Raw genomic sequence first — 230686 nt, forward strand, 5'->3', positions numbered from 1 at the left:
CTCAGCGGGGTATACCGCTTGGTGAATCTAAAGATGAAGTCATGCGTCACTTGCACAGGCTATGGAAATTCGACGTACGTTTAGAGCAAGATAATGGGGATAGTGGCGTTGAAGTGATATCGGAGTGTAAACGCGCACCGCAGGGATAAGCCTGCGGTACGCCCTTAGAAAAAGATATTAAGCTGCTTGTGCGCTTTCCATTTCTTTTCGTGAACACATTAGTAATGACAGCGCGCCGACTGCGGCAAACACCGCTGCAGTGACGAAAGTCTCGTAAGCGTTAGTGCCCTGCTGCCATTGCTGCCCCGCCATGTAATTACCCAATGCGCCACCCAGTCCAAAAGCTACACTAATGTACACTGCTTGCCCTCGGCTGTGATATGCCTTAGGTAAAAACTGGTGAATAAAGTGTACCGATACCGCATGGGTTAACCCAAAGCTTAACGCATGAATAAGCTGGCTTAATACGATCACCATAAAGCTGTCAGCAAATGCCGCCATCACATACCAACGTAGCCCTGTGAGCGCGATACTTACAAACAATAAATTCCACACGCCAAATTGACTAATAAGCCTACGGGCAACAAGAAATACCCCCACTTCAGCAAGTACCCCCAGCGCGATAAATATGCCGGTTTGTTGTCCGCTGTAATCAAGGTCTCGCATATAGAGGGCAAAAAAGCCGTAATACGCGCCGAAGCTAATTTGCAAGCACGCTGAAGCGAAGATAAAGATGGCGAAAGGTTTTTGTTTGGCGTATTTCCAAATACTGCCCGCCGTAGACGATTCAGGCGCAGCTTCTTTCGGCGCGCGTATAAACAAGGTACTTATAAATAAAAGCGCTAGTACACCAACACTGGCATGCACAGGGGTATCAGTAGAAAAAATATCTAGGGCCTTACCCACTCCTACCGTCAAGCAAATAAATCCAACACTTCCCCATAGCCTTATTTGTCCATAGGTAGCCTTGGTTTTCGCCACTGTGTTCATAGTGATGACTTCAAGCTGAGGCAATACCGCTGTCCAAAACATCATCATTAGGCCGAACGCCAGCGTAAGCCCCCAAAAACTGGTGAAGTAAAAAACAGAACTAAAAGTCAGCACCGTAAGAAAACAACCTAAACGCATGACGCCTATAGCGTTTCCCGTTTTATCAGCAACGCCTGCCCACAAGCCAGGGCCTAAAATACGCGCTAGAGTAATGACGGCAAAAAGCTCACCAATTTCGGCAGAAGAAAAGCCCCGCCCATCGAGAAAGATCCCCAAGTATGGAACAAGTACGCCAAGTTGCCCGAAGTAAAGCCAATAGGTAATAGCGAGGACAAAGAGCGCAGCTTTGCTACTTTTTGCGCCTAGATCAGCGCTTTTGGCGTGGTTTAGACCATTAGATGACAATTCACATCTCCATATGCAAAAACGCCACTAGCGCAAAACGGGTAGTGGCGAATAATAAAATTTATTGGCGCAGCATGTTTTTAGTGCTGCGCGTATTTGTAAACCGCGTGAATGTGGTGATTTTAAGATTGCGGTGTTTCGATTTATACCCTATGCCTGACCTGCAATCGGCTTAGTCGTCGACAGCACGCCCGTATTTTGCGCACGGTGACGCAGCAAGTGGTCCATCAATACCAGTGCCAGCATGGCTTCAGCAATGGGTACAGCACGAATACCTACGCACGGGTCGTGACGTCCTTTGGTTACTATATCAATCTCTTCATTGTCTTTATTGATAGTTTTACCCGATACCGAAATGCTCGAGGTCGGCTTAAGTGCCATGTGCACTTCTATATCCTGACCAGTAGAAATGCCGCCTAATACTCCACCTGCATGGTTTGAAGAGAAACCATCGGGCGTTAGCGTATCGCGATGTTCACTACCTTTTTGGTTTATAACATCAAAACCGTCGCCAATTTCAACGCCTTTCACCGCGTTGATGCCCATCATAGCGTGAGCAATTTCAGCATCTAGCCTGTCAAAGACAGGCTCGCCAAGGCCAACAGGCACGTTCTTCGCTACAACCGACACTTTCGCGCCAATGCTGTCTCCAGATTTTTTAAGGTCACGCATGTATTCGTCCAGTGCATCTAACTTAGACTCATCTGGGCAGAAAAACGGGTTGGTATTGGTGACGCTGTGATCCACCTTATCAACGCTAACAGGGCCAAGCTGAGACAAATAACCCAACACCTCAATACCGTGCACTTCTTTCAGGTACTTCTTGGCAATACCGCCAGCGGCTACGCGAATAGCTGTTTCGCGGGCTGATGAACGTCCACCACCGCGATAGTCACGGCTACCGTATTTTTGGTCATAGGTATAGTCAGCATGACCTGGGCGGAAGCGGTCTTTAATATTGCCGTAATCTTGGCTTCGCTGATCTTTATTTTTAATCAACAAACCAATGCTAGTGCCGGTGGTCTTGCCTTCAAATACGCCAGATAGAATTTGTACTTCGTCATCTTCTCTTCGCGCTGTGGTATAGCGCGAAGTGCCTGGTTTGCGTCTGTCTAAATCAACCTGGAGATCTTCTTCTGTGATCTCAAGCCCTGGAGGACAACCGTCTACTACACCGCCAATCGCAATGCCGTGGCTTTCACCAAATGTGGTTACAGTGAAAAGTTTTCCGAAGCTGTTACCTGACATAATTAACTATTAATCCTTACTGCTAAAATACTGTACTAGTGTGTCTTTCTTAACGGCGAAAATACCTGAACCGCCATTTTCAAACTCTAACCAAATGACTTCTAAGCCAGGAAACCTTTCGTTCATGTGCACTTCACTGTTACCTACTTCTACGAACAGCCAGCCGCCATCATTAAGGTAATTTGGCGCATCTTTAAGCATAATATCCACGAGGTCTAAGCCGTCGTCGCCTGCGGCGAGCGCAAGTTCAGGCTCGTGATGATACTCTTCAGGTAAGTCAGCCATGTCTTCCGCGTCAACATACGGCGGATTAGAAACGATCAGGTCGTATTTCTGCCCTTCTAGGCTAGAAAATAAATCTGACTGAATGGGGTAAACACGATGACTAAGACCATGTTCCTGAATATTGATGTCGGCCACCTCTAGTGCATCCGTACTAATATCAACGGCATCCACCTGGGCTTCAGGGTATGCATGAGCCAAAGCGATAGCAATACAGGCGCCGCCTGTGCACATGTCGAGAATAGTATTTGGCGTTGACTCAACAAAAGGGGTGAATTCGTTTTGAATAAGCTCGGCAAATGGCGAACGTGGAATAAGCACACGTTCATCCACGTAAAATGGCATATCGCAAAACCAGGCCTCGTTTGTAATATAAGGCAACGGCATGCGAGTTTGTACGCGCTTTAAAACGAGCTCGGCAATTTTTTCACGTTCACTTTTGGTCAAGCGTGAGCTAAGAATGTTCTCGCCAGCCTGCTCTAAGATAGGATGAGGTAAATGCAGTGCCTGCATAACGAGGCTAGTCGCTTCGTCCCACGCATTATCAGTACCATGACCAAAGTACAAAGCCGCATCGTTAAAACGGCTGGTTGCCCATCGTGTCATATCTAACAGGGTATGCAGATCTTCAATGGCTTCTTCAAGGTAAAACTTATCGGTCATGGCGTTTGGGTACATCAAAAATTTCAAAGCTGGTATCATACCCAAACTTCATACCGATTCACATAATTAACTACGTACGGAATCTTTCTATTCGTTATAATTTAGGCGTTTTGAATTATTGAACTTGTGTTTATTTAACAAAGCTATATTTGATGAAAACCTTTAAAAAAGAACTCAAAGCATTAAAAAAGCAACTGGCTGAACCAAAGCGCCATACAAACAAGGCGATAAAGGACGGTGCGCGTAATGGAAACACGTCTACGAATGCTGAGGAAGAAACCTTTTCATTTGCAGATGCAATGCAGGGAGTGACACCTTTATCACAAGATAAGGTAGAGCCTGATAAACAGGTTGAGTTATTTAAGAAGTCGCAGCAGGTAAAAGGTAAGCACCTAAAACACAGCAAACAACTGGCAGCTAGTTTTAATTTTTCTGACATGTATCAAGCGGCACTACCTCAAGAAGGTCCTATGCGCTTTTGCCAAGAAGGTGAGTCTACGCATATTTTGAAACAGTTACGTCGCGGCGACTACTCGCCCGAAATGACACTGGATTTGCATGGGTTAACCCGAGAAATGGCAAAAGCAGAGCTTGCGGCGCTAATTCACACGGCGAGAAAAGAACTGATTGATTGTGTTTGCGTGATGCATGGTTTCGGGCAGGGCGTATTAAAAGCTGCCCTACCCCATTACTTAGTTCAGCACCCACACGTACGCGCTTTCCATCAAGCCCCTCTCGAATACGGCGGGCAAGCTGCGTTATTAGTGCTTATAGAGATACCGCTTCAAAACAACAAGCGCTAATTCGTACCACTACGACCACACTTTGCAACTTATTTATCTTCATCTGCACTGTTATGCATAAATAGATAAGTGTAATACATCATCATCGCTACAATAATGCCTATACCTAATAGTGAGCCCCACACCACTGGGTCTTTCATCATAGTCCACATCATAATAAGTCTCCTCTTTAACTAAGTTCATAATAGAAGAGACTGGTGTTAGCGATTGTGATCTAGATCAATAGTGAAAATTAGCCTTTCGGCAACTTTTAGTATGCTTGATCTAGGTCAAATTCACCTTACTATTAGAACCGTCACGAACGCTCGAGTTCATTTGGTGTTATCGTGACCCAAATCGGTTAAAGATATTGAGCTCGTTTTCATTCCCTAGCATCAACTCAGCGGACCTACAAAGTGTTTCCATCGACTCACTCACTTTCATGTCAAAGTTAGAAGGCGTAGATTTTAAACTGTGTTGAAAAATCTTTGCGTTAGTGTGTGTCGCTAAAAGCAAAAAGCCAAGGCAACCGTAAGATTTTAAATAGGGTAATCGACTACAGAGTTGTTTTGCTGCTGTATGGGTGACAGTTAGACTTTTATCTGGAATAGAGAATATTACCCAATGTTCTCTCTTTCTTCCTTCTTTAACAATCGCCGCAAACCAATCGTCTACCGTTCTGTCGTCGTATACGCTGCTTGGGATATCAAATAGCACGTTATTAACGTTAAAAAAACGATATTGATGCTGACTTCCTACCATGGCTACCTCCTGTTATGCCTTTATAGAATTGATAGGAAGTGTTGTGATGCTTAGATCATTTAATGCAAAGGAAGTGATTGTAAAGATAGAAACCGAGAAAACGAATGAGTTCGCACTGTTCGTACTCTTTACCCTTTACCTTATAATGTTGTTGTTTTGATAAACGCCCTTCGTGCGCATGCCAGAAGTAATTTTCTCGCTCAACCACTCTGAGGCTTTAGGTGTTTCACTAAAAAACTGGAAAGGTATTGTGGATGCATCGTAAATTCTAGACCAAAACTTTTGCTGCAGTGCGAGTCCCTCTGGTTCATGAAGTACTACAGCGGTGGCAACAAGCCCTGAGTCCACAGCTTCCTCTACTATCAGTTGCGCATCTGCTGTACCTTCTAGGGGCGCAAGCGCCAAGCCGTAAATATTAACTAGGCTTGCCCAACGAGGAACATTAATCTTTCTTCTTTCTGCGCCCACCACACGTTGATATTTGCGGATAAACTCTAAATTGAAAGGGCCGTTGAGATCGATGGTTAGTATCCGTCTGTCCTCTACGAAGTGAGCCTTAACATCGCCGTGTGCGCTAAACTTTTCGTTGTCCATACATTGCTGTCGCTACTTTTTACCTAATGCAGTATTGCTAGTTGTGAGTAAAGTATAAAGCAGGATCTAAGATTGCGCCTGCAAACTAACCAAGAAAACGGCGTAATTTAAAGAAAGTAAAAATAACACCACAAAGTAATTGCAAATCATTATCATTTGCACTATCTTATAAATGCCTGTTCGACGTTGGGTAAAAAACGGTCTTGGCTTAGCGTCGCTGAGGGATAGACGCCCGTCTATCCCTCATTTTTTCATCTGCCACAATGAGTATTGCCGTGTTGTTTTCATTCACTACTTCTCGATACTCAGTCTCTTACTGACATAAAAAACGCGACTTAAAAGTCGCGTCTTAAATACTAAATAAATATTCGCTTCTAAAAGCTAGCTAAACAGCTTCATAAACCAACCTTTTTGAAGATCCTCTTCGCAGGTTTTCAGTTGTGTCGCGTAACGCAAAGAACGGGCTTTTACTTTTGACGCCACCTTCTTAAGCCAAGGTTTTCTGTCATAGCTTCTGCGCTTATAGCCGCCCCACCCTTCGTGATAGTTTAGGTATTGCGCGTAAGCATCCCATTTAGAAATACCGTTCACTTTTTGCGATTTATAGATGAACCACCCCATAAAGTCGATGGCATCTTCAAAATCATCCCTATCCGCACCACTATTATCAGTCTCGCGCATGTAGTCTGCCCACGTAGGCGTTTTAGCCTGTGAGTAACCATACGCCGAACTGACACGCCCCCAAGGAATAAGCCCGAAGAACACATAATCGCGAGGTGGTAGCGCATCGTGACGGAAAGAGCTTTCCTGGTACATCATGGCCATAGGCACATGGATGGGCACGCCCCACTTATCTCTGGCGTCAGCAGCTGCATCATACCAATCGTCCTTTTCGTAGAATATTTCGCACAAATTACTGATGTCTTTAGGAGGCGTAGTTGCGCACCCAGCGATAAACAGCGGAAAAAGAACGATGAGAGTTGATAAAAAAACAACCAGTTTTTTGAACTTTTGGTTCATAGCTTGTCTTAACTAATGTTCTAGTAAAATGTGTGTTTCCCTGGAACCTTTTAATGCCTGACCTATGTCAGGCATTTTTTTTTGCTGGGGCTTCAGCGAAATAATCACGTATGAATGTATCGAAGTCTTTCACGTCAGCCGCTTCTATTTCTTTTTGAGCAGCGAATGACACGTCAGCTTGGGCAGCAAATCCAGCAGCATCCGTATCCGTGTATTCAAAAGACTTCATCTCAGATTGATAAGCTTGTGCAAGTTCTAACCCTAGCACCCCATTGTCTTTGTCGTCTTCTAAAAGCATAGAAAGCAGTTTGCCTGACGGCGTTAACTCAGGGTCTTGTACTTTGGCAAACTCAGTTTTTACTGCTTCACCGTAGCGAGAAGTATCGTTAGCCATATCAAGTAATTCAGCGGCCTGTTCGAAAGACTCAAACAGCGAAGTACACCATTGAGGTAACGTGATATCCACACCACCATTTTGTAGCACTAGGTCTGGGTTTCTCCCTTCTAGTACTACTCGATTCATGTTTTCTTTCGCTTCGTTAAGTTGAGTTTCGTCGAGCTCAGCACTTGGCATTAGTAAACACGCAACTAAAAATACATCTAAGAAATCAAACTGGGTCTGTGAAATACCCACTGCGGAAAACGGATTAACGTCTAGCGCACGCACTTCAATGTAATTGATACCGCGGCGAACCAAGGCGTCTGTTGGCTTTTCCATTGATTTGGTAGGCTGCTTTGGTCGTATAGGCGAGTAGAGTTCATTTTCAATCTGAATGATATTGCGGCTAAGTTGCTGATAATTGCCTTCGTCCCCAGCCGCAAATTGGCTGAAGCGCGTAGACGGCGTATTCATAGCATCACGCAGTAGCTTGACGTAGTTATCTAACTGGTTGTAACAGATTTTAAGCGAAGACTGCTCTGCACTGGTATAGCCCAAATCACTCATTCGAAGACATGTGGCATGGGGCATGTACACCGTACCTTTGCCCACTTTCTCAAACGGCAAAGCATGCTTTTTACCTTTTAGGAACGAACCACAAAGTGCTGGAGACGCGCCGTAGAGATAAGGAATGAGCCAGCATAGACGGCGATAGTTGCGAATTAACCCAAAATAATCTGCTGAAACCTGGTCTTGCGAATGCTCTTTACCGTTCAATTCAGCCCATAGTTTCCAAAAGCTATCTGGTAGAGAAAAGTTAAAATGAACGCCTGCGATAGCCTGCATCATACTGCCGTAACGATTTTTAAGGCCAATACGGTACACCCGTTTCATTTTTCCTACATTTGACTCACCAAAGTAAGCAATGGGAATATCGGCTTCATCTTCGATAAAACACGGCATGCTTAGCGGCCATATTTGCTCGTCGCCGATATTATCGATAACGAATTTATGAATATCTTTTAACTGAGTAATGGTTTTGGCAGCGCTATTCTCAGGCGGCGTAATAAACTCAAGCAGCGACTCAGAAAAGTCTGTAGTTATTGAATCGTGAGTCAGCGCTGAACCCAATGTTTTAGGATGAGGCGTTTGTGCCAACGTACCATTTGGGTTTATGCGAAGGGCTTCACGCTCTACTCCGCGCTTAATGTCTTTTAGCGCAGCTAAGAACTCGGGTGACTTAAGCGCAGCAATACGCGCTTCAAAACGGGATGAGTCTACAGTCAAAATGGTGGTCCGTTATGTCAATATTGCCCCCTGTTATGGGGGGCAATAGTGTAAATTCAACAAAAATCAATCTATCAGTTTAACGTTTCTCGGGTGTTACTCTCTACTGATAACTCGATAATTGGCATCGATAGCGCGTTTAACTGAGGCAAAATTTTAGCTTTATCACCTACTACAATAATTTGCATCTTATCGAGATTCAAATATTGCTTCGCTAACGCATCCATCGTTTCCTTATCAATATTGTTGATAATAGTAAGCTGCTCTTCACGATAGCCTTTCTCCAAATCGTAACTAAGCAGCTGTCTTAGAAAGCGTGCTTTGCTAGCAGGCGTTTCAAATTCTAACGCATCACTTAGCGTAAAGGCATTGCGCATAAAGGCTATTTCTTCTTCATTCACTCCCTTGGTGCGGTAGCGATTAATCTCTTTAAGAATTTCAGAAATGCCTTCACCTGTATTGGCCGCGGTTAAGTCGGTACTTGCTTCAAACCAACCAAGTGTTTTACCACCCACAAAGCCGCTGTTTGCTCCGTAGGTGAAACCTTTATCTTCTCGCAAGTTAAGATTTATACGGCTATTAAATGCCCCACCTAACGGAAAGTTCATAAGGCGGGACTTAAAGTGATCGCCTGTTGCATCAAAAGGTAGGCTTCGATCAACTAGATATACCACTGACTGTACCGCTTCTGGGCTGTCTACCAGGAATATCTGATTTTCTTCATATTTAGGGAAGTCACTGTAATCAGCGAACTCATAGGTTTTACCTTGCCACTTACCGATGAAATCTAAAGTATTTACCATAGCCTCTTTCGGTAAGTTACCGACAACAACAATACTCGCTTTATCAGGTGAGTAATAATTGGTATAAAACGCTTTAACGTCTTCTAACGTGATGTTTTGTACTGATTCTAATGTACCTTCGTCAGGCAGGCTTACGCGATTCTCTTCTCCAAACAAGATGAGATCTCGTGCACGACGCGCCAGGCTTGAAGGCGTTTTGGCTTGCTGCTGTAACCCCTGCACAACACGCTCTTTCATGCGGTTGAAGTCTTCTTGCGTAAACGCGGGGTTGAACAACTTTTCTTTTAACAGTGCTAAGGTTTCATCTAAATGCTTAGTTAATGTTGATACATAGACTTGCGAGTACCTACCAGCAGTGCTGAATCGGATAGCACTTCCCAGCTTTGCAAGCTCATTAGCCAATTCTTCGTTACTGTAATTTTTTGTAGTTTCGTTCATAAGTAAAGCCGTCAGGTAAGCCGTTCCCGCTTTACCTTCAGGGTCTAGCAACATGCCACCATCCATGCCTAGGGTTAACGTTACCGTTGGTGTTTCAGTACTGGTAACGCCAAGCATTTCTATACCGTTAGCTAGTTCAGCTTCCCAATAATCAGGGACTTCTACAACTGGTGCCTCGCCAGCCTTTGGCATTTCGCTTCTATCGAAACTTGATGCTGCGCTGGTAAAGGCTTCCTCATTTGTAACCTCTGCGGTTTCTATCTCAATATTTCTTACCGGGCGCTCAAAGTTCTGCTCGGCTGCAGCAAGTTGCACCTGCCCTTTTGGCACTACACTTAGCACTACGCTGTTGGCATCTTTAATATACTTGTTATAAACGCGCATGATGTCTTCAGCCGTTACCGCGTTATAGCGCTCAATATCTTCAGCTATTAAATCGGGCGTTTGATAAAAAGTTTCGTTAGCAGCAAAGGCTGACACTTTGCCAGACACACTTTGTAAGCCAAACACCGTACGCGCTTCAATTTTACCTTTTGTTCGCGCCAAATCATCGGTGGTGACACCTCTTGTTTCAAACTCTTTAAGTGTTTCATTCAGCACATTTTGAAGTGTTGAGAGTGAGGTGATTTTTGCAGGATTAGCCAAGGCAAGTAGCTGAAATTCACAGGCGAGTTCACGGCAAGGGTGAGACACCACGGCCTGCACTGCCATACCCTCTTTTACTAAGTTTTTATAAAACAATGACGTTTTACCACCACCTAAAATATCGGCTAAAACATCTAGCGGCGCTTCATCTTCATGACGACCGTATACCGTGGGGTAGGTTATTTGAAGAAGCGGAAGATGGACTTTATCTTCTAACGTTACATAACGGGTTTCGTTTAATGTCACCGGCTGCGGCTCAGGCTCTTCTACTGCGGGGCCCGCTGGTATTTCGCCGAAGTATTTCTTCACCCAAGCTTTAGTTTTAGCTACATCGATATCGCCCCCAATGGTTAGCACAGCATTGTTAGGGCCATACCAGCGCTTAAAGAAGGCTTTCAGGTCGTTTACGTCCACCCGATCTAAGTCTTCTACATAACCAATGGTCATCCACGAATACGGGTGGCCTTCAGGGTATAGCGCTTCGCCATTAAGCTCAAAACGCAACCCGTAAGGCTGATTGTCTACCCGTTGTGCGCGTTCATTTTTAACCGTTTCTCTTTGATTTTCAAACTTGGTTTGGTCTACGGCTTCTAGCAAGTAGCCCATTCTGTCAGACTCAAGCCATAACACTTTTTCTAACTGGTTTGCCGGCACAGTTTCGAAGTAGTTAGTGCGATCGGTATTTGTCGTGCCGTTTAAATTGCCACCAGATTCTGTAATAACTTTAAAATGCTGCTCATCAGCAACGTGTTTTGATCCTTGAAACATCATGTGTTCGAAAAAATGGGCAAAGCCGGATTTACCAATTTCTTCTCGTGCCGAACCGACGTGATAGGTAACATCGACGTGAACCAGCGGATCAGAATGGTCTTCGTGAAGGATGACGGTCAACCCGTTACTAAGCGTATATTTCTCATGAGGAATAGACACGCTATTTGATGTGATTACGGCGGTATCTGAATTACTATTCGCCTGTTCTTCCTGCACGTGCTGACACGCTGATACTGCAATGACGCCTATGGCCATAAAGAGGGTACGAAGGGTCAGTTTTCCTGACATGATGATTCCTTTTCAATTACTACATGTTTTCACTCGCCTTCACTCTAGCTACACTTTGACGTAACCACTTAACTTTACGGTCAAGAATGAAGTTGCGATTTCAAAAGTGCGAGCGAATTTTCGAAGACTACCAGACTTTTTAACGCTTTACTTGCTTCGACTTTGCTATGATTGTATTAATTTGTGTATTTCTGAAATACACTTACACTTCATAGTCTTTAGTAATAAAGGCTTTAGCCAGTTGAATTCGTTAAGTGGTACGAATGAACTGACAAATGGTTTGCGTTCGGACTAGAAATTGTCCGGAAAGAAGTTGCGAAATAAAAGGATAGATGTATGGATCAGTCAACAACAGTACTTGATATAGACTTCGGAATGTCACAGTTAAGTGGTAACAAAAAACTGTTGTTCACCCTACTAGGTAAGTTCACGGACGAATACCGTTCTCTTGATGCTGACTTACAAGCGCATATAGCAAAGGGTGACTTCACTGAGGCTTATTCACTTGTTCATACCCTTAAGGGAGTGACAGGAAATCTTGGTATGTTTGCGCTTCACAACGCAAGCAAGCCGGTTGAAGCCAGCTTTCGAAATGACAGACAAGTAGCTGATGAATACCCAGCGTTTGTCGCTGTGCTAAATGAGACTATTACCACGGTAGATGCGCTCATCAAAGAGCCAGAAGTTACCGCTTCTGCCCCTGCAAACGGCGCTGCCGCTGAGCAAGCTCGAAAGCAATTATTGGCCGCACTTAAAGCCAGTGAGTTTATTGCACAGGATAAACTAGACGAATGGCTAGACGCCCTTGCCTTACCGCAAGAAAAACGCACGGCTATTATCGATGCGGTTGACGAGCTAGATTATGAAGAAGCTATCGAAGAGTTAGAAAATAGCTAGTGCTGCACATCCCTATCCTCTTTGAAAACGCTGAGCTTATTGTCGTTAATAAGCCTGTTGACGTTGCCATGCATGACGCTGGCGTAGAACAAGAAACGACTGAAGGTATTAAAGCAGTAAAGGTAGACGGCATTGTTACTGTTTTAAAAAAGCAGCTCGCCGTTAAAGAATTGCACCTTTGCCATCGTCTAGATACAGGCACCTCAGGTTGTTTGTGTCTGGCCAAAAATGCCACAGTGGCGGCAGAAATCGGCGAACTTTTTTCATCAAGACGGGTGAGCAAATTCTACTTAGCCTTGAGCGATAACAAACCTAAAAAGAAACAGGGCACGATAATCGGCGATATGAAAAATCGTCGCGGCGGCCAGCGCATTTTACTTAAAACTCAGGAAAGCCCAGCGATAACTCAGTTTTTCAGTAGCGCTGCTAAACCCGGCATTCGTGGTTTCGTTGTTAAACCTCATTCAGGGAAAACCCATCAAATTCGAGTCGCGCTCAAAAGCGTTGGAGCCCCTATTTTAGGTGATGCACTTTACGGCGGCGCGGCATCAGATAGGCTCTACCTTCATGCTTGGCACTTGCGCCTTCCTTTATCCAAAGGTGAATTAGCGGTAAGCGCACCTTTTGATACAGGCGAAGTAATTAACCAAGAAGACGTGCAAGCTTGGATCAAGGAACTTAATGTGCCTGAGACTTATCCATGGCCTTCAATACCAGCGCGCTTTTTGTCTGCATCTGTAGAAGAGCGTCGTTGAGTTAAGCCAGTTCCGCATAAGTAAAACCGTAACCTAATACAACATTTGATAAATATTAATGGGAAAACTACATATAGTCGGTAGCGGTGCCATAGGAAGCCTAATTGCTGCGAGCGCCCAGAAAAATGGCGTGCCGTATGACTGCTACCCCAGAGACATGAAAACCATGCCCTCTTGCGTATACTGGCAAAACGGCCAAACCACTGCGCTAAAACCTGCGAAGCCTTCACCTATCGTGTTACCTAAAAGTGATGTGCTGATATTCCCCTTAAAAGTATATCAACTTAAAGCAGGCCTATTGCAATGGCTTCCCTATCTCACACAACAGCCTACCGTTGTGCTGCTTCACAACGGTATGGGCGGGCTTGAGGTCGCAGGAGATTTACTAGGCGGCGATTATCCGTTGCTTCTTGCTACAACCAGTCATGGCGCATTAAAAGTAAGCGCGTCGAGCGGCGATTTTCATGTTAAGTATACTGGCGTTGGCGCAACGCAAATTGGAGCGCCTAATGTAGATAAGCCATCACCTCAAACATTGGCCGCCCTCTCACAAATAGCGCCACAGCTAGCCAGCGCAATTGCGACGTTAGATAACATACTTCCGCCGGTGCAATACCAAAGTAATATTTTAAAAGCATTGTGGACGAAGCTTTCCGTTAATGCCGTGATTAACCCACTAACGGCGCTTCACAATATCCAAAATAAGCACATTGCTAAGCCTGAATTTGAACAAAGCCGTATTTCAATTTGCAATGAGTTTACTCAGGTAGCGGATGCTTACGGGCTAGATTTTGATGCACTGTCAGTTCATGAAAATGTGCTGTCTGTAGCCAAGGCGACCGGAGAAAACTACTCAAGCATGCATCAGGATGTGGCCCACGGTAGACAAACAGAAATAGACGCCATCAACGGTTACATTGTAGATATGGCAACAAAAAAGGGTATTCCCGTTCCCGAGAATACCCTTTTAGTAGAGCGTGTTAAGGCGCTGAAGCTTTAACAGCGCCGAGCACCTAAATCACGCAATTTAAGGATTAAGATTATTCTTGTTCACCCGCATCTTGCGCGTCTTTTGGCGCCTGAGGCTTCATGTGTGGGAACAAGATAACATCTTTAATTGTTGAGCTATCAGTAAATAGCATAGCTAGACGGTCAATCCCGATGCCTTCACCCGCCGTTGGCGGCAAACCATATTCAAGCGCACGAATGTAATCGTCGTCAAAGTGCATAGCTTCATCATCGCCAGCATCTTTTTCTTCAACTTGCTTCGCAAAGCGTTCTGCCTGATCTTCTGGGTCGTTCAACTCGCTGAAGCCGTTTGCCAACTCACGTCCACCTACGAAGAACTCGAAGCGGTCGGTAATGAATGGGTTATTGTCATTACGGCGCGCAAGCGGTGATACTTCCCACGGATATTCTGTAATAAACGTAGGCTGCTCAAGCTTTTCTTCAGCGGTTGCTTCGAAGATTTCACAAAGATACTTACCTGCACCCCAAATACCGTCAACTTCAGGCTCTTTGATGTGAAGCTGTTTCGCCATCGCTTTAAGCGCATCAAGGTTAGCTTCTGGGTCGCGGATAGCTTCCTCGTTAGCTTCTGGCCAATACTTAAGAATAGCCTCGCCCATACTTAAGCGGTCAAACGGCTTACCAAAATCGTATTCAACTTCAGACGTTACGTTACCTTCAGCGTCTTTGGTTGTGTTTTTGATAATGCTTGTTCCAAGAATATCTTCTGCCAATGTGCGCAGCATATCTTCTGTAAGGTTCATCAGGTCGTTATAGTCTGCATACGCTTGGTAGAACTCAAGCATAGTGAACTCTGGGTTGTGACGGGTTGATAAGCCTTCGTTACGGAAGTTACGGTTAATTTCGAACACACGCTCAAAACCACCAACCACCAGGCGCTTAAGGTAAAGCTCTGGTGCAATACGCAGGTACATATCGATATCTAACGCATTGTGGTGAGTTACAAACGGCTTCGCAGTCGCGCCACCAGGAATAACCTGAAGCATTGGCGTTTCTACTTCAAGGTAGTCACGTTCGGTAAGATAATTGCGAATACCGTTTACGATCTTGCTACGGATCATGAAGGTTTTGCGCGTTTGTTCACTTGTGATCAAATCAACGTAGCGCTGGCGATATTTCGTTTCTTGGTCGCTCAAACCGTGGAATTTTTCTGGCAATGGACGAAGTGCTTTGGTTAGCAACTCGTATTGCTCCATGTTCACGTAAAGGTCGCCTTTACCTGACTTGTGCAAGTCGCCCGCTACACCAATAATGTCACCAATATCCAGTGCACCGTATTTTGCTTTAAGGGCTTTTTGTGTGTCTTTATCAGCGTAAGCTTGAATACGGCCTGTCATATCTTGAAGCAGCATGAAAGGACCACGCTTTGCCATGATACGGCCAGCAATGCTCACTTTATTACCCTGCTCTTGTAGCGTTTCTTTGTCGAATTCACCGAACTTAGCTTGAAGCTCATCCGCATAGTTTTCGCGACGGAAGCTGTTTGGGAAACCGTTTGCACGGCACTGCTCGCGAATAGCGCTTAGCTTAGCACGGCGCTCTGCAATCAATTTGTTATCGTCTGTTTGTTGGTCAGTCATAACCTTTCACTTCGTTGTTCGGTTTACAGCCCAGATTTCAGGCTGGCTTCAATAAATTTGTCCAAGTCGCCATCTAGCACGGCTTGAGTGTTACGTGTTTCCACGCCAGTGCGCAAGTCTTTAATGCGAGAGTCGTCCAAAACGTAAGAGCGTATTTGACTACCCCAGCCGATATCAGACTTGCTGTCTTCCATCGCTTGTTTTTCAGCGTTTTGTTTTTGCAGTTCAAACTCGTAAAGTTTGGCTTTTAACTGCTTCATCGCCTGATCTTTGTTTTTGTGCTGCGAGCGGTCATTTTGACACTGCACCACAATACCCGTTGGTTCGTGAGTAATACGTACCGCAGAGTCCGTTCTGTTTACGTGCTGACCACCCGCGCCCGATGCGCGATAGGTGTCTACACGTAAATCAGACGGGTTAATTTCAATATCGATGTCGTCATCAATTTCAGGATATACAAACGCAGATGAAAACGACGTATGACGGCGGTTGCCCGAGTCAAACGGCGATTTACGTACTAAGCGGTGCACGCCTGTTTCTGTGCGCAGCCAGCCAAACGCATATTCGCCCTGAACGCGCAGCGTAGCGCTTTTAATGCCCGCGACTTCGCCTTCCGACACTTCAATAAGTTCAGTTTTAAAACCATGCGCTTCGCCCCAACGCAAATACATGCGCAGCAGCATGTTGGCCCAATCTTGCGCTTCTGTACCACCAGAGCCCGACTGAATATCAATATAGCAGTCGTTTTCATCATTAGGACCAGAAAACATGCGACGAAACTCAAGCACTTCTAGCTGCTCAATTAAGCCCTCAAGTTCACTTTGGGCCTCAACGAAGGTATCTTCATCTTCAGCTTCAACGGCCAATTCAACGAGACCTTCAACGTCTTCAGTTCCCTGATCGAGCTTGTGGATCGTCTCTACGATTTGCTCCAGGGCCACTTTTTCTTTGCCAAGGGCCTGCGCTCTGTCTGGCTCGTTCCAAACATCAGGACTTTCTAACTCTCGGCTAACTTCTTCTAAACGCTCTGACTTTGCATCAAAGTCAAAGATACCCCCTAAGCGCTTCAGTGCGCTCGCGGATATCTTTTATCGCATTCATAACGGGGTTTATTTCAAACATAGTCCGCTTATTTCGTTAAAAATTTAAGACCGCGGATAGTACCGAATTTGAAGGAATTTTGATAGGGGTTGGCGCAAATATTGCGAAGCTCAATTTGCTTGGCACAACGTGTGCTTTTCAACCATTAAAGACGAAATAAACATTTTTGCAGTTCAACTGCTTACCCCAAGCATTGGTTATGGTGTCAAAGGCCATAAGAATAAACTTATACAAGGTTGCATACGTGCGGTTTTAATAATCACTGCACTGTTCTAAAGCAATCACGCTTTCCATAAGTGTGCATTAGGGCACTGTAGAAGCCTTGTAAACGTCAAATGGAAAAACTAAAGGGAAAAGTATGTCATTTAATAATTTGTCTTATGCTGTTATCGGTGTATTGCTGGGCTTGCTAGTACTCGCATTGGGACAACTATTTGACTGTCAAAATCTAGCCGGCGCAACCATGGCCCTACAATGCCCCGACGGAGCCCCCATTTCAAAACTATGGCTTGCAACCTCAATGCTTATTGCGGGAAGTGGTATCGGTGCTTGGCTATATAGAAACCGTCACTTCTAAGCGCGCTTAGAAACGCCTTAAACATTTATATTTTACCGCAAATCATATCAGTAATAATCATAACGCAATAAAGAGGCCGTGCCCCTTTATTGCTCAACATGATTTCATCATATTAACTCAAATATAAATTTATTTGAGAAACGAATAATCGGTATAACCTTTTTCATCACCGCCAAATAAAGTATCCGGGTTATGTTCATTTAGGGGCAAACTATTCGCTAACCTGTACGGTAAATCTGGGTTTGCCACAAAAGGTCGACCAAAACCAATCATATCTGCCCATCCTTCAGTTAAAGCTTTTTCGGCACGCTCTGTGTCGTACTTTCCGGCATAAATAAGCAGACCGCTATAGGTTTCACGAATAGCCATCTTGAATGATATTGGCATTTGCGGCGCATCATCCCAGTCGGCTTCAGCAATATGCATATAGCCAATCTTGAAACTATTAAGCATGGAAGCAATCGCAAGATAGGTCTCTTCGGGATTGTCGTCGACCGTCCCGTTTAATGTTGTTAGGGGCGCCAAACGTACACCTACTTTATCAGCGCCAATTTCCTCAGACACAGCCTGCACCACTTCTTTCAAGAATCGAATACGGTTCTGTACACTTGTGCCGTATTCATCAGTTCTTGTATTACTTTGAGAATCAATAAACTGGTTAAGCAAGTAACCATTAGCCGAATGCAACTCAATGCCATCAAATCCGGCATCTACGGCATTGCGCGCCGCAACGCGATACTCTTCCACCACGGCTTTTATATCTTCAATGCTCATTTCTCGGGGCATGACCGACTCAACAAAGCCAGGGTTGCCGCCTTCATCAACAAATACTTTTACGCCTTTTGCTTGAATCGCCGATGCGCTAATTGGCTGCTGCCCCTCTGTATTTGAAGGATGGGATACGCGGCCCACGTGCCAAAGTTGCGCAAACATCACACCACCCGCTTCATGCACTTTATCTGTTACCAACTTCCAGCCTTCAATTTGCGCCTTGGTATAAATACCCGGCGTCCACGCATAACCCTTACCGAGTGCCGAAATTTGTGTGCCTTCACTCACAATAAGCCCTGCACTTGCGCGCTGAGCGTAATATTCAGCCATAAGGGTGTTGGGCACATCTCCCGGCTGTGTTGAGCGGGAGCGGGTCATTGGCGGCATAACAATTCGATTGTTCAGCGTTTTTCCAGCCAGCGATAGGGTTTCAAATAGTTTCATAATACGATCCTTTGAACTTTATTCTTGCAATTTACACGTTTAGATAATGGTAAATATAAGGCCCTAAAGCTGGGTTAGAACCCGTACTTTTAACAAAGCACTTTTGCATTTTTCACAAAAGTACCGGTACATTTCGACGACGTTATCCCAAACTTCATACATCTCCTCTTGACGCAGAAAAAATTAAGCTTACACTTGTTCGCTGATTTAGCGTACAAGTGTAAGCTAAAATATTTTTATCCTTTTTGTATTTAAGATAATTCGACGAAATACAGGTGTGATTTCTACATTGAAACTATTACTCGATAAATTCACTGATCGCATACTCCACCATGGCTCTTGGAAGGGCTACTGGGAGGTATTGATGCAGCAAATTAAACCCGCGTGGCGCGATGGGTATTTTAGAGCCAGAGTTGTAACAGTAAAAAACTTAAGCTCGGATATACTCGAGGTGCTACTTGAGCCGGATAGTTCGTGGCCAACGCATTCCGCAGGGCAGCATATCGCGTTGACTATAGAGCTTAATGGCAGGCTCACCACCCGCGTATTTACCATAGCAAGTGGTGCTAATACCCACCAAAGAGACAAGCAGATCCGCTTGCTGACTAAGGTAAAAGCCCAAGGCGCGCTAACACCTTACCTACATACCTGTGTGCCTAATCAATGGATAAATATTTCTGCCCCCATGGGAGAGTTTGTATGGCCTGAAACGCAAAAACCTCTTCTTATGATTGCGGGTGGCTCAGGCATTACCCCTTTCATTGCCATGCTTGACGATGCCGTCAACAACGCGCAGCTAAACCATACACCGGTACACTTACTTTATTTTGCTAAGCCAGGCGAGCATGTATTACTCAGTGAAATATCAGCGTTAAGTCAGCGCTGTGAGTACTTCACCTATGATATTTTGAGCAAGCAAAAAGACGGAGACGTAGAAGCGCATTTGTGTAACTTTGCCAATGCACACTGGTTAGTGTGTGGTCCACATGCCATGTTCGAGCAAGTTGAAAGTTATGCAAAAACGATCAACGTACCTGTTTCGAGCGAGCACTTCGCTGCGCTTCCTGTGGTGAGCAACACCAGCCTTACCGAAAACGAAACCTTCTCTTTGGTTCACAACGGCCAATCTTTAACTGTCGACAATCAGCAAACCCTACTTATACAACTTCAGCAAGCAGAACAACCTGTGACTTATGGCTGTGGCATGGGAATTTGTCATCAATGCCAATGTGTTAAGAAACGGGGCGTAGTGAGAGATACCCGCACGGGTGAGCTTTCAGATAGCGCAGAGCAACTTATTCAGCTGTGTGTATCACAAGCCGTAACTGATTTGGAGATTCAACTATGAACACCAGCGTTGCAATAGACAACCAACACCGTGAAGAAGCCATCGAACAAGCGCATTTTCCAATAAGTGAAACCAAAGCAATTCGGTCAACGAGCACTAAAGAGAAACCGAACTACGAGTTACTTGCCGCTCAGCTTGATGAAATTAAAGCTGACATTAAACGAAAAGTGGGTGCTGAAGATGCGGCGTATATCCGACGTATTATTCTTGTTCAGCGAATCTGCGAGTGGAGCGGACGGATACTTTTAATGTTGGGGTTCATTCAACCGCTGCTCTGGGTTGCCGGCGTATTGAGTTTAGCTACAGCAAAAATTCTCGATAATATGGAAATAGGCCACAACGTAATGCACGGCCAGTACGATTGGATGAACGACAAACACATTAATTCGAAAGGCTATGAGTGGGATATTGCCTGCGATGGTGCGAGCTGGAATCGCGTTCATAATTACGAGCATCACACGTATACCAATATTATTGGGAAAGACAGAGACTTTGGCTACGGCTTGCTTCGCCTGTCTAACGATTTTAAATGGCGTGTAAAAAACCTATGGCAGTTTGCGACTTACATCGTACTTAGTGTTTTATTTCAGTGGGGTGTGTCGTATCACGAAATGGCCGCTGAGCGGGTCTTTTTTGGAAAAAAGAAGGACAACCGTAAGAATCAGGTTACCCATAATGAACTTAAGAAACGCTTTTTTAGTAAAGGCGCACGTCAGTTAGTAAAAGATTATGTACTATTTCCTTTGTTAGCTGGGCCGTTATTTTTATGGGTATTTACCGGCAACCTTATCGCCAATTTACTACGCAATTTATGGACATCTACTATTATCTTTTGCGGCCATTTCACTGGCGACGTGGAAACGTTTAAACAAGAAGATTGTGTTAATGAAACCCGAGGGCAATGGTACTACCGACAAGCGCTGGGCTCGTCGAACATAAAAGGCGGAAACCTGTTTCACGTGCTTACTGGGCATTTAAGCTTTCAAATTGAGCACCACCTGTTTCCAGATATCCCAGCCAGACGCTACCGAGAGATGGCGTCCAAGGTAAAAGCCGTATTCGAAGAACACGGCATGCACTACAACACTGGCGGCTTTTTAAAACAATACACCAGCGTGTTAAAACGCATTATTCGCTACTCTTTCCCTTAACCAGTTGAAACCCTAACCAGCCGGCCATGGCGCTTGCGCTGGTTAGGCACGTGCCCCACGCCCAGTCAATCAACATGATAAACAAGGTAAAACCTTCAATAATGCTGTACGCCGTTAAATTGTATGCGCCATAACTGGCCAACCCTAGAAGCGCGCCATCGATCCCAGCATAAAGTAACGACTTATCTCTGTTCGCCACCACAGCAAGTACAAACACCACACATCCATACATAAGGTAAAAAACCACCCATGGCCACGTGATAAATTGATTTCTAAGCAAGGGCGCCATTTCACTTTGATACCAGCCATCCGCAATAACGCCAAGCCACAAGAAGTCGAGCACACCAAAACACACAAAGATTGCAATTAACGACACGACGATGTTTTTCGCAAAGCGAATGATGTTGGAAAGCATGGAACCTATCCCTGTAAATAAGCAAATTGTGGATGCAAGTGATTTAAAATATGAATACGCAAGTGTTGCACAATAAGCGCACCGCGAGAATGCTATACCTTAAAAAACAAATCCACACTTTACTTAAAACTTACACTGGGTGCTGCAACTAAAGAGGCGTTCGAATCTCAAAGTGACGTGGTTCAAATAAGCGTAAAATAAAATGAAAAAAACACTATTAGTCATAACGACTTCGTTAATTGTCAGTGCGTGTGCTCATAGGCCACCACCTTTAGACATGGATGAAATATTCTTTGAAACGAAAATCAAGCAGGACGGTACCAAACTCTTCGCTTTTAGCATTCCATTAATGAAACCGCGAGAAGGCGCTAAAGGTGGCGGCAGAGGCGGCCGTGGTCAAGGGGGTGAAGGCGGTGGTCGTGGCGGCCGTGGAGGACAGGAAAACCGAGGAGGCTCATCACAAAATTCGTCAGATAGCAGCGATAGAATGACTGAGCAACTCTATGCCTCTCTTGATGAGAAATTGGATGAAACAGGTTATTGCCAAACAGGCTATATAGAAATCGATACGCATCAAACTGAAGATAGGCTGCACTTATTAGGCGAATGTAATGAGACGGCAAGTGAACTGGACAGACTCGATTTCCCGAACGTTAATTAACGCATTTTTCATAAAGCGCATTGCCGGTGGCGTGCGCTTCATTTAACGCTCGTTTGCTCAACATTTGTTTGCACAATAACACCTTAGTCAACACACAAGGTATGCTCCACAACCCCGTTAGACACATAGGCTCTACAGCCGAATAAGTCCGTACTTTCTAAACACACGCCGCGAGCCTTTTCTCCCGCTTCTATATTATTGTTTTCCGTAACACAAGCCACTTCGCACTCGCTGCTGTCATTGCAGGCATTGCCAGCATCATTCGCCGGTAAAACACAAGTGTACGCCTGCTGTCGGCCTACTTTCTTCCAGTCACCACCTTGTTTATCACACACTTTTTCAGACTCAATAGAATAGGCCTGCTGTACCAGAGGCAATGAGGTATCAACAACATGCTCTAATTTTTCAACTTCTTCAACACTTGCTATCGGCTGTTCAATGACTTCTGGGGGCCGCGCACCACAAGCCGCTAAAGTTGCACCCAAGCCCACTGCCAACCAGGCCCCAAACCGATGCTGTATCTTAACGCTTGCCTGTTTCATTCTTTCCCTCTATTTGTTTTACTTTTTAAACAACCACTACTTAAAGGCCACGTTTTTTCAAACCTGCGATACCTATGACCACGGCTATTAGATAAGTTCTTATTTTTTCGATAAATCCTTATTCGTGCGCTGCGCTATGCCTAATAAATTATCGAGCCTATGAAATTTTAATGATACCTAGGCGGGTCTCTTCATACACTTCGCAAAACTTGCAGTATTTACGGATGCTTTATGACACTACACCAAACCGAAAACCTGGTAACCGCCTTAATAACTTTCAGCTTCGCTGTTCTTGGCCTAACATTTTTATTGGGTGCAAATCCCAATGCACTAATAACGACTTTTAACTTTTATTCGTTAGGCGCAATGGTTAGTGAAAGTGCACTTGGTGCTATCACTGGGATTACATTATTGCTGCTTGCCTTAATGACATTTGCAGCACGATTTAAGCTAGTGTCAGCAAAAGCGGTTACGCTATTCGCCGCATTGGTTACCGCAATCCCCCTACTCACGTTGTTATCTCCCGGACGATGGATGGCTGATTTAGGCGGCTTTCCGATTATTGGAAGTGGTCAAGGCATCATCAAGTACTTCGCAGTATTACCGCTTTTTCTGTTCTTGTTTTATCGCGACAAAATTTCGCATAAACAGCTGACTTACCTTAACTTTGCACCTGTAGCCATGGTTTTACTATGGATAGGAAGCATGAAGTTTTTCGAGTTTGAAGCCAATGCGATTGTGGGGTTAGTAGAAACCTCGCCGTTTATGTCGTGGCTTTATGATGTGTTCAGTGTACAGGGAGCATCAAATGTAATAGGAGGTTTTGACGTCTTCTTTGCGCTTGTTTTAGGCGTGGGTATTTACACTAAGAACAAACCAATGATTATTGCGAGTGGAATAGCTTGTTTATCCGTTTTTCTGATGACACAAACCTTTTTGTTTACTGTGCCGGATACCTTTAATAGTGCCACCATCGTTAACCGTTTAGGTCAGTTCGTTATTAAAGACCTTTGGTTTGTCGCTAATTTAGCGGTAGTTGCCTACTTCACAATATTTAACTCGGTGTCAGATCAAAACTGAAAAGCGCAGCTAGACTAAAATGGGCTAAATTAGGCTAAATTGGGCTACATAAGGCCGCTTGGCGCGGCCACTTCAAGTGATATAAAACAACAGGTAATTAATGGGCAATCGATTAATGGCCTTTATTTATCTTGTTCTACCGACAAGCTTACCCAGACTAATCTATGATCTGAACTGGCAGCACGGTCTTTAACTAATCGATACAGGTCACTTGTTTTAGCAGGCCAAAAAACGCCTGCATCATGTACATCAAATCCATACCGAGATGGTAGAACATAGTCGGCTCTGGCGCCCCAATAGGCGGTAAAACGCTTGCTAAACGCAGCGCCGGATGCGCCCGCACCACCTGCGCTTGTTGGAATTGTGTCGTTATTGACGAGCGGGTTCTCAGTTAGCTGTTCTATTACACCTTCTCTGTGTTTGTCCCCGATATCAGCAGCATTAAAATCGCCTACAAGCACAAATCGCGTACTGGTTGCTAGGCTAACCTTTTCGCCCGTGTCATCATAGATATATGCGCCTTTGTCGGGAGAAAGGTAATCTGCCATCAATCTTATTTCATCAAAGTTGCGCTTACCGTTTCTGTCCTCTTTCCCATCAAAATTAGGTGGCGTTGGGTGCATTGCTAACACATGTACGGTCTTATCACCCACTTTCACTGGCACGTCCCAGTGGGACTTTGAGCTTAACCTCAATGCTTCCCATTCGTTTACATCGTACCAAGGAGTGCCGTTGTCCACATTGCCATTTTCATCAGGAATAATAGGTACTTGGGGATGAGGCATATGGTGCCATTTGAATGTCTGAAAGGTACGGATACTATCCACATCAATAGGGTATTTTGACAGTAGCGCCATACCGTATTGACCTGGGTATAATCCGAACCCATAGGCATCACCGCCAATACCTTCTGCCTTACCATTATTGTCTAAGTCGAAGGTGGTGGGCTCGCCCGTGTTTACTGGCGCTACATAGGTGTAAGGGTAATCCACTGGCTCTAGGCCACGCTGCGAAACGTTCAGGTAGTTCTCTATAAAAGCCTCTACCCCTTTGCGTTTATCTGCAATGTAATCAAACTCGTTTAACATCAAAATATCAGGGTTCACTCGTTGAATGATCTCAGCAATATTTTTAACTTGAGGGTGATCACTTGTAGATAGAACGTGTTGAAGTACTTTGTCGCTCGGATTCATGCCTAAGGCTTTGTAGTTGGTGGCTTCCATACTTACGTTAAACGTAGCGACTTTTAGCATTTGCTGATCTTTTGAATAAGCCAAAGTGGATACGCACAATGCGGGTAAAAGAGCTGTTACAAAGAAAAGCGCCCTAATTTTCATGTTGTTACCTTTAAATAAAGTCGTTTGCTAACGATACCAATATAGATGAGGATTCTATACTATTTTGTACCGAAGAATAGCTAGGATCTGTTTAGCGTTAGGAGCAATGAACCTTACCTAAAGTTACCTCAATTGCGGCTATTTTTTTGCCATTGCCTTCACAGCCCTGGGTTAGTTAATCTCTCAAATTCTTTTCCCCACAATTAATTTAAAAAATAATTTCAACCTTAAGAAAATAATAAAAATTATATTGCACAAAAACATGCATAGAATGGAATAATAGAATCTATTACTCATAATGCACTGATATTCTTTTTCTGAAGTCTAGTGAGTAAAACTCTCCCTGACTTTAACTGCTGCACGCATTTGGAAGTAATGAACAAGAATTTAATAGGAAGAGAGAAGTGTTATGAAAAGCTGGGTTTCAAAAGCGATTAATACCATCAATGCAGATTATCAGCGCTCTGCAGACACCCATCTGATAAAGCTTGAGCAAATAGCATTTCAAGGTATCGACATCTATCTAAAAGATGAAAGCACTCACCCCACGGGCAGCTTGAAACACCGTTTGGCTCGCTCCCTTTTTCTGTATGCTTTGTGTAATGGAAAAATTGTAGAGGGAACCACTGTTGTTGAAGCCTCATCAGGCAGTACAGCGGTGTCTGAAGCTTATTTCGCTAAGATGATTGGCGTTCCGTTTGTTGCTGTCATGCCTAAATCAACTGCACAAAGTAAAATCGCGCTTATTGAGCGATATGGCGGACAGTGTCACTTTGTAGATTGCCCTACACAAATGCACAGCGAAGCCACTAAGGTAGCGAAAGAACTTAACGGCTACTTTATGGATCAGTTCCTTTACGCTGAGCGCGCTACGGACTGGCGCGGCAATAATAATATTGCTGAAAGTATTTTTGAGCAGATGAAAGCCGAACCCCACCCTGTACCACACACCGTGGTTATGAGTGCAGGTACAGGCGGAACATCAGCAACCATAGGCCGCTACATACGATACAAAGGCCTCGCTTCAAAACTCGTTGTAGTAGACCCAGAATTCAGTGTGTTTTTTGATAGCTTCAAGAGTAAGGATCATACACTTACTGCTAACCGAGGAAGCCGCATAGAAGGAATTGGACGCCCCAAAGTGGAAGCCTCTTTTCAGCATGACGTTATAGACGACATGATTGCAGTTCCCGACGCGGCCAGTATTGCTACGATGCATTGGTTAAACAATACCATGGGAATAAAAGCCGGCCCTTCTACTGGCACAAATCTATGGGGCGCATTAAGTATTGCTGGACAAATGAAGCAGCGGGGCGAAGCGGGCTCTATTGTAACGCTTATGTGCGATAGCGGGGAAAGGTATGGTGACACTTATTACAACGAACAGTGGGTACTAAACAATATTGGTTGTACAAGTGTGTTTACTGAAAAACTAGAAAGTATCGAAAGCTGAAATAAAAATAAGGCAGCTTGGTTTATATTTTAAGCTGCTACTTAAAGTGCTGGCACGCTATATGTCGCGCAGCACTTTATTCAAATCATGGTTCACTATACATTAGCGATAGATTTGTAATTGAAAAAGCTCACGAAGCCATGATGAAAATAAAGATGAAAATAAAGAACATTATTCGCAGCAGTGTTGCGTTAACTGCGATAGTCGCTACTCACAACGCTTTCGCTACTAGCATACCGACAGCTGAAGGCGTTAGCACCAGCAGTACTAAGACAGATGCAAGCTACTCCACAGGTACTTCTAACAACAACTACGAAAGCGTTTTTGCCAATCTTGCACTTCACTGTATTCATCAAGAGTTTCCCAATGTTGTAAAACACATGATGAATAGTGCCGACGACGTTAAAGCACCTAATAAACTCTACCCGGCATTTTATGGTTGTTTAGACTGGCATTCGTCAGTCCATGGCCATTGGCTTTTGGTAAGGATGTTAAATACGGCACAAGACGCGGTGGATAAAGACGAGATCATTGAAAAGCTAAATATCAGCTTTACGACAGAGAACATTCAAGGTGAACTGGCTAGCCTTAACCGCGAAAACAATGCGTCATTTGAGCGCCCCTATGGCCTTGCTTGGTTTCTACAATTAACCGCGGAATTGCGTCAATCATCAATTCCACAAGCAAGGGTATGGCTAAACACGCTACTGCCACTTGAGGAAGAAATTGTGGCAAGAGTAAGCGCATGGTTACCTAAATTGGCTTACCCTATTCGAACGGGTGAACACAGCCAAACCGCCTTTGCTTTTGGACTAATGTTAGACTGGGCGAAGGTAGCAGATAACGAGGACTTTGAAGCCCTGCTTACATCTAGAGTAAAAGAGTATTACCAGGCTGATAAGCAATGCCCCCTAGCCTACGAACCCTCAGGGCAGGATTTCCTATCACCGTGTTTGGCCGAAGCTGACCTAATGCGCCGAGTAATGGCTAAAGAAGACTACAGCCAATGGCTTTCAGCATTTTTTCCAGACCTAACCGCTAAAACATCAAGTTGGCTAGCGCCTGCGACCGTGACAGACAAAACAGACGGTAAGCTTGCCCACCTAGACGGACTGAATATCAGTCGTGCGTGGATGATTGAAGGCATCATGAGTGCTTTACCAGACGATGACGCACGCTTACCTGTATTGGAGAAAACGCTAAAAGCACATCGTGAAGCAGGATTAAACGCGGTGTTTGGTGATATGCACTACATGGGAAGCCATTGGCTTGGCAGCTTTGCCAGCTACTTGGAAACACAGCGCGGTTTGAATTAACTTATATCCTACTAAAGTGTGAGATGAATGGGCACTAAAGTGCTATTCGTCTCACACGCCTACCGTGGCATGCTCATTCTATGGTGATATGAATAAAGCGCAGCTATGGAAATTTTACTTGTTGATGATCACGCAATAGTGAGAGAAGGCTTTTCTACGCTGTTATCTTCGGTAATCGAAGGCGCTGTCGTCACCAATGCAAAAAATGCGCAGCAAGCCACAAATGCACTTCGTACCAACCACTTCGACCTCATTATTTTAGACATTAATTTAGGAGCCACCAGCGGACTTACGCTAGCGGAATACATTATTCAGCGCTGGAAGCACGCAAAAGTACTTATGTTCAGCATGTTCGATGATATTTCCATCATCGATAGAGCTATGAAGCTAGGGGCAATGGGCTATGTTAGCAAACAAAGTGAACCTGATGTGCTGATAAGCGCGGTGACATCTATCATTAAAGGCCGGCGTTATTTGGAACACAATACTGCAATTGAACTCGCCACATTCAACCTGTCACATTCCGGAAGCAACTTAACAGATCTGACACAAAGAGAGTTAGATATATTCCTTGGAATAGCGAACGGCCTCTGTCGAAAACAGGTTGCAGAAAGCCTCAATATTTCTGAAAAGACGGTCTCAAACGTTATCACCCAGCTCAAGCGAAAACTTGAGCTACAGACAAATGCCGAGTTTGTTCACCTTGCCATAAAGCAGGGTTATATCAAAATTGCCAGCTAAACAAGCGCCACTAAACAAGGTCGGGAAAACTTCCCTGTACTTTCGTATCTTTTTTATACCCCTTTGGTACTGACTTCGTCTCATGATAAAGATACCTCATGCAAATCAATATATTAGCGTTTTCATTGCACTTCAATCTAAGGGAATTTTTCCCGTGTTTTGAAGGACGGAATCCGTTTATAAGAGCCTCTACTTAGTTACATACTGTTAACACAACATCAAGGTAACAGTGGAAACAAAACTATGGCTAAGTTCTATTCAAAGGCTTCATTGGCCTTAAGCGTAATTATTGGTTTAGGTACGAGTTCACATTTATATGCGGACGATGGCGTGACATGGGCAGACATTGAAAATGATGCCAAGACGCCTGAGAACGTGCTGATGTATGGTATGGGTCCAGAAGCTCAGCGTTACAGCGGACTTGATCAAATCAACAAAGAAAATGTACACAGGCTATCTCCGGCTTGGGTGATGAGTTTTGGTGATGAAAAGCAACGGGGTCAAGAATCCCAGGCAATAGTGTACGACGGTATTGTCTATGTAACCGGTAGCTACTCCCGTATCTACGCCTATGAAGCAAAAACAGGTAAGAAGTTGTGGGACTACGCCCACCGCCTTCCAGAAGGTATTCGACCTTGTTGTGACGTGGTAAATCGCGGCGCAGCAATTTATGGTGACTTAGTCTTTTTCGGTACGCTGGATGCTGGCGTTGTTGCCCTTGACCGGCTAACGGGCAAAGTAAAATGGAAGAAGCGCTTTGAAGACTATCGTGCAGGCTACACCATGACGGGGGCACCTACAATTGTTAAAGACCAAAAGTCAGGAAAGGTCATGCTTATCCACGGTTCATCAGGTGATGAATTTGGCGTTGTAGGAAAACTATTTGCACGCGATCCTGAAACCGGTGAAGAGATTTGGATGCGTCCATTTGTTGAAGGGCACATGGGCAGATTAAATGGAAAAGACAGCACACCTACTGGCGGTTCATACGAAGTGACAACATGGCCGAAAGATGAAAATGGCGAAATGGTTGAGGCTTGGCACCACGGTGGTGGAGCACCATGGCAGAGTGCAAGTTTCGATGTTGAAACTAACACTATCATCATTGGTGCAGGTAACCCCGCTCCTTGGAATACATGGAAACGCACCGCCAAAGGCGGCGATCCGCGAGATTGGGATAACCTCTATACTTCCGGACAAGTAGGTGTAGATGCAACCACTGGTGAGGTTAAATGGTTCTATCAACATACACCTAACGACGCATGGGATTTCTCTGGCAACAATGAACTTGTTCTATTTGACTATTACGATAATGGAAAGCTCGTAAAAGCGACGGCTCATGCAGACAGAAATGGCTTTTTCTATGTAGTTAACAGACAAAACGGTGAATTCATCAGAGGCTTTCCCTTTGTAGATAACATTACGTGGGCCACACACATAGACCCTGACACGGGTCGCCCAGTTGAAGTAGACGGACAACGCCCACCACTGCCTGAGCCGGGTGAAAAACGAGGAAAGTCAATAGAGGTATCGCCTCCATTCTTGGGCGGGAAGAACTGGAACCCGATGGCCTACAGCCAGAATACCGGCTGGTTCTATATGGGCGCAAACCACTGGAAAGAAGACTACTGGACGGAAGAAGTGACCTATAAGAAAGGTGCAGCTTACCTAGGACAGGGTTTTAGAATTAAGCGCATGTATGACGACCACGTGGGCGTACTTCGTGCCGTAGACCCTATTTCAGGTGAAATTAAATGGACGCACAAAGAGAAACTTCCTATGTGGGCTGGGGTACTGGCGACGAAAGGCGGACTCATTATTACCGGAACGGGCGATGGCTACGTCAAAGCTTTCGATGAGGAAACCGGTGAAGAACTTTGGAAGTTCCAAACGGGCTCGGGCATCATTTCATGCCCTATAACCTGGGAAGAGGATGGTGAGCAATACATCGGCTTAGCGTCAGGGTATGGTGGTGCAGTACCTCTATGGGGAGGAGATATGGCTGAACTCACCAAACCTGTCGCGCAAGGTGGTTCGTTCTGGGTATTTAAACTTCCTAATCACAATAAAAAGCAAAACGTAGCTAAACAATAGCTTTATATTTGCAAACCAAGCCGAGAGGCAGTGAAAACGCCTCTCGGCATTAAGGAGCTCTCATGCGCTTACGTTTTCAAACAACCAAACAAGTCCTAGTATTATTTTTTGTCGCCCTATATTCAGCAACTGCCAGTGCCATTCCCGATTTCGAAGATGACGTGAAAATTATCAACGGATGCGAAATAAAACCAAAGACAGTATGCAGCAATACTGACTTAAGCGGTGCTGATTTGAGCCATGCAAATTTGCACGGGGCAGTATTCACCAACGTTAAGTTCCACAAAACCAATTTAAGGCACGCCAACTTAAGCTACGCGACGTTTAAGAAAAGTAACCTAGACCACGCTGATTTAGCTACCGCCAACTTAAAACATGCAGATTTACGCAGTTCAAAAGTTCGCAACGCTAACTTAGAAGGTGTAGATGGCTGGGCGCTTTTCGGTCAAGGGGTTGATTTCACCAACTCCAACTTTTCAGGTGCCAACCTAGACCAAGGGCGTTTATCAGGTGCGACAATGGTAAACACCAACTTACGTGCCGCGCGCCTAGAGCAAGTTTGGATGAACAAAGCAAACTTTGAAGGTGCTTCACTCATTAACGCCAATATTCAGGAAGCAAAACTGAACGATGCAAGTTTGTATCGAGCGAACCTAACAGGCACGCGCATCCACTACGCAACATTTCAGGGCACTTTCATGGACGAATGTATAAATTGTCCGATTGACTGGTAAGCTAGAGCCCCCTTGGGGTTGCTCTAGCAAGGTCGCTCACGTCTAAGACAGTTTACCAGCCAACTCAGCTGTTTCTTTACCCAAATTCTTGAGCTGCTTAATCGTTTTTTCATCGGTAATTACGCCATCTTCCATAAGCGTACTGACCTTCGCGATAGCTTTTTGGTTTGGCAGGACCATAGTACCTAAGTTTTCGAGCAGCATTCTCAGTACCACCAGCACACGCATACCGCCCAGCCCGCCGGCCGACGCGGCCATAATGCCGGCCACTTTACCGCGATACGCTTGCAGTGGCTTTTCGCCTTCTCCCATGCGCGATGCCCAATCGATAGCGTTTTTCAGCAGTGCTGGGTAGCTAGAATTGTATTCTGGTGATGCTATAAGAAAACCATCATGACTCATTAGCAATTCTTTGAACGCCTGCGCTTTTTCAGGCATGCCAAATTCAGCCTCTTCGTCTTCATTAAATATTGGCATTTGATAGTCGGCTAGGTCAATAACGGTAACCTCTGCGCCAGCTTCACGGGAGCCTTCAGCAGCGACGTTAACAATAGCCTGGTTAAACGAACCTTTACGGGTACTGCCTGCAAATGCAAGGATCTTAGTCATTTGGGTTTCCTGTCCTTAATTTGAATAGATAATTTAGTCTTCTTATTTATAAAGATGTGTTGGCCTATCGGTTTTATTTGAAATACCAAATTAATTAGTGAGACCGACAAGCTAGCTCTCTTGGTAGTTAGCGTTAAGCATAAAAAAAGGCTGACAATCAATGTCAGCCTTTTCAATATCACTACCTATGTTGTACCGCGAACACTACATTTTTTCTAGTGTTTCGATGCCAAGTAGAGTTAATCCTTTCTCTAGCGTATTGGCAACCAAAGCTGACAACGCTAAGCGGCTATCACGTACAGTTGGCTCAATGCCGTCTTTTAACATTGGGCAAGCTTCGTAGAATGTCATGAATGCTGAAGCCACATCGTACAGGTACGTACACAATACGTGAGGTGTCGCTTCACGAGATACCATGCCAATCACTTCTTCAAACTGCATCAATAACACTGCTAGCGCATGCTCTTGTTTCTCAACTATATTGATATCTACCGGCATAGTTGCCATATCAACACCCGCTTTTCTGAACAAGCTTTTCACACGGGTATACGCATATTGAAGGTAAGGTGCCGTGTTACCCTCGAAGCTTAACATTGAGTCCCAGTTGAACATGTAATCAGTTGTACGGTTTTTAGATAGGTCAGCGTATTTTACTGCGCCAATACCTACCTTGCGAGCAACTTCTCTAAGTTCGTCTTCGCTTAAATCGTTGTCGCGCTCTGCGATAAGTTTACCCGCACGCTCAACGGCTTCATCAAGCAATTCGACCAGTTTAACCGTGCCGCCAGTACGGGTTTTAAATGGCTTACCGTCACTGCCTAGCATCATACCAAACGGGCAATGCTCGTAAGTTTGCTCTTCTTTCATGAAGCCTGCTTTGCGGCCTACAATTTCAGTTTGCTTGAAGTGCAGGGCTTGGCGAGCATCTGTAAGAATAAGCGTACGGTCGGCATTTAGCTTGCCACTGCGATAGCGCATTGCTGCGAGGTCAGTAGTTGCGTAAAGATAGCCACCACCCGACTTCTGAACGATATAAACAGCCGGGTTACCTTCTTTATCGGCAAGCTCAGGAATAAACACCACCTGTGCGCCTTGGTCTTCAACCGCAATACCTTTTGCTTTAAGGTCGCTGATTACATTAGCTAAGTCGTGGTTGTACGCAGACTCCCCCATAATATCTTTACGGGTAAGGCTTACGTTTAGCTTGTCATAAACTTCTTCTGAGTGAGCGATAGACACATCAATGAACTTTTCCCACAGCGCTAGACACTGTGCATCACCGCCCTGCAGCTTAACTACGTATTCACGGGCACGGTCAGCAAAGCCTTCTTCTTCATCGAAACGTACTTTGGCTTCGCGATAAAAGTCTTCAAGGTCAGACAGCGCAGTTTCCGCCACTTCCTCTTGAAGCTTGTCTGACAGGTGCGCAAGCAACATGCCGAACTGGGTACCCCAATCGCCCATGTGATTTTGACGAATTACGTTGTGACCCAAGAACTCGAGTACTTTAACTACTGCATCGCCGATAATGGTGGTACGCAGGTGACCTACGTGCATCTCTTTGGCTAAGTTCGGCGATGAATAATCTACTACAATGTTTTGCTCTTTTGACTTTGCAATACCCAAACGCGGATCGGTTAACGATAGCTCACACTGATTAGACAGCCAATCGTCGTTTAAATGTACGTTAATAAAGCCAGGTCCAGCCATTTCTAATTTACTGGCAATATCGTCAAGCTTAACGGTCTCAACAATCTTCTCTGCAATATCTCGAGGCTTTTGCTTAAGCTGCTTGGCCAATGCCATAGCGCCGTTAAACTGATACTCACCAAACTCAGGTCGAGCACTGCGCGAAACTGGCACTGGCGCATTATCTACGCCCATTTCTTGTAAAGCTTCAGTGAAACGGTTAACTAATAGTGCATGTATGTTCATAATGTATATTGTCTTTAATTAATTCTTTCTAGCTTAATTTTCGCGCGTATTCGTAAACTGAATATCTGGGTAACGCTCTTGCGATAGCTGCAGGTTCACCATTGTTGGCGCGATGTACGTCAGGTTGTCGCCTCCATCAAGGGCAAGGTTCTGCTCACCTTTACGGCGGAACTCGTCTAGTTTCTTCTCATCATCCGCGTAAACCCAACGGGCTGTTGCAACGTTCACGTGCTCGTAAAGTGCATCTACATTGTATTCGGCTTTTAGTCGTGCCACTACCACATCAAACTGAAGCACACCAACCGCGCCTACGATCAAATCGTTGTTTGCAAGGGGTCGAAACACCTGAACTGCGCCTTCTTCAGAAAGCTGAATAAGGCCTTTCAGCAGCTGTTTTTGCTTAAGTGGATCTTTCAAACGAATACGTTTAAATAGCTCTGGCGCAAAGTTTGGAATGCCTGTAAAGCGGTAGTTATCGCCCGAAGTAAAAGTGTCACCAATTCGGATAGTACCGTGGTTGTGCAAGCCGATGATATCCCCAGCATAAGCTTCTTCTAGTAAAGCACGATCGCCTGCTAAGAAAGTCAGTGCATCAGAAATACGCACATCTTTGCCTAGACGGCTGTTGCGCATTTTCATGCCTTTCTCGTACTTACCCGACACTATGCGACAAAACGCGATACGGTCACGGTGTTTCGGATCCATATTGGCTTGAATCTTAAAGACGAAACCGCTGAACTTGCCGTCAGTGCTTTCAATAGTCCCTTCTTCGGTCTCACGACCAAGTGGCGCAGGCGCCCACTCAACCAATCCGTCAAGCATGTGGTCAACACCAAAGTTACCCAATGCTGTACCGAAAAATACTGGCGTTAACTGGCCTTCCAAGAAAAGCTCTTGCTCGAATTCGTTTGATGCACCTCGTACAAGCTCAAGCTCGTCACGCAAGGTTTCAGCTAGGTCACTTCCTACTGCGGTATCAAGCTCTGGGTTATCCAACCCTTTAATGATACGCACATCTTGAATAGTGTGACCCTGACCGCTTTGATACAAAATAGTCTCATCGCGGTGAAGGTGATATACACCTTTAAAGCTTTTTCCACAGCCAATTGGCCACGTGATTGGCGCGCACAGTATATCAAGCTCAGTTTCTACTTCATCAAGCAGTTCCATAGGATCGCGAATATCCCGGTCTAGCTTGTTCATAAAAGTCACAATTGGCGTATCGCGCAAACGGGTAACTTCCATTAGCTTACGGGTTCTGTCTTCTACACCTTTAGCCGCGTCGATTACCATAAGGCACGAATCAACCGCCGTTAGTGTGCGATAGGTATCTTCAGAGAAATCTTCGTGCCCCGGGGTATCTAACAGGTTTACCAGGTGGTCGCTGTAAGGAAACTGCATGACTGAGGTCGTTACCGAGATGCCACGTTCTTTTTCCATTTCCATCCAGTCAGACTTAGCGTGCTGACCCGACTTTTTCCCCTTTACAGTACCCGCCGTTTGCAGGGCGCGCCCGAACAACAGTACTTTTTCAGTAATAGTGGTTTTACCCGCATCCGGGTGCGATATGATTGCGAACGTACGTCGCTTTTTAATCTCTTCAAGAAGCTTTTTATCTGACATCAATACTTATCTTCGTTATCTATTATCCCTGTAAAACAATTATTTACAGGCGCGTTTTATAACGGATAAGCAATGCTTTTCCGCGCAAATTTAGTATTGCGGCAAAACGCTTGATACGGCTTGGTAGTTAATTGCGCGGATTTTAGCATTTTACTGCTCGTAACAGTAGAGCGAAATTACATACTCCCTACCGCTTAATTTGCTATGCGACCGCTCACTGCTTTTTTCCATGCATACACACTTTCATATCGTTAACCTATTTCAAACATTGTTGTACACAGCGTTTACAACATAAGAAAGAGACCCTTTTTATAAACCCTATTTATAAAAATAAGGACAATGCCCTGTGATATTGTTTTTGATTTGTGTAGCCGCGCTTATTGCAGGCTACTTTATATATGGCGCCTTTGTCGAAAAGGTATTTGGCGTCACACCTGCACGCCCTACTCCTGCACATAGCCAAAAAGACGGTGTAGATTTTGTTCCTATGTCTACACCAAAGGTATATCTCGTACAGCTACTCAACATTGCTGGTGTAGGCCCTATTTTTGGTCCTATCATGGGGGCGCTATATGGCCCAGCAGCAATGCTTTGGATTGTATTAGGCTGCATTTTTGCCGGTGCTGTTCACGACTACTTCTCTGGCATGCTGTCAGTTCGCAACAATGGTGAGTCAGTGCCTAGCTTATCTGGCCGTTATTTGGGCCGAGGCGCTAAACACTTTATGAACTTGTTCGCTATTGTGCTGCTTCTGCTGGTAGGTGTGGTTTTTGTCTCAGCGCCCGCAGGTATGATCACAAATTTAGTCAACGACCAGACATCATGGCAGGTTGAAGTTGGCACCATGGTAGCTATTATTTTCGCCTATTACATACTGGCAACCATAGTTCCTGTAGATAAAATTATTGGTCGCTTTTATCCGTTTTTCGGTGCACTTCTAATCTTCATGTCAGTAGGTTTATTAGCCGCAGCCAGCTATTCTGACCAGCACTCAATTTTAAGTCAGTTTTCAGCAAGCGATATGCTAACTAACCTAAACCCTAACGATATGCCGCTGTGGCCAGCGCTTTTCATTACTATTGCTTGTGGCGCTATTTCCGGGTTTCACGCTACCCAATCTCCACTAATGGCCCGCTGCATGGAAAACGAGAAAAATGGACGTTTCGTGTTTTTTGGTGCAATGATAGGTGAAGGCGTGATTGCCCTTATCTGGTGTGCGATTGCCCTTTCTTATTTCGATAATCTAGAAGGACTATCGGCAGCCATTACAGACGGTGGCCCTGGAAACGTTGTTTACGCTTCTTCATTCGGACTGTTGGGCGTTGTGGGTGGCATACTTGCCTTTCTTGGTGTGGTGATTTTGCCTATCACGTCAGGCGACACCGCCTTTCGTTCAAGCCGTCTCATTATGGCTGAGTACTTTAACGTTGAACAAAAAGGTATACGTAACCGACTATTTATGGCTGCCCCTTTATTTGTTCTGGGCGGTATCCTCACCCAAGTCGATTTCGGTGTTATCTGGCGCTACTTCGGGTTTGCCAACCAAGCAACAGCCGTCATGATGTTGTGGACTGCCTCTGCGTACTTACTTAGACACAATAAGCTGCATTGGATCACCACGGTGCCGGCTATCTTTATGACTGCCGTTTGTGTAACTTTTATTTTAAATAACGATACCTTGGGTTTCGGTATGGCGATGAATGTATCGACAATCATCGGGCTCGTTGCATCATTGATTACCACAGTGTATGTCATTCGAATTTCTAAAGGGAAAGGCGAAGCCCCACTTGAACCTATGTCTGTAAGTGCTGAAAAGTCCACCCAACCAGCGGACGCGTAACTTAATAATCGAAATACAGACATTATGATGAGCCGCCCTTCAGATGGGGCGGCTATTTATTTTGTACGTTTTAAATGGGTTATAATGAGGCTCACCTTTAACTGGCGGTAATATTGGCAAGCATGGAACTCATACTCTCACTACTTCAACAAATGTGTGTGTATCTTGTACTGGCGTACATGCTCAGTAAAACACCGCTTTTCCTTCCTATTCTCAGTATTTCCTCCCACCGCAAGCACCGCTACTTGGTGTACTTAGTTTTTTCTTCATTTTGTGTGTTGGGTACCTATTTTGGTCTGCAAATAGACGATGCTATAGCGAACACTAGGGCCATTGGCGCTGTCATAGGTGGGTTGCTAGGCGGGCCAATAGTTGGCTTTGCCGTAGGGTTAACCGGCGGCCTACATCGTTATTCATTGGGAGGTTTTACGGATCTGGCCTGCGCTATCTCCACTACACTAGAAGGCTTGATTGGTGGCCTAGTGCACATTTACTACGTCAAAAAGAATAAGAGCTTGGATCTGTTTAATCCATGGAAAGTGGGCGTGGTTACCTTTGTCGCAGAGCTATTTCAGATGGCTATTCTACTTACCGTTGCACAACCTTTTGAAAAGTCTTACGCCCTGGTCAGTGCTATTGCCGCACCTATGATAATTGCAAATACTGTGGGGGCCGCACTTTTTATCAGTATCTTATCTGACAAGAAAACGATATTTGAAAAGTACTCTGCTACTTTTTCACGTAGGGCACTGTCCATCGCAGACCGCTCAGTGGGTATACTTACGTCTGGATTTACTCCGGTAAACGCAGAAAAAATTGCGCGCATTGTTTATGAAGAAACCAATGTAGGCGCAGTGGCAATTACCGATAAAGAAAAAATTTTAGCATTTATCGGAACGGGAGCAGATCATCACCTGCCAAATACGCCCATCTCATCATCAAGTACCATGGAGTCTCTAAACAATAACAAGATAGTACATTTAGACGGCGCTGAGCTTCCTTATCAATGCACCCTAGACAAAAACTGTCCGCTCGGTTCCGTGTTAATTATACCACTCCACTCTGGTTCTGAAGTTGTGGGTACCATCAAGCTTTATGAACCCAAACGGAAGTTTATGTCGACGGTTACGCTATCTATGGCAGAAGGCATCGCTCAATTACTGTCTAGTCAGATAGTTTACGGCCAATATCAACAACAAAAAGATCTACTCTCTCAATCAGAGATAAAGCTGTTACATGCACAGGTAAACCCGCATTTTCTTTTTAACGCGCTCAATACCATTAGCGCTATTATCCGCCGCGACCCCAAAAAGGCCAGAGAGCTCGTGCTAAGCTTATCGCGCTTTTTTAGAATAAACCTAAAGCAAAATACAGCAATTGTTACCCTGAAAGAAGAGATTGACCACGTTAATGCTTATCTGGCGATTGAGAAAGCGCGTTTTGCGGAGCGCCTGCAAGTCACTGTAAAATACGACGAAGCAGCAATGTCAGCACTTTTACCTAGTTTTACGCTACAGCCATTAGTTGAAAATGCGGTCAAGCACGGCATCGCTCAGTGCATAGAGGGGGGGCACCTATCTTTAAATATACGATGTACAGCAGATGACCATATTCACATTCTTGTCGAAGATAATGCTGGCTTATATAAACCCAAGAAAGAGCAAAACGCGGGTTTAGGAATAGATATTGTAGATAAACGGCTTATTCATCAGTTTGGCCAACAAGCAGGCCTGGTAATCGAGTGTCGGACTAACCACTTCACCCGTATGTCTTTCTCTATCCCACATACCCTTCATTCTTATCAGAGCTAACCATGACCAAGAATTCAGTATTTCGGGCAATTGTTATTGATGACGAACCTCTCGCCAGAGATGAGCTTTGCCAGTTGCTAAACGAAACCAATGAGGTACAAGTCTTAGCCGAGGCAGCAAACGCAATAGAAGGGTTAGCTTTAATAAAACAATACAATCCAGACGTTATTTTTCTAGATATAGAAATGCCTCAGCTCTCGGGGCTAGATATGTTAGCTATGCTTGACATAGACACCATGCCTTATGTTGTATTGGTTACCGCGTTTGAGCAGTATGCTCTTCAGGCATTTGAGGATAATGCGTTTGATTACTTACTAAAACCAGTAGAACCAGAGCGGCTCAATAAAACACTTACAAGGCTGAAAAAGAGAAGTTTTCCCCAGACTGGTATCGACACAATCGCCTCACCTACGTTGATACATATTCCCTGCGTGGGCCATCAGCGCATTTTGCTATTACCTGAATCAGATATTCATTTTGCATATAGTGATGTGGCGGGCGTACATGTTAAAACTTTAGAGCAACTAGCAGACACGCAACTCACATTAAAGACCTTAGAAGAGAGAACCGCGCTTGTAAGATGTCACCGGCAATACTTAGTGAGGTTATCCTGTGTGGCGGAAATTAAACTCTTGGATAATGGCCTTGCTACGCTTCTAATGGCGACGGGAGATTCGATACCCGTTAGCCGTCGATACCTCAAAAAGCTGAAATCGTTGTTGGAACTATAATCTCTGCAAACAGAGCTTCCAAAAGTCAGTTAAGCTATTACCTGATGCTTTAAAACCATGAAACTATAAAAGTCGGTCCGATGGGGCTGACCTTTCCCCCAAAAGCAACCCCAAAACGAATTTTTGAACATTCCGATTTTTGACGCCATTTGTCTTAATTTATTCGTCATTTTCTCTAAATTTGCGCATATTTTATTTTTGAAGCTGCTACGCAAAACAGAGAAAAAATTAAACTAAAGTATAAAAAAATAGAGTTCTACTGCTGATTTCTAACCGCCAAATCCGATTATTTGTTTAGATATCCTCGACTTATCCTGATCATATTGCTGTATAAAAAAGCGCAAAATATTACTGAAAGTTAAACTTTTTATAAAATAACAATAAATATTCATTAAAAAGAGCCGCTTCTTAGATTTTACGCATATATGCTATTGATAATATTCAAAAGTTGTGCAATACATAATAAGTGTCTAAAAAACACACTAAAAATAATTAAAGCAATAAAATTAAAGTCTAGGGAGACTACAATGTTTAAAAACCACAAACTGGCAAAGTCGGTGAGACTTGCCTGCGCCTTTGGCGCTGCCGCATCGTTGGCATTTTCTGGTAGTGTCTACGCCCAAGAAGAAGTTGAGTCAGAGGAAGAACCGGTCGAGAAAATCGAAGTCACTGGTTCACGTTTACTTTCAAACCCCAATGTTGCAGCAGCAACACCTGTACTGAGTGTATCAGGCGCTGAAGCAGCCGCTCGCGGTAACTTACGTGTAGAAGACTTCGTTAACGTGCTTCCACAAGTATTCGCGGGACAAGCATCAGAAGTTTCCAACGGTTCAACGGGTACTGCAACACTAAACCTCCGTGGTTTAGGTGCGAACAGAACGTTGGTATTGATTGACGGCAAACGTCTCCCATATGGTTCTTCGGGAACCAGCGCAGCTAACGTCGACCTAGTTCCAACGCAAATGTTGGAACGTGTAGACATCCTAACGGGTGGTGCATCAGCGGTATACGGCTCTGATGCTGTTGGTGGTGTTGCAAACTTCATTCTTCGCGATGATTTCGAAGGCGTAGAGTTTGGCGGTCAGTTCAGCACAAACTACGCTGACAACGACAATGGCTTGTATGAAGGCGTGCTTAACGCAGCCCAGCAGCCTATCCCTGGTTCAACCATGGACGGCGACGAAACACTTATCTACACAATGTTTGGCGCATCTTCCGCCGACGGTAAAGGCAACGTAACCATTTATGCGTCATATGAAGACCGCGAAGAGATCGTCCAAGCTGATAGAATTTTTTCAGCGTGTACACTGGGCCAAAGCAGCGGCTCAGCAAGTTTCGAAGGGTTTGGTTGTGTAGGTTCAGCTAACTTCCGCTTGTTTGGTGGCCCTGGTGGCTTTGCGTTCCAGGAAGAAGATGGAAATATTATTCCTTACGCGGGCGGCCCGACTCAAACCTATAACTTTGGTGCAACCAACTTTTTCCAACGCCCTTCTGAGCGTTATCATTTCTATGCGAAAGGTAACTACGAGCTTGCAGACGATTTAGAAGCCTACGCTGACTTTTCCTACATCAACAACACCAGTGATGCTCAGATTGCTCCAAGTGCCTCGTTTGGTATCGGCGCATACGACATCAACTGCGGAAACCCATTCATCCAAGGTAACAGCGGTTTAGCGTTCACTGATATTTTTGGTTGTTCGGCTGACGATATTGCAAACGATGTAATCGTAAGCGGAATCACAGCATCTCACCGTAACGTTGAAGGTGGCTCGCGTAACTCTCGTCTTGAGAACAGCGCATGGCGCTTCGTTGGTGGTCTAAATGGTTTCATCGATGATATCTGGGCGTGGAACGTATTTGGTCAAATCTCAGAAACTCGTGACCAAAGCTCAGCTACGAACGATTTCGTCGTCGCTAACCTACAGCAAGCGCTGTTAGCAACCACTGACGAAGATGGTAACGTAGTCTGTCTTGACCAGTCTGGCGGCTGTGTACCTTACAACATCTTCCAACGCCCTGGCGGTGAAAGCTCTGTAACGCAAGATCAATTAGACTTCATCCAAGGTATTGGTATTGTAAACGGTGAAACGTCACAAAAAGTATTTGGTGCCGATATCCAAGCTAACTTAGGCGATTACGGCATTAAGATCCCTACTGCTGATGATGGTATTGGCGTGTTATTTGGTATTGAATACCGTAAAGACGAACTTGCTTCGTCACCAGATGAAATTAGCCAAGTTCAAGGTGGTGGTTTCACCGGTGTAGGCGGTGCAACGCTAGCAGTAGCTGGTAAAATTGAAGTTCGTGAATTCTTCACCGAGGTTCAAATACCTCTTATTTCTGGTGCAGAGTTAGCTGAAGAGTTAGTGTTAAGTGCACAATATCGTTTCTCCGACTATGACGCAGACGGTAACGGCACGACAAACAGCTTTGACACGAATGCTTACGGGTACCAGTTAGCGTGGACACCAGTAGATGACGTTAAACTACGTGCGCAATACCAGCGCGCTGTTCGAGCGCCAAACGTAATTGACTTATTTACAGGTCAAAACACAGGTCTACCTAACCTAAGCCCAGCGGGTACCGATGCTAGCGGCGAACAGCTATACGATCCATGTGCCGGCGCCAACCCAATCGCGTCACTTGAAACTTGTGCGCGTACCGGCGTTACAGCTGCGCAATACGGCAATATTCTTGACGTTATCTCGGGTCAAACACAATCTTTAACAGGTGGTAACCCACAACTATCTCCTGAGACTGCAGATACTGTAACCTTTGGTGTTGTAATTACGCCAGCAAGTATTGAAGGTCTTTCGATTACTGTGGATTATTTCGACATCGAAGTAGAGGATGCGATTTCTGCTGGTATTCCAGCTCAAACTATCTTCGACAACTGTCTTGATTCAGGTGACCCAACCTTCTGTAACCTAATTACCCGTTCTTCTGCGGGTTCACTTGCAGCAGGCACATTTGGTGTTGGTTTCCAACAAACAAACCTAAACATTGCTACGCTTAAAACTTCGGGTGTGGATGTTCAGGTAGGCTATAACTTCGACACAGAGCTTGGTGATGTAAGATTCGACTACGCAGCTACGCTACTAGATGAACTAAGCACAGTACCATTCCCTGGTGGTGACACTGTTGAGTGTGCTGGCTTCTTCGGAAACGCGTGTGGCGCACCTAACCCTGAGTATCGTCATAGATTTATGGCAACATGGAATACCAACCTAGACGTTGATATTACTGCGACTTGGAGACACTTTGGTACAACTGATAACGATGATGACGGTGATACACTTGAGACTGGATTCAAAGCTATCAACTATCTTGATATCTCTGCCACTTATTTCATGAACGACAATTTAGAGTTCACGCTAGGTGTTCTAAACCTTCTTGGCGAGCAACCTCCAGTTTACTCTGGCGCAGGTCCAGCTCTTGGTAACGGTAATACGTATCCAACAGTTTACGACACTAGCACAAACTGGTTTGCTTCGTTTAGAGGTAAATTCTAAATCCAAATCTCCCTTTGGACCTAAGCCAAAAGCCGTTTATTCTTAATAAACGGCTTTTTTATTTTTTATGCATATTCCACTTCACCCTGTACTTGCTCAGTGCTCAACAGCACTTAGTTAAAGCCTATACATCTGTTACAAACACAGCTCTATATAATTATCCATTTACGCTTTTCCTAATAAGCGCTCAGCTTACAAAATATCATCCTCATCTCAATATTATTTACTTAGCATGCTAAATAATTAAACTAGTTAGCATGCTAAGTAAAATCAAGGATGCCGATATGTCATTTTCAGAACCCATGCCACTTCATCTTATTGCGCTTTTTGCCCGTACAGCGCAAAAGTGCAGAAGAGCTGTCACTGAATCTGTCGCACACCTCGACCTTACAGAGACTAGATGGCGCGTAATGATTCATATGTCGTTACTTGGTGAAGGCTGTACACAGCAGATGGTGGCAGAAAGCTTGGAAATAGAAATGCCTAGTTTAACGCGCACTATCAAGCAGCTCGAAACTACGGGTTTAATCAAACGCGTTACAGGTGATAACGACAAACGAAGTCGCTTGCTTTATTTCACAGATATGGGCAAAGGCCGAATGAATGATATCGAAAGTACGTTAATGGCACTTCGAGATGAAGTGTACGCAGGAGTATCGGACGAGGAATTACGCACTATGGCTAGATGTGTTCAGAAAATTGAAGCCAATGCAGCAAAATTGTTGGAGTCATTTAAGTGAGTCAACGAACACCAGATCAGGAATTTGCTAGGTATATAAAACTGTCTTTGGTCGGTTTCGCCATCTGTTTTGTCTACTTCATTATTGCAGATATACGCATGCCTATGACGCCACAGGCGAGGGTTTATCATCAGGTCACACAAATCTCACCCCAGATAAATGGGCCGATTAATGAGGTGCTTGTCAAAAATAATCAAACCGTAAAAGAAGGACAGGTTTTGTTCACTATTGACGAAACACCTTACCTAATTGCGCTTGAGAAGGCGCAGATTGCTTTGGCAAATGTGGAACTAGAAAATGCTCAAATTGATGCCAAAGCAGAAGCGATAAGAGCCAAATTAGAGGCAGCATCCGCAATTTACGACGAGCGTAACAATGAATTTCAACGGCTGCGTTCCCTAAAGCAGACCAAAGTGGTATCTCAACAAAACGTAGATAAAGCCTACGCTCAGCTTAAAAGCGCCGAAGCTGAAATTAGTACGCTTGAAGCCGAACTAAACCAGCAAGTTGTTGCTAGAGGTAAGCAAGGCGACAAAAACCTGAAATATTTAGACGCGGTAAATGCGGTCAAACGGGCAGAATTAAACTTAGCCTATACAAAAATTAAAGCACCGCATAACGGCGTCATGGCAAACATGCAGGTAACTCAGGGTACTTATGCTAAGCAAAGTACGCCGCTTGCCTCGGTAGTTGATAATACGTTAGATGTGGTTGCAGACTTTCGAGAGAAATCGCTAACCAATGTAAAGGAAGGGATTCAAGCTAATGTGGTTTTTGATGCGCTACCTGGCAAAGTGTTTAAAGCGAAAGTGGCTGAGTTTGAAGCTGGTGTAAGTGACGGTCAACTCGCTGCCAACGGCACCCTTGCAAGCGTTGAGAAATCGAACCGATGGGTACGCGATGCGCAGCGCCAAAGAGTCCATATTAAGCTTGATGAACAAAAAATATCGTTAAAACATCTCACCAGTGGTGCTCGCGCTACCGTACAAATTGTGCCAGACAATCCTGTTGAAAGGGCGGCAGCAAATATTCAAATTCACTTTATAAGCTTACTGCACTTTATTTATTAAACTTAAATTATGGTTTACTAGACATAAAATATGGAATCACAGCTAAGTAAAAATGATGTTCAGCAGATGCTTCGGATCGCGTCAGGTGCCACGTTAGGGTTTGCTATATCGAAAGCGTTGGATTGGCCTAATCCGATATTTTTCACTTTGTATCCAATTCTATTGCTTGGACTGGTGGCCGTTATAAACGGTCACATTGTTCGACAATTTCTTGCCGCAACCACCTTTCCTGCGGCTACTGTTTTAGTGATCTACGGCTTGTTCGGCAGCCACCCATTGCTGATCACACCGCTAATTGCCGCCACTTTTGCTTTTTTGTTTTGGCAGATGAGTAAAGGTACACTGTATTTATTCGGGGCCTTTTCTCTTGTAGGACTATCGCTGCAACTTCATTTTGCCAGCTACAGTAGTGATGGAATAGATATTTATGCATTGGTCATATCAAACATAGGTGCAACTCTGTTGGCACTGATAATTGCATTCGCCTTGCATATTGTTTTTCCCGATGAAGCGCCGCGCACGCCTTTGCCCAAAGCGACAAAAGATAAAGCGAGTATTCGTCACGAAGTTATCTTATGTACGACAGTCGCTACATTATCCTTTGCTGTGTTTCAAACCTTTGACTTAGTAGATTCGATATCAGCACAAGCTGCAAGCGTCTTGATACTATTTCCACTTTGTTGGAAAGGCGCAACGATGAGTGGATGGCAACGGGCACTGGGTACACTCATTGGCTGTAATCTTGCCCTGCTCGCCCAGCTCATTTTACTCAATTATAGTGATACGTTATTTTTTGCTAGCTTTAGCTTGTGGATATTGGTGTTTTTCATTAGCCGCCAACATGTCTTAGGCGGAGGTGGTGCTGGTACTGGCTTCGGTGTGCTAACGACCTTTGGCATTTTGTACGGCCAGTCACTCTCACCTGAGCAGGATATTATTTATAGTGCGCTGTATCGCTTTTCATCGGTAGTGGTTGCCATTGCACTTAGCCTGTGTGTTATTTACGTTGTACATCGCGCTCTCAACGCCTATCAAGTGACACGACATCACACATTTTATTAGCTTCGAGTTCTCTAACGACTTTAATTAGTTATCCACGCTAAAAACGCAACAAGAAATAGGCGATTTACCTATACTTATGTTTTATTTGATGCGTACTAAATTTTTGAAACTATGTGCTATATTGAGTTGTAGATAAAAAAACCAATAAAACAAGGACGATGAATGCTGCGAATATTGCTCGCATGGCTTGTAATAGCATGCTGTTGCCAGACGGCCAACGCAGCTAATTTCAATAACTCACAAACTATGTTGTCTTTAGATAACGATGTAGTTTTTGCGGTAAGTGACTCAGCAATTATAACCGGCGAAGAAGAGTGGTTGTATAGCGCTGATGTTATTGATAGGTCGCCGTCACAGTATTTGCATTTCAAAGTTCGTATTTACAATCAGTTAGATACACAAGTTCCCGTTTGGTTTTCAATAAGTTTCCCTGCAATGAAAACGTTAGTTGTCACCGATGGCAATTATCAATGGGAAACCGGCGACAGTAAACCTTACAGTACTCGAGCGGTGAATACGCCCAACTATCATTTCCCCTCTGTATTGCAGCCGTCTTCTTATACTGAGTTTACCGGCACTATGTCTGGTGAGATTTTAAGATACAGTTTCTCGGTCGCCACACCTGAGTATTACAGTAACTTGTATATGAAAACCTTGCAGCGGGATATGGCATTTTTCGGCGCAATGGGGCTGCTTACCCTACTTTGTGCATTAGGCTATATTGCTAGCCGTAACTTAGTTTTTTTGAGCTTTGCATCATTTATTTTTGCGACAACATTTTGGTTTTTCCGCGTGTTCGGTTACGCATTTGAACTACTGTGGCCAAATACACCAAGCTTGAATGACATTAGCTATGCCATCAGTATTTATTCGGTATTGATTACTGCCTTTTGGGTATTGTTTCAAACTCTTGCCAGAGACAACCACGAAGTGTACGGGGCAAAGACGGTGAAACGATTCTGCATAGTGTTGCCCTTTATGGGTATTTTACTTTGGCAAACGGTGGGATTAGATATTGCCTTAAAGCTTCCTGTTGTCCTCTTTTTCCCTTATATACTGATAGCGGGTATTGTTATCGTCGTAGAGCACAAGCGGGGCTCTGATAGAGCCAAGTGGCTAGCTGCCGCTATGCTTCCAGTAACATTTAGTACCCTAGTCCTTACTATTATTGCACTTTTTGAGGTCGAGCTTTATTTAGAGCCCATCGCCACTTTTATGTCTGGGCTAGTTATGACATGCCTATTTATGGTTGCACTTACCGCCAGCTATATGGTGAAAGTTGTTCAAAGGGAAAGAGACGCCCAGAAAGAAACTGCACAATTAAAAAGTGAACAGGCATCTAAATTAGAAGCGCTGGTAAAAGAGCGTACCCTTGCGCTCGAACAAACGAATAGCACTCTAGCAGAACTGGCTTCCAAAGATAGTTTAACGGAGTTGCCCAATCGTCGTACGCTGGATATGTTCGTGGACAATACGTTTGATAAAAGCTTACACGATCATGATGCGTTAGCCATTGCGCTAATCGACTTAGATCACTTCAAAAGTATCAACGATACATTTGGGCACAATGTAGGTGACGAAGTACTAAAGGGCATTGCTAATATTCTTGCGCCGCTTAATGATGAGGGACAAGTAGCAGCGCGCTATGGTGGTGAAGAGTTTGCCATTGCAAAGCGCATTACAAAGCCTAATGATAGTCAGTTTAGCGAAGCCGAGGAATTTGCAAAACAATTGGAAATCGTCCACCGTGCCATAAATCAGTTAGCGATTGCATCTATAGATGACAGGAAACTGGGAGCATGTATAGGTTGGACATTATGTAAAGGCTCCGACGATATTGTCGAAGCCTTTAGGCGAGCTGATAAAGCCCTTTATGTAGCCAAAGATAAAGGAAGAAACCTAATCGTTCCGGCTTTATGACACCGTAACCACCGCCTTTCGCTTACCTTCTTTTGAAAATTGCAGCGCCTTGTTCAAATTATCAAATTCGAAAAGATTGGGGATCTCAACCACTAAAGATTGCTCAGCGACTTGCTCAAGTAGCGCCTCTCCGTTTTTCACCAAGCGCTGCCACTGTGATAAATCGCCATAATCATGCAGCGCGCCTAGGGCTATCTCATGATAAGAAATAGTGCGCGTAAAAGGCGCATCAATAGGCTCTTCAATACGACCTAAAATACTTACCACGTGCCCATTAGCTTCGAGAAGCGGCACGAATGACGCCGCATAGTCTGGACCATTTGCATCGAAAAGCGCGTAAAAGGTTTGCCCTTCAGGCTTATTGCGATGAATGGCTGTTACCTCCATCTCATCGGCTTGCTCTTGCGTAAAGCTACCTGAGATAACATGCACACTAAAACCTGCTTGTGAAAGCATTTGCGCCAGCAATTTGTTAACTGCGCCCATACCGCTGACTAACACGTCAGCCCCCTTCCTGACCGGCACTTTACTGAACGCTTGCCAGGCAGTAAGCATAGGACATGGCAACGCAGCAGCTAGCGCAAAATCAACACTTTCTGGCACCACCATTACGCGACTAGCGTACACCTCACTGTGATCGGCAAAGCTTCCGTTTTCACCTAGGCTATGATGGTAAGCCACCCGCTTACCCAGAATGCTGTTATCAACGCCCTCACCTACAGCTACAACAACTCCCGCACCGTCCACACCGGGAATATGCCCTTTTTCCCAGTCGCGCGGGTTATCATCGATAAATTTCCAGTCAACTGGGTTAATGCCAATAGCATAGTTGCGCACAACAATACGCCCTGCTTCTGGCTCAGAAAATTCCCGTACATCTTGTACCAGTGCAGCGCCGGCCTGTTCAAATTGCCAAACGTTAGCTTGCATAAAAGCTCCTTAACACGGTGATTTTTCCAATTAGTCCCACGCAGGTGAGAAATCTGGGTTGGCTTGACGGTCGCCACAATCTAGCGCATCAATTTTTGCTATATCCTCTGCATCTAAGGTAAGTTCAAGCGCTTTGAAATTGGTTTCCAGGTTTTTACGCTTAGTCGACGATGGAATAGTGACTAAACCATGGGCCAGCTCCCAGGCTACGACTACCTCAGCAGTACTTACACCATATTTATCTGCAATCGCAGTGATAGTCTCGTCTTTTAGCACTTTGCCAACAGCAAACGGCATATACCCTGTAACTGTGATGCCATGCTTCTCGCACGCTGCACGCACTTTTCCATTAGTAAGATAAGGGTGCACCTCTACCTGATTCGTTGCGATAACGCCGTCGCCTAAGATACTCACCGCTTCTTCAATTTGTGCCACGGTAAAGTTAGAAATACCAATTTCTTTTGTCAGGCCTAGCTCCTTAACGCGCAGCAATTCACCTAGGTACTCTTCCATGCTTTCGCCATTTTCCGGTGACGGCCAATGAATGAGTAGCAGGTCAACGTATGACAGTTGAAGCTTTTCCAAACTTTCTTTTACGCTATCCACAAAGCTTGCTTTATTCAGCTTGTCGTTCCACACCTTGGTGGTGACAAAAAGGTCTTCACGTGCAACAAGATTGTTTGCAATAGCGTCTTTAATAGCGCGACCTACCGCTTCTTCATTGCCGTAAATTTGCGCCGTATCAATGTGACGGAAACCCACTTCAAGTGCCATTGTCACGCTGTTATAGGCTTCATCGTCTTTTAAGCGAAACGTGCCTACACCTAGCGAAGGAATTTTAGATTGTGACTGATTTACATTCGGCATGATGCCTCCTTGTTGGTTCCGTTATTTATGAAAGTGAGGTAATACCTTGTCAGCAATGCGCTGCATCGCGTCTTCTACAGGTTGCGTATTACGTCTGAAGTGCAGGCCAATATGATCAACCCCCGCTTCTTTCATTGCATTGAGTTCTTTGATAAGCCCCTTTACACCAGTTTCAACCCCGAATCGGTGGCGTTTTATGGGCGCTTCATCGTCTTCAACCAAATTAAGATGAATAAAGCTAACGTACGGCTTGTTGCCAGCGACATTTCGCCATAGTTCTACGCGCTTTGCATGGTCGTTCGGTGTACCTGGATACGCTAGCCAACCGTCCATATTTTCGCCAACCCACTGAGGGTTTTGCTGTGCAAGTCCTGCAACGTACAACGGTTGCGTTGTTGAGCGTGGTAACAGTGACATGCCAGGCTTAAGAGAATTTTCACCGTACTTTACAATCTCTAGTGACTGCCTGAATTGCTCGCCGCGACTGTCAAAATCAACATCGAACAACGGATATTCCACTGGTCTATCCCCACTGGCTACACCGAGTATAAGGCGGTCGTTACTTAGCTGCTGCACCGTTGCTGCCGCCTTTTTAACAAGCCATGGCTGCCTAAGAGGTAAAACAACAGCGGCTGTGCCTAATAGAATATTGTCTGTGATACCTGCTAAATAGCCCAAGTAAGTGAAGGTTTCGAAAACCTGAGCCGCGTCACCAAAGCTAGGGTCGTAAACTGGTACATCTCGTACCCACGCTGCTTTAAACCCCAGCTTGTCGGCTAGCTGAATACGGCTGTGATGCTCGGTCATATCAGGTACGCCAAACGGCGTACCTTTTGTGGCGTCGAAATGTGCCCAGTCGTTATCTAACGGAAGCTCTACACCTACAGAGAACGTATGTTGTTCAAGCTTATCAAAGGTATTTGTCGTCATTGTGACCTCCCTACGCGCTCGTTGTATTATTCGCCGTATTCGCAGTATTGAGTGCGCGCTTGTCTAAATAGCCGCTGTAGCGAGTAACAACCAAAGCTGAGACAGAAATAAGCGCACCAATCCATGCGGTATCTGATAGCTCCATGCCATCGACAATTGCGCCACCTAAGATGGAACCCACTGCTATGCCAATGTTAAATGCCGCAATATTTAAACCTGATGCCACATCAACGGCATTAGGGGTAAACTTCTCTGCTAATTGAACAACGTAAACCTGTAGCCCTGGCACATTGCCAAAGGCAAATGCCCCCCACACTAAAACAGTAATCACTGCGGCAACTTTACTGCCCATGGTAAATGTCAGCGCAAACAAGATGACTGCAAGGGCTGAAAAGATGATTGTTAGCGCGCGGATTGGGCCTTTTTTGTCAGCAAGCTTGCCGCCATAAATATTGCCTACCGCGACAGATACACCGTAAACCAACATAATTAAGCTAATGGCTGAGGGCGCAAAACCCGCCTCTTCCTGCAATATAGGGGCGAGGTAGGTGAATGCCGTAAACGTGCCGCCATACCCCAAAATCGTCATTAGATACACTAATACCAGACGAGGCTGAACCAACACTTTCATTTGTTCACCCAAGGTGGCAGGCTTACTTTGTTTAAGATTGCTCGGTACCAACAACGCACTACCAATTAGCGCAAGTGTGCCAAGTGCGGAAACCACAAGGAAAGTTGCTCTCCAACCGAAATTTTGACCAATCCAAGTCCCTAAGGGCACACCGGTCACAAGAGCTACGGTTAAACCCGTAAACATAATGGCAATAGCACTGGCCTCTTTTTCTTTCGCCACAAGCCCAGTAGCAATAGTGGACCCTATGGAGAAGAACACTCCGTGCGCTAGGCCTGTCAATATGCGAGCTAAAATTAAGCTCTCGTAGCTAGGCGCTTGCCAAGCAAGAATATTACCAGCCACAAATAGCGCCATTAAGCTAAGTAGAACATGCTTTCTATTCCACTTTCCCGTAAGGGCGGTAAGAACCGGTGCGCCAACGGCAACACCAACGGCGTACAAGCTTACCAGTAAGCCTGCGCTCGGTAACGTAACGCCAAGATCAGTAGCAATGGTGGGGACAAGCCCCACTATCACGAATTCTGTTGTGCCAATAGCAAACGCACTTAACGTTAACGCAAATAATGCAATAGGCATTTCAATTATCCTCAAAAAGTAATTAACGAGATGGCTTGATTAACAACGCCACCATTGGCTTCTAGAACGAACAACTACACCGTTTTTTGAAAGCCATTAATAAAGTGCGTACAGTTTGACGATAAATTTATTTGCAAAAAACAGCACTAATGACAAAATACTTTTGCGATATTTGAAAATATAAGGTGTGTAATGCCAGTCTCATCAAAAACTGAAGATTTAGAAGCCTTCCTAACCGTTGTGGATACAGGTAGTTTTTCCAGTGCTGCAAATTTGCTTAATCAGCAGGTTGCGAAAGTCAGCAGAGCGGTTACCCGCCTTGAAGATAGCTTAGATGTAACCCTATTGAATCGCACTACCAGACGGCTAGAGCTAACAGAAGAAGGTGAGCTTTTCCTGCAATATGCCAGAGACGGGCTAAACATATTAGAAAAAGGTGAAGAAGCATTACGGCTATTAAAACGCGCCCCTTCTGGAAAACTTCGGGTTGATGCTGCGAGCCCGTTTGTATTCCACCAGCTAGCGCCGTTAGTGGGTGAATTTCGAGAAGCATTTCCTGACATAACGCTTGATATCACCAGTCACGATAGCATTATCGACTTGTTAGAACACAAAACCGACATCGCAATACGTATTGGTGATTTAAGCGACTCTAACTTGCATGCTAGACGTCTAGGAAAAAGTAAACTACATATTGTGGCAAGTCCGCAGTACCTTGAAAAGTATCCTTTACCTGAAGATGGCGGTAACGCAAGTTCATTGAGTAACCACAAACTGATTGGTTTTAGCGGCTCACCAAATTTGAATAAGTGGCCACTTAAGCAAGATATCAACTTGCAATACAGCCTTCATGCGTCAAGCGGTGAAACCATTCGACAACTATGCATTGCAGGGCAAGGTATCGCGTTACTTTCCCACTTTATGGTTCATAAGGATATTAGCGAGGGCACGCTTGTCGATTTGTTTAGCGAGGATATTGTGAGTCCAAATCGCAGAGAATCAGTGCAAGCGGTGTACTACAAAAATAGCGCCGTATCGTCTCGTATCTCTGCGTTTTTAGACTTTATCCAACCTCGCTTAACGCTTTAAACAGCCATTACTTTGTGCGTCCTTTGCCTAGTATTTTCTTAAGCATACTTGGTGAAAGGCCGTTTACGATTAGCGCTGCTATCATCAATATTGCGCCGGCCATAACCATAGGCAGCAGCGTTTCTTTAAGCAATATCACAGAACTTACATAGCCCACAATCGGGGTAAGTGTACTAATTAACACAATTTTATCTGGCGGTAATTTGGGCCCAGCCGCAACCATAAGACCAAAGCCGAGGCCCGTTGCCACAGGCCCAATGTAGGCAAGTAACAGCCAGTCACTTAGATCGTAGGCCCCAAAATTTGGCGTTGGCTCTACTATCAGAGCAATAGCTAGCATGGCGAAACCAGCAATGGTGAATTGCCAGAATACCGCCTCAATAACGCTACCTTTCCATTTATGAAAAGACACTCGGCGAATAGCGATCGCCCACAATGCAGACGCTAACAGCATCCCAAAAAGGGGTAGCCATGCTCCCGGTTGCCCCGAGGCGAATAGGATCATTGCGCAACCAATAGTAGAAATACCGGTAAGGATTAATCGCTTAGAAGGCGGGCGTTGCCGATACCATAATGTATCGATAAGCAGCATCCAAAGAGGGGTGGTATAAATAAGAATACTGGCCGTGCCCGCGGGGATAAACTGCAGGGAGACAGTAATAAGCCCCATAGATAGGATAAACTGGAAAAACGCAACGACAAAAACTACCGAGCGATCTTTACGATTGAGCACCGGTAAACGTTTTTTTGTGATAAGTACAAACAGCGCAAGTACGGGAAGGCTTAACAAGAAGCGTAAGCACACCATCCACACAGGGCCAACGATCTCTAGCCCTAGTTTCATACCTGGCCAGTTAAGTCCTAAGCACAACACCGCAACCAAAAGCATTTTAATACCTTTTGATTGCTCTTTTTCCGCCACCGATAATGAAGACATGCGTTTTTAAAAATCCAATTACACGAAATGCGTTAAGAAAAGTTTCTACCGCCGAGTAAGCTGAATGTAGGCGGAGAATTTTAAGGGCGCAAATATAAGTGAAATGGCGGTGAATTGAAACCTAGCCTGCCGTGTAATGACGTTATTTTGTCGACCAAATGGTCAACTTTTTAAAAACCCGTGGAAACTTTGCTATACGGGTCTTTCGCCGCAACGTAAAAATATGATTTACAGGTACAAGGCAATGGAGAGTAGCTTACGCTCTCCCTTCTCTATTTTACTGACACTGTGCATGTATTTGTCGGGTCGAAAGAAGTAGATTCGATTGAATAAATTAAAAATCACTTTCTCCGCCCAAAACTGGCCACCCAGCTCAGGCTTTTTTAGCACTACGTTAAATTTAAAATAACGCCCGCTTCCCATAGGGTCGTTATGTTCTAACACACGATGTCCCTCTTTATAGGTAACCACATTTATGGCAAAACGTTTTGACGAAACTATTGCCTTGTTGAGCACTTTGGCCATGCTAATTTCACCTTGGATGACGAGAACATGGTGCAATTTAAACACGCAGGGCTAAGTGCTGGGAAGCATATGCTGAGTTCGGATAGTGCTTTAATATGCGTGAAACGTATATGGCTAACGGTGGAGCCATAGACTAGATTAGGTTTGGGTTTGCCCACTTCATGATTTTAGCGTTTTCTTTTTGTGCGATATTTCCATTAATACCGCTTTTGTCGTTATCGCTACTTTCTACGGTGTAATAGTTTTTACGAGTTTCGATATGTTCAAAACCTGAACTCTCGTACAGAGAAATAGCCGTGTAGTTACTTTCACGAACTTCCAGCCAGATTTCCTTCATGCCATGTTTCACCGACATTTCAACGACAAAATCAACTAAAGCCCGCCCGACTCCTTTACCTCTAGCGTTTTTATCTACAGCTATATCCATTAGCGTTGCTTCATCAACAACTTCAAGCATAATGGCATAGCCGATTACCTCGTCACCTTCAATGGCAAACACTCCGTAATAGGGTTTAGTAAAGCAATCCGCGAAGGTGCTTAACTTCCAAGGTGCGACTTGCGAGTGCTGATGGATAACATGTGCACTCTCAATATGCTTATCAAAGCTTTCAGGCGTTACGATGACTAACTTCATAGGTTTAGACTATTGGGGCGCAACGGAAGCGTTGTTTAACGCTTTACCCGCGCTGACGAGCTGTGCCCATAACGCCCGTTTCTGCGTGGCGGTGAGTTTAAGCGGTGTGGCTGGCAATATAATGGCAGTCTCAGTTACTGATAGCGTACGCCCAATCATTATGGTGCTAGCCCAATGTGACGGAATACCTAACTGAACACAGGCTAGCTGCAAGTCTTTCAGCCATTGCTGTGACTTCGTTCTCTGTTCGGCACTTAACGGAATACCTTCTGGCGATGCAGACCCTTTAGCTTCGCCGTTCATGACTTCTGATTTATTCGCGACATTTTGCTCAGTTGCTTCATTTGATAGCGCGCGACGAGTAGGCATTTCGGCTGTGACAGCATCTTTAGGCTTAGGTTTGTCTTTTGCACTACTGCCTACATTTGCCCTTAATTGGGCAAGGCGTGACTGCTTTTCTTCTTGAGAGATTGGCGTTGATTGCGGTTTATTTTCCTGACCGTTTTGGCTAAAAGGTGTTTGTGGCGATGTACTAACAGCCGCGCCATGCTTTGACGCTGAGGTACTGCCTTCTTTTAAGCCTTCCTGCTTTTTCATCTTCGCATGGGCGTCTTTAGTGATCCACACTGGGATCCCCATTTCCTGTAATACCGCCTGCTGATATGAAGTAAGAGACATTGCGTAAAAGACCTAAAGTAAATAAACCGTTGTTTGCCCAAGTTTACTAAAGTTGCTGAGCTGAATGAATAACTATCGCATTCTTTTACCTAAAGTGCGCTATGCCGTATGCACACAAAGAATAATAAATACTACCCATCAGCCAGAGAGGCATTGGAATCTTTTACTTTACAAGCATTACGACTTAAAGCATTAGCTAACGCTTAGGCTATTGAGTATTTAAACTCACGTGGCAAAACACTAATAGTAAGCACTATGAATAAAAACTATGAAAAATAGGCTTGTAGAAAAAACGAGATAAGTAGTTTACAAAGAAGTTTGTTTATTTGAACTGAATCGTTCACAAGAAGAAAAAGTGGCAGGGGTGGAGGGACTCGAACCCCCAACCATCGGTTTTGGAGACCGCTGTTCTACCAATTCGAACTACACCCCTAGCGCGCTGTGCATTATACGGATGACATTAAAAAGGTAAAGCCTTTTTATCACTACCATGTACTGCATGCTTAATTAACACGCAATACGCTGTTTTTTCAATCGAATAACGTCAAATATGCCTGTTTAAGCTGACCATTGAACTAGCCTTACGCAAAGGCAAGCCTAAAGCGCTTCACGCTTTGTGTCTAGTTACTTTTATTCGCATTGAGCGCGGCAAACCACAGGTCGTTTGTTATATGGACAATGTCAGAATGTAGCTTGAACTTGTTCAATGCATCGCCTTCGTCAATATTCATGACATTTGCATAGTGAGCAACTAATTCTTCGCTTTCATTCTTGTTAAGTTTATTGATAAGGCAACAGCTTGCTAAGTCGAAGTAACGATTTCCCATTGCGGCATACTCCCAATCAATGACTTTTATCGAGTTGTTGGTACCAATCAATAGGTGATTAATCAACAAGTCGTTGTGGCACAACACGCAGTCTTCATCGACTTGCTCACTTTTGATTACGTTGTTTTGAAATGCTCGCGCCCTCAAGTAAAGATCACTGCTCTTATTAAGTTTTGCAGCATTACAATAATGCTGCCATCTCGCAACTAGGTTTAATGGCCTTGCGGTAATAGACAACGAATGAATGCGCACTAAGGTTTCAGCTAACATGTGTGAAGGACGTCTAGTTGAAGAAAGCTTAGCGCTTGCACTATGACTTTCCCACTGTTCTACCCAGATTGTTTCATCATCGCTTAACCAAATTGGTTGCGGCGCTATTCCCTCTTCATATAGCCGTTGCTGTAGAGCAAACTGATGTTTACGTTCCACACCACTGAAATCATCATCACCCAACCACTTAACGGCTAAATCTATGGGCACATCTTCACACTTTTGACGAACGTTAATTTGAGGGTTACCTTCAGCCAAACTTAACAGGTTATTAGCTGGGTCTTGAACACGATAAACACGGTTTACCGCGCCAGCAGGATGTACCGAAACATTTGCACTGTCGCTAAGATTAAGTGCCTTTTGCAGCGTGGCTAGGATATCCAACCTGTTCACCTTGTTTCTTATATTGAATAAGCCATTGATAGTATCCAAATACCGCAAAGCCTACGTAACCTAGGAACAGGCAGGCAGACAATGCATAGCCCACTTGCAGGTATAAATATGCCGAAGCTAAATTTATGAAAAACCAGTAAACCCAATTTTGCAGTATCTTATGGGCCACCATAAATGTGGTAACCACACTCAATAAATTGATACTCGCATCTAATAGTAGGTACTCACTATTGAACTGTGAGCTTGCCACTTCAGACAGAGCCCAAGCGAGCAGTAACATACTCGGCACAATGAGCAAATGAACCCACAGCGGCAAATGAAGTACTGGCTTTACCTCGCCATCTTCCGCCCCTTTAGACCACTGATAATAACCGTATCCCGCCATTACCATGTAAAAGAAATTAAGCGCAGACTGAAATGGCAACGTCACCTGCCAAAATAACCAGGTGTAAATTGCGGTACTTACAAAGGCGCACAGCCAACACCAGCTGTTCTGTTTAGCAGCTAACAACACATAGGCAATGGCGAGGACAACCGCTACCCACTCTAACAGTGAAGTAGCGGCAATTTGAGAAGTGAACTCAGAAAAGAAGTTAGTCATTAAGATGACTTTCTTGCTTGCATAGCATCGAAGTTTAAAAACTTAGCAACGAAAATAGCCTGCCCTACTTCTTCATGGGTCCTTTGCATTTCTTCACCAAGCACTTTCATAACCACAGCGTAATCCCCCGCAACCTGGGTACTAGTAGAACATGTTGTCACCGTGATATCGCTATAGCTATTTAACCTATCAATGAAGTCTTGAATAGGTGGTATATATTCGTTTACCAAAGGGTACAACGACAGTTCAACCATAACTTGCATGTCTTTTTCCTTTTTTAAAACGCGTATTTAACAGTGATACCAAACTGGCGGCCGTTACCTATTTGGTAATATGGTTCATTAAACGCATACTCATCGCGAGGGTCATTGCTGAAACCACCAAATCCACGGGTGTAGTATTCGCGATCAAAAGCATTTTGAACCCACAGTGAGGTCTGCCAATCACCGTGTAACACTACAATTTCAGAATTAACCAATGTTGTGCTTGGCGCGGTTACATCATGGCCGTCAGAAAAACGGTATTCGCTTTTATAGTCTATATCTAAGCGCCATAGCATGGTGTCTGTAAGTGTGTACTCACTGTAAATGTTTGCGGTCCACTTTGGTGACTGAGCCTGTCTTTGCTCAGATACTTTAGTACCGTCTGCTAGTGTATACCCTTCAAATGTAGCGCTTAGGTAACCAACGCTTGCATCTAACTGCCATGCATCGCTAGCAAACCAACTCAGTTCTAGCTCGGCCCCTTTGTTTGTACCCAAATCAGCATTATCGATAATGTCTACAAAACCTGCCGTGCCGTCATTGCGAGTGATAACGTCAAAATCACTTACCTGCGTATCTGTTCTATCCATGTAGAAAATTGCAGCGCGAGCAACAAGAGCAGGCGTAAGCAGCGGGCCTTTTACACCCACTTCATAGTTCCAGTTATATTCTTCATCAAAGAAACGTTGATTATCGTTTACTCGGCTGTCGGGATTAAAGCCTGCGCCTTTAAAACCCCGTGAAATGCTGCCGTAGTAGAAGTGGTCGCCTTGCGTATACTGAAGCGCTACCTTTCCGCCAACCATGGTGGTGTCAAACGCGCGTGTAAGTTGGTTGTTATCGGCATAATCAAAGTCATAGTTTTCTACTCTGACCCCAGCTACAAGCACTAAATTCTCGTTCAAACGGCTTTCAGTCTGAGCATAGATAGCGGTAGTTGTTGGTGTATACTCACTGGCAAAGTCACTATCAAGGTATGTGTACTGACGCAGTAACTTTTCTTCTGTGTTTTTATAAAATACGCCTAACGTCCAGTCTGTCATACCGTCGAAAAGCGCAGCACTGTCAGACGACACAAAACGCACCTCACCGGTTTGGGTTTCGACATCTCGGTAGTACGCATCAAAAGACGTATAACCCCACGGGTGGAAGCCATCGAATGTCCAATCTTCATCGTATCCATACGCGATGTTATGAGACGCATGAGTGGCAATAAGGATGAAGTCGCCCGCGGCTGTACTAGTAGTTGAGCGTGCGCTTACTGCATGCGTTTGGTGTTCGTCAAAACCTGGCTCGTCAGACAGTGTTTTGTTATCGTTATCGAGCGAAAATGCATCGTAGCCGTTGTCAATATCATACCAGCGGTAGGTAAGTGCAAGCGTGGTTCGTTCGTCTACGCTGCCTTCAACGGCAAAGCGCAATGCGGTCTCATCGATATTGTTAGTGTCGCTTCTATCTAGAAAGGTGTTTTCTACAAAGCCATCGCTACGGTTATGCACTAGCGCTACACGATATCCCCAATCGGAATTGATATCGTCGCCCGTTGCCCCTTCAATACGATAACTTTCTTTGTTACCAATACGGGCTTCTACGTAGTCTGGTGCGTCGCTACCTACATTATTACTAGAAAGCTTAACCGCACCAGCGAGTGCGCCTGTGCCGTAAAGCGTAGCCTGAGGTCCGCGATAGACTTCTAGTTGCTTGGTATCAAAAATGATACCTGCTGCAGCTAGGCCTGAAAAATCAAACTCATCGACAATAAAGCTTACGGAAGGGTTGATTGGTTCAGCGAACTGGCTACGCTCACCAATACCTCGAATTTGCACAAAGCGACCACGAGAAGCACCCGCTGCAAAATTAACGTTTGGAATACTGTTTAACACACTGTCGATGTGACTTGGCTGCCTGCTGCGAAGACGCTCTTGATCTAAAATCGTCGCGCTAGCACTTAGCTGGTCAAGTGTAGTTTGTCGAAAGTCACCAGATACGACGACTCGTTCAATATCAGAAAGCGTGTTTTTTGACGAGTTGTTTGCTGCAGATTCTTGCGCAAAGGCAGCAACAGAACTTGCTAGCAATGATAGTGTGAAAAGTGTTTTATACATGGGATCTCTTGTTCTTATTTAAGAAAAAAGATCCGGGTCTAACGGCAGGTGATAAGGCTATGCTGTGAACCATCCCTACGCCGGTATTATCCGGATCAGGTGTAAGGGTTCCCACGTGTGTGGATCTCAGACCGTAAACGGACACCCCTTGGTATAGTGTTGGGCTGCGCAAATTGCAACCTCAACGTATGCGACGGAGTCTACCAGTTAGATACACGCCGTCAAGCAGATAAGACATTAAGCTAAGATCATAATTTTTATATGATATAAGGCTTTCAAAGCCCAAGGCTATTCAGCGTTAATATTCATATTGAGTCGACGTACTTCATCGTCTGTCTGTGCTTTTAAGCCTTCTAACGTTTTGCCGTGTGCCGTCGGTTGGCGAGTATCTGGGTCAACCTTTACGAATACAATGTCATCTGCAAAGCAGATAGTTTTCTTAGTGGCCTTGTTGCGCACTAGACAACTTACGGTAATAGATGACCGGCCTACGGCTTTGGTTTCCAGACCAAACTCTACAATATCACCTTGCATCGCTGGTGATTCAAAACTAATTTCGCCAATATGCTTAGTCACTAAACAATTGGTCTCTAACTGACAGATTGCCCAAATGGCAGCCTCTTCGTCTATCCATTCTAACGCGCGGCCACCGAACAAAGAATTGGCGTAATTAAGATCATTTGGCATAACTAAACGCCGAGAAAGAAAGCGCATTCGAATTCCTCACAATAAATCGCTACTATAGCGTTAGATTATACCGAAAAAACTGATTCATGGCGCTAAATCAATTACGCGAATGGCTTCTTGCCCCCTATAGTAAAAAAAGCTGCGACAATGGCTGCGAAAACAGCTCACTCTTATCAGACGTAACTTACCCACTTCACCGAAGAATGCTGGTAATTTCTGGTCATGATACGTTCTGTGAAGCCGCACTATCCATTATTCAAACTTTAGCTGATGACACTTCCACTTTGAGCGTAGCGACCTTTACTAGTGCAGAGCTAAAAGGAAAGAGACGGAAAAAAGTGCTTGGCAGCGAGTACGATATTGCGACATTGGATTGTAGGGACTCTTTTAAGCCTGGTGATGCAATGGCAGTGGTAGGCATAGTAAAACACCACGGGTGTTTAATACTTATCTGTCCTGAGTTGGAACAGTGGAGCAGCAATGCTTCAGTTTCTTTTCTTTCAGAAGGCTTTACACTCGCCCATAGCCGATACCTGGCACGCTTTATTGACTGCCTGCATGCCGAAACTGGAATAGCAATACTTACTGAATCCACAGCTAGACTACCGGATTTAGCAACCTATCGAGTAGAGAAGCTTTCCTTAGATAATGCCTATAGAGGTTCGCTATTTCGTTCCAAAGAACAAGAAAGCGCATACGGCCGTTTGTACCAGTCTTACTCGTTAAATAAGTTGAACGCCTTGATCACTGCTCCGAGGGGGAGAGGTAAATCTTCTTTGTTAGGTATATTTATTGACAGCCTAGTGAGGAAGGGTAAAAACGTGTTACTTACCAGCGAGCAGCGTGAAAACGTTGCTAACGTAATGTCTCATCTTCACCACTTTGATGACAGCAAGAAAACAGGCAGTCAGTTTCATCATACCGACTCTGTGAATCAAGAACACCGAGCGGTCGAAAACGGAAGAAGGTCCTTAGGCTCTGTAAAATGGGTACCGCCTGACAGCGAACTGCTATACAACAAAAACCATACAGCGTATGACCTTGTTGTAGTCGATGAGGCCGCCTCAATGCCCCTTCCAGCCATAAACCGTATCATAGCAACAAACCCTCAGTGGATTTTGAGCACCACGCTGCAAGGCTATGAGGGTTCAGGAAACGGGTTTATTCATAAACTCGTTCCTAACTTGCCTAACGACAGCATTCATTTAACCCTGTCGACCCCCCTGCGATGGTTTGAGAACGACCCTGTTGAAGCATTCTTTGACAGCGCATGTTTATTTGAGGGCAGCTATGCCGACGATAACATCACAGGTATTGAGTCAGAAGACAGCCTTGAATTAATAGAGAGATGCAAATTCTGTATAAGTTCTTTTGAAAACTTAAACGAAAGCACGCTTCAGCAAGTCATGACTCTGCTTGCACTGGCGCACTACCAAACCACGCCAGACGATTTTATGCGTTTACTGGATAGTCCTGACGTAATGGTTGCCACACTGAAGTTGGGCACTCTTGTGTTAGCAGCCGCAATTATAAATATTGAAGGTGGGATTAGATTAACCCATGTATCAACTGGTATTGCTGCGGGACAGCGCCGTCCTAAAGGCCATTTAGCCGCGCAAAGGCTTACCCTGCTTTCTAGTACTCCTAAAGCTGCCACGTATAATTATTGGAGAATTAACCGTATTGCTGTACATCCGAAACTTCAGGGGAGAGGCTTGGGTAGTTATGTAGTTAATAAAGTCGTTAACGCAGCCCGTGAACAGTCCATAGATGCAACTTGCACGTCCTACGGGACAACATTGAAGCTAGATAACTTTTGGACTCAAAATGGTTTTGACATAGTTGATTATGGCCGAAAACCTAACAAGGCCAGTGGTGAGACGAGCGCGTTAGCTGTGCTGCCCCTTTCCCCTAAAACAACTGAACTTGTAGCTAACCTTATGTCATTAAAAGCAAGCTTTGACGCCACCAATGTGCATGAACTTTCCAAAACCGTGATCGAAATCTATATAGCAAAGCTGAGTCATTTTATTCAGGGTACAAGAACGTTAGAAGATGTTTGGCCAATTTTGCATAAGTTGTCGAAAGAAGCGCAATCTGACGCTCAGTTTAAAGCGCAAAGTAATGCCCGAGATAGCCGCAATATGCCTAGAATAACTGGGGATACGCAGGAAAAGTTAGACCTACTGATAGAGGTGGTAAATGCAAAAAGCTACCTAACAACCCTATTCAGCAATTCGTTCATAGATATAAAGCGAATCGAGGGTGTTTTAATAAATAATGGCATTAACGTAAATGGGTTGAAAGAAGCTACCTCATTAATAAGAACTGAGTTGCGCCCTGCTTTTGACCAGTTACAGTAAAAACACTAAGCCTAACTATTAGTTTTTACAGGCGTGTTTTTTACTATCCTATAGCCTTTTACCTTAACTCTCGTCTTACTTATCTTTTAAACACTACAAATTACTAGGCAAAAAAAAAGCCTCCCGAGGGAGGCTTTTGGCTAAATCCGAATATTAGATATTAATACCGCGGTTTTTAGCTTTTTCCTTGATGTAAGGTTCCCACGCTGCCGCGTTACGGCGTAGCGAGCGATCTTTCTTAGCTTCTTGTACATGCTTGTATGCAGATCTAAAGTTGCCCGCGTAGAAATTCGCTTCCATAAGTGTGAAGTGAATCTTCTCAGGGTTTTCAGCGCCACGCTCTAGAGCATTCTCTAGTGCTTTGATAGCGCCTTTATAGTCTTCTGCTACAAGTAAAAGCGTACCTTGTTTACGATAATGCTCAGGGTCTGAACTCTTAGCCGCAGCTTGTGCATACAAGTTTGCCGCTGTTTTAAAGTTTTTAGCCTGGTGATATGCATTAGCAATGTTTGCAATCATATCAGCATCGTTCTTCAACAAGCCTTCTTTCATGTGCTTTTCAAGAAGCTTAGCAGCCTTATAAGGCATACCGTTACTTTGATAAAGCTGAGCAAGCGTTTTGATTTCTGAATCTTTTTCTAGATAACCCTGCATGTATGCAAGTTCTAGCGTTGAAAGACCCTTTTTGTAGTCTTCAACCAAGATATAGAAAAAGCCAAGACGCGACCACCAAGTCTTTTCCTGAGGGAAAGTACTAACAAGATCTTCCGCTACAGAAACCGTTTCAGGGTACATCTTACGCTCGTAGTAAGAAGTTAGCTTAAGAACATAAGGGTTCTTGTTTGGCTCTTCATACAAAGCAATTGCCTTGTCTGCTGGCTCAATCATTTTAGCTAACTGCTTAGACTCAAAGTAAGCTTGCGCTAGACGAGTGTACACATCAGCATCTTCCTTACAGGTAAATTCCATCCACTTGTTATACCATTTGATGGCATCAGTGTACTTCTCTTCCTGCATGCTCAAATCACCTATCAATTTAAGTGTTTGAGAGTGCTCTGTGTCGTTAAGTACTTTTGGCTCAACAGAGTCGACCAAATAGTTTAACGCCTTAACGCCCTGACCTTCTTGTGAAGCCAATAAGTTACCGATGAAACGTTTAACGTAAGCTTTATCAAAATCGTCTGAAGGGTCGATTTCATAAAGTACATTTAACGCTTCGGTAAGCTGGTCTTCATTATAGAATTCAAAAGCTTTTTGAACTTTCTTACCGGTACGCTCACCTACTAGCGTTGTTTTGCCCTTTTCATATCCAGGGCAAACAACAGGTGCCGACTGCGCTAGAGCAGCGGGTGCTGAAAGCACCGCACCTGCGCCTAGCACTAAAGCAACGGCTGACATTTTGAATGTACGTTTCATCATGATCATTGCTCCAGTTTAAAGTCTAGCTGTACGAACATGCCTGTCTGTCTAACTGGCTTGCCATCAACGATCTTAGGCTTGTATTTCCACTTACGTAGAGCACGACGTGCTTCACGGTCGAATACGCGCTTAGGTTCAGCTTCGATAACTTCGATATCTTCAACACCACCAACTTCGTTGATCGTGAAAGACAGTCTTACCCAACCTTCACGGCCATCACGGGCTGCATCAGGTGGATATTTCGGGTCGATACGAACGATAGGTGTAGCTTCACCGTCACGTTGCATTGCACCAACACCACCGATGTTTACACCAACACCACCTGTGTCGATAGCTGGAATAGCTAAGCTAAAGCCATCTGCATCAGGTTCCGCTGTTTCCGGCTCTACTTGCTCCATTTTAGGAGGCTGTGGAGGCGGAGGCGGTGGTGGTGGTGGAACACGAGTACGCGTTTGCGTCTGGTCGTCTGGTTCCTGCATTACAATATCGATAACCGGTGCAGGCGGAACTTCGTCTGCTGGTCTAGATGAGTTTTCAATCAACTTAGCCATTAGAACGAAAAGGGCAAATGCAACACCAGCACCTAAAAGTATAGATACAATTATACGTAACATCTTATCCCCTTGCCGCTACCGAGACTCGGTTAACGCCAGCGGCTTTAACCTGATCCATAATCTCAACTACTAAACCATGCTTTGCTTTAACGTCAGCTTGAATGATTACGTAGTCAGTTGGCTGCTCGGTAAGCAGTCTTTCAATATTCGCTCTTACGCTGTCCGGCGCTACTTCACGCTTATCTAGCCATACATTTCCGTCTTCAGTTACGGCGATGAAAATGTTTGCATTTTTGTGAAGAATCGCCTGGCTCGCATCTGGCTTGTTGACTTCGATCCCTGCTTCTTTAACGAAAACAGTGGTAACGATAAAGAAGATCAGCATGATAAACACGATATCCAACATGGGCGTCATGTCGATCTGTGCATCTTCTTCCTCGGTTCTGACTTTTCGAGCCATAATCTCTCTCTCTAATGATGTGGCAGGCTATCAACTAGCCCTTCTCTTGCCAGCTTCACTTTCGCTTCAAGACGCGAACTGATGAACAGTCCAGATAGCGCGGCTACCATTCCCGCCATTGTCGGGATAGTCGCCATAGAGATACCAGCCGCCATTAGACGTGCGTTGCTGGTGCCCTGTGTTGCCATTGTCTCGAAAACACTGATCATACCGGTTACTGTTCCAAGTAGACCGATTAGTGGACACATTGCAATAATGGTTCTGATAATCAGCATTCTAGCGTTTAGATCGTCTGACGCTTGAGAAATCCACGCGTCACGGATTCTATGCGCATACCATGATGTGGTATCTGCTCGGGCATCCCAATTCGCGATGATGTTTTTCTTCACCTTTGGGAAGACCGAGGTTAAATACCAGTAACGCTCAATCATTAAAACCCACATGAGAAAGAGCGCGGCAGCAACGAAGTAAAGTACGTCACCGCCGGTAGCGATAAAGTCCCTGACCGATTCGAATAATCCAATCAGGTAATTCATATTACGCTTTCTCCGACTCTGAGTGAGCAGCTACGATACCCGCAGTTTGCTCATCAAGAATGTGGATGATTGACTTGCTACGAGAAGCTACGATGCTGTGAGTAAGGATTAGAGGCAGAGCCGCGATAATACCTTGAGCAGTAGTTACAAGAGCCATTGAGATACTTCCTGCCATCATACGTGGGTCACCAGTACCGAATAGTGTGATAGTTTGGAACGTCTCGATCATACCTAGTACTGTACCTAGTAGACCTAGTAGAGGAGCAATCGCTGCGAAAATCTTGATTACGTTGATGCCGCTTTCAATTTTAGGAAGCTCGCGAAGAATCGCTTCATCAAGTTTAAGTTCAAGGTTTTCTGCATCAGCAGTTTTGTTCTCTTGGTAAACTTTAAGAATACGACCTAGAGGGTTACCTTCAGATGGGCTGTTCACGTTTTTAAGCTGTGAACGCATTTTACCACCAGTGATGGTAAGCGTGATCATCTTATAAAGACCAATTAGTAGACCAACAGCTAGCATTAGCGTAATTGTGTAACCTACTGGACCACCCGCGTGATAACGCTCAGACATTGTCGCTTTTTGCTTCAATAGACCAAGGATACCGCCTTGAGAAGGGTCAGCGTAGAAAGGTGTGAAACCTGAAGTCGCGTCGATTAGATCTTCAGCAGACGCTACGAAGTGACCGTCTGGTTGACGACCTAGAGGCTGAACAACTTCAGACTCGGCGTCGTATGCTAAGTAACCATCTTCACCAACAAGGTTGAAAGTACCGATACGAACAACTTCTTGCTGTGAAGAACCGCCGTCTAGGTTAACTACTTCAGTAGTAAACTTAACAACTTCACCACCTTCAGTCATTTCTTTTTGAAGTGCGAACCATAGGTCTTCTAGTTCTTTAATGTTAGGAAGACCTTTAGAGTCTTCTGACATTTCCGCTAGGAACTGGCTGCGGCCAGGGAACTGTGCACTAACGATTGATGTAGAGATACGACCGTAAGCTTCAGAAGATGCTTGACGTACCACACCAAACATTTCGCCAAGTGTACCAGTAGCTTGGTCAAGCTCAGCGGCTTTTTCGTTTAGTGCTACTTCGTTGTCTGAGAATTGCTTCTGTAGACGATCGCCACGGTCTTGCTCAGCTTTAAGGTTTGCTTGAGCTTTGCGTAGAAGCGCTTGCTTATCAGCACGTGCTGATTGGAACTCAGCTTCACGCTTTTTGTCTAGACGAGCTTCAGAAACACGGTTCTGTTGAACCTGGTCTAAAAGATCTTTCAGGCTCTTTGCTTCCTGAGCTTGCGCTCCGGTTGCCGCAACTGCAACTGTCGCAGCGGCTAAAAGAGATTTGAATACTGGTTTCATTAACAATTACTCCGCTGCGCTAATTGGTAGTTTAACAAGAGCCGCAGGAATGGTGCCGTTAGCCATTTTTACTGCGTCAATAGTTGAAGAAAGGTACTCATCACCTAGCTTCTCCCAAGTGCGGCTTTCATTGTTCCAAACCCATGCGTGCGTTTGGTCAAGAGAAAGAGCTAGTAAAGCTGTACGACCTAGGTTAAAGAAGTCAACAGTTACTTCAGTACCCGCATCATCGATAGTACCTTGGTAAGAATTGATCTTAGTGCCGTACTCAACTTCTACTAGGTAAGCTTCTAGTACCTGACGGAACTGCTCAGAAACAGTAACGTTAGAGTTAGCCATTAGGTCACGAAGACGCTCAACGCGCTGCAGACGCTCTTCCAAACGAATTGGACGGTCTAGCTTGATGAACTGCTCTAAGCTGTCAATCATACGGAACATAAGAGGAACGATGCCCTGCTTAGTTTGTTCGATGCTGTCGATTTGACGCTGTAGAGAGTCGATTCCACGCTGCTGGTCTGCAACAAGGCTAGCGATGTAATCGTTGTAGATTTTAAGGTTTTCTGTCTCATCTACTGTTTGACGATACTCAACAAGTAGTTCTTGAGACTGTTCAAACAACGTGTTGATTTTTTCTTGAGATTTCGCTGCAGCCGCGTGGATTTTCGCTTCTTCTTTATGAAGATCTTCAAGCGTATCTGCAGAGACTGCACTACCTGTTAGTGCGAAAGCACCCATAACAGTAGAAGCAATAAGAGTTCTCTTGCTCATTTTGGACATAGTTCCCAACCAAATTTCTTATTTGAATCCTCGCCGATAAGGAAAATATTCGGGCAAGGGGCGTATAAAACTTTCACAATTTTGTTTCAGGAATGTAGCTCTGACATTAATAGTCAGTACTACGAACGTGTTATATTCACATGGATTGCTCGGTAGAGTCAAGCTAGCAAAGTACTTGCAGCCGAGAAGTGGAGATTAATTGTTCACTCAGCGTCCAATTAATCACCTTTTATGCAATCTGTTTGTTAATAAATTAACCTGAAGGACATAATGCACATTAACATGCACAGCTAGCGGTTAAAAATACAACAAGTTACTGCCTTTTTATAGCACTAATAACTGTGCCTATTAAACCTCTTTTATCGGATATGTCTGAAACACTTATATCAACAAAATCGTTACACATTAATTTACTTTTGAGTAACGTAATTTCTTCGGAATCGCTCGCAGCGTCGATTAAATCCGATAGTCTTACACCATGAGATGCTAACTCTTTATCGTACTCGACAAAAATCTTCTTTTTTTGTGCAATTGAAACTTTCGGATTTAAAACCGTCTTCAAAAGCTTCGGGAAATTTGTATCGTACAATGCTTGTTTATATTCACTGACGAGTTTTCCCACTTTTTCATTTAACTCCAACCGAATAGCTTCTTTATTCTGACTTGGCTTAGAAGATTCGTTTAACGCAGCCACTAATCGCTTTAGTGCCTCTAAAGGGCTACCCTTTTCTTGAAGTGTTTGTATAACTTTAAGAATTTGAAAATTTGGCTCAACAATAGCACTTTCTTTTCGGTGAACCACTACTCTTAATTTCCCACCCGGCCGTAATACCCGACTTACCTCATTTAATGTAAGATCCAAATTGCTGTATTCGATACCAAATTGGGAAACGACAGCTGTCACTTCATTATCTGAAAATGGGAGTGACTCAATATTCTGTTCTTGCAGGAAGGTGATATTAGGGTGTTTAAGACTATCGCCTATTTTTAAGGTTGCGTAATCAACACCGATATATTCGGGTTCGCGGAAATTACCCATATTTACGGCAAGATCGATAAGCGCGCCATTGCCTGTTGCAAGGTCTACGACTCTACCACCTTGAACGTTTGTCTCATCAAAAAACCTCAGCCATTGTTCAGCAAGCTCGCCTTCATAATTTTGACTTGTCGAATCGGCAAACGAGTTAACGTGACCTTGCTGCCAGTATTCACTCCAATAACTACTCATGAGAAGTACTCTTTAATCATATTAAAGACAGGATAAAGCTAATTTTCTTCCACCAAAATAAAAAAAAGGCCGATTGCTCGGCCTTTTTTAAACTAGATTCTATGCTTAGAAGCTAACTTGGTAGTTAAGACGGTAGTCACGACCAAAGTTGTTGTACAGGTCTTGGTTATCCCATGTACCGCTTGATGAGAATACTGGATCTTCATCAGTTACGTTGTTAACAGCTAGCGTGATTGAACCGTAGTCAGCCATATCGAACGTGTAAGTTACGTTATGGATTAACCAGCTATCAAGCTTACCGTTGATGTCGTATGGACCTACGATAGTTTCGCCGTCCGCATCTACAGGCGCTGTCTGGAATTCAGACGTGCTGTCTGTGTAAGTCATGTTCCAAGCAAGCGTATGCTCTTCAAAGCTCCAAACTGCAGTTGCAACTGACTTAAAGTCTGGGCTACCAGACCAACCAGCAATATCCTGAACTATGCCACCAACTTCCTGATCGTAAGAAAGTACAAAAGAGTTAACATTCTGGAAGCGGAAGTTACCAAATTCAGTTTCTAGGTTCGCATTAAGGGTGAAATCGATACCTTCAATTTCAAAACCTGCACCGTTGAAGTATGAAGTACCAGCTTCAACTAGAACACCAGATGCTGCACGCTTAAGGTAGAAAGTCTCGTCTGAGGTGTCTGTATCTACAGAAACCGCAGTGATTAGACCTGCTGCTTCGTCAGAAAGTAGATTCTGAAGCGATTTCGCTTGAATTACGTTGTCAATCGATAGATTGAAGTAGTCAAGTTTAACACTAACGTTATCGTTCACGTCATATGCAACACCAAAGTTTAGGTAATCAGACGTTTCAGCATCTAGGTCAGCGTTAGCTGTGTAATAAGTGTCGTACTGACGCTCAACAGTTGAACCGTTGTTATAGTCAATCGCATCTTCTGCAGAGAACGTACGAGCAGCGTTTAGAAGGTCAAGACCTGGTGCACGGAAAGACTCAGAGTATGAACCACGAAGTACTAGGCCATCAGCAACTTCCCAACGAGCAGACACTGCTGGTGACAGCTTGCTACCGAAGTCAGAGTAGTCATCGTAACGCGCTTTAATGTTTACTTCTACAGTATCAGATACTGGAAGAACAGATTCGAAGAAGATTGCTGTTACGTCACGGTCACCTTGAGATGAGTTACCTGCAGAACCACCGATTAGACCAGCTTCAGACTGACCGTCATAGATGTCAGCATAAGTTTGTTCAAAGAACTCAGCACCGAAGTAGTGAGCAACCATACCACCAGGAAGTTCGAACATGTCGAAACCGATACCCGCGTAGTATTGGTGGAAGCGTGAGCTAGACTCTTGAAGGGTTGTTGCTTTCATGTTTGCAACACCTTCGTCTGAACCTAGGTCGATACCGTTTTGTTCGTTATATGCAAGGCCTGAGTAAGAAAGGTAGTACTGACCAACTGATTTGTTATCAGCCATGTTAAAGTGGTAGTAAACTTCCCACTCAGCATTGTTCCAGTCTAGCATGCCGCGAAGACCAGTTGTGTAGTCTTGGTTGTAGTCGTCTACGTTACCGTCACGAGTACCGATACCAACCCAGCGGAATAGACCGTATGCACCGTCAACACCGTAAGGGTTGTGAGGGTTGTCAGCATCCATGTCAGTCCATGCAGCAGCAGGTGGAGCGTAACGACCAAATGATGAGTTTTGAACAACCATTGCTTGACCAAACCACTCAACATCTTCCATTACTTCGTAATCAGCACTTACATATAGTGTATTACGGTCAATTGATGCAGTGTTGTAAGATACGTTAGCGTACGCATACATACAGTACTCAGAACCTTCGCCCCAATCTTCATCAGCGTCTACACGGCGGAATGTATCTTCACCGTACTCAGAGATTAGGCTATCACAAAGAGGTGAAGCTTGAGCTTCTGCGAAGTCTGGAGACAATACAGTAGCACCGAAGTAAGACCAACCTACAGTATCAGCAGTGTATGCTTGGATATCGCCGTCGCCGTCGAAATCACCAATTTTTGCTTTGGTGTAGTCACGGTCTGCATCAGAAATACCTTCACGACGCTGGTGATCGAACGAGAATGTTACGTTACCTTTGTCGTTAGAAATACCACCAACTACTGAGAACTCAGCAGAAGTTGTACCTTCGTCCTGCTCACGCATACCTGCGCCGATATTGAAAGTCAGGCCTTCGAAGTTGTCTTTAAGAATGATGTTTACAACACCAGCCATTGCGTCAGAACCATAGATTGAAGAAGCACCTTCAGTCATGATATCGATACGCTCAACCGCAGCCATTGGGATAGCGTTAAGGTTTGCAGAAGCACCACCTAGTGTAGGTGAACCTGGGAAGCGACGACCGTTAAGAAGTACTAGCGTACGACGAGAACCAGCACCGCGAAGGTTGATAGTTGCTTGAGACTGTGCAGAACTACCTGAACGCTCTGAGAACGAGCCGAAAGAGTTCAGTGAGCTTGAGCGAAGCGCGTCAGCAACAGTAAAGTCACCTTCAAGTTTAATATCAGCGGCTGTAATAGATACAACAGGAGCAGCGCCTTCTAGGTCACTACGCTTGATGCGTGAACCTGTTACTTCGATTTTTTCAACAGCAACAGCTTCTTGCTCTTCTTGTGCATTAACAGCACCTGAGAATGAAAAAGCGGACGCAGCACCAAACGCGCACGCTAGCTTGACTGATTTAGCCAGCTTAGAATTTGTAAACATGTATTGTCTCCCTGGACTTGAAAATACGTTTTAGCATTTCAGCATCGTCTTTATAACGATTTATTATTAGTAAGGTTTGGACCTCATAAAGATAATAAACATAAGCTCAATTCAGGGTCAATAAGGATCAGATAAACGGTTCTGAAAAGTTCAATTTTTTTTTCGAGGCCATAAAGAAAGTTGTAACAAAATAGCTACAAAAACGAAATAAAGCCTTTTATTACAATTAGATAAAATGTAAAAAATGCACCCAATTTATTTCTGATTATTTTTCATACCGCCCACCCAAACTGGTTATTATTTAACCTTTAGAAGGTTAAATTTCGTACCGGAATTTAAAACCACAAGACAATTGAAAGGACACTTTATTTTTACTTAAAAACTTAAATTCAAATTTATTAGGCTAGACAACCCCAGATACTTCTTTTTACTTGGTCCCTACACGAACAGAAAAATGCTGAAGAAATTATAAGATAAAGTTAATAAATTAAGTTTGCTCATTGCTGTAAATAAAACCCTAAGTATTTACGCACCGCTTCAGGCAATTCAGGCAACGCACTTTTAGGTAATAAAAATGTTGCCATGTTGAAGAAATCTAGAAAGATACGATTGGACTCGGTGGTTTTCTTTAAATAGTGGTGACCAGAAGAGCCGCCCGTCCCTATTTTAGTACCTAGCATGCGCTGGACCATCATTGCATGCCGATAGCGCCATATCGTTAATTGTTCATCTACTTCAGTAAGTGCTGTGATAAGTTGAAAAGGAAGATTGAATATCGGCTCTTCCGAGTATTGCTTAATAAATAAAGCTGAGAGCATGGCCTTATGGCTTAAACGAAACTTATCTTCACCTCGAAGTTTTTCAAATCTAGTTTCATCAAACAAGGCATCGAAGTTTTCTCTAGTGGCTTTTAGGTCTTTCAGCTCCTGACGCTTTTCTGTCTGCGACAACATATCACTAGTAGAAATAGTGCTATGATCATCTTTCAACATCTCGTCGGCAGCATTTTTATAGTATTGCCAAAAATCGAACCCTTCAGTTTTTAAAAGGGGCATGCGAGAAAGCCAATCATCGACCAATTCAAACAAGCTTGGTTTGCTTTCTAAACTTTCGAGCAGTGCCCGGTCCTTGTCAGTAAGCCGGTTATAAAAGCTTTGCTTGTCAAAATCGATCCTAAAGTCACGTTTTAAGCCGAGAGAAATTTCTAAACGTTTGAACTGGATACTCTGAAAGCCCGATGCGGGCACAAGATAATCTCGAAACGACAGAAATTGCTGCGGTGTCATGGTTTCCATAATGGCAATTTGGTCGTTCATAAGTTTTTGAATTTGTATGATTCGCTGCAGTCTGTGTACAACTAACGTTAACTGCTGATCTTTCACCGTTTCTTGGTTAAACGTATCAATAACGGCATTGAGTTCGTGAAGGACCTGTTTAAACCAAAGTTCGTAAACCTGATGTACGATGATGAACAACATCTCTTCGTGGGCCGCATCGCCGTATTTCTCACTTTGCAATTCTTGCGCGCCTAGTACCTTATCTAAATGCAAGTAATCGCCGTAGTAGCAGGGCTCTATATTTTTCTTCATTTTATTATTGCCTTATTACTGATTTGAACCGTGTAATACTAACACTGTCACCTCGACATCCCCAGAATACAAGCTATACATTATAAGGCGACATAGCTGAAGGTAATGTCGTATCGCTGTGGGCGTAAACGAATGTATCCATTACAAGTGTAAAGGCTTTATCTGAGCTAGAGGTTTTAATTAAGCTAAGGGTTTCTTAAAAGCTCAAAGGCTTTCTTGATCTGGGGCTCTTTTAAGCTTGAGGCTACTTGTGTAACGTATTGCTTGCATACTATTCAAAACGCTAAAGCACGATGCTTACAAAAACTATAAGGGGAACGAAGGTGAAACTAGACGACGATATTCACAATTATTACGAGCACTTGGTCTTAGAAAGAATTAGCAAACTTGGTCTTGATACGACGAAAAGCCCCGATTATTTGGCAGATTTGTGCTGTCTTGCGCTCAATCAGGTGCCGCCGCGTTATATTCGATACGAAGTTGATATGGCATTTTACCTGCCGCAAAGTGAACGCAACCAAATGGAAATGAATGTTGAGCACGCGATTAGCAAAGCACTGAAATATTTAGACGAAGCAGATAAAAGTAAGAAAGAAAATACGGAAGAAGGTATAGAAGAAGTAGAATAAGTGATTTGGGTGGCGGGCCTCCAGCCACATCCCGGCACATGAGTCGTCTGCTGCGGCTGCTCCCTTCCAGGCCTGACCGGGTTCACAGAGTATCATTGCGGGAGGACCAAAAGCCCACCATAGAAAATCGCATTCAAAGCAAAGTCATTCGCCCCTGCCTGAGTGCGGGGCGCATTATGACTATTTGGCCAAGAGTTTTCAACCCTTTATAGAAAATCTCTCTTCTGCAATTACGTTTGCGACACGGTTAGTTGCCGCCCCCTCTTGCTCAGCGCGGGTATAAATTTCTTTCAGCGTTTCGCCAATTTGTTCAATATGTGCGCGTAATGCTTCGTTCGAACTCGATTCCATACGCTGATGGAAGATATCAATAACACCGCCTGCATTGATCACATAATCTGGCGCATACAATATGCCGCGCTGTTGAAGCAGCTCTCCGATGTCTTCACGGGCAAGCTGGTTGTTAGCTGCGCCTGCAATCACTTTAGCTTTAATTGCCGGTAGCGTTTGGTCGTTTATTGCTGCCCCTAATGCACAAGGAGCAAGTACATCCACATCTAAACTTAAAATTTCCTCTGGCGCTACCGCAGTTGCTCCAAACTCGGCCACCGCTTTCTCTACGCCTTCAGGATAAATATCTGCCACGTAAAGTTTGGCACCATGTTCATGTAAATGCCTAGCAAGACGATAGCCTACGTGCCCCATTCCTTGAATGGCCACACTGATCCCATCCAAGCTGCGCTTCAAGCCATACTCTACGGTAGCCTTCAAACCAACAAAAACGCCATACGCCGTGGATGGTGCAGGGTTTCCATCGGGTACTTCACCCGCATAGTGATACTGAGCTTTGACCCCCGCTATGTAATCAGACTCAGTTGCCATGGTTTGTAGATCAGTTACTGAAATCCCCGAGTCTTCAGCGGTGAAGTATTTTCCACCCAGTGACTCGACAAATTTACCCATCGCTTTCATCATTTCCGGCGATTTTGCTTTTCGAGGGTCACCGATTATTACCGACTTGCCACCGCCAAGTTCTAAATTTGCCATTGCAGCTTTATATGTCATCCCTTTAGATAGTCTCAATACGTCGGTCAACGCCTCACCACTGTTTACATAGGGCCACATCCTACAGCCGCCAAGGGCTGGGCCGAGGTTAGTGTTGTGTACAGCAATAATGGCACTCAGGCCCGCTTTTTCGTCGTGATAAAACGCAACGTGTTCGTGTTTATCGAACTCTGGGTGATCAAAAACTGACATATTTTCCCTATTAATACTGTGATGAGTTAAAACTTATCCAAGTCTGAGCTGTCACGAATTCTAAACGGCGCTCATTTGGAATGATGTGAGAGTCTGATAACGATTTGCGATACACTTATTGGCCTAGCGGCGGTACTGCAAAGATCATCGACATTTTGAAAAGTGTATCTGATAGTTCTGAGGACATGCCTTGCAAAGTTTGTTAATGAATTTTACAAACTGAAACGCAATAGAATTGAATACTATTTTTCTAGGATAGCTATCCTAGAATTTTTTTTGATATATAATAAACATCATAAAGACGACGGAAACAGTGTTAATGAAATTGGATAAGTTTGACCGTGAAATTTTGCGCGTCCTTCAGCAAGACGCCACGGTATCAATGGCAGATTTAAGTCAACGTGTTGGTTTGTCGCATACACCATGTTGGCGTCGCGTAAAGAGAATGGAAGCCGATGGAATCATCCTAGGTAAAGTTACTCTGCTAAACAGTAAGAAGCTTAATTTAGGTGTATCAGTTTTTATCTATGTCACGCTCAAAAACCATGACGGTGACTCGCTGACCGACTTTGAAAATGCGGTTCAAAACATTGATGAAATAGTAGAGTGCCACACCACAAGCGGTGAAAAAGACTATTTGCTGAAAGTGATAGTGGAAAGTATTGAAGAATACGAATTTTTACTTAAAACGAAATTGACCCACCTTCCTCTTGTGGACCACTTAAGTTCAACCTTCGCATTGAAGCAAGTGAAAAACACCACCGAGCTACCAATAAAACGCCAATAGCAAAAAGTTATGGGGTCAGAGTCATGACTCTGACCCCATACCATTCAAACTGCGTCGGTTTGATTCTCAGGTCTCGCCTTTTCAAATGCATTCAGCTCATTACAGTTGTTCGCTATTTTACTGATTAGCGGATAGCGGGTCATATCCACGTTAAAGCGCTGTGCGTTATACACTTGCGGTACTAAACAGATATCAGCAAGGGTAACGTCGAAGTCGAAACAATACCTACCAGCTTGGGTTTGCAGGCGCTTTTCAATTCCATCAAACCCTAACGCAATCCAATGCGCAGCCCAATTAGCCACATCATCCTGAGAGGCCTCAAAATTACCTTTAAGTGCATTTAACACTCGAAGGTTGCCTATGGGTTGAATGTCACAGGCAATATCTTGCGCTAACGCTCTTACTCTAGCACGCTCTGTTAAGTGCTCTGGCACTAGCCTGTGCTCACTCTCGTATCTCTCATCAAGATATTCAATGATAGCTAGCGATTGATTAAGAATGATATCTTCGTCTTCATCAACAAAAGTGGGGACAAGATGTGCGGGGTTCAGCCGTGAATACTCACCGCTATGCTGCTCCCCGCCGTTATTGACAAGATGCACTGGCACATACTCGTACTCAACACCTTTTAAATTAAGTGCAATTCGTGTTCGATACGTGGCGGTTGAACGCCAATAACCGTAAAGCTTGATGCTCATGGTAATACTCCATCAGTCAAACATGCAGCCGAGGAAAACGCTAATTGTTGCTATGCAACAACACTTTACCTTCTATTAATGATTGGACGAAACACAACGACCAGCTTTACATATAAAAGCCTGTCAGTGAACAAAAAGCCGTTGCCCCTTTCGCCCCTTATCGATGCTTATTCTTTAGCTCAGCGGCTTTACCTGCTGCTCGATAGCACCGAATACTGATTTACCCTCTGTATCTAGCATCTCAATTCGAATACGGTCACCAAACTGCATGAAAGGCGTAGAAGGTTTGCCATCCCGTATCGTTTCAATCATACGTACTTCGGCAATACATGAATAACCTACCCCACCCTCAGAAATAGCCGAACCATAATCTGTACCTTGCTTATTTGACACTGTACCAGAGCCAATAATTGCGCCCGCGCCCAAGTTTCTGCTCTTCGCTGCATGTGCAACTAGCTGACCAAAATCGAAGGTCATATCTTGTCCCGCTTCGGGCTTGCCGAACAATTCTCCGTTATAGGTTGAACGTAGCGGCAGATGAACTTTATTATCTTTCCAAGCATCACCTAACTCGTCTGGAGTTACCGCAACTGGCGAGAAGCTAGAAGCAGGTTTAGATTGAAAGAAACCGAACCCTTTTGCTAGTTCACCAGGAATCAAGCCTCGAAGGGATACATCGTTAACCAGCATAATAAGGCGGATGCGCTCTGAAGCTTGCTCGGATGAACATGCCATCGGCACGTCATCGGTAACAACGGCGACTTCTCCCTCAAAATCAATGCCCCAGTCGTCACTTGGCAGAATAATGTCATCAAGAGGCCCAATAAAATCGTCTGAACCACCTTGATACATGAGTGGATCGGTCCAAAAACTTTCGGGCATTTCTGCATTTCGTGCCTTTCTTACCAATTCAACGTGGTTTACGTAAGCACTACCGTCAGCCCATTGATACGCACGTGGTAAAGGAGACTCGCAGCGAGAAGCGTCGAACGGAACGCTTTCACAGGTGTCGTCATTAAGTGCTTGGTATTTCATTTGAAGCTGAGGCGCTATCTCTTTCCAATTATCCAGTGCGTGCTGCATTGTTTTTGCAATGTCCTTTGCACTGCAAGCGCGAGAAAGATCTTTTGACACTACCATCAGGCAGCCATCGCGGGTTTCATTTTTATAGGTCGCTAGTTTCATTGTTCGTTCCTCGACATATCTCTTTTGCTTGGCCCATTTGCCTAAGCTCTCGATTTGTATAATTTGAAATGAGAGTAGTCTTAAAGCGCCAGCAGATTGTAAGCATTATGTGAATACTGTTATGCCACTAGTTGGTACAACTTGAGAAGTGTTTGAGCTACGAAGTTTTGTTTGGCTGTAAGAAAGGGTGTACGCACAAAGTTGTTAATCGGTAACGAAAGGCGCGGATAGTCTGCTCTGCAAGCAATGTAAATTAATCGTAACGGATGCGTAGGGTTACTAGAAAGGCTCAAACCGTATTGCCCTTTGCCATTATGCGTGAACCAAAGGGCAATACTTTTTAGTTTGTTATAGTTTAACAGTCGCTTTGTTGATGCCATACTCTCGCAACTTATTGGCGATGGCAGTATGGCTCAATCCTAGCTTTTTCGCTAATTGGCGTGTACTTGGATAGGAAGGGTATAAGCGCTTGAGCAGGTCCTTTTCAAACTTCTTCACTTCCTCATCTAGTGTTCCCTCGAAGTTCTCATCTATATAGGTAACACTAGGGGCACAGCTTGGCAGTTGAATATCTTCTTTGGTAATTTCCTTTCCATCTAGCAGTGATAATGCACGGTAAAGGGCATTTTGAAGCTGTCTTACATTACCAGGCCATGGATACTGCTGAAGGAAATCTACGCAAGACTTGCTTAGTTTTGCGGGACGGCGACCCAGTTTAGTACTGTGCTGTACAATAAAAGATTCGGCCAGCGGCACAATGTCCTGCCTTCTATCTTTTAAAGACGGCATTACTAAGCTCAACACGTTTAGGCGATAATACAGCTCTTTTCTAAATCGCCCCTCTTCCACCAGCTGACCTAAGTCTCGGCACGTAGTACAAATAAATCGCACGTCGACTTTAACCGGTTCCGAGTCTCCCACGCGTCTAAATTCACCGTCCTCTAAAACCCGAAGCAATTTGGCCTGAAGTTGTGAAGACATATCGGCTATTTCATCAAGTAAAAGCGTACCGCCTTTTGCCTGTTCTAATAGCCCCAGCTTAGCGCTTGGCTGGTTAAACGAACCAGCAGCGTAACCAAACAACTCAGTCTCTGCCACACTGTCGGGTAGCGATGCGCAATTAAGTGCTAAAAACGCCCCTTCACTGCGGCGGCTCGACTGATGACATGCTCTGGCAATCATCTCTTTACCCGTACCTGTCTCGCCGAAAATTAAAATAGGTGCGTCTAAATCTGCTATGCGCTTGGCTTCGTGAACCACTCGCTTCATAAAAGGTGACTGAGCAACAAAGCGGTCGAAACTGTCAGTTGGCGATTGGTGGAAAGCAGTAAACTGCTGTCCAAGGCGCATTTCCGATTTCAATATAACTACGGCACCTGCCATAATCATATTTTGTTCACCATCGGGTACGGTGATCGGCAGCATATCGGCAAGATAATCCTGCTGAATAAACTTCACTTTTGAAGACTGTGGGCCTGGTGACTTTCCATCCATCCATTTAGTAAAGTTGAACCCCTTAACAATTTCACTAACTTCGGTACCTATGATTTCAGTGCTTGGCATTTCAAGCCCTGCGCTCACCGCTTCGTTACACAATAAAATATTGCCTTTTGCATCTATAGAGAAAACGGGATCAGGTAATGTTCTTAAAATCGCAGAGAGTTGGTTTTTCTCTCGCTCTCCCGGCATGAATAAAGTTGTTTTTACATCATCGATACCGTCGATGCGACGTATCTGAGGCATAAGATGCTGAAAATCAGCAAACTCAATGTTGGGAAAATTGAGGAAAATTTTACCTGCGGGATCAATTTCAATACCACGCAAATCTATTTCTTTGGTAACGAGGATATCTAAAACATCTTGAGTGATTCCAAGACGGTCCTGACAGCTTATTTCTAGACGCATAGGGTGTTATAGCTTCATTGTAAACATATATGTACAGGATATCATACTTTTACAAAAAGATAACAAGATAAATGTTACAGAACTTTAAAATTGCGATAAGCAGCTTAGTTTGAGGCACAAACTACACAAGGACAAAGGACTAAACCCCAGAAACAAAAAAATGCCGCTTCGATGAGCGGCATCCTATATAAAACACATTTAATTAACAATAGCGTTAGCTGGCTTTTCTCTCTTTCGGTGGGAAAAGTGGGGAAAACAACCCTAAGGATTTAGCTTTTTCCACGAGTGCCATGATGTCCATTTCTGCTAATTCGAACAAATGGTCGAATTCCGGCAGGATATAATAAAGAGGCTGCATAATATCGATACGATAAGGTGTTCGCAGAGCGTCGATAGCAGTTAGTGGATTGCGTAACGGTGTGTTGCTGTCTAACGCATAAATAGTTTCGCCTGGTGAGGACAAGATACCCCCGCCATATATTTTTAACTTATCTTTGGCTCGCACTAGTCCGAATTCTACCGTGAACCAATAAAGGCGCGCTAAGTAAACTCGGTCTTCCTTACTGGCCGCTAGGCCCAACTTACCATATGTATGGGTAAAATGAGCAAAAGCTGGATTTGTTAAAAGCGGACAGTGTCCAAATACCTCATGAAAAATATCGGGCTCTTGAAGATAATCAAACTCTTCTCGAGTACGAATAAAAGTAGCGACAGGAAATTGCTTGTTTGCCAGCAACCTAAAAAATTCACCAAAATTTATTAGCGCAGGCACTTCAGCAGTTTGCCACCCCGTTTTCTCCATCAGAACTTTGTTGATGTCTGGCAACTGAGGAATTTCTTTTTCGTTCAATTTCAACAAATCAAGCCCGTCCAAATATTCTTGGCACGCTCTTTCTTTTACCAGTGGAATTTGTCTCGCATAAAGCTCCGACCAAATTTGGTTTTCTTCATCTGACCAATGAATAATGCCATTTTCATCAGATTCTCTCGACTGGTATTGCGTTGATTTTGGCATAACTTCTGTAACCAATAGGTGTGAAATAACTTACCTTTTAGTCTAATGAAATTCACGGCGCCGAAAAGTGGATGACCTCATGACAACTTCATATTTGCTGTAACAGGAATTTTACATAGGCAACTAAAGCGCTTGATTTAGATAATAAAAAACCGCCCATTGCGAGCGGCTTTCTTTTAGATTCTTGTGAGCTGTAAGGCCAGCTATAGACGGCTAATTTCTTTATTTAGCTGATATTCACGAGACGTCACATAGGTTTCCATTTTACGTAGACGAACTTCTGCTTTTTCAAAGCGATTGCGAATATCGTGAAACGCCTGTTTAGGTGGCTCTCCAGCCTGCCAAACTTTGGTTTTCACCTCAACTTTTGGGCTTTTTACCTGTCCAGCGTTTGGATTCGTCCAGCCTTTACCTTTTGAAAAAACCGGTGTTGTAGGCTTATCATCAAGGCCAGCAGGCTTCTTATCTAAAATGAACCAAGCGGCTATGTAGGCGACAAAGATAAACGGACCTGCAAGTAGAAAGAAACCGGTAACGACTAAGATTCTCACTAACCAGGTTTCCAACCCAAAGTATTCGGCTATACCTGAACACACACCTGCAATGCGTGCATTTTCGGGGTTGCGATAGAGCTGCTTACCATTTCTCATGCTCTATTCCTCCACTCTGGCGCCTCACTATCTAGAATGGCCTCTAATGTTTCAATACGCTCACTCATTTTTTCTGCCTTTTCAGCAAGATCTTGTAAAGAGGCGTGCTCCTCAACACTCAATCCTTGATTGACCTGCTTTTTGCTTCGATAGTGTAAAATTAGCCAAATGGGAGCAACAAATATTGAGAACACCACAAGTGGCATAACCAACACTGCAATTGTACCTTCATCCATCTCAATGTCTCCTACAAACTCTGATGTAACTACCCTCTTCACGGTTTTCCATCAAGAGGGTATACCTTGTTTTTATTATTCTGATTTTTCGGTGCTTTTATTAGCACCTTTTACTTTGGCTTTAAGCGCAGCTAGTTCGTCTTCCACTTTGTCGCTGGCTTCTAGCTCTGCAAACTCATCTTGCAGCGTCTTTTTACCCAAATCATAAGCTTCCACCTGTGATTCAAGGTCATCGATTTTACGCTCGTATTGCTCAAAGCGCCCCATTGCATTATCTACTTTCGTACTATCTAGTGTCTTTTTGACTTCTAGACGAGAGCTTGCGGTTTTCTGACGCATAATAATGGCTTTCTGACGGCTCTTAGCATCGGCAAGCTTTTCTTGAAGCTGACCAATTTCATCCTGAAGCTTGCTGATTTGTTCTTCAACAACGGCCAATTCTTTACTTAGCGCTTCTGCAGCTTCTGCAGACTTTTTCTTTTCTTGCAGCGCAGCGCGCGCCAAGTCTTCTCTATCTTTGCTTAACGCAAGTTCTGCTTTTGCTTCCCAATCATTTGCATCGCTTTCATACTTTGCAATTTGATTAGCAATTTCCTTTTTATTGGCTAGCGTCTTTGCAGATGCAGAGCGCACCTCAACCAACGTGTCTTCCATTTCCTGAATGATTAATCTAACCATTTTCTCAGGATCTTCAGCTTTGTCTAAAATCGCATTAATATTCGAATTCACAATATCTGTAAAACGCGAGAAGATACCCATAATAATTACCTCTTGCTAAAAATGGTAAGTGTTAGAAAACACCACACTTGATAAATAGGTTACTCTTGGTATAGGTAGCATTCAATATACTTGCCAACTTTGTTCAGATGCTAACCTATTATTTTATATACATTTTCCATGCGCTCAAATAATGCTCGTTTATCAATATCTTTTGTTCTACACTATTAATTGGTCGAAATGACTAATTTTTGAGGGATTTAATGAGTAGGTATCGACAGCAAGACAATTTACTTGGCCAAGCAAATAGTTTTCTAGAAGTTTTAGAGCAAATTTCACAGATTGCACCGCTAGATAAACCCGTTCTCGTCATTGGCGAACGAGGCACTGGTAAAGAGCTGATTGCTGCGCGCCTGCATTTCTTATCAAAGCGCTGGGATCAAAACTACATTAAGTTGAATTGCGCGGCACTAAGTGAAAGTTTATTAGAAAGTGAGCTTTTCGGTTATGAAGCTGGTGCCTTTACCGGCGCTTCGAAACGTCGCGAAGGTCGCTTTGAAGTGGCGCACAACGGTACCCTATTCCTTGACGAACTCGCTAACACATCGGGTCTTATTCAGGAAAAGCTACTGCGGGTAGTGGAATATGGTGAATTTGAGCGCGTAGGAGGCAGTAAGTCAGTAAAAACCGATGTACGCCTTATCGCAGCTACCAATGAAGATTTGCCAGCCCTTGCCGATGCCGGTGAATTTCGCGCTGACCTTCTCGATCGTCTTGCTTTTGACGTTATCACCATCCCGCCCCTTCGCGAGCGTCGAGAAGATATCATGATGTTAGCTGAAAACTTCGCTATTAATATGGCCCGTGAAATGGAAATGGAACTGTTTAGCGGCTTCACTGAAAAAGCAAAACGCACTCTGCTTGATTATGATTGGCCTGGTAATATCCGTGAGCTTAAAAATGTGGTCGAACGTGCAGTATACAGAACGAATAACCCCCACCTTCCCGTCCATGAAATAGTGTTAGACCCCTTCGAGTCAGCCTACCGTCCGAAAGGTAGAGTTAAAACAAATGATAGAGTGAGCGCCACAGATTCGCCTAACCTTGTTGCGCAGCCAGACACGCCAGTGGTAGGTAAACGTGTTGAAAGTGCTGACGTTACACCACTCACCCCTGCTAAAACGCAGGAAATTGTCGAATATCCCATAGATTTGAAAGAACGCTCTCAACAACATGAGATAGATATGATAAAACAGGCACTTGCTGACAGTCAGTTTAATCAAAAGAAAACCGCTGAAAAATTGAGCCTGACTTATCATCAGCTGCGAGGCTATCTCAAAAAATATAACTTACTAGATTCTTCCGCTGAAAACGTCGAGGCGTAGAGCATGTCCCATGGTTTGGTGAAGCGTTTGTCATTATGTTTATGTACAGCGCTTCTTGTTGCATCCTGTGCTAAACAGAATAAACAAGCGTTTTATAATACGGGTATTATTTATTGTTCTGAAAGCAACCCAGTAACTTTTAATCCGCAGCTTGATACATCGAGCACAACCTCTGATGCATCATCTCACCAACTGTACGATAGACTACTTGATTTCGACCCCGATTCTGGTCGCATTGTGCCGAGTCTTGCTAGTAGCTGGCTAGTCAGTGATGACGGGCTCACCTACGCCTTTCAGCTTCGCAAAGATGTTTGGTTTCACACAACGGACTATTTCAAGCCAACACGAAACTTTAACGCAGACGATGTTATTTTTAGCATCAACCGATGGCGTTTGCGCTCGCATCCATACCATTATGTGTCGGGTGGACGTTATCCGTATTTTGAAAGTATTGGTCTTGCTCAAAATATTGCGTTAGTTGAACGGGTAAACGGCTATCGCGTTGAAATTACGCTTAAGCGTCGTGACAGCTCATTTTTGTCTAATTTAGCCACAGACTTCGCCGTTATTCTGTCAGAAGAATATGCCGAACAACTTGCTGAAGCTGGAACACCTAGCAAAATTGATGAACTTCCCGTTGGCACAGGACCATTTAAATTCAACAGCTATCGCAAAGACCACTTTATTAAATATTTACGCCATGAAAACTATTGGCGCACACAGTCATTTGGAGAAGGTGACAACAGCGATAGCAACATAACATCAGAGCTACAAAGTTTAAGCCAACAAAAAAAGCTAGACACGCCCTTGGTTGAGCAGCTCATTTTTGACATCACTCCAAGAAGTTCATTACGACTAGCTAAGCTGATGACTGGGGAATGTGATGCTACGGCATTCCCGGCACAAACGGAACTTGAAGTGATTCGAACAGAAGACGATCTGACATTAGCGGAAAAACCAGGGCTAAACGTGGGCTTTTGGGCCTTCAATACCCAGCGCCCGCCATTTGATAACCCCGATGTAAGGCGAGCGCTCGCGGCGGCTATTGATAAAAACACATTATTAGAAGCGGTTTACTTCGACAGTGCAACACGAGCTAAAACTCTACTGCCTGCGGCTAGCTGGGCATTTCAAAACGACGCCGATGATACAGCCTACAACCCTGTCTTGGCTCGTAAGTTATTGGCCGATGCAGGAATAGCCCCTGGGTTTTCAATGACAATATGGGCCATGCCGGTCGAGCGCGCTTACAACCCCAACGCAACGAAGATGGCCGAGCTGATTCAGCGATACCTTCGCGATGTGGGCGTAGATGCAACTATCGTTAGTTACGATTGGGCTACATTTAGACGTCATCTACAAGAAGGTCTGCACGACTCCGTATTAATCGGCTGGTCTGCCGATAACGGCGACCCTGACAACTTTTATCGCCCCTTGTTGAGCTGCGGAGCAATCCCATCTGGAACGAACCGGGCAATGTGGTGCAATGATAGTTATGACAAGCTACTTAACGAGGCGCTTCAAACCGATGACATTGACGAGAGATTGGCTATTTACAAGCAAGTAAATAGGCTATTATACGAACGTCTTCCTGTGGTCCCCATTGCACATGCCTATCGCTATCAAGCATATAGAAATGAGTTAGAAGGCATGACTATTAATCCCTTTGGCGGTGTGCGTTTTGGCGGGGTAGAGAAAGCACTGTGATCCAAATTCTCCTAAGATATTGCACATTATTCATATTAACGCTTTTAGTGTTGACGATTATTTCGTTCTCGCTGGCCTACCTTTTTCCAGGCGATACGTTGGAAAACCTGACCGGGCTTGTGCCACAAAATGAGATGCAGCGGGCCGCGTTAGAGAAACAGTTTAAGCTAGACCAGTCCTATATTTTTCAGTTTATTTACTACGTAGGTAATTTGCTAACCGGTGATTGGGGCTATAGTTTCACGTCTGGTCTGCCCTTAAGAGAGGAAGTAGGTATAGCGATGCCAGCTACTATAGAACTGGCAACCTACGCAATGCTAATGGCCTTATTTATTGGCATCCCCTTAGGCTATTACGCCGGCATTCGCTGTTATTCAACGTCTGACCACTTAATAAATAGTGCGAGCATTACTACCTATTCTTTCCCTGTTTTTTGGTTCGCTCTGCTGCTTATTCTGGTATTTAGTTTAGAATTAGACGTGGCCCCATTGTCTGGCCGAATAAGTTTAATTTACGACATAGAGCCAGTAACCGGCTTTATTCTATTTGATGTTTTACTGTCGGATATCGAAAACAAATCCTTAGCATTTAAAGATGCACTATCACACTTAGCGCTACCTACATTTGCTATTGGCGCCATAACCACGGCCTCGATGGTACGCATAACTCGGCGCTCAGTTATAGATGTAAAACATCGCCCCTATATTGCTGCAGCCGTGTCGCGCGGGCTTTCTAGTTGGCAAATATTCTTTCGCCATATACTACGTAATGCACTACTTCCCATTTTGCCGCTGATGGCGATTCAAATTACTACGCTTATAACCAATGCAATGATTGTTGAAACCTTGTTTTCATGGCCAGGCATTGGCAACTGGCTAATTCAAGCCATCTATCAACGGGATTACCCTGCTTTACGTATTGGTATGATGGCGGTATCCACGGTAGTAATTACCCTGACGATTCTGGTCGATGTATTAAACCGTATGATTGACCCAAGTAGAGAGAAATACGAGCGTGCCACAGTTTAGTTTGTACGAAGAAGAATTCCATCCTTCCCCTTGGCAACGGACCTGGGCTTCGTTCAAGGCTAGCCACATTTCTATGCTGGGTTTAATTCTGCTAGCGCTATTTGTGGTGTGCGCCTTATTCGCCCCTCTCATTACCCCATATGACGCTGTTGAACAGAACATCGACGGATTGCTAATTCCGCCTAGCTGGTTAGCAAATGGTTCTATTACCCATTTGTTCGGCACAGACGCGTTAGGAAGAGACTTATTTACCCGTATTATTTACGGCTGCAGAACAACGCTGGGCTCGGCCTTCTTAACCGTAGTACTTGCGATGCTAGTTGGTGTGAGTTTAGGTACGCTTGCTGGTATGTTACGCGGGGTTCGCTCAAGTGTTGCGAATCACTTACTTGATGCGCTTATGGCGATCCCTACCCTACTGATTGCTATTATCATAGTTGCAATACTTGGTACGGGTTTGGTCAACAGTATGTGGGCTATCACCCTAGCCCTTATTCCTCAGTTTGTGCACCACACGCGCAGTTTCGTGCGGGCAGAAATGAAGAAAGACTACATTGTTGCGTCAACGCTTGACGGTGCAAGCAAATGGCAGCTCTTTGTACACTCTATTTTACCTAATATGACGGAAATGCTTGTGGTTCAAGGAACACTGGCTCTTTCTATCGCAGTTATTGATATCTCGGCGCTTGGCTTTTTAAGCTTGGGGGCTCAATCACCGTTACCTGAATTAGGTGTAATTCTAGCTGACGGATTAGACGTTACTTACCTAGCGCCTTGGAATGTAGCGGTACCCGGTATGGCGATATTTTTTATTGTACTGTCTATCAATATCGTGGGTGACGGCTTGCGTTCTTCATTAAGAAAAAGGGTGAGTCACTAACATGCCAATGCTTGATATCAAAAACCTCACCTTAGAAATGCAAAACGGTGACAGCACCATAAAGGCTCTGGACAAGGTAAATTTGTCAGTGAGTTCAGGCGAGATTCGTGCACTTGTGGGCGAGTCAGGTTCTGGTAAAAGCCTTATTGTATCGGCAATCTGTGGAGCGTTGCCAAACCAGTGGAATTTAACCGCCGACCGCATGAGCTGGAATGGAGAAAACCTATTAGGTATGTCGGTTCAACAGCGCCGTGAAGTGATGCGTCGAGAAATTGCGGTGGTTTTTCAAAACCCACAAGCGGCGCTTGACCCGTCGGCCACGCTTGGTGAACAGCTTGAAGAAAGCATTCCTGATGAATTTGTTGAAGGTAGCTGGTTTTGGCAACGTGCGCAGCACAGAAAGAAGATAGCGATAAGTACTGTACATAAGGTGGGAATAAAGCATCACAAGCATTACTTAAGTGCATTCCCTCACCAAATTCCCGCTGATATTGGGCAAAAGTTCATGATAGCGATGGCGCTAGTGTCTCAACCCAAATTACTTATCGCAGATGATCCCACTCGAGGCATGGAGCCCACAACCAAGACGCAGATCCTAAAACTCTTTACGCGTCTTAATCAAACTCGCTCTCTATCGATTCTGTTTGTCAGCCATGATTTGCTTGCCATTGCGAGTATGTCACATTCAATGACAGTTCTTTACGCGGGGCAAACGGTAGAATCGGGAAAGATGAAGCACATTAAAAAGCGCCCTCTTCACCCTTACACTAAAGCGCTATTAGACAGTGCGCCAAGCTTTAGAAAAGACTTACCGCCTAAGTCTGCGCTACCTACGTTAAGCGGCTCTATACCAACGCTACAACATTTGCCTATTGGTTGTCGTTTAGGCCCCCGCTGTCCACGAGCTCAGCGCGCTTGTGTGCAAACGCCCGCCGTACGCAAAATTCACGATCATAGCTACAGCTGTCATTACCCGCTACATATGGAGAAGCTGTGATGGACATTTTGCAGGTAAAAGACCTCACGTTTATACATAACGAAAAGAAGCGCTGGTTAAAGCGGCCTGAGGTATTTCAACTTGGTCCGGTTAATATGAGTGTTAAACGGGGGGAAACTATTGCCATCATAGGGGAAAACCGTTCGGGTAAATCCCTTCTTGCTAAATTATTAGTTGGCGCCCTACCTGCCGATGCGGGTGAAATTGAAATAAACACTCACAAGTATTTAGCCAAGTACCAGTCGAAAGACGGCCAACGCAAGCGGACCCACGACATTCGAATGATTCTGCAACACAGTGCGGAATCGATGAACCCATCGGTTCCGGTAGGAAAAATCCTAGACGAACCCTTGCGTTTGAATACAGGTCTTAGCGAAGCCGAACGCAAGCCTATTATCGAAGATATGTTGGTAAAGGTAGGGTTACTACGCGAGCATTATTATTTTTACCGGCACATGCTTTCTGACGGCCAACAGCAGCGCGTGGCATTGGCTAGGGCTATAGTACTAAAACCCAAAGTGCTTGTTGCAGATGAACCCTTTGCTGCATTAGACCCTACTATTCGCTCGCAGACTGTGAACCTAATACTGCAACTACAGCAAGAGCTGGGCTTAGCATTTATCTTCATCAGCCATAATTTAGGGATTGTCCGGCATATTGCAGATAGAGTTGTGGTGATGGAAGGCGGCGAAATTGTGGAGGAAGGTAAAACTGAAACTATTTTCAGATGGCCGCAGCACACCCGCACCAAGAAACTGGTTACCGCTTACCAGTCGTTAGTGCCGCAAAATACAATCCGTTAAAGCGCTGAGGGCAGTAAACTGCCCTCTCAATATCAAAATTGTATTACCCTAGTTAGCCAACCAGTGCTAGCAAAATACCTGCAGCGACCGCACTTCCTAAAACACCGGCTACATTAGGCCCCATTGCATGCATCAACAGGAAGTTATGAGGGTTTGCTTCTAGGCCAACCTTATTCACGACTCGCGCCGCCATAGGCACGGCAGAAACGCCCGCAGCACCAATGAGCGGGTTTATACTCCCGCCCGATAGCTTACTCATTAACTTAGCCATTAACACGCCAGCAGCGGTTCCTATACCAAATGCAATTGCGCCTAGGCCCAGAATACCCAAGGTTTCCACTGTAAGGAATGCCTCAGCTGATAGCTTAGAACCCACGGCTAAACCGAGGAATATGGTCACGGTATTGATAAGTTCGTTTTGGGCTGTTTTACTTAACCTGTCTACTACGCCACATTCTTTCATCAAATTACCAAAGCAGAACATACCTACGAGCGGCGTTGCGGCTGGTAAAAACAAAATGGTCATAAACAACACGGCGAGCGGAAAGATAATTTTTTCACGCTTTGATACAGGCCGAAGTTGGCCCATTTTAATTTCGCGTTCCTCTTTTGTGGTCAGCGCTTTCATAATGGGCGGCTGGATAATAGGTACCAGTGCCATGTAAGAATAAGCGGCAACCGCAATAGCACCTAGTAAGTCAGGAGCTAAACGTGAAGCAAGGAAGATAGCCGTGGGCCCATCTGCGCCCCCTATAATGGCAATAGCACTTGCATCTTTTAGCGTAAATTCGAAACCAGGAATAAGGTTTAACGCAATAGCGCCAAATAGGGTCGCAAAGATACCGAACTGTGCGGCTGCGCCAAGCAGCAACATTCTAGGGTTTGCAATAAGCGCGCTGAAGTCTGTCATTGCGCCTACGCCCATAAAAATGAGCAATGGGAACACGCCTGTATCAATGCCAATTTTATAGATGTAGTGCAGTAAGCCACCCGCTTCTGAAAAACCAGCAATTGGAATGTTCGTCAGCAGTGCTCCAAAACCAATGGGTAATAAGAGCAGTGGCTCAAACTTCTTAACAATGGCTAAATAGAGTAAACCGAAGCCTACCGCCATCATGATGAGCTGGCCTGCTTCAAAATGCGCAAGTGCGGTACTATCCCAAAGCACCATTAACTTATCCATGTATTACCCCAATAAGATTAACGGTTGACCGCTAGTTACAGCATCGCCTTCACCCACGGAAATGTCAGTGACCGTACCGGTATACGCCGAACGGATCTCTGTTTCCATTTTCATGGCTTCGAGGATCATCACTACATCACCTTCAGATACACTATCGCCAGTTCGTACTAATACTTTGAATACGTTACCCGCTAGTGGCGCATCAATTGACTGCGACGACGCAGCGGCAGGTGAAGCTGTGCTAACAGTTTGTGGCTGGGGTTGAGACGTATTGGCTGGCGTAACGCTTGTTAGCGTACCTGAGGGTGCCACTTCTACGCGATACACCTTGCCATCTACGTTTACATCATATGATTCAGCCGAGGTTGCACTTTGCGCGTTCGACGCTGTGCTAACTGGTTCTGGCGCAAGGGTATCACTAGCCTCTTGAGCGCCCGGTGCAGGTTCAAACGCATCAGGGTTGCCGCGATTTTCGATAAACTTAAGGCCGATCTGGGGAAATAGAGCATAAGTCAGCACATCATCAATTTTGTCATCTGACAGCGAAAGTTGTTTTTTCTCGGCCAGTTCATTTAGCTCTTTGCTCAGCGCATCAAGCTCAGGCGCAATGTTATCAGCAGGTCTGCATGTTACAGGCTCTGCACCATCTAGCACACGCTCTTGCAGTTCCTTGTTTACTGGCGCTGCAGTAGCGCCATACTCGCCTTTAAGTACACCAGCAGTTTCTTTAGTGATACTCTTATAGCGCTCGCCTGTTAGCACATTAAGTACCGACTGCGTACCGACAATTTGCGAGGTGGGCGTTACAAGAGGGATAAACCCAAGATCTTCACGTACCCGAGGGATTTCTTTTAACACCTCTTCAAACTTATCTTCAGCACCCTGCTCTTTTAGCTGACTTTCCATGTTGGTTAGCATGCCACCTGGCACTTGGGCCAGCAGAATACGTGCATCTACACCTTTAAGGCTGCCTTCAAATTTGCTGTATTTCTTTCTGACTTCTCTAAAATAACTCGCAATGTCTTCCAGTTCAGGTAACGCAATACCCGTGTCGCGTTCTGTGCCTTCAACGATTGAGACCATAGTTTCCGTTGCGCTGTGACCGTAGGTCATGCTCATTGATGAGATAGCTGTATCGAGCATATCAATACCGGCATCAATGGCTTTCTGATAAGTTGCCGTGCTCAACCCAGTTGTGGCGTGACACTGCATGGCAATAGGCACATCGACGGTCTCTTTTAACCCTGTAATTAATGCTTCGCATTCATAGGGCTTCAAAAGCCCGGCCATGTCCTTCACACAGATAGAGTGCACGCCGAGATCTTCGAGTTGTTTTGCCATATCAAGCCATAGCTCAAGATTGTGCACTGGACTTACTGTGTAAGAAATCGTGCCTTGCGCGTGAGCGCCGCTGTCTATGGTAGCTTTAATAGCAGTTTTCAAATTTCTGATGTCATTCATGGCATCAAAAATCCTAAATACGTCTACACCGCTTTCGTGAGCGCGCTCTACAAAGCGAGTAACGACATCGTCAGCATAGTGGCGATAACCCAATAAGTTTTGACCACGCAATAACATTTGCTGTTTGGTATTGGGCATGGCTGCCTTTAACTTACGAATACGCTCCCATGGGTCTTCTCCCAAGTAACGGATACAGGCGTCAAAGGTCGCACCGCCCCAAGATTCAACAGACCAAAAGCCTGCCTTATCTAACTTTTCAGCAATGGGAAGCATGTCCTCAATACGCATACGCGTAGCAAGAAGCGATTGATGGGCATCACGCAGGACCAGCTCGGTAAGGGCCAGAGGCTTAGACATGGTAACTCCTGATATGGATTATTTTTTAGAATTTTGGCGATGGGTATGAATTGCAGCAGAAATAGCAGCGATGACATTACCGTCTATTCCTGGTTGTACCGCTTGATCGTTTCGGCTCAACTTAGCTGAAGTAGCTAAAGGCTCTGATGTTTCACCTGGAAATGCTTCACAAAAACGTGCAATCAAATGAATGCCGACAATAAGCAGTCCCAAGAATGAAAAGACAAATACCATTCCTATGAGCATAAGAGAGCCTGCTTCAATGAGCAAACTAGCGACGGATTCCGAATTCATATTCAATCCTGTTGTTATTTTGTACCTGAATAAGTATCACGAGGTTTTTCAAAACACAACAAAACAGCATAAAAAACCACTTAAAATTGAATAAAACCCCACAATATGAAACTTAATGCATTATTACTTAATAAATTTGCAACATATGCATTGTATTTATATGAAGCTAGGGCTTTATGCGAAAGTAGCTTAGAAAGAAAAGAAGAATTGAAGGATTCAAGAAATGAAAAAGCCCACCTAAAAAGGTGGGCTCTTCAATGTGGCGCGTGTGGAAGGATTCGAACCTCCGACCGCCTGGTTCGTAGCCAGGTACTCTATCCAGCTGAGCTACACACGCGTTAACTTGTATACTTTTGAATTTTACTTCAAAAGGTGACGCTTTAAAATAAGTGGCGCGTGTGGAAGGATTCGAACCTCCGACCGCCTGGTTCGTAGCCAGGTACTCTATCCAGCTGAGCTACACACGCGCAAAACTTGTTGTTGGCCGTCACTGCCAACGAATAATGGCGGAGAGGGAGGGATTCGAACCCTCGATACGCGTATATGCGTATGGTTCCTTAGCAGGGAACTGGTTTCAGCCACTCACCCACCTCTCCTTGACTGCGGGGTGCATTTTACGGATTCATTGGCCTGAGTCAAACCTTTTTTATAAAGAAATTGTTCACTCGCTGCCATTTTAAACGATTCGAACAAAAAACCAGTAATTTGTTCGCAATACAAACAATTAAAACAGATTTCATTTGTCACTATTTACCAATTTGTATTTGAAACTACGCGGTGCCTTTACCTTTATCACCACTTTTTCTTTGTTAATGTGCTCAAATTTTCAAAAATAATGTCAGTTATTTTTAAATTTTCTCGCCTCAATTCAGCTGCACCGCTGTGTATTGCTCGCTTGAGTTCTACTTACGCGCTTTAAGGCCGCTGATAAAAAGCTTTAGCAGGTTTCTGTATCGCTTATAGAAAAGGTATAGGTTAAAAAGCAGGCCATGAAAAGTGAACTCTACCTAGTTGCTACCTTTATGCCTAAAACGCTTACTTAATGATTTTATGTTTTTCAATCGCTTCAAAGTTTTTGTTAGCGGGGAGTGCTAGAAAAACAAAAAAGGCCAGCAATAGCTGACCTTTTCCTATGAAGCGTATTATGCAATTATTCTGCAGAGCCTGGCTGACCGCCTTTTTCTGCCTGAATGCGCATATATATTTCTTCACGGTGCACAGAAACTTCTTTTGGTGCGTTAACACCTATACGTACCTGATTCCCTTTTACGCCTAGTACGGTAACGGTTACATCGTCACCTACCATAAGCGTTTCACCAACTCGACGAGTCAAAATAAGCATTCGCTTGCTCCTGTTCCTTAATACTGAACATCATCCATTAATATTTGCCAACCCAACGGCACGACCCGATGGTAGCGACAGCGATTCCCTGTTTCTGTGTCACTTCAAAAACTCACTGTTATACACAAAAATAATTATAGCTTATCTTGTAACCAAGCGTTAACCGAATCTAGCGCCTGGCCCAAGTTTTCAGGCTGATCACCGCCTGCCTGTGCCATATCTGGACGACCGCCTCCTTTGCCACCTACTTGTGATGCGACAAAGTTAACTAGCTCGCCCGCTTTAACTTTACTAGTGAGGTTTTTAGTAACGCCAGCAATAAGATTCACTTTCGCGTCATTAGCCACACCTAATACTACGATCCCTTCACCAATTCGGTTTTTAATGTCATCCATCATTGAACGCAATGACTTCGCTTCAACACCTTCCAAATTCGCAATAAGAACTTTAACGCCATTTATCTCTACTGCATTACTAAGCATATCAGCACCTTGCTGACTCGCCAGTTTTTGTTTCGCAGAATTGAGCGCTTTTTCTAGTTCTTTAGTCTGATTTTGTAAAGAAACTACGCGATCGAGTACATTTTGGCTGTCAGTTTTTAGTAAACCAGACAACGAAGCCAAGGTAGCCTGTTGTGCTTGCACAACTTCAAGGGCTTGCTCACCTGTAACCGCTTCGATGCGACGAACGCCCGATGCAATACCCGCCTCGCTGGTAATTTTAAATAACCCAATGTCACCTGTGCGCGCAACGTGTGTACCGCCACATAGCTCAACAGAGAATGGGCCCATGGTTACAACGCGAACTTTTTCATCGTACTTTTCGCCAAATAGCGCCATAGCGCCTGATGCTTTAGCTTCTTCTAGGTCCATAAGCTCAGTGGCTAACGTGTGGTTTGCACGTATTTCTTGGTTAACTCGTCTTTCAATCTCAGCAAGTTGCTCAGCCGTTACTGCCTCAAAATGCGAGAAGTCAAAACGCATGCGCGGCGCTTCAACCAATGAACCTTTCTGAGTTACGTGCTCACCTAAAATTTCACGCAGTGCTGCGTGAAGTAAATGGGTAGCACTGTGGTTCTTTTTAATGGCTTCACGATTTGCTGCATCAATCGCTGCGGTTGCCGTATCACCTTTAGATACCGAACCTTTAGCAATACCTTTGTGTGCAAACGCATTACCCATTTTTTGGGTGTCGGTAACGATGAATTCACCGTTTGCCACGCGAAGTACACCTTTATCACCAGCCTGACCACCGCTTTCAGCGTAGAACGGCGTGCTGTCTAGTACCACAACGCCTTCTTGACCGTCTTCAAGCTTCTCAACAAATGCATTGTCGGCAATAAGTTCAACCACATTCGCTTGGCCTTCTACATCGGTATACCCAGTAAATGAGGTTGTGTGGTCAATGGCGAGTTTACTGTTGTAGTCTGCACCAAAGTTGCTAGCCTGCTGGGCACGAGCACGCTGAGCTTGCATAGCAGCTTCAAAACCTTCTTCGTCAATTTTAAGGTCGTGCTCACGTGCTACATCATTAGTTAAATCAGTAGGGAAGCCATAAGTGTCGTAAAGCTTAAACACTACGTCACCTGGAACTGTATCGCCTTCCAAAGTTTCTAGCGTATCGTTGAGAATAGCCATACCCCGAGCTAGGGTTTTGCTAAATTGCTCTTCTTCAACGCGCAGTACTTTTTCAATAACAGGCAGCTGGTCGACAAGTTCTGGATACGCCTCGCCCATTTCTTTGGCCAGTGATGCAACCAGCTTATAGAAGAAAATATCGTTTGCACCTAGCTGATAGCCGTGGCGAACCGCACGACGAATAATGCGGCGCAATACATAACCACGCCCTTCATTGGTAGGCATTACGCCATCACAAATCAAGAAACTGCACGAACGGATATGATCGGCAATAACACGCAAAGACTTATTTTCTAGGTCGTCAGTACCAACAATTGATGCAGCTGACTTGATCAAGTTTTGGAACAGGTCAATCTCGTAGTTGCTGTGCACGTTTTGCAAAATTGCTGAAATACGCTCAAGGCCCATTCCCGTATCGATAGACGGTTTTGGCAGCGGCTCCATGGTACCGTCAGCTTGCTTATTAAACTGCATAAATACCAAGTTCCAGATCTCAATGAAACGGTCGCCGTCTTCTTCAGGCGTTCCCGGAGGGCCACCCCAGATGTGTGCACCGTGGTCATAAAAGATCTCAGAGCAAGGACCACAAGGACCAGTATCACCCATTGACCAGAAGTTATCTGATGTGCTGATACGGATGATTTTTTCTTTAGGCACACCGATGTGGTTTTCCCAAATATCGAACGCTTCGTCGTCGTCAGAGTAAACGGTAACGAGTAACTTTTCTTTTGGTAAACCGACTTCTTTAGTTAGAAAGTTCCATGCAAATTCGATCGCTTCTTTTTTGAAATAATCGCCGAAACTAAAGTTACCCATCATTTCGAAAAAAGTATGGTGACGGGCGGTATAACCTACGTTTTCAAGGTCGTTGTGTTTACCACCGGCGCGCACACAGCGCTGCGAAGAGACTGCTCGAGTATAACTACGCTTTTCTGCACCTAAGAAACAGTCTTTAAACTGGTTCATGCCCGCGTTAGTAAAAAGAAGTGTGGGATCATCTGCCGGCACCAGTGACGAGCTTGCCACTGCCTGATGGCCATGGCTTTTAAAATAATTGATAAACTTGTTACGTAAGTCAGCAGTTGATAATGTCATTGAAAACCTAACTTCCTTTATTCTATTTTTGAAACGTGCGAATTGCCTGTTTGATAAGACTTATAATCGGGACATTTCGTCATTACTCAATGTGCCACACCTTATTACCATTCTTTGAATAGTAAAAATGCGCACAAATTTGCGCAACAATACCACGGAAAGCGCAATTTTGTTAAGTGGCAAGGGCACGAGATACCGCCAAATTTTACCTTAATTTAGTAAAAAATAGCGGATATTCGTTTGGGTGATTAATATGAAGGTGCGGAGCTTGGCAAAACTGGCCAAAAAGAAACGTTTAGTTTAATTAGCACTAACCGCATAATCGATGTGTTCCTGGTAAAAACCACGGTATTGCAAAAATTGTTTTTGCTTTTGCCTTAAGGCGAATTCTGTTTCATAAAACTCGCCGAACTTCTTTTCTTTTACTTTTTTCGCGCTTTCAAACCAGTCAGCATCAATCTCTGCCATTGCATGCTCGGCAGTACTCTCATCTACACCATATTGCTGTAAGTCTAGTTTTATTGCACGAGGCCCCTTTCCTTTTAGATACAGTGCGCGCGCTCGGCTTTCAGCAAACCTAGCGTCACTTTGAATATCAGCGTCTTTAAATTCCTCCAGAATAGGCATGAAAGCCTCACTCGCTATTCCTTTTTGCTGTAGCTTACGCACTACCTCGTTAAAGCTATGCTCTCGTCGTGCCAGCATGCGAGTAATCGCGTCGGTAATGATTTTTCGATCGAACTCTGACATTTTTGTAAACTTACTCTTCTGTATTAAACGTAGAAACCGCGTTATTTTAGCGCTAAATACTCGTATATTGCGACTATCTAAGCGCTTTACGCACAAAACCTCTACATGATATTAACTGCATGACAGCACCTGACTATCGCATAACAATAATAGATTCTATCGAAAAGCTTTCGAAAGAGCGTTGGCAACAACTTGCAAAAAATGCGGGCCCTTTTCTTTCCTATGAGTTTTTGCATGCATTGGAAAGCAGCGGTTCGTGTAAAAATGAATCGGGTTGGCAACCTTGCCATATTGCTTTAAGTCATGCTCACCAAGAAGAAGTCAGCATCATTATTCCTGGTTTTCTGAAAACGCATAGCTATGGCGAGTATGTATTTGACCATGCATGGGCCAACGCATATGCTCAGCACGGGCTCGACTATTATCCTAAATGGATATCAGCAATTCCTTTCACCCCTGTTACAGGCCCAAGGATACTTTGCGATGATAGCGTAACCCTAACGCACGCTCTTATGGAGAAACTGGAGCATGCTTTGACAGAGTATGTAGCATCAGTGTTTGGGGAAGAACTTTCTTCTTTTCACTACCTGTTTCCCAATGAGAGAACATCGGCACAACTTTCAGTTAGCAGTGAAACGCAAGCTTCGGATTTAACCCATGCTGCAAGGCGATATTTAACCCGTTACGCCGTCCAGTTTCAGTGGCATAACTACGGGTATGGTGACTTCGACGATTTTCTTAACGCACTGACATCCCGCAAGAGGAAAGACATAAAGAAAAGTCGCCGTAAACTCAGTGACCGAGGCGTTCGATTTACCCACCATACGGGAAGTGAAATCAGCCCAGAAACTCTGCAGTTTTTCACAAAGTGTTACAAAGCAACCTATTTAAAACGCAGCGGCCACGTGGGATATTTAAATGATGCGTTCTTTGAGCAACTTGTCGACACCATGTGTGACAACATGCTTATTGTGACTGCAATGGAAAATGAAGTTGCGGTAGCCAGCGCCCTATTTTTCTATGATGACACAGGGCTGTATGGCCGATATTGGGGAGCACTTAAAGAAATAGACGGGTTACATTTTGCCTGCTGCTATTTTGAAGGCATCGAATTTGCCATTTCGAAAAAGCTAGAGTTATTCAACCCCGGAACCCAGGGTGAGCATAAAATACTTCGAGGTTTCGAGCCTATTTATTGCCGTTCACACCACAAATTAAGACATGCATCGTTCCACAGTGCTGTAGCAGACTTTTTACAGCGCGAAACGCCGCATATCGCAAGCTATTTTAATCAGGCACGGAATGCTTTACCGTTTAACAAGGAATTTGTGCCTACTTTAAAAACAACGAGTGTCACTGCACCTAACGACGACACTTATAATCACAACGAGAAAAATGATGAAACATAAACTTTTAGCCGTAGCGATTGCGGCATCTTTAGGCCTTGCAGGCTGCGGTCAGCCTGAGCAAGCAAAAGAACAAACTCAGGAAAGCACTGTTGAGGCGAAAGGTGAAGCAGAGCTAGGTTCTTTCGGCGTTGATTTAAGCGCGCGCAACGAAGCAGTAAAACCTGGTGATGACTTCTTTATGTACGCCAGCGGAACATGGTACGACAACTATGAACTTCCTGCAGATAAAACCCGCTATGGCGCGTTTACTGGTCTAGCGGAACGCAGTGAAGAGCAGGTTAAAAACATCATTGATGGGCTTATGGAGAAAACGTCTCTAAATGAAGAAGAGCAGCTTGTTCATGACTTCTTTGTTGCCTATATGGACACCGATACCATTAATGAAAAAGGTATTGAGCCAATTCAGGACGTACTAACTTCGATAGAAAGCATTGAAAATAGAACTGACTTAACCAAAGCGTTTGGCAATAGCTGGCTGGTAGGTTCAAGTACTCCTATTTATGGTGGCATGTGGTACAACCGCCTTGATCCGAACGAATACCAGCTAAGTGTTGGTGTAGGTGGTTTAGGCCTTCCTGATCGTGACTATTACTTAAGCGATAGCGAACGCTTTGTTAAGATCCGCGAAGCTTATGTAGCACATATTGAGGAAATGCTTAATTTTGCAGGCGAAGAAAACGCAGCAGAAAAAGCAGCGAACATTCTTGCTCTTGAAACACAAATTGCAGACATTCAGTGGCCTCGCGAAAAACGCCGTGACCGCGACCTAACGCTTAACCAAATTGAGCGTAGTAAACTGTCTGACGCATACCCAGGTTTTGATTGGGACACGTATTTTGCTCAAACCGGCTACAAAGTGCCTGAGCTGAATATTTCACAGCCAGAGCCTGTAAAAGACGTTATTAAAATTATTAACGAAGCTGACTTAGCCGATTGGAAATCCTATTTGAAGTATCACACTATTTCAAATAACGCTGGCTTCCTTTCTGAAGATATCTACCTAGCTAATTTTGACTTCTTTGGTCGTACACTTAGCGGCCAGCAAGAGCCACGCCCTCGCTGGAAGCGCGCAGTTAGCCAAATGTCTGGCACCGAGTCACTGGGCTTTGCTATCGGTAAGATTTACGTTAACGAATACTTCCCAGAAAGTTCAAAAGAGCAAATGGCGGAATTGGTTGAGAACTTGCGTACCGCGCTAGGTGAGCGTATTGAAAACCTAGACTGGATGAGCGAAGAAACCAAGGTTAACGCCAAAGAAAAGCTAATGGCGTTTAACCCTAAAATTGGCTACCCAGACGAGTGGCAGTCTTTCGACGGCGTAACCATTAGCGACAAAGACTTAGTGGGCAACGTGCGCAACCTGCGTTCTTTCTTCCAAGACCAGTCGGTAGAGCGCGAGCTAGAAAAAACTGACCGCAACCGCTGGGGTATGACACCGCAGCGCGTTAACGCCTACTACAATAGTTCGTTCAATGAAATTGTATTCCCCGCGGCTATTTTACAACCGCCATTCTTCGACCCTAATGCCGATGCTGCTGTAAACTACGGTGCTATTGGTGCGGTAATTGGTCATGAGATGGGCCACGGTTTTGACGACCAAGGTTCAAAATCTGATGCAAACGGTATTCAGCGCAACTGGTGGACAGATGCCGACCGTGCAGCATTTGAAGAAAAAGCAGACATGCTAGCCGAGCAATACAGTCAGTACGAGCCTATCGAAGGTAACTTCGTAAACGGTCGCAACAGCTTGGGTGAGAACATTGGCGATGTAGGCGGTCTAGCTATGGCCTACCACGCCTACAAGCTTAGCCTTAACGGCAAAGAGGCGCCGGTAATTGACGGCCTAACAGGCGACCAGCGTTTCTTCCTGGCTTGGGCACAAGTGTGGAAAGAAAAGCGCACCGAAGAAAGCATGCTTAACCAACTACGTGCAGGTACACACGCACCAGGCCGTTATCGTGCTCAAGCGCCAAGAAACCACGATGCATGGTATGAGGCGTTTGATGTGAAGCCAGGCGATGCACTTTATCTTGCGCCAGAAGAGCGTGTAAGAATTTGGTAATTCGTTGAGTTAATCACTTAGTGAGCTCATGCTAGATTCTCGCGCCGGATAGCGACTTGTATCTGGCGCCAATTACGCTAACCATTTAGCTCATTTAGAAAGTGTAGTTAATTAAAAAGGGCGGTTCGATTTATCTCGAACCGCCCTTTTTTAGATTTTCTACTCAGTATTCGCTCAGTGTTTTTTCTAAAGTAACAGCAAGTGCTTAATTTATCTTGCGGTTACTTTTTATCTTCTCTATATGTGTTTATTTTCCGTATTGAGCCACTAAATCGCGAACGTACTGCTTACAGCGCACCACAGCTTCCGAAAAATCCCCGTTTCCTACGCTTCCCATAGAATAGCGCAGCCAATACCCATCGATGAGTGCGGCGGTGGACGCAGCAGCATTTTTAACCTGTTCCGGTTGAAGTAACATGCGGTAGCTAAACGCTAAGTTACGTTCTAAGCGTTTATGGTTAATAGTTTGCAAACGGTGCAGGCCTTCATTGTGTAGCGATAGCGCCCAAAAGTTAAACCAAGTATTGGTGGCTGAACTTGCCCCTTGCGTTTGCGAAAAGTTGTTCTCAATGATGAAGTCAATACGCTCTAGCGGATCATTAATGCGCTGCGAGATTTTAAGCGCATCAAGAAGGTGACGCATGGTTGCTTCAATTAACCCTTGCTTATCACCGAAATAGTGACTGATTATCCCTGAAGAAAGCCCAGCTCTTTTACTAATTAAGCTAATCGTTGTTCCGTGATAGCCAACTTCTGCCATCACTTCTAGCGTTGCTTCAATTAATTGCTTCTTACGAACTGGCTCCATTCCCACCTTGGGCATGCTACAACTCCAAACCTTAAATCTAAAAATAACCTGCAACAGCGCTATGCTGTCGCAGGTATGATATCACGATTAAAAGGTTAAGCGTGCGTTGACTGCAACAGCGCGAGGTGCGCCAATCCAAAATGCACCTGGGGCGATAGTAGACGCATAGTCTTCATCAAACAGATTGTTTACTGTTAAACGCACTTCCAACTCTTCAACACCTTGGCCAATGTTTTCGATAAAACCGCCAATATAGAAGTCGCTAACTATGTAGTCATCTACTTGTGCGGCATTATCAATATCCAAGTAGCGACTATCAACGTACTTTGTAGACAAACCAGCAAAGTAGTTATCCCGTGCCCAATCAAGGCTAATTACAGCCATAGTGTCAGGCGTACCGATAACCGTATTACCTTCAATAGCTACCAGTGACACTTCTGAGTTTTCAGGGTCAGCAATGGCTGCCAGCGCATCGTCAAGGGTATCGTATTCCGTGCCTGAACTTCCTACCGTAGCAACGTATTCAGAATCGCTTAGAGTGATAGAGGTAAACAATGAGAACTCATCGGTTAGCATAACGTCTGCTGAAATTTCAAAACCGCTAGACTCTATACCACCCACGTTTTTGTAACCACCAGCAGCTGCTTCAAGAAAGTCTATTCCCTCTGAAGTTTCGTTACTGGTAAATTGGATACGGTCGTTAAACTCAATATTGTAGTAGGTCACACTGGCATTGAAGCCTGGTGATGCATAGCGGAAACCCACGTCGATATTGTCAGCGGTTTCTGGCTTTATAAAACGGAGGTCGGTATCGTTGCGCTCTAGCTGCGCGTCTTTAATTGCCGCAAAGTTTTCACCGTAGCCTGCAAAGACTTCTAATCCTTCAAATGGCAATGGTGCGACAATACCGGCTGAAAACAGCGTATCTGAATCAGTATTCACCGATAAATTGTTAGCTGAATCAAAGTTGTCCGTTTTTTCAATATCGACGTTAAATTTCTTCGCACCCGCGCGGATGCGCGCGAAGCCTAAATCTAGCTCGTCTTCCACATAGTACATTAGAGTATCAACCGGGAATGTTCTGTCGTACTGCACCCAATAAGGTACATTGTCATAATCTACACTGATAGATGAGTTGGTAATTTTGTGCCAGTCACGTGATTCATCACGATCGTAATCTTCCCACCAAATACCAAATCGAACCGTATTATCAAAATCACCAATCTTTGTGTACCAAACGGCATCAGCGTTAAGACCTATACGCTGTTTGTCATAGTGGGTATGACGATAAGAGCCCACTGGGATAGCCCCTTGCTCGTGACAGCCAGGATCGTACTGTGCACCTGCACCGCCATAAGGGAAAGTTAGTGAACTTTGACAACCTTCAATAGGGCTTAACTGATTGCCTTGTCTATCCACAAAGTAAATTTGTCCGAGTTCTTGCCCGCCAAATACCGTGTTGCCAACAACAAGCTCTGAATGGCCTTCTGCGCCGTCGTCAGTAACATCAACGATATATGGAGGCACCCACTCACCACGCCCTTCATTGTCGTGATAATACACGTTGGTCATAAAATCGACCTGACCAATCGTAAATTCTGCCTGTAAATAGGCGAATAAATTTTCGCGTAGCGTAGACCAACCGCGGCGATATGCCTGATCTTGATAAGGCACGCCTGTCCACTCGTCAGTTAACTGATCCCAGTCTGGGTTTTGCTCATATTGCGCTAAGCCATAAATACGCTGGTAGTTATCTTCGTGAGTATCGTCGTAAGACAGATAACCAGTAAGCGATACATCGCTAACGGTAGAGATAAACTTCATCGCTAAATGGTCGCGGGTATTTTCCGCCGCCTGCTGCATAAAGTCAGAGCTTTCTTGACTTGAAAGGCTTATCCAAGCGTAAGTGTCTTTGAATATTTCACCCGTTTCATAACGAACATAGTATTTAGATGCATCAAATTCACCAGCGGTTACGCTAGTGACCAAGCCTTGCTCCATCGACGGGTCTATGGTGGTGAAGTTTAGTGTGCCGCCTAATGCTTCATGAGAACGAGAAGCGATGTCTGCAGTACCCTGTGACACTTCTACACCATTTACGTTTTCAGTATCGATATAGCGATTTGCTTTAGCGCCACCGCCGTAATTTGAGTTACCGTTGGCAATGCCATCTACCGTCATACCTATTTGCTGTTCGTTTAGGTTGACCTGAAACCCACGAATAACGATGGACGTTGACCAATCATCAGCGCCAAAGGTATCGCCTTCGTTAATGAGTACGCCGGGTAAATTGTCCACCGCGGCTAAAACACTGCTAAGATTTGCCTGCTGTTTAAACATATCGTCGCTGGTTGCGTTATTTGCGTAAGAAACGCTACGTCCGACAACCGTAATTTCTTCTATACGCTCTTCCTCTGCGCGTTCCGCCTCTTCCGCCAAAACTTGTGACGATGCAGCCATAGATGAAAGGGCAGCAAGTATTGCTATAGATAATTTATTGTGTGATTTCATGTGTTTCCCAAAGTAGTTGTGTATTGTTTGCACACTACTTTAGGTGGATATTGTTACACTTAGGTTAAGTTTAATTGAACAATCAATTAATTAAATTGCTAAATTCTTCCTGGAAGGTTGTGCTCAATTCGACTTGGAAGTTGTAAACTTTCCTCAATAAATCGCCGTGCTACAGGAAAAATTAAGCTGCGGGTATAAAAAAGCCCTCCAGAGGAGGGCTAAAAAAGGGAAAGGTTTTGTTTACATCAAACTCTTATTACGATTGCGTTGCGGCTTGAAAACTCGTGTTGCTTTCAGTCCCGGCTACTTGCTTTTTTGCATAAAGCAAAGCGTCGTGAAGAGTCTCGAAGTTAGGTATACCTGGATGGGCTTCATTTACGCCCTCAAGCACTTTATTAACTTCAGCATTAGCACCGCAAATTACAAGCTGTCGTCCAGCTGCAAGTGCGTCTGATGTTACCGTATCAACTGCCATTGCTGCCGATACATCCATAAGTGGAACACGCGAGAAGTCTAGTATGGTGACTTTAGAACCCGGCTTCACGCGCTCACGAACGTGGTGACCTAAATCGGCGGCAGCGCCAAAGCTTAGTGGTCCACCAAAGCTAAAGATTGAAACTTTGTCTTTAAGTGACTCTAAAAGCTCATTCTCTTTAGGGTCGTTTAGCGACTCAGGGATCTTTTTAAGTTCTTCAATTTGAAGCTGCGCAATTTGCTTAACGTATGCAAGTGCAGCAAATACAACGCCTACGCCAACCGCTGTAATCAAGTCTACAAACACCGTTAGTGCAAGCACCATAATCATTAGGCCGAAGTCCCAGCGCGGTCCTTTGTGTGCACGTTTCAGGTAGCTCCAGTCGATGATATCTAAACCAACTTTAACCAGAATACCAGCAAGTACTGCGTGAGGAATTTGCGCTGCTAACGGGCTAAGTCCTAATACGATTGCAAGCAAAACAAGCGCGTGAACCATACCTGAAATGTTGTATTTACCACCGCTGCGGATATTAACAACCGTACGCATGGTCGCGCCCGCGCCCGCGATACCGCCAATAAGACCAGCAAAGGTGTTACCAATACCTTGACCGATTAACTCTTTATTACTGTCGTGACGAGTACGTGTCATATTATCAGCAACAAGAGACGTTAATAGACTATCGATAGCGCCCAGTACAGCAAGAATGAACGCCGCTTCAAGAATTAGCAGTGCCTTACTTTGGTCAAAAACTGGTAGGTGAAGACTTGGTAAACCTGTAGGAATATCGCCAAGAATTGGTACTGAAAGCGCCAAACTTACTAGCGTGCCTATGATTAACGCAGCAAGTGCACCTGGCACATACTTGCCTAATTGAGGTGGCCATTTGTAGGCAATGACTAATGTACCTAAACCTAATGCAAGGGTAGCAAAGTCAATATCAGCAAGGGCTGTAGGTAGGTAAGACAGTGCGCCAATCGTCCCACCTGGAGGCTCATGACCCAACAGTCTGCCTAATTGGAGGATGATGATTATAGCACCAATGCCCGACATAAAGCCTGAGATTACCGGATAGGGAACCAAGCGGATATATTGACCTACGCCAAGCACACCAAAAACAATTTGGAATATACCCGCCAATATCACCGCTGTGAATATAAGACTGGCATCGCCAGAAAGGCTTGCAAATAGGCCTGCAAGTACCACCACCATTGGCCCTGTAGGACCTGAAATTTGCGCAGGCGTTCCACCAAACAGTGCAGCAAAAAAGCCAACGGCGATAGCACCGTAAAGACCAGCCATTGGGCCAAGACCTGACGCTACACCCAGCGCAAGCGCCAGTGGCAAAGCAACGATACCGGCTGTTAAACCGCCGGTAAAATCGCCTCGTAAATTAGAGAGATTAATTTTAACCATAGTGTTTGACCTTATTCACCGCGCGAAAGCTGTGCTTCAGCAGCGCTCTGGTCCATGGCTTCAAACTCACCGCTTTCAGCGTTGTAGCAAAGCACATCACCTTCGCCGATGTTGTAAACCCATCCGTGTAGCTTAACCTGGCCTGTAGCGATTTTCGCAGCAACAGACGGGTGAGTACGAAGATGCTGAATTTGTTGAACAACATTTTCTTTTGTTACCGCTTCTAAATCTTCTAGCGACAAATCTGAATGACCGCAGCGTTCTTTAACTACGTCAGTTGCCACACGACAATGGCCTAGCCACTCTTTAACGTGTGGCAATGAGCTCAAACCTTCTGGGTTAATCGCACCTTTCATCGCACCACAGTCGGTGTGACCACAAATAACAATGTGAGAAACGCCCAGTGCAGCAACTGCAAATTCGATAGATGCTGTCATGCCACCGGTTTGATTACTGTGAGGAGGAACGATATTGCCTGCGTTACGGCAAATGAAAAGTTCGCCTGGGTCAGTTTGTGTTACGAGGTTAGGGTCGATACGTGAGTCTGAACACGTAATGAAAAGCACTTCTGGGTTTTGGCCGGTTGCTAGTTTTTGGAACGTAGCCTTTTTGTTCGGATAAACTTCTTTCTGAAATTTAGCCACACCAGAGATAACGTGATCCATATATAACTCCCAATTTTTTTAATAATTGTAATGATTATGTAATTACGCCAGTTTCACCTGATAGATTAATAGTTTAATATACTAACTCGCGATAGCTAAATGCTATCACAACCAAAACATCATCATCTATGAGTCTAGTAAGAGAAGGCCATTTTCACCATGCAATTTAACGGAAAGACCCCGTCAATAAACCAAATCCGCTATTTTGTAGCAGTGGCTAAGTACTTGAGCTTCAGACAGGCTGCGGGAATACTAGGAATTAGTCAGCCTACTCTGACCAGTCAAATTAGTGCACTGGAAAACCTTTTAGGCTTAACTTTATTTGAGCGCTCACGCACCGGCACGCTTTTATCACCACAAGGTAAAGCGCTGCTAGATGCGGCTGAAGAAGTATTACAGGCCTCTCAGAGGTTCGGCGAAATTGCTCGTGACTTGTCTCAGGGGGAAACGGTGACATTCCGATTGGGTATTCCCCCAACACTTGGCCCTTATTTGCTCCCTTTCGTTTTGCCCGATTTACACAAACGCAAACCTGGCTTGCGTTTTTATGTACGTGAAGGCGCGCCTAATGCCCTACAGCATGGTCTTTTGCGGGGCGAGTATGACTTAATTTTATCGCCACTTTCGGGTGAGAACTCACAATTGATAACCCAGCCACTTTTCAAAGAGCCGTTGAAGTTTGTCACACCATCCGATCATAAATTAGCGGGTGAGGCCTATGTTAAACCAGAAGAATTAAGTGGTGAAAAAGTACTAACGCTAGAAGACCGTCATCATTTTCACCATCAAGTACAGCGTATTTGCGATGAAATTGGTGCCGATTTACAGCGTGATTACGAAGGAACCAGCCTAGATACTTTGCGCCAAATGGTAGTAATGGGGATGGGTGTGGCTTTTTTGCCTGGTCTTTACATACATTCAGAACTACACAAACCTGAAGCACTGCATGTGTGTGAAATCGCAGATATGCCCATAGAGCGTCAGCACTCTTTGGCATGGAGAAACACGGCGCCAGGCAGGAAAACCTTTAGAGAGATCTCTATTATCATAAAGGAGATCATCGAATCTCGTCTTTCTGACGCAGTCACTATTGTTAGCTCCGCGTCTAGTTCACCTCAGAAACGTTAATCTAAATATAGCCACTATGATTGATAGACACCATTTAAAAATAGTACGAGCGATTGACGCTGAAGGTACCATGACGGAAGCAGCAAAATCGCTTTTTCTTACCCAATCAGCGTTAAGTCACGCGATGAAGAAATTAGAAGCGCATTTTGACGTGCCGCTTTGGAAAAAAGAAGGCAGAAGGCTAACGCTCACCCAAGCCGGTCAAAGTGTTTTAGGTCTTGCCCACAGGGTCTTACCACAGTTTGAACACACCGAAGCCCAGCTTCAAAAGTTTGCCGACGGAAAACAAGGCATATTGCGTATTGGGATGGAATGCTACCCATGCTTCGAATGGCTGTTAAAAGTTGTCGCGCCGTTTTTAAAGGCCTTCCCCGATGTTGATGTTGATGTACGCCGTGCATTTTCGTTTGGCGGATTACAAGCACTACACGGGTACGATATAGACATTTTACTTACGCCAGACCCACTGCATCTAGACACTATTACCTACACCCCCGTATTTGAATACGAGCAAGTACTGGTTATGGATAAACATCATAACTTAGCAGAAAAGTCATTTGTAACGCCAAAAGACTTAAGTAATGAAACCCTTATAACTTATCCGGTGGAGCATAGTCGCCTAGACATATTCACGCACTTTCTTACTCCCGCCAACTGCACGGCAAAACAGCACAAAACCATTGAAACCACTGAAATTATTTTGCAAATGGTTGCTGCGGGACGTGGTGTTACTGCTTTGCCTAAGTGGCTTGTTGAAGAAGCAAAGGAAAGTGAACTGCTATGCACGAAATCTATGGGAGAAGCTGGCGTGACTAAAACCCTTTATTTAGGTCATCGAAAAGCTACTGACGTGTTGGGGTTTGTAGATGACTTTATTGCATTAGCGCAAACTCTTTCTCTTGGAAATGGGTAGGTCAATTCGCGCTTCGTGTTTTATTAAAGATAGATTAGGTAACTAAAGAGCTACGCAATATTAACGTTCATGGCAAGATTGCGTAGCTATTAGGTCATTTACGTCTAGCTGTAAAAGCAAAGGTAAGCGGTAGGCGTAGACACTTTTACATCAAAAGAGGCATCTGCAGGCACATTAAAACTGGTACCTGTGGCGAAAGATTGCCATTCGTCACTTCCCGGTAACTTAACCACTAGCTCACCTTCTACCACTTTCATTAACTCTTTACGAGAGGTAGAGAAAGTATATTCACCTGGTGACATTACCCCTGACGTACAAGGGCCGTTTGCAGATTCAAACGCGATCGAGCTCACTTTGTTGTCGAAATAATGGGGTATACCAATCCGCATAGATAATCACCCACTCAGAAGGCGCTGGCAAGTTTCCTAGCGAAGCGTGGGAATGCAGGAATGGCTGTTCCCTTTCAAATTCCCAGAATGAAGCTAGGAAGCTTGCCAGACCTTCCCGAAGGGCGAGTTTAAAATGTCCGTACTCTTTGTTGTGTCACCTTGATGTAGAACCACTATACCTGCGGTAACACGCCGCGATTACGAACATTTTAACTCTCGCTGAGTGGGTAATTAGCTATGCGGACTGGTATTGATTTAAAGCTCATAGCTACTCCTTTGATTGATGCAATTGATACTTCTTTGATTGATGCAATTGATACTTCTTTAGCGCTTTTCCCAAATAAGCATATGGTTGTTGGCGGGCATGTCGATTATTTCTTGCAAGCTCAACTCGCCTGCCCAAGCAGTAAGCTCATTGATATCGCGGTAGCCACCATAACCACGCGCTAAGAGCGAAGCGTGGAAGGCTTGGTTACTTTCAGAGGTAAATTTACCGCTGTGTGTAAAAGGGCCATACTGACAAAATATGCCCCCTTTGGGTAAGTGCAACGCTACTGATTCCATGAGTAGCTTTGCCTCTTCTTTCTGCATGATATGTGCGGTGTTTGCCGTAAAAATGCCGTCTACGTTGAGGTTGGGAAATACATCTTGCCCCACAGTGAATGCAATGGGAGGTTTCACATTACCCACACTTGTATCAGTCAGCCAAGCGGTAATGCCCTCGTGGTAGTGCGGTTGATCGCTTGTGTGCCAAATAAGATGGGGCAAGTATTCAGCCAAAAATACGGCGTGTTGCCCCGTACCACTTCCTATCTCTAAAACTTGTCGGCAGTTAGCAAATGTACGTTCAAGCACGCTCAAAATAGCGCGCTTGTTGTTTTCACAGGCCTGACTAAAAGGCTTTTCGATTTCCATATACCTTCCCTGCCTTATAAGCGTTAATCACTTAAGTTAGGACCTAACCACTTTTCAGCTTCTTCTAGCGTCCACCCTTTACGTGTAGCGTAATCTTCTACCTGGTCGGCTTGAATTTTAGCAACAGCAAAATATTTCGAATCAGGATGAGCGAAATACCAACCCGATACCGATGCACCCGGCCACATTGCATAGCTTTCGGTTAGCTTCATACCTGTGTGCTGCTCTGCTGATAGCAGATCCCAAATGAGCTGCTTTTCAGTGTGTTCTGGACACGCCGCATAACCGGGTGCAGGTCGAATGCCCTGATACTTTTCGCGTATCAACTCTTCATTGCTTAGTGATTCGTCTGCGGCGTAGCCCCAGTAGTGCTTACGTACTTGTTCGTGTAGATATTCTGCAAACGCTTCGGCTAATCTGTCTGCCACGGCTTTGACCATAATACCGTTGTAGTCATCGCCAGCCTGAATATAACTATCAGCAAGCTCGTCTTCACCTATACCACCGGTGACCGCAAAAGCACCTACATAGTCGTTTATGCCGCTCGTTTTTTCAGCAACAAAATCTGCTAAACAATAGTTAGCGAATTTGTCTTTTAGCGTTTGCTGACGCAGATGATGGGCAACGCCTTGAACCTCACTTCTAGATTCATCGGTATAAATCTCAACATCGTCATCAACGCGGTTAGCAGGAAACAAACCGATAACGCCTTTCGCCTGAAGACTGTTCTCTTCGATAATCTTATCCAACATGGCATTGGCGTCGTTAAACAGTGACTGTGCCTGCTCCCCCACCACCTCATCTTCAAGTATACGCGGGTATTTTCCTGCTAAAGACCAAGTTAAGAAAAATGGCGTCCAATCAATGTAGTTGCGTAGCGTAGCTAAATCGGCGGTTACCGGTGTAACACCTAAGCTCGCAGGTTTTACCGGTAAAGTCGTATAATCTGGCTTAAAAGCGTTTTCTCTGGCCTGAGTTAACGTCACCGGCTTGCTGCGCGGCTTTTTACGGGCGTGCTGTTCACGTACCGTATCGTATTCTTTTGCCAGTTCTTCTGCATAAATATCGCGAGACGCTTTGTTTAGAAGACGCTGACATACGCCTACTGCTCTACTTGCATTTGGAACATAAGCCACAGGCGCATGGTAATTTTGTTCAATTTTTACTGCGGTATGCGCTTTAGACGTCGTCGCCCCACCAATAAGTAAAGGAATATCAAAGCCTTGACGTTCCATTTCTTTGGCTACGTGAACCATCTCATCAAGTGATGGCGTAATAAGGCCTGACAAACCAATCATATCAACGTTTTCATCTTTAGCGGTTTGTAAAATTGTTGCCGCTGGAACCATCACGCCAAGATCAATCACTTCAAAGTTATTACACTGAAGTACCACGCCTACGATATTTTTACCGATATCGTGAACATCACCTTTTACCGTAGCGAGAAGAATTTTACCGTTGCTTTTAGCATCGTCTGACTTTTCTTCTTCAATGTATGGCTGTAAATGGGCTACCGCCTTTTTCATTACACGGGCCGACTTTACTACCTGCGGAAGGAACATCTTACCTTCACCGAATAAATCCCCTACTACGTTCATGCCATCCATTAATGGCCCTTCAATAACGTGTAAAGGACGCTCAGCTTGCTGACGCGCTTCTTCGGTGTCTTCAATAATATAATCGGTGATGCCTTTAACAAGCGCATGCTCTAAGCGCTTATTTACTTCTTGCTCGCGCCAGCTTAAATCTTCTTTTGCGGCAGCCTTACCATCACCTTGATAATTAGGGGCAATATCAAGCAAGCGCTCTGTGGCATCACTTCTGCGATTTAGAATCACGTCTTCAACCGCATCTCGAAGTTCAGCGGGAATTTCGTCATATACCTCTAGCTGACCGGCATTAACGATTGCCATATCCATACCGGCGCGAATAGCGTGGTACAGAAACACCGAGTGCATAGCCTCCCGCACTGGGTTGTTGCCCCTGAAAGAGAACGAAATATTAGAAAGGCCACCAGAAATATGTGAGTAAGGGCAGGTTTTACGTATCTCGCGGGTAGCTTCGATAAAATCAACCGCGTAATTATCGTGTTCTTCAATCCCCGTCGCTACGGCAAAAATATTGGGGTCGAAGATAATATCTTCAGGCGAAAAACCAACTTCTTCAGTCAAAAGCTTGTAGCTACGCTGACAAATTTCAACCTTGCGGGCTTGTGTGTCGGCCTGGCCAGTTTCGTCAAAGGCCATCACTACGGTTGCAGCACCGTAGCGCTTTATTAGCTTAGCTTGGTTTAAGAAGAGTTCTTCACCTTCTTTTAAGCTAATCGAGTTAACTATCGCTTTACCTTGTACACACTTAAGCCCGGCTTCGATAATCTCCCATTTAGACGAGTCGATCATAATGGGAACTCGGCTAATATCTGGCTCAGAAGCGATAAGGTTTAAAAATGTTATCATAGCCTGCTTTGAATCAAGCATGGCCTCGTCCATATTGATATCAATGATTTGGGCACCGTTTTCTACCTGCTGTCTTGCCACATCAAGTGCGGTTTCATAATCACCCTCAAGAATAAGACGTTTAAAGCGAGCAGAACCTGTAACGTTAGTGCGCTCACCGATATTAATAAATGTTGAAAATTCTGCGCTCATAATGCCCTCCTAGTGTACAAACGGCTCTAGGCCTGACAAACGCATTTTAGGTTTAAATTCGGGAATCTCGCGTGGCGCGAGACCTTCAACCGCATTGGCAATATCGCGAATGTGCTCTGGGGTACTGCCACAACAACCACCTACGATATTTACTAGCCCTGATTGCGCCCATTCTTTGATATGCTCGGCCATCTCTGGACCTTCCATATCGTATTCACCAAATTCGTTAGGTAAGCCTGCATTAGGGTGTGCGGATATGAAGCACTCACTAACATTAGCCACTTCATCGACGTATTGACGCAATAGGTCTGGACCCAGTGCGCAGTTTAAACCGAAGGAAAACGGACTAATGTGTCGCATTGAGTAATAAAATGCTTCCGCGGTTTGCCCCGAAAGCGTACGCCCTGAAGCGTCGGTGATAGTACCTGACACCATCACGGGCAAAGACTTACCGAGCTTTTCAAATACCGACTCTACGGCAAACGCTGCCGCTTTCGCGTTTAATGTATCGAAAATAGTTTCAAGCATGATTAAATCAGCACCGCCTTCAATAAGGGCTTCGGTAGATTCGCTATACGCCTCCACTAGTTCGTCAAACGTGACGTTGCGCTTACCTGGGTCATTGACATCAGGTGAGATGGAAGCGGTGCGGTTTGTTGGACCTAGTACACCGGCAACGAAACGGGGCTTCTCGGGGGTTTTAGCTGTGAATTCATCGGCAGCTTTACGCGCTAATTTAGCCGCGGCTAAATTGATATCCCGTGATTGAGCCTGCATATCATAATCGGCCATAGCGATAGTCGTGGCGTTAAACGTATTGGTTTCTATAATATCCGCGCCAGCTTCAAAATAATCACAGTGAATCTGATAAATAATGTCTGGCTGGGTAAGTACTAATAGGTCGTTATTACCCTTTACGTCGCAGTGCCAGTCTGCAAACTGTGTCCCGCGGTAATCTTCTTCTTCCAACTTGTGGCGCTGGATCATGGTGCCCATGGCGCCGTCTAATATAAGAATGCGTTTTTTAGCGGCTTCTGTAAGCGTTGCCTGCGCGCTAGAAATTTGTCTTTGGCTCACGTGCTACCTCTTTGGCTGTGACTTTTCAGCAAGCTGACTTAAATCGTAAGGCGTGGTCTGATAAACATAATAATTCAGCCAGTTTGTAAACAATAGGCTGCCGTGCGAGCGCCACTGTACTATAGGAGACTTGGCTGGATCATCCCCTTCAAAATAGTTTTTCGGCATTGCTGGAGTTTGACCCGCGGCAATGTCCCGTAAGTATTCGTCTTTAAGCGTATCAGGGTCATATTCTGGATGGCCTGTTACAAACACCATTCGCTTGTCTTCAGATGCCACAATATACGCACCTACATCATCAGATTCTGCCACAACACTCAGCCCATCAACACTGTTATACAGCGAAGTATCGATATGCCCATAACGAGAATGGGGAGCGTGAAACGTAGGGTCAAAACCTCTTAGCAGTTCATTGTTAGGATCGTTCACTTTATGTTGAAAAACACCAGAAAACTTTTCGTCTCTGATCTCTCGGGTTATGCCATAGAAGTGATACATAGCCGCATGGGCAGCCCAACACAGGTATAAAGTAGAGTTAACGTGTCGCTGTGCCCACTCCAATATGGTGGTCATGGTGTCCCAATACTTCACTTCCTCATAGTCGATAAGCGCTAGAGGCGCACCAGTAACAATAAGGCCGTCGTATTTCTTATTCGCGACTGCTGAAAAGTCGTGATAGAAAGCATCCATGTGTGACTGGGGAGTATTTTTGGGTGCTTGATTATCAATGCGAATCAAGTCTACGTTTATTTGCAGCGGCGTATTCGATAACAGGCGAAGTAACTGTACTTCTGTTTCTATCTTGTTCGGCATCAAATTAAGAATGCCGACTTCAAGAGGACGAATATCCTGATTGGCAGCCCTGTCCATGTCCATGGTAAAAATATTTTCACCTAGTAGTACATTCTGCGCGGGTAACTGCTCAGGAATACGAATTGGCATAGAGGGCTCCAGTGATAAATTACAATACCTGTATTGTGTCTATAACTGGCAATATGTCAACATCTTTACGTCTAGACGTCTAAACGTTTCTTTTAAAGGCGAGCCTATCGATACAAACAACTAGCCGTTTTGCTTATGCACCATAACTAACATCTCAGCTTCAGCGCGAGGAATGTCACAGGCCTCAATAATTTCGTCGATGCTGGCACCTTGCTTAACTAAGTCTGCAGCACGTTGATATAGGCGTAGGGAAGGATCTTGAAGTTTGAGCTCTCGAAGCTGATTTTCAATATCAGTTTGTTTTTCGTCTAGCTCTTGAATGTGGCGAGTAATGACCAATGTGCGTGCTTGCGCCTCGGTTTGTTGGTTATTTGCATCTTTAGCGAGCGCTTCTGCTCGCGCAATTGCAGAAGCACTATTTTGCTCACTATCGCTTAAAGCTGTACGTAACTGCTTAACGTGCGAATATAGAATGCTTACCGTAACAGCAAGCACAACGATAAAGCCGCACAAAATAAGTTCAATTAAGGTAGGTGCAGCAAGCTGCCATTCCATGGACATAACCCTTGGGGAAATGGAGGCGACATAGACAATACATGCCGCCTAATCATTATTTAGATATTGCTAAGCTCATCCCACTCTTCGTCGCTGAGCAATTTATTTAAATCAACAAGAATAAGCAGTTCGCCATCACGATTGCTAACCCCTTGGATAAATTTAGCGCTTTCTTCAGTACCAACGTTAGGGGCGCTGTCGATTTCTGAAGATTTTAAGTACACCACTTCTGCGACACTATCCACTAAGATACCGACAACCTGTTCGTCCGACTCTATGATCACTATACGAGTGTTGTCTGTGATTTCCGTTGGTGGTAGCCCAAAACGCGCACGGGTATCAATGACGGTTACCACGTTACCACGCAAGTTAATAATACCAAGCACATAATCAGGCGCACCGGGTACAGGGGCTATTTCGGTATAACGCAGTACTTCTTGTACTTGCATTACGTTAATACCGTACGTTTCTTCACCTAAGCGATACGTCACCCATTGAAGGACTTCATCGTTACTGTCGCTAGCGTTATTATTCATTCTTTCATCGCTCATGAACCTGGCTCCCAATACTATGGCGTCTGGTCGTTACTGCCTAAGCCTTTGTTAAGCATAGATATTAATTCTTCAACGTCAATTAGCGCACACATTTTTTCTTTAACCATCCCTGCTAACCAGGGACGTTTACCTGTGGACTCGCGCCATTTTACGTCATCGGTAGTCAAATTGACCGTGTTTACAAGCTTTTCGCTTGCTAGTCCCCACGCACTCTCTCCTAACATTATAAGATATCGGTAGTTGAGCGATTGTGCGAGATTTTCGTCGTATTTTTCTGGCATTACCCATTTTGCAGAGTCAACAACACTTAGTTTAGACTCTCTGTGCAACATTACACCCATAAACCAGTCAGGTTTTCCAAATAAAGGGCCTATTTTTTCAATTTGATGGATTCCCCCTAGCGAAGTTAAGGGAACCGCAAGTGTTAGCCCTGCAACCTCAAAGAATAGCGCCTGAAAGCGGAAACCGAGAGTATCCTTTAGTGGAGTTTTTAAACTCTCAGGAGTACTAACCTCACTTTCTTTTTCTGCCTGAACAGGTACGTCAACGTATGAATGCTGCTTTTCGGTATCAATCGTCTTTAAATTTTGACTTTCAATTAACGAAGAAACCTCTTGAGCTAACACTTCTTCTTTGTCGACGTGCGCTTCGCTATCGCTAGCCGTTGAGACAAGGGCTGTTTCAGCCATCTGCTGAGAGGCCTGCTCAAGCAATTTTGCCGTGCGCGCAGTCACATCTTCCGGAGTTTCGGGCTCTTTCAGAAGACTGTCTAGGTATGCCTCCATCACTTCTTCACGGGCAAATGGCGATTGCTTGCTCATGGTTTTGTTATTTCTCCAATACGGCTAACAGTTTATTGTAGGCATTTACACCTCTTGTCTTTGGATACGCAGCTGAGATAGGAAGCTGCACCAAACTCGCATCCCTAAAATGAGTATCCACCGGGATAACACCTTCCCACACACGTTCACCGTAATCACTCATTAAGCGCTTTCTCGACGCTAATGCGGCGTTTGTTCGTTTATCGAACAAAGTAGGAATGATCAGAGTATCAAAAGACTTATTTAATGAACGCCCCATTATTTCCATAGTGCGTATCATTCTATCTAAGCCTTTAAGCGCCAAATATTCTGTCTGAGTCGGAACAATAACCTTATCGCATGCCGCTAAGGCATTAACCATTAACACGCCCAATACAGGCGGGCAGTCGATGATAGCAAAGTCGAACTCATCGGCTATTTTAGCAAGTGCTTTTTTTAGCACTAAGCCCATCCCCTGCTCGCTTCCCATGGTTCGGTCTAACGTCGCCAATGCCATGGTTGCGGGTAGCACATATAAATTGTCGAGTTTTGTAGGACTGAGACAGTCCATAACATTATCGGCAGTAATCTCGTTAGACTTAATAAAAATGTCGTAAACAGAATGGCTTGTCGCTTCTGCATCAATACCAAAATAGTAACTAAGCGATGCGTGGGGATCGGTATCTATCATGAGCACTCGCTTGCCCTTTTGAGCTAGCAAGCCGCCAAGGCTTACAGTTGTGGTAGTTTTACCTACCCCGCCTTTTTGATTTGCCACAGTCCACACTTTCATAATTACTGTTCCATTACTGTTCAAACTGCTATCGCATTTCGGTTTGAACGCAACTGCTTATATCATCGATATTAATATTTTTACTCGATATATTAGCCACAGCGACAGCTTGAGGCATACCGTAAACCACACAGGAGTCTTGGTCTTGCGCCCAAATAGTCGCCCCCTTATCCTTGAGTATCCGACAGCCCTCTCTACCGTCTGCGCCCATACCCGTTAAGATGATACCAAGCACGTCGCCACCATAAACTTTAGCCAACGAGCTAAAGGTCAGGTCTACGCTTGGCTTATAATTCACCTTATCAGACTGGCTTGCATCAACGATGGAAATTCGCTTGTTGCTACCGATAGATTCAAGCAACATTTGCTTTCCTCCTGGGGCAAGATAAGCGTGCCCTGGTGCTAAAATATCGCCATGCTCTGCTTCTTTCACTTTAATTTTACAGTTGCTATCTAAACGCTGTGCAAATGCAGTAGTGAAAGTCCCAGGCATATGCTGCACAAGTAAAATAGGATAAGGAAAATCTGCAGGTAGTGGAGAAAGCACTTTTTGAAGTGCAACAGGCCCACCTGTGGACGCCCCAATAGCTAAACATCTGTATTGCTTACCCGTTGCCCTCACTGAGGAAACGGTAGGCTGTTTGTCGGCGCCTTTATGGCCTGAAAGTAAACCCGATGTTTTGAAAAAAGCCTGTTTGGGCGCATTGTCAGGGAGTTTTCTCGTCTCGGCGGTGCGAAGAGATGGGCGCTTAACGCCTAACCCTCTTCGCGCGATCAACCTGACTTTAGTGCAAAGTAACCGCGAAGCATCTTTTCTATCTTGGGCTATATCTTCGAATTTCTTGGGTAAGAAATCGAGCGCGCCTGCTTCTAACGCATCTAGCGTTGCCTGAGCGCCATGATGCGTTAACGATGAAAACATTAAAATTGGCGTAGGACGTTTATCCATAATTGCCTTAACGGCGGAAATACCATCCATAACAGGCATTTCAACGTCCATTGTTATTACATCAGGCTTAAGAGCTTCCGCCTTGTCTAATGCATCACGTCCGTTTCTTGCTTCACCTACAACCTCAAGCTCTCTATCTCCTTCGAGAATTTCTCTTACTCGACGGCGATAGAAAGTCGAGTCGTCCACGACTAGGACTTTAAAGACCATGGATTATCATTCCTGTTAATTCATCGCCTTACTTTATAGGTTTACGCGCGTACCGTTTGAGCAGGCTAGGAACATCTAAAATTAATGCAATACCACCGTCTGAAGTAATTGTTGCGCCAGCCATACCAGGCGTACCTTGCAACAATGCATCGAGTGGTTTAATAACCACTTCTTCCTGGCCTATCAGCGCGTCTACGACAAACCCTACTTGTTGAGTACCAATCTGCACCACAACAACATGCCCCTTTTCTTTATTTATATTTTTGGGGCCTCGGATTAACCATTCACCAAGGAAGAACAACGGAATTGCTTTTGAACGAACTATCATTGTTAGCTGGCCATCTACCGTATTGGTCTTCTTGATGTCCATGTTTATTATTTCGTTCACCGCACCTAATGGTAACGCAAAGGTCTGTTTTCCTACAACAATCATTAACGTAGGTAGAATCGCGAGCGTTAGCGGTACCTTGATATCTAATCGTGTACCTTTTCCTAACTGCGAGTCGATATTGATGGTACCGTTGAGCTGGTTAATCTTGGTTTTAACCACGTCCATGCCCACACCACGACCTGAAATATCGCTGATTTCGGTTTTAGTAGAGAAGCCAGGTGCAAAAATAAGATTAAACGCTTCAACGTCAGACATGCGTGCTGCTGCGTCTGCGTCCAATACGCCGCGGCTAATTGCGATCTCTTTGAGCTTTTCGGCGTCCATTCCCTTACCGTCGTCTTCGATAGTAAGAAGAATATGGTCGCCCTCTTGAGATGCTGATAGCTGAACCGTACCCATGCGAGGCTTACCTGCCGCTGCACGATCATCAGGCATTTCTATCCCATGGTCGACAGAGTTTCGCACCAAATGCACGAGCGGGTCGGCCAATGCTTCAACCAAGTTTTTATCTAAGTCTGTCTCTTCACCTACAAGCTCTAAGGTAATTTCTTTCTTTAAGCTTCTAGCCAGGTCACGTACAACGCGAGGAAAACGGCCAAACACTTTCTTGATAGGCTGCATGCGGGTTTTCATTACCGCACCTTGCAAGTCTCCAGTCACTACATCTAGATTAGCAATGGCCTTTGACATGCTCTCATCGTTGCTGTTGATCCCCAAACTTATCAGTCGGTTTCTAACGAGTACGAGTTCGCCGACCATATTCATAATTTGGTCTAAACGCTTAGTGTCTACACGTACTGTTGTCTCAGCAGGTGGTGGAGCAGGAGCCCCTTTTTTATCATCTTTCTTGGCAGGCGCTTTTGGCGCAGCTGCTTTGCTCGTTTTAGCTGGGCTCGCTGCACTAGGTTCTGGCTTCGCCTTAGGCGCAGCCGGGGCACTCGACGCGGATTGCTTTGCTTTTTGAACAGCTTCGGTAGCCGCTTTGTCTACCGGAGGTTCAGGGGCCGCTGGAGCAGAGCCTTGTTTAGTTGGACCTTGACCAGAGCCGTGAAGCTGATCAAGCAGTGCTTCAAATTCATCGTCGGTAATTTCTTCATCTCCGGCACTACTTGCCGGAGCAGCTGCTGATACTGGTTCTGGAGCACTTTTTTCGTCCCCACCAAACTGACCTTTTCCGTGCAGATCATCTAACAGTGCCTCGAACTCTTCATCAGTAATGTCATCACTGTCAGTGCTCGCCGCTAGTGCTGACGTTTGCGCAGGCTCCGGTTTGGCGGGTTCTGTATTGGTTGATGCAGCTTGTCCTGGAGCACCACCTCCATGAAGCTCATCAAGGAGAGCCTCAAACTCATCTTCGGTAATTTCTTCTATACCACCGCTACTTTCACTGGTACCTGACGCTGCTGGCACTGGTTCATCTATAGCTAGTTCCGGCTCTTCTGCAACGACCTCGGGCTCAGCCGCGACAACTTCTGGCTCGGCCGCAGGCGCATTTGCATTGTCGAAAATGTTTTCATCTGGAGATTCTGGGCGACTGAGTTTGTGTAACAGGTCGACGAGGTGTGCATCTGCCGGCTCTAGCGGCTCTTGCGCTTTTACTCGTTCAAACATTTCAACGACCACATCAGTGGCTTGCAAAATGATATCCATTAACTCAGGCGTTAGCGTTCGTTGGCCATTGCGCATGACGTCAAAAACGTTTTCAGCACCGTGACAAATTTCAACTAACTCAGTAAGAGAAAGGAAACCCGCTCCCCCTTTTACTGTGTGATAGCCGCGAAAAATTGCGTTAAGCAAGTCCGCGTCTTCAGGATTGTTCTCAAGATCAACGAGCTGTTCTTGTAATTGTTCAAGTATCTCCCCAGCTTCTACTAGAAAGTCCTGTAATATTTCCTCGTCAACATCAAACGACATGCACCCGCTCCCCTAAAAACCTAAGCTAGACAGAAGATCATCTACATCATCTTGACCTGAAACGACGTCATCTCGTTTGTCAGCATCAATGATTGGGCCTTCTGCCTCTACACCATCAATCTTATCGGCCTTAACGCTGGAAGGTTTAGATTGTTCTGCACCGTCCCGTTCGCCAAACATAGTAAGCATGTTTACAAGGCTATCTTCGACTTCTTTAACCAAGTCGATAACGCGACGAATAACCTGTCCAGTCAAGTCTTGATAACCTTGTGCCATCAAAACTTCAGTAAGTAACTGTGTAAGTTTAGCCGACTGATTCGAACCGTCTTCCAACAATTCGTCTAAGTCTGCACATAAAACCTTAAACTCACCCAACTCGATTTGGCGGTTCATCAGCTTTTTCCACTCTGGCATAACCTTTTCGATCCGCTCCGATAGCAGTTCAGCGATGGGCATACTCGCCTCAACGGCATCCATAGTAGTATTAGCAGCTTTTTCGGTTTCTTCAATTACGTAGGTAAGGCGGGACTGGGCATCAGGGATATCGTCTGTAGCTAGATTTTTGATGCGGTCGTCTATTTGAAAGTTGTTTAATGCGTCGTGGAGTTGACGCGTTAACTTGCCTACTTCAGCGAATAGCTCAACGTTTTCTTTCATTGAGACGGCTTCAAGTAGTGCGTTAGCTGAAGCCTTGTCACCTTCTTCGAGAAAAGTGACAAGCTGCTTTGCTTCTTCTAACGATATTGGAACGTTTACATTCGTTGACATCCAGTAAACCTCATTTATCTGGTGAGCGTCTGGATCAACCTAAACGTTCGAATATTTTATCTAATTTTTCTTTAAGCGTTGCCGCGGTGAAAGGTTTAACGACGTAACCATTCACACCCGCTTGGGCGGCGGCAACGATCTGTTCCTTCTTCGCTTCGGCGGTCACCATAAGTACTGGCAAATGCTTAAGTTTGTCATCGGCTCTAATCGCGCGGAGCAAATCTATACCCTGCATACCAGGCATGTTCCAATCAGTAACAACAAAGTCGAAATCGCCTTGTTGTAACATAGGTAATGCAGTGCTTCCGTCATCCGCTTCCTGAATGTTGGCAAAACCCAAGTCTTTAAGCAGGTTTTTGATGATACGTCTCATGGTTGAAAAGTCATCGACCACGAGAATTTTCATGCTTTTGTCCAAAATAGCCTCCACTGAGGGGTTAATTGTTTTTAATTTCTATTCTTCGTCAGCTTGCCACGATTTCATTCGTGATTTGAGTTTTAACATGGCTTGACTATGAATTTGACTGACTCTCGACTCACTTACGTCGAGAACCTCGCCTATTTCTCTTAAGTTTAGTTCTTCATCATAGTAAAGTGAAAGAACAATCGCTTCTCGCTCGGGTAATGTCGTTATTGCATGGGCCAGCGCTTTTTGAAATGCGCCCTGCATTAAATCTTCTAACGGTGCATCACTGCCTCGACTTTGCTCGGTAGTGATCACATCTTCCGACACACCTAAATCTTCAATGCCGACCAACTTCCCGGCATTTACTTCATTGAGCATCTGGTGATAATCCTGCAAGCTCACATTAAGCTTGTCAGCAATATCGGAATCTCGTGCGTCGCGCCCGGTTTCACCTTCAACCTGAGATATCGCCTCTGTTATCGCGCGACCATTTCGGTGAACAGAACGTGGCGTCCAATCACCTTTGCGTATTTCGTCCAGCATGGCACCGCGAATGCGGATACCTGCGAAGGTTTCAAAGCTTGCGCCTTTTGACCCATCAAAGTTTCGAGCAGCCTCTAACAAACCAATCATGCCTGATTGGATAAGGTCATCAACAAGTACACTCGCAGGCAGGCGCGCCATCAAATGGTGCGCAATACGCTTAACCAGGGGCGCATGTCTTTCGACTAACTGCGATTTATCTGTTTGCTGTTGATAAGCGGCTGCCTTGCTGTTCAACGTTGACTTCCTACGGCTTTTTCTGCAACTAATTGTTCAATGAAAAATTCTAAGTGACCTCCAGGCTGCGCTGGAATAGGCCAAGTAAGCGCCCTGTTTGCTAGCTTGGTTATCGCTACGGCTGCAGGAGAGCCTGGAAAAGCATCAACAATAGCTGTTTGCTTACGCACAGCTTTGCGAATATTTTCGTCAAATGGCACCGTCGCCACTAATTCTAGTGCAACATCGAGAAAACGCCCTGTCACTTTGCTTAATTTGCTAAATAATTCCTGACCTTCTCGCACATCGCGAACCATATTGGCCACAACTTTAAAGCGAAAAACACCGTGCTCACGGTTAAGGATTTTTATCAGCGCATACGCATCAGTTAGTGATGTTGGCTCATCGCAAACCACCACCATGATATCTTGGGAGGCTTTAGAAAAGCTTAATACCATATCTGAAATGCCAGCAGCGGTGTCGACTATTAATACGTCTATTTGAGAACGCAGCTCGCTAAACGCTCTTATCAAGCCAGCGTGCTGTGTGGGTGAGAGTTCCGCCATTGACTGCGTACCAGATGTGGCGGGCGCAATCTTAATACCGTGGGGGCCTGTTACTAAAACCTCGTCCAACGTGCACTCGCCAGAGAGTACGTGAGATAGGTTTTTCTCAACTCGCAGGCCTAGCATCACATCTACGTTTGCAAGACCAAGGTCCGCGTCAAGAACCATTACACGCTTGCCCTGCTTCGCCATGGCGATAGCAGTGTTAAGCGTAATGTTTGTTTTACCGACGCCACCTTTACCACCGGTGACGGCGATTACTTTGATTAACCGTGATTGCTTCATTTTTCTTAAGCTACTCGCTTGATCGTCAATCATACTGCTTATGCTGTTTTAATTGCGTTGTTACTACTAGTATGATTCAAACCGTACTTTTTATAAAGCTTTGCAGCAGCGGAAACTAAAGATTTCGCTTCTGCAATCTTAATGTCTTCAGGCACTTTTTGACCATCGGTGACATAACTAACCGGTAGTTGGTATTCAACCGCTGCACTAAGTACCTCTCCTAAAGAGTAGCACTCATCTAACTTTGTGAAAATACAGCCACTTAGTTCAATATCGTCATACGCTTGAATGATTCTCTGCAAAGCCGGATATTGCGTATTGGCTTGCGCTACCAAATATTTTTTAACTTTTGGCATTTGGCCATTGTCGAACTGCTTAATTTGCTTAATTAATCGACTATCACGCTGACTAAAACCTGCTGTATCAATCAATACTAGTCGCTTATGACGAAGTTGGAACAATAAATCTGCTAGTTCTTCACTAGTTTGCGCTTTTCGCACAGTACAGCCAATAATTTTTCCGTATGTCGCTAGTTGCTCATAGGCTGCAATTCTATACGTATCAATAGTTATCATAGCTACCGATTCTGCACCGTATTTTTGCGCGTAGCGGGCGGCCAACTTTGCAACAGTGGTTGTTTTACCTGTACCAGTAGGCCCGACTAATGCAACGGCACCTTGTGAGCTTAGTATATCGTTTCCGGTAACATTTATGCGATTAGCCAATAGGTTAAGAAGATATACCCACGCGTCACGTTCGTTGTAATGAGCCGGTGTATAGCTAATCAGCTGAGTTGCTAGTGCACTACTCAAACCCATATCGGTTAATCGCGTGACCAAGTATTGATGAACAGGTTTTTGACGCTTGTTCTTCGCTTCCATTAGGTCTGCAACTTGATACTGCAATACGTCGCGAAGTGAAGCTAACTCTTCTTTGATTTGAGCTAGTTCAGCAGACTGGGATACAGGAGTTTCACCCATACTTGACGCTTGATGCTCAGGAAAAGTCTGTTGCTCGATAGCATCTTGTGCTGGTGATTGTGTTTCAAGGTCGTCGATAAACGCTTCTGAAAAATCTAAGTGAGATGCAATTTCGTTGGCGTGCTTAGCGTTCGCTGACATTGGCTGTGCTGGTTGTGCAGAACTGCCTGCAACTGGGTTTCCACCATGCTGCTTTTCCAGCAAGGCTTTTAAGCTATCAGGGCCATCGTCGCCAATAATTTCACTTAAGCTAGGCACAGCCTTTTGGCCAGGCGTTTTAGCAGCGGTCTGTGGTGTCGCCTTAGGCGTGAAAAGCTTAGCTTCAGGCTCTTTGTCGTAGGCTGCTACAAGCTCGATACCGTCAGCGACTTTGCGATTTGACATGATCACTGCATCACTGCCCAACTCAGCTTTAACTTGGCTTAGCGCCTCACGCATATCTTTGCCGAAGAAACGTCTAATTTTCATTGCAACCTCTCCAATCACCCAGTGTCAGATTATTGACCGACCGAACTGACTATTTTTATTTGTTTGTCGTCAGGCACTTCTTGGTATGAAAGAACATGCAGCCCAACAACAGAATACTTTAAGAAGCGAGACAGCACGGGTCGTAGCATGCCTGAGGTAAGGAGTACTGCAGGTTCTCCCTCTAACTCTTGCTGCTGACTGGCTTGCTGCAATGATTTCTGCAGCTTGTCTGCCAGACCTGGTTCTATACCAGCACCGTCTTCGCCACCTGCTTGAAGGGACTGGTGCAACATCTGTTCCAACTCTGGCGCCAAGGTTATGACAGGTATCTCTTTTGCCCCCTGAGTAATTTCCTGAACGATTAAACGTTTGAGTGCTATACGCACCGCAGACACCAATACATCTGGGTCTTGGCTCCGTGTGCCGTACTCGCTAAGCGTTTGCACGATGGTGCGCATATCGCGAATAGGCACGCCTTCAAATAGTAAGGTTTGCAGCACTTTCACAACGGTACTAAGCGGCAGAATATCGGGCACCAAACCTTCGACCAATTTAGGGTGCTGTTTGGCCAGCATATCTAGAAGCTGTTGCGCTTCTTCATGCCCAAGTAACTGATAGGCGTTATTGGAAAGTAACTGACTTAGATGAGTCGCAACAACCGTAGCGGCATCAACAACCGTGTATCCAAGCGTTTGCGCGTGCTCGCGCTTATTAGGCTTAATCCACACCGCATCTAGCCCGAAAGCAGGGTCTTTAGTAGCCCGCCCCTCTAGCTTGCCAAACACTTGCCCTGGGTTAATGGCAAGCTCTTCGTCGTGACTTATAACGGAATCGCCAATTGTGACGCCGAGCATAGCGATGGTATAAGTGTTAGGCTCTAAGTCTAGATTGTCGCGTATATGAACAGGTGGAATAAGGAAACCCAGCTCTTGCGATAGTTTCTTACGTACGCCTTTAATTCGTGTCAACAACTCACCACCTTGAGATTTATCAACAAGCGGAATTAAGCGATAGCCCACTTCTAAACCAATGGTATCCACCTGCTGAACGTCGTCCCATCCCAGCTCTTTAACTTCAGGTGCAACAGTTTCATCTTTTGAAATGTTCTCTGGCAATTGAGGTTCTTCAGCTTTCTTCTTAGCTTGAACTGTCTGCCAATATGCAAAGCCCGCAATCAAAAATGAAAAACCCAAGAATGCGATATGAGGCATACCCGGAATGATACCCATGACGAAAAGCACGCCTGATGCTATATAAAGCGCTTGATTATTTCCTAGCTGACCACGGATCTCTTTACCCATTTCTTGGGTTTCGTTTTCTCGAGTAACGATAATCGCCGTTGCTACAGAAAGTAGTAATGAAGGTATCTGCGCCACCAAACCATCACCAATGGTCAAAATAGTGTAGATCTCTATGGCATTGCCAAATGAAAGACCGTGCTGAATCATGCCTATGAATAAGCCGCCAACAATATTGATAAGCATGATAAAAAGGCCGGCAACCGCATCGCCTTTTACAAACTTTGATGCACCATCCATCGACCCGTAAAAGTCAGCCTCTGCGGTTATTTCTTCGCGACGCTGACGCGCCTGGTCTTGGTCGATATAGCCTGCATTAAGGTCGGCATCGATTGCCATCTGCTTACCTGGCATAGCATCTAACGTAAAGCGAGCACTTACTTCTGAAATACGTCCCGCACCTGCGGTTACTACCTTGAAGTTGATAATAAGAAGGATAGCGAAGACAACAATACCTACAGCATAGTTACCACCGATAACCACAGCACCGAAGGCTTCAATCACTTTACCTGCCGCATCTCCCCCTTCGTGGCCGTACAGTAATACAACCCGCGTAGACGCAACGTTAAGCGCCAAACGCAGAACTGTCGCTATTAGGAGCACAAGTGGGAAAATACCAAAATCCACAGGGCGTTGGGTGAGTACCGCTACCAAAATAATGACGAGAGAGAGCGCAATATTAAAGCTGAACAATACGTCGAGTAAAAACGGCGGCATGGGTAGTATTACCATTCCCATGATTGCCAAAAGGACAATAGGCGCGCCTAAACCACTGGTAAAATTTTGCAGCTGATTTTTATCGAATCGCTGAAGATAACCGGATAACTGCATGGCTGGGTGTCTCTCTATCAGAAAATTGACGCTTTATGTAAATCTTCAATAGAGTTTTCAACTAACGTGCCAGCTTTATACAAAGCGGCACTTACATACACCAATAGAGCTAAAAAATATGCGGAAGGTATAAATAGGCCCTCCAAAAAAACAGAAATATAGATACTTAGCGACGGTATTCTGGAGGGATAGGCAAATCTCGTTTAAGTGGTTTAGGACGCTTCCCCTTCCCTGCCCTATGTGCTTTAAGCTGATAAACATGTGCTAGCACCTGTGCTACCGCCATAAATAAGGCGTTCGGAATTTCATCGTCGACTTCTGTCGAATAAAAGATGGCACGAGCGAGCATAGGAGAAGGTATTAAGGGTACGTCATTGGCGGTAGCAATTTTTCTGATATGCATAGCCAATTCATCAGCCCCTTTTGCCACCACGACAGGTGCTCTTACACCCTGTTCGTCATACTTAATCGCTACTGAAAAGTGAGTCGGGTTAGTTACTACCACGTCTGCCTGTGGTACTTCCTGCATCATGCGCTTAGTTGCCGCCTGATACTGTAAGCGACGAATACGACCTTTTACCATAGGGTCGCCTTCCGCATTTTTCCGTTCGTCTTTAACCTCTTGCTTGGTCATTTTCATTTCTTTGTTGTGCTTATACATTTGATAAGGCACATCGATGAGTGCAATGGGGATCATGCCACATACTAGAATGAGAAATGCCCATTTAAGCATGTCGAGCGCGTGAAAGATGTTTCCCGGATATAGCTCCATATCTAAATGCAGTGCTTCATCTTCGAAGAACAAAAGCGCTCCTATGGCCATGCTGATGATAACCACAACTTTAGCGATGGATTTTAATAGCTCAACTAAGCCGTTCATGCCGAACATTCGCTTAAAGCCCTGAATTGGACTCATTTTGGAGCCCTTAGGCTTTGCACCTTCCCAGGTAAAATTAAAACCACCAAGTGCAATAGAGCCATAGATGCCGGCTATCATAGCTACCACCATATAAAGCAACACGGCAGGACCTACCGCTGAGAAAGCTTCACCCCATGCGCCAAACATGTGGGTGATATCATAGGTTTCGTCGCGAGAGAGAATAAACATTCGCTGGGTAAGTTTGAAAACAGATTCAGCAATCCAACTGCCCACAAACAAAAACATGAAGGCGCTGACAATAAGCACTAAAGTTGTGGATAGTTCACGGGAACGGGCCAGCTGCCCTTTTTTTCGGGCATCATCGAGTTTTTTCCCCGTGGGGTCTTCTGTTTTTTCGCTTGAATCTGCCATTTTTTCCTAACCACAAATGTTCAATAGTTCACACATAAACTGTTCGGCTCTAAACCATTGGGTTTCAAAGTGCGCAGTAAAGTTATCTAGCGTTATCCAGATAATCAGTAATCCCATTACCTGAGCAATGGAAAAACCAATACTAAAAATGTTTAGCTGCGGCGCAGCTTTGGTCATTACACCAAATGCTAAATTCACAATTAGTAGTGACACTATGGGCGCTAGAGACAAGGTTACTGCCGATATAAACATCCAACCTCCCCAATGAGCAATATCGCGAAACTGTTCACCTGTCCACCACGCTTCGCCTATGGGAAACGCCTCAAAGCTCATGACTATCATTTGGATCATGGACAGATGCCCATCCAAGGTCCAAAACAATAAGGTCGCTAATATTAGATAAAACTGACCAACTGCAGGTACGTTTATACCGTTTACGGGGTCAACAATAGACGCGAACCCCAAACCAGTTTGCATGGCTATGATTTGGCCTGCGAGCACGAAGGTATTGAGCACCATCATAGAAATAAAGCCAATAGCAATACCAATAAGCAGCTGCTGAATAACAATTAAAAATGTGCCCACATCCACCAAGTTTTCAATAGGTGATGGAGGCACTACTGGCATGATGATGAGCGTTAGCATTATACCCAGCAGGGCTCTTACCTGCGGGGGAATTGATTTTGCACTCAAGCCAATCATGGCCACGAACAAGCCGCTAATACGCATAAACGGCAGCAGCATGTCTGCTAGAAATTGATTGATGGTGGCGAGTTCGACTTCCACAGTTTTAGCCTTCTATCCCACAACCTGCGGGATCATATCAACCATTCTGAAAGTAAAGTCCATAAGCTGTTGCACCAACCAGTTGCCTCCCCAGCTAAGCGCGAGAAGCGTAACAAGTAAGCGAGGTAAGAAGCTCATGGTTTGCTCATTGATACTGGTCGCTGCCTGAAAAACAGCGACCACTAGGCCTACGATCAAGCTTGGAACAATCACCGCAGATACCAATACAATAACCATGAACATGGCTTCTCGCAGTATTTCTACAAAGACTTCTGGTGACATAAGCCCTCCTAGACTCCCATGCCGAAGCTGGTCGCCAACGTGCCGAAAATTAAGTTCCAGCCATCGACCAACACAAAAAGCATGAGCTTAAACGGCAAAGATACAATCATAGGCGAGAGCATCATCATACCCATGGCCATCAATATAGATGCGACAACCAAGTCAATAATGAGAAAGGGGATAAACAGCATAAAACCAATTTGAAACGCCGTTTTAAGCTCACTTGTCACAAATGCAGGGATCAAAATGGTTAGCGGCACTTCGTCCGTATCAGCGTATTTCCCTTCATCTCCGGCTATCCGTACAAACGTTTCTAGGTCTTTTACCCGTGTTTGAGAAAGCATAAAAGCGCGCATGGGGCCTTTGGCTTGTTCTAGGGCATCTAGGCTGGTGAGTTGCTCGTTAAGATAAGGCTGCAAGGCACGCTCGTTCACCTCTTCAAATACCGGCGCCATAATGAACATAGATAAAAACAAACTTACGCCAATGAGTATCTGGTTCGATGGTGATTGCTGAAGGCCAATTGCCTGACGCAGAATAGACAGTACCACGATAATACGCGTAAACGAGGTCATCATCATGATGAACGCAGGGATAAGGCTTAGCGCTGTCATGATAAAAAGCGCTTGAAGCGTCATTGTGTAATCTTGCGACCCATCTTGATTGGTTGTTACCGTTACTGCAGAAATCCCCTGCTGAGCATAAACAGGCTCCACAAGCAGCAATAATGGTAGTATGAAAAGTAGCCAGGCAAACTTACGCATCTTTCGACTCTTCCTTTTTTTCTTTTTCTAAGCTGGGGTTAAGCTTTCCCGCCATGGCAGCTACAAGCTTTTGTTTAAAAGCATCGGCACCATTTTGCTGCTCGCCTGTGGTTTTGTTTACACCCTTTACAGGCATATCGAGGTTTTTATCTAATTTACTTAAATGGGAGATATTGTGGCTGGTAACACCAATAAGGTGTTGCTCTTCGCCCACCTGAATAACCATGATTTTTTCTTTTGTGCCAACAACCATGCTGGCCGCCACTTTCATTTGGTTTCCGCCCATCGCAGTGACATTAAATCGACGCATTACGTACGCTAAGGCAAAAATAACGCCTACGACCACCAGCAAGGAAAGGAAAATTGACAGTATTGATGTGGGGTTGGTGATTGATTGGGTCGACTGTGCAAACGCAAGCTGACTAAATAAAAGGGGCAGCATTGCGCAACCCCTTAGTTTATAAGAAGTTTTACCTGAGCTTCTTGATTCTCTCAATTTGACTAATAACATCCGTTAATCGAATACCGAATTTGTCGTTGACCACTACTACTTCTCCATGAGCAATCAACGTGCCATTAACTAATACATCTAGTGGCTCACCGGCAACACGATCCAGTTCCACCACAGAACCCTGGTTCAACTGTAGCAGATTTCGGATACTAATTTGACTACGACCGACTTCCATCGAAATAGTCACTGGAATATCTAGAATGGTATCTAGCTTTTTCTTCTCTTCTTGCGTAATTGGCGCATCATCTGTTAGCTCGTCAAGTTCAGCAACTTGCACGTCTTCGTTATCGCCAGCCTCTTGATCCGCTTCAGATTCGGCTTGCTCGGCCATTGCCGCAGCCCAATCGTCCATACCGTCTTCACTCATGGGAACTCCCCTCTACCTTACAGGTCTTCTTCGAGTACTTGCAGCTCTGCGTCATTATCAATAATGCGCCCACCGCGGGTTAATAACTGTAGCTCAGACTTCACTGAAGTCGGTCTTGCAATTTTCTCTACTATTTTCAGCGCCAAATTATCGCGACTACGACCTAGTTTGGCTCTGAACGTAGGTAAATCCTCAATTAATACTGTGATGGTTTCCGGCATTTCCACAGGAATGATATCACCGGGTTTAAACTCCATCACATCGCGAAGCGGTACATCCACATCTAGCATGTGCGTGGTTAAACCCACTTTCACATCCATAATTTCGTCGCGAAGCGCCTTACTCCAACGTAAATCTGTATCTTCTTTATCGCTTTGAACACCTGCGTCTAGGAGTTCGCGAATAGGCTCTAACATTGAGTATGGTAATGACACGTGGAAGTCGCCACCGCCACCATCTAGCTCGATATGAAACGAACTTATGACCACCACTTCAGTCGGACTCACAATGTTCGCCATGGCCGGGTTTACTTCTGAGTCTAAATATTCAAACGACACGTCCATGACAGGCGCCCAGGCTTCTTTATAATCTTCAAAGATTATTTTAAGCAGCATTTGAATAATACGACGTTCCGTGGGCGTGAATTCACGACCTTCGATTTTCGCATGGTATCGGCCGTCACCGCCAAAGAAGTTATCTACCAGAATAAACACCAAGCGAGCTTCCATGGTGATTAGCCCCGTACCTTTAAGTGGACGGAAACGCACCATGTTCAAACTCGTTGGAACGAACAGTGTATGAATATATTCGCCAAACTTGATCATCTGAATACCGTTAATCGATACTTCAGCTGAACGTCGCATCATGTTAAATAGACTTACGCGCATGTGACGGGCAAAACGTTCATTCACAATTTCGAGCGTAGGCATACGCCCACGTACAATTCTATCTTGCGAGGAGAAGTCGTACTCGAGCGTAGAAGCATCAGAGTCGCTACTGCCGACCTCTTCCTCTTCTACATCATCTACCCCGTGTAACAGGGCATCGATTTCATCTTGAGATAATAAATCACTCACCGTCTTCTACCTTACTCAGTCGATGCATTACTGCATGACAAAACCTGTAAACAATACGCGCTCTACAACATCGCTGCCCGTAATGTCTTTCAATGCTTTTTGTACTTCAGTTACCGCTTGCTCACGAAGCTCAATTTTACCTGCCTCGGTGACAAGATCATCTGCATTTGACGTACTAAAAGCTTGCAAAAGTGTACCTTCAATAAGCGGTATATGCGTCTTTGCTAACTCTTCGTTATCAGAACCACGTACTAATAGCTGTACTTTAATTTGGACAAGTCTGTCTCGTCCTGATCCGGGCACATTGAAGACGAAGGGTCTTGGCATAGCAACGTACAGCGCCGTACCTATTTCAGCATTACCCGAACTCGCTGCCGGTGCACTCTCGGCGGCCGCCGCAGCGTCAGCTTCAGCCAGTTGTTCGGCCGCAGGTTCATCCCCTCCGGCAAACAGTAAGAAATAAGCGGCAGCTCCACCACCTACAAGAACCACAGCGATAATGATGATCAGCATCATTTTGCCTTTCTTTTTACCGCCTTCTTCTACCTGTAACTCTTCATCAGCCATGTGTAACTCATCAGTAATATTAAGAAAAAACGTATTATCAATGTTCCATCGCAAATGGCAATGCCATTATTCGTATCTACATCCACTTGATACCGTAACCGCAGCCATCAATTACTATTGAGCGGAGTTACATCGACCCGTTTAATCGGATTCAAATGAATACATCAAACATAGCAGTCTTAAAATAATCTCACCATGCTACCTATTGATAATAGTTTTGCTTAATTTTAAGCGTAGAAATCAATTCCACCTTTGGCTGCTCGCGTCACTGATTGCTCGATAATCCGCGTTTCGCCCATGTCGTCTAAACCGTCATTTTCTCCACGGTTTTCGGTGCCGTTTCCTCTGCTATTATCGTTTGCAAGTTGCTGGCCATTTTCGTTACCTGACGAATTATCTTTTCTTACTTCAGCATCACCTAACTCAATGCCTTGTTCAGAAAGCATATCTCGCAATTTAGGCATGGCATCGGCTAGCGCTTCCTTTGCTTGTTGAGATTGAACAACAAAGCTTACGCTTGCTGCATCACCTGCAACGTTCACCCGAACCTGCATGCTGCCCATTTCCGGCGGGTCGAGTCGAATCTCAGCCATAGTGTTGCGCGCGTTAACCATCCAGCGAATCTTTTCATTTAGCTGCTGCTGGCCTTCTGGCTTATGGATGTTGACCGCTTTATCAAAGCCTTCAAACTGCTGCTGAGATTTTGACGCTTCAGCGCGAAGCTGGGTGTTTTCCTGTATTACCGTATCGGTTTGTCCTACCATACTTGCCAAAGCTTGATGGGCGCTGGCCTGTGTTTGCGTCATCAAGTTAAGAAACTGACTCGCCTGGCTATCGACCCTAGCAGTCATCGATGCAATAACGTCAGTATTCACTGCCGCTTCTTTGGCGGCATCAGTCACAATAGCCGACAAATCAATGCCAGGCTCTCTACCTTGCTGAACTTGTTGCTGAAATTCATTAATACCGGCAATGATATTTGCCTTCACAGCTTGTTGTTGTGCACCACTTGGCATTACTGTAACTACACGTTCAGCAAACGCCTCGGTAGCTTTTTGTGCAGTTTGTGGGGAAAGTTCACTTATTGCAGTTAATAAGTCGCTTTGTGGGTCAACGGTCATTTCAAAGCCATTGTTTGGAGGTATAGCACTTTGGATATTCATCACTGGTGCTTTGTCAGTTACCTTATTTTTGTCTGCCCCGTTAGTATTTACATCACCATTTTCCAAACCTGCTCCGGCAATGGCTACTTCAGCGGCTATGTCAGTGGTTGCGTCAGAATACAATGCTTCTAACTGAGAGCTGGCTTCATCTGAAGATAATTGCTGTATCGCTTTAAGCTCATCAGATAACAGACTTAACACAACAGACTCATCTGATGCGTTTGTACTATTTGTCAGCGTTTTCCCTGCATCCTCGCCCAAGCTTCGCACTACATTGTTATCGCTTTCTTTTTGCAGCATGAGTTGTGCAATTAGCGCTGAAAGTTCACTGGCATTTGAATCTAACTTATCATTGGCAAGGATTTGCGATTGCTCAACGTTTGCTTCGCCGTTAGCACTATTTTGTTCGCTGTCGGCACTATTTTGTTCGCTGCCGGCACCACTCTGCTCACTTTCAGCGCCGAGCAGTAGTGCGGTTAAAGCACTCAGTGTTTGTTGTGCGTCAGTCGAAAGGGATTCTATGGCGATTTCGCCCTCTTTGCTGTCACCATTAAGCTGAGAAAGTAGATGCGCCATCACCGAGGGCGCGTCGCTGGCGTCAACACTGTCTGGGATCTTCCAAAGCTTTCCGTTTTCTTTTACAGAAAGAACATTAACCGTCTCATCTGAAACTTCAGAAATACCATTGGTTGTTCTGTTACCAGTTTGCCCTTGAGTTTGCTCTCTGTTATCGGTGTTACCAAAGCGATCGGCTAGGGTTTCAACATAGGCAACCCAGTCGGGTTCTTCATCAGTCTTGTCCGGGTTTCCATCAGGCGTACCAGGTGTGGTAATAACGCCTGCCTCAGCATCTTTTTTGCCGCCTTCTCCAATAACAAAATCTGCTTCGGTTACAGCTTTTTGCTCAATATCACCTTGAGCGTCATCTGCTTTCAAGCTGGTCTTTTCTTCACCGTCTAAGTTGCCATGCGCTTCTATAGCTTCGGCAATATCTTTTTGGGCAATGGCAGCGTTTTCTTCTTTTGTACTGGGCGTAGACTCTGCTGGATTGTCTGTCACTTTCTTATCAACAGGAAGATCGGTATGGCCCGCATCCCGGTCTTTTCCCTTCTTTACCGTTTCATTAGAAACTGAAGTGTTAGCAGGTGAGCTGGTCGAACGGCTTCTATCCCGAGACTGAGAGTTAAATGTCTCTTTGTCATTTAAAACAAAATCTGATTTGCTTGACTTTGCTTCCTGATAAAGTCGATTAAATGCTTGGTTATTTTCGCTATTCGCTTGCTGTTGCGTACCAATACCTGTTTCTACCGCTTTAGCTGTGCTAGAAGCAGAAAAAGGTAATGCGGCAATGTCTGTTTTACGTGCGGCAACTTGTTGCATATTGTCCTACCGTCCTACATTTATCTCGTCTTTCACCAAGAAGACGTAATGTGATGCGAATCAATCACTAGGCGTTATTTTTAAACAAACCGAGAGAAGTAAATCGCAAACCCACCAACGCATATCTAAATTTCAATCACTTAGCTCTACTCAGATAACTCTTATGGCTATCGTTTGGCATTAGGTTTTATGCTCGCTTTCGTTAAATCTCCTACTTTGTAATAAGTGTAGAACTTCAAACGAACGCTATTAGAGCGTAATACCATTGCATTAAAACTAAGGCGCGCTGTTACATTTCATATTGATTTTGCAAGGATTGAGCCAAAGTGGCTTGAGAACATGCTATTTATTAGAAAGGAGAGCGCTTAGCTCTGAAAAATCGTTGCGTGGCAAATTCATCCATCATGGCCTGCTCGGCTTTGGCTTCCTTTTTCTGCTCAGCCAACTTCTTCTTATCAAGCAACAAGGTAACAGCTTTGACTTTCTGCTGCTGCTTTAGCCATATTTGCTTGCGCTGATCCGCTGCCATTTGTGCACGAGCAATCACTTGCATTTGCTGTTCACACGCTTTATCTAATTTTCCAACAAAAGATAAGTGTTGTTGATAGTAAGTAGCCGTAACGCCGGCTTGACCGGTTTGTTGAATACCTTTGATATAGTCTATGCGGTACTGTTCGAGGCTGGTTAGTTTTTGCTTTTGCTGATTAACGTTTTGCTGAGCCTGCTTATAATAGCGAGCTTCTCGCTGCTCTTTTTCTTGCTCGAACTCGGCTAGACGCTCTAGTTGTTTAGACATTTTTAGCGCCCTTAACTAAAAAATTCTGACTTCTTCTTCACGAGCGCTCTATTACTCTTTGCTAAAAAAGCCATCATCCCTGCCCTAACCCTTTGGCGAGGGCAGCCATACCTTCTAGGCTTTCGTCATAAGGAATGACTTGCTTCATTCCTTGCTGCAACAAAGCATTAATTGCAGGTTCTGCACGAATGGCTAAATCTATACGTGGGTCCGACCCTTTAGCATAAGCGCCAATAGAAATAAGATCTTGGTTTTGTTTGTAGTTTGAGTAAACCTGGCGAATACGACGAGCCATAAGTTGATGCTCTTCACTTACCACCATAGGCATTACACGGCTTATCGACGCTTCAATATCAATTGCGGGGTAATGACCGCTATCGGCAAGGGTTCTTGACAAGACCACGTGACCATCCAAAATGGCTCGAGCTGCGTCGGCTATGGGGTCTTGCAAATCGTCCCCTTCGGTAAGTACCGTATAAAAGGCCGTGATAGAGCCTTGGCGCTCGCTGCCATTACCAGCTCGTTCTACTAGTGCGGGCAGCCGGGCAAAAACCGAAGGCGGATAACCTTTTGTGGCCGGAGGTTCACCCACAGCCAGCGCTATTTCACGCTGCGCCATGGCATATCGGGTTAACGAATCAATGAGCAACAGCACCTTCATGCCTTTATCACGAAAATATTCAGCAATAGTTACCGCAGTTTCACAGCCCTTTAAGCGCATAAGTGGTGAAGTATCGGCAGGTGCAGCGACTACAACCGCACGTTTGCGCTCTTCTTCTGTTAGGATTTCGTGAATAAATTCTTTTACTTCTCGTCCACGCTCTCCGACAAGTCCCACAACAACCACGTCGGCTTCACAGCCCCGGGTCATCATGCCTAATAACACACTTTTACCCACACCACTTCCAGCGAAGAGCCCCATACGCTGACCTACGCCAACCGTATTGAGTGCGTTAATGGCGCGTACACCTACATCCATCGGAGTATTTATGGGACGGCGGATAAGCGGATTCATAGGCGGTCTAGTTGTCGGCGCGCGGGCTTCGGCATTTATTTCACCTAAACCGTCAAGGGGCTGACCATTACCGTCTACCACACGCCCTAAAAGCCCCATACCTACTGGTAAACCACTTTGCCGGTTTAACGGCATCACGCGACTTCCGGGCACAATACCGCGCACCGCTTCGGTGGGCATTAAATAAGTTATATCATCGCCAAAACCAACTACTTCGGCTTCTATTTCACCTTCAATGGTCTGTACTAAACATTGACTGCCAACGGGTAGCTGGCACCCCACCGCTTCAAGAGTTAAACCGATACCACGAACTAACTTGCCGGCAGCGACAACAGGAGGAGAAGAAACCTGTTTTGTGAGGGATTCAAAATGCGAATGCCAAGGGCTAGTCATCTGACAAACCTTGGTTTAGTAAAAATTTATCTATAACGTTACGACAGCGGCGCTCAATAGAAGCATCTACAGCGTTTTGTGCAGTGGTAATATCGCAACCGCCACGTTCCATTGCTGGGGCTTCAACCAAACTCCATCCTTTTTTGGCAATTTCTTCGTCGCCAAAATGCGCTTTTACCAATTCAATATCCTCAGGGTTCATGTGAATTTGATAATCTGCTTGATTAATGGGTAGCGCCTTAATGCCTTCGCTTAACGCTTGAAGTATCACTTGTTGGTTAGTGCTGACCTCTGTTTTAATCACAGCTTTTGCAAGTGTTACAGCAAGTTTAACCAGCTGGTCACGGGTTTCATCGTTAGCCTGAGAAAGTGGGTCGTGGAATTTTTCAGCAAGCATTTGCCACACTTCGGCTTGTTCAGCCATCTGCTGGCGACCTTCTTCTAAACCTTGTTCCAAACCTTCGTTATGACCTTGTTCTTTACCCTCGGCCAAGCCGGTTTCAAGACCTTCTGCTTTACCTTCTTCAAAACCTTTTTCCTTGCCTTCCTTAAAACCTTCGTCATAAGCAGCCTGGCGAATAGCTTCTATCTCTTCAGCAGTAGGAGGCTTAATTTCCTCTTCAACTTCAGGGGGCTCATACTTCCAATCTGAGCGTTTGTTCAGTGCATTGGTTGTCTCGTCTTTTCTAGCTGCCCTTGGATCATCGACAAAAGGTAGATCCCACGCTTTTGCTTCGTTTATTTCGTTTTCACTGAAATTTTTATTACCAGACATTTTCTATTACCAGAGACTTTTTATTTCGAGGCTATTTATTTCAAAGTTCTTTATTACGAGACTTGGTTCTACCTCAGCTACAGCGCTAAGGGCATCAGAGCGCTTATAAGAACTCTTCACCGCCACCGCCGCCAAGCATGATTTCACCTGAGTCAGAAAGTCGACGGGCAACAGAAAGAATTTCTTTTTGTGCTGTTTCCACTTCACTGATACGAACAGGGCCGAGAGCTTCCAAGTCATCGCCAAGCATTTCAGCAGCACGCTTAGACATATTGCGCATAATTTTATCTTTAAGCTCTTCGTCAGCACCCTTAATGGCCTTAAGCAGCGCATCTTGCTGCACTTCGCGCAATATTGCCTGAATGCCTTTGTCGTCTACATCGACCAAATTGTCGAAGACAAACATAAGGTCCTGAATTTGCTGACTCATCTCTTCGTCTTGCTCGCGAATAGCGTCCATTAGCTGGCCTTCTATCGCGGTATCCAAGTAGTTCATGATGTTCGCTGCAGACTTCAAGCCGCCCATTTTGGCTGCTTGCGTTCCCGCTTGACCAGCGAACTGCTTCTCCATAATTTCGTTTAGTTCTTGCAATGCTGCTGGCTGAACCTCTTCTAGATTCGCAATACGCATCAACAGATCAAGACGTACTTTTTCTGGGAATTGCGCCAAAATTTCAGCGCTTTGCTCAGGCTCTAGATAAGACAGTACAATGGTTTGGATCTGCGGGTGTTCGTTACGAATAATGCTCGCCACCTGCTTAGAGTCCATCCATTTCAGTGAATCTAGACCTTTTGCGCCACTGCCCATTAGGATCTGATCGATGAGGTTTGCCGCCTTGTCTTCACCTAAGGCCGCAGTTAACGCTCGCTTAACAAAGTCTTGGCTCTGGAAGCCAATAGTGCTGTAGTTCTGAATCTCTTCAATGAAGTGTTTGTGAACTGACGTGATTTTGGTTTGCGTCATATCGTCCACTTTCGCCATTTCAGAACCCAGCTTTTGCACTTGTTTTGGTTCAAGGTGCTTTAATATCTGCGCCGCATCTTCCTCAGATAAGCTAAGTAGTAAGATGGCCGCTTTTTCTACGCCTTCTAATTTACTGACGTCGTATGACGGTTCTTCAACATTGGCAAGTTCTTCAGCCATAATCTTATCTCACTACTCGTCTTGCATTAACCAGCCCTTAACTACCTGGGCTGATAATTCTGGTTCATTGGCCACTAGGGCACGTACGGCTTTAAGTACATCTTCGTCTTTGTGCAAGTCAGGTAGCATAAGTGAGCCATCTGGCGCAAAGCCTACCTGTCCTTCGTCAAAGTCAGACGTTAACATGCTAATTGTGTCATCGCCTAAGTCTAAACCTTCATCAGCATCAAATTCATCTGCCTCGTTAGACTCATCTGGGTTGATAAGACGACGCAGCATAGGTCGAATCACAAAGATGATAAGTACTATTATAACCAAGCCACCAACAACTAGCTTAAGAATTGGCAGAAAACCAGGCTGTTCCCACAAAGGCGCATCTTCAATTTCGCCTGCATCCATACGAGTAAAGGGTACACTAACCACTTCTAGCGAATCGCCGCGGGTAACGTCAAAGCCAATACCGCCCTGCAATAGTCTGCGAATATTAAGAATTTCTTCTTGTTTACGTGGCGTTGGCGTCATAGCGCCGTCTTCGCCTGCAACTTGAGTATAGTCCACTGCCACCGACACACTCAGTCTGCGGATTACACCTGTCTGCTTTTTGGTATGACTAATGGTGGTATCAAGCTCGTAGTTGCGCGTTGATTCTTTTGCCGTGCGCCCTGGCATGGTTTGTTGACTGCCGCCCACAGCATTTTCTGGAATATTAGAATCAAGCGGAGGCTGATTTGATAATGCGCCAGGAATACCACCAACGCCGCCACCCACGCTGTTCTCTTCGACGATCATTTCACTGCGAACCGCAGGCAAGTCCGGGTTGTAGCTACGCTGGGTTTGCTCCATCGCCGTGAAGTCCATTGTAACGTCAGCTTGCGCCGTGTAGTTACCTATGCCCAAAACTGGAATTAGTATAGCGTCAATTTTTTCAAGATACTCTTGCTCACGCTGACGTTCAATTTCGTACTCTTTTCTTGCACGAGCACTCATTGAATCTTGCGAGCCTGAGTTAAGCAGGCGACCATTGCTGTCTGTTACCGTTACCTTAGACGGCTCCATGTTTTGTACGGCAGAAGCCACGATATCAACGACCGCATCAACCTCTTCACCAGCAATGACGGCACCGCGCTTAGCCGTTAGCACAACGGTTGCCGACGCTTTCTTCTCTCTTCGAGCAAAAACGTTCTCTTTTGGCATAGCTAAAAGAACACGTGCTTTTTGAATACTTGCGATATCTTCAATGGTCGAGGCAATCTGCTGTTCACGAGCGTGTTTTAAACGCTCCATTTCAACACGCTGACTTACACCAAAACCCATATCCTGCATAATGATATCGGTACCGGCATCAGAGGCCTTAGTTAACCCTTGGCGGGTCATGCCTAAACGGATGTTTTGGAATTCGTCACTTCTTACATAAACAGTATTGCCTTCAAGCTTATAATCGATTTGATTCGCATCCATATAATCTAGGGTTTCGATAAGCTCTTGGGTTTCCATTTTCGCAAGGGGGCGATAATCAGGTTCTTGCGACCAAATAAGAATAAAGATTGCGATGGCAACGCAGATGACCAAAACAACCACAAGGGCCATTTGGCGCATCATATCTGCGCTACCCAACGTATCCATGAAACCAGATTTATTCTCTGGCTCATTGTCCGTTGTTTGATTTTGATCAGGAACCGTAAGGTTTGTACCTGTTGCTTCAGCCATAACCTACTCCACCTAGACCGGCATGTTCATTATTGTTTTATAGGCTTCAAGTACTTTGTTACGTACCTGAACAGTCGCTTCAAACGCAATGCCTGCCTTTTCTTTTGTCAACATGACTTGGGCTAAACTTAGGCTTGGGTCGCCCATTTCAAAGCGCTGTTGAGCATCTTTTGACTCAAGCTGCATACCGTTTACACCATCTACCGCGTTCTTAAGCATGGTCGAGAATTCGCTTGCCGAGCTATTAACTTCACTAAGCAGCTGTTGCTGAGGCTCGTTAACTTGAAGACGAGTTTGCCCAATCATGTTCTGCATTTCTTGATACAAACTATTGGCTTTAACGTCCATAACCACTCCTAGCGTTTCTTTGAAAACCGCCTGAACACCGGCGAATACATAATCTATAAGAATGATTTAGCAAGGGTCTTGCCAACTTTAAAAAACGTTAAATTTCAATATGATAAAAACTAAATGAGAGGGTAAGCCAAATTTATGGCGTTTGATTTGAAGGGAGTAACAGAAAACCGCCGCCTTCTTTACTTCAGAGGCGACGGATAACGGGGATGAAACGAGAGATTCAAAACAGCAGTACTATGCTGGTACTTCAATACCATCTTCACGCATACGCGCTAGTTTATAACGAAGGGTACGAGGGCTTATACCTAGCTTTTCTGCTACGTCTTTGCGCTTACCATTACAAGATACCAAGGTATCAAGAATAATTTGGTGCTCCTGATAACGAAGCTCTGAGCCCAATCTGTTGTCTTCAACCGGCTCTTGTGCAACTTCAAGCGGGGCCGACATGTCTTCGTCAATCATTAGATCGCCGGCATCTATTTCATTGTTTTCGCATAAAATTAGCGCTCTCTGAACCACGTTCTCTAACTCTCGAACGTTTCCTGGCCAGCTATATTGTGACAATTTATTGCGCGCAGCAGCACTTAATCTGATAGTACCCAAGCCCTGTGAACTGGCGTGACGCTGAACAAGATGCTCGGCAAGTGGCACAATGTCTCCTGGGCGTTCCGATAGCGGGCGCCATTCAATAGGAAATACGTTTAAGCGGTAGTATAAGTCTTCTCTGAATTCGCCAGCATCCACTGCTTTTCTTAAATCTCGGTTACTCGTAGCAATAACTCGCACATTAAGTTTAACGGTTTTTCGTCCGCCAAGGCGCTCTACTTCACGCTCTTGTAACACGCGCAGTAATTTAGCCTGCAGTGCCAAATCCATCTCAGTTATTTCATCAAGTAACAGGGTGCCGTCTTGGGCTTGTTCGAACTTACCCGGACAGGCCTGAATAGCACCAGTAAAAGCCCCTTTCTCGTAACCAAACAAAGTCGCTTCCAACATGTTTTCTGGAATAGCAGCACAGTTGATGGCAACAAAAGGCGCATCGCTTCGCGGTGACTGGTCGTGAATATAGCGAGACAGCACTTCTTTACCCGACCCGCTTGGACCCATCACCATAACGGTAGCTTCAGACTTCGCAACTTTCCGCGAAAGCTCAAGTAGCTTCAAACTTGAAGGGTCGGCTACGATTGGCGTACGTGACTCAATTTTTTGTGCAGGCGCGTAGCGCCCCACTAAGTTAAGCAATACTTCTGGCGCAAAAGGCTTTGAAAGGTAGTCCGTTGCGCCATCGCGCATCGCCTGAACCGCATCATCAATGGTGGCGTAGGCCGTCATTAACAGCACAGGCATATTAGGATATTTAGCTTTAATGCTTTTTAGCAGCGTTAAGCCACTCATTTCGCCCATTTGTATATCACTAACCACTAGGTCTACATTCTGAGACGACAGCATCATTAACGCTTCTTCTGCACAATCAGCGGCAATCACGTTGTAGTTACCTAATAACAGGGTGTCTAGGAGCGCCTCGCGTAAACCCGCGTCATCTTCAACAATTAGTATGGTAGTTTTAGACATTATTCTCTCCTATGACTTACGCGACATGAGTCAATGTTTGTGAGGTTTTAGCATTCGCTGAGCACGATAATGACACGCTAAAGCATGCCCCGCCCTCGGGTACGTCAATTACATTGAGTGCGCCGCTATGCGCACTTACCACCGACTTCACCACAGCAAGGCCCAAACCGGTACCGTGAGTTTTAGTTGTAAAAAAGGGTTCAAAGATTTTGGTTTTTAACCGTTCTGGTACACCTGGTCCTTTATCAATAACTGAAACATGTAAACGCTGATCGCTTACCGATGCCTGGACATGTACACACTCACCTTTCGGGGTGACTTGGCTTGCATTATGTATGAGATTTAACAATGCACCCTGAAGAGCAGTTAAATTCCCAGTTACTGCTGCGTCTTGCTCAAAACCTGAAAACGTTAGCTTTTGCTGCGCTTGAGCTGTCATGCTTTGTGCATTCCCCTCAATGGCACCGAATAATTCAGCGAGACTAATTTTGCTTACCACTTGCTCTTCGCCAGATTTAGCAAAAAGCAGCATGTCATTAACCTGGCTTTCCAGCTCTTTAAGCCTGTCTGTTAGTTTGTTCGCAAATTGTGTTTGTGCTTCTTCCCCTAACCCTTTACGCGTTAAGTTTGACGCATAAAGCATGGCTGCAGAAAGTGGAGTTCTGATTTGATGGGCCAGGGATGCCACCATTTTTCCAAGAGAAGACAACCGCTGCATGTGGCTGACCCGCGCTTGCAGCTGACGGGTTTCAGTTAGGTCTGTGATAACAATTAGCTGACCTGGCTCGTTGTCTAGTGGGGTAATTGAAAGCTTCACTCGTCTACCATCAACCAGCGATACTTCATGACCATCGTCTGCGCGAGGCTTGAAAGAGCGAGTAATAATACTGCGCCACACTTCCTCTTCCAGCGGTTCGCCTAACAATGCTTTTGCCTGCTCGTTGGCTTGGCGAACAATGCCCTTTCCATCAATAACAATAACACCCGCTGGCATCACTTGAAGTAAATGTTCGAGCCGACTCGCCTGCAATCTCAGTGATTCAATATCATCATTTTGTGACGTTTGATAATCATCTTGAGATACCGCCGAGCCGCCGTTAAGTGCATAGGCAGATGCGAAATACTCTGTAGATTGTTGTGTGCTGTCGAAAGCCATATTATCCTCGTCAAATTGCAGACGCTGTTTAACTATGACTTAGATAAAGCAGAAGATATGCCAACTTGATATTGGCTTATTTATCAGTAGGATAGATGGTATTTCCAAAGAAAAGCATAACGTCAATTAGCTGACATTACGCTTCTTCAGTACGCTGGATATCGTATTTCCGCATTTTTTCAACGAGCGTGGTTCTGCGCATTCCAAGCTTGTCGGCGGCACGTGCTACCACCCAATCTTGGTTTTCCAGGGCTTGTTTTATGAGATTCACTTCAAGCTCAGAAAGGTACTCTTTGAGGTTAACACCTTCTGCAGGTAACGAGGAGGACACCATACCGTTTAGGCCGTCGTGACTCTGCTCGCTAACGTCTTCTTCTGGCTCTTGCGCTGCAGCCTCGGCAAATAGTTCATTAAAGGCCTCACGCTCAAGCATTTCTTCTGGATAGTCTGGTTCGTAAGCCTGAACATCACCGTACTGATACTTTTCCGGTAAATCAGCAATATCAACAATCTGCCCAGGGTAAAGAATTGTTAATCGCTCAACTAAATTTGAGAGTTCACGAACGTTCCCCGCCCACTCATGCTCCATTAGCGACGCAATGGCTTGCTCGGTAAAACGCACGCTTTCAACGCCATCCCCTTGAATTCGGCTATTCAATTCCTGAAGCAATAAGGGAATATCGTCTTTTCTTTGTCTAAGCGCAGGGCTGTCGATTGGGAAAACGTTGAGTCGGTAGTACAAATCTTCTCGAAACTTGTCTTCGCTGATCATGGTTTCCAAGTTGCGGTGCGTTGCCGCAATTATGCGCACGTTGCATTGAAGGGGCTTATTCCCGCCTACGCGTTCAAACATACGTTCTTGCAACACACGTAATAACTTAACCTGCATTTGAAGCGGCATATCACCGATTTCGTCGAGGAATAATGTGCCGCCCTCAGCTAACTCGAAGCGCCCTTTACGTGCACTGATAGCGCCTGTGAAAGCGCCTTTCTCGTGACCAAACAATTCGCTCTCTAAAAGCTCGCCTGGAATAGCGCCGCAATTTACTGGAATGAATGGACCGTCTTTACGTTCAGATAAGAAGTGAACATTGCGCGCAACCACTTCTTTACCCGTACCAGACTCACCTAAAATCAACACGGTGGCATCGGTAGGCGCGACTTGCTCAACTAAGCGCCGCACAATTTGGATTTGCTCACTTTTACCAATTAGGCTTCTAAATAACCGCGTTTTTGTACCTGCCGCTCGAGATAAGCCTGGTTTACGTCGAGAGTATTCTTGGCAACGATGTATAGCCTGCGTTAAAACAGGGTACGTTAACGGTGTTGCAATAACACTAACCAGATTACAGCTTGCAGACGCCTGTGTATTACTTTCAACTAAAGCGACAAACGGTATGTGTGGAAACTTTTCTACCAGATTACTTACGGCAGTGGGCGAGCGGTGCTCAATAAGCACAGCGTCTGCACCACTTTCATGGAGGTATCGCTCGCATTCACTGAAGCCTCGTGACTGGCACGACTCTCCCATGAAGGTAACGATAGTTTCCAAGTTTTGAATAAGTTCCTGATTATCACTAATCAGCAAAATGTTCTTCATCAATTCCCCGAGAACGCTTTGTTATTATTTACAGTTTAGCGCATTTCTAAATTGTAACGACAAAAGATCGGAGCGCAACCGCTGTTTTGGGAAATGTATCAATAAAAAAAGCAGGTTACCCTGCTTCTTTCGATTAAATTTAGCCTAAGCTACACCATCTAGTCTAGCTTAATAACGATAAAACTTGGCTTTGCTGCTGGTTAGCTTGCGCTTGAACAGTAAGGGCTGCTTGCCCCAAAACATCGTTAGATGCGCGCTCTGATGCTGCTTGAGCAAAATCTAAATCTTGGATTCGGCTTCTTGCCTCTGCAGTATTAATGTTCGACTGAGTAAGAGAACGGGCTGCACTTTCAAAGCGATTTTGCGTTGCGCCTAAATCGCCCCGCGCACTGCCGAGAGTTTCTATAGCCGCGTCTGCTGCCCCTAGCGCATCTTCAATACTAGTGCCTGACGTAATATCGATAGATAGAACATCGTTTAGCTGCGCCGCAACATCCTGCGTGTTAACGCTAATTGATTGACCAGGGCTAGAACCTGACTGAAATTCAAGTGAGCCATTTTCAGATAATAACGGCTTGCCAGCAAAATTTGTTTGCTCGATAGTTTGCGAGATATTTTCTTGTAGCTGGGTTATTTCAGACTGAATAGCACGGCGATCGCCACTGCTAAGCACACCATTACCAGACTGCAAAGTAAGCTCGCGAATACGGTTGACGTCGTCGTTTATGCTTCCGAGTCCGCCTTCTGCCACCTGCGCGACAGAGATGCCATCGTAGACGTTGTTTAATGATTGACGATTTCCCTCTACTTCCGAGGTCAGCCTATCGATAATTTGTTGGGCTGCTGCGCCGTCAGATGCATTGTTAACTTTTTTACCGCTGGCAAGCTTCTCCATCAAGGATTCTTGCTTCTCTTGTACTTGGCTGAGAAGTGAGGTCGTTGAGCTATTAACTTGCATGACAATTTCCTAAAATTTGTAACACACTAAGTGTAGCAGAAAGCTGAGCAAAATGTAGTCAGCCATTTGTATAACAGTCGATACGTTCAACCTCAACTCTATACGCTCATGGAATAGTTTGACTTGCCGATAAGTTATGAGTGTACAATTTGTTTATTTTCAGGGATTAATGCTATGACTACTGTGGTGACGTACGGCACCTTTGATCTTTTCCATATAGGGCATGTTAGGCTTTTAAAGCGATTACACAGCTTAGGCGATAGACTAGTGGTTGGCTTGTCCTCTGATGAATTCAATACGGTAAAAGGTAAAAACGTAGTCATACCTTATGAAGACAGAAAGGAAATTTTGCTCTCCTGTCGTTATGTTGACGACGTCTTTCAAGAAAACTGCTGGGAACAAAAGCGGGAAGACCTTGAACGAGAAGGTGCTGATATATTTGCAATGGGTGATGACTGGATTGGCAAGTTCGATGACCTACAAGATATCGTTAAAGTTGTGTATTTACCCCGTACACAAGATGTTTCAACCACTGAACTTAAAACCGTTATCAGCGAAATTCAAAATGAGAAAATTCGCGAAGTGCAGAGTTTGACAGAGCATTTACGCACATTAGTACAAAGACTTTAGCACCTGTAATTAATGCTCCAATATTGTTATTCAAACGGACATAAAATCTACAAAGGAAAAGCACAATGCGAAGCTTAATACTTCTAACCCAAAACCAATATTCAGTGGTTTCGCATTTTTTTAGTGGTATTAAACTCGCCCTAGAAAACATGGGTTACGCCGTCGATATTCTTTATTGCGATAATCCAGATACAATTGCTAAAGGGTTCGTAAAATTAGCCCCCATAGAAGCGTATGATCACATATTTAGTTTTAATGGTAACGGCTTAGGCAAAATAACGGATTCTTTCAACACGCTTGCATTTGCAAAGTTAAAGCCTGTCTACGTTTATTGTGTAGACAATCCAATTCACGTTATTCCTCGCTTTTATGGACATCCAGTTACCGTGCTATGTGTAGCAGAAGAGCACGTGGCACTTATGCGGCAATTTGGACACAAGGCATCCTACTTTCCCCATGCAGTAATGGACAGCAAGAAGTGTTATCCCGCGCCAGAGATAGACAATAAAAACGAAAATATTCTTTTCCCGATATCTTTTATGAGCAGTGAAAGCGCAAAAAGTGCATTAACTCCCGTCTGGGAGCAATTAGGCGAAGGGATCGATGCATCAAATTCCGTAACAGACTTTTTACGAGTGATTGGCGTTGTGCCGACTGAAACATCGCCAGCGAGGACTAAATTTGACGAAAATATACGCCGAATTACCGTATTGGTTGATCGATTTCTTCGAGCACGTGAACGAGAACGGTGCTTGCTTTATTGCGCATCACGAAAAATAAAACTAAATGTAGTAGGTCGTGATTCGCTAAAATTTAGGGCACTCACTGATTATCACGACTATAACGAAGCCATCAATTTCTCAGATTTACTCAAAGAAATGTCTTTATCCCGGTGGGTTTTACACCAATCTCCAGGTTTCGAGGAAGGATTGCATGAACGTATTGTATACCCGCTTGTATGTGGGACTCCCGTTGTCGTATGGAAATATCCTCATGTACTAAGCGCGATGAGAAACAAAGGGGTTATTGATTTTGCCGATTATGATGCGTTGAACAAAGAGGATTCTTACATTCAGTTACTTACCAAAGGAAAGCAAGAAGTCCTAGACCACCATACGTGGTCACAGAGACTATCTGCGTTATTAACCGACACCAAATAACATTCGACGATTGGAAAAAGAAATGAACGTAGCCATAATCCCCGCAAGGGGCGGAAGCAAACGCATTCCTAAAAAAAATATAAAACCGTTTTGCGGTAAACCTATGATTGCCCATGCAATAGAAAATGCGTTGGCAAGCCCCTACGTAGACAAAGTCGTGGTTTCAACAGATGATGAATCAATTGCAAACGTCGCAAGAAATTATGGTGCTGAAGTGCCATTCATGAGACCTGCAGAATTGGCAGACGATTACACAGGCACTAGTCCTGTGGTTCGCAATGCATTGAGCTCCCTGTTAGAAAAAGGCTGGGATATAAACTATTGCGCCTGTGTTTATGCAACATCGCCTCTTCTGACCACATCATTAATTAATTCTTGCTATGAAATGCTAATGAACGCTGACAATACAGACTACGTATTTACAGCGGCAAGATTCTCATTTCCAATTCAACGGGCGATATTACAAACCGAAAATGGCGGCGTAAAACCTTTTGACGAGTTTGGTATTACTCAGCGCTCACAGGATTTACCACCAGCCTTTCATGATGCAGGACAGTTGTATTGGGGCCATCACAAAACCTGGCTTGATACTACCAAACGTATTTTCGGTGCCAACTCTAAAATGGTAGTAATGCCAGACCACTTAGTGCAAGACATTGATACACCTGAAGATTGGGTTAGAGCTGAACTGCTTTACAAGCTTTTGCAGAGCGAAAACGTAAAGTGAGGATTGTTTTTAGGGTCGATGGTACGGCCCAAATAGGACTCGGCCACGTTATGCGTTGCTTAACCTTGGCCACACAATTACTTCCCGTACACAGCATAACATTTCTGTGTTGCGCGCTGCCTTTAACTTTACAACAACAGATACAGCGTGCTGGAATTACATTATTGAACGCGCCACCGCTTCATAAAGGCGAACGGGAAGGTAATGCTTCGGCGGTCTTAAATGAAGTAGAACAAGCCTCTCATGCTGCTCACTGTATAGCGCTTCTTGACGATATTAACGATGAGCCTATCGACATGCTTATAGTCGACCACTATCAGCTATCAGCTTCGTTTAGTAAAGTGATGCGCAGTCGCTGCACACATATTGTTGTCATTGACGATTTAGCAAACCGCCAACACGACTGTGACGTGATGTTGGACCAAAATCTCTTTGAGGACTTTGAATTCCGATACGATCAGCTTGTCCCTCCTCATTGCCAAAAACTCTTAGGACCCGAGTTCGCTATTTTGAGAAATGAGTTTTACGGCTCAACACCAATGCCTAGAAATGACAGCCATATTCTGGTCTGCTTTGGCGGCAGCGATCCTATAAATTTAACGGAGCGCGTTGTTGATGCTTTAATTGAATTAAAGTCTTTAACTTTTTCTGCCGATATTGTTGTCGGAGCGGCTTATTCCGGCGTTAATGCGCTTAAAGCAAAAGTTAATTGCCTACCGAACGCGAAGCTTCACGTCGCTTGCGGTCACATATCCGAGCTTATGAAAGCGGCCAATACAATGCTTGGCGCTGGAGGTTCGATGCACTGGGAGCGCGCAGCATCGGGGGTAGCAGGCATAATTATTACATTGGCTGATAATCAAGTTGAAACAACGCGGTGCCTGCACGAACGGCATTGCTGTTTGTGGCTAGGAGCATGTGACGAGGTCACTAACGAAGATATTAGCAAGGCCGTTGAATTTGCGATAAATTCGCCGCAAGAAATGCGTAAACTAGCAAACAACGCGGTATCTTTGGTGAGCGCAAACAAAAATCCATCTTTTGTAATGGATACTATATTGAACATTGTTACGAGGTAGTCATGAAACCAATCACAATCGGTGATATTCAAATTGGTCCGGGTCTCGCTCCCTTTATCATCGCAGAAATGTCTGGAAATCATGGACAATCATTGGAAAAAGCCTACCGACTCATTGATGCAGCTGCAGACGCTGGCGCACATGCCATAAAATTGCAAACCTATACGCCAGACACGATCACTTTGGATTGTCATGAAGGCGAATTTTTTATTGAAGACCCAAGTAGCCTTTGGAAAGGAAACTCTTTGTATAACCTCTACAAAGAGGCGATGACGCCTTGGGAATGGCACAAGGAGCTATTCGACTATGCCAAAGAGAAAGGCCTATTGGCATTTAGCACGCCCTTCGATTTAACCGCTGTCGACTTCCTAGAAACATTGAATCCACCTTGCTACAAAGTAGCGTCTTTTGAAAATACTGACCACGCTATCCTAGCGGCTGTAGCAAAGACAGGGAAACCCGTTATTGTCTCTACAGGCATGGCTAGCCAAGCAGAAATAGCCGAGTCTGTTGAAGTACTCCGTTCCAATGGGTGTGATGACATCATATTACTCAAGTGCACCAGTAATTACCCAGCAAACCCGGTAGACGCCAACTTAAAGACAATTCCTCATTTGAGCGAACTTTTCGACTGTCAAGTTGGACTTTCCGACCATACACCGGGGGTGGGGGTAGCTGTCGCCGCGGTGGCACTTGGCGCAACAGTAATTGAAAAGCATTTTGTTTTAGACAGAAGCGGTGGAGAGGTAGATGCAGAATTTTCTCTTGAACCCCATGAAATTAAGCTGCTTGTTGAGGAAACGGCGCGGGCAGCGGTAGCAATTGGCAAGGTGAGTTATGGCGCCACCGAGCGAGAAAAGGCCTCGTTGGTACACCGACGCTCTTTATACATTGCCAACGATATGAAAGCCGGCGATACATTAAATGCGGAGAATTTACGCTCTGTTCGCCCAGGGCTTGGGTTGCCTCCCAAATACCTTCCCCTTTTGCTTGGGAAGCAAATCAAGCGCGACGCACCAAAAGGTACCCCTATGAGTTGGGAGCTACTGTGAGATGAGAGCCATTCTGTTCGGTGCTAGTAAGGCCGGAGAAAACTACATTTCTAATCACCCAGATATAGAAGTCGTGGCATTCACGGATAACGATAGTGCGAAACACGGAACTCGTTTTATGGGTTATCCCATCATTGCACCCGCAGATATCAATACTCACGATGTCGACAGCATAATTATCACCAGTCAGTGGGTTGATCAAATCTATTCCCAACTTACCGAAGAAATGGGTATTGATGAGTCGAATATCATTGTACCGACTAAGCAGTCGGTAAAAGCTGCCCTGCCTTTCGAAGACCATGAAACGTTAGCCTTTGCCCAGTCCGTAATGCGTACGCTAAATCAATACTTCGTTTCCCACAACATTTCAGCGTGTCTAGATTCTGGAACTTTGCTAGGTGCTGTGAGAAATAAAGGGCTCATTCCTTGGGATGACGATATAGATTTAGCTGTAGATAAAGACAATTACGAAAGGTTACAGGCATCGCTACCTGAGCTTTATAAATTATTAAACACAAACTATGACATAAAGTGGAACATCGTCATCATCACGGTCAACGATATAGACTGTTGTATCAACCTAGAGTTTAGCAATTCATCACACACCCAATTAGTCCCTTTTGATATAAGCATACAGCGCAGAGAGTCGATAAGTGGTCTATCTGAGCTCTTGTCCTCGGGCGGGCTGTTTTTTGCCCCCGCTAAACATTTCGACAGCTACGAGCCAATCGAGTTTTTAGGTGAAACCTTTCTTGCCCCATTCGATGCAGAAGGCTTTCTCACATTTATGTACGGACATTGGCAAACGCCCAAAAAAACGACACAAATTACGGAATACGAAAATAGAAGAGCATCGATGTCAGCACCTAGAACAGGTATAAGCGTGCAAAAACGCACGCTTTCTCAATGAGCGTTTATACTAAGGTGTCAAATTAACGTGAACGTATTACTTTCAAGCGCCAGCAATAAAGTTCCACTATTAAAAGAGCTTCAATGTGCCGTCAAGCGTATCGATAAGAAGGGCATAGTTACGGCAGGCGATTTAAGTAGCCAAGTACTTACACGGCACTTTTGCGATGTATTTTGGCAAATGCCACCCACAAATCAAGACAACGTAGATGAGATTATTGCCCAGCTCAAGCATCGAAGAATTACTCATATTCTCCCAAGTAGAGACGGCGAACTGCTTTTTTGGGCAAGGCTAAAAAACGACCTAAAAAGCGCTAACATTCACGTACTTGTTTCTGATGAAAATGCAATAGAGCTTTGTTTGGATAAATTAAGATTCGGCCAATGCAGTATTCCTTTTATCATCCCTTCATTTGAAAGCATCGAAGAGGTGAAAACGGTTATTCAGGGCACTCCGCCATTGCACTATGTGGTCAAAGAACGTTTTGGTGCGGGTAGTAAAGCTGTTGGCCTTAATCTAAACGAAGACGACGCAGTGCAGCACGCCAAAGGTCTATCCTCCCCTATTTTTCAATTATACAAAGCAGGTCAAGAAATTAGCGTAGACGCTTGGCTAACAAAGGACCATTTGGTTAAAGCGGCGGTGTGCCGAGTGCGAGACCTAGTTGTTAATGGTGAATCCCAAATTACCTATACTTTACCGAATTGCCTTTTTACAGCACAGGTGACACAGACACTTTCCAAACTAGCGCTGTCTGGCCCCGTTGTATTACAAGGCATCATAAATGATGGAGTACTTCACATCATTGAATGTAATTCGCGATTTGGAGGCGCTTCAACGTTAGGTATCAAGGCGGGTGTTGATAGTCTTTATTGGAGCTTGTGCGAGAGTATAGGCGAAGATATTGACTCGTTGCCGGTAGATCTCGCATCCCATAAAATAACGCAGATTAGAGCTGCTACCGACTATTACCTATGATTTATATCTTCGACCTAGATGATACCCTTTATGATGAGCGCCAATACGTAGAGTCCGGCCTTGCAGCCGTTGCCTCATATGTGGAAAAAAGCTGGAATGTTGATAAGCGAAGTGGCTTTCAAGAATTAGTTACTCTGCTTGATCGAAATGGTCGTGGCCGAATTTTCAATGATTACTTAGCTAACCACGGCATAGCAGTCAATAAGCGGAATGTACGTGCCTGCGTTTCAGCATATCGCTTACACCAGCCCACTTTGACTTTGCCCGACAATCACCTAACGTTGCTAGAACGTTTGCCCAAACCGCTTTACCTCGTAACTGACGGAAATAAAGTGGTACAAAGTAAGAAAGTGGAAGCACTCAACATAGCGCACTACTTCAAGCGCGTGTTTGTCACTCACCGCTTCGGAGTGAAACATGCTAAACCTTCTACTTACTGCTTTGAAAAGATTAAACAAGCAGAGCAATGTCAGTGGCACGAAATGGTTTACATTGGTGACAACCCCGCAAAAGACTTCGTTAATTTAAATAAACTTGGAATGCCGACCGTTCGAGTGCTAACTGGGGTTCACAAAACAGCACTTGCCAAGCCAGGTTTCGATGCAAAGTTTACAATACAAAATCTGAATGAACTTCCAGCCCTCAGGCTTTGAGCCTTATTAGGCAGCATCCCAGCATACTTAATAAAATAAAATCAATGCTTAACCTACCTACTGATAAACAACAAGTTCTACCTAAACACGAAGAAATCTACACCTTTAGGACTAATAATCCTCACCTAAGCGCATAGATTCTAAAGCTTTATGGCAAAAATGCCGACACATGATATATTGTGTTTATAACCATAAAAACAGCGAGCAAGCTATGTTCGATGGAAAATCGATTCTCATAACAGGTGGAACGGGTTCATTTGGCCATAAGTACACTGAGACTTTGTTAGCGAGATACAACCCAAAGCGCTTAATCATCTACTCACGCGACGAACTCAAACAGTTCGAAATGCAGCAAAAATTTAACGCGCCGTGCATGAGATATTTTATTGGCGATGTTCGTGATAGAGAACGACTTAATCGCGCCATGCAAGGTGTTGACTTTGTAATACACGCAGCGGCGATGAAGCAAGTCCCTGCCGCTGAATACAACCCTACCGAATGTATTCGTACGAATATCGATGGTGCCGAAAATGTAATTAACGCTGCCATTGATAATAACGTTGAAAAAGTTATTGCGTTGTCTACAGATAAAGCCGCCAACCCGGTTAATCTATACGGTGCTACCAAATTAGCTTCAGATAAATTGTTCGTTGCAGCCAATAATATTGTTGGCGCTGGTGCATCTCGATTTTCTGTAGTTCGTTACGGCAATGTAGTGGGTTCTCGTGGTTCTGTTGTGCCCTTTTTCAATAAGTTGATAGCGGAAAACAGTGATCATATTCCTGTTACACACAAAGACATGACCCGTTTTTGGATTACTCTTCAACAGGGCGTCGACTTTGTGCTTAAAAACTTTGAGCGCATGTTAGGTGGTGAGATTTTCGTACCGAAAATCCCATCTATTCGAATTACTGATCTCGCGACTGCAATGGCACCGGATATTCCAATCAAATATGTAGGGATTCGTTCAGGTGAAAAGCTTCATGAAATGATGTGCCCTGGCGACATGTCTCTGCACACATTTGAATTCGATGATCACTTTGTAATTGCCCCAGCTATTAAGTTTTTCCACCGAAGTAATAACTTTACTAGCAACGCACTTAGCGAACAGGGAAAACTTGTAGAGTCGGGTTTCGAGTACGTTTCAGACACTAACGAACATTTCCTTAGTATTGAAGAAATAAAGAAGTTCAATGAGGAAGCTCAATAGTGATTCCTTATGGGCGACAACACCTAGATGAAGATGATGTAAAAGCCGTTGTCGAAACCTTAACATCAAATTGGTTAACGCAAGGCCCGGCTATTCCTAAATTTGAAACCGCTCTTGCTGATTATTGTGGCGCTAATTTCGGGATTGCAGTTAATAGCGCTACGTCTGCTCTACACATTGCTTGCCTTGCACTAGGTGTGAGTGAAGGCGATAGAGTATGGACATCTCCGAACTCATTTGTTGCTTCGTCAAACTGCGCGCTCTACTGTGGTGCCAAGGTCGATTTCGTAGATATTGACCTTCACACCGGCAACATGTGCGTTGATGCTTTACGAAACAAACTTGCCCTAGCTGAATCCACCAACGCCTTACCAAAGGTGGTTATTCCCGTTCATTTTGCTGGTCAGCCCTGCGATATGAAAGAAATTCGTGCACTTTCAAAGGAATATGGCTTCTTTGTTATTGAAGATGCATCACATGCAGTAGGCGCAAAATACCAGAAGAAATTCGTAGGCAGCTGCGAATTCTCAGATATTTGTGTGTTTAGTTTCCACCCTGTAAAGATTATTACCACTATGGAGGGGGGAATGGCACTTACAAATAACAGTGAATGGGCTGAAAAGATGCGTATGTTGCGCAGTCACGGCATAACCAATGACCCAGAGAAGATGACTGAGGACAGTCATGGTCCTTGGTATTATCAACAAATAGCATTGGGCTTTAATTATCGTATGACTGACGTAGAAGCTGCGCTTGGTTTAAGCCAGCTAAAAAAATTGCCGAGCTTTTTAGAAAAGCGGAATGCGTTGGCTGCACATTATGACAAGCTTTTTGCTACTCTAGAGCGTGTGCAACCGCTTTCGCAAAAGGATGGGACTTATAGTAGCTATCACCTCTACGTAATCCGAGTACTCAACATAAACGAATCTGAGCACGAAATACTTGTATTTAAGCTTAGGTCCGCCGGGATTTTCGCTCATGTACATTACATTCCCATTCACACTCAACCCTTCTACAGAGAATTAGGATTTAACTGGGGAGACTTTCCTAATGCAGAGACGTATTATCATCAAGCTATTTCGCTGCCACTCTTCCCGCAATTATCTGTTGACGATTTGACGTATATTGCCGACACAGTATCTAAGCTAGTAGAGCTCAATAGCATACGATAATCGCTCAAGTATGTAATTTTGTATCGAAGCTAGCGCATTTTCGACTATGAAAAATTTTAACTGAAAGGAAACTTTCTATGAGCTTTGAAGAGGTTTCAAGGTGAAGTCACAAAAAGTAGCATTAATTACCGGCGTCACTGGTCAAGATGGCTCCTACCTTGCTGAATTACTCCTTGAAAAAGGATATGAAGTGCACGGTATTAAGCGCCGTTCATCACTTTTCAATACTCAACGAGTAGATCATATTTACCAAGATCCTCATACCAAAAACAGAAACTTCATTCTTCACTACGGTGATTTGAGTGACAGCTCTAACCTTGTTCGATTGATTCAACAAATTCAGCCAGATGAAATTTACAACTTGGGGGCTCAAAGCCATGTAGCTGTGAGCTTCGAGTCTCCAGAATACACAGCAGACGTGGATGCATTAGGAGCTCTAAGGCTGTTAGAAGCTATAAGGCTGTTGGGATTAGAAAAGAAAACAAGATTTTATCAAGCGTCTACTTCTGAACTTTATGGATTGGTTCAAGAGTCGCCTCAAAAGGAAAGTACGCCGTTCTATCCCCGCTCTCCTTATGCTGTTGCAAAACTTTACGCTTATTGGATAACCGTGAATTATCGAGAGTCGTATGGCATTTACGCCTGCAACGGAATACTCTTCAATCATGAGTCACCTCGACGCGGAGAAACATTTGTGACACGAAAAGTTACACGAGGACTCGCGAATATAGCACAAGGTTTAGAAACGTGCCTTTACATGGGAAATATTGACGCGCTGCGAGACTGGGGCCATGCAAAAGACTATGTGTATATGCAATGGTTAATGCTTCAACAATCACAGCCAGAAGACTTCGTCATTGCAACTGGTCATCAATATACTGTGCGGGATTTTATTCAATGGACAGCTAATGAGCTTGGTATAACGATAACGTTTGAAGGGAAAGGCGTAGATGAAATTGCAGTTGTAACGCAAGTAAAAGGAAACGATGCACCAGCTGTAAACATCGGCGACGTCATAATGAAAATAAACCCTAAGTATTTTAGACCAGCTGAAGTAGAAACATTACTCGGTGACGCAAGCAAAGCGCGAGAAAAACTTGGGTGGGAACCTGAGACTGATGCAAAAGAATTATGCAAAGAAATGACGCAATATGATCTCGTTGAAGCTAAGCGCCAAGCGTTTTTAAAGCTCAATGGTTTTACCTACGATGCCTTAAGGGAAGAATAAAATGGCTATGAAAAACATCTTTATCGCCGGACATCGCGGGATGGTAGGACGCGCGCTTTGCAGAGCATTTGAAGGCGATGACGACGTTAACCTAATAACTAAAGCTAAAGCTGAATTAGACCTCACTGTTCAAGCAGATGTTGAAAGATTTTTCGACCAAAATCACATTGACGAAGTCTATTTGGCTGCGGCTAAAGTAGGAGGGATATACGCCAACAATGCGTTAACTGGTGAATTCATTCACCAAAATTTGATGATTCAATCGAATGTTATTCATGCTGCTCATCGTAGCGGAGTTCAAAAGTTATTGTTTCTCGGCTCAAGCTGCATTTATCCAAAATTTGCCAATCAGCCAATTCGTGAAGAAGCATTATTAACCGGTCAACTAGAACCCACCAATGAGTCTTACGCTGTCGCCAAAATAGCAGGTATTAAGCTATGCGAAGCGTATAGGCGTCAATATGGTAGGGATTACCGTTCTGTCATGCCAACGAATCTCTATGGGCCTTATGATAATTTTGACCCACAAAACGGACACGTGATCCCAGCTTTGTTTTATAAGTTTCACCAAGCATTGAAAAATAACACTTCTGAGGTTGAGATTTGGGGCAGTGGTCAAGCGAGACGAGAATTTCTCCACGTGGACGACCTTGCCTCTGCATGTAAGTTTTTGATGGCCAATGACGAAGACGCATTCTGGGCTATTGTAGACGCGCATTGCTCGCATATAAATATTGGTACTGGCAGCGACTGTTCGATTAAAGAGCTGGCTGAGATGATAAAAATAAGTACCGGCTATCAAGGTCAACTTTCATTTGATGAGAATAAGCCTGAAGGGACACCTGTGAAGCGTCTTGATGTTACTAAAATGCAGGCGCTAGGATGGCAAGCTGACTACAAACTTAAGGACGGTCTACAAAAGGTTTGGAATTGGTACTGCAAACATCTAAGTGAAGCCTAGTACTATTTTACGGATGATTGCGTCAATCCAGTTAAGTTTGTCAATTGAAACACGTTTTATAAATAGCATCAGAATATAAAAGCATGAACAGTAATAGTGTTACACAGTCTATATTAGCGAATATCCCTCAGCCAGAATATTACGATGAGACAATATTGTTTGGCGAAGCAGACTATTACGGGGCCTCACTTAATATCGCACGCCAACTTGGTTTGCCGCGAGCGCCTTTCAGTAAGAGTGGCTGGCGACATGGATGGATGCATTATCCCGCGAAATTTGTTTCACAGTTAACTGTGTGGGGTAAACAAGAATCTCAGTATTTGCTGACACAAAAAGAGGACGCCGATTTTCTCAAGTCTCATAACATTCAAGCAAAAGCCGTTGGAATGCCTTTCATCTATGCCGATGCGATTGATGAATCTTTGAGAAAACCCAATACATTGTTAGTGATGCCGCCGCACACTTTGCCTTATATTCCTGCTATTGGTAATGAAGAAGATTACTTATTAGAAATTGAACGTATACGACATGATTTCGATTCAGTGGTGTTTTGTATACACCACTCTTGTTTTGAACGTGGTATCTGGCCTGACTTATTAAAAAAGTACGGTTACCCCATGGTTATTGGCGCAAGTGCCCATCAGTCAAACGCGCTAGTTCGCTTACAAAAGCTTTTTTCTAGTTTCGAGTATGTGACCTCTAACATTTTAGGCTCCCATATACCCTATGCTGCTTTCTGCAAAGCAAAAGTGTCCTTTTTTGGCACGTTTTGCGACCTGACACAGCTAAACTATGACAAGGATCCTCAAGCACAGGCAAACCCTGAATTATGGGATTACATTATTGAGAATTCAAAAGAAGCACCAGTTAAGAAAGCTATGCCCTTTATGTTTTGTGAACACCCAAAAGAGGCAGGTTTACATACCGCGTGGGCTGAACATGAGCTCGGTTTTGCCAACAAAAAACCTGCACATGAAATTGCAGAGTTACTAGGGTGGAACAACGCGGTTTACCAACTTAATCAAGCGGATCAATACAGGCGTATTCTCAAAGGTAAAGCAATGGAAAGTCTGCTTAGTAGTTTGATTACATTGCCTGATGATATTAAAGATGACCAATTCGCAATTTACGGCGCAGGTAAAATAGGGGCGATGATACTTAGCATGCTTTCAAACTTTGGGTTAAAACCAGCGTGTATTTTTGATAAAAACTACGCAAGCTTACAAGAACTAAACGGAGTCAATGTGTGCGATCCTCAAAGCATCTCAACCTCTTCTGTTTCTCATATTTTAGTTGCATCCTTTGTTCATCAAAAAGAGATATCTGACAACATTTTGCAAATCCGCGACGATATAAAAGTATGGTCTGTTTATTAAATTACCTTTTTACATCTTCCAAACACGTCGAACATGGCTGATGTAGTTGTAAGATTTTAAGAACAACGGTCGTTCATTAGAAACACCTTCATCATACAGTTAATGTCACGCGACATATCAATGCTACCTATACATTTAACTAAAGTTTCTCAACATATAGCGGATAAGTAAGTTGAATGTGAAGTTTATACTTAAAGAAAGTTACAGGATTTTCAATTGAAAAAAGTCATATTAACCGGCGCTAATGGTCAACTAGGGCAAAGTTTTATTAGCTTGCTATTAGGACAAGGTTTTAAAGTGATCGCAGTTGACCAGAACATCGACAATTTAAAAGCCTCACAGACATTGGACGTGGTTAGACTTGATATAACCAATAGTAATGATGTCAAAGATTTTTACAGCGACTTCGATGAAGTTTACGGACTGATTAATAACGCTGGAGCGGCTGTATTCACCCCTTTTGAAGAAAGAACCGCTGATGAATTTATGTCGGTAGTAGAGGTAAACCTGCTCGGCACGTTTTTAATGTCTCAAGGGGCAGTAAAATTAATGAAAAAAAGCCGAGAAGGGAAAATAGTGAACATCGGCTCTATATACGGCGTGGTGAGCAGCGACGAACGGATATACGGAGAAAGCAAGCGCAATAACTCTGAAGTCTATTCAGTTACCAAAGCCGGGGTGATTCAATTATCCAAGTATATGGCAGCACACTTCGGAAAATATAACATTCAAACAAATTGTATATCTCCTGGGGGTATTTTTAATCAACAAACCGCTGATTTTGTAGCTAACTATACCGCAAAAACGCCTATGGAAAGAATGGGGCGCCCTGAAGATTTGCACGCCGCAATCAGCTTTTTATTTGATGAAAATAACAACTATACCAACGGGCAAAACATTGTCGTAGATGGAGGGTTTACTGCATGGTAAATCGACATTACATTTTAGGGGCTGGGGTTACGGGCCTTAGTCTTGCCTACGAATTGTTGAAAAAAGGTCAACATGTCACCCTAATCGAAAAGTCAGCGTCTGTTGGGGGGCTGGCTAAAAGTCTTACATGGCAAGGCCGACAGATTGATCTAGGCCCACATATTTACCACACGCCAGATAAAGACATTGAGGAATATTGGAAAGCGGAATTTCCGGAGCTTTTTTACGAGCGTCACCACTGGTCTAAAAATTTAAAAGATAATCAGTTTTTTGACTACCCTATCAATAAAGAATTTATTGATAGCCTTCCTAAAGCGTTGTCTGAGAAAATCAAACATGAACTCGAGAATGTAGACGCAGAAAAAGTCGCTAGTGCTAATAACTACTATGAATATATAAGGGCGCTGGCAGGTGAAACGTTACAAGAAATGTTCTTCATTAAATATCCCGAAAAACTGTGGGGGATGTCCGTCAAAAACCTTGACGCAAACTGGGCCCCTAAACGCATAAAAATCCGGGAAGAATCTGGTCCCTTTTTCGAAGGGCAATGGAGCGCTGTGGGGAACGAAGGCAGTGGAACAATTCTAGAGAATCTGAAAGATAAAGTATTGCAACTTGGCGGTGTTATCAGATTAAACGAGGCAATTGAAAGGATATTACTCAGGAATCAACGCATAAGCACGATTGCGACCAATAAAAGCAACATTAACGTAAACAGTAACGATGTTGTAATTAACACCACATCTTATTGTACCGCCTGCGATCTTTTGGGCAAAACAACGAATTTAAAATATCGCGGCGTGACGTTAGTTTACCTAGCAGTGAAAAACGCTGATGTTTTCCCAGAAGGCGTAGATTTCGTATACATTGATGATCCTAAAATACATTTCAATAGAATCTCTGACCAAAACTCTTTTGTGAAAGAGCCTGAATTAGAATCTACCATTCTTTGTTTTGAAATAACTTACAGCCAAGGTGATCAAATCGACAGTATGGAGCCGTCTTCCTTAGTTAAAGAGGTTAAGGAGCAGTTCATGTCATTGGACATGATTTCTGACGAATCATTGATTGCCGATGCGAAAGTCGTAAAACTTCCAGAAGTGTATCCTATGTTTTTCCTAGGGTATGAAAACGAACTTGCAAAGACCAAAGCAAGCATTGACGAAATCGAAAACATGTACACGCTTGGCAGCTTAGCCGAATATGCTTATTCTGATCTACAGGTTCTGTTTAGCAAAGCTATAGACTTGGCTGAGATCTTGACAAGTCCTACGTTCAAAATAAACAAGATAGATAAAGCTGCACCAAGACTCAATTTCGAGAAGCGTATTTTGCTAAACACGGATTATATTGGGCAAGATCATCCAGCATATGTCATCGCTGAAATTGGTTTGAACCACAACGGAAGTATGAAGATCGCCAAGCGTTTGATAGATGAGGCGGTTAATGCTGGAGCCAACGCAGTAAAATTGCAAAGCTATAAAAGCCATCTGCGCGTAGCTTCCGAAGGAAAAACATCTCGCTACGTAGAAAAAGTACTTAGCACGCAAGAAACCGATTATGAGATGTTTAAAAAGAATGAGCTCTCAGTTGCGCAAACAAAAGAACTGTTTAGTTACGCTAAAGAGAAAGGTATTACACTATTCTCAGCACCTTTTGACAATGAAAGCGTCGATGAGCTAGAAGAGCTTGGCGTAGATTGCTACAAGATAGCCTCTTTTGATCTCGTTAACTTACGTTTAATTGAAAAAGTCGCATTAACTGGGAAACCGCTCATTCTCTCTACAGGAATGGCATCGCTGTCTGAAGTCGAAGACGCACTTCGAGTGGTTGCTTACACAGGGAACCGACAGGTCATTCTGCTTCAATGTACGTCATCATACCCTTGCCCACCTACATCTATGAATATTCGTGCTATTGACACAATGAAACAAGCATTTAACCAACTGCCTGTAGGACTGTCAGATCACGTCATTGGTGATGTGGTTAGCTTAGCTGCGGTTAGCCGAGGTGCTGACGTCATAGAAAAACACTTTACGTTAGACAAAAAAATGGAAGGTCCAGACCACATTTTGTCTTTAGAGCCTGACGAATTAAAACGCATGATTTTCAACATTAGGCAAATTGAAGAGTGTTTGGGAGACGGTGTCAAACAAGCCTCAACTAACGAGATAAGCACGCTCATACGTTTTAGAAAAACCATGTATTCGAGCGTAGACATTGCTAAAGGCGAAAAAATTAAACCAGAGCACATTACTTACAAAGGCCCTGCTTATGGCTTGTATGCGAAGTACGAAGATTTAGTGGTGGGCAGTATAGCTAAAGATGATATTGCAGCTGATACGCCGATAACATGGGATTTGATTAACTCTTAGGAGATAACTTATGAGCTCGTTTATCCACAAAGTAAAGTCTCTTATTAGTGAGCTATCGGCACAAAATGTGAGTCGTATATTTACGATAGCAACGACATCGAAGGGAGAAGAAGAGCCTTACTTGACGCCACTTAGAGTGACGAGAGACTTTGCAGTAGCGGGTTGTGTTATTTTTAAACAGGAATGCCTGCTTGACATAATCGAGCTTGTTGACGGCGCTGTCGATATCGTTTTAGTTGATACTGAAAAGAAGATTCCGCTATCAATAAATAAGCAAGCGTTGCTTGCCAGTGACAGCATCTATTTGAAAAGAAATACCATAGGACCTGTAGAAACCGGAAATTTATCGAAAATCTGTTTTCAGCAAATATCAAAAAGCGCGACTTTTGAATTCAAACCAAATGACTTAACCGTAAACAGCGCCTGGTCATTTTTAAGCCAACGATTAGGGGTTTTGAGCGGAAAGAGAATAGCTATTCTTGGCGCTGGGAATATAGGAAGCAAGTTAGCGCTCAAACTCGTCGAGTGTGGTGCAGACGTTCACATATACCGTCAACAAGCTCATGTAGGTTATCAAATCACAAATGGCCTGAACTTGATAAAACATGAAAATACGGTTTCCAACATCACGTTTCACAACAGCTTGCTCTCTACTTCGTTTAGTGCGGATGTCGTTGTAGGATGCACGAATGGTGTACCAATCATAGATAATGAAGTCATCCAGACGGTCAAAAAAAATGCATTAGTTGTTGATCTTGGTAAGAACAACATAACCGCAGATGCGATAAAGCTTGCTATAAAAAATAAGCTTGAAATTTACAGAGTTGATGTAACGGCAGCGCTTGAAGGGTTTATATACGAAATGCTCAAAATGCGTGACGTGTTAAACTCATCTTATGGCAAAAAGGCGTTGTCGTTTTGTAATATCGTTTCAGGTGGATATCTAGGTGAAGATGGTGATGTCATTGTAGACGATATCTCTAAGCCCAGTGTTATTTACGGTGTCGCGAACGGGGCTGGCTCGATAAAAAAATCACTAAGTTCAGCTGAAAATGAAATCATTGCTAAACTGAAAAAAGAAGTTTGCCTATGCTAAATCAATATGGAAAAAATGCCTCGGCACTTTTACTTCAAAAAAAATCTTTTTTTGAAGAAAATAAAATGCACGTGGAAAAACAAAGAAAAATAGCTCAACTGTACACAGCACAGCCAGAGAGAAAAACGTGTAAGAATTGTGATTCTCTTTTGGACGTACAAATAGATTTCACAAAAGATTCAATTCCTTATAAAGCATGCCGAACGTGTTCTCACTTGAATGGCGCTCATGAAGATACCACGGAATTTTGCCAGACGGTTTACGCTGTTGACGATGAGGACTATGCCCAGAATTATACACCAGCAGACAGAAACGAGTATGAATACAGAACGGCGAGCATCTATCTGCCAAAAGCTGAATTTCTTTTCACTGCATTGAAGTCATCTGGCGTAGATCCACATAAAAATGCTTATTTTGATTACGGTGCAGGTTCGGGTTACTTTGTTTCGGCATTGCTTAAACTAGGCCTTAACAATGTTTCAGGTTCAGATGTTTCTAAGTCACAGGTCGATATGGCAAATCGCCTTTTCCCGTCACCGCGACTTACGTGTCACGATATCAACGATAACCATGAATCTCTGGCCACAACCAAATCTCAAGTTGTGTCAATGATTGGTGTGCTAGAGCACCTTCAGTCGCCAAGAAAAGCCTTGCAGCGTCTGAATGAAAATCCACACGTTAAGTATATCTTTATTTCTGTACCCACATTCAGCTTGTCAGTTTATCTTGAAATGCTTGATGACAATGTTTTTCATCGTCAGTTACATGGTGGGCATACCCACTTATACACTGAAGATTCTCTTTCTTATATGTGCAGCGAGTTTAATTTTGAGGTCATCGGACAATGGTGGTTTGGTACAGACCTTGTAGACCTCTACCGACAGCTACACATTAACTTGGAGACAAACAACGTATCTTCATACATTAAAAAAGATTTTAACAAACGTTTTCTGACTTTTCTCGACAGCGCACAGCTGGAACTAGATAAGCAGAAAGAGTCATCAGAAGTTCACATGCTATTAAGAAAAAAAAATGCCTGACATTCTGACTGTGATACCTGCTCGCTCGGGAAGCAAATCGCTACCTCACAAAAATATCAAATTACTTGAAGGAAAACCTCTGCTTGCCTACTCAATAGAGTACGCCAAGCGATGTGCACTGGTGTCAAAGACAGTGGTTTCAACAGATAGCGAAGAGTATGCAGATATTGCGAGGCAATACGGCGCCAGCGTTCCTTTTTTACGGCCGCCTGAATACGCTAGAGACAGCAGCACCGACTTTGAATTTATGAAGCACGCCTTTGACTTTCATCGTTCTCATAATGAGCATTATGATCTACTCGTTTTGCTTAGACCGACTTCTCCCCTGCGCCCCAAAGGCTTGATCGAAAGGGGCGTCTCGATTCTTTGCGAAAACCCTTCTGCCACCTCCGTCCGCTCTGTAGCTCCCGTAACGGAGCATCCTTATAGAGTGTGGAGCAAGAGAAAAGACGGAAGTATTGAAGGCTTTGTTAGCCATGAAAAAGAGCCCTATAATTTGCCAAGACAAAAACTACCCGAACTATTGTTTCAAACTGGCGATATAGAAATTGTTAGAGCAAGTACACTTTTAACTGGCTCGGTGAGCGGTGACAACGTATACCCTTTGATCATAGCGCACGACGATATGGTAGATATTGATTCAGAATCAGACTTTAAAGAAGCAAAGAGAAGAATGCTATGAAGATTTTGATATGTGGCATGGGCTCGATAGGCGTTCGCCACTTTAGAAACTTACAGACGCTTGGCGTTACCGACATCATTTTTTATAGCACTCGAAAAAGTACCTTTCCCCAAATAGAGGAAATCATGCAAGGAGCGCAAGTTTTTGATTCTCTTCACGACGCGCTAGCTGAAATGCCTGACATTTGCATGATCACCAACCCTACTTCACTGCACGTCCGCACAGCCATTGAAGCTGCTAAGCATGGATGCCATCTATATATTGAGAAGCCTATTTCTCATACACTAGAGGGCCTAGAGGAACTTAATCGGCTAATTGAGATGCACAACTTGATTTCGTTCGTTACGTATCAGTTTAGATTTCATCCGCATATCAAATTACTGTGCGAATTAGTAAAACAAAAAGATGTTTATGGCGATGTGATATGGGCAAGGGCTGAATGGTCTGAATATTTACCGGATTGGCATCCATGGGAAGATTATACTAAAGGATACAGCGCACGCAGTGAACTAGGCGGAGGAGTGCTAAGAACACAAATACATCCGTTGAACTATTTGTCTTTTATTTTAGGTGAGATAAGCGAATTGTCGGTTCACTGCCAAGCAAGCGGACATCTAGGTATTGATGTGGACGACCTCGCTGACATTCACCTGAGCTTTGAAAACAATGTTACTGCAAACGTTCATGTTGATTACCTGCAAAAGCCCAGAGTACATACGCTTACCGTAGTAACTAACAAAGGAAGGTTTGCCTGGGACTGCCACGCTAACGAACTATTTTTCATTGATCATGCTGCGAAGAAAACGCATTTTCCGAATGAAAATTTTGAAAGAAATGACATGTTTGTTTCGATGCTAGAGCATTTTCTGCATTGCGTAGAAACGGGCAAACAAAGTGCCTTTACTGTAAAAGAAGCGACTAGCGAGCTCTCTAAACTGCTAAATGCAGTCAAAAGCTAACAATTGCCACGGGGGTATTCCCCCCGACTGAAACGCTGAATCAAACACAAACTGTCGTTTTGTGATTACTAAAAGGCACTAACAATATACATACCAAGCAATTTTAACGGGCCTACACGTTAAACGAATCAATTCTTACTAAAGTAATGACCTAGCGGATGAGTTTCACCCGTTTTGACCTCAACCACTGGTAAACCCTTAATCAAAGAGCGGCGCTGCTCTCCAGACTTGAACGTTAATTTGCCATCCCTGTCGCGTGATTCTCTCATTTTTGACTCTACATAACTTTCTGATGGGGAGAGCGCACGCAAACTTCCCAAACGGTCGTTACGTACAAAAAAGAGATTATTTCCAGCGCTATTAGAGCCCACTAATTCGTAACCTTTTTCTTTACCTAAATAATGCAGAGCTGCAATAGAAGCGCCATAGTACAAATTAGAGTAATGTGCCTCGTTACGCTGAAATGAAGACGAATACGGTACAGACACTGCAGCCTTCCCTCCAAATACGCTATTATACTCAACTACAACCATGATAGGATTAACGGCTTCAATAGCTTGCCAAATCCAAAAATCATTGCCATCAACATCGATACTGAGCAAGCCTATTTCCCCTTCAAACCCTTCGCTTGCGATCAAATCGTTAATATTTTCTTTATCGATCCACGCTTTTTTTGCAGTTAAGTCATGACGCCAGTAAAAGTCTTGCTTCTTGATGCTTTCTATATTCATTGCATCACCATCCATCACTAGCCCTTTCCAGTTATTATTAACTAACAAAAAGCGTGTATTAGATTCGAGGTAATTCTCTACGCCAAACTCTACAAAAGTTTTCTCATGCTCATTTTGTATAACACGTTGTTGCAAATACTGAATGATGCCATCTTCACCAAATTGCGAAAAAACCTTAAATTCCACATCATGCAAAGAGCTCATCTCAATGCCTTTATTAGCATTTGCAAGTGCGCGGCCCTGAAGCACAAATAGATCATTGAGACGTTTATGTATAGAGCCTGCTATGTTTGCTTGCGAAGTACTTTCCTGCTTCTTCTCTTTTTTTTCATTTGTCATTGTGTTTACTTCCTAACAGCGTATCGTCATACAGATGTTCTAGCGCGTTCAAATAACCGTCTGCAAAGCGTTTTTGCGATAGCTCTAAATTTCTATAACTTGCGCTATCGTTAATGCTGTGTTCTAAGATTTCACCCTTTGCCTCATACATCTGTTCAAGCAAGACCCCCAACGTATTAGCATCGTTAGGCTCAAAGTAATGTGCTCGGGCGCCACATTGCTCTCTATGAACTGGAATGTCGGATAGGATCATTCGCTTACCGAAAACCTTCGCCTCTTCAACTGTTGTGCTCCACCCCTCGAAAAAAGAAGGATTGATAACCGCAATTGCTCCTGCCATGAGAGACATAACTTCATCACGTGATACAAGTCCAAGCACCACAAACTTGTCCTGAAGATTGTACTCTTCAATGAAACTTTGTAATTCAGAAAAGTGCGAGGCATTGCGGTGGTCGCTTGTGTACCCTGTAGCAACAACTTTGATATCTGATGACACTTTTTTTAACGCTTCAAGTACCACTTTATGGTTTTTGTGAATCCAAAATTGGTTCGGTAGATAAAAGTATCCACGATCAGCTAACGACTGTTTTTTCGCAGATTCAAGCGTGCGCCGTGCTATGTCAAAATCTGCCAATGTAATGTTAGGTGAAAACTGTACAACATGTGTTTTGGTTTGTTTGTATTCAGGGAAAAAACGTTTGAAGTCTTGAGCAGCTGAATGACTGCTTAGCAGTAAATGACCTGACCGTTCGGCAGCCATAGCAATGAGCCGGTTTCTATTACGCAATTCATCCTCAGAAAAAAGGTGTGGCAAATGGCAATGTTGGAAATCTGGCATCCAATACATAGCTGGGGGAGTGAGCCGTACACCTGGCGATGTATGCGTTAATACAGTGAGTTTGAACTTACGCGCATAGTAGGCTATGCGAATGTCAGTCTGAAAATACTTGCACAATTTGCTTATTCGAGGTGATGAAGCAGTCAAGTGATCACACTGGACTACTTGAATCTTCTTTGTGTAACTCTTGGGAAAGAGGTCGCTTCTGTTGGTCAAACAAAAAAAGCGATAATGATCGGGCGCAAACTTATCTAACGCCCCTAAAAGACTCAGAAAGTAGTTCTTTCCCCCTAGCCATGCATCCCCCCGGATAACTACAGGTATCCCGACCCTAATCATTTATCTACCTCTTTAAACCATGATATGTAGCGCTTCAACCCGTCTTCAAATGGCGTTTTTGAATGTAGCAGCTCTCTGTTTAACTCATTATTCGCCGCCACCAAGTCGCGAGGATCACCTTTTCTATCTTCACTTGTCATAAAAAGTGGATTATTTTCATATCCTGCTAACGATAGAATTAAGCTAATTGCAGAGGAGATACTTAACGGCTCTCCTGTACCCACGTTAAGTATTTGCTCGCTACTACGCCATTGACACTGTGCCAGCGTTAACAGTGACTGGACAAAATCCTCAATGTACATCCAATCTCTTAACTGAGCTCCTGTACCAGAGAATCTAAACTCTCCTTTTTCGGCCTTACTCAGAACGTCCCAAAAAAGCTGTTTTCTCAAGCCTGGCCCGTACAAGGAAAACGGTCTAACGATCTTCACTTGAAGATCATAAGTTACAGAATAAAAAACAAGCATTTCTTCTGCTAACTTTTTATGAAAACCATACGGAGAAATAGGCGCAAGCTCAGTGCTTACAGAGGTACTACTGCTAGCATTCTTACCGTATACAGCTGCACTAGAAACATAAATTAACCTACTACTTTGCCATTCATCTTTCATTTTATTAAGAAGAGCATTGAGATTTGGTAATGTCTTGGCAAAGTCGTTAGACGGTGAAGCTATCGAATCTGCCACAGATGCGCCGCCTGCCACATGAAATATCACATCTGGCTTTTCGCACTTATCAAGAAGACTCTCATTAATATCACCGGACAAGTCAGATAATGAATTACTGCGAACCGTCCTTTTCACGCTATAGTTTCGGGCGTTAAGTTCGTTGTATAAATGTGTACCAACAAACCCTTCGCCACCTAGAATGAGAAATTTTTGCAGCATTTTGTCTCCTGTTCTTTGACTACTGCGTGGCGTATGAGAACTCATAAATGTATCTCACTTACAGTGCTCGCCAACTTACAACTTCTGCATTAGTAATACTGCGCCGTATAGATTCAGCGATTGCCTCTTCATGCGCGCCTTCAACACAGTTAACGATAATATCTAACGGTAACTGACTGAGCATATCTAACGATTTTATGGGAACGTCTTTGATAGATGACGTGGCCTGTCTATCTGAGGTGACAAAGCATTGAACATTCCCACCAGCGCTTTTCAGTGCGTTTGCAATTATTATGGACAGTTGCCTAGTACCGAAGACAGCGATATTTTTGCCTTGGTAATCACCGAACGCATGTTCTTTGCACACTAGCTGTTCTAATAAAAATTTCAAATCTTGAACATTTCTGTCTAGCTGATGTTGGTTGTCTTTCACTACATCCTCAAGCAACAGAGCAACTGCTTGAGACTCTTTTTTCAGCAATGTTCTATTTGAACTCAGCGAGCTACTCCCTCCTTGTCGAAAATTGGCAGAAACAATATCAAGGTATTTGCCGCTGTATCGCCGCATAGCAGTCTTCATAAAAAAACTGTCAGCGTAAAGTGTGAAGCATTCACTGAAAGGGCCTATTTTCTCGAATAGGCTTTTGCGACAAAAGAACCCTTGATGACAAACATTTGTTCCCTCTTTTTCACTAGCATGTGTAAGCCAAGTTTCTCCCGTATTGTCGTCGAAGCAACGTACTCGTGTTGAAACATAATCAATATCGCGATTAGAAAACTCAACAAGGACCTTCGCTAAATTAGATGTCCCATGCAACGTATCGTCTGCACCAAGAAAATAGACAACGTCGCCCTCCGCCATATCCACGCCGCGATTAAAAGCGTGATATATTCCTCTATCAGGGCTTGAGTAAATTTTTTTGACGTGCGGATAAGATGCAGCAGTAGCCAGCGTATTATTTGTAGAGCCACCATCTACAATGATATGCTCAATGTCATCAATGATATCTTGGTGCGCTACGCTTTTTAAGCACGCGTCAAACAAATCATCACAGTTATAAGTTGCGGTTATTATTGATAATTTCACTATTTTCTCACAAATTACACTACTGTACTTAGGCTAAGCTAGAACATAGAAATCATGCCCCTCTTTTTTTCCCAACGAGGAAAGGAGGCTCGTTATTTCAGATCGAACGGGTTGCGCTGCTACAATCAAAGCTTTAGGCGCCGTTTGAGACAAGTAACGTTCAAGCGATATTATCGGCACCTTCGTTTCAGACACAATTACATCAGAGGTTTCGCCATCTTTTTTGTCCACAAAGGCAACGATCTCCCTGTCTAGCAAATGCGCGTGCCTCACAAAAGATCTCGCTAGCTTTCCTGCACCATATACGTAAACCTGCTTTCCCTGTGTACATGCAATTAAGCGCTCACTTTTCTCTTCTATCACTGCAATAAGGCCTTCATCGAAGTCATTTTGAGAGAGGCTCATTGTGGTAGAGGAGTCACTTATACGCATCTTCACAAGGGACTTTTCTAGACAGTCGAACTTGAACCCTTGGTTAAGCAATCGTAAAAATAAAACGTAATCTTCAAATATTCTCAAGCGAGGATAGCGAACACGCTTTAGCGCTGCTGTTTTAGCAAAATAAGTAGTATGTGGAAAACAAGGCCACTGCCGAAGAGACGCATTTATATCGTCAGGGCTGGCAATATCGTTTATGGCGCGCTCCTTCTCATTTTTGAAAACAGTGAACCGGGAAGAGTTAGCAACACTATCGGTATCAGCGAAATAATTTAAGTGACATTTAACAATATCAGCCTCGCGGCTTTCAATGAACCTAAGTTGCTCGTCAAACCTATTAGGTTCGCTTATGTCATCAGCATCAACTTTCGCGATATAAGGTGTGGTTACCAGATCTAACGCATCATCTAGCCGATATCCAACACCTTTGTTCTCTTTATAGGTGATGAACTTAATTCTAGGGTCTGAGAAACCTTCGACTTTAAGTTTAGTGTTATCCGTTGAACCATCGTCAACGATGAGAAACTCGAAATTTGGATAAGTTTGAGATAAAACTGAGTCGATTGTTTCTTCTACCCACTTAGATGCGTTGAAAGTAGTCATCAATGCGGTGACTTTATTTACCATCTACTAGGCTTCCAATTGAGAAACAAGCATGTCGTTTACCGCATCAACTCTCTGAAGATACTCCTCTTGAGATATTGACTCTTTTCTGAAGTCTTTCACTTTTACCCTAGGAATGAAAATAAGACGGTCACCACTTAAAAGTAAAAGATCTTCGCATCGCAAAGCATTTTGACTAAGAACGAGAAAATCTGGCCCCGCATAGCAAAAATAATGCTTGCTCAGAGAAATAAATTTGTCGAAATAGTCATGCTCCAACGAGGGATGAAAACTGACTTTTTGCAGTAAAATTACATTCTTCAGTCCACTAGAAAAAGCAACCAAGGAAGTTTCAAACAAGGTGAGTGGATTATTCTGATAGGGCACCCCAAGATCGTTAAAATCTCCGCGCGCTAATAATGTAAGACCACGAAATGAAAGTTTGACATCACTGTCATTCTCCAGCCAAACGATATTACATGTGTTTTCGCCATCATCTATAGACTGCGCTTTTTCATCAACCCAGTTAATTAAAATCTGCGTTGCATTTTGAGCATTCTGTAACGATAACTCCGTCAGTTTTGTTTTTGGTTCGAAGGCAATATTTTGATGTTGAACAGAAAGAGGGTGCGTATTCCATTTATCAATTAGAACATTGTTTCGTCTTAGGCTTGTATGCGGTGAAACAGCGTCGAACTGAAATTGAGAATGTTCTAAAAGCTTTATTGAATCTGCTATAAATGCTTGCCAAACCTCTTTTAAAGCATTGCCCGTTTCAATTACGACGCTTTCATCCTTAACATTCAGAAGCTTACTAAAAATGCTGTTAACGTAGTTGAAAGTTCCATTAAAGTAATAGAAAACTAAGCTTTTCTTCCGAAGCAACGACGAGACGATAAACTCCCTCTGCTCGTGAATTAACTCTTCAATATCTAATTTTGACGATAATGACTCAGTGAATAAATTGTTCAGCGCATTGAGTTCTTCGATTAAAGACGATGGCTTATACTTAGCTTCGAATTTAGACATTAAATTAGAGTTTTCAGCTGCAGAAAAAATATTGTTAAAAATTTCTTCTTTTGCCCGCTCTTTTTGAGCAGAGGTAGAAACGATAAGAACGTTTTCAGCGCTTAGCGTGTCTGCTCCATTTATATATGCGCCATTGCTTAAATTATAGATATAGGAATTTTTGCTCGCAAAGTTCTGCTCCAAAACCTTTGCTGAAACTTTAAATTCGTATTTAGTTTTAACCCACGGCTTAAAGTTACCTTTTACAACCAATGATATTTGATGATTTGACGCATAATTGTAAAGCTCTTTTCCTTCACTATCGTAATAGCCGGAAGACTTTGAATGGTGGTAATCGTCACTTGCAAAGCCTAAATCCGTGCCTAACAAATAGATATCTTGAAAACCTATCGTGGTAAACAGGTCTGCCGTGAAGTTCAAAACGGTAGGATAAGAGAAGTTTAATAGCTCGAAAGGATGCGACTTATGAATCTCAGTGAGTGAAACCGTTGATGCCTCGCCTTGTTTAAACGCCAATAGTGTATTTTTGAACAAGTTTGCTGAGTCGGGATGAATGCCATTGCAGCTCAGTAACGTAATGCGCTTGAGGTAATCAGCATCATTGATTCGGGACAACCAATCAAACGTTGAACGGTTTGTTTCAATTTCTGCGTGAAAATCTGGGGTCAAACCGTTTTTGTAAAGCGCGTACAGTGCAGTCCCGCATGAAACGATTATTGCTCTATCTTGCTCAGTTTTAAGTGTTTCAATTAACCCATCTAAAGAAGGCCCGTTACCTACTATAAAAACAGGTACATTTAGCGTTAGAGAAGTTAATCGGCGCTTTGCATCAGCCAGTAAAAAGGGTACGGAATTCTTCAGTGCCCATCGAGTATGAGCAATGCCATACAGTGCATTATCGAAATAGTCCCCCATGGCAATCATAACGAGAAGCTGTTCGCGTAATTGGGCAACTGCATCAGTAAGCTTCTCATTAACATAGCTCTGATAGAAGAATGTATTTGCCAACACATAAGGGCCAACAGACTGAAATTGAATCAATAAATCATTGGTGAGGTTTGAGCCATCGTCACCTATGTTTAAGTAAAGGCGTTTTTTTCCTTCATCAAACGAAGAAATGATATTTGCCCAGTCTATGGCAAATAATGAGGCATAAAAGAAATCTCGATTTGGCTCGCAAATAAATAGCATACCAATATCGTGTTCTTTTACTAAGTCGTTAAGCCCATAACCACTGCCAATGCCAAACTGGATGATAGACTTGACCTGAGTAGGTAACGCACTTTGCTTCTCCTGCACATCTTTTAGTACAGATTCACACTCTTCGACAAGCTGGTAATGCAAATACCCTTTTAACTTCTTTCCTTTATAGCTTAAAAGCAGACCATCTTTGTTCGGCTTTGATACAAAGGATTTAAAATTTGTTTTCGCATCATCAATTGGTGCACTGGAAAACAGCGCATTAGTTGACTTGTGATAAAGATAAACATCCCCGTCAACGTTAGCGCTTGGCGCCCACTGCTGAGGCTCATAATTTACAAACTCTTCGTATAGGTTCGGGAAGTACTTTTTTAAAGCGACGAGATTACTATTCTTGCGCTCCTCATCTAAATTTGAAGAACGCAACTCCTTGTCATCTTTTAGCGGTGCCCACTGATGAAGGTAACTCTCGCTAATTGAAGTAGTGTTACGAGCAGGTAACCACGACTGCAGTTCATGCCAATCTGATGTCATTAGTTTGCTTTCGAGGTTATTGAACACCGGATTATGCAAATGCTTATAAAAATCTAGTTTATCAACTCCAATATGCTTTTTAAGCTCCAACATATCTTTAGCGAAGTTTGCGCCGTCAGAACCAATTTGAAGATACAAGGCGATGCTTCGTTCTTTCGCGATATTGAGCAATTCTCTCCAATTGAGACTAGACAGCGAACACACAAAATAATCAATATTAGGCTCATAGACCACTATATGTTGATAGCGGCTCTCTCTAATCAAATTCTCAATGTGGTAACCTAACCCCAGCCCCATAACAACCATCGCAGAAACAGATTTATCATTATCACTGGATAATGAAATGGGAGCCGTGCGAGCGATGTATGCATTGTAGTGAGAGAGAACTTCTTGCTTTGGATGCTCTCCATACAACACCTGCCCGGTGTTGTAGTTAATAATATTTAGCTCACCAAATTTATTACACAGCAAGGTAGATACTGACGAATCATGTTTCTTAATTAGGTCTGCAAGGGTTGGAATAAACCGCTCAAATGCACTAATACTGAGTCGATAGTTATCCCTAATCTCTTGCGCAAGCGCTCGCTCAATATTTTGCTGCTGTCGCTCATCTTCATGAACGTGAAACTGAATCTGCTGTAACATGGCTATTTATATTTCTTAACGGCTGCGCGGCCTCTAGAAAATTTGACCGCTTCTTTTTTGGCGTTATCAAGCAAACCTTGCGCCAGCTCTTCAAGCTTTTGATTTATCAGAATTTCTTTTTGTGCAAACGACGATTTTTCATCACCTTGAAGGCGAGATAGCGCTCTAACAACGACTTTATGGCGTATTTGGGAAAGATACCGAAATCGTTCTGTGGAAAATGTGTCACTGGGCGATGACAAACAAGCAGCTAACTCAGCGTTAACTGCTTGGAGGAATAAGGGAGTTTCGCTGTGATTTAGTATCGAGTTTTTCAAATAGCTTGTCGTTTCTGACGCTGGGCCTCGTACGCTTCCTGCTTCGCTTCTTCAGGAATCTGCACCCACGCATCGCGTATTGGTGTTAATAGGCTAGACACTTCATCCAACATATTCAAGTCGTTGTTAAAATGTGCATCATTCAAACGTTCTACCATATAGTTGTATAGTGCAAACATATTTTCAGCTACTTCACCACCAACCTCTACATCAAGCGTATCTCGCAAATGCATGATTATAGCGCTTGCTTTAGAAATGAAATCCGCTTTAGCCACCAGTTCTTTGCGCTCCATTGCCCCTTTTGCGTAAGCAACTCTATCAAGTGCCCCCTGCAAAAGCATAAGGGTGAGTTTATGCGGATCTGCATTTGCAACGTCCTGTTTTAAGTTCCCTTTACGATAGGCGTTTATACCTTTGAGTGACATAACAACTCCAACTCTACTTTATTTACAACGACGCTAATAACGCTGAACCAGTTTGGTTTAACTGTGCAACGGTTTGGTCGAGGTTTAAATATTTATCCCGAAGAATTTCTTCATAGTTAAGCATGCGTAATTCGAGTGTTTCACGCTCATCGTACAGCTCTTCTCGCTCATCTTTAACAGAGCGCTCACGCAAGCTGATTAAACCACTATAAGATGTATATTCTTTTGAAAACTCGTATAAGCGAGTAGCAATACCTTCATCAGAATCAGTAAACAATTTGGCAATCTCGTCGAAGTTATCTTCTAGTGCATCTTCTAGACGATCTTCGCCTGATCCTAAACCAAAATCAGTCGAACCAATTTCTAATTTGCCTTCATCATCGAATTCAATACCAATCTGGAAAAGCCCACCAAGAGCAGAGGAGCTGACGCTATCACCAACAATTGATGCCAATCCGCTCTGTATCCCTCGTAGTAAAGAGTCACCAGCGAGTGCGCCGTCATCTTCTAGCTCAGATTCGCCGTATTTAGTTAACGTACCTATTTCATCAATAAGCGCATTATAGTTATCGACAAAGTCACGAATTTTTTTATCTAAACCTTCTTTGTCATAGCCGATGTCTAGTTTAGTTGCTTGAAATTCTCCAGCTGCGTCTTTCGGAGAAACCTCATTAACATCAAACGAGACGTTTTGGATAGTATTTTCAAACTCATTAGAACTGCTTTGAACTTCGATACCATCAACGTAAGCGATAGCATTACGGGCACTTTCTATATTTGCAGCGCTAATATTGTTGGTGCCACCCGTTGTTGATAGTCGATCTAATTCAGCGGCACCTGTATCATTTGTGATGACAAGGTCATTACCATCACCTGTCTCATCTGAGGAAAATACTAAGCGAGGACCTGCGCCAGTTCCCGTATCAATAATGTTAGCCGTTACGCCAAAGTTATCATCTGCGCTATTAATCTTTTCACGTAACGCTGTTAGCGACATGCCTGCGGTAACATCTACAGTGAAACTTTCGCTTCCACCAACATCAAACGTAAGCGAGCCCGTCCCAGACGTCAGTACAGGATCGCTGCTTGAAGTAAATGCACCTTCATCTGTTGTGATCCTGCTTCCCGCAGCAAGTTGTTCGACAACAATTTCATAGCTGCCGCGAAGCGCTGAATTTGATGCTTCTGCTGAGAGAACATCATCATCTTCGGAAGGATTAGTTATCGTAGGCTCACGACCATTAATTCCGTTGTCACTGCGTAACTCATCAACGGCATCTTTGAAGTCAGACAACTTGGATTTAATCTGCCCGAGGCCAGAAATTTCAGCCTCTATACGTTCTTCTTTTGCATTTAACCGTTCTTCTTTGGGCTGACGCTCTGCAGTAAGAAGTTGTTGTACAAGATCGTCAAGAGCAAGGCCTGACCCTACACCTAGAGACTGAATTGTCATACTTTACCTCGTTAAACCTGGTTGTTGATAAACACCCCTACACTGTTCCCAACATCCTGTTGCAGCTCTTGAATGCGTTCGGCTAGTTTTAACACTTCTTCTGAAGGTATCTGCCTAATAACATCACCAGACTGTGAGTCTTTTACCGTTACTACAGAGCGTTTTGTTTCATCGTCTATGGTAAAAGCTAAATCCCTATTCTGAACTTTAAGGAATGATTCAACTTTGGCGACAGCATCATCTAGCTGAGCACCGTTCCTCTCTCCATCATTGTTATCGACCCGCAGGTCAGGAGCTTGAGCAATATTTTTTCTATCTAACGTTTCACGGTCCGATAGAGCTTGCTCAGATTGGTTGGCACGTTGATTTGCATCGCTCTTCTTTTGCCTCGCTTGTTCGGAATTCTGATCAGAGACCAGAGGCGCGTCACTCTGCACAGGCACTACTGATGCTGTAGATGCAAAAGCTTGGCCACTTTGGGTATTTTGAATTTCCACGTAATACCTCCTTCCTGAAACGACAAAACGGGTCTTTGCCTATCATAGCAAACACCCGTTACATCTCAATTAAGGTAACTAATTAAAGTATAGCTTATCCAAGCAAAGACAGCGCTGTTTGAGGACGCTGGTTTGCCTGACTGAGAACAGAAACAGATGCCTGCTGAATAATCTGATTTCTGGTAAGTTCTGCAGTTTCTGCCGCAAAATCAGTATCACGAATTTGTGAACGAGCAGAAGACAGGTTTTCACTTATATTACTTAGGTTACGAATAGTAGACTGGAAGCGATTTTGCAGCGCACCTAAGTCGGCTCTCACGGCCCCGATTCCAGAGATAGCACCATCAATATCACTAAGTAATGAAGAGGCGCCAGCTGCAGTCGTTACGTCGTTAGTCGTAATCCCAAGGCCTGTTGCACTAAAGCCGCTAATAGAGCCTAGGTTGCCTGAAGACAAATTAACCGAAATGGTTTGGCCCGCGTTTGCGCCAACTAAGAATTTAGCAGAAAAGTTACCGTCTAGGATGTTCACGTTACCAAACTGTGTGTCTGTAGCGATACGTGAAATTTCTGTACGAAGTGCAGAAACTTCTTTTTGAAGCGCCTGACGGTCGGCTGAACTGTTGATACCATTTTGCGATTGAACTGCCAGTGTACGAATACGCTGTAAGCTTGTAGTTACCTCGCTTAGGGCACCTTCAGCCGTTTGAGATAAAGAAATAGCATCGTTCGCGTTACGAACGGCTTGGTTCAAACCTTGAACCTGAGATGTTAGACGATCTGAGATCTGCAAGCCAGCAGCATCATCTGCTGCACTGTTGATACGGAATCCCGATGAAAGTCTTTCGAACGACGTGTTTAAGCGATCGCTTACGTCAAAAAGCTGACGCTGCGCGTTAAGCGAAGACACATTAGTATTTACAAATAAAGACATTAGATTACCTCCTAGGGATTCGATGGCAAATTTGCTATCATCAAATCCTTCCAGTTCAAATTAGCTGGGTCACTACTCCCAACTAACCCCTCTCTTAAAAGTAAAGTAAATTACCCCTCAACAATAGGTATCGGCAAAGTCTTTAGGTTCTTTAGCTTTTTTTTGTATTTTTTACTCCAATTTTAAAAATAAAAAGTAACCAATTGTTTTAAAAAGAAAAAAATCATCTAGAGCGTTTGAAGAAAATTAGTAATTTTTCGATACATAGCTAAAAGATATCGATAATTGATACTGTAAATAATGTCGGTAAGCGTTAACTAAGATTTCGAACGTGCAATTCAGGATATGAGGAAAGAACCATCAAATTTGCAAGAATGAAAAAGCTGGCACTGTAAATGCTTTAGGAATATCGAACCAACGGCGTTGCTCTACCGTAGTTTGAAATTGGCGAGATGTTTCGGTAAAAATAAAAAAAGGCCGAGACATTCAAATCTCGGCCAATTTGCTCATGTTAGGAGATTGAGCAAATTCAGTTTCTGTCGGCTGGCAGGGTTTAGTAGGATAAACTGGCCTCTCAACCAACACTTCTACACTCTCAGTTCTGTTAGTCGGCGTTTTCTCTAAGGGGCGGCCTAATTGGCCGCTTTCCTTGCTTCAGGGGATGGCCTCTCAACTCCTTCCCAAATTTACGCCTAAAACATGCTTAACGCGTTAGCCTAGTAGAGACAATGCTGCTTGGGGGCGCTGGTTCGCCTGGGCTAAAATTGTTGTACTTGCCTGTTGTAAAATCTGATTACGGCTTAACTCTGCCGTTTCTGTGGCAAAGTCAGCATCTTTAATGCGAGATCTTGCCGCTGAAACGTTTTCTGAAATGTTACTTAAGTTTCTGATGGTAGATTGAAAACGATTCTGTAATGCCCCCAAGTCAGCGCGTAAACCGCCGACAGCAGATATTGCAGTATCGACCGCAGTTAGAAGGCGAGAAGCGCCCTGCTCTGTAAGTACATTATCATCCAAAATTCCCATGCCAGTCGCACTGAAACCATTTATGCCGGCACGTGCTAGTGCTGAACTCGATAGGTTTACAGAAATTGTTTGACCGGCATTAGCGCCTACCAAAAACTTAGCCGAAAAGTCACCTGTTAGAATATCCACACCAGCGAATTGCGTTGTTGTAGAAATACGCGAGATTTCTGTACGCAGTGCAGAGACTTCTTTTTGAAGTGCTAAACGGTCTGCAGAGCTATTAATACCGTTTTGCGATTGAATCGCTAGCGTGCGAATACGTTGAAGTGCTGTCGTCGTTTCCGCCATTGCACCTTCCGCAGTTTGAGCAAGCGAAATGCCGTCATTTGCATTTCGTACAGCTTGGTTTAACCCCTGAACTTGCGAAGTCATGCGGTCAGTAATCTGAAGACCTGCAGCATCATCAGCAGCGCTGTTGATTCTGAAGCCAGATGATAAGCGCTCAAATGCAGTGCTTAAGTTGTTGCCAGTAGTGAACAATTGACGTTGTGCGTTTAACGATGACACATTGGTATTTACAAATAGACTCATGGGTCTCTCCTAACAGTTTCGAGTGTTGCGCTATTGGTTTTATTATCTGCGCGATAGTTTAAAATTTTGGCATAACCTGTGCTTTGAATAGGTGTCAGGGTAATCTGACGTTTTGTCGGCACACTAACCGATGAAACTTGCTATATAGAGAAGTTACTTCTCTTTGCTGGCTGGCGGGTTTGATGTTCCAGACCTCAAACCTCTCACTACCTCCTGGCTTCATTCTCGCCTGTCAGCAGCTCCACCCTTAGCAAACCTTCCTATTTATCGCCACTCAAATCAATTTACTTTAGAAATTCTTTAAATTAATTTTTACACCGATAAAATATTGATTTTAATCACTTTAAAAACAAACAATATAAAATCATCTAGAAAATTTACCCTTATACAACCTGAGTTAACTAAGTTTTTTAAGGGATGGAGGATAATTAAAAACTTTATCTCCCCTTTGTAATAGTTATCGTCACATAGGGAAATTTCCTTTAGCTTTTTTTATAAAATTTTTAGTTCGTTTTATTAACTTTACAAAAAGATTAACAATTCAATGAGATAGAGGGATTCTTCAATTACTGGGTGCGTGTTACTAAGCGTTTCTATACTTGGAAGGGTTTTGAAGAATTTAGTAAAATAAAAGCTGTCGTTAAGTGAAAATACCTCTAAAAAGTAGGAAGACACTGTGCTGATGATGATAGGCAAAAAAAAGCCGACAATTGTGTCGGCTTTTAGTAAATTAAGTTGAACTAGAGCACTACCTCCTGGCTCCATTCTCGCTTTTTTAACCTAGAAGAGATAGAGCTGCCTGTGGGCGCTGGTTCGCCTGAGATAATACGGTAGTACTTGCCTGCTGTATGATCTGGTTACGCGTCAAGTTCGCAGTTTCTGTAGCGAAATCTGTATCTTTAATCTGCGAACGTGCAGCAGATACATTTTCTGAGATATTGCTTAAGTTACGAATGGTAGATTGGAAACGGTTTTGAAGCGCACCCAAATCAGCACGAAGGCCACCAATCGCTGAGATAGCGTTGTCGATAGACGCCATCATTGAAGAAGCATTCTCACTAGTTAATACGTCATTCCCTGATCCCGTGATCCCTAAACCAGTTGCACTAAAGCCATTTACGTTGGCTCGAGTTAACGCTTGACTCGATAGGTTTACAGAAATCGTCTGCCCTGCGTTTGCACCTACAAGGAATTTAGCAGAGAAATCACCAGAAAGGATGTTTACACCTGCAAACTGGGTAGTCGTAGAAATACGCGAGATTTCAGTACGTAGTGCAGATACTTCTTTCTGCAGAGCAACACGGTCAGCAGAGCTGTTAATACCGTTTTGTGATTGTACCGCTAACGTACGGATACGCTGCAGTGCAGTTGTAGTTTCAGAAAGCGCACCTTCAGCAGTTTGCGACAGTGAAATCGCATCGTTTGCGTTACGTACAGCTTGGTTAAGTCCTTGGACTTGTGAAGTCATTCGGTCGGTAATCTGTAGACCTGCGGCATCATCAGCAGCGCTGTTGATACGGAAGCCTGAAGAAAGGCGCTCAAAAGACGTACTCAAAGAATTACTAACATCAAAAAGCTGACGCTGGGCATTCAATGAGGATACATTGGTATTAACGAACATAGACATAAAGTCTCTCCTACACTCTCAGTCCAGCGTGCGCTGGCTGTCGACATTGCCGACGTTTTGTTTTAGTAGTCATCAAGACCTGAGGGGTAATTGATGAACTGGCTCTCTCAGAAACTGTATCGACAAGATGTAAATTCCCTTTAGAAAAAATTACGTTTTTTGCCGATAAGCGGTAAGATATTGCCGCTACACTGAACAAAGTTTATTTATAAGTGGCGGATTTTTAAGGGAGATTTAGAGTGCAAAAAAAAATGAAATTATTCGATTTAAAACGTATCTCTAAGCCTGCTGCGCATAGTGCCTTTACCGATCTCATAGAAAACCCCTTCGACAAAAGTAGAAAGACGTTACTGTGTTGCTATCGCCAAGCGACTAATCATATAAGCGCAGACGGTCTTTTGATGGTGCTAACTGTCGATAAGAAAACTTTGCGAGTCTTAGCAAGAATTCGTATACAAGAACACAATGCTGATCTTAGAGATCCAAAGTTTTCATTTGATGGCAAACGGCTAATACTAAGTACCTACGCGAAGACCTATTTAGATAATGGAAAAATGGTGTCTAAAATGCGGACCTATTTTTCCACTACTGGCCTCTCTTGGTCTGGAAGTAATAATTACGGCAAAAGCGGTTGGTGGCTTTGGAATCATAATTGGTTGGGTAATGAAGCCTATGGATTTGCTTATAATCGACCATCTAATAAGCTCTCGCTCTATAAGGGTGACCCCACACGCACAATGCAACTGCATAAAGATGATGTTTTCAACCTGAACAAGCAAGGCAAAGGCTATCCCAACGAAAGCACCATTTTGTTTGATAATGAAGGTAATGCCTCTGTATTTTTAAGACGAGATGCCGATTCATTTAGCGCGCAGTTTGGAACGTCTAAACCACCTTACACTAAATGGACATGGCATGATTTAGGGATATATATCGGTGGACCAGCGGCAGTTTCACTTGGGGCTAACATGATTATTGTCGCTGGAAGACATGTCGATTGGGTGACTCGCAAGTTTTCCACCACAATATGGTTATTTAACAAAGAATCAAAGGAACTCAAAGAACTACATACACTACCGAGTGGTGGTGACACGAGTTATCCAGGACTAGTAGTAGAAAACGACAATCTGTATGTCTCCTACTACTCATGCCATATCGACAATGAAGCGAGAGTGTACATGGCGCATCTAACAGGCGTTGATGCATTAACCGATTAACGCCTCTAGATATAATTAAATAGCGATAAGTTACTTACTTGAGGGAATGTCGCCAATGCAGCACTCAAAGCTGTTTCTTGCTTCGCAAATTCTGTAGATGCTTCTGCATAGTCTACATCCTGAATAGACGAGCGCTGTGCTTTCGCTGCTATTTCCATATCTAAGTTACTTTCGTACGTACTTTCAGCAATATTCAAACGGCTACCTATGGAAGCGCGTTCCAGGGATAGCTTTTCAAGCCCGTTATCTAGACCCACTAAGGCATCGGCTATCGATTCCTGAAGTGCTGAATTATCAATAGTAGAGTCCATTAGAATGGTTTGGATTTCGTGGATTGATTGCGCCATGCTTTTTTTCTCTGGCGCATCGAATGACAAGTCGATGCTATCACCAGGTGCTGCTGTAGCATTAAACTCCATTCCTTTAATAGTAAAGGGCTGCCCTGAACTATAGGCGACAGAATCAACTACGACACCGGTTCCTTGGTTGACTAATTCTGCTTGACCTGTAGCAAGAAAATTAATGCGATAATCATTATTTGCCGCATTGACCGGGTCGTAATTCTTGTCAAAAAAGGTATCAAATGTTCCTTGCTGCTTCACCTCAGCTGTATTTACAGTAGCACCGGTAGTGCCATCAACTGAAAACTTGAATCGCGATAGCACGTTTTCAAAAACTTCATATCCGTTACTGGTTGATTGAATCTTAGAGCTATTCGATAGCTGGACAAAGCTCACACCTGGGTCACCTGCAAACGTTATGGCATTTCCCGCTGCAGCAGGGTTATATTCGAATGCTTGATTACCCGACTGGTAACCTGCATACAGGTAATTTCCGTCGGCATCTTGCGTGTTCATTAAATCAAACACCTCAAGCTTAATTTGTTCTAATTCTGCACCAATTGCGCGCTTATCTGGATCAGACAAGATACCATTACCGGACTGAACTATCAGTGTGCGGGCGCGATTGATAGAGTCGGTAATGTTTGTAAGCACAGCCTCTTGCTGCTCAAGCGACCCGGTTACCAAATCATTATTACGTTGAAACTGGGTAAGCTCATCAATTTCTTCGGTTAAGCGCAGTACTTTCGCTGCCCCGACAGGGTCATCGCTGGGCGTGATTATGCGCTTACCTGAAGCGAGCTGCTCTTGGGTTTTCGCCAAGTCGCCCTGATTTTGCATAATCGAGCGCATGTTTTGATCATAAATTTGATTCGTTGATATACGCATAAATCACCTACCTTGCTGACTGCAAAATGGTATTAAATAATTCTTGAGCCGTAGACAAAATACGTGCTGCCGCCGCATAGCTTTGCTGATACTTTATCAAGTTAGCAGCTTCTTCGTCTAAGCTTACGCCCGACACTGACTCAAACCAATTTTCAGATTGCACTTTCATCGCTTCAGCCGAAGCCAACGAGACGCTAGCCATTGATGCATCTTCACCAATACGCCCAACCATAGACGCATAGGCATCTTGAAACGTTCTTGGCGTATTGGTTGCTTCACTACTCACCTGAACTTTGTTTTCATTTTGAAGAGCAGCTAAATTAAGCGCATTGCTGTTATCGTTGAAACCATCTGTATTATAGCTGATTGAAAAGCTATCACCTGCTTTTGGCACACCGTCTAAACTTAGATCAAAACCGGGATCAGGACTTATCCCCGCTTGACTGATAAGATTCGTTAAATCCGTGGTACCCGTTACAGTAGCTAAAACCGTCCCGCTTCCATCTAACACTTCATAGGTATCTGCAGCCGTAAAGCTAATTTGAGCTGGTGCTGAATTTAAAAGGCCACCCGATCCATCAAAAGCAGAGGTTCCCACTTCCGTATTTGAAACAGTTACGTCTATAACATTAGCGCTGCCTAGGTTAGCGCTGTCAGCCCCTGCTCGTACCGGGTTGGCGAAAGCTAAATCTTCTGGGCGATTTGTATCTAAACTTATATTTGAAGCCACATCTTTGGTTGGCTGAATCAAAAACTCGTTACCCACGGTGTAGGGGTCGCTTCCTGAAAAATCTATTTCAATGCCGCCAGATAACTCATTAAAACCGGAGGTTACTGCAAAATTAGAGAAAATAATGTCATTGCCAGAACCGTCTTTTTTAGGTGTCCCGTCTGGGTTTAAAAACGTAATTTCAATTTCACTGGGCACACCAGCAGCAACTGCAGTTACTTCGATTTTATAGTCGGCGTCAGTTAATTCAGCGCTCTTGCCTTCAGTTATCTGTGCTGTAACTACGTAATCGCCATTGGTGTCTTCGTAGGCTAAGCCTCTGAATGAAGGAATGTCAAAAATGTTACCGCCAATTTGACCATCTAAATCCATACCCAGTTTATTTTGGGTATTCATTGCATCGGCAAAAGCGACAGAGAGCTGACCTACATCACGCATTGTTGGCCCTAACACTTCATTACGGTACTTGAACAAGCCACCTAAGGACCCGCCTAAGTCATCTTCTATTACACGTATCGACGTATCGTTTTTGGTTTGTGAGCCGAAATTTGTTTCCAGCTTAATTTCTTTGGTTGTTAGGTCTGCATTAGAACTTAACTCAAAAAGATTAAATGCACCGTTTTCAAGAACGAGCGACTCGCCCGATGTTAGGTTAATAGTAACGGCGCCATTTTGTGTAGTGCTCTCTTTAACTGTAATCCCCATAATTGAGGCAAGTTCGTCTATGGCCTGATCTCGCTCATTAAGTAAAGCGGTTGGCTGATCGCTCGTATTATTGCCATTTGCAATAACGATATTGCGATTCAGATCGCCAATATTTCCAATTAGCGTATTGGCTCTATTTACCATTGAAGTGACCTCTAAATTGAGCTCTTCTTCTTTTTCCAGCATGTAATCCGACAAGGTTCTCATGCGGTTATAGAGCGATTCAGATTTGCTTAGTACCTGTTCACGAGATGCTAGGTTTGTTGGATCATCAGCCGCAGTTTGTAGGGCTGAAAAGTATTCACTCAGGCCTTGAGAAATTGAGTTCGCTTCACTGGCTAGTAGGTTATCAATTGCTGTAGTTTTATTAGAAAAAGCTTCGAGTTCACCTACTGCGGTGATATCGCGGCGTAGCTGATTTTGAGCAAATACGTTGATAATACGTTCAGTATTGCCAATCTCAACACCAAATACTTGGCTATTTTGAAGCTCGGTGCGTTCGCGAACATAGCCAGGCGTGTTGACGTTGGCGATATTGTTACTTGTCGTCTGCAATAGCTTGCTACTAGCGTTTACGCCGCTTGTAGCTAATGAATATAAATCAACAGAACTCACTGTATTCTCCTCACCTATAACCCCTAACTATGGCTTTAAACTATGGCATCAACGAACTAAGACGTTCGCTGTTATACACGGCCATTATTTTGCTCGCGTAGTCAGGGTCGGTAGCGTAGCCCGCTTCTTGAAGCGCACTTGTATAGCGCGTGGCATCAGAAGCATTTTCCACAGCATGGCTATAGCGAGGCTGTGTGGTAATAAAACGTCCGTAATCTTCCATCGCATCTTCTACCGATGAGTAAGACCTAAACGCTGCTTTTTGTTTTTGAGGCAGCCCATTGTTAAACTCTAATGTATCCACCACAGCTTGCTCGCCTTGCCAACCTTTATTGGCCTTTATGCCAAACAGATTATGCGAACTAGTGCCATCGGATTTGTGAATAACAAATTTTCCCCAGCCTGTTTCTACAGCAGCCTGGGAAATGATTGCTTTTGGATCCATGCCGTATTTCTCTGCCACTTTCTCGGCAATAGGCATAAGGCTCTCAACAAACTGTTCTGGGCTTTCGAACATGGCGTCTTTTTGTGCCGACTGGCTTTTTATCGAGTTAGAGGAAAGCGCTATGTTTTGTGCCTCAGCAACCTTGTATTCACGATTCCTATTTAGCGATGAAATATCACCGTCACTTCTTATGACACTCGCTGGCGTATAGCTATCTTCTGTTTGGCCTAACTGTTTCACAATTACATCAGCTAACCCCAGGCCCCCGCCTGATGTTAAATCTGTAGCCAGCTGCTGGTCGTGCATATCGCGGTAAAACTTCACTTGTTGAGAATTGAACGGGCTATTCTCATCGGCAAGGGCATCTTGCGCTTTACGCATAGATTTCAACATCATTTGCACAAATATCGCTTCAAACTGCTGGGCAGCTTCTTGCAATACCGTCTCATCGCCTGACGCAATGGCTTCGCGCATTTTGTTAATGCTGCCCATATCATGGACATTGCGCGCCATATCAAGCTGATTTTTTGTGCTAAGTGATTCCATCGTATTTATTCCGTTGTAACCCGTTTTATTCCTACCAGATACTGTTAAAGACTGTTCGCTTTAGATAATTACAAGCTCACCGCGTAAAGCCCCCGCTTGACGCAGTGCCTCTAAAATTGCCATCAAGTCGCCCGGTGCCGCGCCTACTTCGTTAACTGCACGCACTAACTGGTCGAGGGTAACGCCAGGCTCAAACTTAAACATTCTGCTATCAGCCAAGTCCACATCAACAATAGATTGGGTGGTTATGGCAGTTTGGCCATCTGCAAATGCATTAGGCTGCGTCACCTGCTGATTCTCAGAAATAGTCACCGTTAAGCCGCCATGGGTAATTGCTGCTGGTAATAAGCGAACGTCACTACCAATCACAATGGTGCCTGTTCGGCTGTTTATCACTACGCGCGCTGGCGCATCTGCAGGCGTGAATTCAAAGTTCTCCAGCGTTGCCAAAAAACCTACACGCTGACCTACATCCCGCGGGGCTGTAACCCGTACAGATGCGGCATCAATAGGCTTTGCAATGATGTAGCCATTTTCAGGTTGTGCGCCTAAGCGCTCGTTAATAGTGTCAGCTAGTGCTTTTGCCGTTGAAAAGTCTGGATAATGAAGATTGAGGGTTAGCGTATCGCCATTGGCAAAACCGCTAGGAACCGATTGTTCAACCATGGCGCCATTGGGAATCCTGCCAACCGTAGGTGTATTCACAACAATGCGAGAACCATCTCCACCCTGTGCGCCGAAACCGCTCACTACCAAGCTTCCTTGTGCTACCGCATAGACTTTGCCATCTACACCACGAAGAAACGTTTGAAGAAGTGTTCCACCTTGAAGGCTTGATGCTTCGCCTACTGACGAAACCGTGATATCAATAGTTTGACCTGGTTTTGCAAACGCAGGCAATTCAGCATGAACAGCCACCGCCGCAACATTTTTGATTTTGGGTTTAGTATTAGCATCTAAACTAATACCAAAGTTACTCAGCATAGTTCTAAAACTCTGCTCGGTGAATGGGCTTTGCTCCCCAGTACCAGGTAAACCAACGACAAGACCATACCCCACTAATTGGTTGCTACGTACGCCCTGTATGCTCGCTAAATCTTTAATACGCTGCGCCGCTGCTTGTGAAGATAAAAGCAGTGCAAACACGGCTAATACGACTGAAAATAAACGCATGTCCACTCTCCTACCAAAACCTAAAGAGGCCACCAAGTTGAATCAAAGAACTTAGTTAACCAGCCCTTTTCCTGTGCTCTTGCAAAAGTACCCGTGCCTGAATATTGAATGCGAGCATTGGCTACCTTCGTAGATACAATTTCATTCTCAGGACTGATATCTGCAGGGCGAATAATGCCAGTAAGACGGATATACTCATCACCATGATTCAGCGTTAGCCACTTCTCACCGCGAATAACTAAGTTGCTGTTTGGCAGCACATCCACCACCGTAACTGAAATAGCACCGTCTAAGCTGTTGCTCTGATTTGCTGCTGCATCGCCAGTGAAATCACGAGACGAGCCAATACCTAGTTGGATAGATTGACCGCCAATATTCACAGCCTGGCCGCCAAGACCCGTTATCGTATCTAGATTTACATTGGTATCTTTGGCTGTAGAAGTATCTGCAGATTTACTCGCAGATGTACTCTCGTTAAGGGTGACAGTAATAATGTCGCCTACTCTTCTCGCGGTAACATCCGAGTACAAACTGTTAGCCATGTGGGAGCGGAATAGCGAGCCGTCTTCTACCACTGTCTCACGCGGGTAATCTGGCACTACTGGCGCAAACGAGGGATCATTTGCCTGAACAGGAGGCTCTTTTGTACTGGCGCAACCGCCAAGTAAAAGTAATGCAACAGATAAACCTAAAATACGCATGACGCTACCTACTAAAGTTGCTGAATAACCTGACCAAGCATTTGGTCGACTGACGAGATAACTTTTGAGTTCATCTCATACAAACGCTGGCTTTCGATCAGGTTTACTAGTTCTTCGGTCACGTTCACGTTAGATGTCTCTAACGTCCCTTGAGAGATATAACCCAAACCTTGTAAGCCAGGGATCCCCTGAATAGGCGCGCCGCTTGACGCTGTCTCTACATAAAGGTTTTGTCCGGTAGGCTGAAGCCCCGTCGGATTCACAAAGTCAGAAATATTTAACTGCCCCAATACCTGAGGTTCAGCTTGACCGCGGATGCTCACGCTGATTTCACCATCTTGAGAAATAGTAATTTGCTGTGCATCTTCAGGAACTGCAATTTCAGGCTGAAGCAAGAAACCAGCGCCAGAGGTAACAATTTGCCCTTGGTCGTTTAAGGAAAATTGACCATTTCGTGAATAAGCGATTGTTCCGTCGGGTTGCAAAATTTCGAAATAACCACGACCTTGAATTGACATATCCAACGCATTTTCAGTGGTGAGCAAGTTGCCCTGCGTATGTGCTTTTTGCGTAGCTACCACTTTTGAACCTGAACCAAGCATTAGTCCAGATGGTAGTTCGGTGTCAGCAGAAGAACGACCGCCTGGCTGATTGATATTCTGATAAAGCAAATCTTCAAATACTGCGCGATCTTTTTTAAAGCCTACAGTTGATGCGTTTGCTAAGTTGTTAGACACCACTGCCACATCGGTTTGTGCGGCGTCTAGTCCGGTTTTACTAATCCATAGTGCTGGATGCATGTTAACCTCCGACGTTGCTCAAAGGGCAACGGTGTTTAAAATTCATTTACAGTATGCGCAGCAACTGGTTACCGCGAGTATCAAGCTCTTCTGCCTGCTTCATCATTTTGACTTGTAACTCGTAATGACGTTGAAGGCTTATCATGTCCACCATCTCTTCAACAGCATTAACGTTTGAGCCTTCAAGCATGCCAGACATTACTTTGACGTTGGCATTGGCCGGCGCAATGGAGCCATCTTCCATTCTAAATAAGCCGTCGGTGCCGCGCTCCATATCCGCGTAGTTTGGAGAAACTAGCTTGAGACGGCCTACCTCCTCGATAACATTGGCTGGGGCTCCTAGCTGTCTCATGGATAAGGTACCGTCGGCGGCAATGTTTAGGTTATCAAGAGGCACAGGTAAAAAAATCGGCCCGTTGTCCCCTAGCACCACACGGTCGTGAATGTCTGTCAAAATTCCGTCATCGCCTAGTTTGAAGTTGCCATCACGGGAATAAGCTTCTTGACCATTTTGATCTTGTACCGCAAACCAACCATCCCCTTGAATGGCCACATCTAAATCTCGGTCCGTTTTAATCATTGGACCCGATTCATAATTGTTAGACGGGCTTTCAGTCATAGAAAACACGCGGGTTGGCAAACCTTCACCGTAAGCCGGCATCGATCTCGCTTGCTCTAATTGAGCTCTAAACCCGGTTGTCTGCGCGTTGGCTAAGTTATTGGCTCTAATCCCCGTACCTAATAGGTCTTGGGATGCGCCACTCGCTGAAATATAGAGAAGTTTGTCCATGACTGACTTTTGACTCTGATTAAACCTTAAACAAGATTTTGCAAAGGCGATGCCAATCTGTGGATTTTTAACTCAGGTAGAAAATATGAAAGGTATTAAATTGATATTTAAAGGAAAATAAAAGAGCCGCTATTGTGCGGCTCTTGTAAATATCGGCAATAATGGAAGCCTTATACGCCAATGTATTGCCGCTTTTATATTCTAATAAACGGCGCTTTACCTTAACTATCGAATGTTCAGAATAGTCTGGTTTAGTGAATTGTTTACTTCCAGAGCTCGTGAATTAGCCTGGAAGTTACGCTGAGCAATAATCATATCGATAAGCTCGGTAGTCAGGTTAACGTTAGCTTGTTCTAGCGCAGAAGAATTTATTTCTCCAAACGTACCGGTTGTAGCTTCACCCGCTAGTGCCTCACCTGAAAGAATACTTTCTTTCCATTGAGTACTGCTTTCTTGAGTTAGGCCTTGTTCGTTAGAAAAACGTACCAGGGCAACACGAACAATAGGCTCTGATGTACCGTTAGAGAAGGTAGCGCGAACCAAACCGTCAGGGCCGATATCGATACCCGTCAGTCGACCAACTGGCAAACCGTCTTGTTCTAATGACGTTACTTCAAACGCTGAAGCAAACTGAGTTGGCTCGTTAGGCGTAGCGTTATTCACATCTAGATTGAAATCAATGCTTATCTGTTGCGTAGGATCCGAACCATTTGCAAGAATACCCGCACCTAGTGCTTCAGTTTGCATTTTAAAGTCTAGCGTAGGTAAGCCATCTGGCGTTTCCATACCAGAGAAATCACCGCCCTGAGAGAAAATAAGTTTAGATGCGGTTACGGCGTTACCCGTGTTACCGCCAACTGAATTGACGGCGGTAGCTGGGTCAGTATCAGCGCCTGTAGAATCTGTCATATCGACGAGGGTATCGTCTATTGCAGTCGCAACGTACCACTCGTTATCAACCCCTACCGTGTTGTCTTTAATGAAGTAATACGTCATTACGTGACTATCACCTAAAGAATCATATACCGTCACCGATGTTGCGGCGTTGTAGGTAAGTGGATCTTCCGGGTCAAAATCTTGCGGATCTAACGCAGCATCCCCTGCAGGTAAGTTCATACGAATATCAACTTCTGTGGTTTGCGCAGGTGAACCTGATGAATCTGGAATTCGCACTGGTTCAGTCGTACTTAGTGCAACTGATGCGCTTGTACCATCAGAGTTTACTGGGAAGCCCAGAAGGTTGTCGCCGTTACTGTTTACCACAAAGTTATCACTATCTAACTTAAACTGCCCAGCACGAGTGAATGAGAAATCACGAGAAGTAATTTCAGGTACGGTAGCAAAGAAGCCGTTACCCGTAATCGCAAGGTCAAGCGATGTATTGGTAAACTGAAGGCTACCTTGGGAAAATTGCTGTGCAACTTCTTGAGTAAGAACACCGTCACCCACTTTGGTTTTACCACCTGACAACAGTGATGCCGCATAAACGTCGCCAAATTCAGCTCGTGATTCTTTAAAGCCAACCGTATTAACGTTTGCGATGTTGTTGGCGGTTACATCCAAATCTTTTTGTGCGGCCGATACGCCACTCAGTGCAATATTAAAAGACATTATTGATTCTCCTACTAACTGCCGATTTGGATGACGTCATCAAGATTGATACTGACATCACCATCCAAATTCAAAATTACGCCCTGACCACTGCCGGCCAAGCTGACACTTCCAACGTGACGATTGACGGCAGTATTCAGCTGAACACCTTCACCGTTTAGTTCGCCAGTGGCGCTAATAACATATTCACCAGGTTCCATTTGGTTGCCATGTTTATCTTTGCCATCCCATTCAAACTCAATGTTGCCGGCACTTTGTGTTCCTGCATCAATGGTTTTGATTACTTCTCCAAACTGGTTCTCAATGTTTATCGTCATGTTTTGAACCGTTTTCTCGTTTACAATAACGCCTGAGAGCCCTTCCCCTTCGTTCGCCATGTAACCGACATTACCTTGAACTAGCACGTTCTGTCCGATGAGACTCGATGCCTGCAGTGCTTGATTAGATGTCATTGAAGCCGCAAACGATTCGAATTTCTCGTTAAGCTGGGAGATGCCGTCAGCCATCGTAAATGACGTCATCTGGGCCACCATCTGATCGTTATCAACCGGTGCCGTAGGATCCTGATTGGCAAGCTGTTCCGTCAACATTGAAAAGAAATCTTCTTGGGTTAGCTGCTGCTCGGTACCATCGGCAACTTTTACCGTTTCTTCCTGCCAGTACAGGTCCGTATTTAAGCCGGTGTTATTTATGGTGTTCACTGATTAATCCTCACATTATTCAAGCGGCAAATTACTGCCCTTGACCTAACTGAAGTACGCGGCGGAAGATTCGTTTGGTGGTATCCGCTACCTGTACGTTTGTTTCATACGCTTTAGAAGCCGACATCATATTCGCCATTTCTTCTACAATGTTGACGTTAGGTTTGTAGATATAGCCCTCTTCGTCTGCCATTGGGTTATTAGGCGCGTATTCCACCTGAAGTGGTGCATCACTTTCCACTATGCCTTTAACTTGAACACCTGCGCCCTTCGACTGATCTCGCATAGCGTCTTGTAATGCCGCTGCAAAAACCGGGTGGCGAGCTCGATAGGTTTCGTCATAGCTGCTACTTACCGAGTTTGCATTAGCAATATTACTCGCCGTGGTATTAAGACGGACATTTTCCGCCTCCATACCCGTACTCGAAATTTGCATTACGTTAAATAAACTCATGACTATTGACCTCCTGAGCTAAGTGCTTTTTTCATGCCTTTAATTTTTCCATTCAAAAATTCAAGGCTTGCTTGGTAGCGCAATCCATTGTCTAAAAATCGGTTTCTTTCCGCTTGGACTTCTACCGTATTACCGTCGCCGGTATCCGGCTGGGTGGGAACGCGGTACTGCATGTCAAAATTTGCCGCAACAGACGAAGAGTTGCCGCCTAGGTGGCGTTCATTTGTCCTTACCAATCCGGAAGAAGCATGTTGTTTGGTTCCACTAGATGCTTCGCTCATTGCCGACTGCATGGCTTTGTTAAAATCAATATCTCTGGCTTTGTAACCAGGGGTATTGGCGTTAGCTAGATTCCCCGAAATAACCTCCATACGCTCTGTGCGTATCTTCAGTGCTGACTCGTGAAAGCCCACCAGCTTATCTAGGTTAATAGCCATAACATGACCTCTGACATACTTTAAAAACGTTTCGTGTAGACAAGCTAAACGGAAATATAAGCGTTAAACTTTTGCCGATTTACTGTCGTTTGTTTAAATAGTTAGCAAGGCAGATGCCACAATGGGATTTTGACGGAAAGTAAAGGGGTTGGTAATTCGGCTTGAGTTTTAAAAAACTTTATTTATCAAGCCGATAAGTTAGATCATTTTTTTTGGTAGTAAAGACCAGGGTGGCACTTCACCATGCTGTAGATATCACTGGCGGCACTTATAGACTCTGACGCGCCAAGAAATAGAACGCCGTTAGGCTGCAGTTGTCCGGCAATTTGTTGCAGGATCCGCTGCTTTACTTCTGCTGAAAAATAAATCAACACGTTGCGGCAAAACACAATATCAAACCGACCGAGCGCGGCATAACTTGTAAGCAGGTTCAAACTTCTGAAGCTTACCATACGGCGAACCTCAGGCTTCACCTGCATAAGTCCCTTTTCGTTTTGTTGGAAAAAAGCTTGTCTTCGCTGTGGAGATAACCCTCTGGCAAGAGAAAGTTCGTCATAAATACCTGATTCACATTTTTGCAGCATTTCTGATGATAAGTCGGTGGCCACAATCTCAACGCCCGCTCTCAAAGCGCCTGGACGTTGACGTTGATACTCAAGCACGGACATTGCGATGGAATAAGGCTCTTGCCCCGACGAACAAGCCGCACTCCAAATGCGAACCTTCTGATTTTTAGTAGATAAGGATGGCAATAGGTCCTTTAAAAGAAGATCAAAGGGATAGTTATCGCGAAACCATAATGTTTCGTTGGTCGTCATTGCATCGATAACACTTTGTAACAAGGTGCGATCAAAACCGCGTACAACAACGTCTATCAGTTCATCTGCAGATTCGTACTTATGCTTAAAAAGCAATGAAGCCAAACGGCTGCGGACGAGGTATTGTTTATTCTCCCCCAAAACTATACCGCATTGCTTTTCAAGAAACTCTCTGAACTTTTGGTAGCTCGCGGGCGAAACGTCTTTATTAGCCAATCCTTTCCTGCTCCGTTATTCGCACTCGGTCATCAGCCACTTCTGTACAGCAGTCGCTAATTCGTCTGGGTGAAACTTCGCTATAAAGTCGTCTGCGCCAACTTTTTGTACCATTGCCTGGTTGAAAACCCCACTTAATGAAGTGTGCAGAACAACGTGAAGTTTTTGAAGTTCAGGAGTATTTTTGATTTCTGCAGTCAGGGTATAGCCATCCATTTCGGGCATTTCAATATCAGAAACTAGTACACCAACGCGGTTGGTTACGTCGCCATACTCTTCAGCAATTTGTTTAAGACGATTAAGTGCTTCAAGACCATTTTTAGCAAGCTCGATTTCAAGACCTAATGACGTAAGCGCCTTTTTCACCTGATTCCTCGCTACCGCCGAGTCATCCGCTATAAAAATAATTTTGTTTTCTTGACCTTCTGTGGTTAGCCCCTCGGCCACGTCAGCACTCACTTCAGCGTTTAGCGGAGAAATCTCATTGAGAATTTTTTCTACATCTAGTATTTCAATGAGTTCGTTTTCAACCTCAGTAACTGCCGTCAGATAGCTGGCGCGCCCCGTGCCCTGAGGTGGTGGCATGATGGCATCCCAGTTGGTATTGATAATGCGCTCAACAGCGCCAACCAAAAAACCTTGCACCGAGCGGTTGTATTCAGCAATAACGATAAACGCGTTAGAGAGGTCTTCAATTTTACGACCACGCGTAGCCATACTCAGGTCAATAACCGAAATAGTTTGGCCACGAATGTGTGCCACCCCACGAACTAGTGGATTTAGTTTTGGCATTGCCGTAAGCGGAGGACACTGCAATACCTCGCGCACTTTAAACACATTAATCCCAAACCGCTGACGGCCGTTCAGTCTAAACAGCAACAACTCTAAGCGGTTCTGCCCAACAAGCTGCGTTCGCTGGTTTACCGAATCTAAAATACCCGACATAGGTCACCTCTAAGTAATACTGGGCATGATCATTGCCTCTTATGATAAGAATAGACAATATCACTAAATTTTTGCAGGTCAAACGACAGAAAAATGACACTGAAGGTTTAATCAAGCTTCACTAACGTTTTAATACTGCCTATTGAATCATGTCATGTTGAAGCGTGTACTTTTACACCTTGAACTAACTATTGTTGTTAAACCCGCTGTTTACAAACATAGATTTCACTAAGCATAGTCAATTAATCGCAAACTGAACACGAAATGTCATGATGAAAAAGATAAACGAAAAAATGCGTACCAGATTCTCTCGCTCGTTCACCTGCTTAGTAGTTGGTTTGCTAATCGGCTCACTAAGTAGGCACTGCTATGCTGCGGCGTCCAATCATGAACAAGTTGAAAGCGGTGCCAAGCAGTATTTGATAAATCAACTTACTGATAATGCGCAGGATACTAACATTGATGTGGATATTGTGAAGATAGACGATCGGATAAATATCCCAGACTGTCCAACCGGTTTCCAATATAATGCTTCACAGGAAGCGTTGAGCCAATCCTACATATCTGTTCGTGTAAGCTGTAAAAATAACGAGTGGTATTTGTTTACCAGCGGCCAAGTGACGCGAACTAAAGAAATTGTGGTGACTCAGGGCGCAATTAGCCCTGGAACGGTATTAACCTCATCAAATTTAACGAAGGCAAAAGTAGATGTGAGACGTTTACGCTATACCGCGTTTACCGATTTAGAATCGTTAATTGGCGCTAGAATGAAACGCCGCATTACCGATGGACAAGCAATACAGTCTAATATGCTATGCTTTGTGTGCAAAGGCGATAGAATAACTATTACTGCCGAGGTTGCGGGAATGGAAGTTAAGACTGCTGGAATAGCGCAGCAAGATGGTGTGGTTGGCGATAATATAAAGGTTATCAATGCCAGTAGCCAAAAGGCCATTATTGCCAGAGTCGCAAGCCCTGAAGAAGTCGTGATACACTTATAAAGGTAAGTGTAAAATATCTACTATTTTGTTCTCAATTTAGCTAAAGATATTAGTCTAAAGGCCGATATATATTACAGAGGCAAGAGAGTAGTGAGGACTAGATATGGCAATTAACAATATAAACAATGGGTTACCTAAAACGCCCGTTGATAATGGGAAAGTAGCGCAGCAGAACCAGACGCAGCAATCTCAACAACAAGCTTCAGCGCAATCGGCACAAACGGCCGCAGCGCCGAGACAAGATTCGGTTTCATTGACGCAATCTGCTCAGCAGCTGAATCAAGTCCAGAAAAAAGGGACTGAGGCTCCTGTGAATCAGGAAAAAGTTGATCGCCTTAAAAAAGCGATTCAAAGTGGTGAGTACAAGGTTAATCCTGAAGTGCTTGCTAATAAAATCTCAAAGCTAGAATCCGAGATTTTTGGTACTAAATAATTCGGCACTAAATAATCTGGTGTCAAATAACTAGTTAGAATTTATCAGACACGTTCAATGAGACAAGTATAGTGACAGAACAAGTAAGCCAGTTAACACAAGCATTATCACGTCAAGTGGAGCAAATGACTTCACTTGCGTCGCTGCTTGAAAAAGAACTGCAGCTTATTAGCTCGCGTGACGCCGAATCATTGACGAATTTGTTAGACGAAAAAACAGACCTTCTGGGTTCTATTCAATCACTGGATTCAAGTATCGAAGATGCTATTGCTAACGAAGATGCGATGTCGGAAGACGATGAAGCATTAATGGCTAACGCCAAGAAGCTTCTGGAAGATTGCAAATATCGAACACAGGTTAATCAAAAAGCCGTAGAGCAAGGACAGCTACGCCTCACACATTTGCGGAATTTGATGATGGAAGTTCGAGCAAAAGAATCACTTACTTACGACAAAAAAGGGAAGCCGAAAGGCGGAGCCTTAGGCTCTGGAGTAAGTGCATAGGCTTTTAAATAGCCTTGTATCGCCCTAAAGCGTTAACTACGCTGTGCATAAACCACATCACCAGTTAATCCCACTCGATTATCGCGTATTTTTTAGCATCCCACTGCAATGTAATTAGCGCGAATCGCCTTTAACTTACTTCCTAGTAATACTTTACATCTTTCACTCGACGCGGCTTAGCAGTCGACAAATAAATATCGTAGACTTGCTGCATATCTAAAGAAAGCTCCGTAACGTAGGTATCCTCACCCACGGGATAAGTCTTAACGACCTCGGCGCCTCTTATTACTCCTTCCACAGACGCGCGTAACGTTTCACTGTCAACAACAAGACGTGATACAGATTGACTACCTTCAATTTTTTGACCATACACCTGCTCGGTTAACTCGCGGTATGCATCTAATTTTGACGCTTTCATCGCCATTATTAGCTTCATACTGTCAGACTCGCCTTTTTGCGATGAAATCGGTGCGTAACCAACCGCCTTTAAAACAGGGTAAGTTTCAGGCTCAACGGTTTCCCATTCAACGTGTTTATCAATAATGCCACAACCACTCAAAGAAATTGCCAGGCCAATCATGGAAGACCGCAAAAGTAATCTCGAATTTTTTAGTCCATTCAACCACATAATTTAAAACCTCTTTGTACATCAATAACGAGTTAGTGACGTCTAAATATTTACCTTTATGCCCTTTATAGGTTAATAACATTTCAACAAAGCGTTATGAATAACATCAGATTCCATAACGACAGTTTGCAGTCATATACCCTGGTACGAAGGAAATAAGCAATATATGCGCCCGTTTGCTTTTAAAGATAGCTTCCCACTTTAATTGGCACTTTTTTCGCATAGAACTCGCGTAGGTCTCGCATTAATTACGACATTATTTAATCGCAATAACTAAACAACCACAGAGGTGTCACGTGCGACAAGCAAGCAAAACAACGCTAATGGCATGTTTAAGCAGAGCAATGGCCGCTGTTTGCCTACTTAGCCTAATCGCTGGGCAAGCCCATGCCGTTTGGTATGAAGCCACTGGACAGGCTGTGGTAATGAACGGTAACAAGGAAGCAGCAAAACGCGCAGCAACACAGGATGCGCTAAAACAAGCTATGTTGTTTGCTGGAGCGTCAGTGCAAAGTGTAGCCAAACTAACTAATGGGCTTCTGAAAAACGAAGAGATGACGATCCGTTCGACAGGAGAAGTCGAGCAGTTAGAGCTCGTCAGCGAAACTTATAACGGTGATGTAGTCACAGTTAGTGTACGTGCAGACATCTTTCCTAGAGGGGAAGTATGCTCAGCACAGCAGGACCAAAAGCACTTTGCGACTACTCACTTTAGAATAAGAAACAGAACACAACTGACTGAAGGAAATATTCCACACTTTGATAAGGCGTTTACGCAGCGTTTAGCTAAGGCAATGCAAGAACAGACAGACAATCTCAGTATTACTTACGTTGCTCCCCATACTGCAAAGTTTGATAGCCGATATACCGACAAAAACGTACGTACACTATCAGATCAAAGTAACACGCAATTCGTTATTGTCGGGGTTATTGATGATTTAAGCGTTACACAAAAAGAAGCATCCATGTTTACACCATGGCGAAGCAACACTTCACACCGTGCTTTTGCAATGTCTGTACAAGTTTATGACGGAATAAACGGCGGCCTATTGTTCAGTTCCTCTTACAATGCTAATGAAGAGTGGACGTTTGACAGATTTGAAGACATCGATGAATTTTCGTCCACTTTTTGGCAATCACGCTACGGTCAGGCGATTGATGGCTCAATAAGCCAATTAATAGAAGATATTAAAGAGTCGACAGCCTGCCAACCTGTAACGGGTCGTGTTATCAATATTGCGAACAATAAAATTTCGATATCTCTTGGGCGAGATAATGGCATATCTGAAAAAGATGAACTATATCTTTATCAGGCCAAAGAGGTGGTCGATAATCGCGGTAGAAAATATCTTCAATATACGCTCTACCCCGGTACATTTATTGTTGATAGTGCATATGGCAATTCGTCTGTGGTAGTAAACGCTACATCGGGAATTACTGCGAATATTCAGGAAAACGATTTTGTAGTTAAGAAGTAAATTAGCTTTCACTTTATCAAATGTAAGTCACTGGCGTTGGGGAAACAGGGTTGGAATATCAACAAACCCGTGTTATACCTATAACTACGTATAGTATCTAATACTTAAACTTCAGATAGAGACAAGTACTCTCTCTTATACTTTAGTATGACCTACATAATAAAAATATGACCCTTTCTCTGTTTGCGTCGCACTGCTTAGCATTAGTAGCCTTGCTACTGGCTGGACAACAACTGAGGGATCACTATGTCATCGAGTTTCCAAAGCTCGAACAGGAAGTTAAAAATAATTTTGGAGCTGACAAAGCCTTACATGTCAGTGCGCTAGAAACTAAACTTCACGACCTTGAAAATAAGGCTGTTAAAGAGCAGCTTATCGGTGTAAACGCTTTCTTTGACGAGCATATCCAGTACGCTACCGACGATATCGTTTTCAAACAAAAAGACTATTGGGCCACGCCTTCGGAACTTTTTGGTCATTCTCGCGGAGATTGTGAGGATTATGCCATTGCAAAATATGTAGCTCTGCTACACTTAGGTATCGATAGTTCTAAACTTCGCCTAATTTATGTAAAAGCGAAAATTGGTAGAAGCCGAGTAACGCAAGCACATATGGTTTTGGGATACTATGATTCCCCTTCATCGGATCCTTTGGTGCTAGATAGCTTAGTGTCTAATGTGTTGCCAGGTTCTCAACGAACGGACTTAATTCCTGTATTCAGTTTTAATGATTCGGGTATTTGGCAGCCGGGTAAAACTGCACAAGTTTCTTCGTCTACCAGCAGACTATCAAGGTGGCGTGATGTTATTGAGCGCATGAAGCAGGAGGGGATTAGCAGAAGGTCTTAGGAGTTTATGTCAATAACAAGAGAATTATGGCTAGCCATTGTAGTCGTCGTCCTTGTTGCAATTGTAGGTAGTGTCACAATTCATGGAATAACTACCAAGCAATACGTAGAAGAACAGCTATATTCAAAAAACTTAGACAACGCGAGTATGCTTGCTCTTACCCTAAGTGGGCTTGATAAAGACCCTGTTTCGCTCGATCTCTTCATAATGTCACAATTTGACATTGGTCACTACGCTTCCATTGTACTTCAAAAATCTGACGGTGAAATCGTTTCTGAATACACTCATGAAGTGCAGTTGGACGAAAATACGCCAAAGTGGTTTTCAGATAACTTTTCTCCCATAGTCAAACCCGGTATCGCCCAAGTAAGCGAAGGTTGGGGTCAATACGGTACGGTTTATGTCGAAACAGATACCAGCTTTGCCGTTGCATCAATGTGGCGCGCCACTAAACGACTTATTTTTGGTTTATCACTGGTCGGCATATTTTCAGGCTTTTTAGGGGGCTGGGCACTGCGCTATATTATCAGGCCTTTAGACGGTGTTGTGCGCCAAGCTGAATCATTTCAGCAAATGCAATTTATCCAGCTAAAAGAGCCTCGTACATTAGAACTTAAGCGTGTAGTGCGCGCTATGAACTTTCTTGCTACTAACTCTAGAAAGATCATGGATGAAGAGAATACGCGCCTTGATCTTATGCGCTACAAAACACAATTTGATGACGAATCTGGTGTAGCAAATAGGGATTATTTCATCTCAATTCTAAAAGGGCAGCTAGCTTTTAGAGACACCGAAGGGGTGAATTGCCTTTTCTTCGTGAGATTTACCGAAGGCCAAGGTTTTCTGCGTTCACCGGCAAATATCAGAAAAAAGCGTATTCGCGATTTTGTTGAAGAAATTAACGATTGCCTTGCGTTACATCATCATCAATTTACTGACAGCAGAATTGCTAGAATGCAGAAAAACGAGTTTGCCATTTTGCTCACTGAAACCCATGATGCCGTTGCCATATCAGAAGCGATTCACGGCGCTTGCTTAAGCGCGTTTAGCAACGAAGGCGATCCTGAGGTATTTCAATCGGTTGTTAAACTTCGCCCAGACGACAGCTTCTCTGCTTTATTAATGCGAGCAGATGCGATGATTGATGAAGCAGAACTGTTAGATATGAATGAACCCTTCATAGAGTCAACGCTCAAAGAATTTATTAGCTTGGTAGAACAAAAGCGCTGGGAAAAAGAGTTACAAAATACTATTGACGAATCTGGCGTCGAAACCTTTAACTTCCCGGTTTTAGATATTGACCGCAACTTGGTTCACTATCAGAGTTGGGCGGGCGTTACAATAGATGGTGAACTAAGAAAAAGTGGTTATTATACCCATTGGGCTCGCTATCTCGGGCTTCTACCCCAATTAGAGCTAACAACGATTACTAGCCTGATCAACTATATTAATAACACTAAAACAAACTCAAAATTTGCGTTTCTCTGTTCTGAGCAATTCATGCTCAACCCAGAGGTTCTTGCTCAACTTTATTATCAAATCGGTACCAACGAAAAGGCAGCGAAACAGTTGTGTTTTGAGGTGCGAGAATCTACCGCGACGCGCTTCCCTGATGAGTTTAGAGATTTTTGTACAACCCTAAAAGCCAAAGGTTGCGAAGTGGGCTTGAAGCGAGTTGGAGAATCTTTCTCGCAACTGTTGAACGTGCAGGAAATGGGTTTAGATTATGTAAAAATCGATTCAGCGTTTATGGCAGATATCGATTTCAATCCTGCCAATCACGCCTTTATACGTGGGTTCTGCTCCCTTGCGCATACTTTTGGTATAAAAGTTTATGCAGACGGCGTTAAGCGCTCAGGCCATCAAGAACTATTCATTGAATTAGGGATAGATGGTGTGGTTTCACACATTGAAGTTATAGAGCATCTTTTAGATGACTAAACTCACCTATACGAAGTAATAAGCTTATCCTGTCTTTCGCTTCAAACTTATGAAGGAGCGTACCAACATATTCTTTAACGGTACGCTCAGTAATGCCGTGCTCCCTTGCTATCTCCTTGTTGCTTAACCCCTCCAAAATACCATTTAATACATCTTTTTCTCGGTTGGTTAGCTCTCGCAGCACAGGGAAATTACGTTTTGTCTGCAAATTAGCAGCGACATTTGATGTAGTCACTGTTAATAACTCGTTGGGCAACCACATGCCTCCAGCTTCTATAACACGGGCTACAGAAGATAGTAGAGATTGGGTTCCTAATGCATGACAATATGCTCTAGCACCCAACATTAGTGCTGTTTGCATCTCTAGGCGGTCATATTTATAGGTAAGTAAAACAAGATTTTCAGCTTTTTGTTTTACCTCAATCAGTAACTGACGCCAGTTATTATCGCTTGCCATAATCCATACGCAGTCACTACTATCGCACTTCAGTTCATTGACACTACTATAACTAGACCAAGCGTATTGAGTAAGTGCCCCTTGTAAGTCTTTTTCTGCAATGAAATGTCTCATTAACGCTCCCTCAGCGCAGAGGCTGTCACATTAAACAAAGGCGATAAAATGTAATTAAGAACGGTTTTCTTGCCCGTTAAAATATCTACTTGCACAATCATTCCGGGCAGAATATCTAAGGATTCATCTGCAATGCTTCGCTTTGTTTCAAGTCTAACAAGGTAATAGGTTTCATCTTTTTCATTGGTAATGGCATCTGCACTAATGTGCTGAACCTCAGCCGACATGCCACCATAAATAGTAAAATCGTATGCACTAAATTTCAGGATAGCCGGCTGCCCTTCTCTAATAAAAGCGATGTCTTTCGGTGAGACTTTGGCCTCAACAATGAGCTGGTCGTCTTGAGGTACTAGCTCGACAACAGCGCTACCAGGTGTAATAACGCCGCCAACCGTGTTGATAAGTAGCCGTTGAACCGTTCCATTGATAGGCGAACGCAAATCAGCTTGCGACACCACATCTTCTAAACTTGTTTGAGACTGCTGTAGCATAGCCATTTCACCAGTTGCATCGGTCAATTCTTGATTCCATCGATTAACTAGTTTGAGGCGGGCTTCTTCCTTCTTAATAATTTCTTCTTCAATAGCATTTAACCCACGCTCTATTGCCACTTTAGATTTGCTGATGTTGCCTTCAAGCTCAACAATTTGGCGCTCTAATCTAAGAATTTCGATTTCCGACACAGCTCCTGATGCTAATAATGGTTTAGTAACCGCAAGCTCTTTTTTAGAAAGCGTCAGCACATTTTGATATTGGGATAGATTAGCTCGCTCTTCTTCAACATCTTGTCGGCGTTGTAAGATACGAGAATCAGAACCCGCCGCGATTTCATCAAGCTCAGCTAAATTCGAGTTATAGAGTTTTCTCTCATTATCAACGATGGTAGGCGCTTCTTCTTGAAGCTCTCGGTTAAACCGCAACACCTCGCCCTGGGTAAGCGCAGATAAGCGCTGAACCTTTGCCGCAAGTGCTGCAAATTGCGTGGTATTTTCTTCCAAACTAGATAGGAAACGTGTTGGATCAACTTTTAATAGCACCTGTCCCGCTTCAACGGTTTGTCCTTCTCGTACTAAGATTTCTTGTACTATTCCACCATCGTATGATTGAAGTACCTGCAGCTGCTGTGACGGAATAACCTTCCCATCACCTTTAGCCACTTCGTCAATTTCGGCGAAATAAGACCATACCACTAACAAAAACAGTACTATTAGCACGACATAAAGCAGGCCACGGGCTTTTACCGGCGTTTGCATAATGCGCGACCATTCTGCTTCTAACACCCAATCTTGACCTGGGGGCGGCGCAAGCCAGCCTCGCATTAGCCGCTGTAACCAGTCCTTTTTTTCACCATCACTTTTCAAAATCATGGCGCCCTCTTCAATACTTGACTGGGTTGTCTAAACTGCACGAGTACCTCTTCCTTTTTTCCATCGGCAATCACTTTTCCGTTTTCTACAACAATGACCCGTTCTACCAAGTCGAGTAATGTGGTTCTGTGCGTATTAATGATAAGAGTTTTACCTGCCGTTGCCGCCTTAATCGTTTCCTTCATCTGCGCTTCATTAGTTGAATCCATGGCTGAAGTTGGTTCATCCATAATGTAAATTGCTGGGTCTCGCACTATGGCCCTTGCCATCGCCACAGCCTGACGCTGCCCACCTGACAGCAAGCAGCCGCGCTCCCCCACATTTTGCTCTATGCCACTCGCGCTTCCATTAACTAACTTTGCCAAACCACATTGAGTAATGACTTCCCAAAACTCAGCCTCGTCAATATGTGTATCCTCTGGCAAAATATTGTCTTTTAATGAGCCGTGAAAAAGGCTCACATCTTGCGGTACATAGCCTATTTGTTTACGTAACAGCGTTGGGTCATACTGCTGAAGGTCTATTCCATCCAACAAAAGCTGCCCCGATTCAGGGCGATAAAAAGCCATAAGAAGCTTGTTTAACGTTGACTTTCCGCACCCGTTTTTGCCCAAAATAGCAACGTGTTCCCCTTGTTTAATAGAGAAGTTAATGTCTTTTAACGCGAGTACGGTTTCATCTGGGTACTTGAAGCAAAGCTGGCTAGCGTCAATATTCCCTTTTAGCACGACATTGTTTTTAATCTGTTTGTTGTTACCTGTTTCACTTGGTAAAGACATAATGTCATCAAGGGCATTCTTTGCGGTTTCAGCGTGGTGGAATTGCGCAAGCAAAGCGGCAGCCTGAGAAACCGGCCCCATAGCTCGGCTTGATAATAAATAAGCGGCTATTAGTCCACCTTGTGTTATCACGCCCTCAATAATGAGGTAAACACCAGTGAGGATAATAACCACACCCACAGATTGCTGGATCCAGAGCGCAGCGTTATTAACCGACATTGATACTAAACGTAGTTTGGCGTTGACTTTGGCAAGAAATATCGTCTGCTTTTCCCACGCACTTTGATTTCTACTTTGATAACCAAACGCTTTAACGTCCTCTAATGACGTTACGCTTTCAGTCACAAGCGAGCTTTTACGAGAGCTGATTTCCATCGATTCTTCAGAAAGAGAACGCATTACCCGCTGCGCCTTCATCGCATAAAGGAAAAGCGCAGTAGCCCCAATGAGTATTGGAATGATCAGATAAAAATCAATCATGGCGATAATGACTACGAAAAGTAGCCCAAAGGGTAAATCAACCAACGCCACTAAGGTGACTGAACCAAAGAACTGCCGGATACTTTCAAAAGACTGTAGGCTATTTATAAATGATCCACTTTTGGCAGGTTTACCAGCCAAGTTTATAGACAGCACTTTTTCCATTATTTTTGCCGATAACGTGACGTCCAAACGACTCGCCGCTAACTCAACAAAGTATTGTCTGAGCATGCGCAATAGAAAGTCAGCGGCTAACACAAGCAGAACGCCTATAGCTAATGCCCACATGGTTTCTAAAGCAGCATTGGGCACTACCCTATCGTAAACATTCATCACAAATAGGGGTAATGCGATAGAAAGCAAACTAATAAATACAGATGCTAAGAGTACGTCGCGGTATAAACCTTTTGCCGTTCTAATGGATGACCACAACCAATGCCCTACTGAAGACTTGTCTATCTGCGCATTCGTTTCTTGTGCATTCATCTCGGGTCGAGCAAAAATGACGTACCCCGTATAGCAGGCGCTTAGTTCATCTCTAGGTACTTCCACTACAGCATCGTCGAGTTCTGGATAGGAAACTCTGGCATGGGTATTATCGAGACCATGCAGTACACAGGCCTGCTTCTCATTAAGCACTAAAACGGCGGGTAAAATTGCAGTGTTGATATGGTCTAGTTCGCGCTTGACCGTCCTGCTGGCGAGTCCAGCGCGTTTTGCTGCGCGCTCAAATCCGGTAGGCGATAGTTCACCATGATCTAAAGGCAGTCCGCTAAGCAAGCTAACTCGAGATACATCTAAATGATGGGCGTGACAGATTGTTATTAAACAATCCATCAACACTCCCCCTTGTCTCTCCAAATAAGATATGTCGTCTACGACCTTCTTTTCCTTCATATAGGCCTACACATCGCTATTCGTTAGTAGGAAGCTGGATAATAGCCGCTTCAATTCTGCGATTTCGAGCATTCGCTTCATCTGATTCTTCATCAACCAGTGGACGAGTTTCACCATAACCGACAGCGGTGATCCTTCTAGCCTCTATGTTTGCTTTTGTCATAAGCATTGATGCGACAGCTTTCGCTCTGCGTTCAGATAGACGCTGATTATAGGCAGCGTCTCCATCTAAAGATGCATGACCGTGAATGATCACTCCAGAATTAGCGTCACTATTAAGCGCATCGATAACCTCTTGAAGGGAGTTCTCATATTCAGGTAAAACCTCGGTAGAATTAGAGGCAAACTCAATGTTTACGTTAAATGACTCTATTATATTTGCGTTATCCAAGGTGAAGTCTGCAGCACTTGGTTCTGGCGCCAATTCAGGCTCTTTCGCTTCACAACCAAAGTCATCGACCATAGCGCCCGGCGTTGAATCTACACAGTCATCCCACAAATCAACAATGCCGTCTCCATCAGAATCGCGCTTTAATATATTCAGTTCATCTTCAAAGTTCGTGCGAATTACAGGGCATACATAATTAGGGTCGTAGCTAATTTTTTCTTCAGCTTTACTTAGTACATCAGGCACGCCCTCTTTAGTAATGCCTAGTGTTTGCGCTAAGCTTCCCGATGCTGCAAGCAGTCTTACACGCGCTTTTTCTAGCGTATACTGGGCTTCTAAGTACGCACGACTCGATTCGTAGTACTCATTTTCTGAATCGAGTAAATCCAGTAGTGAGCGTTCTCCTATAGTAAATTGGTCCATATAGGCAGATTTCACACGGTCTGAAGATAAGCGGTGAGCATTCAGTGAAGGTAGCTGCTCGGATATATTGATAATGTCGTTGTAAGCAATTTGTACCGTTTGTCTCATATCGATACAGGCTTTATCCCGTAAATCTTTTGCTAAGTCTACTTGCGACAATGCTTGTCGAATCGCCGCGCTATCCGACCCACCGTTATACAAGTTATAAGAAAAATTAACGCCGACACTCGCTTCTGTAATGGTGTTATTCAATGCAGCTTGGTCTCGTGTTTGCGCACCATAACTTGCGGTCAAATTAACCTGAGGATGGTAGAGACTCTTTGCACTATCGACCGCATAACGCTGCGCATCTATGTTATAAATAGCAGCATTAAATTGTGGATTAGTGCCATACGCGCTAGTAAGTAAAGATTGTATATCTGTGACGTTTGCATCAACGAAAGCAGAGTTTATTGATACTGACTGTAGGTTTTGAGCAGGCTTTTCACCCACCAACCGCAAAAAGCGTGCGGTAACATCGTGCAAATTCGATAACTCAGTGAGCACATTAGATTCGGCAAGGGAAAGACGACCGCTAATTTGCTCCAAGTCAGCTCTACGACCTACCCCGGCTTCAACGCTTTCTTCAATTTGTTTGAACACATCAACGTGAGTGATCAGGTTTTCTTCAGCAAGCTTCAAAAGCTCTCTGAATAACTGAACGTCCATATAAGCAAGGGCGGTATCTAACGACTTCTGCTCAATTTCGCCCATTAGTTCAAAAAACCGTACAACTTGCGCTTGTTTAAACCGCTTTAGCTCACTGCTTGTTAGAAAACCGTCGTATAACATTTGAGTAAGGGTGATTTGAGCAGTATGCCCCATGTATTCACGATCCAAACCATAATTTCTATCGCTGTAAGCGCTAGAAGCTAAAACATCTACTTGAGGGCGAAAACCACCTCGCGCAATGTCGACATCTGACATAGCCACTTGAAGTTGTCGCCAGCTGGCTTGCACTTCTGGATTTTCGTTTACTACCTTGCGTACATAGTCTTCCAAGCTGACAGACGAGTTACCAACAACATTACTTTGAGCAATAACAGCATGAGTTAGCACAGCGCAAGTTGCCCCAATAATAACTCTGGTAAGCACTGATTTCATGAACTTCATATATACGTCTCACTATATAAATACGAGGCGACATTTGTGTCGCTTCTTACTTTTAAAAAGTAGACGCTGTGTATATTTCTGCAAACTCAACTCACAATTATTAGACTAAAAATTAATAAATTAGGGGTAACTACCTAGGTTTTATACCAAAGGATATGTGCCACCCGTACTACGGTCCGGTAACGAGTTGTATAAGCCCTGCTACGCTTTTTACATAGCGTGATAATTTATTGATTGAGAGGGAAACATGGCTGAAGTGATCATTGCGGAAGTAAACGGCGAAGCTTCTTTAACTCGCGGAGAAACCGGTGAGCAGGTCAATGTTAGTGTTGGTATGGCAGTGGCCGAAGGCGACGAATTGAACATATCACCCAATGGGTATGTTACCGTCAGCGTAGATGGAGAACTACGCACACTTCCAGCAGGACAAAACATTACTTTCCCGCTGCAATTAGACTTTACCGAAAGCAATTCCGACGATGAATTCGCCGTCTTTGATGAAAGTGTTGATGAACTTGCCGCATTACTAGACGGTGTTGATGGCGCGGAGAGTGTCGAAGGGGAGAACCAAGCAGGCGATGCTGATTTTCTTGACGCGCTTGCTGGTGACGGCGACATCTTAGAGTCATTGGAAGCTACCGCTGCCGGCCTTGATGGAGGTGATGGAGCTGGCGGAAGTAACTTTGTTCGTGTTGACCGCATAAATGAAGATGTTGACCCAGCCGGTTTTCAGTTCGATCAAAATGCAAATGGCAATGACGATGTCACGCCCGTTGAGTTTTCTGAATCAGGTGAACAAGCACAAGATATTTCACTTACTCTTGACGCAATCGGGTTAACGAACGACACCACGCCAACCTTATCCGGTATTACTTCAGCTATTCCGGGTAGTACAGTCACACTAGCCGTTACCGACAGTGCTGGGAATATCCAAACTGTTACTGCTATCGTACAAGGCGATGGCACATTTAGCGTAGACGTACCAAACGCATTGGCCGATGGTGAATTTACTGTAGACGCCACCGTGCTAGAACCTACCGGCAACACAGCTGATAGCTCTACCACCGGCGAAATTGATGCTACTGCCCCGACAATCACCATTAATGCGCCAGGTTCTGACAACGACACCACGCCTACCCTTTCAGGTACTACTGATGCCGACCCTGGTAGTACAGTTACGTTAACCATTACCGATAGTGCAGGTAACACGCAAACTGTGACTGCAATCGTGCAGGCTGACGGCACGTATAGTGCGGACGTACCCGCTGAATTAGCCGAAGGCGAGTTTACGGTTAACGCCAGCGTTAGTGATGAAGCAGGCAATACCGCAACCGCTGATACCACAGGCGAAATTGATACTACTGCGCCATCAATTACTATTGATGCGATAGCTACTGACAACGACACCACGCCTACCCTTTCAGGTACCACTGATGCCGCCCCCGGCAGCACGGTAACGTTAACCATTACCGATAGCGCAGGTAACACACAAACCGTGACCGCTATTGTGCAAGCGGACGGCACTTATAGTGCGGACGTACCGGCTGAATTAGCCGAAGGTGAATTTACCGTTAACGCCAGCGTGACCGATGAGGCTGGCAATACCGCAACCGCTGATACCACAGGCGAAATTGATACTACTGCGCCATCAATTACTATTGATGCGATAGCTACTGACAACGACACCACGCCTACCCTTTCAGGTACCACTGATGCTACACCGGGTAGCACGGTAACGTTAACCATTACCGATAGCGCAGGTAACACACAAACCGTGACCGCTATTGTGCAAGCGGACGGCACTTATAGTGCGGACGTACCGGCTGAATTAGCCGAAGGTGAATTTACCGTTAACGCCAGCGTGACCGATGAGGCTGGCAATACAGCAACCGCTGATACCACAGGGGAAATTGATACCACTGCGCCAACCATTACTATTGACGCGATAGCTACTGACAACGACACCACGCCTACCCTTTCAGGTACCACTGATGCCGCCCCTGGTAGTACAGTTACGTTAACCATTACCGATAGTGCAGGTAACACGCAAACTGTGACCGCTATTGTGCAGGCTGACGGCACGTATAGTGCGGACGTACCCGCTGAATTAGCCGAAGGCGAATTTACGGTTAACGCCAGCGTGACCGACGAGGCAGACAATACCGCAACCGCTGATACCACAGGGGAAATTGATACTACCGCACCTTCGATCACTATCGACACCATAGCTACTGACAACGACGCCACGCCCACCCTTTCAGGTACCACTGATGCCACACCGGGTAGTACAGTTACATTAACCATTACCGATAGCGCTGGCGTTACTCAAACCGTGACCGCTATTGTGCAAGCAGACGGCATCTATAGCGCTGACGTACCGGCTGAATTGGCAGAAGGTGAATTTACGGTTAATGCCAGCGTTACTGATGAAGCAGGCAATACGGCAGCCGCTGATACCACAGGGGAAATTGATACTACTGCGCCATCAATTACTATTGATGCGATAGCTACTGACAACGACACCACGCCCACCCTTTCAGGTACCACTGATGCCGCCCCCGGCAGTACGGTTACGTTAACCATTACCGATAGCGCGGGCAACACGCAAACCGTGACTGCTATCGTACAGGCTGACGGTACTTATAGTGCGGACGTACCGGCTGAATTGGCAGAAGGCGAATTTACGGTTAACGCAAGCGTTACCGATGAAGCAGGCAATACGGCGAGTGCCGAAACACAAGGTGCTATCGATGTGACGGCGCCTACCATCGCATTAAACGATCCAGGAATAAATGGCGATGCAACCCCCACACTTTCAGGGTTAACGGATGCCGTGCCCGGAAGCACAATAACGCTTACTGTTACCGATAGTGCAGGCGTTACTCAAACCTTTACTACCACCGTACAAGCCGACGGTACCTTTACCGTTGAAGTTCCAAATGCAGTGGCAGAAGGTACATACAGCGTAACTGCCGAGGTGACAGATGGTGCGGGTAATACCGCACAAGCAACAGCGAGCGGCGATTACGATTCTACGAGTCCTTCGACCACCGTAAATCAACCTGCGCCAACGAACGATACTACGCCAAACGTTTCTGGTGAAACCGATGCCCCTCCTGGCAGTGAAGTTGTCATTGTTGTTACAGATAGCGAGGGTAACGAGCAGACGATAGTTACCACTGTTGGCGGAGACGGCACATTCAACGAAGATGTGCCAGCGGAGCTTAGCGAAGGTGAGTACACGGTAGATGTTACTGTAACAACACCAGCAGGCAACAGTTCTACCACCACAGTGATTGGCGAAATTGACACCACGGCGCCGATAATCAACCTTGATCCTATTGGCTCAACCAATGATGACACGCCGGTGATAAATGGCGACACCGACGCAGAACCGGGTGCGATAGTGACGCTAGATATCGTACATTCAGATGGTACTACGCAAACCATTACTGCAACAGTGCAAGAAGACGGCAGCTTCAGTGCTGAAGTGCCTCAAGCACTCGCAAACGGCGACTTCACGGTAACCGCTACTGTGTCTGATGTGGCGGGCAATACTGCTTCAACGTCAATCGATGCGGTTATCAATACCCAAGGCCCTAATGTTGTTATTGAAACCGGCTCTCCTACCAACGGTAGTGAAGGTATAGGGGGTTCATCGGATGCACCTAATTCAGAGGTTGTGGTTGTTATTACCGATAGCGACGGCAACAGCCAAACAATAACGGGGACAACCGATGAGAATGGCAACTTCAATGTAGCATTCCCTCCTGGCTCTGAAGAGGGCGAATACGAGATTGAAGTGACGGTGACAGACGAAAATGGCAATAGCTCTACCGCGACGGCCACTACTGTACTTGATGCCACCCCACCAATTGTGAATATCGACCCGCAAACGGATACTAACGACACAACACCGACTATCTCAGGTAATACGGATTTGCCCGCAGGCAGCGAAGTCGTTATTACCGTTACCGATAGCCAGGGTAATACGCAGACTGTTACCGCCCTTGTTGATGAAAATGGTAATTTCAGCGCCGATGTCGAAGAAGCGCTAGCACAAGGCAACTATGAGGTTTCTGTCGAAGCAACTGATGCAGCGGGTAATACAACTACCGCTGTCGACAACAGTGGCAACATAGACACTAGCGCACCAGCGCTTTCTCTAGACCCGCAAACTGATGGTAGCGACACCACGCCGACGATTTCAGGCTCTAGCGATTTACCACCTGGCTCAACAGTAACTATTGCGGTGACCGACAGCGCGGGCAACACACAGACTATTGATGCCATCGTTGATGAAAACGGAGACTTTAGCGTCGACGTGCAAACGCCGCTTACTGAGGGTGAATATACCGTAGAGGCCAGTGCAACAGACGAGGCAGGCAATACAACGACTGTTACTGAAAATGGCGGCAACATTGATACGCAAGCCCCCTCCATTTCACTAGAGCCACTTGGCACAGGTAACGACACGACACCTTCAATTAGCGGTTCTACAAACTTGGAAGTGGGCAGCACGGTTACACTTACCGTTACCGATAGTGCTGGAAACAGCCAAACCTTTACTGCCACAGTAGACGCGAACGGCGAATTTAGCGCAGACGTGCCTGCTGAACTTGCTGACGGCGACTACACTGTTGAAGCAACAGCCACCGATGCTGCGGGAAATAGTGCTTCAACGTCACAAACTGGCACAGTGGACACCAATGCGCCAAGCTTAACCCTTGACCCACTGGGTGATGATAACGACACCACGCCTACTATCTCAGGTACTACCGATTTACCCGCTGGCAGCACTGTTACACTGTCTGTTACCGATGCGCTTGGCAATACGCAAACATTTACGGCAACGGTAGATGGTTCTGGTAATTTCAGTGCCGATGTGCCCAACCCATTAGCTGAAGGTGAATTTAGCGTAACGGCTACAGCGACCGACGCTAACGGCAATACTGCAACGGCAACGGAAACTGGCGGTAATATAGACATTACATCGCCGCTGGTTAACTTGGATGCTCAAGGCAGTACTAATGATACTACGCCAACCATCTCAGGTAACACAGACCAGGCACCGGGTAGCAGTGTATCAATCACTGTTACAGACAGTGCAGGCAATACGCAAACCTTTGACGCTCTTGTTCAAAATGACGGTACTTTCTCTGTTGACGTGCCGGCAGAGCTTGCCGACGGTGACTTTACCGTTACCGCCACGGTCACTGACGATGCGGGCAACCAAGATTCTGCATCGACACAGGGCAATATTGATACTGCGGCACCAACGCTTAATCTCGATCCACAAGATGTGGGCAACGATACTACACCGCTTATTAGCGGAACGACAGATTTACCACAAGGCAGCACGGTAACACTAGTGGTCACCGATAGCTTAGGTAATCAGCAAGCTATTGAAACCACTGTTGATGAAAACGGAAACTTTAGCGCTGAAGTACCTAGCGCATTAGCGGAAGGTAATTACTCCGTTACAGCAACCGCTGTCGATGAAAATGGTAATACCGCAAGTGTAACTGAAAATGATGGCAGTATTGATACAACGGCGCCCTCGCTTTCCCTCGACGCTGTGGGTTCTGGCAACGATACCACACCAACTCTATCGGGCAGCACCGATCTGCCTGAAGGAAGTGTTGTCTCGCTAACAGTCGTTGATAGCGCTGGTAACACGCAAACTATCAACACCTTAGTCGATGCTAACGGTAATTTCTCTGTCGACGTACCGCAAGAACTGGCTGATGGAGACTTTACGGTTACTGCTACAGCAGAAGACGAAGCAGGCAATGGAGTTACAGACAACGCAACGGGTAATATTAATACCAATGCACCCACGTTAGTGCTAGATGGACAAGGCGAGACGAATGACAGCACGCCCCTTATTTCAGGTACCACCAGCTTACCTGAAGGAAGTACGGTTACCTTAACCGTAACGGATAGTGCAGGTAACACGCAAACGATTACTGCGACAGTGGGCGCAGACGGAACATTTAGTGCGGATGTTACCACCCCACTCGCTGATGGCGCTTACACCGTTACCGCCAGCGCAACTGACGGCGATGGCAATACGACAACAGTAACCGACAATGGCGGCGTTGTAGATACCACCGCGCCTACGCTTACCCTAGAAAATCCTGGCAGCACGGGTGACACCACACCTACACTTTCAGGCACCACTGACCTTCCTGAAGGAAGCACGGTTACACTTGTCGTTACAGATAGCGCTGGAAACACGCAAACTATCAATGCCTTGGTCGATGCAGATGGTAGCTTCAGCGTAGATGTGCCAAACGCTCTAGCTGAAGGCGACTTTACTGTTACTGCCAATGCAACCGACAGTGCAGGCAATACCGCGAATGCCAATACAACAGGTAATGTAGATAGCGAAGCGCCGCTGTTAACCCTTGATACACAAGGCGCTACTAGCGATGTTACGCCAACTATCACAGGTACTTCCGACGTGGCACCTGGCACACTGGTTACCATTACTGTGGTAGATGCCAACGGTAACTCGCAAAGTTTCCAAGCGGCCGTGCAAGCAGATGGAACATTCAGCGCGGACGTGCCTAGCGCCCTGGCCGAGGGCGACTTCACCGCTACGGCAACAGTAAGCGACGCACAAGGCAACACCGCGACGGCAAACGAAACAAATGGAAACATCGACACACAGGCGCCTGTTGTTAACGTTAACCCGTTAGATTCAGGTAATGACACTACGCCTGTTATTTCAGGTAATACAGATTTACCTGAAGGCGCAGTTGTTGTGATCACCGTAACTGACAGCAATGGTGACACGCAAACCATTAACGCATTAGTTGATGCTGACGGCAACTTTGCAACAGAGGTATTGTCTCCACTACCTGAAGGAGATTACAGCGTTGAAGTTACTGCAACAGATGATGCAGGTAATTCAACAACCGCAACTGAGGACGGTGGCAATATTGACACCACCGCCCCTGTACTCACCCTAAATCCGCAGGGCACAGGCAACGATGAAACGCCTAACATATCGGGCAGTACTGATTTAGCACCGGGAAGCACGGTAACGTTAACCGTCACAGATAGCGCAGGCAATACACAAACCTTTGACGCCATTGTGGACGCGAATGGTGACTTCAGCGCAGATGTTCCAAACGCTATACCAGACGGCAGCTACACGGTAACAGCAAGTGCCTCAGACGATGCAGATAATACAACCACCACTTCTGATACCGGTACGCTAGATACGAGCGCCCCTGCGCTGACACTAGATGCGCAAGTTACGGTGAGCGATACTACACCAACCATTTCGGGTACGACTGACCTATCCGCGGGTTCGACCGTAACGCTTTTTGTCACTGACAGTGCAGGCAACACCCAAACCTTTACTGCACTTGTTGATGCAAGCGGTAACTTTAGTGCTGATGTCCCCGCGCCTCTTGCCGAAGGTGATTACTCAGTAACCGCTACCGCTACAGACAGTAACGGGAATAGTGCCTCTGTCACCGACAATAACGGTATCGTCGATTCTGTCGCCCCCGTTATTTCACTAGATGCGCTGGGTTCAAATAACGATACTACGCCGACCATTTCAGGCACTACAGACTTAGCAGCAGGTGAGAGCGTAACGCTGTCGATCACCGACAACGCTGGCAATACACAAACTGTGACCGCAACGGTTGATGCAAACGGCAACTTTACTGTTGATGTGCCAGCCGCACTGGCCGAAGGTGACTATACGGTTACTGCAACGGCCACCGACGATGCTGGCAACAGTGCGTCAGCCAATGCAACAGGCACCATAGACACCACTGCGCCTACCCTAACCTTAGACGCTCAAGGATTAGGCAACGACACGACGCCAACCATTTCGGGAAGTACAGATCTAGCCGAAGGTAGCGTGGTTTCCTTGGTTATTACAGACAGTACTGGCAACATTCAAACGGTTACAGCAACAGTTGATGCTGCAGGAAACTTTACGGTTGATGTGCCCAGTGCCCTTGCTGAAGGCTCTTACAGTGTTGAAGCTACTGCCACTGATGAAGCAGGCAACAGCACGTCGGTTCTCGATAATTCAGGCGTTATTGACATCACGCCACCTGAGCTAAATCTTGACGAATTAACGCCAGAGAATAACGCTACGCCAATTATTTCTGGCACCACAAACCTTCCAGCTGGCGCCATTGTCACATTAACGGTGGTCGACAGTGCGGGTAACACGCAAACCTTTGCCGCAACGGTACAAACCGACGGTAGTTTTGCCGCCAACGTACCTTCACCACTAGCTGAAGGAGACTATACGGTTACCGCAACGGCTCAAGACGCGGCGGGCAACCAAGGCTCTGACTCTGAAACGGGTGGTAGCGTCGATACCACAGCACCAGTGATTACCTTAGATCCATTTGGTACAGGTAACGATAACACACCAACTATTAGCGGTAGCACAGATTTGGATGCAGGCAGCACAGTAACTATCACAGTAACTGACAGTGTTGGCACTGAGCAGACGTTTACTGCGACTGTTGATGGTAATGGCGACTTCAGTGCAGATGTGCCTAATCCTATGGCTGACGGAAACTTCGACGTTACTGCAACGGCCACTGATGCTGCAGGCAATACTGCTACAGATACAGTGAGCGGAGACATAAACTCAGCCGCGCCTACCCTATCCCTCGAGCCTCTTGGTTCGGGCAACGACACGACGCCGACCATTTCAGGTAGCACCGACTTAGCGCCAGGTAGTACTGTAACGCTAACTGTGACTGACAGTGCTGGAAACACACAGACATTCAGTGCCATAGTGCAAGGTGATGGAAGCTTTACGGCTGATGTTCCTGCAAGCTTACCTGAAGGTGACTATTCTGTTACTGCCACCGCCACAGACGGCGCCGGCAATAGTGCATCGGTAACCGAAAATGGCGGTAACATCGATACCACAGCCCCATCAATAACCATCGATACACAAGGGCTTGGCAATGATGCAACGCCGTCTATCTCTGGCACCACAGACCTCAATGCTGGCGACACAGTTAGCATAAGCGTGACAGACAACGCTGGAAATACCCAAACATTCACTGCAACCGTTCAAAACGATGGCACTTACAGTGCTGATGTTCCTGCCGATTTATCTGAAGGCAGTTTCAGCGTGACTGTCACTGCGAATGACGATGCGGGTAATTCTGCAACGGCAATAGATAACAACGGTGTCATAGATACTGCAGCCCCCACCGTAGCGTTAGATGCACAAGGCCTAACTAACGATGCCACACCGACTATATCGGGAACCACCGACTTGGCTGCGGGCAACACTGTAAGCATCAGCGTGACCGACAGCCAGGGCAATACGCAAACTTTCACTGCCACCGTTCAAGCGAATGGTAGCTTTAGCGCTGATGTGCCCCTTGACCTTGCAGAAGGCGATTACACAATAGAAGTGACGGCGACTGATGATGCAGGTAATCAAAACACAGCGGTTGATAATAACGGTACAGTTGACACCACCCCACCTGTTATCAACTTAGATCCAGTGGCCAGCGGCAATGACGCAACACCAGTATTAAGCGGTACTACCGATTTGCCAGAGGGAGCAACAATTACACTGGTTGTCACCGATGCAGGCGGTAATGTACAGAACCTTACCGCTACGGTAAACGCGGATGGCACTTTCTCAGTTGAAGTACCCAGCGCGCTTGTTGATGGCGATTACGATGTAACAGCCAGTGCGAGCGATGCTGCGGGCAATAGCACGACTGTGTCGGATAGCGGCAATATTAATGCAAGCGCCCCGGACATTACCCTAGATGCCCTTGGCCAGACAAACGACGCTACGCCTCTTATTTCAGGTACAACTAACGCGCCAGCTGGTGCTACCGTCACTTTAACAGTGACAGATAGTGCTGGAGCAGTTCAAACCTTTACTGCAACAGTTCAAGGAGATGGCACCTTCAGCGCAAGCGTACCGTCAGACTTGGCCGAAGGTAGCTACACAGTTGTCGCAGAGGTGACTGACGGAGCCGGAAATACAGGCTCTGACTCTGAAACTGGCGGTGTGGTAGATACCACATCACCGGCTATTGATGTGGCAGAGCAAGGTGTAGGCAATGATGCAACACCAACGATTAGCGGCACGACAGACCAGCCAGCCGGAAGCACGGTTTCAATTACCGTCACCGATAACGCTGGTAATATACAAACCTTAACAGCAACCGTGCAAAACGACGGCTCTTTTAGTGTAGAGGTACCTGCCACTTTGGCTGAGGGTAACTACACAGTCCAAGCTACCGTTGTTGATGAAGCTGGCAATACAGCGTCCGACGCTGAAAGCGGCGTCATCGACACAATTTCACCTGTCATTACGCTGGACGACCCAGGCACAATTAGCGACTCGACACCAACCATTAGCGGCACTGTAGATTTACCGCAAGGTTCTACAGTGCAGATAACCGTTGTTGATAGTGCGGGTAATACCCAGGTGTTCTCTGCGTTGGTTGCCGCGGGCGGCGTATTCTCTGCCGATGTACCAGCGGCGATGGCTGAAGGAAACTTCACTGTATCAGCAACCGCCACTGATACAGCAGGTAACAATACAACCGATAACGACGCAGGCGTAGTTGATACACTAGTACCTACACTTACTATAGATGTTGCCGATACCACTAACGACGCGACGCCACTCATTACTGGTACAACCGATGAGCCTGCAGGCGCTGTGGTAACCATTTTGGTAACGGATAGCGCTGGTGCAACCCAGACCTTAAGTGCTGTGGTGCAGGGAGATGGGACTTTCTCTATATCCCCTGGTACCGATTTAGCTGAAGGCGACTTCACGATAAGTGCTAGCGTCAGTGATGAAGCAGGTAACACTGCAACAGCAAGTGATACAGGAAACGTAGACACTACAGCGCCATCTCTAACCTTAACGCCACTTGAGGAAGGCAATGACACAACCCCTACTCTGTCTGGTAGCACTAACCTAGAGCAAGGCAGTGAAGTTACGCTTGTGGTAACCGACAGCGCAGGAAATGTACAAACCCTCACAGTTACAGTTGATGTAAATGGAAACTTTACAGTGAATGTGCCTGCGCCTTTAGCAGAAGGTGCATACAGTGTTGAGGCCACCGTAAGTGATGATGCGGGTAACAGCACCAGTGTTGAGGACAATACAGGCGTCATCGATACAACAGCTCCAACCCTATCGTTAGACGCACTTAACTCGGAGAATGACACTACTCCGACCATATCGGGTAATACTGACCTGCCTGCAGGTGCTACTGTAACGATTACGGTTGTCGATAACGCAGGTGTAAGCCAGACCTTCGATGCAACCGTTCAGGGAGACGGCAGTTTCTCGGCAGATGTGCCCAACCCAATGGCCGAAGGAGGTTATACCGTCACAGCCGTGGCCCAAGACCCAGCAGGCAATGAGACTACTGTCACTGAAGCAAACGGTAGCGTAGACACTACCGCGCCGACTATCAACTTAGATGCACAAGGCACAGGTAACGATACCACGCCAACAATTACTGGCAGCACCGATTTAAGCCCAGGTAGTTCAGTGACCATAACCGTCACCGACAGCGCAGGAGCAGAACAGACATTTACGGCTATTGTCGATAGTAACGGTGATTTCAGCGCCGACGTGCCCAATGCAATGGCAGACGGAAACTTCGATGTTACTGCAACCGCCACTGATGCCGCTGGAAACTCGGCGTCTGATACTACCAGCGGAAATATTGACACCGCCGTGCCAACCCTAACCTTGGACTCGCTTGGTACAGGAAACGACACAACACCAACCATCTCTGGCACTACGGATGTTGCACCGGGCAGCATCGTGTCTATCAGCGTTACTGATAATGCTGGTAATACGCAAACCTTTGACGCCATTGTTCAAGCTAATGGCACCTTCTCTGCAGATGTGCCAGCGGCCTTATCTGAAGGTAATTATTCTGTCACTGCAACTGCCACTGATCCCTCGGGCAATACGGCAACTGCAAATGAAAATGGTGGAATTATCGATACTACTGCGCCTGCTGCACCTACTATTGATGCGGGCAATGGTACTGAAATTACCGGCACTGCCGAAGCAGGTGCTGTCGTAAACGTAGACGTTGACGGTGATGGCACACCTGATTTCACGGTGACTGCTGATAACGATGGTAACTGGTCAGTAACACCCACTACACCGCTAGCCGATGGCGTGGTTGTGACGGCAACAGCTACCGATGAAGCAGGCAATACAAGTAGCCCAGCGACTGACACAGTAGACGCTGTTGCGCCAATCGTTGTCTTTAATGACCTAACGACTAACGACACCACGCCTGCACTTACCGGTTCGGTAGACGATCCAACGGCCACGGTGGTCGTTAACATCAACGGTACAGACTATACCGCGACAAACAATGGTGATGGCAGCTGGACATTGGCTGACGATATCGTTGCCGCGCTGGCTGAAGGTAGCTATACCGCTACGGTTACTGCTACTGACGCCGATGGTAACACCGGAACTAACTCTGGTACTGTGGTTATTGACACCACTGCTCCAGCAGCGCCTACCGTCGATGCAGGTAACGGCACTGAAATTACGGGTACTGCGGAAGCAGGCGCAACTGTAAATGTAGACGTGGATGGCGACGGCACGCCAGACTTCACCGTCATCGCTGATGGCGATGGAAATTGGTCAGTAACACCCACTACACCGCTGGCCGATGGCGTGGTTGTTACGGCGACGGCGGTTGATGAAGCTGGCAATGTCAGTGCACCAGCGTCAGATACAGTAGATGCTGTTGCGCCAATCGTTGCAATTGATGACTTAACCACTAATGACGCTACACCAGAGCTAATCGGTACGGTTGACGATCCAAACGCTATCGTAGTAGTGACTATTGATGGCGTGGACTACACCGCAACTAACAATGGTGATGGAAGCTGGACCCTGGCTGACGATGCAGTGGCTGCACTTGCAGATGGTAGCTATACCGCTACCATTACTGCCACGGATGCCGATGGCAATGTGGGCTCAAATTCAGGAACGGTAGTGATTGATACTACTCCACCTGCCATACCTACTGTGGATGCAGGCAACGGCACCGAAATTACCGGTACCGCTGAAGCAGGCACAACCGTAAATGTGGACGTTGATGGTGACGGCACGCCTGATTTCACCGTCATCGCTGATGGCGACGGTAATTGGAGTATTACGCCTGATACTCCGCTTGCCGATGGCGTAATTGTGACCGTAACGGCAACTGACGCAGCAGGTAACATCAGCAACCCAGCCTCAGACACGGTTGACGCGGCTGCACCAGTAGTTGCCTTTAACGATTTAACAACAAACGATACAACGCCGGCACTTACTGGTTCAATTGACGACCCAACAGCCACGGTGGTTGTTACCATCAACGGTGCCGACTATACCGCCACCAATAACGGTGATGGCACGTGGACACTGGCTGACGATGCGGTGGCGGCACTTGCTGAAGGTAGCTATACCGCAATAGTTACTGCAACCGACCCAGAAGGTAATGTGGGTACGAATACTGGTACAGTGGTTATTGATACCACAGCACCAGCTGCGCCTACCGTTGAAGCGGGCAACGGCACTGAAATTACCGGCACAGCCGAAGCGGGCGCAACGGTAAATGTGGATGTAGACGGAGACGGCACGCCAGATTTCACCGTGATCGCTGATGGCGACGGCAATTGGAGCTTAACGCCAGATACACCATTGGCAGATGGTGTTGTAGTAACGGCAACAGCAACCGATGAAGCGGGCAATACCAGTGGGCCTGCATCTGACACGGTAGACGCCGTGGCACCTGTCGTAACCATCAATGATGTAACGACCAACGACACTACGCCTGCACTAACGGGTACGGTTGATGACCCAACGGCTACTGTAGTAGTCACCATTGATGGCAACGACTATACCGCTACAAATAATGGCGACGGTACGTGGACACTGACTGATGACGTAGTGGCTACACTCGCTGAAGGTAGTTACCCAACATCTGTTACTGCAACTGACGATGCGGGTAATACCGATACCGACACTGGTACTGTAGTAATTGATACCACCGCGCCTACGGTTGCAATAAACGATCTGACCACCAACGACACCACGCCTGAGCTTACCGGTACGGTAAACGACCCGAATGCGGTTGTGGTGGTGACCATTGACGGCAATGATTACACCGCTACCAACAATGGTGACGGTACCTGGACACTGGCTGATGACGTCGTCGCTACGCTAGCAGAAGGCAGCTACCCCACGTCGGTAAGCGCAACAGACGCCGCGGGTAATACTGTTACCAATACAGGAACAGTGGTAATTGATACCACCGCGCCTACCGTTGCAATAAACGATCTGACCACCAACGACACCACGCCAGAGCTTACCGGTACGGTGAACGATCCGAATGCGGTTGTGGTGGTGACCATTGACGGTAATGATTACACCGCTACCAACAATGGTGACGGCACGTGGACGTTGGCTGACAACGCAGTTGCTACGCTAGCAGAAGGCAGCTACCCGACTTCGGTAAGCGCGACAGACGCCGCGGGCAATACTGTCACCAATACAGGTACGGTAATAATTGATGTCACCGCACCTACGGTTGCAATAAACGATCTGACCACCAACGACACCACGCCAGAAATTACCGGTACGGTGAACGACCCCAATGCGGTTGTGGTGGTGACCATTGACGGCAATGATTACACCGCTACCAACAATGGTGACGGTACCTGGACGTTAGCTGATAACGCAGTTGCTACGCTTGCAGAAGGCAGCTACCCCACGTCGGTAAGCGCAACAGACGCCGCGGGTAATACTGTCACCAATTCGGGAACAGTGGTAATTGATACCACTGTACCTACGGTAGGTATTGACGATCTCAACACCAATGACACCACGCCAGAACTTACTGGTACGGTGAACGACCCGAATGCAGTTGTGGTGGTGACCATTGACGGTAATGATTACACCGCTACTAACAATGGTGATGGCACGTGGACGTTAGCCGACAATGCAGTCGCTACACTCGCTGAAGGTAGTTACCCAACATCTGTTACTGCAACTGACGCCGCGGGCAATACTGTCACCAATACAGGAACAGTGGTAATTGATACCACCGCACCTACGGTTGCAATAAACGATCTGACCACCAACGACACCACGCCTGAGCTTACCGGTACGGTGAACGACCCGAATGCGGTTGTGGTGGTGACCATTGACGGCAACGATTACACCGCTACCAACAATGGTGACGGCACGTGGACGTTGGCTGATAATATCGTCGCCCTGCTTGCTGAAGGCAATTACACGGCTGTGGTTACCGCCACAGATGCTGTAGGCAATGTTGCAACTGACACTGGTACAGTCGTTATCGATACCACTATTGATGAAAACAATAATGGTCAAACAGTAACGTTCGACAGTATCTCAAACGACTCTGGCGTGGCTGGCGACTTTATTACTAGCGATAGCACACTTATCTTTAATGGTACGGTGGACCTTGGTGACAATACTACCCTAACCGTTACCGTTGATGGGACGTCCTATACCTTTGGCACTGACCCTGAACTTACCATTGATGGCAGCGGCAACTGGAGCCTTGATTTAACAGGCACAACGCTACCAGCAGGTACCTACGCGGTGGTAGCAACAGTCACCGACGAAGCAGGTAACTCGGCGAGTACAGCAAGCCAAAATGTTGTTGTACAGGCTCTTGATGCTATAAACGACGGCAACACCGTCGATATGGGCGAACCTGTGGTCACGGTCAACCCACCGGAAACTACTAGCAACGTAGATGTTATCGGCATAGCCGAGGCTACGGGCGGTGTTGATGCGAGTGCATCCTTTACCGTTTCCCCTAACCATGTAGGTGAAGTGCTAGTAGAAGTTGACCAAATAGCACTGGTTGCTGTTGCCGATGCCTACATTGTTGAAGTGTATGACGAGAGCGGTCAACTTGTTTACAAAGGAGTAAGCGCAAGCTCACAACTTGCCGATGTCGGTGGCCTAGACATTTTTGATGTTACCGGCGACGAGACCATTTCGTTCACGTTGGCAGGCCTTGATGCTGGCAACTACAGTGTGGTGGTCCGCAATGATGAGAACTTACTTGAAGACTTGTTAGACAACGACAATAGTAACGATGTTAACCTTCAAGAACTTGGTTCAGCTGGCGTTGTACTTGGGCCAGACAATCAAGCTGTCGTCCTTGATACTATTGAAACAACGTTAAATACCGGCGTTTTAGGTATTCCAATTGGTACGGTTGGCACGCAAGTAAGGGGCGTATTAGAAGTACTTCTAGATACAACCACAGTAATTGGCGCAGGACAGCTTGTTAATTTACTTACCGCGCCTCTTGATGCAATTGGTTTAACTAGCTTCCTTGATGACATTCTAAGTGTCATTGCCGATGCATTGCTCAGCAATACATTAACCCTATTGCAAGACACTGATATCACCACTACATTAACCGAATACACCTATACGGGTGATTTGGTGGCCCAAGGCAACCTAATCGACGGTGATATTAGCGGCGTAGGTGCCGACACTATCTTAGACGGTGCCCAAGTAACACTGGTTACCAACGCCTCTGGTGATAGTGTGGCTGTACCTGCTTCCGGTACCGTTACTATTCAAGGTAACTATGGCGTACTGGAAATTGCCGCAGACGGCACATACACCTATACCGCCGATGGCGATCGTAGTGCAATTGGCCAGGACGAAGTGTTTAACTACACCCTATCAGATGGTGAAACTTCTGATATTGCGGCGCTTACCATCAACATATCTGGCAGCGACTTCCCGCCAGTAGTAGCTCAAACCGATAACAATGACATGGAGTTGGGCGCACAAACGGCCATTGTAAATGCACCAGTTAGCGACAGTGACTTCCAAGTGCTTGGCTTAACCGAAGGCTCGCCAGCAGCGGGCTCGCCAGAGGCTAGCACAACGCTTACCGTTGATGCTGGTTTCTTTGGCGAAGTGGTTGTAGAAGTTAGCCAAACCGCCTTAGTCACCGTCGCTGATTCGTATCGTATTGATATTATAGATGCCGATGGCAACGTGGTCGCCTCAGCTATGACTCCGGACAATCCATTAATAGGTGATGTAGCTGGCGTAAACCTAATCGGAGTAACCGGTGACGATACACTGGTTGCGAAATTCTCTGGGCTACCTGCGGGTGATTACACCGTGGTCGTGCGCAATGATGAAAGTGCCCTTGAGACACTATTCGATCAAAATAGCGACGGCTCGATTACGCTAACAGAATTAGGTGATGGCGGCGTAGTGCTTGGCGAAGAAAACCAAGAGGTGGTGCTAACTGCTGTTGAGGACGCACTAAACGGCACTGAAGCCAGTATATTAAATGGACTTGGTTTGGGTACGGTTGTGCGAAACCTTGTGCTTGAGCCAGCCTTAAGCACCGCAGACGCTATTGGCGCCGGCGATTTAGTGAGTACCATTACCACGGGACTTAATCTATTAGGGTTAGGTGCACTGGTAGATACCGTATTAGATGCTGTTGCAGCGGCACTGCTAAGCAATACACTTACCTTGCTTCAGTCTACCGATATAACTTCAACACTAACGGAGTATCAGTTTGAAGGTAGCACGACAACATCGGGGAATGTTATCGATGCCGCTAATACTGGCGACGTAGCGGACAGCATTGCTGAGGGCGGCGTAGTGACGCAAGTTACCCATACCAATGGTGAGTCGGTGACTGTATTGGGCACTGGGCTATCGGGCATTACTATTGAAGGTGACTATGGCGACCTCACCATCTTTGAAGACGGTAGCTACACCTATGTAGCCAACGGCGTGCGCGACGGCTTAGGCAATACAGATAGCTTCAGCTACACCATTTCAGATGGTAGGAATACCTCTACTGCAAACTTAAATTTCAATTTATCAGGGCAAGGGGTATCGGCTGATTCAGCCCGCGCTGAATTAACTTATGACTTTGCTACTGATGCAGGCCTTAACGAAACTGATGCGCTTTCTCATGGATATTTATTGGGGCTAGGTGGCAGCTTTAACGATACCAGCAATACATTTGCCGTAGCGTCAAATACAACTCAAGATATAACGTTAAACGTTGACAATGGCAGTCTACTGTCACTGGTTTCAAGCCTTACTGTTACCGTAGAAAAGTTTGAAAACGGAGCATGGGAAGCATACAGGGTTTTCCCTAACGGCGAGCTAATTAGCTTATTAGGCATTGATGGCGATACCGTCCTCACTGTCGACGGATTAACTGAAGGTTTGTACCGTTTGTCGATGAACGGTACGACTGGCCTTGGCGTAGCTGGCAGCATTAGTGTAGACCTATCCTCGACCATCAATTACCTTGACCAGTTTGAATTTAGCAGCGCGCAAACAGCTACAGGTAATTTGTTCGAAAACGATATACTGTTTGGCCCAACGTACGACGTTACCGTATCTGCTGATGGAACAATCTTCCAAGATGCCACTGGCGGCATTACGTTAGTTGGTGATTACGGTACGCTGCAAATTGACCAAACGGGCGCGTACACTTATACCCCGGACAACACGCTAGCCGTATTTGGCGGCACCTTAACGGATACCTTTACTTACCGTATCGAGTATCCAGACGGTACTGTCGAGCAGGCAGAGTTTAATGTGTTTGTGACGGCATCGGGTGAAGGTGTACCTGAAGTAGTAACAACCACTTCATCTGAATCTGTAAGTGCATCAGATAGCAGCGGCACCGTTGTAACTGACGAGCCTACAGCACCTGACGTTATTGACCTAACAGGGCAAACGCTTCAAACAGTTGACCTGAATGCTGGAACTCGATTGGTAACGCCAGAAAACGAGACTACTGCGCCGCTATTGAGTACAGAGCCTTCAGCGATAACCGAACCCGTAGAGAGCACGCCTGAAATCATTACGCTACCTGAAGAGGAAGTGAGCACGCTTGGTACTAATGTGGGCGATGGTTTTGGCGGTAGCGACACTATCGACCTGTCTGGTACCAAGCTTGATACGGTTGATATTGGCGGCCCTATACCCACCGCGCCGGACGAGGGTACAAGCCCGCTTTCGCCTGAAGCTTCATCGCCTGAAAGCACAGCGCCAGAACCTATCACCTCTGGAACATTACCAGAAGACACAATTACCCTTCCAGAAGAAGGCGATATTGTAACCGCTGGCCCAGTGACAGAGGTAACAGTTGATGTTGTAGATATAGATCTTCCACCAGAAGATTTAATTCTACCTTCAACTGAGCCTACATCCACTGATTCGGGCAACGAAAATACATCGTCTGATACTGGTAGTGACTTAGTGGGCGATTCGTCTAGAGAAGGTAGCGCTGATGTGACAACAGCTTCTCCGACAGAGTCTGAAGTGCTGAAGACAGCAATAGATAAACTTCCACCAACGGATATCTAGTTAACTCATGAAGTCAGCCTTAAGCCCTCGTCTTTAACGGGGGCTTTTTTATTATGTGCCTAGTATCACAAGATATTTAACAAGACATTTTAGCTGCATAAGCGCAGCGTGATAAACCTCTACACCTTGTTGATTAATCAAAGGGTTTCGTATTTTCTGGAACTACGTATAATAAAGCTTCCTACGCATTAGGTCCCCATAGTTTAATGGATAAAACAAGGCCCTCCTAAGGCTTAGATGTTGGTTCGATTCCAGCTGGGGACGCCATTTTAGCTGGCTTAAACCCAAAATAAAGTAAACCTTCCTATACATTTCACTCCCCTATCATCATGTTTATTTCTTCTACTTTGGTTGTAATTTAATCGTATTAAGCAATACTCTTCTAAACAGGAGAGCACAATGACTTTCGATTCGTCCCCCGAAGAAGAAACTGGCGATGATGTTGAAATACCTATCGATTCAACATTTACCGAAGAGGAATGGTTTGCCATAGAGGCACTATCTGAGCCCGGTGCCATCTTCTAACCGATGAAATTTCAAAATTAATCCCCACTTTTATAGCCGTTGCCTATTTTAAGCGTCGTCTTTCTGCGCATTTAGCTTTCCAATAAGTACACTTCGCATAGACCATCAGGCAAAAAATAACGTATAAATAATGATGTAGTAGTTAATACGGGGAATAGTATGAGCCAATTTGAAAACGACGATATCGATTCGTTTTTTGCTGAAATGCAAGATGTAAAACCCATTGCTTCAGATGATAAGGCTTTATTACACGATCCTG

General features: G+C 44.7%; 191 protein-coding genes, 5 tRNA genes, 1 other RNA gene and 1 riboswitch (2 of these 198 only partly in view). Of the genes, 67 read left to right on the plus strand and 130 right to left on the minus strand.

What is annotated here, in order from left to right:
- A protein-coding gene (locus ACYX4N_RS15565; protein ID WP_476054653.1) for a SpoVR family protein crosses the window boundary here: on the plus strand, positions 1–149 show its 3' portion. The gene continues 1399 nt to the left of window position 1, outside the view; only the last 149 of its 1548 coding nucleotides appear in the window; the start codon falls outside the window, past its left edge; the stop codon is at positions 147–149.
- A 28-nt stretch (positions 150–177) separates the two neighbouring features.
- Here ACYX4N_RS15565 and ACYX4N_RS15570 read toward each other — a convergent pair whose 3' ends face one another.
- From ACYX4N_RS15570 to prmB, 3 genes are all read right to left on the minus strand, one after another.
- Complete coding sequence (locus tag ACYX4N_RS15570) at positions 178–1395, minus strand: MFS transporter (RefSeq protein ID WP_476054654.1); 1218 nt, start codon at positions 1393–1395, stop codon at positions 178–180.
- Positions 1396–1545: 150 nt separating this feature from the next.
- Positions 1546–2643: a chorismate synthase gene (gene aroC / locus ACYX4N_RS15575; protein WP_476054655.1), complete on the minus strand. Its 1098-nt coding sequence runs from the start codon at positions 2641–2643 to the stop codon at positions 1546–1548.
- A 9-nt stretch (positions 2644–2652) separates the two neighbouring features.
- Positions 2653–3588, minus strand: coding sequence for a 50S ribosomal protein L3 N(5)-glutamine methyltransferase (gene prmB / locus ACYX4N_RS15580; protein WP_476056460.1), 936 nt, complete (start codon positions 3586–3588; stop codon positions 2653–2655).
- A 152-nt stretch (positions 3589–3740) separates the two neighbouring features.
- Between prmB and smrB the strand changes: the two genes are divergently transcribed.
- Complete coding sequence (gene smrB / locus ACYX4N_RS15585; RefSeq protein WP_476054656.1) at positions 3741–4391, plus strand: endonuclease SmrB; 651 nt, start codon at positions 3741–3743, stop codon at positions 4389–4391.
- Between the two features lie 29 nt (positions 4392–4420).
- Here the strand turns inward: smrB and ACYX4N_RS15590 are convergent, their stop codons facing one another.
- The 6 genes from ACYX4N_RS15590 to ACYX4N_RS15615 all read right to left on the minus strand — a co-directional run bounded on the left by ACYX4N_RS15590 (position 4421) and on the right by ACYX4N_RS15615 (position 11357).
- Complete coding sequence (locus ACYX4N_RS15590) at positions 4421–4546, minus strand: hypothetical protein (RefSeq protein WP_259462646.1); 126 nt, start codon at positions 4544–4546, stop codon at positions 4421–4423.
- A gap of 166 nt (positions 4547–4712) precedes the next feature.
- On the minus strand, positions 4713–5132 hold the full coding sequence (locus tag ACYX4N_RS15595; RefSeq protein WP_476054657.1) for a hypothetical protein: 420 nt from the start codon (positions 5130–5132) through the stop codon (positions 4713–4715).
- A 135-nt stretch (positions 5133–5267) separates the two neighbouring features.
- A complete protein-coding gene (locus ACYX4N_RS15600; protein ID WP_476054658.1) occupies positions 5268–5726 on the minus strand; it encodes a hypothetical protein in 459 nt (152 codons plus the stop codon).
- A gap of 381 nt (positions 5727–6107) precedes the next feature.
- Positions 6108–6746, minus strand: coding sequence for a transglycosylase SLT domain-containing protein (locus ACYX4N_RS15605; protein WP_269916053.1), 639 nt, complete (start codon positions 6744–6746; stop codon positions 6108–6110).
- 67 nt (positions 6747–6813) lie between these two features.
- Entirely contained in the window at positions 6814–8412 is a 1599-nt protein-coding gene (gene gshA, locus ACYX4N_RS15610) for a glutamate--cysteine ligase (RefSeq protein WP_476054659.1), read from the minus strand.
- A 74-nt stretch (positions 8413–8486) separates the two neighbouring features.
- Complete coding sequence (locus ACYX4N_RS15615; RefSeq protein ID WP_476054660.1) at positions 8487–11357, minus strand: M16 family metallopeptidase; 2871 nt, start codon at positions 11355–11357, stop codon at positions 8487–8489.
- Between the two features lie 336 nt (positions 11358–11693).
- Between ACYX4N_RS15615 and ACYX4N_RS15620 the strand changes: the two genes are divergently transcribed.
- Genes ACYX4N_RS15620 through ACYX4N_RS15630 form a run of 3 tightly spaced genes read left to right on the plus strand, consistent with a single transcriptional unit; the run spans position 11694 to position 14009 of the window.
- Positions 11694–12254, plus strand: coding sequence for an Hpt domain-containing protein (locus tag ACYX4N_RS15620; protein ID WP_474808031.1), 561 nt, complete (start codon positions 11694–11696; stop codon positions 12252–12254).
- Positions 12254–13009 (plus strand): pseudouridine synthase, encoded by a 756-nt coding sequence (locus tag ACYX4N_RS15625; RefSeq protein ID WP_476054661.1) that lies wholly within the window; start codon positions 12254–12256, stop codon positions 13007–13009. The genes ACYX4N_RS15620 and ACYX4N_RS15625 overlap by 1 nt, the downstream gene beginning before the upstream one ends.
- Positions 13010–13067: 58 nt before the next feature.
- A complete protein-coding gene (locus ACYX4N_RS15630; protein WP_476054662.1) occupies positions 13068–14009 on the plus strand; it encodes a ketopantoate reductase family protein in 942 nt (313 codons plus the stop codon).
- Positions 14010–14049: 40 nt separating this feature from the next.
- Here ACYX4N_RS15630 and lysS read toward each other — a convergent pair whose 3' ends face one another.
- Together lysS and prfB are read right to left on the minus strand one after the other, a co-directional pair.
- A complete protein-coding gene (gene lysS, locus ACYX4N_RS15635; RefSeq protein WP_474808037.1) occupies positions 14050–15618 on the minus strand; it encodes a lysine--tRNA ligase in 1569 nt (522 codons plus the stop codon).
- Positions 15619–15641: 23 nt separating this feature from the next.
- Positions 15642–16740 (minus strand): peptide chain release factor 2 gene (gene prfB, locus ACYX4N_RS15640; protein WP_476054663.1). Its coding sequence is split into 2 segments (ribosomal slippage): positions 15642–16664 and positions 16666–16740, totalling 1098 coding nucleotides; the frame shifts between segments, so codons are not numbered across the junction.
- 337 nt (positions 16741–17077) lie between these two features.
- On the opposite strand from prfB, the gene ACYX4N_RS15645 reads away from it, so the two are divergent.
- Positions 17078–17296 carry a hypothetical protein gene (locus tag ACYX4N_RS15645; protein ID WP_110287736.1) on the plus strand — a complete coding sequence of 73 codons (219 nt, stop codon included), beginning with the start codon at positions 17078–17080 and terminating at the stop codon, positions 17294–17296.
- Positions 17297–17425: 129 nt separating this feature from the next.
- Here ACYX4N_RS15645 and ACYX4N_RS15650 read toward each other — a convergent pair whose 3' ends face one another.
- Positions 17426–18511, minus strand: a complete 1086-nt coding sequence (locus ACYX4N_RS15650; protein WP_476054664.1) for an alkene reductase — start codon at positions 18509–18511, stop codon at positions 17426–17428.
- A gap of 289 nt (positions 18512–18800) precedes the next feature.
- On the opposite strand from ACYX4N_RS15650, the gene ACYX4N_RS15655 reads away from it, so the two are divergent.
- Both ACYX4N_RS15655 and ACYX4N_RS15660 read left to right on the plus strand, forming a co-directional pair.
- On the plus strand, positions 18801–19859 hold the full coding sequence (locus ACYX4N_RS15655) for a flavin reductase family protein (protein WP_476054666.1): 1059 nt from the start codon (positions 18801–18803) through the stop codon (positions 19857–19859).
- Complete coding sequence (locus ACYX4N_RS15660; protein WP_476054668.1) at positions 19856–21010, plus strand: fatty acid desaturase family protein; 1155 nt, start codon at positions 19856–19858, stop codon at positions 21008–21010. The genes ACYX4N_RS15655 and ACYX4N_RS15660 overlap by 4 nt, the downstream gene beginning before the upstream one ends.
- Here ACYX4N_RS15660 and ACYX4N_RS15665 read toward each other — a convergent pair.
- Positions 20988–21425, minus strand: a complete 438-nt coding sequence (locus ACYX4N_RS15665; RefSeq protein ID WP_476054669.1) for a DUF2177 family protein — start codon at positions 21423–21425, stop codon at positions 20988–20990. The genes ACYX4N_RS15660 and ACYX4N_RS15665 overlap by 23 nt on opposite strands.
- A 202-nt stretch (positions 21426–21627) precedes the next feature.
- On the opposite strand from ACYX4N_RS15665, the gene ACYX4N_RS15670 reads away from it, so the two are divergent.
- Positions 21628–22086 carry a hypothetical protein gene (locus ACYX4N_RS15670; protein ID WP_474808049.1) on the plus strand — a complete coding sequence of 153 codons (459 nt, stop codon included), beginning with the start codon at positions 21628–21630 and terminating at the stop codon, positions 22084–22086.
- 83 nt (positions 22087–22169) lie between these two features.
- Here ACYX4N_RS15670 and ACYX4N_RS15675 read toward each other — a convergent pair whose 3' ends face one another.
- Positions 22170–22628, minus strand: a complete 459-nt coding sequence (locus tag ACYX4N_RS15675; protein ID WP_476054671.1) for a hypothetical protein — start codon at positions 22626–22628, stop codon at positions 22170–22172.
- 231 nt (positions 22629–22859) lie between these two features.
- Here ACYX4N_RS15675 and ACYX4N_RS15680 point away from each other — a divergent pair, with 231 nt between their 5' ends.
- Positions 22860–23708, plus strand: coding sequence for a DUF417 family protein (locus tag ACYX4N_RS15680; protein ID WP_476054672.1), 849 nt, complete (start codon positions 22860–22862; stop codon positions 23706–23708).
- 122 nt (positions 23709–23830) lie between these two features.
- On the opposite strand, the gene ACYX4N_RS15685 is transcribed toward ACYX4N_RS15680, so the two are convergent.
- Positions 23831–25045, minus strand: coding sequence for an endonuclease/exonuclease/phosphatase family protein (locus ACYX4N_RS15685; protein WP_476054674.1), 1215 nt, complete (start codon positions 25043–25045; stop codon positions 23831–23833).
- Between the two features lie 409 nt (positions 25046–25454).
- Here ACYX4N_RS15685 and ACYX4N_RS15690 point away from each other — a divergent pair, with 409 nt between their 5' ends.
- The 5 genes from ACYX4N_RS15690 to ACYX4N_RS15710 all read left to right on the plus strand — a co-directional run bounded on the left by ACYX4N_RS15690 (position 25455) and on the right by ACYX4N_RS15710 (position 31383).
- Entirely contained in the window at positions 25455–26498 is a 1044-nt protein-coding gene (locus ACYX4N_RS15690) for a PLP-dependent cysteine synthase family protein (RefSeq protein ID WP_476054675.1), read from the plus strand.
- A gap of 59 nt (positions 26499–26557) precedes the next feature.
- Positions 26558–27814: a DUF2891 domain-containing protein gene (locus ACYX4N_RS15695; RefSeq protein ID WP_476056461.1), complete on the plus strand. Its 1257-nt coding sequence runs from the start codon at positions 26558–26560 to the stop codon at positions 27812–27814.
- A gap of 105 nt (positions 27815–27919) precedes the next feature.
- The gene (locus ACYX4N_RS15700) at positions 27920–28555 is read left to right on the plus strand and encodes a response regulator transcription factor (RefSeq protein ID WP_476054676.1); all 636 of its coding nucleotides are present in this window, start codon (positions 27920–27922) and stop codon (positions 28553–28555) included.
- Positions 28556–28798: 243 nt separating this feature from the next.
- Positions 28799–30649, plus strand: coding sequence for a methanol/ethanol family PQQ-dependent dehydrogenase (locus ACYX4N_RS15705; protein WP_476054678.1), 1851 nt, complete (start codon positions 28799–28801; stop codon positions 30647–30649).
- A 62-nt stretch (positions 30650–30711) separates the two neighbouring features.
- The gene (locus tag ACYX4N_RS15710) at positions 30712–31383 is read left to right on the plus strand and encodes a pentapeptide repeat-containing protein (RefSeq protein ID WP_476054679.1); all 672 of its coding nucleotides are present in this window, start codon (positions 30712–30714) and stop codon (positions 31381–31383) included.
- Between the two features lie 42 nt (positions 31384–31425).
- Here the strand turns inward: ACYX4N_RS15710 and ACYX4N_RS15715 are convergent, their stop codons facing one another.
- The 3 genes from ACYX4N_RS15715 to prfC form a co-directional block, all read right to left on the minus strand.
- On the minus strand, positions 31426–31992 hold the full coding sequence (locus tag ACYX4N_RS15715) for an NADPH-dependent FMN reductase (RefSeq protein ID WP_476054681.1): 567 nt from the start codon (positions 31990–31992) through the stop codon (positions 31426–31428).
- Between the two features lie 204 nt (positions 31993–32196).
- Complete coding sequence (gene argS, locus ACYX4N_RS15720; protein WP_476054682.1) at positions 32197–33927, minus strand: arginine--tRNA ligase; 1731 nt, start codon at positions 33925–33927, stop codon at positions 32197–32199.
- 33 nt (positions 33928–33960) lie between these two features.
- Positions 33961–35550, minus strand: coding sequence for a peptide chain release factor 3 (gene prfC, locus ACYX4N_RS15725; protein WP_474854170.1), 1590 nt, complete (start codon positions 35548–35550; stop codon positions 33961–33963).
- 346 nt (positions 35551–35896) lie between these two features.
- Here prfC and ACYX4N_RS15730 point away from each other — a divergent pair, with 346 nt between their 5' ends.
- From ACYX4N_RS15730 to ACYX4N_RS15765, 8 genes are all read left to right on the plus strand, one after another.
- A complete protein-coding gene (locus ACYX4N_RS15730; protein ID WP_476054685.1) occupies positions 35897–37390 on the plus strand; it encodes a carbon starvation CstA family protein in 1494 nt (497 codons plus the stop codon).
- A 122-nt stretch (positions 37391–37512) separates the two neighbouring features.
- Positions 37513–39201 carry a LytS/YhcK type 5TM receptor domain-containing protein gene (locus tag ACYX4N_RS15735; RefSeq protein ID WP_476054686.1) on the plus strand — a complete coding sequence of 563 codons (1689 nt, stop codon included), beginning with the start codon at positions 37513–37515 and terminating at the stop codon, positions 39199–39201.
- 2 nt (positions 39202–39203) lie between these two features.
- Positions 39204–39932 carry a two-component system response regulator BtsR gene (gene btsR, locus ACYX4N_RS15740; protein WP_474854163.1) on the plus strand — a complete coding sequence of 243 codons (729 nt, stop codon included), beginning with the start codon at positions 39204–39206 and terminating at the stop codon, positions 39930–39932.
- Between the two features lie 527 nt (positions 39933–40459).
- Positions 40460–43444: a TonB-dependent receptor plug domain-containing protein gene (locus ACYX4N_RS15745; protein ID WP_474854162.1), complete on the plus strand. Its 2985-nt coding sequence runs from the start codon at positions 40460–40462 to the stop codon at positions 43442–43444.
- Between the two features lie 284 nt (positions 43445–43728).
- Complete coding sequence (locus ACYX4N_RS15750) at positions 43729–44184, plus strand: MarR family transcriptional regulator (protein ID WP_476054687.1); 456 nt, start codon at positions 43729–43731, stop codon at positions 44182–44184.
- Positions 44181–45254, plus strand: a complete 1074-nt coding sequence (locus tag ACYX4N_RS15755; RefSeq protein WP_476054688.1) for an HlyD family secretion protein — start codon at positions 44181–44183, stop codon at positions 45252–45254. The genes ACYX4N_RS15750 and ACYX4N_RS15755 overlap by 4 nt, the downstream gene beginning before the upstream one ends.
- Before the next feature lie 30 nt (positions 45255–45284).
- The gene (locus ACYX4N_RS15760; protein WP_476054689.1) at positions 45285–46316 is read left to right on the plus strand and encodes a DUF2955 domain-containing protein; all 1032 of its coding nucleotides are present in this window, start codon (positions 45285–45287) and stop codon (positions 46314–46316) included.
- Between the two features lie 162 nt (positions 46317–46478).
- A complete protein-coding gene (locus tag ACYX4N_RS15765) occupies positions 46479–48236 on the plus strand; it encodes a diguanylate cyclase (RefSeq protein ID WP_476054690.1) in 1758 nt (585 codons plus the stop codon).
- Here ACYX4N_RS15765 and ACYX4N_RS15770 read toward each other — a convergent pair.
- From ACYX4N_RS15770 to ACYX4N_RS15785, 4 genes are read right to left on the minus strand one after another with little or no spacing between them, the layout of a single operon-like run.
- Entirely contained in the window at positions 48231–49166 is a 936-nt protein-coding gene (locus ACYX4N_RS15770; protein WP_476054691.1) for an alcohol dehydrogenase catalytic domain-containing protein, read from the minus strand. The genes ACYX4N_RS15765 and ACYX4N_RS15770 overlap by 6 nt on opposite strands.
- A gap of 30 nt (positions 49167–49196) precedes the next feature.
- Positions 49197–50033 (minus strand): 2,5-didehydrogluconate reductase DkgB, encoded by an 837-nt coding sequence (gene dkgB / locus ACYX4N_RS15775; protein ID WP_476054692.1) that lies wholly within the window; start codon positions 50031–50033, stop codon positions 49197–49199.
- Positions 50034–50054: 21 nt separating this feature from the next.
- The gene (locus ACYX4N_RS15780; protein WP_476054693.1) at positions 50055–50963 is read right to left on the minus strand and encodes a TIGR03571 family LLM class oxidoreductase; all 909 of its coding nucleotides are present in this window, start codon (positions 50961–50963) and stop codon (positions 50055–50057) included.
- Between the two features lie 10 nt (positions 50964–50973).
- Positions 50974–52173: an MFS transporter gene (locus ACYX4N_RS15785; RefSeq protein ID WP_476054694.1), complete on the minus strand. Its 1200-nt coding sequence runs from the start codon at positions 52171–52173 to the stop codon at positions 50974–50976.
- A gap of 192 nt (positions 52174–52365) precedes the next feature.
- On the opposite strand from ACYX4N_RS15785, the gene ACYX4N_RS15790 reads away from it, so the two are divergent.
- Entirely contained in the window at positions 52366–53262 is an 897-nt protein-coding gene (locus ACYX4N_RS15790; protein ID WP_476054695.1) for a LysR family transcriptional regulator, read from the plus strand.
- Positions 53263–53269: 7 nt separating this feature from the next.
- Here the strand turns inward: ACYX4N_RS15790 and ACYX4N_RS15795 are convergent, their stop codons facing one another.
- The 10 genes from ACYX4N_RS15795 to ACYX4N_RS15840 all read right to left on the minus strand — a co-directional run bounded on the left by ACYX4N_RS15795 (position 53270) and on the right by ACYX4N_RS15840 (position 61209).
- Positions 53270–54199, minus strand: a complete 930-nt coding sequence (locus ACYX4N_RS15795) for a DMT family transporter (RefSeq protein WP_474854143.1) — start codon at positions 54197–54199, stop codon at positions 53270–53272.
- 228 nt (positions 54200–54427) lie between these two features.
- The gene (locus tag ACYX4N_RS15800) at positions 54428–54724 is read right to left on the minus strand and encodes a 2OG-Fe(II) oxygenase (protein WP_474854141.1); all 297 of its coding nucleotides are present in this window, start codon (positions 54722–54724) and stop codon (positions 54428–54430) included.
- A 133-nt stretch (positions 54725–54857) separates the two neighbouring features.
- The gene (gene rimI / locus ACYX4N_RS15805; protein ID WP_476054696.1) at positions 54858–55358 is read right to left on the minus strand and encodes a ribosomal protein S18-alanine N-acetyltransferase; all 501 of its coding nucleotides are present in this window, start codon (positions 55356–55358) and stop codon (positions 54858–54860) included.
- A 9-nt stretch (positions 55359–55367) separates the two neighbouring features.
- Entirely contained in the window at positions 55368–56036 is a 669-nt protein-coding gene (locus ACYX4N_RS15810) for an alanine acetyltransferase (protein ID WP_476054697.1), read from the minus strand.
- A 356-nt stretch (positions 56037–56392) separates the two neighbouring features.
- Positions 56393–56469, minus strand: a tRNA-Trp gene (locus tag ACYX4N_RS15815).
- Between the two features lie 187 nt (positions 56470–56656).
- Positions 56657–57517, minus strand: coding sequence for a phosphotransferase (locus ACYX4N_RS15820; protein WP_476054698.1), 861 nt, complete (start codon positions 57515–57517; stop codon positions 56657–56659).
- Positions 57483–58127 (minus strand): nicotinamide riboside transporter PnuC, encoded by a 645-nt coding sequence (gene pnuC, locus ACYX4N_RS15825; protein ID WP_476054699.1) that lies wholly within the window; start codon positions 58125–58127, stop codon positions 57483–57485. The genes ACYX4N_RS15820 and pnuC overlap by 35 nt, the downstream gene beginning before the upstream one ends.
- On the minus strand, positions 58127–58390 hold the full coding sequence (locus tag ACYX4N_RS15830; RefSeq protein ID WP_476054700.1) for a hypothetical protein: 264 nt from the start codon (positions 58388–58390) through the stop codon (positions 58127–58129). The genes pnuC and ACYX4N_RS15830 overlap by 1 nt, the downstream gene beginning before the upstream one ends.
- Positions 58391–58404: 14 nt before the next feature.
- Entirely contained in the window at positions 58405–60495 is a 2091-nt protein-coding gene (locus ACYX4N_RS15835) for a TonB-dependent receptor (protein ID WP_476054701.1), read from the minus strand.
- 55 nt (positions 60496–60550) lie between these two features.
- A riboswitch (TPP riboswitch) is annotated at positions 60551–60654 on the minus strand.
- A gap of 129 nt (positions 60655–60783) precedes the next feature.
- On the minus strand, positions 60784–61209 hold the full coding sequence (locus ACYX4N_RS15840) for an acyl-CoA thioesterase (RefSeq protein WP_025254437.1): 426 nt from the start codon (positions 61207–61209) through the stop codon (positions 60784–60786).
- A gap of 59 nt (positions 61210–61268) precedes the next feature.
- Between ACYX4N_RS15840 and ACYX4N_RS15845 the strand changes: the two genes are divergently transcribed.
- Positions 61269–63545 (plus strand): GNAT family N-acetyltransferase, encoded by a 2277-nt coding sequence (locus tag ACYX4N_RS15845; RefSeq protein WP_476054702.1) that lies wholly within the window; start codon positions 61269–61271, stop codon positions 63543–63545.
- Between the two features lie 153 nt (positions 63546–63698).
- On the opposite strand, the gene ACYX4N_RS15850 is transcribed toward ACYX4N_RS15845, so the two are convergent.
- From ACYX4N_RS15850 to ACYX4N_RS15890, 9 genes are all read right to left on the minus strand, one after another.
- Positions 63699–64964: a tetratricopeptide repeat protein gene (locus ACYX4N_RS15850; protein ID WP_474854126.1), complete on the minus strand. Its 1266-nt coding sequence runs from the start codon at positions 64962–64964 to the stop codon at positions 63699–63701.
- Between the two features lie 2 nt (positions 64965–64966).
- A complete protein-coding gene (locus ACYX4N_RS15855) occupies positions 64967–65578 on the minus strand; it encodes an energy transducer TonB (protein WP_474808114.1) in 612 nt (203 codons plus the stop codon).
- A gap of 1 nt (position 65579) precedes the next feature.
- Positions 65580–65978, minus strand: coding sequence for an ExbD/TolR family protein (locus ACYX4N_RS15860; RefSeq protein WP_012517737.1), 399 nt, complete (start codon positions 65976–65978; stop codon positions 65580–65582).
- Between the two features lie 11 nt (positions 65979–65989).
- Entirely contained in the window at positions 65990–66514 is a 525-nt protein-coding gene (locus ACYX4N_RS15865) for a MotA/TolQ/ExbB proton channel family protein (RefSeq protein ID WP_012517736.1), read from the minus strand.
- A 1-nt stretch (position 66515) separates the two neighbouring features.
- Positions 66516–67874, minus strand: a complete 1359-nt coding sequence (locus ACYX4N_RS15870) for a MotA/TolQ/ExbB proton channel family protein (RefSeq protein ID WP_474808117.1) — start codon at positions 67872–67874, stop codon at positions 66516–66518.
- Positions 67875–67880: 6 nt separating this feature from the next.
- Positions 67881–68642 (minus strand): DUF3450 domain-containing protein, encoded by a 762-nt coding sequence (locus tag ACYX4N_RS15875; RefSeq protein ID WP_118489934.1) that lies wholly within the window; start codon positions 68640–68642, stop codon positions 67881–67883.
- A 322-nt stretch (positions 68643–68964) separates the two neighbouring features.
- Positions 68965–69879, minus strand: a complete 915-nt coding sequence (locus ACYX4N_RS15880) for a class I SAM-dependent methyltransferase (protein ID WP_476054703.1) — start codon at positions 69877–69879, stop codon at positions 68965–68967.
- A gap of 105 nt (positions 69880–69984) precedes the next feature.
- Entirely contained in the window at positions 69985–72627 is a 2643-nt protein-coding gene (locus tag ACYX4N_RS15885) for a TonB-dependent receptor domain-containing protein (RefSeq protein WP_476054704.1), read from the minus strand.
- A gap of 497 nt (positions 72628–73124) precedes the next feature.
- Entirely contained in the window at positions 73125–74216 is a 1092-nt protein-coding gene (locus ACYX4N_RS15890; protein ID WP_476054705.1) for a tryptophan 2,3-dioxygenase family protein, read from the minus strand.
- 323 nt (positions 74217–74539) lie between these two features.
- Here ACYX4N_RS15890 and ACYX4N_RS15895 point away from each other — a divergent pair, with 323 nt between their 5' ends.
- Positions 74540–74845, plus strand: a complete 306-nt coding sequence (locus ACYX4N_RS15895) for a late competence development ComFB family protein (protein WP_179982700.1) — start codon at positions 74540–74542, stop codon at positions 74843–74845.
- A gap of 15 nt (positions 74846–74860) precedes the next feature.
- On the opposite strand, the gene ffs is transcribed toward ACYX4N_RS15895, so the two are convergent.
- Together ffs and ACYX4N_RS15905 are read right to left on the minus strand one after the other, a co-directional pair.
- Positions 74861–74957: signal recognition particle sRNA small type (gene ffs / locus ACYX4N_RS15900), an RNA gene on the minus strand.
- An 86-nt stretch (positions 74958–75043) separates the two neighbouring features.
- Positions 75044–76102: a Glu/Leu/Phe/Val dehydrogenase dimerization domain-containing protein gene (locus ACYX4N_RS15905; protein ID WP_476054706.1), complete on the minus strand. Its 1059-nt coding sequence runs from the start codon at positions 76100–76102 to the stop codon at positions 75044–75046.
- A 319-nt stretch (positions 76103–76421) separates the two neighbouring features.
- Here ACYX4N_RS15905 and ACYX4N_RS15910 point away from each other — a divergent pair, with 319 nt between their 5' ends.
- A complete protein-coding gene (locus ACYX4N_RS15910) occupies positions 76422–76889 on the plus strand; it encodes an Lrp/AsnC family transcriptional regulator (RefSeq protein ID WP_014948689.1) in 468 nt (155 codons plus the stop codon).
- A gap of 44 nt (positions 76890–76933) precedes the next feature.
- On the opposite strand, the gene maiA is transcribed toward ACYX4N_RS15910, so the two are convergent.
- From maiA to pspA, 7 genes are all read right to left on the minus strand, one after another.
- On the minus strand, positions 76934–77587 hold the full coding sequence (maiA, locus tag ACYX4N_RS15915; protein WP_476054707.1) for a maleylacetoacetate isomerase: 654 nt from the start codon (positions 77585–77587) through the stop codon (positions 76934–76936).
- A gap of 174 nt (positions 77588–77761) precedes the next feature.
- Positions 77762–78772 (minus strand): fumarylacetoacetate hydrolase family protein, encoded by a 1011-nt coding sequence (locus ACYX4N_RS15920; RefSeq protein WP_476054709.1) that lies wholly within the window; start codon positions 78770–78772, stop codon positions 77762–77764.
- A 348-nt stretch (positions 78773–79120) separates the two neighbouring features.
- Positions 79121–80677 (minus strand): transcriptional regulator TyrR, encoded by a 1557-nt coding sequence (gene tyrR / locus ACYX4N_RS15925; RefSeq protein WP_476054710.1) that lies wholly within the window; start codon positions 80675–80677, stop codon positions 79121–79123.
- A 214-nt stretch (positions 80678–80891) separates the two neighbouring features.
- Positions 80892–81692 carry a phenylalanine 4-monooxygenase gene (phhA, locus tag ACYX4N_RS15930; RefSeq protein WP_476054711.1) on the minus strand — a complete coding sequence of 267 codons (801 nt, stop codon included), beginning with the start codon at positions 81690–81692 and terminating at the stop codon, positions 80892–80894.
- 203 nt (positions 81693–81895) lie between these two features.
- Positions 81896–82342, minus strand: a complete 447-nt coding sequence (gene pspC, locus ACYX4N_RS15935; RefSeq protein WP_474808132.1) for an envelope stress response membrane protein PspC — start codon at positions 82340–82342, stop codon at positions 81896–81898.
- On the minus strand, positions 82339–82578 hold the full coding sequence (gene pspB, locus ACYX4N_RS15940) for an envelope stress response membrane protein PspB (RefSeq protein WP_025254416.1): 240 nt from the start codon (positions 82576–82578) through the stop codon (positions 82339–82341). Before pspB ends, pspC begins: the two co-directional genes overlap by 4 nt.
- A gap of 75 nt (positions 82579–82653) precedes the next feature.
- Positions 82654–83337: a phage shock protein PspA gene (gene pspA, locus ACYX4N_RS15945; RefSeq protein WP_474808134.1), complete on the minus strand. Its 684-nt coding sequence runs from the start codon at positions 83335–83337 to the stop codon at positions 82654–82656.
- A 221-nt stretch (positions 83338–83558) separates the two neighbouring features.
- Here pspA and pspF point away from each other — a divergent pair, with 221 nt between their 5' ends.
- From pspF to ACYX4N_RS15975, 6 genes are read left to right on the plus strand one after another with little or no spacing between them, the layout of a single operon-like run.
- The gene (pspF, locus tag ACYX4N_RS15950) at positions 83559–84680 is read left to right on the plus strand and encodes a phage shock protein operon transcriptional activator (RefSeq protein ID WP_474808138.1); all 1122 of its coding nucleotides are present in this window, start codon (positions 83559–83561) and stop codon (positions 84678–84680) included.
- Positions 84681–84683: 3 nt separating this feature from the next.
- The gene (locus ACYX4N_RS15955) at positions 84684–86387 is read left to right on the plus strand and encodes an ABC transporter substrate-binding protein (RefSeq protein WP_476054712.1); all 1704 of its coding nucleotides are present in this window, start codon (positions 84684–84686) and stop codon (positions 86385–86387) included.
- Positions 86384–87415 carry an ABC transporter permease subunit gene (locus ACYX4N_RS15960; protein ID WP_474808141.1) on the plus strand — a complete coding sequence of 344 codons (1032 nt, stop codon included), beginning with the start codon at positions 86384–86386 and terminating at the stop codon, positions 87413–87415. The genes ACYX4N_RS15955 and ACYX4N_RS15960 overlap by 4 nt, the downstream gene beginning before the upstream one ends.
- Positions 87402–88295 carry an ABC transporter permease subunit gene (locus ACYX4N_RS15965; protein WP_474808142.1) on the plus strand — a complete coding sequence of 298 codons (894 nt, stop codon included), beginning with the start codon at positions 87402–87404 and terminating at the stop codon, positions 88293–88295. Before ACYX4N_RS15960 ends, ACYX4N_RS15965 begins: the two co-directional genes overlap by 14 nt.
- A 1-nt stretch (position 88296) precedes the next feature.
- Positions 88297–89292 (plus strand): peptide ABC transporter ATP-binding protein, encoded by a 996-nt coding sequence (locus tag ACYX4N_RS15970; protein WP_179982689.1) that lies wholly within the window; start codon positions 88297–88299, stop codon positions 89290–89292.
- The gene (locus ACYX4N_RS15975) at positions 89292–90095 is read left to right on the plus strand and encodes an ATP-binding cassette domain-containing protein (RefSeq protein WP_118489956.1); all 804 of its coding nucleotides are present in this window, start codon (positions 89292–89294) and stop codon (positions 90093–90095) included. The genes ACYX4N_RS15970 and ACYX4N_RS15975 overlap by 1 nt, the downstream gene beginning before the upstream one ends.
- A 52-nt stretch (positions 90096–90147) precedes the next feature.
- Here ACYX4N_RS15975 and ACYX4N_RS15980 read toward each other — a convergent pair whose 3' ends face one another.
- The 9 genes from ACYX4N_RS15980 to ACYX4N_RS16020 all read right to left on the minus strand — a co-directional run bounded on the left by ACYX4N_RS15980 (position 90148) and on the right by ACYX4N_RS16020 (position 98214).
- The gene (locus ACYX4N_RS15980; RefSeq protein WP_214993825.1) at positions 90148–91278 is read right to left on the minus strand and encodes a sodium ion-translocating decarboxylase subunit beta; all 1131 of its coding nucleotides are present in this window, start codon (positions 91276–91278) and stop codon (positions 90148–90150) included.
- Positions 91279–91281: 3 nt separating this feature from the next.
- Positions 91282–93096: a sodium-extruding oxaloacetate decarboxylase subunit alpha gene (gene oadA, locus ACYX4N_RS15985; protein ID WP_476054713.1), complete on the minus strand. Its 1815-nt coding sequence runs from the start codon at positions 93094–93096 to the stop codon at positions 91282–91284.
- Between the two features lie 18 nt (positions 93097–93114).
- Positions 93115–93390, minus strand: a complete 276-nt coding sequence (locus tag ACYX4N_RS15990) for an OadG family protein (RefSeq protein ID WP_474808148.1) — start codon at positions 93388–93390, stop codon at positions 93115–93117.
- A 260-nt stretch (positions 93391–93650) separates the two neighbouring features.
- Positions 93651–93727 (minus strand) — tRNA-Arg (locus tag ACYX4N_RS15995).
- A 53-nt stretch (positions 93728–93780) separates the two neighbouring features.
- Positions 93781–93857 (minus strand) — tRNA-Arg (locus ACYX4N_RS16000).
- 37 nt (positions 93858–93894) lie between these two features.
- Positions 93895–93986, minus strand: a tRNA-Ser gene (locus ACYX4N_RS16005).
- A gap of 554 nt (positions 93987–94540) precedes the next feature.
- The gene (gene csrA, locus ACYX4N_RS16010; protein WP_012517705.1) at positions 94541–94732 is read right to left on the minus strand and encodes a carbon storage regulator CsrA; all 192 of its coding nucleotides are present in this window, start codon (positions 94730–94732) and stop codon (positions 94541–94543) included.
- A 134-nt stretch (positions 94733–94866) separates the two neighbouring features.
- Positions 94867–97464: an alanine--tRNA ligase gene (gene alaS / locus ACYX4N_RS16015; RefSeq protein WP_476054715.1), complete on the minus strand. Its 2598-nt coding sequence runs from the start codon at positions 97462–97464 to the stop codon at positions 94867–94869.
- Between the two features lie 300 nt (positions 97465–97764).
- Positions 97765–98214 (minus strand): regulatory protein RecX, encoded by a 450-nt coding sequence (locus ACYX4N_RS16020; protein WP_179982685.1) that lies wholly within the window; start codon positions 98212–98214, stop codon positions 97765–97767.
- A 119-nt stretch (positions 98215–98333) separates the two neighbouring features.
- Here ACYX4N_RS16020 and ACYX4N_RS16025 point away from each other — a divergent pair, with 119 nt between their 5' ends.
- Together ACYX4N_RS16025 and ACYX4N_RS16030 are read left to right on the plus strand one after the other, a co-directional pair.
- Positions 98334–99623, plus strand: coding sequence for a GNAT family N-acetyltransferase (locus tag ACYX4N_RS16025; protein ID WP_476054716.1), 1290 nt, complete (start codon positions 98334–98336; stop codon positions 99621–99623).
- Positions 99613–101685, plus strand: a complete 2073-nt coding sequence (locus tag ACYX4N_RS16030; protein ID WP_476056462.1) for a M13 family metallopeptidase — start codon at positions 99613–99615, stop codon at positions 101683–101685. The genes ACYX4N_RS16025 and ACYX4N_RS16030 overlap by 11 nt, the downstream gene beginning before the upstream one ends.
- 247 nt (positions 101686–101932) lie before the next feature.
- Here the strand turns inward: ACYX4N_RS16030 and betI are convergent, their stop codons facing one another.
- The 4 genes from betI to ACYX4N_RS16050 all read right to left on the minus strand — a co-directional run bounded on the left by betI (position 101933) and on the right by ACYX4N_RS16050 (position 107560).
- Complete coding sequence (gene betI, locus ACYX4N_RS16035; protein WP_474808155.1) at positions 101933–102508, minus strand: transcriptional regulator BetI; 576 nt, start codon at positions 102506–102508, stop codon at positions 101933–101935.
- A gap of 72 nt (positions 102509–102580) precedes the next feature.
- The gene (locus ACYX4N_RS16040; protein ID WP_476054717.1) at positions 102581–105004 is read right to left on the minus strand and encodes a TonB-dependent receptor domain-containing protein; all 2424 of its coding nucleotides are present in this window, start codon (positions 105002–105004) and stop codon (positions 102581–102583) included.
- Between the two features lie 256 nt (positions 105005–105260).
- Positions 105261–106895: a SulP family inorganic anion transporter gene (locus ACYX4N_RS16045; RefSeq protein WP_474808159.1), complete on the minus strand. Its 1635-nt coding sequence runs from the start codon at positions 106893–106895 to the stop codon at positions 105261–105263.
- A gap of 11 nt (positions 106896–106906) precedes the next feature.
- On the minus strand, positions 106907–107560 hold the full coding sequence (locus ACYX4N_RS16050; RefSeq protein WP_476054718.1) for a carbonic anhydrase: 654 nt from the start codon (positions 107558–107560) through the stop codon (positions 106907–106909).
- Positions 107561–107719: 159 nt separating this feature from the next.
- Here ACYX4N_RS16050 and ACYX4N_RS16055 point away from each other — a divergent pair, with 159 nt between their 5' ends.
- Together ACYX4N_RS16055 and ACYX4N_RS16060 are read left to right on the plus strand one after the other, a co-directional pair.
- Complete coding sequence (locus ACYX4N_RS16055; RefSeq protein ID WP_474808162.1) at positions 107720–108688, plus strand: hydrogen peroxide-inducible genes activator; 969 nt, start codon at positions 107720–107722, stop codon at positions 108686–108688.
- A gap of 16 nt (positions 108689–108704) precedes the next feature.
- On the plus strand, positions 108705–109601 hold the full coding sequence (locus ACYX4N_RS16060; protein ID WP_476054719.1) for a LysR family transcriptional regulator: 897 nt from the start codon (positions 108705–108707) through the stop codon (positions 109599–109601).
- A 104-nt stretch (positions 109602–109705) separates the two neighbouring features.
- Here ACYX4N_RS16060 and ppnP read toward each other — a convergent pair whose 3' ends face one another.
- The 36 genes from ppnP to ACYX4N_RS16240 form a co-directional block, all read right to left on the minus strand.
- Positions 109706–109990, minus strand: a complete 285-nt coding sequence (ppnP, locus tag ACYX4N_RS16065) for a pyrimidine/purine nucleoside phosphorylase (protein WP_476054720.1) — start codon at positions 109988–109990, stop codon at positions 109706–109708.
- A 324-nt stretch (positions 109991–110314) separates the two neighbouring features.
- Positions 110315–110905 carry a DUF938 domain-containing protein gene (locus ACYX4N_RS16070; RefSeq protein WP_476054721.1) on the minus strand — a complete coding sequence of 197 codons (591 nt, stop codon included), beginning with the start codon at positions 110903–110905 and terminating at the stop codon, positions 110315–110317.
- A 23-nt stretch (positions 110906–110928) separates the two neighbouring features.
- Positions 110929–113553 carry a methionine synthase gene (gene metH / locus ACYX4N_RS16075; RefSeq protein ID WP_476054722.1) on the minus strand — a complete coding sequence of 875 codons (2625 nt, stop codon included), beginning with the start codon at positions 113551–113553 and terminating at the stop codon, positions 110929–110931.
- Positions 113554–113562: 9 nt separating this feature from the next.
- The gene (locus ACYX4N_RS16080) at positions 113563–114630 is read right to left on the minus strand and encodes a homocysteine S-methyltransferase family protein (RefSeq protein WP_476054723.1); all 1068 of its coding nucleotides are present in this window, start codon (positions 114628–114630) and stop codon (positions 113563–113565) included.
- A gap of 3 nt (positions 114631–114633) precedes the next feature.
- The gene (metA, locus tag ACYX4N_RS16085; protein ID WP_474808177.1) at positions 114634–115572 is read right to left on the minus strand and encodes a homoserine O-succinyltransferase MetA; all 939 of its coding nucleotides are present in this window, start codon (positions 115570–115572) and stop codon (positions 114634–114636) included.
- 120 nt (positions 115573–115692) lie between these two features.
- Positions 115693–116127, minus strand: coding sequence for a DUF2802 domain-containing protein (locus ACYX4N_RS16090; protein WP_474808179.1), 435 nt, complete (start codon positions 116125–116127; stop codon positions 115693–115695).
- 59 nt (positions 116128–116186) lie between these two features.
- Positions 116187–116678: a chemotaxis protein CheW gene (locus ACYX4N_RS16095; protein WP_136780770.1), complete on the minus strand. Its 492-nt coding sequence runs from the start codon at positions 116676–116678 to the stop codon at positions 116187–116189.
- A gap of 17 nt (positions 116679–116695) precedes the next feature.
- Positions 116696–117502: a chemotaxis protein CheW gene (locus tag ACYX4N_RS16100; protein ID WP_476054724.1), complete on the minus strand. Its 807-nt coding sequence runs from the start codon at positions 117500–117502 to the stop codon at positions 116696–116698.
- A 7-nt stretch (positions 117503–117509) separates the two neighbouring features.
- Complete coding sequence (locus ACYX4N_RS16105; RefSeq protein WP_474808183.1) at positions 117510–118274, minus strand: ParA family protein; 765 nt, start codon at positions 118272–118274, stop codon at positions 117510–117512.
- Between the two features lie 28 nt (positions 118275–118302).
- Complete coding sequence (locus ACYX4N_RS16110) at positions 118303–119433, minus strand: protein-glutamate methylesterase/protein-glutamine glutaminase (protein ID WP_474808185.1); 1131 nt, start codon at positions 119431–119433, stop codon at positions 118303–118305.
- A 28-nt stretch (positions 119434–119461) separates the two neighbouring features.
- A complete protein-coding gene (locus tag ACYX4N_RS16115; protein WP_476054725.1) occupies positions 119462–121738 on the minus strand; it encodes a chemotaxis protein CheA in 2277 nt (758 codons plus the stop codon).
- Between the two features lie 12 nt (positions 121739–121750).
- Complete coding sequence (locus ACYX4N_RS16120; RefSeq protein ID WP_474808188.1) at positions 121751–122506, minus strand: protein phosphatase CheZ; 756 nt, start codon at positions 122504–122506, stop codon at positions 121751–121753.
- A gap of 34 nt (positions 122507–122540) precedes the next feature.
- Positions 122541–122924 (minus strand): chemotaxis response regulator CheY, encoded by a 384-nt coding sequence (cheY, locus tag ACYX4N_RS16125; protein ID WP_025254383.1) that lies wholly within the window; start codon positions 122922–122924, stop codon positions 122541–122543.
- 36 nt (positions 122925–122960) lie between these two features.
- A complete protein-coding gene (locus ACYX4N_RS16130) occupies positions 122961–123692 on the minus strand; it encodes an RNA polymerase sigma factor FliA (protein ID WP_476054726.1) in 732 nt (243 codons plus the stop codon).
- Positions 123689–124555, minus strand: a complete 867-nt coding sequence (locus ACYX4N_RS16135) for a MinD/ParA family protein (protein WP_118489983.1) — start codon at positions 124553–124555, stop codon at positions 123689–123691. The genes ACYX4N_RS16130 and ACYX4N_RS16135 overlap by 4 nt, the downstream gene beginning before the upstream one ends.
- Positions 124556–124560: 5 nt before the next feature.
- Positions 124561–125970, minus strand: a complete 1410-nt coding sequence (gene flhF / locus ACYX4N_RS16140) for a flagellar biosynthesis protein FlhF (RefSeq protein WP_476054727.1) — start codon at positions 125968–125970, stop codon at positions 124561–124563.
- 29 nt (positions 125971–125999) lie between these two features.
- Positions 126000–128099, minus strand: a complete 2100-nt coding sequence (gene flhA, locus ACYX4N_RS16145; RefSeq protein WP_474831504.1) for a flagellar biosynthesis protein FlhA — start codon at positions 128097–128099, stop codon at positions 126000–126002.
- A 166-nt stretch (positions 128100–128265) separates the two neighbouring features.
- Complete coding sequence (flhB, locus tag ACYX4N_RS16150; protein WP_474808196.1) at positions 128266–129390, minus strand: flagellar biosynthesis protein FlhB; 1125 nt, start codon at positions 129388–129390, stop codon at positions 128266–128268.
- A gap of 6 nt (positions 129391–129396) precedes the next feature.
- Positions 129397–130176, minus strand: a complete 780-nt coding sequence (fliR, locus tag ACYX4N_RS16155) for a flagellar biosynthetic protein FliR (RefSeq protein ID WP_269915974.1) — start codon at positions 130174–130176, stop codon at positions 129397–129399.
- A gap of 12 nt (positions 130177–130188) precedes the next feature.
- Positions 130189–130458 carry a flagellar biosynthesis protein FliQ gene (fliQ, locus tag ACYX4N_RS16160; protein WP_012517675.1) on the minus strand — a complete coding sequence of 90 codons (270 nt, stop codon included), beginning with the start codon at positions 130456–130458 and terminating at the stop codon, positions 130189–130191.
- 8 nt (positions 130459–130466) lie between these two features.
- Entirely contained in the window at positions 130467–131222 is a 756-nt protein-coding gene (gene fliP / locus ACYX4N_RS16165; protein ID WP_474808199.1) for a flagellar type III secretion system pore protein FliP, read from the minus strand.
- Complete coding sequence (gene fliO, locus ACYX4N_RS16170; RefSeq protein ID WP_474808201.1) at positions 131215–131664, minus strand: flagellar biosynthetic protein FliO; 450 nt, start codon at positions 131662–131664, stop codon at positions 131215–131217. The genes fliP and fliO overlap by 8 nt, the downstream gene beginning before the upstream one ends.
- A 28-nt stretch (positions 131665–131692) precedes the next feature.
- On the minus strand, positions 131693–132100 hold the full coding sequence (gene fliN / locus ACYX4N_RS16175) for a flagellar motor switch protein FliN (RefSeq protein ID WP_012517672.1): 408 nt from the start codon (positions 132098–132100) through the stop codon (positions 131693–131695).
- 17 nt (positions 132101–132117) lie between these two features.
- Positions 132118–133176, minus strand: a complete 1059-nt coding sequence (fliM, locus tag ACYX4N_RS16180; protein ID WP_118489991.1) for a flagellar motor switch protein FliM — start codon at positions 133174–133176, stop codon at positions 132118–132120.
- A gap of 27 nt (positions 133177–133203) precedes the next feature.
- A complete protein-coding gene (fliL, locus tag ACYX4N_RS16185) occupies positions 133204–133743 on the minus strand; it encodes a flagellar basal body-associated protein FliL (protein WP_461851373.1) in 540 nt (179 codons plus the stop codon).
- A 227-nt stretch (positions 133744–133970) separates the two neighbouring features.
- A complete protein-coding gene (locus ACYX4N_RS16190) occupies positions 133971–136286 on the minus strand; it encodes a flagellar hook-length control protein FliK (RefSeq protein WP_476054728.1) in 2316 nt (771 codons plus the stop codon).
- A 349-nt stretch (positions 136287–136635) separates the two neighbouring features.
- Complete coding sequence (gene fliJ, locus ACYX4N_RS16195; RefSeq protein ID WP_476054729.1) at positions 136636–137082, minus strand: flagellar export protein FliJ; 447 nt, start codon at positions 137080–137082, stop codon at positions 136636–136638.
- Between the two features lie 73 nt (positions 137083–137155).
- A complete protein-coding gene (gene fliI, locus ACYX4N_RS16200; RefSeq protein WP_476054730.1) occupies positions 137156–138490 on the minus strand; it encodes a flagellar protein export ATPase FliI in 1335 nt (444 codons plus the stop codon).
- Positions 138483–139265: a flagellar assembly protein FliH gene (fliH, locus tag ACYX4N_RS16205; protein WP_476054731.1), complete on the minus strand. Its 783-nt coding sequence runs from the start codon at positions 139263–139265 to the stop codon at positions 138483–138485. The genes fliI and fliH overlap by 8 nt, the downstream gene beginning before the upstream one ends.
- A gap of 103 nt (positions 139266–139368) precedes the next feature.
- A complete protein-coding gene (fliG, locus tag ACYX4N_RS16210; RefSeq protein ID WP_025254367.1) occupies positions 139369–140409 on the minus strand; it encodes a flagellar motor switch protein FliG in 1041 nt (346 codons plus the stop codon).
- A 12-nt stretch (positions 140410–140421) separates the two neighbouring features.
- Positions 140422–142116, minus strand: a complete 1695-nt coding sequence (gene fliF / locus ACYX4N_RS16215) for a flagellar basal-body MS-ring/collar protein FliF (protein WP_476054732.1) — start codon at positions 142114–142116, stop codon at positions 140422–140424.
- Positions 142117–142128: 12 nt separating this feature from the next.
- Positions 142129–142464: a flagellar hook-basal body complex protein FliE gene (gene fliE, locus ACYX4N_RS16220; protein ID WP_476054733.1), complete on the minus strand. Its 336-nt coding sequence runs from the start codon at positions 142462–142464 to the stop codon at positions 142129–142131.
- Positions 142465–142707: 243 nt separating this feature from the next.
- Positions 142708–144045, minus strand: a complete 1338-nt coding sequence (locus ACYX4N_RS16225; RefSeq protein WP_476054734.1) for a sigma-54-dependent transcriptional regulator — start codon at positions 144043–144045, stop codon at positions 142708–142710.
- Between the two features lie 16 nt (positions 144046–144061).
- Entirely contained in the window at positions 144062–145201 is a 1140-nt protein-coding gene (locus ACYX4N_RS16230; RefSeq protein WP_476054735.1) for a sensor histidine kinase, read from the minus strand.
- 136 nt (positions 145202–145337) lie between these two features.
- On the minus strand, positions 145338–146801 hold the full coding sequence (locus ACYX4N_RS16235) for a sigma-54 dependent transcriptional regulator (RefSeq protein WP_476054736.1): 1464 nt from the start codon (positions 146799–146801) through the stop codon (positions 145338–145340).
- Between the two features lie 163 nt (positions 146802–146964).
- Positions 146965–147759 (minus strand): flagellin, encoded by a 795-nt coding sequence (locus ACYX4N_RS16240; protein ID WP_476054738.1) that lies wholly within the window; start codon positions 147757–147759, stop codon positions 146965–146967.
- Between the two features lie 174 nt (positions 147760–147933).
- Here ACYX4N_RS16240 and ACYX4N_RS16245 point away from each other — a divergent pair, with 174 nt between their 5' ends.
- The 19 genes from ACYX4N_RS16245 (at position 147934) to ACYX4N_RS16335 (ending at position 167977) form a co-directional block, all read left to right on the plus strand.
- Positions 147934–148389 (plus strand): FAD synthase family protein, encoded by a 456-nt coding sequence (locus ACYX4N_RS16245; protein ID WP_071958753.1) that lies wholly within the window; start codon positions 147934–147936, stop codon positions 148387–148389.
- 65 nt (positions 148390–148454) lie between these two features.
- Complete coding sequence (locus ACYX4N_RS16250) at positions 148455–149549, plus strand: hypothetical protein (RefSeq protein ID WP_476054739.1); 1095 nt, start codon at positions 148455–148457, stop codon at positions 149547–149549.
- Between the two features lie 22 nt (positions 149550–149571).
- Positions 149572–150276 (plus strand): pseudaminic acid cytidylyltransferase, encoded by a 705-nt coding sequence (gene pseF / locus ACYX4N_RS16255; protein ID WP_476054740.1) that lies wholly within the window; start codon positions 149572–149574, stop codon positions 150274–150276.
- Positions 150273–151355 (plus strand): UDP-2,4-diacetamido-2,4,6-trideoxy-beta-L-altropyranose hydrolase, encoded by a 1083-nt coding sequence (gene pseG / locus ACYX4N_RS16260; protein ID WP_476054741.1) that lies wholly within the window; start codon positions 150273–150275, stop codon positions 151353–151355. The genes pseF and pseG overlap by 4 nt, the downstream gene beginning before the upstream one ends.
- Before the next feature lie 2 nt (positions 151356–151357).
- Positions 151358–152407 (plus strand): pseudaminic acid synthase, encoded by a 1050-nt coding sequence (pseI, locus tag ACYX4N_RS16265; protein WP_474808230.1) that lies wholly within the window; start codon positions 151358–151360, stop codon positions 152405–152407.
- Between the two features lies 1 nt (position 152408).
- Positions 152409–153317, plus strand: coding sequence for a LicD family protein (locus ACYX4N_RS16270; RefSeq protein WP_474808232.1), 909 nt, complete (start codon positions 152409–152411; stop codon positions 153315–153317).
- A gap of 27 nt (positions 153318–153344) precedes the next feature.
- Positions 153345–154295, plus strand: a complete 951-nt coding sequence (locus ACYX4N_RS16275) for an ATP-grasp domain-containing protein (RefSeq protein ID WP_476054743.1) — start codon at positions 153345–153347, stop codon at positions 154293–154295.
- Entirely contained in the window at positions 154292–154948 is a 657-nt protein-coding gene (locus tag ACYX4N_RS16280) for an HAD family hydrolase (protein WP_476054744.1), read from the plus strand. Before ACYX4N_RS16275 ends, ACYX4N_RS16280 begins: the two co-directional genes overlap by 4 nt.
- 211 nt (positions 154949–155159) lie before the next feature.
- Positions 155160–156158 (plus strand): UDP-N-acetylglucosamine 4,6-dehydratase (inverting), encoded by a 999-nt coding sequence (gene pseB / locus ACYX4N_RS16285; RefSeq protein WP_476054745.1) that lies wholly within the window; start codon positions 155160–155162, stop codon positions 156156–156158.
- Complete coding sequence (gene pseC, locus ACYX4N_RS16290; protein WP_476054746.1) at positions 156158–157330, plus strand: UDP-4-amino-4,6-dideoxy-N-acetyl-beta-L-altrosamine transaminase; 1173 nt, start codon at positions 156158–156160, stop codon at positions 157328–157330. Before pseB ends, pseC begins: the two co-directional genes overlap by 1 nt.
- Before the next feature lie 100 nt (positions 157331–157430).
- Positions 157431–158558 (plus strand): GDP-mannose 4,6-dehydratase, encoded by a 1128-nt coding sequence (gene gmd / locus ACYX4N_RS16295; protein ID WP_476054747.1) that lies wholly within the window; start codon positions 157431–157433, stop codon positions 158556–158558.
- A gap of 1 nt (position 158559) precedes the next feature.
- Positions 158560–159519, plus strand: coding sequence for a GDP-L-fucose synthase family protein (locus ACYX4N_RS16300; RefSeq protein ID WP_476054748.1), 960 nt, complete (start codon positions 158560–158562; stop codon positions 159517–159519).
- Between the two features lie 83 nt (positions 159520–159602).
- On the plus strand, positions 159603–160895 hold the full coding sequence (locus tag ACYX4N_RS16305; protein ID WP_476054749.1) for a hypothetical protein: 1293 nt from the start codon (positions 159603–159605) through the stop codon (positions 160893–160895).
- A 216-nt stretch (positions 160896–161111) separates the two neighbouring features.
- On the plus strand, positions 161112–161825 hold the full coding sequence (locus tag ACYX4N_RS16310; RefSeq protein WP_476054750.1) for an SDR family oxidoreductase: 714 nt from the start codon (positions 161112–161114) through the stop codon (positions 161823–161825).
- The gene (locus ACYX4N_RS16315; RefSeq protein WP_476054751.1) at positions 161819–164200 is read left to right on the plus strand and encodes an FAD-dependent oxidoreductase; all 2382 of its coding nucleotides are present in this window, start codon (positions 161819–161821) and stop codon (positions 164198–164200) included. Before ACYX4N_RS16310 ends, ACYX4N_RS16315 begins: the two co-directional genes overlap by 7 nt.
- Before the next feature lie 10 nt (positions 164201–164210).
- Entirely contained in the window at positions 164211–165296 is a 1086-nt protein-coding gene (locus ACYX4N_RS16320) for a Rossmann-fold NAD(P)-binding domain-containing protein (protein WP_014997621.1), read from the plus strand.
- 215 nt (positions 165297–165511) lie between these two features.
- Positions 165512–166336: a class I SAM-dependent methyltransferase gene (locus ACYX4N_RS16325; RefSeq protein ID WP_476054752.1), complete on the plus strand. Its 825-nt coding sequence runs from the start codon at positions 165512–165514 to the stop codon at positions 166334–166336.
- Entirely contained in the window at positions 166329–167018 is a 690-nt protein-coding gene (locus ACYX4N_RS16330; RefSeq protein ID WP_014997619.1) for an acylneuraminate cytidylyltransferase family protein, read from the plus strand. Before ACYX4N_RS16325 ends, ACYX4N_RS16330 begins: the two co-directional genes overlap by 8 nt.
- Positions 167015–167977: a Gfo/Idh/MocA family protein gene (locus tag ACYX4N_RS16335; RefSeq protein ID WP_476054753.1), complete on the plus strand. Its 963-nt coding sequence runs from the start codon at positions 167015–167017 to the stop codon at positions 167975–167977. Before ACYX4N_RS16330 ends, ACYX4N_RS16335 begins: the two co-directional genes overlap by 4 nt.
- Before the next feature lie 128 nt (positions 167978–168105).
- On the opposite strand, the gene ACYX4N_RS16340 is transcribed toward ACYX4N_RS16335, so the two are convergent.
- From ACYX4N_RS16340 to ACYX4N_RS16400, 13 genes are all read right to left on the minus strand, one after another.
- Positions 168106–169047: an NADH dehydrogenase gene (locus ACYX4N_RS16340; protein ID WP_069943892.1), complete on the minus strand. Its 942-nt coding sequence runs from the start codon at positions 169045–169047 to the stop codon at positions 168106–168108.
- Entirely contained in the window at positions 169037–170032 is a 996-nt protein-coding gene (locus tag ACYX4N_RS16345; protein WP_476054754.1) for a glycosyltransferase, read from the minus strand. Before ACYX4N_RS16345 ends, ACYX4N_RS16340 begins: the two co-directional genes overlap by 11 nt.
- A gap of 188 nt (positions 170033–170220) precedes the next feature.
- Positions 170221–171111, minus strand: coding sequence for an NAD-dependent epimerase/dehydratase family protein (locus ACYX4N_RS16350; RefSeq protein ID WP_014997615.1), 891 nt, complete (start codon positions 171109–171111; stop codon positions 170221–170223).
- Positions 171112–171169: 58 nt separating this feature from the next.
- Positions 171170–172198: a glycosyltransferase gene (locus ACYX4N_RS16355; RefSeq protein WP_476054756.1), complete on the minus strand. Its 1029-nt coding sequence runs from the start codon at positions 172196–172198 to the stop codon at positions 171170–171172.
- A 33-nt stretch (positions 172199–172231) separates the two neighbouring features.
- Entirely contained in the window at positions 172232–173263 is a 1032-nt protein-coding gene (locus ACYX4N_RS16360) for a glycosyltransferase family 2 protein (protein WP_476054757.1), read from the minus strand.
- A gap of 3 nt (positions 173264–173266) precedes the next feature.
- Positions 173267–176647, minus strand: coding sequence for a motility associated factor glycosyltransferase family protein (locus ACYX4N_RS16365; RefSeq protein WP_476054759.1), 3381 nt, complete (start codon positions 176645–176647; stop codon positions 173267–173269).
- Positions 176648–176649: 2 nt separating this feature from the next.
- A complete protein-coding gene (locus ACYX4N_RS16370) occupies positions 176650–176964 on the minus strand; it encodes a hypothetical protein (protein ID WP_476054760.1) in 315 nt (104 codons plus the stop codon).
- Positions 176961–177389 (minus strand): flagellar export chaperone FliS, encoded by a 429-nt coding sequence (fliS, locus tag ACYX4N_RS16375; RefSeq protein WP_476054762.1) that lies wholly within the window; start codon positions 177387–177389, stop codon positions 176961–176963. Before fliS ends, ACYX4N_RS16370 begins: the two co-directional genes overlap by 4 nt.
- A gap of 22 nt (positions 177390–177411) precedes the next feature.
- Entirely contained in the window at positions 177412–178842 is a 1431-nt protein-coding gene (gene fliD, locus ACYX4N_RS16380; RefSeq protein ID WP_476054763.1) for a flagellar filament capping protein FliD, read from the minus strand.
- 11 nt (positions 178843–178853) lie between these two features.
- Complete coding sequence (locus ACYX4N_RS16385; RefSeq protein ID WP_474854004.1) at positions 178854–179339, minus strand: flagellar protein FlaG; 486 nt, start codon at positions 179337–179339, stop codon at positions 178854–178856.
- 94 nt (positions 179340–179433) lie between these two features.
- Positions 179434–180273 (minus strand): flagellin N-terminal helical domain-containing protein, encoded by an 840-nt coding sequence (locus ACYX4N_RS16390; RefSeq protein ID WP_474808262.1) that lies wholly within the window; start codon positions 180271–180273, stop codon positions 179434–179436.
- 711 nt (positions 180274–180984) lie between these two features.
- Positions 180985–181830 carry a flagellin N-terminal helical domain-containing protein gene (locus tag ACYX4N_RS16395; RefSeq protein WP_071950965.1) on the minus strand — a complete coding sequence of 282 codons (846 nt, stop codon included), beginning with the start codon at positions 181828–181830 and terminating at the stop codon, positions 180985–180987.
- 775 nt (positions 181831–182605) lie between these two features.
- A complete protein-coding gene (locus tag ACYX4N_RS16400) occupies positions 182606–183457 on the minus strand; it encodes a flagellin N-terminal helical domain-containing protein (RefSeq protein WP_474808263.1) in 852 nt (283 codons plus the stop codon).
- A 239-nt stretch (positions 183458–183696) separates the two neighbouring features.
- Here ACYX4N_RS16400 and ACYX4N_RS16405 point away from each other — a divergent pair, with 239 nt between their 5' ends.
- Positions 183697–184674 (plus strand): hypothetical protein, encoded by a 978-nt coding sequence (locus ACYX4N_RS16405; protein WP_476054764.1) that lies wholly within the window; start codon positions 183697–183699, stop codon positions 184672–184674.
- A 5-nt stretch (positions 184675–184679) separates the two neighbouring features.
- On the opposite strand, the gene flgL is transcribed toward ACYX4N_RS16405, so the two are convergent.
- The 13 genes from flgL to ACYX4N_RS16470 all read right to left on the minus strand — a co-directional run bounded on the left by flgL (position 184680) and on the right by ACYX4N_RS16470 (position 197590).
- Complete coding sequence (gene flgL / locus ACYX4N_RS16410; RefSeq protein WP_474808266.1) at positions 184680–185903, minus strand: flagellar hook-associated protein FlgL; 1224 nt, start codon at positions 185901–185903, stop codon at positions 184680–184682.
- A gap of 7 nt (positions 185904–185910) precedes the next feature.
- Positions 185911–187953: a flagellar hook-associated protein FlgK gene (flgK, locus tag ACYX4N_RS16415; RefSeq protein ID WP_476054765.1), complete on the minus strand. Its 2043-nt coding sequence runs from the start codon at positions 187951–187953 to the stop codon at positions 185911–185913.
- A 40-nt stretch (positions 187954–187993) separates the two neighbouring features.
- Positions 187994–188944: a flagellar assembly peptidoglycan hydrolase FlgJ gene (flgJ, locus tag ACYX4N_RS16420; RefSeq protein ID WP_476054767.1), complete on the minus strand. Its 951-nt coding sequence runs from the start codon at positions 188942–188944 to the stop codon at positions 187994–187996.
- A 60-nt stretch (positions 188945–189004) separates the two neighbouring features.
- Positions 189005–190117, minus strand: coding sequence for a flagellar basal body P-ring protein FlgI (locus ACYX4N_RS16425; RefSeq protein WP_474808271.1), 1113 nt, complete (start codon positions 190115–190117; stop codon positions 189005–189007).
- A 20-nt stretch (positions 190118–190137) separates the two neighbouring features.
- Positions 190138–190818, minus strand: a complete 681-nt coding sequence (flgH, locus tag ACYX4N_RS16430; protein WP_476054769.1) for a flagellar basal body L-ring protein FlgH — start codon at positions 190816–190818, stop codon at positions 190138–190140.
- Between the two features lie 11 nt (positions 190819–190829).
- Positions 190830–191618 carry a flagellar basal-body rod protein FlgG gene (gene flgG / locus ACYX4N_RS16435; RefSeq protein ID WP_039223165.1) on the minus strand — a complete coding sequence of 263 codons (789 nt, stop codon included), beginning with the start codon at positions 191616–191618 and terminating at the stop codon, positions 190830–190832.
- 46 nt (positions 191619–191664) lie between these two features.
- The gene (locus tag ACYX4N_RS16440; protein ID WP_474831628.1) at positions 191665–192408 is read right to left on the minus strand and encodes a flagellar basal body rod protein FlgF; all 744 of its coding nucleotides are present in this window, start codon (positions 192406–192408) and stop codon (positions 191665–191667) included.
- A 225-nt stretch (positions 192409–192633) separates the two neighbouring features.
- Positions 192634–194019: a flagellar hook protein FlgE gene (flgE, locus tag ACYX4N_RS16445; protein ID WP_476054772.1), complete on the minus strand. Its 1386-nt coding sequence runs from the start codon at positions 194017–194019 to the stop codon at positions 192634–192636.
- Between the two features lie 14 nt (positions 194020–194033).
- Positions 194034–194720, minus strand: a complete 687-nt coding sequence (flgD, locus tag ACYX4N_RS16450) for a flagellar hook assembly protein FlgD (RefSeq protein WP_179982628.1) — start codon at positions 194718–194720, stop codon at positions 194034–194036.
- Between the two features lie 31 nt (positions 194721–194751).
- A complete protein-coding gene (gene flgC, locus ACYX4N_RS16455) occupies positions 194752–195174 on the minus strand; it encodes a flagellar basal body rod protein FlgC (protein ID WP_476054773.1) in 423 nt (140 codons plus the stop codon).
- Positions 195175–195176: 2 nt separating this feature from the next.
- Complete coding sequence (gene flgB, locus ACYX4N_RS16460; protein WP_474808281.1) at positions 195177–195611, minus strand: flagellar basal body rod protein FlgB; 435 nt, start codon at positions 195609–195611, stop codon at positions 195177–195179.
- A gap of 203 nt (positions 195612–195814) precedes the next feature.
- Positions 195815–196645, minus strand: a complete 831-nt coding sequence (locus tag ACYX4N_RS16465; protein WP_179982625.1) for a CheR family methyltransferase — start codon at positions 196643–196645, stop codon at positions 195815–195817.
- A gap of 15 nt (positions 196646–196660) precedes the next feature.
- Positions 196661–197590 (minus strand): chemotaxis protein CheV, encoded by a 930-nt coding sequence (locus ACYX4N_RS16470; RefSeq protein WP_179982624.1) that lies wholly within the window; start codon positions 197588–197590, stop codon positions 196661–196663.
- Positions 197591–197859: 269 nt separating this feature from the next.
- Here ACYX4N_RS16470 and flgA point away from each other — a divergent pair, with 269 nt between their 5' ends.
- The 3 genes from flgA to flgN all read left to right on the plus strand — a co-directional run bounded on the left by flgA (position 197860) and on the right by flgN (position 199527).
- Positions 197860–198591, plus strand: a complete 732-nt coding sequence (gene flgA / locus ACYX4N_RS16475) for a flagellar basal body P-ring formation chaperone FlgA (protein WP_476054774.1) — start codon at positions 197860–197862, stop codon at positions 198589–198591.
- Between the two features lie 103 nt (positions 198592–198694).
- Positions 198695–199024, plus strand: a complete 330-nt coding sequence (gene flgM, locus ACYX4N_RS16480; RefSeq protein WP_474808286.1) for a flagellar biosynthesis anti-sigma factor FlgM — start codon at positions 198695–198697, stop codon at positions 199022–199024.
- Positions 199025–199095: 71 nt separating this feature from the next.
- Positions 199096–199527, plus strand: a complete 432-nt coding sequence (flgN, locus tag ACYX4N_RS16485; protein WP_476054776.1) for a flagellar export chaperone FlgN — start codon at positions 199096–199098, stop codon at positions 199525–199527.
- A 142-nt stretch (positions 199528–199669) separates the two neighbouring features.
- On the opposite strand, the gene ACYX4N_RS16490 is transcribed toward flgN, so the two are convergent.
- A complete protein-coding gene (locus ACYX4N_RS16490) occupies positions 199670–200107 on the minus strand; it encodes an LPP20 family lipoprotein (protein ID WP_476054777.1) in 438 nt (145 codons plus the stop codon).
- 344 nt (positions 200108–200451) lie between these two features.
- Here ACYX4N_RS16490 and ACYX4N_RS16495 point away from each other — a divergent pair, with 344 nt between their 5' ends.
- The 3 genes from ACYX4N_RS16495 to ACYX4N_RS16505 all read left to right on the plus strand — a co-directional run bounded on the left by ACYX4N_RS16495 (position 200452) and on the right by ACYX4N_RS16505 (position 204422).
- Positions 200452–201633 (plus strand): flagellar assembly protein T N-terminal domain-containing protein, encoded by a 1182-nt coding sequence (locus tag ACYX4N_RS16495; RefSeq protein WP_476054778.1) that lies wholly within the window; start codon positions 200452–200454, stop codon positions 201631–201633.
- A 167-nt stretch (positions 201634–201800) separates the two neighbouring features.
- A complete protein-coding gene (locus ACYX4N_RS16500) occupies positions 201801–202481 on the plus strand; it encodes a transglutaminase-like cysteine peptidase (RefSeq protein WP_179982619.1) in 681 nt (226 codons plus the stop codon).
- Positions 202482–202487: 6 nt separating this feature from the next.
- Positions 202488–204422 carry a bifunctional diguanylate cyclase/phosphodiesterase gene (locus tag ACYX4N_RS16505; protein WP_476054780.1) on the plus strand — a complete coding sequence of 645 codons (1935 nt, stop codon included), beginning with the start codon at positions 202488–202490 and terminating at the stop codon, positions 204420–204422.
- On the opposite strand, the gene ACYX4N_RS16510 is transcribed toward ACYX4N_RS16505, so the two are convergent.
- The 4 genes from ACYX4N_RS16510 to ACYX4N_RS16525 form a co-directional block, all read right to left on the minus strand.
- A complete protein-coding gene (locus tag ACYX4N_RS16510; RefSeq protein ID WP_476054781.1) occupies positions 204397–204993 on the minus strand; it encodes a helix-turn-helix transcriptional regulator in 597 nt (198 codons plus the stop codon). The genes ACYX4N_RS16505 and ACYX4N_RS16510 overlap by 26 nt on opposite strands.
- Positions 204993–206360 (minus strand): HlyD family type I secretion periplasmic adaptor subunit, encoded by a 1368-nt coding sequence (locus tag ACYX4N_RS16515; RefSeq protein WP_474808296.1) that lies wholly within the window; start codon positions 206358–206360, stop codon positions 204993–204995. Before ACYX4N_RS16515 ends, ACYX4N_RS16510 begins: the two co-directional genes overlap by 1 nt.
- Complete coding sequence (locus ACYX4N_RS16520) at positions 206357–208456, minus strand: type I secretion system permease/ATPase (protein WP_476054783.1); 2100 nt, start codon at positions 208454–208456, stop codon at positions 206357–206359. The genes ACYX4N_RS16515 and ACYX4N_RS16520 overlap by 4 nt, the downstream gene beginning before the upstream one ends.
- A gap of 76 nt (positions 208457–208532) precedes the next feature.
- Positions 208533–210479, minus strand: a complete 1947-nt coding sequence (locus ACYX4N_RS16525) for a TolC family outer membrane protein (RefSeq protein ID WP_476054785.1) — start codon at positions 210477–210479, stop codon at positions 208533–208535.
- 247 nt (positions 210480–210726) lie between these two features.
- On the opposite strand from ACYX4N_RS16525, the gene ACYX4N_RS16530 reads away from it, so the two are divergent.
- The 4 genes from ACYX4N_RS16530 to smrA form a co-directional block, all read left to right on the plus strand.
- Positions 210727–229902, plus strand: coding sequence for a BapA/Bap/LapF family large adhesin (locus tag ACYX4N_RS16530; RefSeq protein WP_476054786.1), 19176 nt, complete (start codon positions 210727–210729; stop codon positions 229900–229902).
- 192 nt (positions 229903–230094) lie between these two features.
- Positions 230095–230169: transfer RNA gene (locus ACYX4N_RS16535), tRNA-Arg, on the plus strand.
- 132 nt (positions 230170–230301) lie between these two features.
- Entirely contained in the window at positions 230302–230427 is a 126-nt protein-coding gene (locus ACYX4N_RS16540) for a hypothetical protein (RefSeq protein ID WP_474808302.1), read from the plus strand.
- 159 nt (positions 230428–230586) lie between these two features.
- Positions 230587–230686 carry the 5' end (the start) of a DNA endonuclease SmrA gene (smrA, locus tag ACYX4N_RS16545; protein ID WP_474808304.1) on the plus strand. It continues 488 nt past the right edge of the window, so only the first 100 of its 588 coding nucleotides appear in the window; it begins with the start codon at positions 230587–230589; the stop codon falls past the right edge of the window.

It is taken from the genome of Alteromonas sp. ABH4_452, assembly GCF_056311825.1.

Excerpts from the sequence above, each read along its gene's own strand:
- smrB (WP_476054656.1), top strand. The coding sequence starts at position 3,741 with ATGAAAACCTTTAAAAAAGAACTCAAAGCATTAAAAAAGCAACTGGCT.
- ACYX4N_RS16505 (WP_476054780.1), top strand. The coding sequence starts at position 202,488 with ATGTCAATAACAAGAGAATTATGGCTAGCCATTGTAGTCGTCGTCCTT.
- ACYX4N_RS15675 (WP_476054671.1), bottom strand. The coding sequence starts at position 22,628 with ATGAAACAGGCAAGCGTTAAGATACAGCATCGGTTTGGGGCCTGGTTG.
- ACYX4N_RS15810 (WP_476054697.1), bottom strand. The coding sequence starts at position 56,036 with ATGTCTCTTACTTCATATCAGCAGGCGGTATTACAGGAAATGGGGATC.
- ACYX4N_RS15660 (WP_476054668.1), top strand. The coding sequence starts at position 19,856 with ATGAACACCAGCGTTGCAATAGACAACCAACACCGTGAAGAAGCCATC.
- ACYX4N_RS15780 (WP_476054693.1), bottom strand. The coding sequence starts at position 50,963 with ATGACGACAAATACCTTTGATAAGCTTGAACAACATACGTTCTCTGTA.
- ACYX4N_RS16135 (WP_118489983.1), bottom strand. The coding sequence starts at position 124,555 with ATGATTGACGATCAAGCGAGTAGCTTAAGAAAAATGAAGCAATCACGG.
- pnuC (WP_476054699.1), bottom strand. The coding sequence starts at position 58,127 with ATGACTAACTTCTTTTCTGAGTTCACTTCTCAAATTGCCGCTACTTCA.
- ACYX4N_RS15750 (WP_476054687.1), top strand. The coding sequence starts at position 43,729 with ATGTCATTTTCAGAACCCATGCCACTTCATCTTATTGCGCTTTTTGCC.
- rimI (WP_476054696.1), bottom strand. The coding sequence starts at position 55,358 with ATGAAGTTAGTCATCGTAACGCCTGAAAGCTTTGATAAGCATATTGAG.
- ACYX4N_RS15885 (WP_476054704.1), bottom strand. The coding sequence starts at position 72,627 with ATGTTTACAAATTCTAAGCTGGCTAAATCAGTCAAGCTAGCGTGCGCG.
- ACYX4N_RS15920 (WP_476054709.1), bottom strand. The coding sequence starts at position 78,772 with ATGAAACTAGCGACCTATAAAAATGAAACCCGCGATGGCTGCCTGATG.
- btsR (WP_474854163.1), top strand. The coding sequence starts at position 39,204 with ATGACCAAGAATTCAGTATTTCGGGCAATTGTTATTGATGACGAACCT.
- ACYX4N_RS16070 (WP_476054721.1), bottom strand. The coding sequence starts at position 110,905 with ATGGAAATCGAAAAGCCTTTTAGTCAGGCCTGTGAAAACAACAAGCGC.
- ACYX4N_RS16250 (WP_476054739.1), top strand. The coding sequence starts at position 148,455 with ATGCGAAGCTTAATACTTCTAACCCAAAACCAATATTCAGTGGTTTCG.
- ACYX4N_RS16105 (WP_474808183.1), bottom strand. The coding sequence starts at position 118,274 with ATGAAAGTGTGGACTGTGGCAAATCAAAAAGGCGGGGTAGGTAAAACT.
- ACYX4N_RS15680 (WP_476054672.1), top strand. The coding sequence starts at position 22,860 with ATGACACTACACCAAACCGAAAACCTGGTAACCGCCTTAATAACTTTC.
- flgC (WP_476054773.1), bottom strand. The coding sequence starts at position 195,174 with ATGAGTTTATTTAACGTAATGCAAATTTCGAGTACGGGTATGGAGGCG.
- flgG (WP_039223165.1), bottom strand. The coding sequence starts at position 191,618 with ATGCATCCAGCACTATGGATTAGTAAAACCGGACTAGACGCCGCACAA.
- pspB (WP_025254416.1), bottom strand. The coding sequence starts at position 82,578 with ATGGATGAAGGTACAATTGCAGTGTTGGTTATGCCACTTGTGGTGTTC.
- ACYX4N_RS16240 (WP_476054738.1), bottom strand. The coding sequence starts at position 147,759 with ATGCAAGTTAATAGCTCAACGACCTCACTTCTCAGCCAAGTACAAGAG.
- ACYX4N_RS16395 (WP_071950965.1), bottom strand. The coding sequence starts at position 181,830 with ATGAGTCTATTTGTAAATACCAATGTGTCATCGTTAAACGCACAACGT.
- oadA (WP_476054713.1), bottom strand. The coding sequence starts at position 93,096 with ATGTCTAAGCCTCTGGCCCTTACCGAGCTGGTCCTGCGTGATGCCCAT.
- phhA (WP_476054711.1), bottom strand. The coding sequence starts at position 81,692 with ATGCCAAAATCAACGCAATACCAGTCGAGAGAATCTGATGAAAATGGC.
- ACYX4N_RS16525 (WP_476054785.1), bottom strand. The coding sequence starts at position 210,479 with ATGAAGTTCATGAAATCAGTGCTTACCAGAGTTATTATTGGGGCAACT.
- fliE (WP_476054733.1), bottom strand. The coding sequence starts at position 142,464 with ATGGACGTTAAAGCCAATAGTTTGTATCAAGAAATGCAGAACATGATT.
- ACYX4N_RS15860 (WP_012517737.1), bottom strand. The coding sequence starts at position 65,978 with ATGGCTCGAAAAGTCAGAACCGAGGAAGAAGATGCACAGATCGACATG.
- ACYX4N_RS15700 (WP_476054676.1), top strand. The coding sequence starts at position 27,920 with ATGGAAATTTTACTTGTTGATGATCACGCAATAGTGAGAGAAGGCTTT.
- ACYX4N_RS15910 (WP_014948689.1), top strand. The coding sequence starts at position 76,422 with ATGAAATTGGATAAGTTTGACCGTGAAATTTTGCGCGTCCTTCAGCAA.
- ACYX4N_RS16400 (WP_474808263.1), bottom strand. The coding sequence starts at position 183,457 with ATGTCTATGTTCGTTAATACCAATGTATCCTCATTGAATGCCCAGCGT.
- fliH (WP_476054731.1), bottom strand. The coding sequence starts at position 139,265 with ATGTCTGGTAATAAAAATTTCAGTGAAAACGAAATAAACGAAGCAAAA.
- metA (WP_474808177.1), bottom strand. The coding sequence starts at position 115,572 with ATGCCAATTCGTATTCCTGAGCAGTTACCCGCGCAGAATGTACTACTA.
- ACYX4N_RS15745 (WP_474854162.1), top strand. The coding sequence starts at position 40,460 with ATGTTTAAAAACCACAAACTGGCAAAGTCGGTGAGACTTGCCTGCGCC.
- betI (WP_474808155.1), bottom strand. The coding sequence starts at position 102,508 with ATGCCCAAGGTGGGAATGGAGCCAGTTCGTAAGAAGCAATTAATTGAA.
- ACYX4N_RS16235 (WP_476054736.1), bottom strand. The coding sequence starts at position 146,801 with ATGAAGAACATTTTGCTGATTAGTGATAATCAGGAACTTATTCAAAAC.
- ACYX4N_RS15715 (WP_476054681.1), bottom strand. The coding sequence starts at position 31,992 with ATGACTAAGATCCTTGCATTTGCAGGCAGTACCCGTAAAGGTTCGTTT.
- ACYX4N_RS15590 (WP_259462646.1), bottom strand. The coding sequence starts at position 4,546 with ATGATGTGGACTATGATGAAAGACCCAGTGGTGTGGGGCTCACTATTA.
- ACYX4N_RS15605 (WP_269916053.1), bottom strand. The coding sequence starts at position 6,746 with ATGAACCAAAAGTTCAAAAAACTGGTTGTTTTTTTATCAACTCTCATC.
- ACYX4N_RS16365 (WP_476054759.1), bottom strand. The coding sequence starts at position 176,647 with ATGTTACAGCAGATTCAGTTTCACGTTCATGAAGATGAGCGACAGCAG.
- ACYX4N_RS15840 (WP_025254437.1), bottom strand. The coding sequence starts at position 61,209 with ATGCGCTTTCTTTCTCGGCGTTTAGTTATGCCAAATGATCTTAATTAC.
- ACYX4N_RS15975 (WP_118489956.1), top strand. The coding sequence starts at position 89,292 with ATGGACATTTTGCAGGTAAAAGACCTCACGTTTATACATAACGAAAAG.
- ACYX4N_RS16100 (WP_476054724.1), bottom strand. The coding sequence starts at position 117,502 with ATGAGCAAGCAATCGCCATTTGCCCGTGAAGAAGTGATGGAGGCATAC.
- ACYX4N_RS16490 (WP_476054777.1), bottom strand. The coding sequence starts at position 200,107 with ATGATTGGCCTGGCAATTTCTTTGAGTGGTTGTGGCATTATTGATAAA.
- lysS (WP_474808037.1), bottom strand. The coding sequence starts at position 15,618 with ATGACTGACCAACAAACAGACGATAACAAATTGATTGCAGAGCGCCGT.
- ACYX4N_RS16090 (WP_474808179.1), bottom strand. The coding sequence starts at position 116,127 with ATGGAATGGCAGCTTGCTGCACCTACCTTAATTGAACTTATTTTGTGC.
- flhA (WP_474831504.1), bottom strand. The coding sequence starts at position 128,099 with ATGCAGTTATCCGGTTATCTTCAGCGATTCGATAAAAATCAGCTGCAA.
- ACYX4N_RS15955 (WP_476054712.1), top strand. The coding sequence starts at position 84,684 with ATGTCCCATGGTTTGGTGAAGCGTTTGTCATTATGTTTATGTACAGCG.
- ACYX4N_RS15760 (WP_476054689.1), top strand. The coding sequence starts at position 45,285 with ATGGAATCACAGCTAAGTAAAAATGATGTTCAGCAGATGCTTCGGATC.
- flgB (WP_474808281.1), bottom strand. The coding sequence starts at position 195,611 with ATGGCTATTAACCTAGATAAGCTGGTGGGCTTTCACGAGTCAGCACTG.
- ACYX4N_RS15990 (WP_474808148.1), bottom strand. The coding sequence starts at position 93,390 with ATGAATTCGGAATCCGTCGCTAGTTTGCTCATTGAAGCAGGCTCTCTT.
- ACYX4N_RS15650 (WP_476054664.1), bottom strand. The coding sequence starts at position 18,511 with ATGAAACTATTTGAAACCCTATCGCTGGCTGGAAAAACGCTGAACAAT.
- ACYX4N_RS16500 (WP_179982619.1), top strand. The coding sequence starts at position 201,801 with ATGACCCTTTCTCTGTTTGCGTCGCACTGCTTAGCATTAGTAGCCTTG.
- ACYX4N_RS15980 (WP_214993825.1), bottom strand. The coding sequence starts at position 91,278 with ATGGATAAGTTAATGGTGCTTTGGGATAGTACCGCACTTGCGCATTTT.
- ACYX4N_RS16360 (WP_476054757.1), bottom strand. The coding sequence starts at position 173,263 with ATGGTAAATAAAGTCACCGCATTGATGACTACTTTCAACGCATCTAAG.
- ACYX4N_RS16050 (WP_476054718.1), bottom strand. The coding sequence starts at position 107,560 with ATGGATCACGTTATCTCTGGTGTGGCTAAATTTCAGAAAGAAGTTTAT.
- ACYX4N_RS16030 (WP_476056462.1), top strand. The coding sequence starts at position 99,613 with ATGAAACATAAACTTTTAGCCGTAGCGATTGCGGCATCTTTAGGCCTT.
- ppnP (WP_476054720.1), bottom strand. The coding sequence starts at position 109,990 with ATGCGGATTGGTATACCCCATTATTTCGACAACAAAGTGAGCTCGATC.
- ACYX4N_RS15600 (WP_476054658.1), bottom strand. The coding sequence starts at position 5,726 with ATGGACAACGAAAAGTTTAGCGCACACGGCGATGTTAAGGCTCACTTC.
- ACYX4N_RS16315 (WP_476054751.1), top strand. The coding sequence starts at position 161,819 with ATGGTAAATCGACATTACATTTTAGGGGCTGGGGTTACGGGCCTTAGT.
- ACYX4N_RS16305 (WP_476054749.1), top strand. The coding sequence starts at position 159,603 with ATGAACAGTAATAGTGTTACACAGTCTATATTAGCGAATATCCCTCAG.
- tyrR (WP_476054710.1), bottom strand. The coding sequence starts at position 80,677 with ATGCGTCTAGAAATAAGCTGTCAGGACCGTCTTGGAATCACTCAAGAT.
- alaS (WP_476054715.1), bottom strand. The coding sequence starts at position 97,464 with ATGACATTATCAACTGCTGACTTACGTAACAAGTTTATCAATTATTTT.
- ACYX4N_RS16045 (WP_474808159.1), bottom strand. The coding sequence starts at position 106,895 with ATGGTTAAAATTAATCTCTCTAATTTACGAGGCGATTTTACCGGCGGT.
- ACYX4N_RS15670 (WP_474808049.1), top strand. The coding sequence starts at position 21,628 with ATGAAAAAAACACTATTAGTCATAACGACTTCGTTAATTGTCAGTGCG.
- ACYX4N_RS15830 (WP_476054700.1), bottom strand. The coding sequence starts at position 58,390 with ATGCAAGTTATGGTTGAACTGTCGTTGTACCCTTTGGTAAACGAATAT.
- flgJ (WP_476054767.1), bottom strand. The coding sequence starts at position 188,944 with ATGGAATCACTTAGCACAAAAAATCAGCTTGATATGGCGCGCAATGTC.
- fliQ (WP_012517675.1), bottom strand. The coding sequence starts at position 130,458 with ATGTCACCAGAAGTCTTTGTAGAAATACTGCGAGAAGCCATGTTCATG.
- ACYX4N_RS15615 (WP_476054660.1), bottom strand. The coding sequence starts at position 11,357 with ATGTCAGGAAAACTGACCCTTCGTACCCTCTTTATGGCCATAGGCGTC.
- ACYX4N_RS16190 (WP_476054728.1), bottom strand. The coding sequence starts at position 136,286 with ATGCAACAAGTTGCCGCACGTAAAACAGACATTGCCGCATTACCTTTT.
- ACYX4N_RS15845 (WP_476054702.1), top strand. The coding sequence starts at position 61,269 with ATGGCGCTAAATCAATTACGCGAATGGCTTCTTGCCCCCTATAGTAAA.
- ACYX4N_RS16440 (WP_474831628.1), bottom strand. The coding sequence starts at position 192,408 with ATGGACAAACTTCTCTATATTTCAGCGAGTGGCGCATCCCAAGACCTA.
- pspF (WP_474808138.1), top strand. The coding sequence starts at position 83,559 with ATGAGTAGGTATCGACAGCAAGACAATTTACTTGGCCAAGCAAATAGT.
- maiA (WP_476054707.1), bottom strand. The coding sequence starts at position 77,587 with ATGAGCATCAAGCTTTACGGTTATTGGCGTTCAACCGCCACGTATCGA.
- ACYX4N_RS16225 (WP_476054734.1), bottom strand. The coding sequence starts at position 144,045 with ATGTCTAAAACTACCATACTAATTGTTGAAGATGACGCGGGTTTACGC.
- ACYX4N_RS16280 (WP_476054744.1), top strand. The coding sequence starts at position 154,292 with ATGATTTATATCTTCGACCTAGATGATACCCTTTATGATGAGCGCCAA.
- ACYX4N_RS16540 (WP_474808302.1), top strand. The coding sequence starts at position 230,302 with ATGACTTTCGATTCGTCCCCCGAAGAAGAAACTGGCGATGATGTTGAA.
- ACYX4N_RS16340 (WP_069943892.1), bottom strand. The coding sequence starts at position 169,047 with ATGACAAATGAAAAAAAAGAGAAGAAGCAGGAAAGTACTTCGCAAGCA.
- argS (WP_476054682.1), bottom strand. The coding sequence starts at position 33,927 with ATGAACATACATGCACTATTAGTTAACCGTTTCACTGAAGCTTTACAA.
- flhB (WP_474808196.1), bottom strand. The coding sequence starts at position 129,390 with ATGGCAGATTCAAGCGAAAAAACAGAAGACCCCACGGGGAAAAAACTC.
- ACYX4N_RS15795 (WP_474854143.1), bottom strand. The coding sequence starts at position 54,199 with ATGTCTTCATTATCGGTGGCGGAAAAAGAGCAATCAAAAGGTATTAAA.
- pspC (WP_474808132.1), bottom strand. The coding sequence starts at position 82,342 with ATGAGAAATGGTAAGCAGCTCTATCGCAACCCCGAAAATGCACGCATT.
- ACYX4N_RS15770 (WP_476054691.1), bottom strand. The coding sequence starts at position 49,166 with ATGCAAGCTAACGTTTGGCAATTTGAACAGGCCGGCGCTGCACTGGTA.
- ACYX4N_RS16055 (WP_474808162.1), top strand. The coding sequence starts at position 107,720 with ATGCAATTTAACGGAAAGACCCCGTCAATAAACCAAATCCGCTATTTT.
- flhF (WP_476054727.1), bottom strand. The coding sequence starts at position 125,970 with ATGAAAATTAGACGTTTCTTCGGCAAAGATATGCGTGAGGCGCTAAGC.
- ACYX4N_RS15880 (WP_476054703.1), bottom strand. The coding sequence starts at position 69,879 with ATGAGTAGTTATTGGAGTGAATACTGGCAGCAAGGTCACGTTAACTCG.
- flgE (WP_476054772.1), bottom strand. The coding sequence starts at position 194,019 with ATGTCTTTTAATATTGCACTGAGTGGCGTATCGGCCGCACAAAAAGAT.
- ACYX4N_RS16095 (WP_136780770.1), bottom strand. The coding sequence starts at position 116,678 with ATGAGCGATGAAAGAATGAATAATAACGCTAGCGACAGTAACGATGAA.
- pspA (WP_474808134.1), bottom strand. The coding sequence starts at position 83,337 with ATGGGTATCTTCTCGCGTTTTACAGATATTGTGAATTCGAATATTAAT.
- ACYX4N_RS15620 (WP_474808031.1), top strand. The coding sequence starts at position 11,694 with ATGGATCAGTCAACAACAGTACTTGATATAGACTTCGGAATGTCACAG.
- ACYX4N_RS16530 (WP_476054786.1), top strand. The coding sequence starts at position 210,727 with ATGGCTGAAGTGATCATTGCGGAAGTAAACGGCGAAGCTTCTTTAACT.
- ACYX4N_RS15970 (WP_179982689.1), top strand. The coding sequence starts at position 88,297 with ATGCCAATGCTTGATATCAAAAACCTCACCTTAGAAATGCAAAACGGT.
- fliJ (WP_476054729.1), bottom strand. The coding sequence starts at position 137,082 with ATGTCTAAACAACTAGAGCGTCTAGCCGAGTTCGAGCAAGAAAAAGAG.
- fliS (WP_476054762.1), bottom strand. The coding sequence starts at position 177,389 with ATGTCACTCAAAGGTATAAACGCCTATCGTAAAGGGAACTTAAAACAG.
- ACYX4N_RS16270 (WP_474808232.1), top strand. The coding sequence starts at position 152,409 with ATGAGAGCCATTCTGTTCGGTGCTAGTAAGGCCGGAGAAAACTACATT.
- ACYX4N_RS15630 (WP_476054662.1), top strand. The coding sequence starts at position 13,068 with ATGGGAAAACTACATATAGTCGGTAGCGGTGCCATAGGAAGCCTAATT.
- ACYX4N_RS16350 (WP_014997615.1), bottom strand. The coding sequence starts at position 171,111 with ATGCTGCAAAAATTTCTCATTCTAGGTGGCGAAGGGTTTGTTGGTACA.
- flgA (WP_476054774.1), top strand. The coding sequence starts at position 197,860 with ATGATGAAAAAGATAAACGAAAAAATGCGTACCAGATTCTCTCGCTCG.
- prfC (WP_474854170.1), bottom strand. The coding sequence starts at position 35,550 with ATGTCAGATAAAAAGCTTCTTGAAGAGATTAAAAAGCGACGTACGTTC.
- ACYX4N_RS16025 (WP_476054716.1), top strand. The coding sequence starts at position 98,334 with ATGACAGCACCTGACTATCGCATAACAATAATAGATTCTATCGAAAAG.
- ACYX4N_RS16520 (WP_476054783.1), bottom strand. The coding sequence starts at position 208,456 with ATGGATTGTTTAATAACAATCTGTCACGCCCATCATTTAGATGTATCT.
- fliF (WP_476054732.1), bottom strand. The coding sequence starts at position 142,116 with ATGGCTGAAGCAACAGGTACAAACCTTACGGTTCCTGATCAAAATCAA.
- ACYX4N_RS15875 (WP_118489934.1), bottom strand. The coding sequence starts at position 68,642 with ATGAGCAAGAGAACTCTTATTGCTTCTACTGTTATGGGTGCTTTCGCA.
- ACYX4N_RS15595 (WP_476054657.1), bottom strand. The coding sequence starts at position 5,132 with ATGGTAGGAAGTCAGCATCAATATCGTTTTTTTAACGTTAATAACGTG.
- flgM (WP_474808286.1), top strand. The coding sequence starts at position 198,695 with ATGGCAATTAACAATATAAACAATGGGTTACCTAAAACGCCCGTTGAT.
- ACYX4N_RS15665 (WP_476054669.1), bottom strand. The coding sequence starts at position 21,425 with ATGCTTTCCAACATCATTCGCTTTGCGAAAAACATCGTCGTGTCGTTA.
- ACYX4N_RS16040 (WP_476054717.1), bottom strand. The coding sequence starts at position 105,004 with ATGAAATCACACAATAAATTATCTATAGCAATACTTGCTGCCCTTTCA.
- ACYX4N_RS15705 (WP_476054678.1), top strand. The coding sequence starts at position 28,799 with ATGGCTAAGTTCTATTCAAAGGCTTCATTGGCCTTAAGCGTAATTATT.
- ACYX4N_RS16470 (WP_179982624.1), bottom strand. The coding sequence starts at position 197,590 with ATGTCGGGTATTTTAGATTCGGTAAACCAGCGAACGCAGCTTGTTGGG.
- aroC (WP_476054655.1), bottom strand. The coding sequence starts at position 2,643 with ATGTCAGGTAACAGCTTCGGAAAACTTTTCACTGTAACCACATTTGGT.
- flgL (WP_474808266.1), bottom strand. The coding sequence starts at position 185,903 with ATGCGTATATCAACGAATCAAATTTATGATCAAAACATGCGCTCGATT.
- ACYX4N_RS15645 (WP_110287736.1), top strand. The coding sequence starts at position 17,078 with ATGTCATTTAATAATTTGTCTTATGCTGTTATCGGTGTATTGCTGGGC.
- ACYX4N_RS15685 (WP_476054674.1), bottom strand. The coding sequence starts at position 25,045 with ATGAAAATTAGGGCGCTTTTCTTTGTAACAGCTCTTTTACCCGCATTG.
- metH (WP_476054722.1), bottom strand. The coding sequence starts at position 113,553 with ATGAGCGCAGAATTTTCAACATTTATTAATATCGGTGAGCGCACTAAC.
- ACYX4N_RS16020 (WP_179982685.1), bottom strand. The coding sequence starts at position 98,214 with ATGTCAGAGTTCGATCGAAAAATCATTACCGACGCGATTACTCGCATG.
- ACYX4N_RS15890 (WP_476054705.1), bottom strand. The coding sequence starts at position 74,216 with ATGAAGAAAAATATAGAGCCCTGCTACTACGGCGATTACTTGCATTTA.
- ACYX4N_RS15865 (WP_012517736.1), bottom strand. The coding sequence starts at position 66,514 with ATGAATTACCTGATTGGATTATTCGAATCGGTCAGGGACTTTATCGCT.
- flgH (WP_476054769.1), bottom strand. The coding sequence starts at position 190,818 with ATGCGTATTTTAGGTTTATCTGTTGCATTACTTTTACTTGGCGGTTGC.
- fliI (WP_476054730.1), bottom strand. The coding sequence starts at position 138,490 with ATGACTAGCCCTTGGCATTCGCATTTTGAATCCCTCACAAAACAGGTT.
- ACYX4N_RS15690 (WP_476054675.1), top strand. The coding sequence starts at position 25,455 with ATGAAAAGCTGGGTTTCAAAAGCGATTAATACCATCAATGCAGATTAT.
- ACYX4N_RS15870 (WP_474808117.1), bottom strand. The coding sequence starts at position 67,874 with ATGAAACCAGTATTCAAATCTCTTTTAGCCGCTGCGACAGTTGCAGTT.
- ACYX4N_RS15855 (WP_474808114.1), bottom strand. The coding sequence starts at position 65,578 with ATGTTACGTATAATTGTATCTATACTTTTAGGTGCTGGTGTTGCATTT.
- ACYX4N_RS15850 (WP_474854126.1), bottom strand. The coding sequence starts at position 64,964 with ATGATGAAACGTACATTCAAAATGTCAGCCGTTGCTTTAGTGCTAGGC.
- pseB (WP_476054745.1), top strand. The coding sequence starts at position 155,160 with ATGTTCGATGGAAAATCGATTCTCATAACAGGTGGAACGGGTTCATTT.
- ACYX4N_RS16335 (WP_476054753.1), top strand. The coding sequence starts at position 167,015 with ATGAAGATTTTGATATGTGGCATGGGCTCGATAGGCGTTCGCCACTTT.
- ACYX4N_RS15765 (WP_476054690.1), top strand. The coding sequence starts at position 46,479 with ATGCTGCGAATATTGCTCGCATGGCTTGTAATAGCATGCTGTTGCCAG.
- ACYX4N_RS16515 (WP_474808296.1), bottom strand. The coding sequence starts at position 206,360 with ATGATTTTGAAAAGTGATGGTGAAAAAAAGGACTGGTTACAGCGGCTA.
- fliP (WP_474808199.1), bottom strand. The coding sequence starts at position 131,222 with ATGCGTAAGTTTGCCTGGCTACTTTTCATACTACCATTATTGCTGCTT.
- ACYX4N_RS15835 (WP_476054701.1), bottom strand. The coding sequence starts at position 60,495 with ATGTATAAAACACTTTTCACACTATCATTGCTAGCAAGTTCTGTTGCT.
- csrA (WP_012517705.1), bottom strand. The coding sequence starts at position 94,732 with ATGCTTATTTTGACTCGTCGAGTTGGTGAAACGCTTATGGTAGGTGAC.
- ACYX4N_RS15790 (WP_476054695.1), top strand. The coding sequence starts at position 52,366 with ATGCCAGTCTCATCAAAAACTGAAGATTTAGAAGCCTTCCTAACCGTT.
- ACYX4N_RS16120 (WP_474808188.1), bottom strand. The coding sequence starts at position 122,506 with ATGTCAACGAATGTAAACGTTCCAATATCGTTAGAAGAAGCAAAGCAG.
- ACYX4N_RS16390 (WP_474808262.1), bottom strand. The coding sequence starts at position 180,273 with ATGTCTTTATTTGTAAATACTAATGTGTCTTCGCTTAACGCGCAGCGT.
- fliD (WP_476054763.1), bottom strand. The coding sequence starts at position 178,842 with ATGACAATTCAGTCTCTAGGTGTAGGGTCAGGCCTTGCTCTTGACGAT.
- ACYX4N_RS15905 (WP_476054706.1), bottom strand. The coding sequence starts at position 76,102 with ATGTCAGTTTTTGATCACCCAGAGTTCGATAAACACGAACACGTTGCG.
- ACYX4N_RS15785 (WP_476054694.1), bottom strand. The coding sequence starts at position 52,173 with ATGCCTATTGCATTATTTGCGTTAACGTTAAGTGCGTTTGCTATTGGC.
- dkgB (WP_476054692.1), bottom strand. The coding sequence starts at position 50,033 with ATGCCGAATGTAAATCAGTCACAATCTAAAATTCCTTCGCTAGGTGTA.
- ACYX4N_RS16060 (WP_476054719.1), top strand. The coding sequence starts at position 108,705 with ATGATTGATAGACACCATTTAAAAATAGTACGAGCGATTGACGCTGAA.
- ACYX4N_RS15735 (WP_476054686.1), top strand. The coding sequence starts at position 37,513 with ATGGAACTCATACTCTCACTACTTCAACAAATGTGTGTGTATCTTGTA.
- fliG (WP_025254367.1), bottom strand. The coding sequence starts at position 140,409 with ATGGCTGAAGAACTTGCCAATGTTGAAGAACCGTCATACGACGTCAGT.
- ACYX4N_RS16110 (WP_474808185.1), bottom strand. The coding sequence starts at position 119,433 with ATGGTCTTTAAAGTCCTAGTCGTGGACGACTCGACTTTCTATCGCCGT.
- pseF (WP_476054740.1), top strand. The coding sequence starts at position 149,572 with ATGAACGTAGCCATAATCCCCGCAAGGGGCGGAAGCAAACGCATTCCT.
- ACYX4N_RS16425 (WP_474808271.1), bottom strand. The coding sequence starts at position 190,117 with ATGCGTTTATTTTCAGTCGTATTAGCCGTGTTTGCACTGCTTTTATCT.
- ACYX4N_RS15800 (WP_474854141.1), bottom strand. The coding sequence starts at position 54,724 with ATGGCCAAAGTGCTCAACAAGGCAATAGTTTCGTCAAAACGTTTTGCC.
- fliN (WP_012517672.1), bottom strand. The coding sequence starts at position 132,100 with ATGAGTGAAGACGGTATGGACGATTGGGCTGCGGCAATGGCCGAGCAA.
- ACYX4N_RS15710 (WP_476054679.1), top strand. The coding sequence starts at position 30,712 with ATGCGCTTACGTTTTCAAACAACCAAACAAGTCCTAGTATTATTTTTT.
- ACYX4N_RS16115 (WP_476054725.1), bottom strand. The coding sequence starts at position 121,738 with ATGTCGTTTGATGTTGACGAGGAAATATTACAGGACTTTCTAGTAGAA.
- ACYX4N_RS16330 (WP_014997619.1), top strand. The coding sequence starts at position 166,329 with ATGCCTGACATTCTGACTGTGATACCTGCTCGCTCGGGAAGCAAATCG.
- fliL (WP_461851373.1), bottom strand. The coding sequence starts at position 133,743 with ATGGCTGATGAAGAGTTACAGGTAGAAGAAGGCGGTAAAAAGAAAGGC.
- pseI (WP_474808230.1), top strand. The coding sequence starts at position 151,358 with ATGAAACCAATCACAATCGGTGATATTCAAATTGGTCCGGGTCTCGCT.
- ACYX4N_RS16300 (WP_476054748.1), top strand. The coding sequence starts at position 158,560 with ATGGCTATGAAAAACATCTTTATCGCCGGACATCGCGGGATGGTAGGA.
- ACYX4N_RS16510 (WP_476054781.1), bottom strand. The coding sequence starts at position 204,993 with ATGAGACATTTCATTGCAGAAAAAGACTTACAAGGGGCACTTACTCAA.
- ACYX4N_RS16230 (WP_476054735.1), bottom strand. The coding sequence starts at position 145,201 with ATGGCTTTCGACAGCACACAACAATCTACAGAGTATTTCGCATCTGCC.
- ACYX4N_RS16245 (WP_071958753.1), top strand. The coding sequence starts at position 147,934 with ATGACTACTGTGGTGACGTACGGCACCTTTGATCTTTTCCATATAGGG.
- fliO (WP_474808201.1), bottom strand. The coding sequence starts at position 131,664 with ATGCTGCCCCTTTTATTTAGTCAGCTTGCGTTTGCACAGTCGACCCAA.
- ACYX4N_RS16320 (WP_014997621.1), top strand. The coding sequence starts at position 164,211 with ATGAGCTCGTTTATCCACAAAGTAAAGTCTCTTATTAGTGAGCTATCG.
- prmB (WP_476056460.1), bottom strand. The coding sequence starts at position 3,588 with ATGACCGATAAGTTTTACCTTGAAGAAGCCATTGAAGATCTGCATACC.